The 185399-nt window shown below is 47.3% G+C and carries 134 protein-coding genes, 6 pseudogenes and 1 riboswitch (1 of these 141 cut by a window edge); of the genes and pseudogenes, 12 read left to right on the top strand and 128 right to left on the bottom strand.

Features of this window, described 5'->3' with window-relative positions:
* The 7 genes from ADU23_RS33235 to ADU23_RS18280 form a co-directional block, all read right to left on the bottom strand.
* On the bottom strand, positions 1–2594 hold a 2594-nt coding region (locus tag ADU23_RS33235), incomplete at its 3' end, for a hypothetical protein (RefSeq protein WP_442950612.1).
* Between the two features lie 59 nt (positions 2595–2653).
* Positions 2654–3058 (bottom strand): hypothetical protein, encoded by a 405-nt coding sequence (locus ADU23_RS18310; RefSeq protein WP_053375045.1) that lies wholly within the window; start codon positions 3056–3058, stop codon positions 2654–2656.
* A gap of 28 nt (positions 3059–3086) precedes the next feature.
* Positions 3087–3758 carry a hypothetical protein gene (locus ADU23_RS18305; protein WP_053375044.1) on the bottom strand — a complete coding sequence of 224 codons (672 nt, stop codon included), beginning with the start codon at positions 3756–3758 and terminating at the stop codon, positions 3087–3089.
* A gap of 144 nt (positions 3759–3902) precedes the next feature.
* Complete coding sequence (locus tag ADU23_RS18300; RefSeq protein WP_197286086.1) at positions 3903–6260, bottom strand: preprotein translocase subunit SecA; 2358 nt, start codon at positions 6258–6260, stop codon at positions 3903–3905.
* Positions 6261–6702: 442 nt separating this feature from the next.
* Positions 6703–7674: a proline dehydrogenase family protein gene (locus ADU23_RS18290; protein WP_053375041.1), complete on the bottom strand. Its 972-nt coding sequence runs from the start codon at positions 7672–7674 to the stop codon at positions 6703–6705.
* Positions 7675–7754: 80 nt separating this feature from the next.
* Positions 7755–8561 carry a helix-turn-helix transcriptional regulator gene (locus ADU23_RS18285; protein ID WP_053375040.1) on the bottom strand — a complete coding sequence of 269 codons (807 nt, stop codon included), beginning with the start codon at positions 8559–8561 and terminating at the stop codon, positions 7755–7757.
* Between the two features lie 82 nt (positions 8562–8643).
* Positions 8644–9231: a TetR/AcrR family transcriptional regulator gene (locus tag ADU23_RS18280; protein ID WP_053375039.1), complete on the bottom strand. Its 588-nt coding sequence runs from the start codon at positions 9229–9231 to the stop codon at positions 8644–8646.
* A gap of 287 nt (positions 9232–9518) precedes the next feature.
* Here ADU23_RS18280 and ADU23_RS18275 point away from each other — a divergent pair, with 287 nt between their 5' ends.
* Positions 9519–10955, top strand: coding sequence for a DHA2 family efflux MFS transporter permease subunit (locus ADU23_RS18275; protein ID WP_157266151.1), 1437 nt, complete (start codon positions 9519–9521; stop codon positions 10953–10955).
* 89 nt (positions 10956–11044) lie between these two features.
* On the opposite strand, the gene ADU23_RS18270 is transcribed toward ADU23_RS18275, so the two are convergent.
* Positions 11045–11992 (bottom strand): LLM class flavin-dependent oxidoreductase, encoded by a 948-nt coding sequence (locus ADU23_RS18270; RefSeq protein ID WP_053375037.1) that lies wholly within the window; start codon positions 11990–11992, stop codon positions 11045–11047.
* Positions 11989–12369 carry a hypothetical protein gene (locus ADU23_RS18265; RefSeq protein WP_053375036.1) on the bottom strand — a complete coding sequence of 127 codons (381 nt, stop codon included), beginning with the start codon at positions 12367–12369 and terminating at the stop codon, positions 11989–11991. Before ADU23_RS18265 ends, ADU23_RS18270 begins: the two co-directional genes overlap by 4 nt.
* Positions 12370–12514: 145 nt before the next feature.
* Between ADU23_RS18265 and ADU23_RS33230 the strand changes: the two genes are divergently transcribed.
* Entirely contained in the window at positions 12515–12673 is a 159-nt protein-coding gene (locus ADU23_RS33230) for a hypothetical protein (protein ID WP_176707769.1), read from the top strand.
* Positions 12674–12780: 107 nt separating this feature from the next.
* Here ADU23_RS33230 and ADU23_RS18260 read toward each other — a convergent pair whose 3' ends face one another.
* The 17 genes from ADU23_RS18260 to ADU23_RS18180 all read right to left on the bottom strand — a co-directional run bounded on the left by ADU23_RS18260 (position 12781) and on the right by ADU23_RS18180 (position 35671).
* Positions 12781–14208, bottom strand: a complete 1428-nt coding sequence (locus tag ADU23_RS18260) for a sulfatase-like hydrolase/transferase (protein WP_053375035.1) — start codon at positions 14206–14208, stop codon at positions 12781–12783.
* On the bottom strand, positions 14177–15121 hold the full coding sequence (locus ADU23_RS18255) for an AraC family transcriptional regulator (RefSeq protein ID WP_053375034.1): 945 nt from the start codon (positions 15119–15121) through the stop codon (positions 14177–14179). The genes ADU23_RS18260 and ADU23_RS18255 overlap by 32 nt, the downstream gene beginning before the upstream one ends.
* Positions 15122–15170: 49 nt before the next feature.
* Complete coding sequence (locus ADU23_RS18250; RefSeq protein WP_053375033.1) at positions 15171–16607, bottom strand: sulfatase family protein; 1437 nt, start codon at positions 16605–16607, stop codon at positions 15171–15173.
* A gap of 63 nt (positions 16608–16670) precedes the next feature.
* Complete coding sequence (gene cysC, locus ADU23_RS18245) at positions 16671–17222, bottom strand: adenylyl-sulfate kinase (protein WP_053375032.1); 552 nt, start codon at positions 17220–17222, stop codon at positions 16671–16673.
* Positions 17223–17254: 32 nt separating this feature from the next.
* Entirely contained in the window at positions 17255–18259 is a 1005-nt protein-coding gene (locus ADU23_RS18240) for a Gfo/Idh/MocA family protein (protein ID WP_053375031.1), read from the bottom strand.
* The gene (locus ADU23_RS18235) at positions 18256–19650 is read right to left on the bottom strand and encodes a sulfatase family protein (RefSeq protein ID WP_053375030.1); all 1395 of its coding nucleotides are present in this window, start codon (positions 19648–19650) and stop codon (positions 18256–18258) included. Before ADU23_RS18235 ends, ADU23_RS18240 begins: the two co-directional genes overlap by 4 nt.
* Before the next feature lie 34 nt (positions 19651–19684).
* Complete coding sequence (locus ADU23_RS18230) at positions 19685–20488, bottom strand: sugar phosphate isomerase/epimerase family protein (protein ID WP_053375029.1); 804 nt, start codon at positions 20486–20488, stop codon at positions 19685–19687.
* 104 nt (positions 20489–20592) lie between these two features.
* Entirely contained in the window at positions 20593–21699 is a 1107-nt protein-coding gene (locus ADU23_RS18225) for a Gfo/Idh/MocA family protein (protein ID WP_053375028.1), read from the bottom strand.
* A 250-nt stretch (positions 21700–21949) separates the two neighbouring features.
* A complete protein-coding gene (locus ADU23_RS18220) occupies positions 21950–22855 on the bottom strand; it encodes a carbohydrate ABC transporter permease (RefSeq protein ID WP_231637475.1) in 906 nt (301 codons plus the stop codon).
* Positions 22852–23718, bottom strand: coding sequence for a carbohydrate ABC transporter permease (locus tag ADU23_RS18215; protein ID WP_053375027.1), 867 nt, complete (start codon positions 23716–23718; stop codon positions 22852–22854). The genes ADU23_RS18220 and ADU23_RS18215 overlap by 4 nt, the downstream gene beginning before the upstream one ends.
* A gap of 91 nt (positions 23719–23809) precedes the next feature.
* Positions 23810–25177 carry an ABC transporter substrate-binding protein gene (locus ADU23_RS18210; protein WP_053375026.1) on the bottom strand — a complete coding sequence of 456 codons (1368 nt, stop codon included), beginning with the start codon at positions 25175–25177 and terminating at the stop codon, positions 23810–23812.
* Positions 25178–25499: 322 nt separating this feature from the next.
* The gene (locus ADU23_RS18205) at positions 25500–27005 is read right to left on the bottom strand and encodes a response regulator transcription factor (protein ID WP_082311137.1); all 1506 of its coding nucleotides are present in this window, start codon (positions 27003–27005) and stop codon (positions 25500–25502) included.
* Positions 27002–28822: a sensor histidine kinase gene (locus ADU23_RS18200; RefSeq protein WP_053375024.1), complete on the bottom strand. Its 1821-nt coding sequence runs from the start codon at positions 28820–28822 to the stop codon at positions 27002–27004. Before ADU23_RS18200 ends, ADU23_RS18205 begins: the two co-directional genes overlap by 4 nt.
* Positions 28823–29394: 572 nt before the next feature.
* A complete protein-coding gene (locus ADU23_RS18195; RefSeq protein WP_053375023.1) occupies positions 29395–32124 on the bottom strand; it encodes an alpha-mannosidase in 2730 nt (909 codons plus the stop codon).
* A 145-nt stretch (positions 32125–32269) separates the two neighbouring features.
* Positions 32270–33808, bottom strand: coding sequence for an extracellular solute-binding protein (locus ADU23_RS18190; RefSeq protein WP_053375022.1), 1539 nt, complete (start codon positions 33806–33808; stop codon positions 32270–32272).
* Between the two features lie 51 nt (positions 33809–33859).
* Positions 33860–34723 carry a carbohydrate ABC transporter permease gene (locus tag ADU23_RS18185; RefSeq protein ID WP_053375021.1) on the bottom strand — a complete coding sequence of 288 codons (864 nt, stop codon included), beginning with the start codon at positions 34721–34723 and terminating at the stop codon, positions 33860–33862.
* 21 nt (positions 34724–34744) lie between these two features.
* The gene (locus ADU23_RS18180; RefSeq protein ID WP_053375020.1) at positions 34745–35671 is read right to left on the bottom strand and encodes an ABC transporter permease; all 927 of its coding nucleotides are present in this window, start codon (positions 35669–35671) and stop codon (positions 34745–34747) included.
* Positions 35672–36004: 333 nt separating this feature from the next.
* Here ADU23_RS18180 and ADU23_RS18175 point away from each other — a divergent pair, with 333 nt between their 5' ends.
* Positions 36005–37819, top strand: coding sequence for a cache domain-containing sensor histidine kinase (locus ADU23_RS18175; protein WP_053375019.1), 1815 nt, complete (start codon positions 36005–36007; stop codon positions 37817–37819).
* Complete coding sequence (locus ADU23_RS18170) at positions 37797–39002, top strand: response regulator transcription factor (protein ID WP_053375018.1); 1206 nt, start codon at positions 37797–37799, stop codon at positions 39000–39002. Before ADU23_RS18175 ends, ADU23_RS18170 begins: the two co-directional genes overlap by 23 nt.
* A 547-nt stretch (positions 39003–39549) precedes the next feature.
* Here the strand turns inward: ADU23_RS18170 and ADU23_RS18165 are convergent.
* From ADU23_RS18165 to ADU23_RS18150, 4 genes are all read right to left on the bottom strand, one after another.
* Positions 39550–40782: a multidrug effflux MFS transporter gene (locus ADU23_RS18165; protein ID WP_053377706.1), complete on the bottom strand. Its 1233-nt coding sequence runs from the start codon at positions 40780–40782 to the stop codon at positions 39550–39552.
* Positions 40783–41087: 305 nt separating this feature from the next.
* Positions 41088–41843 carry a sugar phosphate isomerase/epimerase family protein gene (locus ADU23_RS18160; RefSeq protein WP_231637468.1) on the bottom strand — a complete coding sequence of 252 codons (756 nt, stop codon included), beginning with the start codon at positions 41841–41843 and terminating at the stop codon, positions 41088–41090.
* Entirely contained in the window at positions 41840–42781 is a 942-nt protein-coding gene (locus tag ADU23_RS18155) for an aldo/keto reductase (protein WP_053375017.1), read from the bottom strand. Before ADU23_RS18155 ends, ADU23_RS18160 begins: the two co-directional genes overlap by 4 nt.
* 246 nt (positions 42782–43027) lie before the next feature.
* Positions 43028–49915 (bottom strand): LamG-like jellyroll fold domain-containing protein, encoded by a 6888-nt coding sequence (locus ADU23_RS18150; RefSeq protein ID WP_053375016.1) that lies wholly within the window; start codon positions 49913–49915, stop codon positions 43028–43030.
* A gap of 161 nt (positions 49916–50076) precedes the next feature.
* Between ADU23_RS18150 and ADU23_RS33955 the strand changes: the two are divergent.
* Positions 50077–50187: pseudogene (locus ADU23_RS33955) on the top strand (hypothetical protein); the annotation flags it as partial.
* Between the two features lie 60 nt (positions 50188–50247).
* Here the strand turns inward: ADU23_RS33955 and ADU23_RS33655 are convergent.
* The 12 genes and pseudogenes from ADU23_RS33655 to ADU23_RS18095 form a co-directional block, all read right to left on the bottom strand.
* The gene (locus tag ADU23_RS33655) at positions 50248–50688 is read right to left on the bottom strand and encodes a glycosyl hydrolase-related protein (protein ID WP_231637664.1); all 441 of its coding nucleotides are present in this window, start codon (positions 50686–50688) and stop codon (positions 50248–50250) included.
* The gene (locus tag ADU23_RS32200; protein ID WP_157265845.1) at positions 50636–50860 is read right to left on the bottom strand and encodes a hypothetical protein; all 225 of its coding nucleotides are present in this window, start codon (positions 50858–50860) and stop codon (positions 50636–50638) included. Before ADU23_RS32200 ends, ADU23_RS33655 begins: the two co-directional genes overlap by 53 nt.
* A gap of 4 nt (positions 50861–50864) precedes the next feature.
* Entirely contained in the window at positions 50865–51821 is a 957-nt protein-coding gene (locus ADU23_RS18140; protein WP_053375014.1) for a carbohydrate kinase family protein, read from the bottom strand.
* Between the two features lie 52 nt (positions 51822–51873).
* Entirely contained in the window at positions 51874–52884 is a 1011-nt protein-coding gene (locus ADU23_RS18135; protein ID WP_053375013.1) for a LacI family DNA-binding transcriptional regulator, read from the bottom strand.
* 130 nt (positions 52885–53014) lie between these two features.
* The gene (locus tag ADU23_RS18130) at positions 53015–53911 is read right to left on the bottom strand and encodes a metallophosphoesterase family protein (protein ID WP_231637466.1); all 897 of its coding nucleotides are present in this window, start codon (positions 53909–53911) and stop codon (positions 53015–53017) included.
* 25 nt (positions 53912–53936) lie between these two features.
* On the bottom strand, positions 53937–54827 hold the full coding sequence (locus ADU23_RS18125) for a phosphoesterase (protein WP_053375012.1): 891 nt from the start codon (positions 54825–54827) through the stop codon (positions 53937–53939).
* A gap of 27 nt (positions 54828–54854) precedes the next feature.
* A complete protein-coding gene (locus ADU23_RS18120; RefSeq protein WP_053375011.1) occupies positions 54855–55763 on the bottom strand; it encodes a carbohydrate ABC transporter permease in 909 nt (302 codons plus the stop codon).
* 104 nt (positions 55764–55867) lie between these two features.
* On the bottom strand, positions 55868–57598 hold the full coding sequence (locus ADU23_RS18115) for an extracellular solute-binding protein (protein ID WP_053375010.1): 1731 nt from the start codon (positions 57596–57598) through the stop codon (positions 55868–55870).
* A gap of 120 nt (positions 57599–57718) precedes the next feature.
* Positions 57719–58666, bottom strand: coding sequence for an ABC transporter permease (locus tag ADU23_RS18110; RefSeq protein ID WP_053375009.1), 948 nt, complete (start codon positions 58664–58666; stop codon positions 57719–57721).
* Positions 58667–59035: 369 nt separating this feature from the next.
* Entirely contained in the window at positions 59036–59767 is a 732-nt protein-coding gene (locus ADU23_RS18105) for a glycerophosphodiester phosphodiesterase (protein ID WP_053375008.1), read from the bottom strand.
* A gap of 571 nt (positions 59768–60338) precedes the next feature.
* Positions 60339–60847 (bottom strand): annotated as a pseudogene (locus tag ADU23_RS18100) (sigma-70 family RNA polymerase sigma factor); the annotation flags it as partial.
* Positions 60848–60867: 20 nt separating this feature from the next.
* Complete coding sequence (locus ADU23_RS18095; RefSeq protein WP_053375007.1) at positions 60868–61761, bottom strand: nicotianamine synthase family protein; 894 nt, start codon at positions 61759–61761, stop codon at positions 60868–60870.
* 920 nt (positions 61762–62681) lie between these two features.
* Between ADU23_RS18095 and ADU23_RS34065 the strand changes: the two genes are divergently transcribed.
* Positions 62682–63104 (top strand): GNAT family N-acetyltransferase, encoded by a 423-nt coding sequence (locus ADU23_RS34065; protein WP_331459319.1) that lies wholly within the window; start codon positions 62682–62684, stop codon positions 63102–63104.
* 94 nt (positions 63105–63198) lie between these two features.
* Here ADU23_RS34065 and ADU23_RS18085 read toward each other — a convergent pair whose 3' ends face one another.
* From ADU23_RS18085 to ADU23_RS18060, 7 genes are all read right to left on the bottom strand, one after another.
* Positions 63199–63768, bottom strand: a complete 570-nt coding sequence (locus ADU23_RS18085) for an SF0329 family protein (RefSeq protein WP_053375006.1) — start codon at positions 63766–63768, stop codon at positions 63199–63201.
* Positions 63769–63985: 217 nt separating this feature from the next.
* Positions 63986–65623 carry a response regulator transcription factor gene (locus tag ADU23_RS18080; RefSeq protein WP_053375005.1) on the bottom strand — a complete coding sequence of 546 codons (1638 nt, stop codon included), beginning with the start codon at positions 65621–65623 and terminating at the stop codon, positions 63986–63988.
* Between the two features lie 7 nt (positions 65624–65630).
* Complete coding sequence (locus ADU23_RS18075) at positions 65631–67376, bottom strand: sensor histidine kinase (RefSeq protein WP_053375004.1); 1746 nt, start codon at positions 67374–67376, stop codon at positions 65631–65633.
* A gap of 106 nt (positions 67377–67482) precedes the next feature.
* Complete coding sequence (locus ADU23_RS34250; RefSeq protein WP_442950611.1) at positions 67483–67638, bottom strand: DUF6903 family protein; 156 nt, start codon at positions 67636–67638, stop codon at positions 67483–67485.
* A 9-nt stretch (positions 67639–67647) separates the two neighbouring features.
* Positions 67648–68547 carry a carbohydrate ABC transporter permease gene (locus ADU23_RS18070; protein WP_197286085.1) on the bottom strand — a complete coding sequence of 300 codons (900 nt, stop codon included), beginning with the start codon at positions 68545–68547 and terminating at the stop codon, positions 67648–67650.
* An 11-nt stretch (positions 68548–68558) separates the two neighbouring features.
* On the bottom strand, positions 68559–69344 hold the full coding sequence (locus ADU23_RS18065; RefSeq protein WP_231637463.1) for a carbohydrate ABC transporter permease: 786 nt from the start codon (positions 69342–69344) through the stop codon (positions 68559–68561).
* A gap of 195 nt (positions 69345–69539) precedes the next feature.
* Positions 69540–70886 carry a carbohydrate ABC transporter substrate-binding protein gene (locus ADU23_RS18060; RefSeq protein ID WP_053375001.1) on the bottom strand — a complete coding sequence of 449 codons (1347 nt, stop codon included), beginning with the start codon at positions 70884–70886 and terminating at the stop codon, positions 69540–69542.
* 347 nt (positions 70887–71233) lie between these two features.
* Between ADU23_RS18060 and ADU23_RS18055 the strand changes: the two genes are divergently transcribed.
* A complete protein-coding gene (locus tag ADU23_RS18055; protein WP_053375000.1) occupies positions 71234–72670 on the top strand; it encodes a carbohydrate ABC transporter substrate-binding protein in 1437 nt (478 codons plus the stop codon).
* A gap of 9 nt (positions 72671–72679) precedes the next feature.
* On the opposite strand, the gene ADU23_RS18050 is transcribed toward ADU23_RS18055, so the two are convergent.
* Positions 72680–73573 carry an AraC family transcriptional regulator gene (locus ADU23_RS18050; protein ID WP_053374999.1) on the bottom strand — a complete coding sequence of 298 codons (894 nt, stop codon included), beginning with the start codon at positions 73571–73573 and terminating at the stop codon, positions 72680–72682.
* 174 nt (positions 73574–73747) lie between these two features.
* On the opposite strand from ADU23_RS18050, the gene ADU23_RS18045 reads away from it, so the two are divergent.
* The gene (locus ADU23_RS18045; protein ID WP_053374998.1) at positions 73748–75505 is read left to right on the top strand and encodes a glycoside hydrolase family 35 protein; all 1758 of its coding nucleotides are present in this window, start codon (positions 73748–73750) and stop codon (positions 75503–75505) included.
* A 493-nt stretch (positions 75506–75998) separates the two neighbouring features.
* Here ADU23_RS18045 and ADU23_RS18040 read toward each other — a convergent pair whose 3' ends face one another.
* The 19 genes and pseudogenes from ADU23_RS18040 to ADU23_RS17955 all read right to left on the bottom strand — a co-directional run bounded on the left by ADU23_RS18040 (position 75999) and on the right by ADU23_RS17955 (position 97788).
* Positions 75999–77117: a cytochrome P450 gene (locus ADU23_RS18040; RefSeq protein ID WP_231637461.1), complete on the bottom strand. Its 1119-nt coding sequence runs from the start codon at positions 77115–77117 to the stop codon at positions 75999–76001.
* Between the two features lie 83 nt (positions 77118–77200).
* Entirely contained in the window at positions 77201–77779 is a 579-nt protein-coding gene (locus ADU23_RS18035; RefSeq protein ID WP_053374996.1) for a TetR/AcrR family transcriptional regulator, read from the bottom strand.
* Between the two features lie 108 nt (positions 77780–77887).
* Positions 77888–78004 (bottom strand): annotated as a pseudogene (locus tag ADU23_RS32190) (sigma factor-like helix-turn-helix DNA-binding protein); the annotation flags it as partial.
* Positions 78005–78306: 302 nt separating this feature from the next.
* Positions 78307–79785 (bottom strand): Lsa family ABC-F type ribosomal protection protein, encoded by a 1479-nt coding sequence (locus ADU23_RS18030; RefSeq protein ID WP_053374995.1) that lies wholly within the window; start codon positions 79783–79785, stop codon positions 78307–78309.
* Positions 79786–79947: 162 nt separating this feature from the next.
* Complete coding sequence (locus tag ADU23_RS18025) at positions 79948–80985, bottom strand: Cfr family 23S rRNA (adenine(2503)-C(8))-methyltransferase (RefSeq protein WP_053374994.1); 1038 nt, start codon at positions 80983–80985, stop codon at positions 79948–79950.
* Between the two features lie 763 nt (positions 80986–81748).
* Entirely contained in the window at positions 81749–83398 is a 1650-nt protein-coding gene (locus tag ADU23_RS18020) for a GTP-binding protein (protein ID WP_063846042.1), read from the bottom strand.
* A gap of 1 nt (position 83399) precedes the next feature.
* On the bottom strand, positions 83400–84323 hold the full coding sequence (gene cysD, locus ADU23_RS18015; protein WP_255314378.1) for a sulfate adenylyltransferase subunit CysD: 924 nt from the start codon (positions 84321–84323) through the stop codon (positions 83400–83402).
* Between the two features lie 696 nt (positions 84324–85019).
* Entirely contained in the window at positions 85020–85520 is a 501-nt protein-coding gene (locus ADU23_RS18010) for a hypothetical protein (RefSeq protein WP_053374993.1), read from the bottom strand.
* A gap of 84 nt (positions 85521–85604) precedes the next feature.
* Positions 85605–86630 carry an LLM class flavin-dependent oxidoreductase gene (locus tag ADU23_RS18005; protein ID WP_053374992.1) on the bottom strand — a complete coding sequence of 342 codons (1026 nt, stop codon included), beginning with the start codon at positions 86628–86630 and terminating at the stop codon, positions 85605–85607.
* Between the two features lie 24 nt (positions 86631–86654).
* Positions 86655–87664: pseudogene (locus ADU23_RS18000) on the bottom strand (LLM class flavin-dependent oxidoreductase).
* 36 nt (positions 87665–87700) lie between these two features.
* The gene (locus tag ADU23_RS17995; protein ID WP_053377702.1) at positions 87701–88633 is read right to left on the bottom strand and encodes a TIGR03571 family LLM class oxidoreductase; all 933 of its coding nucleotides are present in this window, start codon (positions 88631–88633) and stop codon (positions 87701–87703) included.
* A 38-nt stretch (positions 88634–88671) separates the two neighbouring features.
* Positions 88672–89796: an NADH:flavin oxidoreductase gene (locus tag ADU23_RS17990; protein WP_269433101.1), complete on the bottom strand. Its 1125-nt coding sequence runs from the start codon at positions 89794–89796 to the stop codon at positions 88672–88674.
* A 167-nt stretch (positions 89797–89963) separates the two neighbouring features.
* A complete protein-coding gene (locus ADU23_RS17985; protein WP_053374991.1) occupies positions 89964–90266 on the bottom strand; it encodes an ArsR/SmtB family transcription factor in 303 nt (100 codons plus the stop codon).
* A 544-nt stretch (positions 90267–90810) separates the two neighbouring features.
* On the bottom strand, positions 90811–91512 hold the full coding sequence (gene sigK, locus ADU23_RS17980; RefSeq protein WP_053374990.1) for an RNA polymerase sporulation sigma factor SigK: 702 nt from the start codon (positions 91510–91512) through the stop codon (positions 90811–90813).
* A gap of 136 nt (positions 91513–91648) precedes the next feature.
* Entirely contained in the window at positions 91649–93322 is a 1674-nt protein-coding gene (locus ADU23_RS17975) for a recombinase family protein (protein WP_053374989.1), read from the bottom strand.
* A gap of 74 nt (positions 93323–93396) precedes the next feature.
* Positions 93397–93738 carry a hypothetical protein gene (locus ADU23_RS17970; protein ID WP_053374988.1) on the bottom strand — a complete coding sequence of 114 codons (342 nt, stop codon included), beginning with the start codon at positions 93736–93738 and terminating at the stop codon, positions 93397–93399.
* Between the two features lie 46 nt (positions 93739–93784).
* On the bottom strand, positions 93785–94744 hold the full coding sequence (locus ADU23_RS17965; protein WP_053374987.1) for an IS30 family transposase: 960 nt from the start codon (positions 94742–94744) through the stop codon (positions 93785–93787).
* Between the two features lie 376 nt (positions 94745–95120).
* Positions 95121–96635, bottom strand: coding sequence for a sulfatase family protein (locus tag ADU23_RS17960; protein ID WP_053374986.1), 1515 nt, complete (start codon positions 96633–96635; stop codon positions 95121–95123).
* A 265-nt stretch (positions 96636–96900) separates the two neighbouring features.
* Entirely contained in the window at positions 96901–97788 is an 888-nt protein-coding gene (locus ADU23_RS17955) for a helix-turn-helix transcriptional regulator (RefSeq protein WP_082311131.1), read from the bottom strand.
* A 134-nt stretch (positions 97789–97922) separates the two neighbouring features.
* Between ADU23_RS17955 and ADU23_RS17950 the strand changes: the two genes are divergently transcribed.
* Positions 97923–99269 (top strand): sulfatase-like hydrolase/transferase, encoded by a 1347-nt coding sequence (locus ADU23_RS17950; protein WP_053374984.1) that lies wholly within the window; start codon positions 97923–97925, stop codon positions 99267–99269.
* A 355-nt stretch (positions 99270–99624) separates the two neighbouring features.
* Here ADU23_RS17950 and ADU23_RS34060 read toward each other — a convergent pair whose 3' ends face one another.
* From ADU23_RS34060 to ADU23_RS17900, 11 genes and pseudogenes are all read right to left on the bottom strand, one after another.
* On the bottom strand, positions 99625–99762 hold the full coding sequence (locus tag ADU23_RS34060; protein ID WP_157265839.1) for a hypothetical protein: 138 nt from the start codon (positions 99760–99762) through the stop codon (positions 99625–99627).
* 67 nt (positions 99763–99829) lie between these two features.
* Positions 99830–101926 (bottom strand): alpha-N-acetylglucosaminidase, encoded by a 2097-nt coding sequence (locus ADU23_RS17945; RefSeq protein WP_053374983.1) that lies wholly within the window; start codon positions 101924–101926, stop codon positions 99830–99832.
* Positions 101927–101940: 14 nt separating this feature from the next.
* Positions 101941–103704: a glycoside hydrolase family 35 protein gene (locus tag ADU23_RS17940; protein ID WP_053374982.1), complete on the bottom strand. Its 1764-nt coding sequence runs from the start codon at positions 103702–103704 to the stop codon at positions 101941–101943.
* 193 nt (positions 103705–103897) lie between these two features.
* On the bottom strand, positions 103898–104788 hold the full coding sequence (locus ADU23_RS17935) for a carbohydrate ABC transporter permease (protein ID WP_053374981.1): 891 nt from the start codon (positions 104786–104788) through the stop codon (positions 103898–103900).
* A 21-nt stretch (positions 104789–104809) separates the two neighbouring features.
* Positions 104810–105664, bottom strand: a complete 855-nt coding sequence (locus tag ADU23_RS17930; RefSeq protein WP_053377700.1) for an ABC transporter permease — start codon at positions 105662–105664, stop codon at positions 104810–104812.
* Positions 105665–105760: 96 nt separating this feature from the next.
* Positions 105761–107413 (bottom strand): extracellular solute-binding protein, encoded by a 1653-nt coding sequence (locus ADU23_RS17925; RefSeq protein WP_053374980.1) that lies wholly within the window; start codon positions 107411–107413, stop codon positions 105761–105763.
* Between the two features lie 224 nt (positions 107414–107637).
* On the bottom strand, positions 107638–111873 hold the full coding sequence (locus ADU23_RS17920) for a glycoside hydrolase family 2 TIM barrel-domain containing protein (protein ID WP_197286084.1): 4236 nt from the start codon (positions 111871–111873) through the stop codon (positions 107638–107640).
* Positions 111874–112409: 536 nt separating this feature from the next.
* Positions 112410–113435: a response regulator transcription factor gene (locus tag ADU23_RS17915; RefSeq protein WP_053374978.1), complete on the bottom strand. Its 1026-nt coding sequence runs from the start codon at positions 113433–113435 to the stop codon at positions 112410–112412.
* Between the two features lie 15 nt (positions 113436–113450).
* A complete protein-coding gene (locus ADU23_RS17910) occupies positions 113451–115109 on the bottom strand; it encodes a sensor histidine kinase (RefSeq protein WP_053374977.1) in 1659 nt (552 codons plus the stop codon).
* Positions 115106–115387 (bottom strand): helix-turn-helix domain-containing protein, encoded by a 282-nt coding sequence (locus ADU23_RS32185; protein WP_269433170.1) that lies wholly within the window; start codon positions 115385–115387, stop codon positions 115106–115108. Before ADU23_RS32185 ends, ADU23_RS17910 begins: the two co-directional genes overlap by 4 nt.
* Before the next feature lie 37 nt (positions 115388–115424).
* A pseudogene (locus ADU23_RS17900) lies at positions 115425–115697 on the bottom strand (type I restriction endonuclease subunit R); the annotation flags it as partial.
* Between the two features lie 151 nt (positions 115698–115848).
* On the opposite strand from ADU23_RS17900, the gene ADU23_RS17895 reads away from it, so the two are divergent.
* The gene (locus ADU23_RS17895; RefSeq protein WP_053374974.1) at positions 115849–116280 is read left to right on the top strand and encodes a hypothetical protein; all 432 of its coding nucleotides are present in this window, start codon (positions 115849–115851) and stop codon (positions 116278–116280) included.
* A complete protein-coding gene (locus ADU23_RS17890) occupies positions 116253–116717 on the top strand; it encodes a hypothetical protein (protein WP_053374973.1) in 465 nt (154 codons plus the stop codon). The genes ADU23_RS17895 and ADU23_RS17890 overlap by 28 nt, the downstream gene beginning before the upstream one ends.
* Before the next feature lie 526 nt (positions 116718–117243).
* Here the strand turns inward: ADU23_RS17890 and ADU23_RS34245 are convergent.
* The 8 genes and pseudogenes from ADU23_RS34245 to ADU23_RS17850 all read right to left on the bottom strand — a co-directional run bounded on the left by ADU23_RS34245 (position 117244) and on the right by ADU23_RS17850 (position 122996).
* On the bottom strand, positions 117244–117393 hold the full coding sequence (locus ADU23_RS34245) for a DUF5677 domain-containing protein (protein WP_442950610.1): 150 nt from the start codon (positions 117391–117393) through the stop codon (positions 117244–117246).
* 507 nt (positions 117394–117900) lie between these two features.
* Positions 117901–118137: pseudogene (locus ADU23_RS33645) on the bottom strand (RNA polymerase subunit sigma-70); the annotation flags it as partial.
* 229 nt (positions 118138–118366) lie between these two features.
* Positions 118367–118774 carry a VOC family protein gene (locus tag ADU23_RS17875; protein ID WP_053374970.1) on the bottom strand — a complete coding sequence of 136 codons (408 nt, stop codon included), beginning with the start codon at positions 118772–118774 and terminating at the stop codon, positions 118367–118369.
* Positions 118775–118776: 2 nt separating this feature from the next.
* Positions 118777–119208, bottom strand: a complete 432-nt coding sequence (locus tag ADU23_RS17870; RefSeq protein WP_053374969.1) for a VOC family protein — start codon at positions 119206–119208, stop codon at positions 118777–118779.
* Positions 119209–119244: 36 nt separating this feature from the next.
* Entirely contained in the window at positions 119245–119727 is a 483-nt protein-coding gene (locus ADU23_RS17865) for a VOC family protein (RefSeq protein ID WP_053374968.1), read from the bottom strand.
* Positions 119728–119753: 26 nt separating this feature from the next.
* Positions 119754–120632 (bottom strand): carbohydrate ABC transporter permease, encoded by an 879-nt coding sequence (locus ADU23_RS17860; RefSeq protein ID WP_053374967.1) that lies wholly within the window; start codon positions 120630–120632, stop codon positions 119754–119756.
* Positions 120633–120644: 12 nt separating this feature from the next.
* On the bottom strand, positions 120645–121535 hold the full coding sequence (locus ADU23_RS17855; protein WP_231637454.1) for a carbohydrate ABC transporter permease: 891 nt from the start codon (positions 121533–121535) through the stop codon (positions 120645–120647).
* Positions 121536–121637: 102 nt separating this feature from the next.
* Positions 121638–122996, bottom strand: a complete 1359-nt coding sequence (locus ADU23_RS17850) for an ABC transporter substrate-binding protein (protein WP_231637453.1) — start codon at positions 122994–122996, stop codon at positions 121638–121640.
* Positions 122997–123567: 571 nt separating this feature from the next.
* Here ADU23_RS17850 and ADU23_RS17845 point away from each other — a divergent pair.
* On the top strand, positions 123568–124401 hold the full coding sequence (locus ADU23_RS17845; protein WP_053374966.1) for a sugar phosphate isomerase/epimerase family protein: 834 nt from the start codon (positions 123568–123570) through the stop codon (positions 124399–124401).
* A gap of 105 nt (positions 124402–124506) precedes the next feature.
* Here the strand turns inward: ADU23_RS17845 and ADU23_RS17840 are convergent, their stop codons facing one another.
* The 40 genes from ADU23_RS17840 to ADU23_RS17645 form a co-directional block, all read right to left on the bottom strand.
* Positions 124507–126822, bottom strand: a complete 2316-nt coding sequence (locus tag ADU23_RS17840) for a glycoside hydrolase family 95 protein (protein WP_053374965.1) — start codon at positions 126820–126822, stop codon at positions 124507–124509.
* Between the two features lie 30 nt (positions 126823–126852).
* On the bottom strand, positions 126853–128985 hold the full coding sequence (locus ADU23_RS17835) for a glycoside hydrolase family 31 protein (protein WP_053374964.1): 2133 nt from the start codon (positions 128983–128985) through the stop codon (positions 126853–126855).
* Complete coding sequence (locus tag ADU23_RS17830) at positions 128982–129959, bottom strand: Gfo/Idh/MocA family protein (RefSeq protein WP_053374963.1); 978 nt, start codon at positions 129957–129959, stop codon at positions 128982–128984. Before ADU23_RS17830 ends, ADU23_RS17835 begins: the two co-directional genes overlap by 4 nt.
* A 3-nt stretch (positions 129960–129962) precedes the next feature.
* Positions 129963–131003, bottom strand: a complete 1041-nt coding sequence (locus ADU23_RS17825) for a glycoside hydrolase family protein (protein WP_197286083.1) — start codon at positions 131001–131003, stop codon at positions 129963–129965.
* 5 nt (positions 131004–131008) lie between these two features.
* Positions 131009–132235 (bottom strand): hypothetical protein, encoded by a 1227-nt coding sequence (locus ADU23_RS17820; RefSeq protein WP_053374962.1) that lies wholly within the window; start codon positions 132233–132235, stop codon positions 131009–131011.
* A 23-nt stretch (positions 132236–132258) separates the two neighbouring features.
* Positions 132259–134472, bottom strand: coding sequence for an alpha-galactosidase (locus tag ADU23_RS17815; protein ID WP_053374961.1), 2214 nt, complete (start codon positions 134470–134472; stop codon positions 132259–132261).
* A 34-nt stretch (positions 134473–134506) separates the two neighbouring features.
* A complete protein-coding gene (locus tag ADU23_RS17810; protein ID WP_063846040.1) occupies positions 134507–136090 on the bottom strand; it encodes an extracellular solute-binding protein in 1584 nt (527 codons plus the stop codon).
* Positions 136090–138372: a hypothetical protein gene (locus tag ADU23_RS17805; RefSeq protein ID WP_231637452.1), complete on the bottom strand. Its 2283-nt coding sequence runs from the start codon at positions 138370–138372 to the stop codon at positions 136090–136092. The genes ADU23_RS17810 and ADU23_RS17805 overlap by 1 nt, the downstream gene beginning before the upstream one ends.
* 358 nt (positions 138373–138730) lie before the next feature.
* Positions 138731–140557, bottom strand: a complete 1827-nt coding sequence (locus ADU23_RS17800; RefSeq protein ID WP_053374960.1) for a cache domain-containing sensor histidine kinase — start codon at positions 140555–140557, stop codon at positions 138731–138733.
* A 1-nt stretch (position 140558) separates the two neighbouring features.
* A complete protein-coding gene (locus ADU23_RS17795) occupies positions 140559–141578 on the bottom strand; it encodes a response regulator transcription factor (RefSeq protein ID WP_053374959.1) in 1020 nt (339 codons plus the stop codon).
* A 172-nt stretch (positions 141579–141750) separates the two neighbouring features.
* Positions 141751–143349: an extracellular solute-binding protein gene (locus tag ADU23_RS17790; RefSeq protein WP_053374958.1), complete on the bottom strand. Its 1599-nt coding sequence runs from the start codon at positions 143347–143349 to the stop codon at positions 141751–141753.
* 142 nt (positions 143350–143491) lie between these two features.
* On the bottom strand, positions 143492–144361 hold the full coding sequence (locus ADU23_RS17785; protein WP_053374957.1) for a carbohydrate ABC transporter permease: 870 nt from the start codon (positions 144359–144361) through the stop codon (positions 143492–143494).
* 31 nt (positions 144362–144392) lie between these two features.
* A complete protein-coding gene (locus ADU23_RS17780) occupies positions 144393–145349 on the bottom strand; it encodes an ABC transporter permease (RefSeq protein WP_053374956.1) in 957 nt (318 codons plus the stop codon).
* Between the two features lie 103 nt (positions 145350–145452).
* On the bottom strand, positions 145453–147258 hold the full coding sequence (locus ADU23_RS17775; RefSeq protein ID WP_231637451.1) for a glycoside hydrolase family 36 protein: 1806 nt from the start codon (positions 147256–147258) through the stop codon (positions 145453–145455).
* 12 nt (positions 147259–147270) lie between these two features.
* Complete coding sequence (locus ADU23_RS17770; protein WP_053374955.1) at positions 147271–147636, bottom strand: cupin domain-containing protein; 366 nt, start codon at positions 147634–147636, stop codon at positions 147271–147273.
* Positions 147633–148634 (bottom strand): aldo/keto reductase, encoded by a 1002-nt coding sequence (locus ADU23_RS17765; RefSeq protein ID WP_053374954.1) that lies wholly within the window; start codon positions 148632–148634, stop codon positions 147633–147635. Before ADU23_RS17765 ends, ADU23_RS17770 begins: the two co-directional genes overlap by 4 nt.
* The gene (locus ADU23_RS17760; RefSeq protein WP_053374953.1) at positions 148634–150019 is read right to left on the bottom strand and encodes a family 4 glycosyl hydrolase; all 1386 of its coding nucleotides are present in this window, start codon (positions 150017–150019) and stop codon (positions 148634–148636) included. Before ADU23_RS17760 ends, ADU23_RS17765 begins: the two co-directional genes overlap by 1 nt.
* A gap of 228 nt (positions 150020–150247) precedes the next feature.
* Positions 150248–150598: a hypothetical protein gene (locus ADU23_RS17755; RefSeq protein WP_442950609.1), complete on the bottom strand. Its 351-nt coding sequence runs from the start codon at positions 150596–150598 to the stop codon at positions 150248–150250.
* A gap of 77 nt (positions 150599–150675) precedes the next feature.
* Positions 150676–151647 (bottom strand): ABC transporter permease, encoded by a 972-nt coding sequence (locus ADU23_RS17750; RefSeq protein ID WP_053374952.1) that lies wholly within the window; start codon positions 151645–151647, stop codon positions 150676–150678.
* On the bottom strand, positions 151640–152551 hold the full coding sequence (locus ADU23_RS17745) for an ABC transporter ATP-binding protein (protein ID WP_053374951.1): 912 nt from the start codon (positions 152549–152551) through the stop codon (positions 151640–151642). The genes ADU23_RS17750 and ADU23_RS17745 overlap by 8 nt, the downstream gene beginning before the upstream one ends.
* Positions 152548–153336 carry an SGNH/GDSL hydrolase family protein gene (locus tag ADU23_RS17740; protein ID WP_053374950.1) on the bottom strand — a complete coding sequence of 263 codons (789 nt, stop codon included), beginning with the start codon at positions 153334–153336 and terminating at the stop codon, positions 152548–152550. Before ADU23_RS17740 ends, ADU23_RS17745 begins: the two co-directional genes overlap by 4 nt.
* Positions 153337–153363: 27 nt before the next feature.
* Positions 153364–154092 (bottom strand): uracil-DNA glycosylase family protein, encoded by a 729-nt coding sequence (locus ADU23_RS17735; protein WP_053374949.1) that lies wholly within the window; start codon positions 154090–154092, stop codon positions 153364–153366.
* Positions 154093–154120: 28 nt separating this feature from the next.
* Positions 154121–155902, bottom strand: coding sequence for a glycerophosphodiester phosphodiesterase (locus tag ADU23_RS17730; protein WP_053374948.1), 1782 nt, complete (start codon positions 155900–155902; stop codon positions 154121–154123).
* 160 nt (positions 155903–156062) lie between these two features.
* The gene (locus tag ADU23_RS17725; protein ID WP_053374947.1) at positions 156063–158198 is read right to left on the bottom strand and encodes a right-handed parallel beta-helix repeat-containing protein; all 2136 of its coding nucleotides are present in this window, start codon (positions 158196–158198) and stop codon (positions 156063–156065) included.
* A 213-nt stretch (positions 158199–158411) separates the two neighbouring features.
* Entirely contained in the window at positions 158412–163484 is a 5073-nt protein-coding gene (locus tag ADU23_RS17720; RefSeq protein WP_053374946.1) for an S-layer homology domain-containing protein, read from the bottom strand.
* 176 nt (positions 163485–163660) lie between these two features.
* Positions 163661–163863, bottom strand: a riboswitch (cobalamin riboswitch).
* Positions 163864–164015: 152 nt separating this feature from the next.
* Positions 164016–166001: a methyl-accepting chemotaxis protein gene (locus ADU23_RS17715; RefSeq protein WP_053374945.1), complete on the bottom strand. Its 1986-nt coding sequence runs from the start codon at positions 165999–166001 to the stop codon at positions 164016–164018.
* Positions 166002–166146: 145 nt separating this feature from the next.
* A complete protein-coding gene (locus tag ADU23_RS17710) occupies positions 166147–167511 on the bottom strand; it encodes an ABC transporter substrate-binding protein (protein ID WP_053374944.1) in 1365 nt (454 codons plus the stop codon).
* A 225-nt stretch (positions 167512–167736) separates the two neighbouring features.
* Entirely contained in the window at positions 167737–168720 is a 984-nt protein-coding gene (locus ADU23_RS17705; protein WP_053374943.1) for a carbohydrate ABC transporter permease, read from the bottom strand.
* Positions 168717–169610, bottom strand: coding sequence for a carbohydrate ABC transporter permease (locus ADU23_RS17700; protein ID WP_053374942.1), 894 nt, complete (start codon positions 169608–169610; stop codon positions 168717–168719). The genes ADU23_RS17705 and ADU23_RS17700 overlap by 4 nt, the downstream gene beginning before the upstream one ends.
* Positions 169610–171838, bottom strand: a complete 2229-nt coding sequence (locus tag ADU23_RS17695; RefSeq protein WP_053374941.1) for a DUF5696 domain-containing protein — start codon at positions 171836–171838, stop codon at positions 169610–169612. Before ADU23_RS17695 ends, ADU23_RS17700 begins: the two co-directional genes overlap by 1 nt.
* Entirely contained in the window at positions 171831–173846 is a 2016-nt protein-coding gene (locus ADU23_RS17690) for a YIP1 family protein (RefSeq protein ID WP_053374940.1), read from the bottom strand. The genes ADU23_RS17695 and ADU23_RS17690 overlap by 8 nt, the downstream gene beginning before the upstream one ends.
* 27 nt (positions 173847–173873) lie before the next feature.
* Positions 173874–174731 carry a carbohydrate ABC transporter permease gene (locus ADU23_RS17685; RefSeq protein WP_082198309.1) on the bottom strand — a complete coding sequence of 286 codons (858 nt, stop codon included), beginning with the start codon at positions 174729–174731 and terminating at the stop codon, positions 173874–173876.
* A 4-nt stretch (positions 174732–174735) separates the two neighbouring features.
* Positions 174736–175707 carry a carbohydrate ABC transporter permease gene (locus ADU23_RS17680; protein WP_053374938.1) on the bottom strand — a complete coding sequence of 324 codons (972 nt, stop codon included), beginning with the start codon at positions 175705–175707 and terminating at the stop codon, positions 174736–174738.
* On the bottom strand, positions 175704–178655 hold the full coding sequence (locus tag ADU23_RS17675) for an extracellular solute-binding protein (protein WP_053374937.1): 2952 nt from the start codon (positions 178653–178655) through the stop codon (positions 175704–175706). Before ADU23_RS17675 ends, ADU23_RS17680 begins: the two co-directional genes overlap by 4 nt.
* Entirely contained in the window at positions 178652–179782 is a 1131-nt protein-coding gene (locus ADU23_RS17670; RefSeq protein WP_053374936.1) for an ABC transporter ATP-binding protein, read from the bottom strand. Before ADU23_RS17670 ends, ADU23_RS17675 begins: the two co-directional genes overlap by 4 nt.
* A gap of 292 nt (positions 179783–180074) precedes the next feature.
* Complete coding sequence (locus ADU23_RS17665) at positions 180075–180926, bottom strand: NAD-dependent epimerase/dehydratase family protein (protein ID WP_053374935.1); 852 nt, start codon at positions 180924–180926, stop codon at positions 180075–180077.
* A gap of 25 nt (positions 180927–180951) precedes the next feature.
* Complete coding sequence (locus tag ADU23_RS17660) at positions 180952–182175, bottom strand: enolase C-terminal domain-like protein (protein WP_053374934.1); 1224 nt, start codon at positions 182173–182175, stop codon at positions 180952–180954.
* A 191-nt stretch (positions 182176–182366) separates the two neighbouring features.
* Positions 182367–183425: a Ger(x)C family spore germination protein gene (locus tag ADU23_RS17655; protein WP_053374933.1), complete on the bottom strand. Its 1059-nt coding sequence runs from the start codon at positions 183423–183425 to the stop codon at positions 182367–182369.
* A complete protein-coding gene (locus ADU23_RS17650) occupies positions 183412–184491 on the bottom strand; it encodes a GerAB/ArcD/ProY family transporter (RefSeq protein WP_053374932.1) in 1080 nt (359 codons plus the stop codon). Before ADU23_RS17650 ends, ADU23_RS17655 begins: the two co-directional genes overlap by 14 nt.
* Positions 184484–185399 carry the 3' portion of a spore germination protein gene (locus ADU23_RS17645; protein WP_053374931.1) on the bottom strand. It continues 419 nt past the right edge of the window, so only the last 916 of its 1335 coding nucleotides appear in the window; its start codon lies off the right edge, out of view; its stop codon occupies positions 184484–184486. The genes ADU23_RS17650 and ADU23_RS17645 overlap by 8 nt, the downstream gene beginning before the upstream one ends.

Raw genomic sequence — 185399 nt, 5'->3', positions numbered from 1 at the left:
GGCGTACGTGCCGTTACCGCCGCGTCGAATGCCGATTGTATTGCGGCTTTATCCGCATAGATAACTCCCGCATGCACGGTTGCGGCTACTGCTGTCTTATCCGCCGCCGTCCAAGTTGGGTACACTGCACCCAGGTTCAGGGAGAGAACGCCGTCTTCCAGAGCCGTTTGCGTTGCTGACGCATTCGCTGCAATATTTACATACTCAACAGCTACCGCAATATCCAGCGCTGCCTGCACCGCAGGCTTGTCCGCATAGCCGCCGACAGGGCGGTAGCTTAGCACCAAACCTGCCACGTCCGTTTGATCCGAAGCTGATAAGGAATTATATGCCGCGCTTAAAGTGAGCGCGAGCGTGCCGCTTTCCAAAGCCGTTTCCATGGCTGCAGCATTTGCTGCCGCATTGATTTCTGCCATCGGAGCAACCTGACTGACAGCTGAGTCAAAAGCAGCTTGAATCGCCGCAAGGCCCGCATAGCCGTCACCTACAGGACGCGCTGCCAGCACCTCAGCCGCTACGGCCGCTTTATCTGCTGAAAGCCATCCTGGATATGTAGCCCCTAAATTCAAGCCGAGACTTCCGGCTTCCAAAGCCGTTTGAATCGCCGCAGCGCTGACAGCCACATTCACATTGGCTACTGGTGTCCGCGCCGTTACCGCCGCGTCGAACGCTGTTTGTACTGCAGCCTTATCCGCATGGCCTCCAACTGGCAGGCCAGCATTCACAGCTGTCGCCACGGCCGTTTTATCCACCGCTGTCCAAGTTGGGTACTCGGATCCCAAGTTCAACGATAGCGAACCAGCTTCCAGTGCCGTCTTCGTTGCCGCCGCATTCGCTGCAATATTCACATCGGCCACAGGTGTCCGTGCAGTAACAGCCGCATCGAACACTGCTTGTATCGCCGCTTTGTCCGCATACCCTCCAACTGGAACACCCGCATGAACGGCCGCTGCTACAGACGTCTTATCCGCTGCTGACCAAGTCGAGTATACGCCTAGCGTTAAGAAAAGGGCGCCTGCTTCCAGCGCTGTTTGCGTTGCCGCCGCATCCGCTGCAATATTTACATCAGCTATAGGCGTACGCGCTGTAACCGCTGCATCAAATGCGGTTTGTACCGCTGTTAAATTCACGTATCCACTACCCGGACGAGCAGCAAGGACAGCAGCAGCAACAGCTGTTTGATCTGCTTGCTGCCAACTAGGATAGACTCCGCCTAACGCCAGAGCAAGCGCTCCGTTTTCAAGTGCTGTTTCTATCGCAGCGGCATCAGCCGCTTTGTTGACCGCTGACATTGGCGCATTTATAACAATTGCCAAATCCAAGCTCGTTTGAACGGCTGCTTTGTCCGTATACCCGCCGCCACGGTTCGCGAGCACTAGAGCAGCAACCGCATTTTTGTCAGCTGCACCGAGATCGTTGTAAGCAGTAAGCGTAAGCCCTAATGTTGCAGATACTAAAGCGCTCTTCATACTGTTCGTATCCGCAGTTGCGTTGACTACATCGACGGCTTGTGCAATCTGCTCGGTAACAACTATGGCGCTCAACGTGCTCTGGATGCTCGGCTGATCGGCGAAAGCACCGTTTGCAATTTTATAATTCAATACCGCAAGTGCAGCTGCGTTTCTATGACCAGCAACCAGTTTGTAATATTCCGTCAAATTTAAGCCTAGATCAGAGGCTTCCAAAGCGGATTGCGTATCGTTTGCCGTTGCTGCATCATTCACCACTTGCACAGCAGCAGCGTAAGCCTCAAACTGGGCCCTTTGACTAACAAAGGTGTTCAATTTGCTTTGAATCGCCGCTTTGCTCGCATACGCTCCGCTGCTTTGCTTAAAGTCATGCATTTGCTGGGCAACTGCGTCTCGGCTTACTTGGCTGCTCAAATTATGGAACGAGGTCAGCACTAAACCGAGATACGGATCTTCCAATGCGGTCGTCATCGTTGCAGCATCCGTTGCAGCGTTCACACTACCCACCGCTAGAGAAAGTGCCTCCTCATCCAGTTGGTCTTGCACGACGTTGTTGAATTCGCTCTGGATAGCCGCTTGATCCGCGAAACTGCCATTTGCCGTGCGATAATCCAGCAGCAGCTGAGCCGCTCCCAGTTTACCGCTTGGCGTGCTCAAATTGTTGTAAGTAGTCAGGATCAGACCGAGTGCCGTATTTTCCAGAGCCGTTCTCATGTCGCTCGCGGAAGCTGCCGAGTTAACGGCATTAATGGCATTTAGCAAAATTTCCACATTCTGGCGGGCTGATACTGCAGTGTTCAACTCTGTTTGAATGCTCGGCTGTGTAGCATAGCTGCCATTTGCCGTGCGGTAATCGATCACATTTTGAGCGACAATATCTTTACCGGTGCTGCTCAGGGAATTATACCCTGTAAGGTTCAGAGCCAGATCCACTCGAGTGAGTGCGGCCTGCATATCGGAAACGGTAGCAGCGGCGTTCACTTCCGCAATGGCAGCAGCTTCATCTGCACTCGCCACTTGGGCAGGCAATACGGAAATGATCGATGCAGTTGCCATCGTTGCGGATAGTACGGCAGACATCCCTTTGACCAAAGGCTTTTGATTGTCTTTCTTTATCTTCGACATGTCATCGTTACCTCTCTTTTTCACATTATGTATGGTTCGTTATACCTCTGTCGTTTTGTTTATTTCACTTGAAATACACGCCATTCATCCGTACCAAAACGAATCAGGCTCACAAGATATTCGTATTTTCGCTGTCCATCCGTATCCTGATAAAATACAACCATATTCGAGCGGTAAACGGGCTCGACTCCATTGGTTACAAACATTTGTAATTTCAGGGCAAAACCTCTGGTTAGCGCAGGCTCAGTCCTAAGCGTCGGCAAAAAGAACTCATCCATGTAATGTTTGGCGACTTCAATCAAACACATCTGTTCAGTCAGCTCCAGTCGATCGGTCCCGAAAACGACCTCGTCCTCCTGCGAGCTTTCTGGATCAGCGAGCACCTGCATCGCTTCATCAGATGTTGGTGTGGTTGAAAAAATGCGTTGACGCAGACGGGACCACATTCCTGCCCGGTGTTCCATCTCTTCACCCCCGCTTCAAACCGCTCAGTTATTGTGCTTGCGCTTCAAAAACGGATGCAATCGCTTCGTTGAACGCCTTCTGAATATCAGTTCGGCCATTGTAACCGCCGGCTGGGACAGCTTCGCGAACCGTCTCTGCAGCAGCAAGCTTGCCGTCCGCATTCAATTTTCTATAATTGATCAGGATGAGTCCCAAATACGGTGCTTCAAGAGCACTTTGTATCTGTGCCGCACTGTCTGCGGAATTGACCGCAGCAACCGCATTGCGCAGCGCCACAGCATCTCTTTGAACCGCTACCGCCTTGTTCAAAGCATCTTGCAGCTCAGCCGTATCGGCATAGTTCCCAGCACTCAGCAATGCTTGGGCTACTGCCTCTTGATCCAGCGGGCTAAGCTCGTTGTAGCCCGTCAAGTTCAGAGCTAGTTCCACGGCGCTCAAAGCTTGTTGCAGCGTGGCTGCTGAATCGGCAACTCGCACTGCCTCCAGCGCTTGTACGAAAGGCTGTACGTAAACAGAATCCGTTACCGTCGTAGATTGATCGTATACGGAATCCGATACGCTGTCCCCTTGGAACATGTCGGCTTTTATGAAATCAGCCGGAAGCACCGCAACAACAGTGGACGCGGCCAAAGTCGCTGTCATGACTTGGGCTACTTTTTTACTTAAAGGCTTTTTGGAATCGGATTTTTTCTTTGTCATTGGAAATCTCCTCTTTTCTTCATGGAAGTTAGGAATGAATGGGTAGAAATTGGATTAAATCAACTGCTTATGTAAGAGTGCTCCGTTTATTAATTCAATGCCTGCCACCACCTCCAAAATAATGCTCAAAGTGAGCTGTCTTCCTTATGCCGTTCCTGAAAGCGAAGGAGCCGCTTCGTTTCTCATCTCCCTAATCAACATTTTGCAGACGGCGCGGTGATGCTTTCGTTCGAACTTTAAGTGGAGGTGATACGCTTCCTCCTCAAACACTTCAACGGGATCCCTTTTTTCCAATGCCCTATAGTGGATACCTTGTTTAATGAATCCAAGCTGGTCCAAATGATCCTGCCAAAGCTCATCAAGCAGCCGCAAATATTCATGCCGCCACATGGAACGCAATTGCTGCAAGCTCCGATCCTCTATGAATTGCGCCCAATCCACTCTCCAGGTTTGCTCCACCTGCCTAAGCATTCCCTTCCCAGTCATGAAGTCTGTAATCGCAAGAGGGGACGATAGCCCAAACTCCTGCCTTAGCAGCTCCACCTTCCACTCCTCCGGGAGCCGATCAGAAGGACAATACCGCTGCACACGATCCTTGATCCAAAAGGAAACGGATCGGCAAACGGCATCTTCCACTCGCTCCATTAAAAGCATCCCTTGCCTATGCGCATAAAACCATTCCCTCTGGCGATGAACGACGCAGTCAAACTTGTATACCAATGAACGAATTTCGTACATTTGCTGCTCTGCGCGCCTTTGCACCATTTCCACAAATCGCAGCAGCTCCTTGGAGGAAGCACCATCATCCCCCCACCTCCACTTTTCTTGCCATGCCTCCGCCTCTTCACCAGCAAAGCGCCGGAATAAATCATCCTCCAGCGAGATAAAAAACTGTGATGCTCCCGGGTCTCCTTGCCGTCCCGACCGTCCTTTCAACTGAAGGTCAATTCTCCGGCTTTCATGCCTCTCGAGCCCGATGACATGCAGTCCTCCCAATTCGGCAACGCCCTCGCCAAGACAAATATCGGCTCCACGTCCTGCCATATTGGTAGCTATTGTGATGCCCCCCTGCGTTCCGGCGCTGCGGATGATTTCCGCTTCTTCTGACTGAGTCTTCGCATTCAGCACCTGACATCTCAAGCCAGCTTGTGACAAGCGGTCCGCCAATTCCTGCGACTGCGAAACAGTAGTCGTGCCCACTAATATCGGAATGCCCTGCTGATGCAACGCAGCAATCTCCGAAACCAGCCGCTTGTACTTGGCTTCTAAGCTGACAAAGACGAGATCGGGAGCATCCCGCCGAGCAACCGGTTTATACGGAGGGATCGACAGCACGTCCAAACCGTAAATATGCCTCAGCTCTTCACAATCCGTCTGAATCGTCCCTGACATTCCGATCACCTGGGAAAACAGGCTAAAAAACTTCTGTACCGTAATCGAAGCGTTAGATCGAGTCTCTTCGCTGAGCGGCAGCCCTTCCTTGACTTCGATCGCCTGGTGCAGACCGTCGCTGAATTCCCGGCCCTCCATCATTCGTCCCGTAAATGAATCGATAATTTTCACTTTACCGCCTTCAACCAAATAATCCCGATCGACCTTCATTAATACCAGAGCGCGCAAGCTTTGCAGCAAATAGTGGAACACAGTCGTATATTCCAAATCAAACAAATTATCGATCATAAACACGGTTTCGATTTTTCGTATCCCGGCTTCGGTAAACATCACTTGATTCGATTCGACGTCCAGCTCATAATCTTTTTGCTCCCTCAAGCCTTTGACAAACTTGGAGCAAATGTAATAAAGATCGGGCGCTGCTTTCGTCTTGCCCGCAATGATCATCGGAGTTTTGGCTTCGTCAATGAGTACACTATCAATTTCATCAATAACCGCATAAGCGAGCGATCGCTGTACCTGCTTGGCCGGATCAAACGCCAGATTATCCCTCAAAAAGTCGAAGCCGAATTCCGACCAAGCGCCGTAAGTAACATCGCATTCGTAGACCGCCTGCTTCTCCTCCATTTGAAGTCCTGCATGATTCAGACCAACCGACATCCCCAGCATCTGAAAAACGTCACGCGCCTGCATATAATCCCGTTCGGCCAAATAAGGATTGACCGTAATCATATGAACGCCCTTGTTCTGAAGTGCGAACCAAAAAACAGGGATCAAAGATGCAAGCGTCTTCCCTTCACCGGTCAACATCTCAGCTACTTTGCCCTTCATCATCCCGTAGCCGCCGAGCAGCTGCTCGTCATGCATAACCAAGCCCAACCGCCGCCTAACCGCTTCTTTTACCAAAGCAACAGCTATATAAGGAACATACGCGGGAGGTGTACTCCTCTTAAGTTCCTCTCTCAGCTTTTCAGTCATCATCATGAGCTCCGAATCAGAGATGCGACTAATCAGGTTGTACTTTTGGTCGATCAGGAGGAGGGCATTTCTCATGCTCACTAATTCATGGGATACTAGGCCTTTCGCCCACTTTTTCCAAGCTGTAAGCAAATTAACAACCCCCATACCCGAAAATATAGTCCTCAACTACTATAACGTTAAAAATATCTTTAATTTAGATGAACTAAAAACCATCTCACTTGGTTATATCGGACTATTTCGACGATTTATTAATAGTAAATTTTTTCAGTTTTAAATATTTCATATTAATTATTTATATATTATATAGTCATATAAACATAATTTTGCTCTAAAAATAATCAGAATTGATCTTTCAGAATCGCAACTAGGCACAACAACCTAGTGTCTAAGGCTCATTCGCTGCAATAGCAACCTATGGTTTAACGGCATAAAAAAATACACCTCTTAAAAATTTCATCGGATAACCCAGCGGCTTGACCGATGTCTATTTTTAGAGGTGCACTTCATATTAAAAAAATCTGCTAGATTGGCCTGAGAAAGCTTCAACTTTCTTAAACCTGAGTATGCCGTTTCAGTTATACGATTGCACAGGCTCGATTCCCTCATCGCTCACCGTATCTACTACAGCTCGAAAAAGATTCGGCGGGTACTCCGCCATTCGATGGCACAAGTACAAATACCATTCTTGTCCATAAGTCAGGTAAATGCGCACAGGATGCCCCGCTGCTTTCAGCTTGCTGCTCAAATCCGGGCGAATGCCGTACAGCATTTCGAACTCTATATTTGAGCCCGATAACCATTCCTGTTCGAGCAACTTTTCAATGATAGGTTCGTCATGGGTAGCGATCGACACGGAGTGTCCTTGGCGGATCGAGCTTTCAACAAGCTCTAAATAACGTGCATTAAGCGCCGGAGAGCGAGGAATCGAGCTGTCATTCGCTTCTTGATAGGCGCCTTTGACGATACGGACACGTCTAGGTGTGGCAAGCAGGGCAGCCAAATCCTGAGGCGTTCGTTTCAACTGCGCCTGTAAAGTAATGCCGATGTTCGGATAAATGGAGGCAGCGCGTTCATAAACAGAAAGAATCCGCTCTGTCTTGGAGGACTCTTCCATACTAATGAATAATTCTACGCCTCCTTTTTGTGCTCGCTCAGCCAGCCTCTCCAGATTCGCAAAAGCAAGCTCGGTGTCCAGCAAAAGCCCGATATGCGATAGATCGAATGATACTCGGGCTGGCATCCCGGTTTCGCCAATGTCATGAATCAGGGCCAGCATCTCTGTGACTGCCGCCTCACATTCTGCGGCAACGGTCGTATTTTCGCCGATATATTCGAGTGATACCGCATACCCTTTTTTCAAAAGCTTCCGCCCTGCTTCAAGTCCATCCTGACGCGCTTCGCCTGTCACATACCTTGCAGCCGCGCGCCGCAGCAGTTGATTCACCTGTGGCGTCTGCTCCACATAAGACTTTAAATCCGAGCGGCGAGCGATAGTTTTAAGCGCGGCTGTCAATTGATTTTCCAAATCTGAAACACGGTTCATAGTTCTGCCACCCCTTCTTTCAAGTCACTCCAAGTGTACAAGTTAGAAAGGAAGCGGTATTGTATAAAATTGCTCTATCATTAAATCGATAACGCATATTTTTGTGGTGTTGCCCCGACGATTTTGACAAAAGCTCTCGCGAAGTGACTCTGGTCGTAAAAACCCGCTTCTGCCGCAACGTCGGCAATCGGCCGCCGCTTCGCTAGTTCCGTCTTCGCATGATTGATTCGGAGCAAGATTTGGTACGCGTGCGGGGGCAGATGGCTCCATTTCTTAAATAGACGAACGAGATGAAATCTGCTGATGCCTGCTTCGGCCTCCAGGTTCTCCAACGTGACTTTTTCGGCAAAATGCGCATGAAGGTATTCTTTAATGAGGTTAGCGTACTTTTGATCGTGCTTGCCCTGAGGTTCGTGCTCTAGATCGGAGTCATTCTGGCTAACAAGCGCTTGCACCAGCTCGATTAGAGCAGATTCGATCGCAAGCGGAGTGCCTTTTCCGGTAAGCGCCTCCATCGTACGGTTGATTTGCAAACGGCAGGCTTTATTTTTACCGTCTTCCAGCAAGTAAGGGATATAAAGCTGATCGAGCTCCCGCTGCTTAAGCCCTTGAAACCATTCAGGCTTGATGTAGAGCATCTTGTACTGCCATTCCATGCCCGCAAGGGGCTGGCAAGCATGCATCATCAGCGGCGGAAAACTGATCATCCTCCCCGCTTCAACAAGGAGCTGCGTTCCATCGCACCATGCGTTCGTTTCCCCTTGATCAATGAGTCCAATTGAATATTCCTCATGAAAATGTTTTTGATAGGCAAGATCGCTTGCCATACATCGCTTTGCTTCCAAGAAAGGCAGCGAATCATCTCGGTGAAAAGCCAAAGCCGGCATGCCTTAAGCCCCCTATATGATTATGATCTTTATTGTTCATGTTTAACCGATTAACTCTGCATAAGCGGCTGCTATCCAAACCTTACCTCGGCAATAACCGCATCAGCGAAAATTGTTTGGCGAGAAAAAGCGGCGTGTACGGGATGTCCTTTCGCAGCCAAGCGATAATCGTACCGATTAAAGCTGAAGAGCTGTACCATATCGCAATATCCTTTTGAATATTTGCTTTTGAAATGTAGGATTCGCTTTCCATTCTTTCGATTCGATCGGCAACTAGCTCCGCGAGCAGCTTTAACAGGCGATCAGAAAAGATCGTCGTTCGATTCGTTGCAAGAATGACTTTGTAAAACTTGGCGTGTTTGGCAATGTGGTCGAGCAAGTTCACCAGCATCGGCCAATACTCTTCTTCTTCCGGATTCGGATTCGGCGGCGCATTGTCCAAAACCTGATGAATATCATCGATCATATCTTCCGCCATCTTCTCCAGCATATCAGGAATGTCCCGATAATGCAGATAAAAAGTAACGCGGTTGATGGTCGCGCGTTCCGCAAGGCGATTAACCGAAATTTTCTCGAAATCCATTTCCTGAAGCAGCTCGATAAAGGCGTCCCTAAGCAATTGACGTGTTCGGAGTACGCGAGGATCTGTCCGTGTCGTTGTATTATCCATATCCTTCTCCTTTATTAAAATTATTCAAGCTACAATTTCAATGCTTTCGTAGCATATCTTCGAGTTTATCGACAGTAAAACTTTTTATTGTAAACTACTTTACACTTTATCCAATTCTGTTGCTTGTCAACCCATTAATTCTGCATATAATCTAATTAATACATTGTCGATTATATAACACAGTGTAAATTAAGTCTATAAAGAGAGATTTGAAAGGATGGAGTAGGTTGAGTAAAAGTTTGGCAATAAACAGCAGTTCGATAAAAAAGGGACCAATCTTGTTCGTTATGATTTTGGGTGCCTTTCTTGCGACGCTGAATCAAACAGTCATGAGTGTTGCAGTTCCGGAGTTAATGATTGATTTTAACATTACGGCCGCAACGGCCCAGTGGCTGACGACGGGGTACATGTTGGTTAACGGTGTTTTGATTCCGATCACCGCCTATTTGATGCAGCGATTTACGACGCGTGAGCTTTTTCAGACCTCCATGTTTATTTTTCTGGCAGGTACGATCGTATCGGCAGTCGCAACAAGTTTTCCCATCCTTCTGACCGGGCGTTTGATCCAGGCAGCAGGCGCCGGCATTATTATGCCGCTGCTCATGAATGTTATTTTGACGCTCTTCCCTCCCAATAAGAGAGGCGCCGCGATGGGCATGGTCGGGTTCGCCATTATTTTCGCACCAGCAATTGGGCCAACGCTTGCCGGGTATATTCTAGAAAATTACCCATGGGAAATGATGTTTTACGGCATGATTCCGTTAGCTCTTCTCGTTATCATCTGCGGGTTTATTTATCTGAAAAATGTGTCGGAGCGCATCCATGCCAAGATTGACATGCTAAGCGTCATCCTCTCCACCGTCGGATTCGGCGCAATGATGTACGGCTTCAGCCGAGCTGGCAGCTTAGGCTGGTCGAGCGCTGAGGTGCTTGTATCTATTATTTCGGGGGTTGTTTCCCTCATCCTGTTCACTTGGCGGCAGTTGGTTTCCCAAAATCCGCTGCTTGATCTCCGGGCCTTCAAATACAGCATGTTTTCTTTAACTACCGTCATCAATATCGCGGTTACCATCGTGATGTATGCGGATATGATGCTGCTTCCTCTTTATCTGCAAAACGCTCGAGGCTTTACAGCCCTGGAATCCGGCTTATTGATGTTCCCTGGCTCGCTCCTAATGGGCGTTCTAATGCCGATCACGGGACGGCTGTTCGATCGGTTCGGAGCAAAATGGCTTTCCATCATCGGGATGGCTATTACGATCGCCACCACCTTCGGCTTTATTAATTTGACGGACTCAACCAGCTATACTTATCTGGTTCTCATGTCCACAGGCCGCCGCTTCGGTATGGCTATGCTTCTGATGCCAATCACTACGGCAGGCTTAAATCAATTACCAGCCAAGCTTAATGCGCATGGTACGGCTATCTCCAATACGATTAAACAAGTTGCCGGCGCAGTAGGCACATCGCTGCTCGTTACCGTGATGACGAGCCGTACGAAAACGCATCTTCAGGATCTAATGGTTTCAAGCGGAACAGAGGCTGCAAACCAAAAGCAAATGATTATGGAAGCCTCCATTCAAGGTATAAATGACGCTTATCTCGTTATCGTTGCGATTGGCGTAATCGGTTTGCTGCTATCGTTCTTTATCAAACGTACGGATCAAGCTTCCGCGGAAGATTCCAAAGCGAAGCTGGAAGTGGCAATCGCCAAAGAAGCATGATGAATAAGGCAATCTGCTGATTGCCTATCTCAGCCGAAAAAAAAGACTACTCTCCCTAGCTTGAAAAGGAGAGTAGTCTTTTTTATGTATCAGAAGGACCTGCTTTGCAACGCATGTGCTAACAACTCGAAAGAACGAAGCCGTTTTTTATAATCGGGGATCATCGTAACGATCATTATTTCATCAATGCCATACTGCAGCGCAAGCTGCTCCAGGCTTGCCGCTACATCGTTTGCCTCTCCAACGAACAGCTTGCGATGCGTAGAAATTAACTTCTCTTCGGTTGCCCCATCGCTTTGAAACAGCGCGGTGCCGGATGCGGCAAGCTGGGCTGCTTCCTCCGCCGTTTCGGCACAGACTGTCCCCACAGTCACGATTACTTTGGGTTGAGGGCAACGGCGCGAAGGGATAAAGGCTTTTCGATAGCTGTGTACAATCTCCACGCCATCCGAATCGCTCATAAACTGGCCGAATACATATCCCATTCCGAATTCTGCTGCATAAGCGGCGCTTTTGCTGTTAGTTCCAAGTAGCCATAGCTCCGGATGTATCGAAGGTGATGGACGGGCGACGACCGGTTCTCCTTCATATTCGAAACTCCCCTCCATCAGCTCGGTTATTCCTTTAAGGGAGTCAGGGAGCTGCCTGACATTCTCAAGAAAATTCCCGCTGAGCGCCATGCTTGCCTGCGCTGATCCGCCTGGTGCCCGGCCCATGCCCAAATCAATCCGGCCGGGGTACAAGCTGGCAAGCAGGTTAAACGATTCGGCCACCTTAAGCGGCTTATAATGGGGCAGCAGCAAGGCTCCTGAACCGATGCGAATCCGTTCTGTTTTTGCTCCGATATGTGCGAGCAGCACCTCAGGGGAAGTACAGGCCAAACCCGGCATATTATGGTGCTCTGCAACCCAGTAACGGCTATAGCCCAGCCGTTCGGCTGCTTGGGCAAGCTTCACCGCTTCGTTCAAAGCGATGGTGTCATCCACGCCTCCGATCACAGGTACCAGATCGAGAGCGCTAAACGTTAAAGACATCATAACCGCTCTCCGCGTCCCATTCGCGGGTTTCGGTAAAACTCGATTACATCAATAAAGCTTACCTTGTAACGAAGCATAACCTCCGCCAAATCATGCATGCGGCCATGCCCATCCGCTTTTGAAGCGAAAACAATATCATGCCGGAGCTGATCCGTCACGATTTTACCGATATAATGGTTCTCGTATTCGGCGAATTTTTGTTTAAACTCCTCATTAAAGGCCAAAATATCAACATAAGACCGCTCAACCAGCGCGTTAACCAACGTTAATTCCATTTGTTCTTTATATACGGCAACATAATAATTGCCACGCTCATCTTTGATGAGATCCGAGAATAATTCAATATCCATTGGTTGATTTTCCTTTCTCTCCGTCATATCTCCTATCATCTCCCAAAGTAACAAAACAATGATAATCAACCAAAGCTCAATTGCTTTGAGGGGTGAATCTTGCATAAGGCTATGTTTATTTTCACATATAAAAGTGTAATTGAACATAAGGAAATGGAAGGAGGTGCTCGCATTGAAGATCATGATTTCCGCTTCGGAAGCAATGGATAAAGGGGTATGGAAGGAGCTCCTTCGTCTCTTCGGCAGGGACGAGGATGAGGAATTTTGGCCTCAGGAGCAATTTATTTTAACGGAGGAGCAAGCGCTTCTCTTGAGTCTGATAAAAAAATAAGGGTGAATTTCCTCGCTCCATTAATACGGTTCCATGGACTTCCACTCTGGGCAATACTTCGAATTTCATGAGAAAAAACGCAGCCACATTGGCTGCGTTAGTTTTGTTCATGTACCGCCCAGCTTCGCGCCTTGCAGCAGCTGACGGCGTGTCCATTCGTTGGCCACGATCGCATCGCCGTCCAAAGTCAGCTGCTCGTACAGCCGCCTCCTTAGCGCGGCGAGCAGCTCTGCTTGATCAGCCTGCCCGCTTAAGTTCTTCAGTTCGCCGGGGTCGCCGGTCATGTCATACAGCTCGTCGACGTCCGTTAAATTCCAGATGTATTTCCAGTTCGCAATGCGGATCATCCGAGATGTGTACAGCCCGAACTGCTGTCCGTTATAGGTCGACACGACGGCGTCCCGCCAATCGAGCGGTTCCTCCCCAGCGAGCAGAGGTCCAAGTGAGCGGCCCTGCAAATCTCCAGGATCACGCTGTTGCAAATCGAGAAGCTCCAGTATCGTAGGCGGCAAATCCAGAAAATTGTAGACGAACCGCTCGCATCGCCAGCCTCGTTCCGCCTCCCCGCCGCCCGGCATCCGAACGATGAGCGGCACCCGTACAACATCGTCGTACATGATGTAGTGCTTATCCATCATGCCGTGGGAACCGCACATGTCGCCGTGGTCTGCGGTAAAGATCACTATGGTGTCATCCGCCATCCCTAGACGCTCCAGCGTACCCAGCACACGCCCGATTGCATCGTCGAGTTGGCTGATGACGGCGTAATAACGGGCTACGAGCGGCGCCCATTCCTGCCAGCCGTAACCGGCGACGCCCCAGCTCTGCAGCTGCTGGCGCTGCATGTACGGCTTGCCGGCAAAGGTCTCGCGGAAGCCTGCCCATTCCGGGATGTCCGCCGCCTCGTACATCCCAGCGAAGGGAGCCGAAGGTCGGCAGGGCAAGTGCGGCTCGCTGAAATGAAGCGCCATATGCCAAGGCCGCCCGTCGCCTTGCAGCCGCTCCAGCGTCTCGCCCGCTCGCGCGGCGAACCAATGCGTCTCCGCGTCCTCCAGCGGCAACGGGCACTCTTCGCCGAAGAAGCCGTTCTCGTAACGGACGTCCGGGTGCTTCTGCGAGACGAAGCCTTGATATTCTGCTTCGCTGACGTACGACTCGTAACCATAAGCCGGAGGGCCGTGCACTGGATTGACTCCCCATTTGCCTAAATATGCCGTCGCATAGCCACTTTCCGCAAGCGCTCTTGGCCACGTGTAGGATTCAGGCGGCAGTGCCATCACGGGCAGGGCACCGCTGTAATTCCATAGGGCGCCGAATGTCTCCGGCCTCCTCCCACGCAGCAAGGACTGCCTAGCCGGCGAACATACCGGCAGCACGGAGTAGGCGTGGGAGAAGGAAACGCCTTGCTCGGACAGGCGGTCAAGGTGCGGTGTACGAACCGGGTATTTGCCGCTATAGCCAACGCAATCCTCCCGCAATTGGTCGGCCGTGATCAGCAGTACGTTAGGCCTCCGCTCTTTCATCGAGTCCGGCATGCGCCATCCGCTCCTTTCCATCCCGCTGATCGCATGAGCCGGTTCGGTATTCGCGCGGCGAACAGCCTGCATAGCGGACGAACAGCCTGCTGAAGAACGATGGATCGTCGTAGCCGACCATGGTCGCAATGTAAATGACCTTCTGGTCGGATTCGAGCAGCATCCGCTTTGCCCTCTCGATGCGAATGACGTGCAGCAGATCGAATACGCTCTTGCCGAACTCCTCGCGCACCAGCCGGTTCAACTGCCGGGTGCTGACATTGAACAGGCCGGACAGCGCCTGTAGCGTAATTTTTTTGTCAAAATGGCGTTCGAGATAGCCGGAAATCCGTCTGGCCATCATCACTCGTTCCGATTGACGCGGGGATCTATGGATTCGATGGCTTTGCATATTGGCGTAATAGCGGGAAAGCAGCACGAGCAGCTCCACCATCTGCAGGCGGATCAGCGTCTTGTGGCCGGAATCGCGGCTGCTGAATTCGCGGATCATGCTCTCCAGCAGCGCTAGCACGGACGCCGCCTCTTGGCCGTTCAGATTCAAGTAATGGTTGAAGCGGACATCCTGCTTTAGGAAGGGATGCACGTAGAAGTAGTCCATCGATGCCGTTATTTCCAGCTCCTGAAGCAGCGCATCGGGAATAAAGGACGGCATGAACAAGCAATTGACGATTTCCATATTCCCGCCAGACTCCACAAAGTAAGCATGTGTCTCGCCGGGATTAATAATAAACACGTCTCCCGCATGAATATTGTAATGGTTGCCTTGGAAAATATGGACGCCCTCTCCTTGCACCACGTAGACAAGCTCGATGAACTCATGACCATGCTCGGCAACAGAAGATTGTACCGTCCGATTGATCCAGAACGGAAATTCATCCTTCATGTAAGTATTGCTTCCCAGTATTCGTTCCATCTTTCATCCCCTCGCGTCTATATCCGATCAAGAATCGCTCATGAACCGCTCAAGATCCGCTGATCGGTTCAAGCCGCCCATCTGTCGCCTGATCGAATCGCTCACGGCTCGGATTCTGAAACCATTCGTCCCACGTCATCCCCGATGCCGCCAGTATTTGCTCAATGCGCCTGCGAAACGGCAGTCCCGCCTCGCGAAGCTGCCGGTCCTTCGGATCCTCGCGGCCGTTCAGCTTCGCCTCCACCCAGCTCTCCAGCTGCCTCTCCATCTGGTCGGCAAGCTCCGGCTCCCGCTCCGCGAGATTCACCGTCTCTTCTGGATCGGCATCCAGATCGTACAGCTCTCTTGGCGGTCTAGTAAAAGGCCCCGCGTCGTACGTGCGGATAAATTTGTAGCGGTTCGTCCGCACGCCGCGGGCTGCCTGCCAGGCGCATTCACTCAGGTAGACGACTTCATGCGTACCGTCCGTCTCGCTGCGGATAGAAGGCCATAAGCTTCGGCCGTCCATTGCAGGCGGGTCCTCAACCTTCAATAGGTCGACGCCGTCAGGCTTTTCGCTGCGTATCGCTTCCAGCACGGTCGGCATAATGTCCACCTGCTGCACGAGACCTTGTACCCTGCGTCCCTCTGGTATGCGACCCGGCCACCGCATGATAAGCGGCACATGGACGGTTGGCTCGTACAAGCCGCAATGATCCCAGTAGATGTCATGCTCTGTCAGACTCTCGCCATGATCGCCGAACAAAATCAGCAGCGTATCCTCTTTGATACCCAACTTCTCCAGATGAGTGTCAAGTTCCTTCAAACGATCATCAAGATATCGGATTTCTGCGTCGTATAACGCGTCATAGTAGGCACTGTCCGTCACCGGACCAACAAGATCGTAATGATGGTGCTTAAAGAAAGGATAGGCGGGATGGTTGTAAGCCGCATCCATGCTTCGGTTGCCCGGATCATACGGATCCCGCCCTGCTTCATAAAAGTCTGGAACATACGAATCCGGCGGCAAATAAGGCGTATGGGCGTCCCAATAATGAAGGAACAAGAAGAACGATTCGTCCTTATGCTCCGTCAGCCATGGCATGGCCAGATCATTGACGGTCCGGCCGTCGATCCAGCGATTGCCGCCAACACTATTCGTATAGTAGCGGTAGCCGCGCGCAAACCATTCCTTAAGCTGGTACAAATTGTCCACCGCAGACGTCGTGAAGCCGGCGCCGCGCAGCAGGCTCGGCAGCCACGGGGTCGATTTAGGAAGATGTGTCAGCTCCGAGCCGTGAGAGACAATCCCTGTCGTAAGCCCGACTTTGCCTGTAAAAATGCCGGTATGCGCTACTTCCGTCGGAATGTCGGCGGCATAAGCGCGCTCGAACAGCACGCCTTGCTCGGCGATCCGGTCCAAATAGGGGCTCGTCGGCTTCGGGTAGCCGTACCCGCTCAACCTTGAGGCGCGAAGCGTATCCAGCGATATTAGGATGATTTTCATGGTATGCCTTCTCCTTCGGTATGTCCGGTGATCCGGTAATCCGGTGATTGATCGCCTCTCGGATTATGCTCTCTTCGCAGCTTGCATGAACCGCAAATTGGCATGCAGCCAGCCAATCACGGCATCACCGTTATCCTGCAGCGTGGTGGCGGCCGTGTCGATTACGATGTCGGGGGATTGCGGCACCTCGAACGGATCGGAAACGCCTGTAAAATGGCGCAAGCCGCCGTTTCTCGCCTTGGCATACAAGCCCTTTACGTCACGGCGCTCGCACTCGCCGATCGGGCACTGGACGTAAATTTCCACAAATCCGGGCAGCTGCGATCTAGCGTAGTCCCGCATCTCCTGGTAGGGTGTAATGGCGGAGACGAGCACATCCACGCCGTTGCGTGAGAGTAGCTTAGCCACATAGACAATCCGTTTGATATTTTCAATCCGGTCCTCGCGGGAGAAGCCAAGGCCTTTGCAAACCGTCTCCCTAAGCTCGTCGCCGTCAAGCAGCTCCACATGCCGTCCTTGCTGCAGCAGCTGCGCCGCTATATGCCGGGCGGTCGTCGTTTTTCCCGCTCCCGACAATCCCATGAACCATAATACCGAACCGTGTTGTCTGTCCATGCAGATCGTCTCCTCTCGCCAATTCCTTTCGATTATTCGTTCGCGGGCACGTCAATGGGCATGCCGCCGGACTGATGCGAACGAATGGCGGCTTCAATCACTTCCTGTGCGGCAAGCGCATCCGCGCCGGATGCCTCAATCACTTCCGGCGCATCGCCGGCCTTGATCTGCCCGATGAATCGATTGATCCGATGCGTAAACGTATCATTGAAGCCCTGCATCCCGCCAAACAGCGAATTGCGGACGACGGTCAGCTCGTCGGATTGATGCGGATAATACGTCAAGCTCTCGTAAACGTTGTCGATTACGAATCGGCCTTCGTTGCCTGCCACTTCGCAATATTCGATGGGATGGCGCATCGACATGTCGTAGCTGCCGGTCAAGTGGCCAACTGCGCCGGATGCAAACTCCAGATTGACCGATGCGGTCGACCAGCTTAGGCGCCCCGGCGCCTTGGTCATGAACGCCTGCACCCGCTTTACGTCACCGCCAAAATACCGCATGACATCGATGGAGTGGGGATGCAGAGCACGCATATGCAGCCACTCCGTATCCTCCTGCTGATTTTGAATGGTTAGCCGCATATTGAGAAAAAGCAGGGAGCCTAGCTTCCCAGACTCCATCAATTCTTTCGCTTTGTACGCAGCAGGCGTAAAGCGGTGATTTAAATTACAGGCTAGCCGGACGCCCCTATCCCTGGCGGCAGCGACAAGCGTCCTTGCTTCCTCGATCCGGTTGGAGATCGGCTTCTCCACAAGGACGTCCTTGCCTGCATCGATTGCAATCATCGCTGGCTCGAAATGATGGCTGCCCTTCTCCATCCCAGCCGTTGCAACCGCCACTACGTCGATCTGCTCTTTAGCTAGCAGCTCTCTTAGGTCGGTATAAGCGGGAACGCCATGTTCAAGTCCCGCCGCCGCCGCGCGCTCCGGCATTAGATCGCAAACAGCGGCAAGCTCCGTGTCCGGATGCTGCCTGTAGGCGCGGCAGTGGATTTTTCCGATATGATTGACGCCGACGACCGCAACCCGAATCATTTGGATGCCGCCTCCTCCTTGGCTTGGAGGGAGCGTGCGCCGATAATATTGCCGATATGCAGCGATTCGTATGCCTGCTCGGAAGAGGTGAACGTCACGCCTTTGCCGTGCCAGTTCAGATTCGTATAGATCGGATTCATGCGGCCCGTCTGCTCTTCGCGTCTCGCGATATGGGCCTCCATCCGCTCCGTCAGCAGGGCGACGACCTCTGGTTCCTGCTCCGCCACATTGTTGTTCTCCTCCGGATCACGGACCAGATTGTAGAGCTCTACCTCCGGCTTGAAGTGGAAATCCGGCTCAAGAGAACGGATCAGCTTCCATTCCGCTGTCCGCCAGCCGTGCTTGCGCATCCACGTGCATTCCGTCAGGTACAGCTCGCTCATCCGGACCGTTTCCTCGCCAGCAACCTGATTTGTCAAGCTGCGGCCGTCGAAGGAAATGCCGCTGTCGATGCCAATCAAGTCCAGCAGCGTCGGCATAATATCCGAGATGACCGACACATCCTGAGTCCGTGTTCCCGCAGGCAAGCGTCCGGGGAACTTGATGACCAGCGGCACGACAAGCGTACAGTCATACAAGCCGTGATGATCAAAATAACAGTCGTGCTCGTATAGCGTTTCGCCGTGATCCGACGTGATAACGACAATCGTCTCTTCCTCCAAGCCTAGTGCCGCCAGCTTCTCGAAAATGCTTTGGATGCAAGCGTCCATGTAAGCGATCGCGCCATCATACTGCGCAGTGACATATGCTTCATCGGTAACGCCTTCCGGAATCCATGACTTCAGAAAGTCGGCGAAAGGCTTGAAACCGTAAACCGGCTCCATTGAATCGTTGGCCGGGTCCTTCTCGTCCTTGCCGTAGAACATCCGCTCGAACGGCACAGGCGGCAAATACGGCGAATGCGGATCCATATGCCGCATGAACAGCAGGAACGGCTTATCCTCCGCGGCCAGCCGTTCCATCTCCGGAATAGCGACATCGTTCAGATTTTGCGCCTTAGGCGTGCGTCCCGACTCGTCGGGGACCCAAGATTCATAATCGAGATACGTTTGGAAACCGCGCGATGACGGATTGCCCGTAAAGCCGACGCACGATGTATTGTAGCCGTTCTCAGCGAGCACCTCCGGCAGTGTCCTGACGTGACCGCCAAGCGGTCCTTCATGGCGCAGCGCCACAACGTCGGTGCCGAACACGTCCATCCCTGTCAGCATCGATGCGTAAGCCGGCGTTGTCGGGATGCCCGGGCTGAAATGCTTCTCATACAGAACGCCCTGAGCTGCAATTTTATCAAGATGCGGGGTAGTCAGCCTTGAATAGCCGTATGCGCTCATATGGTCCCGACGAAGGCTATCTATGCCAAACAGTAGAATATTCGGTTTCTTACTCGCCATATTGAAATCCTCCTTTTGGATGAAAATAATGCTTTTATCGCGCGTTCAGCTGCTTAAGGACGGCATTTAGGTAGCCATACGATTCGGCGGCCACGATGGATACTTGCGCAAGCGTATGCTCCGGTGCGGCGCCGATGACTTCAACGACGACCGGTCCTTCGTAACCTCCGTCCGCCATCGCTTTGCAGTAGCCGTACAGATCGATGTCTCCGCGTCCGCACGCCTGCAGGGCGATCGGTCCTGGTCCCTGCTCGCGTCCCTTGCAGTCTCGGATATGGACATGCTTCACGCGGCTAAGTACGGCGGGCAGCGCCTTCTCCGCGTTTTCGCCGGCACGGTGGATATGGCTGGGGTCCATGTCGATGCCGAACGCCGGAGATGCGATCGCGTCCATCGCCCGCAGCGTGGTCGGCGTATTGTGGATGGCGTTGCCGACATGCGCCTTCACGCAGAGCGTGATGCCGTACGAAGCAGCCCTCTCCGCCATCCGCGCAAGCATCTCAATCGATGACTGCAGGTCTTCTTCGACACCCAGCTTCCCGCCAGGACCAACGTTGACGATTGGAATCCCAATTTCTGCGGCAGCTTCAAACGCCGGCAGCAGCCGTTCCTCTTTGAGCGACGCAACCTCGGTCGAGAGAAACGTCAGCCCGTTCTCCTGCACGATCGCTTGCAGCTCGCTCTTCTGCTGCTTCCAGCGGCTGAGATCCAGATGCTCGCACATGCCCTGAATCGCGGCGATCTCTACGCCGTCGTAGCCGCAAGCCGCAATATGCTTCGCCGCTACGGCAAAATCGAACTCTTTGAACAGCACGGAATTGACACCCAATTTAATCATATAAGAGTCCTCCTGAAAGATTGATTAGTAAAGCATGTATAAGTGCCTAGCATCCCTGCTAAGAATCGGAAGCAGGGATAGCGCATCACGTCATTTCACAGCCATTATTTCAAATAAAACGGATCGCCGTGCAGCGGCGGCAGCGGCTGCGGCCGAACGACCTCGCCGCCCCGTTCATACGACTCCTGCACCGCATGCACATATTCCAGCACGGCAAGCGCATCGCGTCCGCTCGCGCGCAGCGCATCCGGTGACACCTTGCCGTCAACATCCTCCAGAAAGGCATGAAGCCGATTGTTGAACGTCCGGTTGAAATCATTCGTGCCAAAATCCGTCACCTCAGGCTCAGTCTGGACGCTGATAGCCGGAATGCCTTTGTCCGCTTTCCAGAACGACACTTTCTCGACGCAGTTCTCAATTGTGAATGTCCCCTTCGAGCCCGCGACCTCTAGGCTCCACCAGCCACCTAAGCCGTAGACCGCATCGCCGCGCTGACTCAAGAGATAGCCGACGCCGCCGTTTGCGAACTTCATATGGATGCTGTTGATCGACACCATAACGTCGCCTGCGCTTCGCCGGAAGCCAGGACGGTCGGAGAACGTCTGGATATGCGTGATATCCCCGCAGAAATGGCGCATGACACTGAATGGGTGGGTTAGAAACGCCCGCATGTGAAAGTAGGGATGGCCTTTGATTTTGTCCGAGCCGGCAAGGGAGTAGTTGCGCTCGCCGCCGTTGAAGCCCATTTTGGCCATGCAGTAAATCAGCTCGCCCACCTCGCCGCTGTCCATATACTGCTTCGCCTTCTCAGCCGGCGGCGTAAAGTAATGGTTCAGGTTGCAGCCCAGATATACATTCTGCTTCTCGGCATAAGCCACCATCTGGCGGCCTTCGCGCACATCGTTGCACAGCGGCTTCTCCACCAGCACGTGCTTTCCGTAGGACATCGCTTCCATCGCCGGTTCAAAATGCCAGCTGCCGTTGTCGATGCCGCCTGTCGTCACATCGACGACCTGCAGGTCGGGCTCGTTCTCGATCATGTCCTTGAGCGTATAATACGCCTTTACGCCGTGCTTCTCCGCAGCCGCGTCGGCGCGTTCCTTGATGACGTCGCATACCGCAACGACATCAGCCAATTCATCCTCCTTGTAGCAGTTCGCATGGTTGTTGCCTATACCGTTCATGCCTACGATTCCGATTTTGACCGCCATGTTCAACGTCCTTTCGTCCTCTGAATGGGATAATCATGCTCCTAGTTAGGTTCAATAGCCGTATCGTCCAGCCGTCATAGTTGTAAACGCTTTATATTCCCATCATACTGCCTCTTACTGTCCGAATCATGGCGGTTCGGGACAAAAACCTTTCCGATCGGGACTGTTTTCATAAAAGGATTGGCTCGGCTCGGTACCGTTGATCCGACCGGCAGGCGACATCCTTTGGCCGGCCAAAGTATTCGCTCGATTATCCCTTAACGGCGCCTGCCGTCATGCCGGCTACAATTTGCTTGTTGAAGAAAATGAACAAAATGAGCATTGGAATAGAGATCAGAACGATATCGGCGAACAACAGATTCCACGAGGTCGTGAATCGGCTCATGAAGTTGTACAGCGTCAGCTGCACCGTCGCGTTGGACGAGCCTGGGAAGAAGTAAAGCGGATTAACAAAGTCGTTGAATACGTTTATCGATTCAAGCACAATGATGGTTGAAGTAACGGGCTTTAGCAGAGGAAATATGATACTGAAGAACAGCCGCCCCCCGCCCGCACCGTCGATCAATGCGCTCTCATCGATTTCGCGCGGCAGCGTTGCCACAAACGCTTTGTACAAGATGGCCGCAAACGGAAAATGAAGCGCAACCTCCACGAAGGTAATGCCGGCTAGCGTCTTGAACAAGCCAATCGAGTCGAGCACCCAGATCGTAGGCACGATAGCGGGCGGAATCATCAAACCGGCCAAAACAAGAAAGTTTAAGAAGGAAGAGAACCGCCCCCCTTCGCGGCGATGCAATACAAAGCCGGCCATTGCGCTGACGACAATCAGTACGCCAACGGACAGAACCGTCAGCAGCATGCTGTTGTAGAAGGCGCGGACAAGCATATGATCGGACGCAGTTAACACATCCCTGTAATTTTCCAAAATATGAAATGATTTCGGCCAAGCCATATTCATGAGCGCGGATTCGGCCTGATTCTTAAAGGAGTTGATGATGACGAAATAGAACGGAATCCAAAAAATGGCGGTGCTGAGCACCAGCGCGAACACCGCTGCGATGACCCTCTTCGCTTTGGTGCTAACCCCCGAGCTTTCGCTGCGGCTCAGCGCTTTGCCGACGCCTTTATCCATAATCCTGCTCATTTCCCTGCTCATAAGTGCACCTCGCTTTTCGTCAGGTACTTATACAAGGGAAACGCCAGCAGTGACACGCCGATGAACAGGATGACGTTGCCCGCAGTCGCCAGACCGTAGAAGCCCGCCTGATACTGCTTGTATATGATCGAGGCGATCAAGTCGGTCGTGAAACCCGGTCCCCCCTTAGTCATGGCCCAGATCAGGTCGAAGGAACGAAGCCCTCCGATAAATGCCAGTATGATGACCGAATTCATCGCCGGTCTGCTTAATGGAACCGTGATGTACCGGAAAGCGTTCATGCTGCTCCCGCCGTCGATTTTGAGCGCTTCGTAATACTCGCCCGGAATGCCCGAAATGCCGGCGATATAAATGACGGTAGCGACGCCGATGCCTTTCCATACGTCTACTAGGGCAACTGACAGCAGTGCGATCTTTGTATTGCCGAGCCAATCTGGTCCGTTAATGCCAAGCGCGGCCAGACTTGTATTGATCAGTCCTGACGAAGGATGCATCATAATGGAGAACGCGATCCCGACCGCAATCGTACTGAGCAGAGTCGGGAAGAAAATAACGGAGCGCAAATAGTTTTTGAACAGTGCGGTAGAGGTGAGGAAAGCGCCGAGCAACAGGCCAAGAATAACCTTGAGCCCACAGGTTACAACCGCGTAAATTAACGTGTTTCGGAAGCCAATGCTAAGCGCCGTCTCCGAGAAAAAAGTGACATAGTTGTCAAAGCCGATGAAATCCCAATCGGTAAGGGTCCACCGAGTCATACTAAAGAACAGCGATAACACGGTTGGCAGCAAATAAAAGACGAAGTAGATCAGAAATGCGGGCACAAGAAACATATACGAGTAGGTCCGAATCGTCAGCTTGGTCATGGCTCTCTCCTTCTTTCCGGAGAAAACGGACCCCGCACCGTCATGCGCGGAGCCACGTCTCCACCTTGAATTTCTGCTTGCGGCGGGCGGTCTACCAGCCCGGCAGATTCAACTGCTGCGCCTGTTTCAAAATGTCTTTGTCGTAGTCCTCGGCGCCCTTCTGAGCGGAAGTGATGCCGCTGCCGACAGCGACGGTGAGATTCTCGAGGTTCGGGCCTTTGACAGGCGATACGAACTCAAGTGCTGGTGCCGTCTTGCCTTCGTCAAAGTATTTCTGCATTTCTTTGACACCTTCATATGCATCGTCAGGGAGCTCGATTCCTTTGATGACATTGGGACCGGCCGCCTTGACTTTGGAGGCAAATATCGCTTGGCCTTCCTTAGATACGAAGTATTCCGTGAACTTTTTGGCGGCTTCAACTTTCTTGCTGTTCTTGTTGATATACAGGCCGCTCGGCATCCATACCGTCAGCCCGTTGACGTCTGCGCTGTCGCTCGGAATCGGGAAAACGCCGATGTCGTTGATCTTGTCCGGGCTATTTTGCAAGATGGAATCAAGAGCGCTTGTCAGCATCGGATAGTGCACCCCTGTGCCCTCGGCAAGCATTTTCAAAGCAACATCATACGTCGTGGCCAAGAAGTCTTTATTCATGTAGCCGGCTTTGAACGGTTCCTCCGTCTTCTCGAAGCTGCGCAGCGCCTGTGGTATCGTCGCGTATTTCGCTTTGTTATTCGTGTAATCGTCCGCAAAATTCGGAACCTGCGCCTGTACGTTGTAGTAATCGCCGAGGACAAACAGCTGGGAAGTCCAGGTATCTTTGTAGGACGCGATAACCGCTGTCTTGCCCGCGGCTTTGATCTTCTCATTGTTGGCCATGAATTCGTCCCACGTTTGCGGAACGGTCAACCCAAGCTCGCCGTACACCTTCTTGTTGTACAAAATCGCACCAGCGGAGCTCGAACCGACAGGCGCGCCAAACACCTTGCCATCGACTGTAACGACGGTTTTGAAGGAATCAAGCACGTCCGCCATGAACGTCTCATTCGTCACGTCGAGGAAATTTTCCACCGGATTGACTGCTTTCAGCAGCGAGCCTGTGTTATAAACGAGCAGATCGGACATATCACCCGTTGCTAGCCGCGTCTTGACGAGGTTGTCGCCCTCCGTGCCATCCGGCTTAATGTCGTACTCAATGGTGATATTCAGCTTTTTCTCTGCTTCCGCGGCAACGGCTTTAAGCGCTTCGAGCGTTGTGCCTGAATTGCCGACCATCAGCGTCAACGTCGTTTTCTCTGCTGGTGCATTTGTGGCGTCGGTTTTCGCGTTTGTTTCACCGCTAGCGCCGCCGTTGTTTTTGTTCGTCGCAGGCGCATTATTGCCGCCGCAGCCGGCGAGCAGCACCACGGTCATAATCATGCTTGTCACGAATGCGAGTGTTCTGCCAGTCGTTCGTTTCATCGTTTCGCAGCCTCCCTTTGTGGGCATGGATCATGCTCCCTTCGGCAGCCGTCCATCGTTGCCCTCTTCGCAGCTCTGATTTCGTAATTTTCAATCCATTGAATGAATACGCTTCCAACAAGTGCGATCTTCCGTTTCAAGGGCCCGGGTCCCCTCGTAGTTTCAGTCTACGAGTTTCCGCTTTTGATGCATACCTGCGCTTTTGCTATTTTAAGGGGGTGATTTTTCCATTTCGGGATAAAGTGAAGGCACGGGTGGGGAAACCATTCGATTTTCGAAGGCGTATACCCTCTAACCATTTAACCGTGTACTTGCATTCGTCTTATTCGCTCATTTTGCGTTTTGCGTAGGCAGTTGGCGTTTCGCCCGTTATGCGCTTAAACAAGTGAGAGAAATGTTTGGCATCCTCGTAACCGACGAGCTCGCCGACCTCCGACGGACGCGACGTGCCATCGGCGAGCAGTTCCTTCGCTTTGCTGATCCGGTAGCCAATCACATAATCGGAGAAGGTGTAGCCGGTCTGACTTTTGAACAATCTGGATAGATGTCCAAGACTGACATGATGCTCAGAAGCAAACTGCTGAAGGGAAAAGTCGCCTTGATAATTGGCGTGGATCCAATTTATTACCACCGGTACGAGCTCTTTCGGCTTCTGCTCTTTTGATTCGCGCTCCCCCGCCATCCCGAATACCGCTGCCGTTAGCCATGCCGTGATCGGCTCGTAGTTGATCACTTCGTTCAGCAGGCTCATATCCTCATGCAGCCGGGATTTGGATTCGGATTGCAGATTGAACTTCAACGAGTAGAAGAGATCGATTGCGAACTGCGTCAGCTGCTTTTGGGTAACCTCTTTGCGTTGCAGCCATGTAACGATGCGGGATACCGTGTCTCGTCCTCTTGCCATATCGCCCGCTTTGATCTGCGCTTGCAGCGCGCGCACCTTCACCCAGATTTCGCCGATATCAGGCACGGTCGGCTTCATATCCGGCGCTGCCCAGGTCGGTACGCCGATCCGCAAATGCTCTTCGAGCTGCTTGCCAAGGCGGACGAAGCTGCGGTTCAGACTCTCGCTCTCTTTCTTCATTCCGAAGCTCACATGGAGTAGAATGCCGCGGGTTTCCATATGATTGAAGAGAATTTGAAGCTTTGTCTTTATCGACAGCGCACTTGCCTCATTGTCAACTGGCAGCAGCAGCACTCTGCGGCGACAGTCGATCGTGACGCAGTGACATTCCGATTCGCCGTTCAAGCCGCTCCCGAAATGCGCGAGGATATCCGATGCATCAAGCCCGGCATCCTTCCAGGTGAGCGGCGATGCAAAGTTCCCTAGAAGCAGCAGCGCCATGAACATCCGCTGCGGCTCGGCTGCCGCTCTCTCTCCCCGCTCCAGTGCGTCCGCGGACAGCAGCCGCTGCAGAAGAGACCACTCTGCACGGTCGCTCCGGCTGCGCGACTCCTCTTCAATGCGGGCAAGCATGCGGTCCACCGCCCGATACAGCGTTTCTTTCCTGACAGGCTTCAGCAAGTAGTCCGTCACGCCAGTTTGCATCCCACGCTGCGCATAAGCAAAATCATCATGGACACTGAGAATGATGCCCTTGGCTTCCGGATGGCTGCGGCCTATCTTATTTAGCAGCTCCAAACCGTCCATGCCCGGCATGGTGATGTCGGTTAGCACGAGATGCGGGACGACGGATTTCGCGGCCGCGAGCGCATCTTCCCCGTTCTCGAACGCATGCACCAGGTGCTGCGGTTCATATCTCTTAAAGAGCGCCTTTAGCTCCTCCAGCGCCCACCGCTCGTCTTCCACCAGAAATAGATTCATCATTCGCCCTCTCCTCTCACCTTGACGAAAAGCTCATACGGGAACGTCAGCCTCACGGTCGTACCGCGGCCAAGCGCACTTATTAATTCAACGCCGTATTTGACACCGTGGAACAGCTTGATCCGCTGCGCGATATTGGACAGGCCTATGCCCAGCCCCTCCTCGTCGTAAACGTCCACCGCTTGGATGCTCCCAAGCCTCCTGCGCAGCATGTGGATGCGTTCCTCTTCGATGCCGCAGCCGTTGTCGGACACTTCGATAATCAGATCGCCGCCAAGCCGCCTGACGGCGATATCGATTCGCCCGCCGGACTTGACCTTGCCGAGTCCGTGAACGATTGCGTTCTCAATCAACGGCTGCACGGTAAGCTTCAGCACCGAAGCTTCCTGCAGCGGCTCCGGAACGTCCATACTGAACTCGAATCGGCTGCCGAACCGGTGCTGCTGGATATTCATGTAATTGTAGATATGATCCATCTCGTCACGCAGCGGGATCGGATGTTGAAGATTTTTCATGCTGTATTTAAACAGCTCCGCCAGCGATTCTGCCATCTCGGCAACCTCTTCGATGCCTCGAACCCGACTGATTGACTTCATGATGTTAAGCGTGTTGTACAGAAAATGCGGGTTGATTTGCGCCTGCAGCGCCGATAGCTGCGCATTATTCTCCGCCAATTTGGATGCGTACACTTCGCTGATCAACCGGGTAATACTGTCCAGCATATTGTTGTAAATGCGGCTTAGACGGCCGATCTCATTGTTGCCGGCCACCTCCATTCGCTGGCTTAAATCCCCCTGCTCGACACGCGCCATCTTCTTCATCAGGTTTCGTAGAGGAAGCGTGATCTGATAGGAGAGCGCATAGGAAACAATGGCTATCAGCCCCATCGCAAGCAGGCCAACGAGTATGAGAATATACGTGGTTCGCTTCTGCTTGGACAGCAGAAATTCGTTCGGAATGAGAATTAGCGTATTCCATTTCGTGTATGAGGATTTTGACGTCGTATAGAGATAGCTCACGCCGTTCCACACCACCTCGTTAGATTCGCGGCTGCCCTGAAAGATCGAAAGATCGATTCCCGGATTCTCGCTGCCCGTCAGCTCGTTCCTGTCGTCATAAATGACGTTGCCTTCATCGGTTATGATGAACGCTCTCATGTTCCGTTCTACGTCATTGCTGTCCGAATTGACGAGCATGTCCTTGACGACATCGACGTTGATATTAATTTTCATATACCCCAGAACATCCCGATAGGGGATGCGGTTAATGTTCCGCACGAAGGAAATAACTTGGGCTTCACGATCGCTTCCCGTGCTCTCCATGGTGACGGGCCGAAGCAGAAATTTGATTCCGGGCATCTCCAGCCGTTTCGAATACCAGCTCTCGTCCCGCAGCTTGAAGCTTACTTTGGGTCCGCCTGCCTTCGATACGAAATAAGCGATATCGTCCTTCGTGAAGATATAGATGCTTTGCAGCTGGGGGCGCGGCTGAAGATGGGTGAACAGCCTGTTGTTGATCGTCAGTTCAACCTCGTTCTGCGCAACGGGTTCTTGGATTCTGTAATGATCGATCAAGCTTTGCTGAATGATCGGGTCGCCAATAATGGAGACGGAGAGCTTCTCGATGTCCTGAATATACAGCTCGAAGGTCCGGCTGAACTGCCGGGTAATCGTGTCGGAAAGCGACAAGGTCTGATTTTTGATATCGCTTACATTTTTGTAATAGAAAATAATGCATGTCAGCATGACGATAAACAGCGACACAGCGGAGAACACGATGAACATCTTACTCTTCAGCAGGTAGTCGTTCCAATTTTTCATATAGGATTCTCCTCTGAACGTTCCCAGTCATTTTCCTCACAAACGTAGTCTGCCAACCGTTTAACAGCTGCCTTAAAGGCCTAGCCGAACCAAATGAACCTCTCCTTTTTGTTTAAAGGCTGCTGGGCACTTACGTGTTGCCTATAATCGTTTTCTCTCTATCAGAACAATTGATGAAGCAGGGGCTGTCCATCGAGGTTAAAACTTACCAAGGTGATAAAATAATAGCATAGCTCAAGCAAGTCTGCCTGCTAAAATTACGCAACGAGGCTATTTCATTGCTGCTTGTCCATCCGATTCATAAATGACATCCGTTCATGTTCATCTTGTGTAGGCGTTGTGGACACGACCCGATGTCATTTAGGAACTTCAACTAAACCTTAGGCAGCTAGCCAGACCTGTGACCATCAGCTCCAATGGAACGTCTAGATGCACAGGCCAGACATCACCTTTCGATCTTGATCTAGCTTAACATCGGCTTATAGCCAACCGCCTTAACGACTTTCACGACAAGCTTTTCTCCATTTAACGCAATATTGTATTCTCGTAAATACGTGCGGATGTGAGCAAAATTAACGATTAATCCCGATCGTCACAATTTCGCAAGCTCCAATCGGAAGAGAGATTTGACCGTCCATGTCAGTTTCAATAGGTTGCCCATTATCTTCCATGATGGAGCTTTTGTAGAAATAATAGTATGGAAGGTTAGAGCTAAGTTTCAATTCAGCCTTTTGGAAGTCCATGTTGTACCAACGCAGCAGCAGATCGTCAGTACCTTCATTTATTTTCATCGAGGAAAAGGCCATCTTATTGCCTTCCCACTGGAATGGCGCAAACGTAGGCGCAATGCTTCCTTGGTGGATGTCTGTTTGGCATAACGTCCACGGAATTTGGAACTGGTAGGCTTCCGCATAGGCGCCAGACTGTACACCATCCCCGTTATGCGGAATGATGCACATACGGACGGTATGCTCGCCCTGACATTGTGCCTCAGGTGTCGGGAATAAGCCCCAGTCACCAAGCTCGCCAACCGCTCGAAGCAGCGTCACTGCAATTGTATGGCGACCATCGCGCAGAATTTCGTATTCATTCAAGCCTAAGTTAGCCACAACAAGGCCTGCTTCTGCCTCATTGATGTCAACGAATGCCTGCTGATGCTGTGCATTGCTTGGATTTTCCCATGTGGCTGCCGGTGAAATGTCCCGCTGGGGGATTTCAAACATCGTATCGACGCGATGAACTTGCGTGTCCAGATCGGTTGGGAACAGCATCCGCAAACGATGGTCTTTGGCTTGATTGTTAAAGGAAGCAGAGATCTCCACCCCTTTACCGCTATTGCTCAGACTAACAACCGTACGAAGCCTCATCGGTACCATGCGCTCCGAACGCTGTGCTTTACGGCGTTGAAAAGGAATCAAAGCGCGCTGCTCTTCTTCGAGCACTTCGTCAGCAGACGCAGGAATTTCCCAGTCGTGCACAATCTCAATGGAAGCCTGGTAGGGGTGATCCTGTAACACCCGAATTTGTGCCGCCACCCCATAGGTGGTTCGCGGCGTTTCGCCATCTGGCTGTTTATAGATATATTCGTTACCGATATCCCCTGTATTTTCATATATGCCTAGATCCCGGTAGATTCGGCCGTTCACCTTGTCTGTCAAGCTGAATGAACCGTTATCGGCGATTTCAATCCTTAGCGAATCATTTTCCAATATGCGGTCTCCGACCAGCATCGAGGAAGCAGGAACCTCAGCTTCGCATTTAACCCAAGCATACGCCTTCAGCCCCAATGCAGGAACATTTTTCGCTTCAAAAGTAAGCTTCAACTTGCGGCACATATACGGCTGGCGGAACTTATCCTCCGGCAGGTCATAACCAAATTGCAATCCGAGATCTTCGGATGTGCATGGAATGGCAATCCCGTTTTCATCCATGAGCATCATGCCTGAAAGATCCGCCGACTTCACAATATCGATGGCATCCTCCTGCGTGTATCCGTCATGATAATACGACCGCAATGCATCTAGCTCTATACTTACCACACCGGTTCGCTCCCAACCGGATGTATTCATAACAATGACGGGCAGGGCGTTATCTCCCATTCTGGCGAAGCTCGACGTATCCACAACTTCTGCAATGGCTCGTTTGCTCTCATCAACGATCGCTTCCGCCACATGTCGGCTTTTATCGAAGCGCGTTACCATTTCACGGTGCACTTCATCAATCGAACAGCCGCAAATGCTGTCATGCGGATGGTTTTGCATCAGCGTTTTCCAAGCATACGTGAACAGATGATGCGGGTATTTCTCCTCGGCTTCAAGGATGTGAGCCAAAGCGGCCAGAGGCTCGGCTACTTTTTCCAGCATCGCTTGCCCCAACTGATTCATTTGCTTCAGATATACGCGGGCGGAAGCGGTGTTCACGAGTGTATTCCAGCCGTCTGTACGTTGGCTGCGAAGCTCGCCTTTTACAATAGAAAGCTCATGATTCAAGGCATGCCGTACAGCCTGCAAGTAATCTATAAAATTTGAATGAATAAAGGTTGTATCCGGATAGAGCTCGCGCGCGACTTGAATCGCTTCGGGCAAATCGAGTTGAATCGGCTGGTGGTCGCAGCCATTCATTAAGAGCAGTTCGCCCATCGATGCGTATTTCTCAGCATCCGCCAGCTTCTTCTCCCAGTAAGCCTTCGCTTCTTCGCGGTCAACAGGAATTTCAGTTCCATTATTATACCAGTTGGCAAAAAGTATGCCGAGTACCTGGGAACCGTCAGGCCCTTCCCAGATCAGCTCCGAAAAGGAAGATTCGTAATCGCCATCCGAAACGGTATTGTTAAAGCCCGTCGGCTTAACGCCTCTGCCAAACAGTACATTCGTAATCCCGGACTGCTTCATCAATTGCGGCGTTTGACCTACCAGACCGAACGTATCGGGAAAATAGCCGATCTTCGACACAGTGCCATATTTCTTCGCATCTTGGTGCCCGATCTGCATATTTCTCACGTTGGCCTCGCCGCTGGTCAAAAATGCATCCTGCAGGATATACCAAGGACCGATCAAAATACGGCCGTCTTGAATAAATTTAGCCAATCGGTCCTTTTGATCAGGCCTGACTTGAAGATAGTCCTCCAGAATGATCGTTTGTCCGTCTAAAAAGAAGCTGCGATAATTCTGATCCTGATCCAGTTTATCCAGCAGCGTGTCCACGAGCTTTACGAGGCGAACATGATGCTTTTCATAGGGCAAATACCATTCCCTATCCCAGTGTGTGTGTGAAATGATATGCGCTGTTCTCTTTGTGCTCATCGTTTAACTCCTCTCAATGTTAAATCATCTTGTATGTTCGCTAATGCGGAATTCGTTGAGTGTCAGCCCCATTGATGTTGGTGCAAGTAAGGCCAACCGATTCGAATCGATTGGCCTTAGTCGCTTATTTAATTAGCTCATGCCGTTACTTCTGTTGCGCCAAGAAAGCATCTAATTGCTTCTGGTATTCTGCAAGCACCTTATCGATTCCCGCATCATTTAACCGGCTTAGAAATTTATCTTTTACAGCCGCAAAATCTACGACCCCATTCATAAGCGGACCTTGTGTTGAATACTCAGATGCAATCGCCGAGACCTTCGCCAATTCTGCTTTTACTGGCTCCGTGTTAATAGAGAAACCAATAAGTGGTGTTTGTACGGCACCGTCATCCCAGGTTTTAATGACATCAAGCTGCTCTGGCGTAATGTATTTACTGAATTTGTTATACCTTAAGTCTGTCCACGCCCAGCTGATCGGGAAATATTGTTTATCGGGTGAGATCCCCTCATAAGAAGCGCTATTTCCGTCAGCCTTGAAGTTTACATCTTTAACGCCCAAGGAGAATAAATCATAGTTCTCCTGGCTGCTGTGCAGCCAATTGACGAACGCTACTGCTTCTTTCGGATGTTTGCTCGTTGATAATACAGACAACAGATTATCTGCGCTAGTGAAAATATATTTGGGCTTGTCCGATGCAAATTGTACAAATTCAAGCTCAGCATCAGGTATATTCGTTTTTAGAGCATCAATAATTTCAGTGGGACGCAGGATATTAGAAGGCATCGCAGCCATTCTGCCTTTGGCAAAATCTCCGTTTATGTCTTTGAACATATTAGGATCACTCGGCAGATATCCTTTTTTGTACCATTCTCTTGTTTTATTCACATACTGCTCATAAGCTTCCGAGGCAAAGAGGTTTTTAACTTTAAGCGGTGTTTCATTCACGTCAATATAGAAGAAGCTTCCAGTAAAATCTCCATTGGCAAAATAACTAGGCGCTAATTCTCTGACAAGTCCTCCTGCACCGCCTGCTAGAGGAGTGATCGTCGGATCGTTGGTTTTAACCGCTTCCAGATACTTCTCGAAATCAGCCGAGCTTTTTATTTCCGGCAAGCCATATTTTTTACGCAGGTCGCCGCGAATTTGGAAGGTATCATTGCTTTGTGCAACAGGGACGACGCGTGGAATGGCATAGGTTTTACCGTCAACCTTAACTGCTTTCCATACAAAGTCCGAAATATCCTTAAGCAGTCCAGGACCGTCGCTTTTGAGAAGGTCATCCAGAGGCATTAACACATTTTTGCTTACACCTTGTGATAAATTGGAAATGTGCGTCCAAGTCAAGTCATATTTTTCTCCTGCTGCCACGACTAGACTTTGTTTGTTCGTGTACGTTTCCCACGGTACAAAAGTATAGTTCAGCTTCATATTTAAGCCGTCTGCTTTAAGCTTCGTCGCAATAGCTGCATTAACCGCGTCCAAATCCTTAGGCGGATCTCCCGGGAATAAAATATTTAATGTAACTTCTTCGCCAGCTGCTGTGTTTCCAGTGCTTGTCTCACCCTGCGCTTCCGCATTTTTAGAAGGTGTATTCGCATTGTTTGACGTGCCGCAGCCTGCTAATAGCGTTGATACTAAAACAGTTGCAATTATGCTTCCCATAAAGAACTTGCTTTTGAACATGTTATTCGCTCCCTTTTTATAATGTTATATATATTGCCCGCTCATTCGGAATCAACCCTTGATTGAGCCGACCATGATACCTTTGACAAAATATTTCTGCACGTACGGATAAACGAGAATGATCGGTCCGATTGTAATCAAAAACATCGCGAAGACGATCGTTTCTGAAGGCAGCTGAGTGGATGCAACATTCGAATGCTGACTCATATAAGCAATCATCGAATTGATCCGATACAATAAGAACTGAACGGAGAACAGCTTCCGATCATCAATCAGCCACAGGGACATCGTGAAATCATTCCAATAACTTAAGGAAGAGAACAGACCTATAGTGGCTAATATCGGCATAGACAACGGAGTAATGATCTTATAGAAAATAAACCAAGGGCCGGCTCCATCGATTTCCGCTGATTCTGAGAGCGCAGGCGAAATCGATTTGTAATAATTTCTAAGCAGAAAAATATTAAACGGATTTATTGCAATCGGAAGAATAAGAGCCCAAATCGTATTTTTCAAATGGAGGTAATTAGTGACTACAATGTACCAAGGAACCAGTCCTGCGCTGAATACAATGGGTATAAAGATAAGCAGGGCAATGATGTTGCGATATTTTACTTTTTGCACGGACATCATATAGCCAAGCAGCGATGATAAGGTTAACGAGATCATTGTGCCTACAATGGTAACGATGATCGTAATTTTATAGGCATTGGCCACGATATTGTCTTGGAAGACAATCTTATACGCAGCTAATGAAAACAAGTCAGGGATGAACTTGTATCCATTCAGCACGATAGAGCTTTCATCCGATATGGAGACCATTATCGCCAAGATGAATGGGACCAGGGTAACGAGGGAAAAGATAATAAATACCACATAAATGAAAATATCGAGCCAGCCAAACTTGTTCTTCAATGCAGTCACCTCTCTTGCTGTTTAAAATAAGGAATAACTCTTATCATACCGTTTAACTAGCCAATTGCTGCCTACGACTACAAGGAAGCCAAGGATGGATTGACAAATTCCAATTGCGGTGATCATACCGTATTCCTGTCCGCCATTGATTAAAGCACGGTAGATATAGGTGTCGATCACATCCGTCGTTGAAAACAAAAGCCCATTGTTCTCTACAATTGCATAGATGAGCGCAAAATCCCCGAAGAAAATTCTACCTATGGACAACAGTGTCAAAATGATAATTGTAGGAACCAGGTTTGGCAGCAAAATGTACCGAATCTTTTGTACCCGGGAAGCACCGTCTAGAGAGGCCGCCTCCATCATCTCTTCGTCAATGGAAGTAATAACAGCGAGATAAATAATGACGGAATACCCGACATTTTTCCATATACTTGCCGATGCAATGATTTTCACCCAATATTGAGGCGAGGTATACCAATCAATCGGCACCCCATCGAACATCTCAATCAATTCGTTCGCGAGACCGTTTTCATTTTTGAAAATTAACAAGACTAATTTTCCGACAATGACGAAGGAGAAGAAGTACGGTAAAAACAGGATGCTCTGGAACCATTTTTTCATGCTGTTACTCTTAATTTCATTCAATAGAACGGCGAAGACTACGGCGAGAATCGTTCCCCATAAAATTTGATTGAAATTGATCCAGAACGTATTAAATGTTATTCGCAGAAAATCACCATTGGATAGAAAAAACTTGAAGTTATCAAACCCGCTCCATGGACTGCCGAAAATGCCCTTAACCGGATTAAAGTTTTTAAATGCGATAATAATTCCCGGGTAAGGCAAATAAGTGAAAGCGAATAAGATCAAGAGGCCTGGGAGAGCCATCAGATAATAAGCTCTGTTCGTCCACAACTCCCTTACAATGCTGTTGCTATTTTTCATTTGCACGTCTCCTTTCTCTCGTTGTAACCGCTTACCACATGTTAAGTGATGTTCAATTATTTGAAAATAGTCAAATGTTTTGATCCTGTTCTAATCTTGGGAAACGCTTACTTCGCCTTAAATCACGATAAAAAACGAATTTTATGTTCTAATATTTCATTAATGTTCTAATATTGGGATCATTTCTAGACATATTGTTTTTCAATATTTTAAGCACTATACTGGTTGGAAGAAAAGCTTAGGAACGCAAAGTCCACAGAGCAAAAATGAGCTTCATACGAGGCGCAGCGAGCAAAAAATTCTCAAAAGGATCGATTTCGAGAAGGTGAATTCATGAAATTTAAATCATTCAAGTCAAGTATCATCTTCTATTTCGCCCTGTTAATATGTGTTTCTCTCAGCGTTCTCGGCGTTATCAGCTATCAAACCTTCTCTAACTTTACGAAAAAAGAGATGATTAAAAGCACCACTTTAATCACAAACCAAGTGAATCAGAGTCTTGATCTTTACTTAAATGAAGTCAAGGACTCCCTTCACTTTCTCGCTATCGATCAGAATTTAATATCCATTCTTGAAGGCTCTATAACAGAAGGGGAAGTGTATGAATCGCAACAAGACCGTGCGCGAATTTCCATTTTGCTCAATAATATTTTCTCCGAGAAATCCGATATACGCGGTTACTTTATTTACAATTACGACCATCGCAAGCAATATATCAACAGTGCCCAGTCCATTAATATTGAGTCACCTTTTTTGAAACAAGTGTGGCAAGATTTTAAGGACACGAAATATGCCCTGCAGATCAAATTCTACGGTGCTCATAAGCCTGATTATTATGATAACTACAGTCGTACTTCCGATCTTAATAACGTAATTACGATTGCTGCCAACATTAAGGATGCCTATGATCCGTCCAATCCAAATCTATATGGCGTCGCTGTATTCGATTACAACATTAATAAGCTCAAAAACATTTTTAAATCGATTCAAACAGAGCTTGGCATCCAATCTTTTGTTGTAGATGACGGAAAACAGGTGATTTACCAATCAGACCCCTCTCTTATACTGACTGAATCGGATATGGAGAGCTTATTTCAACATACTTCAGGGCACTGGACTCGTATGGTGAACGGCACAAATATGCTTATCGCTTATTCAACCTCTTCGGTGACAGGCTGGAAAACCGTAAGCATGCTTCCCTTCACCCAGTTCAACAAGAAACTGTCTGTAATTCGTGATACAACCTTGTTTCTTCTGACTATCATGATCTTCATTACGATTGTCCTTGCTTCCGTCATCACCATTCGTACGACGCTGCCCATCTTAAAATTGGTTGCCTTTATGAAAGAAGTCGGCACGGGCAAGTTAGACATCCGGATCGATCGTCAAACCGAATACGAGGAAATTATGGTCCTTAATCGAGGCGTTAACAATATGCTTGATAGGATGAAGGAGCTCATTGCTAATTCAATTAATCAACAGCTTCTTCAGAAGGAAGCCGAGTACAGCGCCCTACAAGCCAAGATGAATCCGCATTTCCTTTATAATACGCTGCAGTCTATTTCGTCATTGTCCATACTTGGCAGGAATCAGGATATCGAGCTTGTTACGCATTCCCTTAGAGAAATGCTGCATTATTCGTTATACCAGATGAACGAAATGGTTCAAATGAAAGATGAAATACGCTCTGTAGAAAATTATTTGCGCATACAGAATATCCGTTATGACGGACGTCTTCAATTCGTTTGCCAAACCGATGACGGTGTGCTTGAATACCCTATTAACAAGTTTATTCTTCAGCCCATTATTGAAAACTCTATCTATCATGGCTTGGAAAGCAAGGATGGGATATGGATCATCAGCCTCCTTATTCAGAATGAGACTGATCATATCCGCGTAATCGTTAAGGATAACGGGATTGGGATAACAGAGCAACGGTTAAGCAAAATCAATGAGGAGCTTTGCTCTACAGCAACTAATAGCGGAATAGGATTAATGAGTATTGCAAATCGTATGGCATTGAGGTTCTCATCTCAAGCCAAATTAATGATCGAGAGTGAATGGGGACAAGGAACAACAATCACCCTGATTATTCCGAAAACTAAGTCATTGGGAGATGTACGGGATGCTAACGACTTTATTAATTGATGACGAACCACTGACGACGCAAGCGCTTCGCAAAATTTTAGAAAACCATTTTCCTAACATTGAAGTATTGGGGGAAGCGACAAACGGCCTTAAAGCTTGGGAGATCATCCAGGACCGGGTACCCGATTTCATCATCTCTGACATCCGAATGCCGAACTTGGATGGTCTGGAGCTCTTAGAAAAAGTACGTGATGCAGAGCTGCCAATCAAAGTTATTCTGCTAACCGCCTACGGTGAATTTGAATATGCACGCCAAGCGCTTAAGCTCGGTGCATCCGGCTATTTGCTTAAGCCCTATATCCAAAGCGAACTCATCAAGGAAGTATTTCGTGTCACCAAGGAGATTGAAGCCGAGAACGGGTATAAGAGCATCCTGTCCAAAGCCATCCCACTGTTTGAAGAGAACGCCTTGAAAAAGCTGCTAGTTGGGAAACTGGATTCAAATGACTTAAATGAATTTTTAGAAATGGCGGAAAACCGCTGGGAACAATGCGTGGTCAGTGTTTTTCAGCTAGGTGGGTCAAATTTAAAAGCAGAGGAAATCGAGGAAGTCATTAAAATTAGCATTACGGAGGAAATGAACAGCCATTTGCTTTATTCCGGTTATCACGGAATCAGTTTTTTCCGCAAGCTTAACGAAATCATTATGATTCATGCGTCGAAGGACGCAGACACGGATGCTCAACTCGTTCAAGGCTGTATTCGAATCTTGATGAATTATTTCCATAAACCTTTTAAGGTAGGTTCCAGCCAGAGCCAATACCCCCCTCAGCAATTGCCGGAAGCCTATGAGGATGCTTTGCAGTATTCTACTGCTATACAGGATGTTACGATTACAAAAAACACAACGGATCATCAAGGTGTCTTGATCGATAAAGCAGTAGAGTTTTGTAAACGCTATTATACGACAGACATTAATCTGCAGAAAATAGCCGACCATTTGGATATCAACAAATATCATTTCTGCAATCTGTTTAAGGATCAATTGCATGTAACCTTCTGGGATTACGTGACCAATCTGCGTATTGATCACGCCAAAAATCTGCTTCAAACCAGTGAAGAACGAGTCTCTAGTATCGCCATTCAAAGCGGGTATATTAACTCCAGCCACTTTGGACGAGTCTTCAAGGAGATCACTGGGGTTACGCCAGCTGAATATCGCAGACAAGCTAAGACATCTTAATGGTTGAGTGCAAGAAATAACATGGATTCCAAGCTTCGATTTTATCTTTTTCTTTATGAACCGCTTGTTTTGCTCCGCGATATTGTAGAAACTTACATCAAAAAAACTGCCGAAATCCTTGGTTACCAAGGGTTTCGGCAGTTTTTTTGGCGGAGCACATAGCAGCAGCGCACGCGCAAGTAGCGAGAGCATGGGAGCACGGCGTCTGAATATACCGCTTAAGGTCCTCGCCGGACAAGCATCTCAGCCCTTTGCTCAAAGATTCGGACATCCCAAAATGGATATGCGAATTTGAGTAAAATAATTAGCCGCAATGACTTGATTTCGATCCTAAAACACAATATTCTGATGCGTGCGGACTGAAGTTCCGCTATTTGTCCGAATTATTCGTTTTGATCGTGTGTTCGGACAGTAGAGACGCTATTATCCATCAAAAGAGTCCATTTCGTGTTTTTATGGGTAAATAACGGAATCTCTGTCCGCGAGTATCATAATAATTAGTTGATTTCCATTAATAACGGATTCTCTGTCCTCCAGATGTCCGTGTTTATTGAGAAGCCTTCGATGCCATATGTTTATTAGCAAGCTTAATTTGCGGCTTCTGTGCGAGCCCAAAAAAAGCGATAAGAGCAAGCAGGCTAGTGGTCAAAATGATGATCCCCATCGGTACCGCGGAATACTCTCCGGCAATCCCGACTAATGGTGACGTACATGCCCCAATCACAAACGGCAGCAAGCCAAGCAGCGCCGATGCGCTTCCTGCCCTTTGACTTTGCGAACCCATCGCCAGGACAAAGGATGCTGTTGACGTCATGCCGATTGACGCCACAAAGAAGAACAACGGAATAACGAGTGCCAGCAAAGGACCCTGCAATAAAATAACGAGCAAAGCTGCAAAACTGGCCGTACAAGACAGCAGCAAGCCAAGAATAACAAATTTGCGTTCCGAGAACGATTGGCTGAACCGCCCAACGACCTGTGAACCAATAATTAAGCTTATTCCATTGGATGCGAACAAAAGGGCGAATAGCTGCGGAGAAGCTCCGTAAATATTTTGATAAACAAACGGAGTCCCCGATACGTAGGCAAATACGCCCCCGATCATGATGCCTTGTGCAAGCGCGTAGCCGATAAACTGCCGATCCTTAATCAGAGCTTTAATGCCGGCTAACAGCTCTCCGAAGTTGCCGGATACCCGATTCTCGGCTGGCAAGGTTTCTTTTAAATTCATCGTTGCCAAAATAACAAGCAGTAATCCAACAATGCTCAGTACGAAAAACACACCTACCCACGTTGTAAAGGAGATCACGCCGCTGCCGGCCATAGGCGCAATCATAGGAAACAGATTATTTACAAGCATGAGCATGGAGAAAAACTTCGTTAATTCTGTTCCGCTGTATACATCCCGTACGATTGCTCTGGAAATAACGATTCCCGCAGAGGCAGCGAAACCCTGAATAAAGCGTGCAGCTATAAACCAATAAATATTCGGGGAAATCGCACAGACAAACGAAGCAACCAGATAGAAAATAAGTGAAATAATAATGGGCTTGCGTCTCCCATGAACGTCACTTAAGGGGCCCATAATAATTTGACCCAACCCTAGGCCAATGAGGCATGCTGTCAAACTAAGCTGAACAAGAGAAGCCTGGGTTCCAAAATCAGCCGTAATTTGCGGGAATGACGGTAAATACATATCAATCGTAAGTGGGCCAAGCGCTGAAAAAGCACCTAGCAGCAATACTAATCTTAGGCGGTCATATTTTTTTGTTGCAGACATCATTTGTTCTTCTCCTAAACTATTCAAAGTGATGGATCCTCGCAATCATGTAAACTCGCTTCATTATAGAACAAGATAGAGATAAACCCAATAGCAACTTAATCCTTTTAATAGAAAGAAAACAATATCGGTGTTGAGACGATCGGTATTGAATGTCTGCGTAACGGAAGCTTGTTTCCGTTCCTGCAAATAATGAATCCGATTATGCCAAAGCCACAGAAATATAAAAAGCCACGCTGCAAAGACGTGGCCATTGAGTCTCCGAAATATCTTATAAGGGCAATACTCGTCATCTCATGCAGATATTAACCAAGTGTCTTCTCCAAATTTAATAAATAATCCAAACTTAAAGCCAAGCTGTCCATCGGACTTCCCGGGCAGTAATCCTGCTCTACCGTAAACCACTCAACGCCGCTTTGCAATCCCCACTGTAGAATCGGTGCAAAGTCGATGACTCCGGAGCCGATTTCAGCAAAGGTCTGCCTGCTGTCCGCAGTCATATCCTTCAAATGAAGAATCGGCATACGATTCGCGTAATTTCGGATGAAGGACAAAGGATCTTGGCCGGCTTTGCGAACCCAGTAAGTATCAATTTCCGCGTAAATGGCTGGGTCTTCAAGCAAGTATTCAAGCGCAAATTTACCATCAATGGATGTATGGAATTCAAAATCATGATTATGATAGCCGACGCGATACCCCGCTCCCTTAACTTTGGCTGCGACTTCAAGCAAGTCACGCTTCACACTGGCATACCCTTCCGGATTTTGCAGGCCGTCCGGCAATGAATGACAAATGAAGTCCTTGGTATCGAACAAGCGCGCCTCTTCAAGCACAGCATCCAAATCATTTTTTATGCGCTCCAGTCCGACATGCATGCCTGCGGTCCTTAGGCCGGCTTCCTTCATTACTGCAGCAATGTCTCGTGCCTCATATCCATGAAGCCCGTCGATCTGAACAGCCGCCCAGCCCATCTCACTTAATTGTTTTAATACAGCAGGAAAATCCTGTTTCACTTCGTTTCTCAATGTATAGAGCTGAGCCGCTAATTGATGTTTAATCATTGCGCAATCTCCTCTTTTTTCAAGTCTAGCCATTCGACTTCCGCAGGAGTCAAGGGAAGATTCATAGCCAGTACCGAGTCGTGAAGCTCATCCGGATTGCGCGGTCCAATGATCGCACATGTCGGAAAGGATTGATGAAGTACATAAGATAATGAAATTTGTATCGGCGATACCTGCTTCTGCTCCGCCAGCTTCACTGTGCGCCGGTATCTCTCCCAGTTGTCGTCGCTGTAATATACTCTTACCATTTCCGCGTCTGAGAGATTGTCCGGTGAAAAATTGCCCGAGAAAAAACCGCCTGCCTGAGAAGACCATGACAATAGGGTTAGTTGATTACGCTTATGCCAAGCGCAGGTATCCTCGTCAGCCGAAACACAGCCCTCCCATCTCGGTTCATTTGCCTTGGCAAGACTCAGGTTCGTGCTGCTGAAATTAAAACCTACTAATTGATGTGCCGCCGCGTATTCATTTGCTTCCTGAATTCGCTGATAGGACCAGTTCGAAGCGCCGATCGCGCGGATTCGCTTACTCTCAAGATGCTCGTTCAGCTCCTCGATAATCGGCCCTACCTCTACGCTCGGATCGTCTCTATGAAGAGCATAGAGATCGATATAATCTGTACCCAGCCTCTCCAGGCTCTCTGTCAGATCCTTCCGAATGGCTTGAGGGTTCACCCGCGGCCCTGGACTGCCGTCATCATGATGAGCGCCTTTGGTCATAATGACTACCTTTTCCCTTATCTTCTTCTCAGCCAGCCATTGTCCTAGAATTTGCTCTTTTCCCCTGTACTGATGAGCGGTATCAAACACGTTGCCGCCAGCTTCAATGTAAGCATCGAGCATCAACCGTTTCGCTTCGTCTAATTCTCTGAGATCCCCCGTTCCCATGATCAGTCGGGACATCGCCTTGTTCACACCTTGAATCATCATCGTTTTCATATCGTCACTCCTCTAGTATGCCGTTATCCCATACTTTCTTTTGGAATAAATGCTCACACACTTTGCCTAAAATCCGATATGGTATCGATACCATAAATGGACTAAGACGTTTTATTGTAATCGTTATCATATGGCAATTGAAGTCAGTATAATGGATTCTATCCTGGTTTACAATATCATTCATAACACGCTAATAATGAATAGAAAGAACCGCCCAGTTCAACCCGAGCGGCGCTTCTATCTTCGTTACTTGCTCATCATGTTATACAGAATTACCGCCGATTCCGCTCTAGTTAATGACGCTAGCGGATGAATGGAATTCCCGTTGCCTTGGAAGATTCCATTTTGGGCCATAACCGATAAGCTTTCTGCCGCATAATTGGAAACGTCTGTTTTGTCGATAAAACGAGCCAGATCTGCTGAGGTTCCAGCGTTCAGGTTCTTACCCGCAACCATCATTGCTTTATGCAGAAGAACGAACGCATCCTGTCTTGTAATCTGTTGCAGCGGATTAAACTTATTGTCTCCGCTGCCTTTGGTAATTCCAAGCTTCTTGGCCATCGTCACTTCATTATAATAATAAGCCGAAGCGTTCACATCGGAAAATCCAGTGTCGATTGGAGCAGTCAATTCAAGCGCCTTCATGAGAAGTACGATAAAGTCTGCCCTCGTTATTGAAGCTGATGGACTGTAATTGGTAACAGAAATGCCATTGATAACTCCTCTGGACGCCAGCACCTCAATTTGCTTTTTAGCCCATTTCACGAATTCAAGGTCAGCGAACGTCTTATGGACAAACATAACGGCATACTTGCTGAAATGAGTCGTCGTAAATGTAATCCTTCCTGTAGCCGAATCATATTTGCTGTTAGGTACAACGATTGTTTTGCCTGTGCTGTTAATATAACCTGCAACAATATGCTCCGGATCTGCTAATTCGGCATCAGACGCCTTATAAGGCACAGAAACCTTCACTCTAGCCTGCGGATTATGCCAAGCAACCACAGCTCCATCGATATAAACATCCACTTCGATTACCGGCCTTGCTCCAATCTGTTGCTGCAAGGCTGGATCTAGAGATGTTTGGTCAACATTGGCAATAACCAGCGCTACTGTCTTCGCTCCGGACAGATCCTGTCCGTTTAGCATATTGGCAGGTACAGTTATCGTTCCAAATTCAGTCGTAACCTCGATCATTTGAATGGCTTGATCAGAATTAAGCGCTGATTTTGGAAGCTCCACGACATACGCTTTTGCTTTATCGGCTTTCGATACCTCGAATTTAACGGTTTTCACACCGTTAGCATCAGCAACAGATGTACGGAGAGCATTAATCCAGTCTCGCTCAGCTACCACTGCCTTTGCTTCTCCGGTTCTACTATCAACGCTCGGTTTAATTGGGCCGTTGCCGATTGGCACATCTGGAGTTACTACTCCCGGTGATGCTACTGTTATCCTAATACTTGCCGTCTTTCTGGTGGTGTTGGAAATTCCGTCCGTGAGCTTTAATATGCCTGTAACCGTATACGTACCGGCAACAGTTGCATTGTAATCACCCTGCTGCCAAGCAACGGAAACGTCCTGCTCTCTCTCGTCCACTAGCTTCGCTTTGACCGTTGAAGGTAAACCAATTGAGTTAAATGGTGTCCCATTTGATACGGATATTGTTGAGGGATTGATTACCTCTATGATATCTTTTTTCGCAAAACGAAATCTGCTGCTGAAATCGAACGGAATGTCGTACCTGTCCCCGGGACCAATTAGGAACTTCGTATCAAGGTATGAGCGCTCACCTACCGGAATGCTGTCTACATAGGGCGAGAACGTCTTAACACGAATCTCCTTCGACTTTTCATCAAATTCAAAGAAAGAAGTCCAACCGTTTCCGCCAGCGATATCAGATTGATAATCGGCTAATACTTGCAAAACGTCTTGCCCATTGTCCTTCTTCTTCACATTCAGACCAGCACCGCTGTTATGTCCGCCGACCATCATGAATACTTGATCATAATTTTCGACAAGATCCCTCCAAAATAAGCTGCCCTGACCGCCTTCCCTCACTTGACCATCGCCGTCTATAGTCATAATATTATGCGAGAAAATGACTGTTGGGATTTTCGGGTTCTCGTTAAGCACCGTTTTTGCCCAGTTTCTTTCGGTCGTGTTGCTAGAATTGTTCCCTACTGAGTCTACCGCAAGGAACATATACTTGTAGCTGCCGGCGGTTATGATCGAATAAGTGCTTAAGCCGGAAGGAGAAGCTCCCTTGAAGTGCTCCGTCTCGGAAAATCTTTTGGGACCCATCGTGTTTATATAACCGTTACCGTTCGTATCATGGTTACCCCGCGTAACAATGTATGGGACTTTGGCATTATCCAAAATCTTAAATGCTTTGTCGGCGGAAGCCCATTCTTTGGCCGCGCTGCTTTGGGTCGTGTCGCCAACATTCACCGTCATTGCAATGTTCTTGCTTTGATGATTGTCTGCAATAAACTGCAGCTGTTTCTCAAGAATTTCCGGTTTTGACTGCACGACGTACTGTGGATCCGGGATGATCGCAAACGTATACGTATCGGGCGCAAACATCGGCAGATCTTCGTTCGTCCCATAGTCTACTGTGTAATGGAATTCCGTTTTAAAAAAATCGTTCTTTTCCAAAGCTTTATCCGTTACCCGGATGTGTTTGATCTTCCCTAAAAAGAGGCTGTCAGGTGCTCCATCCCATTCATAAGCTCCGACATTCCACCCCTTGCCCACTTCGGCCGCGATCCCATTAATGATTCCGTCAGTTTGAGGATTGCGAATAGATTCCACGCCGTTGAGGAATAATCGCGTCTTCGAGCCATCATTCACAACCGCAACATGCGTGTATTCCTCTGACTGCGCCCATGCCTTAATATAGGAAAGCGAGTTCGACCAGTTCGACTGGAGCTCGTTCGAGCTCAAGTTCCCTTGCGTGCTTGCCCACTGAACCTCCCGAATACTTGATATAGAGAGAGTAGACAGCGGCTCCTGTTCGCCAGGATCAAAGGTGTTATTTCCTTGGCGGGTCAGTATCCCCATCCAATCATTAATACTTGAGCCAAGCTTAAATTCCGCTTCAATCGTAAAGCCATTTTTGAACGTTTCGGTATTGATTGGAGCCTCTTTTACTGTAGTTAAATAATGTCCTTCTTTTTTAGCATTTGCAAAAGCAAGAGCACCGTCTGCAGTAAAAGACAGCCTTTTATCTGTCGGATTACTAGCTTCGGCCATTCTTAGGTCATTGTTATTACCGCTTCTATCTTTAATAACCAAGTTGCCCGCTGCGATGGATGTTCCAGGCAGCACATTATCTTCCGAGAATACCCAGTCAGCGACCAAAGAATCATTTGGATGCTCAGGCTCCTCGCTTACAGTCAGCACAACTGGCTCTGTCGCATCCTGCTCATTATACAGTTCGAACTCGCTGATGGCATATTTGTGATCCGCATTTACATTTGCTGCCCACAGCAGTAAATATATGCCCTTTAGCCCTTTGTAGTCTTTGCCGTAATATTCTTTGTAGTTCGGCAGATCTATCGTTACCTTCTCGTAAATGTCCGGACTGTCTGTTTGCCAAGTTGGTTTGTAGGCGCTTTTATTTAGCTCATCCCAGTTGGTACCGTCTACGGACGTCTGCGTATCCATGACAGTCAACCCTTGCTGCTGTGCATGATTGACGACTAGGACAAGCTTATTGAAATCTTGAAGATTATCATCGTCCCATTGCAGCATAATTCGATGTGCCGGACTAAACTCTCCCTTTGTGTTAAGCTCTGTAATAGCTGCGCTTTGGAAATAAGTTTCAACATTCCCGTCAATGTACTTAAACGGTGAATGCTCGCTGGTGTCATCGTAATCGTTGCTGCTGTAATCATGCCCATGATCCAAATACGTCGATCTTGCAACAGTAGCTTCAAGCGCAATATTTTTATTCCGTTTGACCGTTAGCGTATAGGTCTTCGTTGTTGATCCATCCGCCGCTGTGGTCACGATGACGATCTTGCTGTTCCCCATCGGTATTTTCGCTGTAATCAGCTGTCCACTCTTGACTGATGTATCGTTTACTTTAATGGTGCCATTGTTTTTCAGCCGTAGCTTCATCGCAATTGTATCTACCTTTGAATCGATCGTTGTCGTGTAATTAAAAATCTCGCTATCAAACGAAATGTTCCTTCTTCCTCCATCGACGATGAACTCTGACAATGACGCCTCGCTATCCGCATTCAACACCGTTATCGTGCTTTTGGCTTGAAAAAGCCCATCTGATGTTTTTGCTGTAATATCGACCGAGCCTGGAGCCTTGGCAATGAGGAAACCATTTTGATCTACTGTTGCTACATTCACGTTGCTGCTGAACCACTCATATGCTTTGTTTGTCGCATTGTCCGGCAAGACCACTGCCGAAAGCTTCATCGTCTCTTCCGTGTAGAGCTTTGCAGCAGATGGGGTAACCGTAATTCCAGTTACAGGAACAGTCATACTAGATACCGTGACGGCAACCGTTGCCTTCTTGTTTCCATCGACCGTAATTGCCGTAATTACTGCTTTGCCTTTAGCTAAAGCATTAACTTTACCGTCGCTGTCTACTGTCGCGACCTGCGAATTCGAAGAGTACCACTCCACCTTTTTCTCTGTTGCATTTGAAGGCGATACGACAGCGTCTATCACTTTTGACTCTCCCGCATCCATATCGAATGTCGCAGGAAGACTAATCGAATCCGCAGCAATGTAATTTGCATTGACCTTTGTTTTATCCAATTGGAATAAATCGGCAATTCCGCCGTTCAGAACGACTTCCAGTTCATAAAGGTTTCCGCCAATCGGCTTCAAATTTACAGGCTCTAATTGCCCTGTAAGCCTACTTACCTTCTTAATGGCATCCGTATCGTATTTAGCTAGATTTAATTTTACCGTAATCGTTTGTTCGGTCTCCGTGCCCTTACCGTGCTGCTCCCCTACCGGTTTCCCGTTACCTAAGGTTAATCCGTTCATCACCATAAAATATTCCATATCATCCGATTTGAAAAAGTCTTCAGTATCCGGCAACGGCTCAAAGAAACCGAGCAAAACGTCGCCATTAAGCTTGTCTTTGCCGCCAGTGTCGCCTGCGACCACGCTAGTATTTTTCGCAGCTACACTCCTTAGATAGGGGTGCTTCAACTGGGTATTCTTATCGAATACCGGGGTTTCCCTAGGCGTTAGGTTTTTCGATATATTTCCGTTTTCACCAACATGCTGCCCCGGTACAAAAGAGACGTCCGTGCTGTTTAACCGAACAAGATGAGGTCCGAGGTTTTTAATTTGTCGGGCCATTTCGGCGTATTGATGATATTGTTCAGTTGGCTTGCCATCCTTGTCGAACAACAAGAAAGAGTTGCTGTCATACTCCCAACGGAACATGCTGAGCCATTTGCCGCCCAGCGTCAGCGTAGCAAACGGTACGCTATAAATTTGGGATTCCGTTATCATATATGAACCGGTGTCACCTGAATTTACCCCTGTCTTAAAGCCAAGCAAATATTGCCCGAAAGCGATCGGACTTTGACCGGTTCCGTCATAGCCCTTCAGTGCGATCGTTCTTTGGTCATTGATGTTATTTACAATCGTTGTAAAATGATTATTGTCTGAGCCTGTCGTCGTGAATAAATAATCATCGAAAGTGAGCAAATCGGGTTCAGCCGTACGAATGTATGTCTCATAATCATCCCTTTGCCACTGGCGCGATTGTTGGTTGCTGTGTGCAAGTACATTCGGATAAAGGTCATGGCTCAATTTGAACCAATCGGTAAATATTTTCAACATGTTCTGACTGTAGAGCTCTTCATCTCCAAAAGATATCGTAATAAGATTATTCAAATTTTTTAATTGCGGCTCAGTCAGGAAACCGTTCTTATCTTTTTCTTCCGGGCCCTTCAAGGCTCCCCAAAATCCGGCTGACCCTTTCACAAATGACCATTGCGCTGCAGGTACGTTTGCATGGAACGTTCCGTTGTAGCCCGGAAATTCGTAATAAGTAGCTGTAGTGAAATGACTTCCATTCCACTCATCTGCAGTTGCATATTTTCTGCCCGTATCGTCCGTTGTCATCCACGTTTGCATTTGCAGTCCTTTTTCAATCAATACCCGGCTGGCGCGAGATAACGTTTTGGGTGGTATAACCGTTACCGTCCGCACTTTGGAAACCGATTCTCCCTCAAGGCTAGAAACCGTATATTTGACTTTATATATACCGCCTTTGCTCGTATCGACTTGACCAGTCATTTGAATACTGCCCGTAATATCTGTGTCCGATAAATCGGAAGCCGTTGCTCCGCTCTCCGCATAGGTATCGTTCAAAGATAAATTCATTTCTGAAGCGCCTTTTAATGAAATGATAGGCCAGCTAAAGCCTGGAACCTGCTTCATTTCTTCATCCGTCAGCGCCTTGTTATAAATTTTCAATTCGTCCATGTACCCCGGCCATGCATTCGTCACTGCCGCTTCCCGGTCGGCTCCAATCCGAAATTCACCGCTATTCGATACCAATAACGTATCGTCCGTTACCATTTCGAGCGCACCATTGACATAAAGCTTAACCTGCTCCCCCTCTCTGCTAAGGGCAACATGGTACCACTTTTTGGGTTCAATTAAGGTGTCTCCGATTGTCGTTTTTCCACCAAGTGAGGATTGTATTCTACCATCCGGTCTACGCGACAGCAGCGTCTCTCCCCCTTCACCTTGCTGCTGAACAATGACAACGTCTCGATTCGTATAGAGCGAATTGAAATTAACAAGCAGGCTTATGGAAAAATCACTGCCTGTATTTATCAAATTTTGATTCGGAATTGTGGCGTAATTATCATAACCATTTAACAATAAGGCTTTGCCAACCTTGCCGCTTCCTAATGCAGCGCCGGTAAGCGTCGCATTGTTCCGCAACAATGTGTCCGGTGTCATGCCGCCCGCTGACACTTCGTCAAATTTCCATTCACCTACTAATCCAGCTGCCGTCGTAGGCTGACTGCCTTCGTCAGCATAAACAACCCTATTCGGAATGCCCATATAGATACAGCTAACCCACAAGCTCACAATCAGAATCAAGCTAACACATCTCATATTTCTCTTGCTCAACATATTACCTCCTAAATAAATCTAGATAATAAATTCAGATGCAACTCCGAGAAATTTATTATTTTTGGTAATAAATGAATATAATGGCGTTTACCATTCATGAATCAGTTGATGCTTTTGTGTGAATATGCTATTGAGTCGTTCGGTGAGATTGTTGGCAGCTGCCTCTAGTAGATGAATACGAATCGTACGTGGATAGTAAGTATGCTGATGTTTGTAACATCAGCAGTGGCGATGGTGCAGGAGCAAATACAGCGGCGTTATCGTTGCGAAAATTTTGTTCATCCTTCTTTTGCCTATCAGAGCCATTAGTGGCATACGTAATGGAAGCGTTAGCCCCCATGCTCAAATTCAATACATATGCTCGCAACAGCATGCGCCATAACTTCAAATTCTATCAGGGAATCCTCTATAGTAACCCCCCCTTCAGCAACTGGACGTTCATGCGTATCTACGAAATAAGCTTTGCTCACCTTGCGGAATAGATTCAGTTTTAACGTGGTCGTCTCACCTTCCGTTTCATATACCAGAACGATCCACCGTTTGCCGGCTTGATTGTCCTCCGGCATCTTAATTGCTGCTATCGCAATAGTGCCTTCAATCAATTGGAAGAAGCTTCGAGTAGTCGGCCACTCTCCATTACCTGCAGTCACAGAGAGGTATTGAAGCGGATGATGAGAATGGGAGGATTGTTCGATCAATTGCTGATTACTCGATGCATCAACCAAATCGACCAGAAGGCGCCATCCAGCGATACAAATGATGCCTATCATTGTTATGGCCGCGGCAATAGTAATAATATTTGATGCCCGCGTGATGCAGCGTTTCTGGCACGTTAAGGCAGTGACCGAAAGTGACCGGCTCAAAATCGATTTGCAAATCATCAGCCTTTAATCCAAACAACCGCGTAAGATAGCTTTTGGCATATAAAAACTGCCGTTTCATACTTTCATTGTTTGGTTTCCATCGTTACGTTTGTTTCGCCAATTCTATCAGCGATAAATTTCTCTAGCAGCTGTATGTTTGTCGTCCCTGTGTTTCCGCCGTATTCACTAACGGACATAGCTCCGCAAGCGTTTCCATAAATCAAGCAATCTTCTGGATTTTTGCCTGCCAAGTACCCGTAAATGTAGCCGGCATTAAAAGAATCGCCCGCTCCCGTCGTGTCGACGACTTGGACGGGAAAGCTCGATCGATATGTCTGCTGCCCGCCCACTGATGACACAGCACCCTTCGAACCCCATTTGATTACGATATGGTCGCTGTGATCGGCAAGCACGCTAAGGCTTTCCTCTACCGTTGCGCAGCCCGTGTAATGAAGCGCTTCCGTTTCGTTCATGAAGAATACGTCGATATCCTTCATTAATTCAAAAACACCCGGATACCATTCCCCGGTGTCATCCCATCCCATATCAATAGAGATCGTAACGTTGAGCGCTTTCAGTTTTTTTGCTGTTTCCAAAAATTCAGCATGATTACGGCTTCCTTTATAACAAGTTAAATGAACGTGACGCCCGAATAAAACACTGTTCATGTCTAGCTGCTGCAAGCTAAGCTCGGCGTTTGAACCCGCATATGTAATAAAGGAACGATCATTTTCCGGGTTAATAGCAATAGAAATGCCGGTATTGCTGCTGCTCTTTTTAATAAAGCTGGTATCGATTCCATATTGAGAAAATTGATCCTTTATAAGCTGACCAAATCCGTCGTCGCCCAATACACCGTTAAAGGCAACCTTTAAGCCTAGCTTGGCTGTCGCCAGACTAAACAAAGCTGCCCCGCCTCCGATGTGGATGGACATATTTTTAACGAATACCTCTTGTCCAGGTGCCGGCAGCTCATTGCAGCCCTCAACGACTAAATCGATATTCGCGTCTCCAATCACGATAACATCGTAATTTTTCAATGGTGCCTCATCTCCATCTATTTCCATTATGCACTGATGTACTCGCTACTCCCTATGAATCTCTTCTTATACAGCTTTCACGGACAACTAGCTTATGATCCATAATGATATCCTCGGCTGCTGTTTCCTTATTCCTAATTTGTTTAAGCAGCGCTGCCATCGTCACTTTACCCATGTCATGTATAGGCTGCTCCATCGAGGTTAACCTCGGACGTGCGAGCTCTGTCAGTTGGCTTCCGTCAAAACCTATAATGGAAATATCCTCCGGTACTCGAAGGTTATGATCCCAAATACAGTTCATCGCTCCGACAGCCATATCATCGCTTACGGCAAAAACAGCCGTAGGCGTCTTTTTATTACGAAGCATATCTTTCATTTGCTCGTAGCCGCTTTTCACTTTATAATCACCGAACCGGATATTTTCGTATATGATTTTAATGGAATGATCCGACAATGCATTTCTGTATCCGCTATAACGGTTTTGTCCCGATGTAATATCGCGCATGTCGCCGCCGATAAACCCTATTTCTTCATGACCAAGCTCAATCAAATATTTCGTAGCATCGTAAGCCGCCTTGTAGTCATCAATGATTACAGAAGTGATATCTTGGTCCATCGGTTTGACGCTAGAAAAAATAACGGGAATATTCATCTTATGAATCAGAGCAGTGATTTCCTCATTGATTTTTTCATGCATAATAATGATGCCTTCTACCCGCATTTCCTGAAACACATTTATATACTTTAGTTCTTTATCTATGTCCTCGATGATATTGCACACCAATAGGTTATAATCATTCGTGCTAGCCGCTTCTTCGATGCTGCTTAAAATAGTCGAATAGAAGCTTGAGGTAAGATCCGGCACAATAACCCCAATGAGATTCGTTTTATTACGCACCAAACTTCTGGCGATTTGACTCGGAGCGTATCCCAATTGATCGATTGCTTGATTGACCTTTTCTTTGAGATCGTCTTTCACATACCTTTCGCCATTTAGCACTCTGGATACGGTTGTAACTGAAACTCCCGCTACTCGGGCCACATCTTTGATTTTTGGTTGCACATTATTCACCCTTCAAGGAAGTATATTCTTTCATCTATTAGGATTATATAAGAAATACTTCCACTACGACAAACTTTCTCATAATCCCTTCTACATCATTACCCAGCCATGAAAACTAAGCCTAATAAGCTTAAATCTGTTCCGCTACTTTGATCCACGTATCGAATTCCCGCTTTCCTTCGAATAAGGTAATGATTCTTGCTCCCCGCTCCAGCTCCCCATAAGTGTTGTTCCCGGTAACACGCCCATAGCATAATCGAATCCCATGCAGCACGCCTACGTAATCATTATCATGATCATGTCCAGCGAAGGTTCCCATGACATCTCCCTGCTCCAGCATCGCCGTGAATAAGCCGCTATTCAACTTGGGACAGCAGACTTCCTCGCCTTTATTGCCTACACTCGTGCCTTCCCGCCAGACTTGCTCATATTCCGGGATTGGAATATGGAAAAATGCGAGCCCCGGCAATACGCTGCCATTCTTCTGAGCAAGCTGGCTCGATTCCTTGCAGTACCAATGAACCTGATCCGAATGAATCCATTCGTATCCGCCAACGGACTCCGGCGCCGAATCTCCCGAATCAAAAAAATACAGAACAGCGGCATCATCCTCTTCATTCATAGAACCTGCAACGGTAAGTACATAATTGCCTACTCCATGTATATCCTCAGGGCCATCCTCTGATAAGTTATTCGCATAATCGTTTGAAATCTCATTCAATCGTTGACGCGTAATGCCTTTCTCTGAGTCGTGATTGCCATAAATAACAGCGAACGGAATAGCTGACTGGGCTACGCCAGCAATCGCACGGCGGAATGTTCCTTCAGGATCCTCTACATCATAGCTAGATATTACATCACCGGTAAGGACGATCAAATCCGGCTTTTGCGACGCAATGATATGTTGCATCAGCGCTAATGTCTGAACATCTTTTTCAGGCTCAATTCCATCTTTGATGTGCATATCGGTAAATTGAACGATCGTAAAGGTTCCATCTGATCGGAATCGTAATTTGTTGTGCGCCACCTTAACTCCTCCTCGACCTAAAGCTCTAATCATTTTCAACAAATAATGGCTGCGAAAACGCGGAATATCCGCCTTCCAAATAAACAGCTATACGGACGTAACCTTCGTCACCTTTGCACGCATACTTCGCTTGCTTGATTCGCCCAGTCGTTTCTTGCAGCACCTGTCCGTCCTTGCCAAAGAACGTAACGTATTTGTACATTTTATCAAGCAAATCATTAGATCGAAGATCAACAACTACGGTGTTGCCTTCCACTCTGATCGCATCAAACCCATACCCCGTTGATACATAGAAGTTGCCTTCTTTAATCGCAGCTATGATAGCCTCATTCGTATTTTCTTTAGCTCTGACCACGTTCCAAGCCCGCTTCTCTTGGCCATATAAGTGTGAGTCGTCATTGCCGAACCCCCATACTTTACGACCGGCGGTCAACAGAGCATCCCACTTGTCGAACGCAATATCGTACTCTGGATTTCCGTCCCCGTTATAGACCTCAATCCCAAGATATCGTTTCATCTTAAGCATATCTTCCAGTTCCCAAAAATTAGAGAAATACCGATTGGGATGCACGAGCACTGCAAAGCCGTCGTTCGCTGCAGTTAGGTCCACAAAACGCTGATAATTTTCAATCGTAAACGCATTGCTGTAGTTTTCCATGATGACCTGCGGCGGTTTCACTAGCAACATATGCGTTTGCCGACTACTAACTTCTATTGCTTCGAAAACGGTCGGAATCTGCCTTTCACCTTCATGTTTCGTAATTTTATCGTGATCAGAAATACCGAGAAAATCATAGCCGCCATACATTTTATAAACAGTTTCAAGCGGAAACCAGCCATCACTGTTTGTCGTATGGTTATGAAAGCTTCCTTTTAACCAAGTCCCCATTTCCACGTAAGGATTCAATATGTCCATCTTTCTTCTCCTCTCTCCTGGGCTGATTTACTCTTTTATTGAACCGATCATAATCCCCTTTGCAAAATAGCGTTGCACGAATGGATAAATAAGAATAATGGGAGTGACGACTATAATAATCGTTGCCATTTTAAGCGAATTACCTGTAACCTGCATTTTTTCAAGCATATCGTATCTAAGGCCGGCAGCTTGATTGAGCGTATCCCGCATTGCTTCCGCGCTCATCAGCATTTCTTGCAGCAGCGTAGACAGTGGGCGTAGTGACGATTTACGAATGTAAAAAGCACCGGTGAACCAATCGTTCCAATGGCCAACAGCGTTAAACAGGCCAATAACTGCTACTACTGGTCGGCTGAGCGGCATAATAACACGCAAGAAGATCGAAAAGTCGTTGTATCCATCAATTCGTGCCGATTCTTCCAAACTCGGATGAATTTGCTGAAAAAATGTACGCATAATGATTATGTTCCATACGCTATATAAGCTTGGAATGACATAAACCCAAATATTATTAGTCAAATGAATCGATTTGAGCAGCATGTAGTAGGGAATAATTCCCCCGCCAAACAGCATTGTGAAGAAAATGAGCATCATAATATACTTCCCGCCAGGCAACGTTTTGCTCTTTAACGCATATGCTGCTGCCGCAGTCAGAAAAACGCTTGTGATCGTACCGACAACCGTACGAAAAACGGAAATGCCAAAAGCAGTTGTAATGTTCGACGTTTCAAACGCCTTTTGGAAGTTTTCCAAGGACCAAATCCTAGGCCAGAAGTAAATACCGCCTCTTTCCGCGTCTTTACCGGGATTAAAAGCAAGTGCAAAAATATTTAAAAAAGGTAGAATAATCGATAAACACAGCGCAATAAGAAGCAAATAGTTGACGATTCTGAATACTCTTTCGCCGACGCTAAGCTTATAAAATTCGTTTCCCACTTTCTCCTCCTCCTTTGAAGGAAAGGCGCTTTTACCCAGCAGCGGATAAAATCGCCTAACCATCAACTATTTATTTTCAGCTTCCTATTATTGAACTTTGCTGCCTAATCGTTTAGGTTTACATCCGTTTTCGGATCGGCATCTTTTTCTGCGAGAAGCTTCAAATAGTCGTCCAATCCAGCTGCTTTCAATTGTTTTAAATTGCTATCCAGCATTTTCTTAGCATCATCTAGGCTCTTGCCGTAATAAGCGCGGATCAATGTTTCGTTGTAAGCGTCCAAAGCCGCTTTGAGTTCTGTAGCTCTGTCAAATTCTCCGAGAAATGCAGTTGGCACATAGCTGTCAACGATCTTCGCATTTTTGTACTTTTCCTCAAAGTTCCAATATTCGATTAGTTTTAAAGCACCGTTATTATCTTCTTTTTTCAATTTGTCGCCATATTGCATTTCGCCGAAATCAGCCAAGTTATCGGTGTCGGTACCTCCTAGTATGTCGCCCCATGAGTTGCCAACGCCTTGAAAGCCGAGCTTCTTCGCTTCGTTCGGGTCTTTTTCTTTCAGATCCATCACTTCTTGCTTCACCATTGGAAAGCCGTCTGCGCCGAGCGTGTAATCGCGGCCTTCCAGACCGTATTTCCAGATAAGTTTTCCTTCTTTGCTAGCTAGGTAGTCAGCGAATTTAACGATATCTGCCGGGTTTTTCGTTGTAGTCGGGATTGCCCATGCGCTGTAACCGGATTTAAAGCTGACTTGCATTTGGTACGGACCGTCTACATTGTCAATCGGTCCAAGCGGGAGGTAATGCATATCTTGGTTGAATTCTTGATAGTTGTGGGCATCACCGATAATCGCCCATGAGCCGTTCAATGCGCCTTCCGTTGCGCGGCTTTCGTCGATCGTAAAGTACTCTGGATGAATAAGCTTTTCTTTAAGCAGCTTTTGGAAGTACTCTACTTTTTTCATAGGATATTCGGTTTCTGCTTCATGAAGGATTTGACCGTCTTTCGATTTTTTGATGCGTTGGTCGTCCTCGCCCCACTGCAAATCCTTGAAAGCAGCTGAAACATCTTTACCGCCCCAGAAGGATGGTCCGATCGGGATAACCGGACTACCGTTGTTGTCCTTGAAGTTACCGGCTTTAATTTTTTTAGCTAGCTCATACACTTCCGCAGACGTCTTGATCGTGCGCGGGTCGACTCCCAGTGATTCAGCGATGTCTTTGCGGATATAAGCGCCGCCTACATATTTGTTAGATAGGTAGCCGCCTTGGCGATTGATATTCATATGAACGAAATAAGAGGCACCGTTGAACTCGGGACGGAACATAACGCCGTATTTCGTATCCAGCGGCAAGTAGTCGTCTTGCAAATATTTGCTATACACTTTCGTATCTTTCATAAGCGGAGTCAGATCAGTGAACATACCTTCGCGTGCTGCTTTCAAGACAACCGGCATTTCCGGTCTACCGCTGTTATTGAGGTAGAAAGCAACGAAATCCGGCAAGTCGTTCGCGGCGATGCCTGCAATCAAACCATCGATGGATTTTTCGGCCTTCATGATTTCGATTTCAAAATCGATCCCCGTCTGCTCCTTTATTTTTGCTTTGATTTCAGGGTTCATATCTTCGGTGTAATCGTCGGTACCCATGAATACAAGACCTTTAATCTTGCGGTCAGCAATCCATGTAGCCGGTTTCCCTTCAGGTACAGATGTAACCTCAGCTGTGTCGCCAGGAGCAGGAGTTTCAGTATTGTTCTTGTTACCGTTAGAGCAGCCCGCGATCAGCATAGCTGCCACCATAGGGATTGCAAAATACTTTGCCCATTTCTTACTCATGCGATTTTTCCCCTTTTCAAAAATGTTTTTTATGAAACACGCCAGAGGACGTTTTCCACCGAAAGGATGGTCATGCTAAACCTTGCGTATTTCTAACATGGTAACGATATCAGAATGCCGTTACCATAAGGATGTATCAGAGACTTTACGGGAAAGCTTATTCGCGAAAACAACCAGAATTAATCCAATTAATCCTTGCAGCATGCCCACCGCTGTAGCGTATCCGTACTGTCCGCCTTGCAAGCCAACGCGGATAATATAGGTATCCAGAATGTCGGAGAGCGGTGCGGTGCCCGGTGTCTTGAGCAAATATATCTGGTCGAATCCGGCGGACAGTATGCTGCCCAATGATAGTATGAAGAGGATTACAATTGTCGGTGTGATGGATGGCAGCGTAATATTCCAAACCTCCCGCAATTTACCGGCCCCATCGATTTTAGCCGCTTCGTACATATCGGGATTGACTCCTGAGATGGCTGCGATATATATAATTGAGTCCCAACCAATAGACTTCCACATATGGCTTCCGAACATAATCTGGTAGAAGTAATCCGGATCCATCATGAAGAAAGTACTTCCGTCGCCGCCCGCCTTTGCTATTAATTGATTCAGCAAGCCAGTATCGGGAGCGAGTATCCTTTGAACCAATCCCACAACGACGACCCAAGAGAGGAAATGCGGCAAGTACAGCACGCTCTGGGAAACGCCTTTGAACCATTTAGAGCGTACTTCGTTAAACATGAGTGCCAGAATGATCGGAAACGGCAAGTATAGAAACAATTTCATGCAGCTAATGATAAGTGTGTTTTTAATCAGCTCTGAGCTTTGATAGGAATTAAAGAACTGTTTGAAATAATCTAATCCTACCCAAGGGCTTCCTAAAATGCCTTCGTTGAACTTGTATTCCTTAAAGGCTAAAAGCAATCCGGCCATCGGAATATAAGAAAAAACGATGAAGAACACAACACATGGCAGTAACATGAAGTACAAATAACGATGATGCAAAATATTTTTCCATAAAACGATTCCACTCTTTTTCCGCTTTAAAGGTACGGTCATTGGCTTCATAAGACGGAAATCACCTTCTTTCTGATTACTATCTGGTATCGATACCACAAAGAGATCACTAAGTTAATAATTTCTATCCAACCACCCTCTTAGCAGAATGATGAATTCGTACCCTAAAAGAATTATATTCATAAAAATTTTCTTAATAAACCAATAATTGTTATACAGAAGTAAATGTTTTGTTAATTTTCATTCACTGAACGGTACCCAGAATTACGACAGGATCCACCTTCTTCCTTATTAACAATGTGTGAACCTTGTCGAATGCAAAAATTTCTGGAATCGATACCATGAAGATGAAAACAAAATGCGCTTCATTAGTGTAAGCGCTTACCGCAAACAGATTATACCAAAATATTTTTCTAATAGCTACCGTTTTTTACAGTTTTTCAAATCGTCTTTAAGCTCCATAAGAACCTTTGGTTCTCGCGTAGTAATGGCGTCAACTTGCATCTTAAGAAACCATTCCATCGCTGATCGAAAGTTTACCGTATAAACCCAAACCATTAAACCTACGGCGTGAGCCCTGATCACTATAGGCGGAAGACAAGTAAAACCATTCATGTTAAGACCTGCATATCCACCCTGCAGAGCTTCACTGCAAATAGCGTCCGCGAAGTCGCCATATCGCTCCATTTGTTCGATGGATAGATCGTCCGGCGTATTCAGCATGACTTGAATATCCGGATATTGCACCGTAATGTTATCCGAGCATCCCGTAATGAAGACTCTTTTTTGCGCTTCAAACTGGCGAATAAGGCTAACTGTAGCATCAATAGCGTCTATCGTTTTTATATCGACATTCAATTTCAATCCAAGTCTATCTGATACTTGTAGAACTTGTTCTAACGTTGCGATTTCATAATCACTGTAAATCGGATCGAGCAGCGGCCGTATGGACGGATTATTCAGCTGTTCGTATGTATATATATGCAGGTAAGGTGAATCGTCATGCAGAAGGATGGCTTTGCCATCTTGGGATACGCGTACATCGACTTCTACGATATCTGAGCCTAATTGAATGCCTTCATCAAATGAAGCCATCGTGTTATCAGGATGAATGCCACAGCCAGTATGGGCAGCTATCATCGTGTTATGCATGCGATTTCGCCTCTTTCCAACTATTATGTATTCGCTTTCATTTTATGCTGGGACGCCTTTTGTTTCCAAGCCGCAGCAGCATCAATGCAAACAAGAAGTAAGTCCGAAAACCGGCTGAATGTTTACCAAGCTCTCGTTCTAGACCAATTAAACCGCCAAGCGTAATGCCTATAACATTATAAGCGTCATTCAGTCGGATCAAATTGGAGAACCATCGTTTCTCAGCACACCTCCATTAGCATTCGTACTTTAACAGAGTGAATAACGATATTCTGCAGATTCGGTGGTGAGATGTTAAACTCACTTTACAAGACTTTTTTCTATTTAACAATAATAACTTTGCGACATGTTTTCGGGGTTTTCAAACTGACTAGTCATTTATTTTTCTTGCACAAAAAATTTCCAATTTCTTCATATGGTAAGCAAATAATTCAAGGGCACCATCCCTTTTTAGACTTACACCGTACCCTACCTACTTAGATATAATGAAATCACTAGCGAAATTATTCTTCTCAAACAAAATAAGAAGCCACGTCCCAAACACGTGGCCACTTTTCAAAATTCAACATTATCAACGCTGCGCCTTATAAAACTCAAAATAAAGCTTTATCAGCGCACGCTTCTCAATCTGCGACCATAGCTGCGGCTATTACCCCGTTACTTCGCAATCTCCAACTGCGTCCGCTCATCCCCGCCATGCTCCAGATCGAAGCGGCCGATTACAAGCTCCTTCTCGCGGTGATTGAGCACAACCAGATTTTTATGTATTTTCGACTTTTCAATCTTCAGCAGCACCTTATCCATAATATCGCCCTCCTCGGTGCCGAGGATATCGATCAACGTAATCTCATTGCCTTCCTCGTCCGTGCCGATCGGATCATGCAAAGATACAACCTTGCGGCGTCTTCTTCAAATTCCGGAGGCGCATAAGTGTTTCATTCTTGATACAACGAGCAGCGAATGTAGCGGGCTTCGTGTGCCTTTTCCGGTTTGGAAGCTCTCGATCAACTTGATCAAGCCGGTCGTCCCAATGCTAATAAAGTACTCGAGATCCTCACCAGCATTGTCGAATTTATTGACGTCTTGGACGCGGTCCTTTGTCAATCCAGTATGCCGGTAGCATTAAAGCGATCGATAAACAAAGTCGAATTGATGACCAGATTATCTTCAGGGGACGTTCGCCCCAGAATCTTCCACCCCTGCTTATCTAACTGCGATTCATCAATCGCTTCGTACATGATTTGACTCATTCCCTCGGCTGTGCGAATAGCTACTAGAGGATCTGGGGAAGTACGACTAATTCGTTCAAGCACCGCCCGCTTATTTCTCACGAGACTAGCCACAAAAACCCGGTTATACGAGCTATAATCGAACTCCGAACCATTCTCCATGACGACAGTCACTTTTGCCCCTAAGCCCATGTGCTCGAGTAAAGACCTTGATGCCTCATAGGCCACAGAATCCATTTCCAGACAGATTACCTCCATACCGCCGAGCAAGTGCAGAATAATAGGACTTAGCGGCATCGGTCCACTTCCAACAAAGACAATCGGCGACTTCTCTGTCTGACTGCCCTGGCGGATGAATCGATGAAAAGTTGACAGCTCCTGACTAACTAAGGCCATGTAAATGTTCCAGTTAGGCAAGCTCCTAACGATATCCAAGACGGAATCCTCGGATTTGCAAATGTGAAGAGAATCACTTAGCTCAACTAGAAATTCGGCTTCTGACAACTTATCCTGCAATTTTCGTTGATTCATTCGAATATACTCATTGCCTAGAACGGCTTGCACCTCCTCCGGTAAATAACGGGATCGCAACTGTATGGAAAGCTGAGTAATGATGTTTGTAACCAGTTGATTAGCAGGAGACAGGTCTAATTCCTTCTGAAGAATTTCATTTGCTTCACGGATAAAAGCGATAAAGTTGTCAACCATTTGCATCATTGGCGCGTTGACTGTAAGTATTAAAGAACCAGCAGCATTACCCTCCATTTGCCCAATTCCTCCTTCATTCTACAACCAACTTCTTACTACGAAATATATTCATATGGTCAAGGATGTAGACGAATATTGGGACGGAGCTTGCTGCCGCAACGATTTTACGCCGAAAACAAATTCGCGATCACCCAAAATCAGTAATATCCGTTTCTTTAACACGTCTAAAACAGCTAAAATCGCTACCCTGATCAAAGTAACACTCCGAACTCCGAGCTCTCACCTACAAACTGCGATTTTCACCATAAAATAAAGACGTGAAGTGGAAACACGGAAAATATAGCGGACAGAGAATCCGTTATTAATGAAAATCAACTATTTATCTTGATGCTTACGGACTGAGGTTCCGTTATTCAGTCATAAACACACGAAAATCACTCGTTTGATGAGTAATAGCGTCTCTCCTGTCCTCTTACACAACCAAAATGAGAAAATCGAACAAATAACGGCTCCTCAGTCCGCTCGCACTACAATATTGTGTTTAAGAGTATTAACGATGGAAATCAAGCCATAGTGGTGACTATTAACTTATCAAATTAGCTTATCCATCATGGCATATCCGAAACTTTGCTCAATTGGCCGATGAGTCTTTACCTAAAGCCAAGCCTAATGCTTTGTCAAGCAGTAAACAACTCCCCCTACGGCTAGCCTTGCTTGCTAGAAAAGGATTAATCAGTTCCTGAATAGAATTATATTTTGATCATGATTTGATTAGAAATGAGGGGGCCAGAAATGGTGTCAATCAATAAAAGAGTCGAGTTTCCTTCATTAGAAACAGAGAGACTACATCTTAAGCTTTTAACACTACAGGATTCCAAAGCAGTATTTAAACATTTCTCAGATGAAGAAATTATTAGATTTCATCAAGAGGATTCGGGCTGTCGGTGGGGGCTGTTTGACAAAAAAATAATAGTCTAATCGGTACATGTGGATATCACTATTTAAGAAAAACGGATGATGTCTTTACAGCTGAAGTCGGATTCGATTTATCTAAGCGGTACTGGGGCAAAGGATTAATGTTTGAAGCAATGAAAGTAGTAATTGATTTCGGATTTTCAAAAATGGGGCTAACGATTGTTGATGCGACTGTTGAACCAGAGAATGAAAGGTCAATTCGTTTATTGAGGAAATTAGGATTCGAAAGGGAGATTGAACTTAGAGATCATTTAATCTATTTTTATTTGAATCGAAACCGTTTCGAAGATAACAGTGAAGATTTTTTCGTTTTAAAAACAACATTGTCCGATAACATTTCTAAAAGCAAAAAGAGGGGTTCTTCGCCCCTCTTTACGATTTCCGCCAATGCGCATAGCGAGCTTCACACCAGTTGTGTGGAGTAAGCAGCGTCAACACCGATAATTCATCTAATTCTAGGATGCCTAAATCGAATTGCGCTATCAATGATGAGTTAACAGAAGCTGAATTTATCATTATTCATAACGTACCAAGACGTAGTTCATAAAAATACTGCACAATTGGATGCTTTAACTTCATCTTCTCGGACATATTTAAAATTCGCTTTTTTCCAACTCGCCTGTCCACCAAAGCTAAAATATTCAATAAGATATCATTGCTCTCTAAGCTTTCCTCTATAGAAATGGATAAAAACTTATTCGCTATAACGATAAAATTTGATTTGCTTAATGCTGACTGTGCCGACAAAAGCTCCTTTGCATAATCTGATTTTTTTCTGCTTCTTGCAATTACGATTAGACGATCCTCCGGAACGTTCCCCTTGGTATCTTTTCTGACTGCTTCAATTTCTTCATTGGTGATAGGAATTTGGATATCTGAATCATTCTTAATTTCCAGCTCGGTCTGATACCATCTGATCAAGTTAGTTGCATCACTCATATTAAGTATGTTCTTTTTATCTACTGCAATATTACAAAGCCCTGATTTATCTGGTAAATAACGGTAGCTCGTTGCAAGGTATTCAACCCTTCCGTTTAACGCGGGACAGAGAAAACTCTCCAGATTTTGTTTCAATTTGCTCCAGGTCATGTACTACTCCTTGTTCTATATTAATTACTACCTATTTAGGCAGTTGTTCTAATATCCATAATACAATAACCAACACATCGATCATACTACGAATGTCTCCACGTGATCCCGTAAACTTTCTCGTATATAATGGTTAAAAGGTATGAGTTCGGTTCACAATACCGACTTCATACCTTAGCTGTTGCTTATTTAGCATTGTCTAACTATTGGGTTACCTTTACGACAATTGGGGATACGTTTGTTTCTTTTGCTGACTTAATTGCGTAACATGACTTTTATAATCAGTAGGTGAGACTCCGAATTGTTTTTTGAACATTCTACTAAAATAAAATTGGTCGCTAATTCCTACTAATGCTGATATCTCTTTAATATAAGTATGGCCTTTCATAATTAATTCTGCTGCTTTGTTCATCCGAACATTGTTAATATAATGAATTAAACTCATACCCATTTGATCCCTAAACACGCGACACAAATAGTTTTCACTGAAATTAACATGGTCAGCAATCATTTCCAGCGTGATTTTATCCCGATAATGTAATTCGATATAACGAATGACATCGACTATTTCTTTTTTGGTCACAGACGAATCAAGTGATCTAGGAGCATTTTTCCATAAACTTAACCCATCTAAAGCTTCCATTGCAATTGCCAATAATGCATCTGAGCTTTTACATTCCAATACATTGTTTTTATTTCTATCATATTGCTCGGCATTCAATATCGTTATTTGGGTATCACATAGCGGTAAATAATCCAAACATTTATTCATAAATGTTTTAAGCGCAAAAGGATGTATGCTACTCTGATGAGCTTGTTCTGTAAAGGTTTTCAACATCAACTGTATGGAAGAGCTTTCGTCTTTATACAGAAAATCCAAAATAGATTTAGAAAAATCAACATAGTTGACAAAATCTATCTCTTGTTTCAGATCAACCTCATCATTAAAAATAACGGATTGTTCCTCGTAAAAATTGATATCAATCGTATCTTTACACTCTAAATACGTTTGTCTAGCCTCTTGATAACCGCATATTTCCGATGAATACACGATAGCAGTCTCGATCGTCATATACATTTGCATTAGTTTTTGAATTTTTTGAACAAAGGTCAAGGGATCGAATTGACATTGATGCAGTCGTTCCTTAGCAATTAAGACAATAATTGCGTTGATTTCTACTTGAAATACCTCTACATCATGTTCCGATTCCATTAAATCAAGAATCATGTTCTCAATGAATGACAAAGAAATATTGAATTTTTGACCTTCCTTTAATGAGGAATCATCTAAATGTATATAAAATTGGTAACAAGCTTTGTTAGCGAAATTTAGTTGAATTTCCTCATTTTTTAAAAAATGCTCGATGTCATGATAACTATTTGTAAAATAATCTTTCAGCATCGTGTTCTTTACGCTTTTCAAGTTGTTACGCAATACTTGCTCTCTCGTTACTTGCTCTTGCAAAATAAGCTGTTCTTCCTGAAGGAGCTTTGCAGTCTTCTGAAGCTGCTCAATAAGTGCTTCCGTCTTGATACTAATTTTCAACATATAGTCGACCGCACCAAGAACTAGCGCTTCACGTACAAGCTCGTATTCACCAAAATTACTTGCAACAATGATTTTACCTTTATAGCCAAGTTCATTCAGTTCTCTTATAAGCTGCAGACCATTCATATTCGGCATTTTTAAGTCTGTAATGATGATATCTGGATTTAGTTCTTTAACTAACACCAATGCTTCATTTCCGTCTGAGGCTGTTCCACAAATAGAAAAACCAAGATTATCCCAATCAATCATCGTACGTAAGGCAATTTTTACAATAGGCTCATCATCTACAAGCAATACATTGAACATATAATAATTAATCTCCTTCTGACTTTTGAATAGGTATGATCATTCTACAACTTGTTCCCTCTCCTACTGCACTTGAAATGAATAAACCATATTGATCCCCGTAATGGAGCTTAATTCGTTCATTCACATTATTTACTCCAATGCCTGACAACTTATCTGTATGGTCCGAAGAACGGTTTTGATTCGTATCGAATCCTTTACCGTTATCGGTTATGTCTATGTGAAGCTGATTATCAACCTGTTGAACTTTAATCATAATGTCTATAGACTTCCCGTTCTCAGAAATACCATGAATAATGGCATTTTCAGCGACGGGTTGCAATATTAATTTTGGAATTAAAAATGGAAGCAGCTCGTCATTGATCTCATATCTAACCTCGAACCTGTCTGCATAACGAATTTTTTGAATTTCAAAATAATGCACTAAATTTTGAAGTTCCTGTTCAATCGTAATCTCTTCATTATTATCTAAAATCGTACTGCGCAATAATTCAGATAGTGAGCTAATTCCATTATTAAGTACTGGCACCTGATTAATAACTGCGAGCCAGCGAAGCGTATTTAATGTATTAAATAAAAAATGCGGATTAATTTGTGACTGAAGCATTTGGAGTTCTAACTCCCGCTTCCGTTTATCATCAAGCTTTTGATTATCCATCAATCTCTCAATCTCACTGACCATGCTATTTATTTTACGAGATAGTACGCTCATCTCATCATCATACTCATCTTGAATGCGATTGGAAAACTCTCCATTAGATATTTGATTACTGAAAGCCATAATACCTTTTATAGGTTTTACAATACTATTATTCATGAAATAAATAATGAAAATACAAGAGATTACAATCACTAATACGATTATAATCATGCTAAACGTGATTTGACTTATTTCAGAGTTAATATATGAATAGGGCATCAAAGATATAAGATACCAACCTATTTGCTCATTATATATATAAGATATTTGCTGATCAGCATGATTAACCAATCCGGAAAAAGAAGAATGATTACTTTTCTGTGCATCTTGAATCATTTGAAACAGCGCAGGATCGGTGTATTGTTCTCCTAATGTAATCTCTTTGTTACTCGAGGAGAACACAGTCCCATCTCGCCCCATAATAAGAAGATTCGACCCTTTCCCTAGATCAACACTTGAAAGAATATTTTTGGAGAACAAGTCTGTATTGACGTACACGAAAGCATATCCGATCTGCTCGGAGCTATCATGCTCTGCATGGATCTTTCTCCCTACAGCGATCGTGTCGTATGAACTAATCGTTCTTACATAAGTAAGCCCATCGTAAGGAGCATTCTCATTGACATCCGAAATCGCCTTTTCCAAATACTGCTTGCTAATCGTTTCATATCCAAGCTCGTAGAATGGTTCGTGATCCGTATCGTAAATGCTAACGGTTACAACATGAGACGGAAATATCGTTCGAAATATAGCATCCATTGCAGCTTCTTTGGATGTTGAGGAAACTAATTGTTGTGCACTTTCGTTAGCTAAGTTTGCTTGCACGAATTCATTCGTAGAAATCGAACCGTTAAGAAATTGATAATTTTGAAGCTCTGTCAGCAAATTTTTATTGACCAAAGTTATCGCCTGAAAGGTTGATGAACTGAGCTTATCACTGATCGATTCCGAATATAACTTGTATGCGTAGAATCCGAGAAAAATGATAGGAATAACCGATACGATCAAAAATGTTCCAATTAATCGATGCTGAATCTTAAATTTACGCAGCATAGCATGACCCCTTGATCTTGATCTGTTTATAGTAACATAATGTGCACCTTAAAACATTTAAAGAAGATGATCCCCCCAATATTGGAAAAATCATCTTCTTTGGATTTTATTTATATTTTCTGTTATATAACCATAAGAAACTTGTAAGCATCCCAAGTCCAAGCAGCATAGTTAAAAGTCCCGATGGGCCAATCGATTGATGACCGAATACGGTAAGCAACATTCCTATAATGAACAGTATTAAATAGAGCAATTTGTCCATATTATCCTATCATCCTTTCAAACCGCCCATAGTCATTCCCTGAGTTAATTTCTTCTGTACCAAAATATATACAAGCAATGTTGGCAGCATAACAATCACGAGACCAGCATACAGTTGTCCATACTCAACAGCAGATTTTTGCGCAGCTAGCAAATTCATCAAACCAACCGGAAGTGTCTTGAAATCAGGTTTCGTTAGCAAGGTCATCGAAATGATATATTCGTTCCAGAAGGACAGGAAGTTGAATAATATAATCGTAATGATCGCAGGTCTTGCCATTGGCATAATAACCTGAACCATCGTTCTAAAATGTCCTGCTCCGTCGACAGAAGCAGCCTCTTCGTATTCTTTCGATAGTGATTTGAAATAACCTGACAGCAAATAAATCGTAAATGGCAATGCCATAGCTGTATACACTAGCGCTAGTACAATAATGTTATTCAATAAAATGGGTTGACCAAACATCGTACGCGCCATTTTGTCACCATTGTTCAGCATTAGAAAAATGGGAACGATGATATAGTTTACGTTAATAAACAAACCAGCCATAAACATCGTATTCAATAGCAGATTACCTCTAAAACGGTAACGTGCAAGTACATAAGCTGCCGGAAGTGCAATAACGAGCAATAATGCAATTGACAATGCCGTTACAAGCACTGAATTCAGCATATAATCACCCATATTTGCCTTTAGCCAAGCATCTGCAAAGTTCTGAAGATAAATGCCTTTAGGTAACGCCCATGGACTACCGTAAAATTCAACATCTTCTTTAATAGATGCAATAAACGTCCACAATACCGGAATGATAATAATGACTGTTAGTAAAATCAACAAAAAATAGGATACAGACTTGAATAATACTTCTTTTCCTTTACCCTTTTGCAGAGCTGAATTGCTTGTCATCATTTCTTCCCTCCTTAATACTCTAGATGATCACGCTTGGTAACTGCATTAAGAATGCCGGCTAGAGCAAACGAGAACAAGAACACCACAACGCCAATCGCCATTCCGTAACCATAAGAAGAATTCGTATACGCTTCTTTATACATGTAACTTAGGAATACTTCAGTCGCTCCATCAGGACCACCGCTAGTCATAGCTGTAACGAAGAGGAAGCTCATATTAATCGTACTGATAATAAAAAAGGTAAGCGTTGTGCGAATATTCGTCCAAATAAGCGGAATTGTGATGGTAAGAAATTGATGTACAGGCGATGCACCTTCAAGATCAGCAGATTCGTATAAACTCTCAGGAATGTTCGCCATACTTGCCATATACATAACCATGTAATAACCAACTGCTTGCCATATCATTGCTGCAGCAAGACTGTAAATAACCAGTTTTTGATCTCCAAGCCATAAGACGGGCTCATCTACGATATGGAATAATTTAAGAATCGAGTTTAGAAGTCCATTGCTCGGATCATAAATTGCAGAGAAAATCGCGCTAATTACGACAATAGACAAAATATTTGGAATGTAAAAAACAACTCGATATATATTTATTCCTTTTAATTTACCTCGCGTAAGAATCGCTGCAAAAATAAGAGCTAATGCAAACGTAACAATAGTAACAACAACAATTAACAAAATGCTGTTTTGGAACACTTGATAAAATTTATCGCTTTGGAACAACTTGCTGAAATTATCCAATCCGACAAATGTCTTGTCATCCGTATATCCTCCCCATTTGTATAGGGACATTCGAAACACGTCAATGCTCGGAATTAACAAGAAGATAACAAATAAGATTACGGCCGGAGCCAGACAAAAGAATATGAAACGGGATTTTCCCCTGTTAGATGGCATTACTCGAGCTCCTTCCTAGGTCTAACGTAACTGTGGCCAGTTGTCACTGACCACAGCACCAATTTCTATTTTAAATGAGTAGTTAAGTGACTATTTCGCGTTACGAAGAGCATCACTGGCTTTAGTTATCGAATCTACCCACTCTTGCTCTGTTTTTGCACCCGTTACAATGGAATCGATCGATCCGAATACGGTATCAGAAATATTTACGCCTTCAACGGGTACAGTAGTTGCGAACGCGCCCATTGCTGCTTTAGCGCCATTATCATAGATACTGTAGAATAGCTTGTTATCGCCTTCAAGTTTTCCAGACATACCTGCAATCGGTTGAATTGCACCTGCATTAGCGAAAATCGCTGCAGCTTCATCGGAATATAAATATGCGATAAACTGTTTCGCTAAATCAGGATTTTCGGCTTTAGCTGGAACCCAAATTTGCTCGAAGAATGTATAAGAATAACGGTCTCCACCATCTGCTACAGCTGGAAGCGCTGTAAAGCCCCATTTAAATCCTTCTGCACGCGGTGCATTTGCCATTTCATTAACAACCCATGTACCGTTAGGCATAAATATGGCTTTGTTGTCCAAAATGAGCTGTTGGTTTTTCGTAAAGTTATCTTTGTTTCCGTTAGCTGGAACTGTTTTCTCCGTATAAGAAGCTAGCTTCGTAATCATATCAAATGCTTGCGTTGCTTCTGCTGATTGCCAGATTCCTTCAGAATAGCTCATTGCTTTAGTGAAGAAATCAGGTCCGCCAACTGCGTTCAACATGGCGTAGAAGAACGAATCGAAGTAACCAGTTGTTGGATAAGCAAATAGTGCAATACCCTCTGCTTTTGCTTTATCTCCCAATGCCCACATTTCATCCCATGTTTTCGGTACTTCCCAGCCTTTTTGCTCTAATAAACCTTCGTTATAGAACAAGCCAGTAGGGCTGTAGAACATTGGCATCAAATAGGTTTTGCCATCATTATATGGATTGGTAATCGTCGTATCTGTAAAACCAGGAATAATTTTCTCACTAACGGCTACCTCTTCGCCAGGCACTGTCATTGAAAGAACATCGGTAAGATCAGTCATGTTGTTATCTTTTACGAATGTTTCTGTAAGCCCTTTCGGTTGACCGACTGCTAAATGGATAACATCTGGAAACTCACCGGATTTCATCGTTGGTCCAATAACATCTTCGATGTTTTTTTCAATCGTCATTTCAACTTTCACACCAGGAACCGTTTTCTCGAATGCAGCTGCAACTTCTTCCCACGCCGTTTTTCCATAAGCTGTTTCTAGTGCAGCAAATTTCAGCGTACGGACTTTACCAGTTGAAGCATTAGAATTAGTTGAACCGTTTTTCTCTGCGTTGCCATTGGATGAACCACAAGCTGCCAGCGTAAATGCCATAATAACCGCAAGCGCCAAAGTTACCATTTTTTTCATAATCTTACCCCTCCTCGTTTTTGTGAATAACGAACACCATTCATTATTCGATATAAAGTTGTTTCCGCTTATCTAGATTAACTAATAAAATTCAAAGTGTTCAATAGCATTTGCTCAAGTAGATAAAATCGCTCATCGGCTTGCATAAATTATCTATAAGCTGAAGCCACCATTCATTTTCAGATAAAATTCAGAAGCAGTTAAATAGAATATTTATATTTCCACTGCTGATTTTGGTTAAAATTATTCATAACATGAGCGATAATATTCATGTACTTCTATGTCAATAATGTTCATAATTGATCTGTTAAGGGTCTTTTTACGATAAAAATCTTGGAGTGAATAAGATGAAAAGATATCCAAGCCTATTTTTGATAACGTTTGCATTACTAGGAATAATTGCTATTTCATCTTTAAATGTTATGAAAGATCAAACGTCTCCCTCTGACAAGTCATCCATTAATGAGCACTCAGATGCTGAGGCGAAAAATTTCAAGAACAATGAATTGCATATCGCCGTATTTCAAGGAGGATATGGACAAGAATACTGGAAAGAAATCACAGAAAAATTCGAAGCTGCTTATCCTGGCGTACAAGTGCATATGACAATCAGTCCTCGGATAGGTGATGTAATTAGACCACAAATTGTCGCTGGCAATCCCCCGGATTTTCTAGCGATTTCGGATACGGACCAAAGCGGAATTATGGCCTCATTAGTGAAAGAAAAAGGTTTAATGGATATAACCGACGTTTTTGATGAGGTAGCACTAGATAAGAAAATGCGCTTAAAGGACATGATTCTCCCTGGCATCCTTGAAAGCACGAGATTTACTCCGTATCGAGACGAGAAAATCTATATGGCACCGTTCAATGCTGCACCAATGGGATTAATCTACAACAAAAAATTGTTTCAGGACAAGGGATGGAAGCTGCCCGTAACATGGAATGAGTTTTTTGCCTTGGACGAGGAATTAAAGAAAGAAGAAAATTATGTAGTTGATGAAAATGGAAATCTAATCAAGCGTGCGCTATTTACTTATCAGGGCATATATCCAGAATATTTGGAGGAAATTCTCTATCCGTCACTTGCAAATGCAGCTGGAATTACGCAACTAAAAAAAATATTTTCATATGAACCGGGTTCTTTTAAGACGGAGCCTGTCAAAAAGGTTTTGGATACATTAGCTAAGCTTGGGAGAGACGGGTATTTGATGGAGGGAACCGTCGGACTTAATCACACCCAATCACAAACGGATATGATGCTTGGCAAAGCCATTTTTATCGTTAATGGTTCGTGGATGGAAAATGAAATGAAAGATTCTCCAAGAGAAGAAGGATTCGAATTCGGCATGATTCCTGTGCCTGTATTTCATGAAGGCGATGAACGTTATATCCTTTCTAGCTATGAACAATTTTCGATTCCGCTCAAAGCCAAAAACGCTGAACTTGCAAAAGAGTTTTTGAAGTTTCTTTATACCGAGGAATCTATCCGATTATTTGCAGAGAAATCCAACGGTACTTTTGCACTGAAAGGAGCGCAAGAACTTTTGAGAAACTATTTAACCCCTGGTGTATATGAAATGTCCAGCGCATATGAAGGAACGACTGCCATAACACAAGAGTGGGAAGTTATTCCTAAGTTTTCCAAAGAGAATATAAGAAATCAATTGTTCAAATCAGCTATAACACCGGTTATGACTGGGAAAATGACTACCGAGGAATGGATGAATCAAGTAGAACATGCCTTTATAGAGATTCAAGCGAATATGAGCAAACAAAATTAACGATAGCGATTACCCGTCCTCATTGCTTTGAGAACGAACGAATTTCGGTCGAAATGCACTAGGTGGCATGCCTGTCCACCGGCGGAATTGCCTAGAAAAGTGGCTTGCAGACTGAAATCCAAGCCGTTCAGCTAGTTCTTCCATCGTATAGGTCGAATGCACAAGCAAATGCTTCGCCTGATTAAGCACAATTTTACTCATATACTGCCTGGGCGATTGCCCATAAACCTTAGTAAATATGTGCGTGCAGCGTCCGCGGCTAATCCCTAATGAGGCGGCAATTTCAGCTATTTTTTCATTATTTCCATTCCGCAGTTTGTCTTCAATCTCATGGGCTAGCTCCGTTTCAAATACGGAGGCATCATGCATATTATGATCAATCTTCAGAATCGGGCTAGTCGTTTTTTCGCTGTACTTTATAAATTCACTAATGATACCTATAGTATGAGATTGGATAATAAGGCGATTAAGCGCTTTGTCGTCCTCAACGGTATCTATTCGATTATGGTGCAAAAGAGCATTTTCAATAGCGTTAACATGTGACGGTAACGCTAATTGAATTGCCTCTTCTGCCTTAATGATCACATAATCCGTTTTGCATAATCGCGCACGAATAATCGGGTCATCCAGATCGAAATGTAAATTAAAGAAACGATAAAAGGATGTTGAGTTATTCTCAGAGGCATGCAACATTCCGGACTTTATTAATATCCAATCCCCACTGCTAAACGTAAAAACATGGTCCCCTATCGTTTGCCTTATCTCTCCATTTTTACAATGCAATAGTTCAAAGAGATTATGATGATGCCGTGGAAAAGACCAATTAGGATGAAAATTCCCTACATGGCAGCCGATAATCTGCAGCGTACTCGTTAGGTTAGGGAGTGAATAATTAATATCCATTTTACATGGACCTCCTTGCGTTCAATATTTCAAGCATCTTATTATAGCGTAACGCCCTCCAAACAAAAGGTCAAATAATGTCTACTTTTGTCCATTTGTTTGATCATTTTTTCCACTTAAAATGGGGAGTATCACTACTAAGCGCGCACCCAATTAGAATTGGAGGTCATATAGATGACTGTGTTAACTGTACAAAATGATCAATTTCATTTCGATGACAAGCCTATTCGCTTAATTTCCGGGGCTATCCATTACTTTAGAGTCGTGCCTGAATATTGGTATGATCGTTTATTAAAACTAAAGGCATGTGGCTTTAATACAGTAGAAACTTATATACCATGGAATTTCCATGAGCCTGCGCCTGGTAAGTTTAACTTTGAAGGCATGGCAGATGTTGAAGGCTTTATTCGATTGGCAGGCGAACTAGGTTTGCATGTCATCGTACGCCCGAGTCCGTATATTTGCGCGGAATGGGAATTCGGCGGATTACCTGCATGGCTCCTTGCAGATCGAGAGATACAACTTCGTTGTATGAACCGCCCCTATCTTGAAAAAGTGGACGCCTATTACGATGAGCTATTGCCAAGACTGAAACCATTACTTTCCACAAATGGCGGCCCTATTATTGCTATGCAAGTAGAGAATGAATATGGAAGCTATGGCAACGATACGGCATATCTACAATATTTAGAGCAAGCTATGATAAGTCGTGGCATTGACGTATTATTATTCACTTCTGATGGACCAGAGAATCATATGCTTCAAGGCGGAATGGTTCCAAATGTTCTAGAAACTGCGAATTTCGGTTCAAGAGCAGAAGAATCTTTCGAGATGCTTCGTCGATATCAACCACAAGGCCCGCTTATGTGTATGGAATACTGGAATGGTTGGTTTGATCACTGGGGTGAAGAACATCATGTCCGTAATGGTGATGAAGTGGCTAAAGTATTCGAGGATATGCTTTCTTTAGGGGCCTCAGTGAATTTTTATATGTTCCATGGCGGCACTAATTTTGGTTTCACTAGCGGAGCGAATGGCTTAGAACGCGATCATTATGAGCCTACGGTTACAAGCTATGATTATAACGCACCATTGAATGAAGCTGGCGATCCTACTGAGAAATACTTTGCAATACGAGATATTATAGCGAAATATACAGATCTTCCTGAGATGGAAGTTCCTAAAGCTTTGCCTAAGCAAGCCTATGGAACGGTCCTTGCTGCTAGCCATGCGGCCTTGTTTGATCAGTTGCACCTATTGTCTGAACCAGTAAAATCTGTCACTCCAGAACCAATGGAGCGTTACGGACAAAATAACGGATTTATCCTATATGAAACATTTATTACAGGACCACGTGAAGAAAAAGAACTCATTATTCAAGATTGCCACGACCGAGCACTAGTATTCTTGAATGATGAATTTAAAGGAATCATCGAGAGATGGGATTCCAGTAAAAAAGTGCATTTTGAAGTGCCAAATGGCGGCGCACGTCTACGAATTTTAGTTGAGAATATGGGGCGTATCAACTACGGACCCTATCTAGCTGATCGTAAAGGTATTACCGAAGGCGTTCGTCACGGCAATCAATTCCTCTATGGATGGACGGTTTGGACAATGCCACTTGACGATTTGAAACCTTTGGACTTTGCTGCGATAGAGAAAACAACAACAAATGGTCCAGCATTTTATCGTGCAGAATTACACATTGAAAATGCACCAGCAGATACATTCTTGAAGCTCAAAGGATGGTCTAAAGGGGTTGTGTACGTGAATGGATTCAATATAGGTCGATATTGGAAAGCTGGCCCACAGCAGACCCTTTACATTCCCGCACCGTTTCTACGTCTAGGCAACAATGAAATCATCGTATTTGACATTGACGGAACAGAAAGCTTAGAGCTGCAGTTTGTTGATCAACCGGAGTTGGGATAATGCTTATTGCTTGACGATCAACAACGCTATAGCGTCATTTCAGCATAAGAGATCTCTCTCCATCAAGACAAAGAGCCCTTGCTACGCTAGGGCTCTTTGTCTTGACTTAAATGCTCTTCATTCACACTGTATACTCCACATGTGTGGGTAAAGCAGCGTCAAGTTGCTTAGTCATCGGAAACCGGTGATCTCCTTATTACATGTTCGATTAGGAAAATGAATTCAGTAGAGCACGGTATCTGTATAATGAGTAAAGGAAAAAGCAGCCCCAGAGAAAACTCTCCAGATTTTGTTTCAATTTGCTCCAGGCTATAGAAATACAGAGTACTTTCACGAGCGATTTCGACCTTATAATTTCGAAAAAGAAACATTCCAAGTCGTAGCAGCCAAGCTGCAATGTCAGGAATGCTTCTTATTTTGAGTTTAACGCTATATGGAAATATGCAGTGATGTCACTGCTTTGGGAAAACAAGTGCTGTGAGCACAACTTCTATTATTTCCGCAAAATAATAGGCATTTGTTTGATTCCAAACATCAACCAGCTGTCGATTCTCTCCAATGAATGGGAGCGATCGAGGCGGAACTCAGGAAATCGGTTAAGCAGCGTTTGAATGGCAATTTTACTTTCTAAACGGGCTAATTGCGCTCCTAAGCAGAAGTGAATGCCGTGACCAAAAGCAAGATGGGGATTAGGACTCCGGTGGATGTCGAAGATATCCGGACGCTCGAATAGGTCTTCGTCATGGTTGGCCGAGCCAATCCAGATGTTGACCATTTGTCCGGGAGTTAGTGTTTGTCCGCGTAGGACTGTGGTCTTTTTTACCGTTCGAATCATCGTTTGAACAGGGGAACAATAACGAAGAACCTCCTCCAGAGCCTGCGGAACCAAAGAGCGATTTTCCAAAAGCTGCTCTTTAGCATCAGCATAGCTATCGAGCATAAATAGTGCCGAGGAAATTAGGTTGGTTGTAGTTTCATTTCCCGCAACAAGCAGCAGAATACAGAAGCCGATCACTTCCAAATCGCTTAATTGTTCGCCATCTGTTTTCGCATGGACTAGACGACTGATTAGATCATCCTGCGGTTCAACACGTCTCTGATCCGCTATTGCGGTAAAATAGTCACTCATCTCTTGTTGGCATTGATAGTATTGCTCAGAGTTGTTTCCGACCAGCGCATCCGACCATTCTTTGAAACGCTTTCGATCTTCCAGAGGAATGCCTAGCATTTCGGCAATGACGATAATCGGTAATGGACTTGCAAAATGGTAAAGCCCATCCATCTTACCGCTCGCTTCCATTTGGTCACATAACTCATTCGCTATCGCTTCAATCTTTGGCGTCAGTCCTTCAATAACCCGTGGAACAAAAGCTTGAGAAACAAGCATCCGCAATTGCCGATGTTTAGGCGGATCTTGTCTTAGAATACTCGCTTCAATCGGATCTTTCATCGTTTCGACACCTTGCGAAGAAAAATGCTCGTGATCGGAAAAAATCGTTTTGACGTCCTCGTATTTGAAAACGTCCCAAGAATTAGTCTCTTTTTTAAACAATAAGGGGGAGGCAGCACGCATTTCTTTAAAATAAGACAAAGGTATCAATTCATTAGCCATTCTCCAATCCATATGTTACACCATCGCTTCCATCTCATTTTGTAGAACTGACTAGTCAGTATAATAACCCCAAAAAAGGGCAGTTACTCACCGCTAGTCAAAAACAAACCTGATGTAATGATCGTATAAAAGAATTGTTCAATATGATCACGGGACAATTCTTCGTTGTTATTCAAAAAATAGTTACTTGCGCTGTCGAGCATCCCCACGATCCCAGCCGCGGCCAAATTGCAGTTAACATCACGAAGCACGCCTTCTTGCTTTCCTTCTTCTAAGACGTTGGCAAGAAAATGAATGTAGTCAATTCTTAGTTTCTTCAGTTCTTCGAGCACTTCCTGATCGATGCCGTTGGATAGTTCATTGAAAACGATATGCGCTAAACTGCTAGATTCCAAAAACAGATCGAGGTTATGCGTGATAATCCTTTTGATTTGTTCTTCCAAAGTAAAAGTGGATTTAAGATCGGCCTGAACTTTATTAATAATCTCCTGAAAACCATCCTTAACAAGCGTCTTAAACAATTGGGCTTTACCTGGAAAGTGATAGTAAAGCGTTCCTTTGGCAACATTGGCTCTCAGAGCAATTTCATCCATACTTGCCCGATGGTAACCGTTTTCTGAAAATACTTCAACCGCTGTTTGGATAATTTTTTCTTTACTCAAGGTGATCCGCCTCTCTTTAATTTAGAAAAAAACTGACTAGTCAGTACAAAAAGTGTAACATGTTGGAAAAACTTCTGTCAACTGAGATCGCGAGGGGATTGGCTGACCTTACCTCTTCGCAAAATCATGATAAAGCTTCATCAACGCCCTCTTCTCAATCCGTGAAACATAACTGCGGCTAATCCCCAATTCCTTCGCAATCTCCCGCTGCGTCCGCTCATCCCCGACAGAGGAAGAGATCAAAACCTTGGAGGCTTTCCAAGAGATCGTTCAGGGAGGATTTACCGGAACCTTCAATCAATTAACCGAATAAGTAATAAAAAAATAAACCGTTTGATATATCCGGAACACATCGTTTCATAAGTTACGTCCAAACCATAAATAAGTGTCGTTGAATGAAAGACAGCTGCCGATACATTGTCGGCAGCTGTCTTGTTGTTTCAAGGTACTTGTTAAGTTCAAGGAAATAACTCGAAGTTAAGCCTCACTTTGACGAAGCAACACAATATGCAATACTCCAAGTATAGCTATAAAGTTACCGTTTTCGTTGCAACTTCCTCTTGGAATGTCTGGTCATGCTCAACAAAAACCATTGTTGGATTAAAGCTTTTAATAAGTTCTTCAACTTGCATTCGTGAATAAACATCAATAAAGTTTAGTGGCTCATCCCAAATATATAAATGAGCTTTTTCACATAAACTTTTAGCTATAAGCAACTTTTTCTTTTGTCCACCAGAATAGTGGGCTATATCTTTCTCAAACTGGATACGGTCAAAGTCCATCTTACGTAGAATGGACTTAAATATCGGTTCATCAATCTGATTTTCTTCAATAAAATCAGATAATTTCCCCTTTAAATGAGAGGTATCTTGCTGTACATAAGAAATAACAAGGCCTGAACTAACGTTCAAAGTACCTGTATGCTGGAGCGGCTTTCCTAGAATCAGTTGTAATATACTGCTTTTCCCACTACCATTCTTTCCATCAAGCACTACTCGGTCTCCTGCTTCAACTTTAAAACTTATGGGTGTATGAACTAATTCACCATCATACATAACAGACACGTCCGATAACTGAATTAGTTCTTTAGATTTGTGTGCTAAAGGCTCTAACTGTAATAACTCCGTTTTTTCCACATTTTTTAGCAGCGTTGACTTTGCTTCTATAGCTTTATTTTGCCTTGATTCCAGGTTCTTTGCACGTTTCATCATTTTAGCAGCTTTATGTCCTACAAAACCCTTGTCCAATTTAGAACCAGAATTCGTTGTACCATTTTTGGAGGCTTCTATTTGATTAGACCAATTGGCTGAACGTTTTGATGATTGTTGCAGCCTTCCAATGTCTTTTTGCAAACGCTCATTTGTTTTTTCTTCATGTTCTTGCTGTCTATCAAAATTCAGCTTCCAAGAAGAATAATTACCACTTTGAACATCTATATTGGTTCGGTTTATTGACAAGATATGGTCAACACAACCATCCAAAAAGTTTCTATCATGTGAAATTAAAATGAATCCTTTTTTCCTTTTTAAATAGTTAGAAACCATCTTTCTCGCATGGATATCTAAGTGATTGGTTGGCTCATCAATTAATAAAAATTTCCCTTCATTCAAGAAAAGTGCAGCCAGCAAAACCTTCGTTTGTTCCCCATTCGATAATGTTGCAAATGGTCGGTACATCACTTCAGCATCGACATCTAAATAAGATATTTCTCGAAGAATCTCCCAATCTTCTGCTTGAGGACTTATCTCTTCTACTATTTCATAGGTGAATCTGCTTTTATCCGAGACTGGATATGGAAAATAATTGAATTCTACTGAAGAAATAATTTTTCCGTTGTATTCATATTTTCCTAATAAAAGATTGAAAAAGGTCGTCTTGCCTCGACCGTTACGGCCAATAAATCCAAGCTTCCAATCCGTATCTATTTGAAAGCTAACATCTTCAAAAATATTATCAAAGCTGCTAGGATATGAAAATGTCAGGTTTTGTACATGGATCATAGACATGGTAGGTTCCTCCTTTTTATAAAAACATTACTTCTTCTTTATAAAAAGTCGGTACATACCCATTTATTCTTATTTACTCCGTATAAGTTCAATGGATACTAACCGACTTATACGGAGTAAATCATGTGTAACAACCGTGTCTGTACTCATCTTCCCCCTCCTTTATAACTTGTTGTGTCCGTATAGCTGGCCGCATGCTGCATCAATGTCAGTACCGAATTGTGTGCGCACAGTGACTTTGATTCCCTTTGACTTTAAGATCGTGACAAACTTTTGAACCCGTTCTTTGTCAGATTGATGAAAGCTTTCAGGCGTCACGTCGGTTGAATTGTAGGGGATCAAATTGACGTGATATAAATGTTCCCAAGGACCTCTGTCCTTTAATAAAGCAGCAATGGCTTCCGCATGTTCATTTGAATCGTTTTCGCCTCGAAGTAAAATATACGCAATGTATACTTTCCTACCTGTATCACGAATATGCTGATCCAACTTGTTCAACACATCATGAAGCGGAAACCGATTGTTAATTGGCATTAGCTCGCTCCGCTGTTCGTCGAAAGGAGAGTGCAGGGAAAAGGTTAGATTAACCTGTGGAAATTCCTTTGCAAGACGATCGATGCCCGGCAAAATTCCGATGGTGGAAACTGTAATTCTACGATGCCCCAAACCAAAGGTTCGTGGATCTGTTAGAATCATAATCGTGTCGAAGATATTAGGATTGGCCAAAGCCTCTCCCATGCCCATAAACGAAACACTATCCAAGGCTTCACCATTTAAATGAAAATATAACAATTGATCGGTAATTTCATCAGCTGTAAGATTACGTTTAAGTCCAATTGTACCTGTAGCACAGAAGCTGCAACCATATCCGCATCCACACTGGCTGGAAATGCAGTACGATTTCCAGCCGCGCTTATAACTTAGTTGAACTGCTTCTATGTGCTCACCGCCTTCAATGGCAAAAAGCACTTTATTCACTTGACTGGATGTTTTTTGCATGACAGGTGTTACGTTCAAAACGTGTTCGCCGAGGTTCTTGATTAATTCATTTCTTATACCCTTGGGTAGAATGGTCATTCGGTCATATTCGCCAATTCTTTGCTTAAAGATCGCATCCGCAATTTGTTGGAACCGATATGCGGGTTGTTTCAATTCTGCTAATAGATGTTGAATCATTTCGTATTTCGAAGTTGACTTCATGTGTTTTCTCCTCTTGAGCCGGAGAAACAGCCATAGCACCCCTTGTTGGTGCTTAACATGTACACTAACCAACCATATTAAAACCCACGAAGCTTGCAGCTAAAATCGCTACGTGCATCTATCGATAGATGGATAATGCTCCGGCATCCGTTTAGTTTGATCGTGAACCGTGCCAACGGACAATGAACGACTCACATGAACATTTACAACCTCAAACATCATTTTCAACCTCCTAAGATAAAAAAGCACAAAATTATACTATGGCAATAAAAAAATAAAGAGCTACAAGAAAGTTTACCTTTCTTGTAGCTCAAATAAACGAATACAGATTCCAATCCATTTAATGGAATTGATATTGTTATTTGAGTGAAAAGAATAAGTAAATTTCTTACTTAACAAAGAATAAAACAACTCTGATTATGTTTTATCATTCGTAAATAGCAAGAAATATTACATTATCCTTATCATCTCCTCTAGATTATTAAATATAATTCTAGCATAACAAATTTCACATTTCAACTTTGCAACAAGCAGACGAATGTAATATTTATTTGTCAGTTCACCACAAGTGAATTCAATATAACAAAACTGCCGATCGAGTAGTACCCGCAGCTTCATGAACTTAGCATTTTAACTAACGCTTCTTATTAATTCTACAAAAAAAATTCAAAAGCAGGAAAAGCCGCCCTCCTATTAGATGGGGGGCGGCTTCTTAAATACGATTTTATATTAACCATACTATGCTTCTGTTGATGTCCTGACACTAAACTTGAATGAGAGCCTTCACAACACGTTTCACGGCAGCATTGGCCGCTTCTTCAAACGAATTGCTGTTTACAGCAACATCGATTGGCAAAAAGGCTTGACCGATTAATTCTTGCGCGATGGCTTGGTCGTTGCCGTTCGTAGTACCAGCCAGTACCAATGCAATAAGTCCCGCATTGTTTAGTAAAGTGGCATAACCCGCGATTTGCCGCACAGATTCTCCTAAGCTGTTATCGATTAGCATCGTATGATAGCCTCTCGCTACCAACCGTTTCTCGATTTCCTTCGCAAGAGCTGAGTTGTCCGAGACTGAACCAGTAAGCCAGAGCGTTAATGGCTGCTGTCCTTTTTGCTGGGCACGAACATCTCTTGTGATTTCCGTATCGATCCGGTCGGCATTGTCAGAGCTTTGAAGAGCTTCGTTAATGACGCCGCAAGCGGATGTCATATTCGTTACACGATCGATGAGAATAAATCCACCGATGCTTTTATTTTTTTCAAACGTATCAAAAACAATACCATCCGATAATGAAAATTCACATTTAGCCACTTCATTCTTAACCACATGATCGGCTGTAACCGTATTGCCTGTGTTAATATCGATTTTGTGAATAATTTTCGTCACAGTACCAGGAAGAACCTTTGTACCTACCTTCACCAGAACATTTTTTCCCGGCGTCAGGAAAGAATCATCCATCCAAAGAATCGTGGCGCTAAAGCTGTCAGCCTCTTGGAGCTGATTGTCCTTCGTAAACACGCAACCTCGTGAAACGTCGACTTCCCGATCCAATTGAATAGTGACAGGCTGTCCGGCACGAGCCGAATTCCTGTCTTGGTCTGTTACAAAAATGCGTTTTACCTTCGCCTTCTCACGGCTAGGCAGAGTTATCAGTTCATCGCCAACTGCGATGCTGCCGGCTTCAATCTGGCCTTGGAATCCGCGGAATGTGTGGTCCGGTCGGCATACCCGCTGAATGGGCATCATAAACGGCTTAACGTCATCGTTCGAATGAACGTCAACACCCTCCAAATAGGGCAGCAAAGCAAGCCCCTCGTACCATGGCGTATTGGGCGATTTCTTTGTAATGTTATCCCCCTCTGTTGCAGAAACAGGGATCACCTGAATGCTTTCAAACCGGAATTCAGTGGTGAGGCGAGAGAATTCTTCTTTGATTTCATCAAATTTCTTCGTATCAAAACCCACCAAATCCATTTTGTTTACCGCCAAGACCAGATGCTTAATCCCCATGAGGGCGCAAATCCGGGTATGGCGCTTCGTTTGAGTAATGATCCCTTTGGTTGCGTCCACCAGAATAACGGCAAGATCCGCAAAAGATGCGCCTACGGCCATGTTGCGTGTATATTCTTCGTGCCCCGGCGTGTCCGCTACAATGAACGAACGGTGATCCGTCGTAAAATACCGAAATGCCACATCAATCGTAATTCCCTGCTCACGTTCGGCTATCAGCCCGTCAAGAAGCAAGGAGTAGTCAATTTTGCCGCCGCGGCTGCCCAGCCTGCTGTCCAGCTCCAATGCTCTCTCCTGGTCGGCGAACAAAAGCTTAGCCTCATAAAGCATATGTCCAATCAAAGTGGACTTGCCGTCATCCACACTTCCGCAAGTAATAAATTTAAGCAGACTCTTCATCTTAGAAATAGCCCTCCCGTTTACGTCTTTCCATGCTGCCCGCTTCTTCTTGGTCGATAACCCTTGTTGTCCGTTCGGATGATACCGCACCAAGTGTTTCTTCAATAATAGCATCCAGCGTATCCGCATCTGACTCGGCGCCACCAGTCAGCGGATAACAGCCTAATGTGCGAAATCTCATCTTCATCATTTCAATCTTCTCATTGGGCTCGAGCTTCATCCGCTCATCATCCGCCATGATGATCTGTCCATCGCGATTAACGACAGGCCTTTCTTTCGCAAAATAGAGAGGCACAATATCAATGTTCTCTCTGCGAATGTATTGCCAGATATCTTTTTCCGTCCAGTTGGAAATCGGGAATACGCGGATGCTTTCACCCTTATTAATTCTTGTGTTGTAAAGCTTCCACATTTCCGGACGCTGATTTTTCGGATCCCAGGCATGATTTTTATTACGGAATGAGAAAATCCGCTCCTTCGCACGTGACTTTTCCTCGTCACGTCTTCCGCCGCCAAAAGCAGCCGTAAATCCGTACTTGTCCAAGCCTTGCTTCAGGGCTTGGGTTTTCATAATATCCGTATATGCGGAACCATGATCAAATGGGTTAATCCCTTGCTCAATTCCCTCCTGATTGGAGTGAACAATCATGTTGATTCCGAATTCTTTCGCCTTGCGGTCGCGGAATTCAATCATCTCTTTGAACTTCCACGTTGTGTCAATATGCATGAAAGCAAACGGCGGCTTTTCCGGATAAAATGCTTTCAGCGCCAAATGCAGCATCACGGAGCTATCCTTACCGATCGAGTATAGCATCACGGGATTTTCACTTTCCGCCGCTACTTCTCGAATAATATAAATCGCCTCAGCCTCGAGTTGATCTAGATGTGTCGTTTCATCTATGGAATCAAGCATCAATTTGTCCATGAAAAAAGTGCCTCCCTTTAATCCTTACTAAATCTATAGACTATACTTTATATCCTATCAGATTTTCACTTTAATGCAAAGTGGAATAAAGTTTTTTTCTTTTATTTTCTGAGCCTTTGGTTTTCATTAATAAGGGTATCGAAACTGCGAACAATTAGATTGGATAATTCCATTTCAGAAAAAATGTAGTGATGATGTGTATCAAGCTGTGGTTCCATGCGATCTACTGATAGTCCACAATTCACCGACTAGAGGGTTGCTTCAGACAACCATCTATTACAAGAGGGACAGAACTCGTTGTCATATTTGTCGTAATAGATAATTACACTTCCACATTCCTAACATTTAATGTTTGGAACAACCGCCCCACCGATATGAAAATAATCATCGAATATTACTTGTCGTTCTTCATCATTAATTCTAATTTTCACTAAAACACCTTTTTAGATAAAATTGTGCATTTTATTTATATCAATATTATCACAGCATACTAATCGGTTAACCATTTTTCACCTAAAGCTTCAAATGCTCTTGTCACTACTTAAGTTATATAAAAAAAACCCTCGAAATGAGGGCGCTTAGACACATTTGCATCTTATATTATTCATTTCTCACGAGTAGTGAGCACCGTCTCCACATGTGTGGAGACGGTGAAAGGGATATATTTATTTTTCGAAAAATTAAAAAACCATTTTGTTATGTGTTCTGGCTCTGTCCAATATCTCCATGCTTTTTCAATGGACTTGGAGAAAGATTTATATTTGCTCTAACTCTGCTTAAACGATGGGGAACCCAACCTGGTATGCTTGTATAGTACTCCCACATCTGATCTGGAATCACCAGCTCTTTTTGATCTTCTTTTGATAAAGTGGTACGAATTTTTTCTTCTTCACCAGCTTCTACCTTCTGTACCCAATGCGGTTCCATAATCAATTCCCGCCCTAAAGCGAGTAAAGGTATCCCTGTTTCCAATGCTTTCATCACTTCATCGGGTGTGCGCAGCATCCCAACTCCCATTACTGGAATTCGATCACCAACTCGATCATGAACCATTACACCACGCGATGTTTGATCATTTGCATCACGGATCGAGCCGTTCCAAAATGCTCCCACCGAAATGTGGAGGTAATCCAGTTGCTGATCAGCCAAGGGCAATAGCTCAGGCGGACACATTCTACCGCCATGAAAAATTTGCAAGATGGCCTTGGATCCTTTTTCTTGGATAGTTGTTGCTACCCTTTTTAGGCTAGGAATTAAAGAATCAGAATCCGCTCCAGTGGGTTACGGTTTGATGATATCTGCGACGATTTCGTAGGAACGCAGGCGTGCCTCGTGGTCAAACACCTGGGCGATGACCATTATTTCGTCAGCTTGGGTATCGTTCAAGAAAGATTGCAGCTTTTCTTTCACCGTCCCAGGACTGCCGAAGATGGACGAGCCGAGCTGCTGCTCCAACGCTTGTTTCTCGTACTCACTCCATAAGCTGTCCATGCTGTCCACAGGCGGTTGCAGCTGCACTTCATTGCCCCGGATCAGGTTTAGGAATTGCTGCTGCAGCGTCGTTCCCAGGCGGTTCGCTTCCTCATCCGTATCGGCGGCAATAACGTTGACGCCGACCATCGCGTACGGCTTCTCCAGTACTTTCGAAGGCTTGAAAGAACGCCGATATAATTCCATCGCCGGCACGGTGTTGCCAGGCGAGAAGTGACTAGCGTAGGCAAACGGCAGACCGAGCTGCCCGGCCAGCTGTGCGCTGAACCCGCTGGAGCCGAGCAGCCAGATGGGAATAGTTAGGCCCTCCCCGGGGATCGCCTTGACATGCATGGTGCCTGATGCTAACGAGGGATCGAAATAGGCCCGCAGCTCATCCAATTGCTCAGGGAAATCCTGGCCGTCATTCCTGCCGTCGCGACGCAGCGCGCGCGCGGTACGCTGATCCGTGCCGGGTGCCCGTCCAAGACCGAGATCGATGCGTCCCGGGAACAGGGTTTCAAGCGTCCCGAACTGCTCCGCGATCACTAGCGGTGAATGGTTGGGAAGCATGATACCACCTGAGCCCACCCGGATTGTGGATGTGCCAGCCGCCACATGGGAGATCACAACGGAACTGGCGGAGCTGGCGATAAAAGGCATATTATGGTGTTCCGCGAGCCAGTACCGGTTATAACCCCACTTCTCTGCATGCTGGGCAAGGACTAGCGTGTTGCGAAACGACTCGGCAGGACTGCCGCCGGCGACAATAGGAGACAGATCTAGCACGGAGAATGGTATATTGCTCAGTCGTTTGTTTGTTTTATTTGCAGACATATCGTCTTCCTCATTTCATTTTTGTTATTTTGCCGCATTCGCCAAAATTTCATAAGAACGCAAACGGGCCTCATGATCAAAGATTTCGGTGTGCGCCATGATTTCATCCGCCCCGGTCCTTTCAATCAACTCGCGCAATTGCTGTTTAATAGCGGATGGATCGCCAATGAGGGAAGTAAACAGTTGTTCTTCAACCGCTTTGCGTTCCTCGTTGCTCCAGACGGAATCCATGTCGTCAACCGGAGGCTGAAGCAGAGCGGTTTGTCCGCGTGTTAGCAGCAAAAACTTTTGGTACATAGAAGTGGCAAGTCTTTGTGCTTCTTTATCAGAATCGGCGGCAACAGCTTGTACGGATAAAAGCACATAGGGTTTATCCAGCATCGGGGACGGTAGGAAGTTCTCCCTGTAAACGGCCAACGCATCCATCATATTGCCTGGAGCGAAGTGGCCTGCAAACGAAAAAGGCAAGCCCAGCTTTCCGGCCAATTCGGCGCTGTACAAGGCCGAGCCTAACAGCCATATCGGCACCTTCGATTGTTCACCGGGAATGGCGCGGAAGCGATGGGCGCCATTCCCGGTTGTCGTTCCGGAACCATGCAGATAAGCGATCAGTTCCTGCAGCCGCTCATCAAATTCAGGTTCTCCGGCAGTCCGTTGACGGATTAGATTTGCTGTGTACCGGTCTGTGCCAGGCGCCCGTCCAACCCAAGATCAATCCGCCCTGGAAAGAAAGCCTCCAAAGTGCCAAATTGCTCCGCCACCGTGAATGGTGAGTAATGGGAAAGCAGCATGGCCCCTGAACCGATGCGGAGGTTCTGTGTCACGGAAGCAACCCTGCCAATCACGATTGGGGATGCGGAACTGGCCATTCCGATCCAATTGTGATGCTCCGCAAGCCAAAAACGTTTGTAGCCCCATTGTTCGGCTTTCTTTGCCAAAACAAGGGTATTGGCAAGTGACTGTTCAGCCGAACCACCTTCAATGATAGGGGAGGGATCGAGCACGGATAAGGGCGTATTCGCAATATCTGACATGAAGGCATACTTCCTTTATTCATTATTGTGTGATATTCATGTTGTAATGGTCATCTGATGGGCAGGGAAGTAAGGCAATACCTCTTCACCCAACTCCTGGATGACCTCCTCTGGAGGACGCCAGGAAAAATACAGGACAAAAGCGAGATGGTTGACGCCTATTCGTTGAAATCCATGAAGCAACTCCACCAAATGATGGCGTCCGAGACGATAGCCTAATGGAATTTCCTCCGGTGAATCATCAGGATTTTCCGATAAATCAATAAATAAAGTTTGAGAGAATGGTTTAAATACGCCGGGCGCTTTCATCTCCGTCAATGTGCGATAATCCCGAATAAGCATTTCCTGTTTATCAACGCTTCTGGGGTACTGTATCCAACCATCGCCATGTTCAGCAATCCAATTCATGGATTGTTGGCTGAATCCCGTCACCATCGTCGGAATTGCTGTTACGGGACGGGGAATCAACTGCATATCACTGCCGTCAAAAACGCCTAGGTTCGATTCAATCGCTGCATTCTCATTCCGCAGTAGCCCGTCAAGAAATTCATAACTCTCCCGGAAAAGCTCACCTCTATCCTCTCTTTGGACTCCCAAGGCCGTAAAATCCATTTCGCGATCCCCCGAAGCTACACCCATAATTAATCGGTTCGGAAACAAGCGGTGTATGGATGCAGCTTCCTTTGCAACCCGGACCGGGTGACGCAACGGAAGGACAACACCCGCAGTCCCTAACACGATTTCTTTTGTATGCGAGGCGAGATAAGTTAAATAAATCCATAAATCATACATTTGGCCATTATCGTCTATGTGAAGATTCTGCATGGTTACATCCCGCAGCCAAAGTGCAGCAAATCCGTAATCTTCGATTTTGCGAGCCAGATGCAGCTGATTCTCCATTTGCGGCGTCTTTGTCATCTTTTCGGTTGGTAACACAAACCCAAGCGTCAACTTATTTTTCTGATACATTTTTCGGTATCCGTCATGCTCCAATTCCTTACCCCACCTTAATCTTTGGTAATTATCAATTCCTGTTCCTTTATATTGGCTTTTGGTCCTAAAATTTCTGGATTAAACTCCCGCAGAGGATGCTCTGTCAGGATGCGCTGAGGCCAGTCATGGTTGGCAAGCGCTCCTTTACCCAAGGTAATAAGATCAGCATCACCACGCATCAATAACTGTTCCGCTTTATCAGGATCTTCGAGATTGCCATTCGCCATCACTGGAACAGTACCGAATTTCTTAGCCAACGCGGCAAGCGTAAGTTCAGTTCCTTCAAATGCCGCCCGAGTCGCATCATATTCGGTTACATGGATAAAATCCAGGCCCGCTCTGCTCAAACTTGAAAATATGATTTCGGCATCCTTTTCGCCCCCGGCCCATTTATGATGGTAATCACTGACTTTCCCTTGGGAGATACGGATTCCTACGACAAAATCAGTCCCAACCGATTCACGCACTGCATTAGCGACTTCAATCAGAATACGGACCCTGTTCTCTGTTGAGCCTCCATATTCATCCGTTCTTTCATTCATATAATCCGTCAGGAACTCATCAAGCAAATAGCCGTTGGCACCATGGATTTCCACGCCATCGAACCCTGCTTCTTTTGCCCTCTTGGCCGCTTCCGCAAAACCATGAACAACCTCCTGGATGTCTTCTTTTGTCATTTGTTTTGGTTTCTTGTAAGGGCCCTCCCCGACATAGAACGGAAGCTGTTCACCTTTTGCTGGTATGTCAGAGGGCGCGATGATCTCGCTCTTATAACGATTTCCTTGTGACTGCGCACCTGCGTGCATCAATTGGACAATGATCTTTGATCCGGCTTGATGAACCGCCCCGGTTACTTTTCTCCATGCATCGATATGCTTCTCATTTGCAATTCCTGACTGGTTCAGATACCCTTGGCTATACATTTCATCGGGATAGGCGCCTTCCGTGATCAAGAATCCAAAACCGCCCTGTACAAAGCTTTCATAATAATTCATCATGATTTTGGTTGCTTGGCCGTCTTCAGATGCGCTAATTCTGGTCATTGGCGCTACACCAATACGATTCTTTAGATTCAGTTTACCAATCTGTATATCAGACAAAAGACGGGGAAATTTATTTAAGTGAGCAGCTGTTGTCAAGTTGATTTCTCCTTTAAATTCGGTTGGTATTGTTTTACAAATCATGCCCCATATTCGGATAATATATTTGTATATCTATATATCTATTTTTCTAGATATATAGAGGAAAATAGATACATGGAAGATATCCAATGCTGGGTATCTTCCATGTATGCCTGTTTCCGGTCCTATAAACCATCTTTCATATAAACAGCCAATTCTTGAATAGCCTCTTCGTTTCTTTTGTAATACGTCCATTGACCATAGCGGTTCGCTTGTAACAAACCCGCCCTCTGAAGCAGTAAAAGGTACTGAGAAACGGTCGATTGAGATAAACCTGCCTTTTCCTGAATGTGGCTGACACAAACCCCGATTTTTTTACTGTCACCGCCTTCTTGCGTGGGAAAGTGTTTCTCAGGTTCCTTTAACCAATCGAGAATATTCAAGCGTGTTTCATTCGCCAGTGCCTTAAAGATGAGTATTGGGTTCATGACAATTATTATATCGTTAAATCTCGATATGTCAATGCATTATGATGCCATAGTTAAAAATACTGTTCTCAGTCCCTTTGTATCCCTGTCACCTTCAATATCCCGAGCTCATCCCCCACAATTTTTCGCCGTTTGAGGGGATACGGCTCCCCGCGCTTTATCTTAAATTAAGATACCTATATAACAAAACAGAACCAATAGCCTGTTTTGTTATTGTTGTGTCAGTCTCGCTCGAAAATCCTATCTTTATTAACGATTACCAACACAATTGAAAACTTACAACAAAATGCTGGTCTGTTTCTATTTTAGAGCAGTGTATATTACCCATAGAACTAATACCTTCGAGTCATACTGTCACATCTCATTTATTGATTTAGTAGCATCAGTATTAAGCACTCCACATGTGTGGAGTGTGTAACAATAAAAAACCAGATGACATCTCTGCCATTTGGTTTCATTTATTAATATAACATCGTGCAGTTAAACCCTAACTTTATCGTTACATACAATAAGATCAGGTGTAATATAAGGATCAGGTCACTCTCTACCGCTTCGCCTTATAAAACTCATGATAAAGCTTCATAAGCGCTCTTTTCTCAATCCGCGACACATAGCTCCGCGAGATCCCCAATTCCTTCGCAATCTCCCGCTGCGTCCGCTCATCCCCGCCATGCTCCAGCCCGAAGCGGCCGATCACGACTTCCTTCTCGCGGTCATCGAGTATATCCAAATTTTTATAAATCTTCGACTTTTCAATCTTCAGCTGCACCTTATCCACGATATCGTCCGCCTCGGTGCCGAGGATATCGATCAACGTAATCTCGTTGCCTTCCTTGTCCGTGCCGATCGGATCATGCAAAGAAACGTCCTTGCGCGTCTTCTTCAAAGACCGCAAATGCATAAGTATTTCATTCTCGATACAGCGAGCCGCGAAGGTCGCGAGCTTCGTGCCTTTACCAGTCTGAAAGCTCTCGATTGCCTTAATCAAGCCGATTGTCCCGATGCTAATTAAGTCCTCGAGATCCTCCCCAGTATTGTCGAATTTTTTCACTATGTGAGCGACTAAGCGGAGATTGTGCTCAATGAGCAGGTTACGGGAACGCTGATTGCCTTCGGCCATCAATTGCAAATGCTTTGTTTCTTCCTCCTCTTGAAGCGGTTGAGGAAAAGCATTATTTTTGACATAAGAGACAAGAAGTGAAAGCTGTTTAATAAAAAGCGCGATCGCTGAGAACAGTCCAGGCATTTACCGTACACCCCCACGTTGTATTTACTTAGATGATAAGCTCAATTGAAGCTTTATCTAAGCAAATTGAAGTCTGTTCTTTATTGTATGTGGGTAATAGCCTATACGTGCATGTACGCCTGATTCAAGACAGAATTCACATAATGCTTCTCCCTCTTTTTCTTTGTATCACACCATTTAAAATGACTGGTGGCCCATCAAACTCCTTAGCTGTATCCTTGCTAAGTCCTAAATGAAGTTCACTTAAAAATCCTACAACTTTAATTTGAATGTTCGGCTCTTTACAGGTGACGATTATTTCATTCAAAAGTGATTCAACGAGAAACCTCTTGTCATTAACACCAAGTTCACTCCCTCTCTGATTAATAAATGCTAAAATACTTTGAACCTCTTCATTATTGTTCTCATCTGTACTCCGTTTACTTTTCAATGTGTTTATCTGTTCTAAATATTGAACTCGTTTCATTCTCAACTCATTAATTACACCCTTCACTAAGATAAATTCATCTTCCATTTCTTTCTCGTCGATGACCTCCCGTTTAAACATAATCTTTATCTTATTTATTTCTTTTTCTTTTAGTAAAATCTGTGATTGAACGGATTCTGCTAGGTTCTCTAATTCTAAAATTGCTTCCATGTTGTTTTTAATTAATTGATTCATGTAGTCATTAGGATCAGATATTATCTCCATAATCATTTCCCAAACATATTCTTCAATAATCTCAGCTCTTACTGTATGACTTGGACATTTTGGAATGTTCTCCCCGTATCTTCTTGGAAAGATATTAGGGCAGCGATAACACTTATAGATCACTTTTTGGCCTGTTGCTTTATTGATTCGACCTGAATAATTTGTTGCAGACCACTTCCTACCACAATGCCCACATCTTATTAGTGAATTAAGTAAATATTCATGTTTAACGTCTCCAGTTCCTCTCATATTATTAACTCGTTGTACTTTTGCTAGCTCATATAATTCTTCATCTATAATCGAGGGCACCCCCACCGATATCCATTCCTTTTCATCACGTAATGAATATGCTTTTTTAGATGCCCCTGATTTAGTTCGCTGTCCTTTTATTTTATTCCAATTCCGCCGATTGTAATAATAGATACCTTTATAAATCTCAGATGTCAAAATTCTTAATATTGAGCTTGCACCCCAGTTTTTGCTTTCTGCTCGTTTAGGCATCGCCCCCATAGCAAATAGCTTCATGCCAATTTCTTTAACAGTTAACCGGTCATGTACATACCATTGATAAATAAGCCTTACATAACAAGCCTCAGCCTCATTAATTAATAATGCTCCTTCACACCAATCATAGCCATATGGAGCAGACCTCATTGGCATTACTTTCTTGTTTTTTTCTACTGCATTAAGACGGCCGCGAATTGTTCTTCTCTTTATTAATGCTAATTCGTAATGTGCAATTACACTCATTAAATTAAAGAACAATTGACCTTCAGATGTTTTTTTATATTCTGCATCAATAAAGATTAGATTAATGTCCTCATCCTCAAATTCTCGGCACAAAGTCAATTTATCCGTTAAATCCCGTGAAAGTCGATCTAGATGAGTTACTATCACATTTGAGATTAATCCGTCTCGTACATCTTTCCTAAGCCTATTTAATTCAGGCCTTTCAATGTCTTCACCACTAACTCCCATTTCTTTATAAATGTTCAACTTGTCTTCGTTTAAATTCAGTTCCTTTGCTTTTGCGAGACATAGCTCAATTTGGCTCTCCAGGCTTGTGCCATCAATTACTTGATTAATTGTAGAGACACGTACATAAATAGCTGTGTACATAACAATCTATTCCTTTCATACTATCCTCTGATATGGACATTGTCAGCCTTACCTTCAGGAAATACGACTTCACATCATTTGCGTTTTAAATTCCCCACAATCATATGTGCTCTGGCATTATTTTCATGTTTAAGACCTGAACGAAGTTCATCTAAATATCCAACTGCAGTTATTGTGATTTCTGAATCACCGTATCTAATAAGCAGCTCATCAACAAGACTATTAACTACAAACCTTCTGTCTTCATAACCTAATTCATTCCCATTTTGCAGTATGAAATTTTTGATTTTCTCAATAACATGTACATTCTCCTCATGTGTTATAGCCTCTTCCTTCAATTGCAGAAGTTGATCCTGATATGTATTGAATCGTAGCTTTAATTCTCTCGTTTCATCTTTGATTAATCGGAACTCCATCTCCATTTCATCCTCATCTATCAATTCTTTTTTAAATGACGAATTGTCAAGCTAAGTGCGACACTTCTTCCATGAAGGCTTCGTGAGCCGACCTCCACCCGAGACATTTACGAGGGCGGTTGTTAATCAAACGAATTGCATCGGCGAGTTGGTCATCGGTAACGGAAGCGAAGTCATGCCCTTTAGGGAAGAATTCCCGAAGGARACCGTTTGCGTTCTCGTTAGAGCCTCTCTGCCAAGAAGAATAGGGATCGGCGAAGTAGACCTTCACGTTATACACAGCTTCTAGGCTCGCGTAGCAGGCAAACTCTTTGCCACGATCAGTTGTCGCCGTCTGGCAAGTGCCGTGTGGGTATTGGCTGAGCACGACACCGAAGGCGACCTCCATCGAGTGGGCCGTTCGATCAGGCATCTTCAGTGCAATGTACAGTCGCGTCTTTCGTTCGATGAAGGTAGCGGCGCAGGCCTTGCTTTTGCCACGGCTGGAAACCACGGTATCAAGCTCCCAATGACCGAACGTCGTACGCTTACGGACTTCTTTCGGTCGCTTGCTGATCGGCGTACCGACGAGGAAGCGACCACGTGTTTCCATCGGCTTTTGACGCTTGCCCTTATGTCGTAGTACGTTGGCTCCCGCTGCGAGGCGCCCCCCGTATAGCCATCTGTAGATCGTCTTGAAGCACACGAAAGGTTTCCCTTCGGTACGACGCTTCTCGGCGATCTGCTCAGGGGACCAGGTCTCATGCAGCTTCAGTTTGAGTTCTTCAGCAAGTACCTTGGTATATTTACCGACAGGCACGCTAGAWGCTCTCCGCTCATATGACGCTTCTTGGGCAGAGCTAGCCGCATAAGTCCCGTTCTTCTTACTGCCGCTACGTGCCAGTTCTCGTGCGATAGTAGARGGATGTCGACCTAGCTCATGCCCAATCTTGCGGCATGACCAGCCCAATCGATGCAGCGCTTCTAGTTGTCCTCGTTCAATTATGTTAAGATGGGAGTAGCTCATGTTGGTTTCTCCTGTACAAAATGGTGGTGTGGTAACTTCCATTTTACACGAAGCCTGCATGGGCCTTTTGTTTTTCTAGGTGTCGCACTTCATATTACAATTCGTCACTATTAAACAACATCACCGCCATTTGACAACTGAGTGTGCTACCAAATGGACAAAGTTACGTGATACAAATATTAGTAAATCTGGTTTTGTGCAATTGAATGCGTTCATGAACGTTACGCAGACCATATCCTTTGCTATTGGATGAATACAGATTGGCAATCTTCTCTTCACCCATCCCTTTTCCGTTGTCCATCACGATATACCGAATGATTCGGCTTCCGGTGCGTGTGTTTATGAGGATGCGTTTTTGTCTATAACCTGTCTTCTTTTAAGCTCCCGAGATTCGAGGCATCCATAAAGGCTCTTTGCCAAGCTCCGCCCACATGAATTTCAATAGTAGCTGCGCCTTCAATTCCGTGAATTCGGGATCGTCCCATCGATTGCGAATTTCTCCAGGATCTTCTTTCAAATCTAACAGCTCGCCGTAGGTTTGGTTATAATAGACGGTCAGCTTATATCGCTCATCCACATACGATTTCTGGTGAATCGCGGTCGGCTGATGGCGAAATTCGCAAATGACGTGATCGCGCGCGCTGTCTTTCCTTGCAAGCCATACCTCCTTTTGATCGACGCCCGCCATCGTTCGGGGAATCGGCAATTCCGCAAAGCTTAGGAGTGTCGGCGCTAAATCGACCAAGGACTGCATCGCATCGCTTGTTCTGCCTGCAGCCACTTTTCCAGGATAACGAACGATAAACGGCAGCTTCAACAAATCCTCGTAATGAAAACCTCCCTTGTTTTGCAAGCCGTGCTGTCCGAAGAAATGTCCGTGATCCGTCGTAAACACGACAATCGTATTGTCTGCAAGACCAACCTCGTCAAGCTTATCGAGAATTTTTCCGATATACTTGTCCATTAAGCTAATCATGGCGTAATAGACCGCGACCAGTTTTTTTCGATCTTCCTCGGCGATATTCACATGCGAACCCATGCCAATGTTGCCGATTTCCGTTTCATTCAAATAAGAGAAATCCGGGTCTAGCTCTTGCGTCAATCGAAAATGCGGCGGATTGGCATCGTGTTCTCCCGGCGTAATCCGCGGAATCGTTAATTGATCCGAATCGTACATCGTATCCCACGGCTCCGGCGCCAAATAGCCGGGATGCGGATCGAAGAAACTGGCCCACATGAAGAAAGGCTTCTCTTCCTGACTATACTCCTCAAGAAGCGCGTTTGTCCGCTCCGCGATCCAGGTATCATAGTGAAACTCTTCGGGAATCGGCCATTTATATTTAATGCCGCTGTCCATCGTCCCTGTCGGCGGGAGAAAATAATCGCGCCAATTGCTGCACCCTTTCTCCTCCAGCCATATGGCATAATGTTGACCGACATGCGCCTCGTTCGTATGATTTCTAGCCAACTCGACATGATCGAACCCGTAGAACGGGCCATTGAACGTTTTCCAGAACGCTAAGTCTTGCAAAATCGGATACGATTCGAGAGAAGGATACTGTTCCGTCGATTTCAAAGGCTGAAAATGAGCTTTGCCGATCAATGTGGAAGTATATCCCGATTCGCCTAGCAGTTTGCCAAGCGTGATCTCGTCTTCGGATAGTTTCGTTCCGATCGACCACGCACCGTGCTGACTCGGATATTTACCGGTAATGATCGAGGACCTTGACGGCGTACAAGTCGGATTCGGGCAATACGCGCGCATAAAGGTCGTCCCTTCCTCCGCAAGCCTGTCAAGGTTCGGCGTCTTGATTTCCTTGTTGAACGCTCCGAGAGTGTTCCAATGCTGTTGATCGCTGGTAATCAGCAAGATGTTCGGTTGTTGTTTCAAAGTTTCTCTCCTTTAACTGAATTTCATAATGCGCCCATTGCAAGTCGGTCTGATTGATTTTGGTTCTCAAAAGCGATGACATGATCGTATTCACGGCGTCGGGATAACTTTGGCAATATCTATTGAACATTATATACTCGGTTCAAATTCGAACAGGATAGAACGATTAATTGAATGAGTTAGAAAAGAATCGTTTTAGACAAGCGAACGGTGGACATCTATTACTTTTGTGCACACATGACGACTTCACGATAAGCAAATCTAGCTACTCTTCCCAGCTAACGCCTTTTAGCCGGTAAGCGGCAGGCGTCAGCCCCTCTCTTTTGCGAAACGACCGGATGAAATAACTGACATCTTCGAAGCCCGTCAATTCTGCGATATCGGTCAATGACAGAGCGCTGTCCGCCAACAGACGCTTTGCGTGAACAAGTCGAATCTGCTGGATATATTGATGGGGAGTCATACGCATACTTTGCCGAAATACCGCTCTCAGATGACCTTCGCTCAAGGCTACATGCCGTGCGATCTCGCTAATTTTCAAGCCGCCGTTGTAACGACTGCGAATATAGGCGCATGCTGCTCTGACGCGTTCGTCTAAATACGGATCCGGAATGGCCATATAAGGAATGGTCAAGCTTGTCATGTAGGCCAGCCATTGCTTCAACATTCCCTCGCATACCAAGTTAATCGCGGCTCGCTCAGCCGAGACTTGGTTCTTTCTCCCTTTATTGGTATCGGAACTGTCAAGGTCGAACTCCTCCTGCAGTTCGCGCCACAAGCGAATCAGTTCGTCAAGCTCGCGCCCCTCCGCCAGCTTCATCGCCACGGGAAGGCCGAATCGTTCCGTCCAGTCCAGCCCGCCGCTATTGGCGTTTACCCCGATCGATAAATAATGAAATGGCACTTCCAAGCCGTCTCTGTGCAGTGTCGAAATGACGGTTTGGGCCGGCAATGCAATGAAGCTTCCCATCTGCAGCCGAAAGGCATTTCCTCCAACCAGAAGCGTTCTATCCCCTTCTAGTACATACCAATAAGTTGTAGCGGGCACTCGGTAATTCACGAAGTTCCAATCGGCTGCCCGGTTCCAGTCAAAGACGAAACAAAATGTAATATCGAGATCACTCATCGGCAGTTGCCGCCACGATCGACTCATTCACTGTACCTCGCATCATCGTTTAATTCTATTTTATCTTTGTTTTCAACCTAATAAATCTCTATGAATATCACTATAATGAAATCAGGTATTCACACATTCAATTCATTACATTTTGAAAGCAGGGATTCATAATGAGAGAAAGTACCCTACAGCAACCGAATATCATCGTATTTTTCACCGATCAGCAACGCTGGGATACCACCGGCGTACACGGAAATCCGCTTGGATTGACGCCTAATTTAGACCGTATGGCGGTTGAAGGTACCCATTTGTATAATAGCTTTACAAGTCAACCTGTTTGCGGTCCCGCCCGCTCCTGCTTGCAGACAGGTCTGTACGCCACGTCAACAGGTTCATACAGGAACGGCATACCGCTTGCTCACGAACACCGGACGCTCGCCCACTACTTCAAGGATGCCGGTTATAAGACCGGTTATATCGGCAAGTGGCATCTGTCCAAGCATGAACCCGTTCCCGTAGAAGATAGAGGAGGCTATGACGAGTGGCTTGCCTCGAATTTACTAGAGCTTTCTTCAGATGCCTATCAGACGATGCTATACGACAACGATGGCCAAGAAGTGCATTTGCCCGGTTATCGGGTTGACGCCCTTACGGATGCCGCGATCCGATACATCGATCGTTGTCGCAAAGATCCGTTTTTCCTGTTCATCTCCTATTTGGAGCCGCATCACCAGAATCACTCAGACAACTATCCTGCCCCGGTCGGCTACGAAGGAAAATATATCGATCGCTGGACGCCGCCGGACCTTAGAGCGTTGGGCGGAAGCTCCGCTCAACATTTAGGCGGATACTACGGCATGGTCAAGCGGCTCGATGAAGCGCTTGGACGACTGATGGACACGCTGATCAGCTTGAAGCTGTCAGACAATACCATTATTTTGTTCACTTCCGATCATGGCTGCCACTTCAAGACCCGGAACGGCGAATATAAGCGCAGCGCCCACGAGAGCTCGATTCGTGTACCATCGGCTCTATACGGTCCCGGCTTCATGGGAGGCGGCCAAATTCGGAAGCTCGTCAGCCTGGTCGATCTCCCGCCGACATTGCTTGATGCCGCTGGAATTCAGGTGCCTGCTCACATGCAAGGCCGTTCCGTCCTCCCCCTTGTTAGGGGCGCAAGCTCGGATTGGCCGGATGAAGCTTATGTGCAGATCAGCGAGACCCAGATTGGCCGGGCGATACGTACCGAACGCTGGAAGTACGCCGTAGCAGCACCGGGGAAGAACGGCTGGGAAGAAGCCCATTCGGATGTTTACGTCGAAGAACTGTTATACGACCTATATTCGGATCCTTATGAGTTGGATAATTTAGCGGGTATCGAGGCATACAGACATATCGCGGATGATCTCAAAGAACGGCTTCTAAAGAAAATGAAAGAAATAAACGAACCGACGGCAATAATTGAGCCGGCAGCTAGAGTGGTCGGCTACCGGAGACCCGAGCTGCGGATGAGCTAGAATTGAACTGCCGAAGTAGATCCGAATGGAGTCCACAGTTTTTCTGCGGACTCCATTTGGATCATGTTCTTATCAACCGACAAGTATCCACTTGCAGACCCATTAAACGCCTTCGCCAATCGCGACATCCAGGTACGTTTCTAATCGCATCCCGCGATCCGGATTATTCGAGGCGTTTGTGCGAAAACGTTCATAGAGGTGCTCCTTATTGGGCTGCCGCTTGCAATGTTGCAATGTAAGCCCTGTTTTAAAGTTGGACACTCACTGAAAGAGATGACGCAAGCAATATTGCGGCTCTCGGCCGACAATGAGCTCCATGCCGTCCGTATACCCTTCTTCCCGGCCGTCCAAGCTCCTACGGGTCGCTCGCCAGGTCGAACAACTGCTCTTCGCCCGTCTGCGAGTACCAAATATATTTGTTTCGGCCGTCCGTCAAGTAACGGTAGGATAATTCCCCGTACGCATGCTCCCCAAGAATGTAATCCACTGCCAAAAAAAACCACGCTTCCCGATGTTTAGTTAGCACCTAATAGGGGATACGCGGTTTGCCATGGAGAGAATCAACCCAGTAACGGAATGATTTCATTCATGATTTCGTCCAAATTGCCGGTTGATATCACATGGAAAGTATGGGTGCTTTGAGTCCACTGGTACTCCCACTCGTACCAGTCGATCGGTTCAATCTCTTTGTTATCATTGATCTCATGCTTCAGACTTTCAATATACATCGTCCATCGCGGGTAATAAAAATCTGCGATTAATCCCGCCCATTCCCGATGTGAATAGTCGTGCAGTGAAAGCTGGGACTGTTCCGGCCCCCACACCGTAATTAGCGTCCTCGCATTGAATTCGAACAGATTCTTGTCTTCCTCGGAACGACCCAGCTCCCTTGCGTCCGCAATCCATCGGCCAAGCAGGAATTCTTTGCGGGTACTTAGAAGCTTGTCTTGCAAACGTACGAATTGCAGGAAACATTCAGTCCACTTCTCGAATAGCGTAATCTCTTTGCTGCGGAACGCGGACATAAACTGATGATAAGCATCTCGAGCAAGATCAGCGATGGCTTGTCTGGTTACGTCCACCAAATCATATAAATATCCATCCGAGCTCTTCAGTTCTTCATAACAGTCGAACAATTTTTTGCTCGCTTCTCGAACGTGGCTTTGATCGTAATAGTACCCCGTTGGTCCCCAAGTGGAGACGTTGGTTATATCCTCAGCAGGCCGAGCGCATATAATCGACTCCGTCGCTCCCTGCTGCATGGTATTGCAATTGTAGACGCTGCCGTGGAGCAAACTCCACGCCTCCGAGGCTTCGGGGAGCCACTTGCCGTATCTGCGCCGAATATACATGGCTAACCAAGCCTTCATGTCAGGAGCTTCATTGCGCCACACCATATCCGTCACAAGGTCGTACATAACCGGATTCGTTTCTATTCCTTCCATTGCAAGGCCAATTCCGGCCAATTGTCCCGACTGTGGATTCTCAAGTACAGCCGGAAGCTCATTAGCAATAAGATCGAGATTGCCGAACAAGCCGTTCTTTCCGCCATAGTTTTGAATCATGCACCATACCCACGGTGTTCCTTGGAAAGCTTCTCTTTGCTTCCAAGCCGGGTTGGATTCGCACCATAGATCCAGGATTAATGCGTGTGATTTATCGAGGCCTTGAAGCAGCGCTTCCTTCGGATTATCATGCCATGCCTGAAGCACCCATATCGCATGAGGATCTGCGTCCATCATCGTACGCTGCACTTCCTGAGCGTACGCAGTCACATCGATCCCCTCCGTGCTGCCGCCCTCATGAAACGGATCTGTGCTATAGAAGTGAAAATCCTCTCCGAAGATCGCTTTCTGCTCTTCATAGAAAATAGACGCGACTTCCTTATACATCGAATCGGTAGGCAAGAGCAGGGAAGGTCTGTCGAACTCGCACCATTTGCCTTGGTCGACAGGATCGGTTTCCGTGAATTTTAACTTGAAGTCGACTGGAACCATTCCGCTATAGCCCTGCAGGATAGGTATAATGCCAAGCGACATCATTCGCTCGTGTATTTTCCGTGCAAGCTTCACACGCTCTTGGAACCACCAATCAGGTAACGGACCACCCCACGAGGTCATATTTTGCATCCACTGCCAAGCAAAGAAAGCCGGTCCGCATATAAACTGCTTGCTTTGTTCGTCCGAATATCCGATTCGGGTCAGCAGCCTTCGCCAAACTTCTTCGTGTCCGACTAAGCTTAGTACCAAGTTGATTCCGTTTAGCGCCATCCAGTCGATTTCGCGTTCCCATCGTTCCCAGTCCCAGAAAGCCATGGAATAGGAGTAGGTACAGTAATTCAGATTATAGCGATACTTGTATGGTGTTTCTTGTCGAAATAACGATACCACCGGAAGCGGTAATGGGACGTCAATATGGTCGCCGCACCAGGAAATATGTGAATTGCATTCGTACTTTAAATACCAATAAAATCCCGATGCGATGGCCGAGCCCGATGTACCGCGGATGACAAGACGACCCTTTACGGTTTCAAGCTCGAAAGCATCGCGGTCGTCGATCTGCTTTAGCCACCGGATGTCGACTTCCTGCGAATATTTTTCGCCAATGACCCTGCGTATGAGATCATACATGGCGTTCGTATCTTGCGAGGCGTTCATAACGACCTTCCTTTCTAGCCCAACATGTGAGCATCGACCAATTTGACTTCATTACTTTCCATTCCATGCAGCTCAAAGACGACAATCTCGTTGCTTCCTTGGCGTAACAACGGCGCAGGGACATACAGCGTTCTTTGCGGTCCGGCGTTCCAATACCTGCCCAAGTTAAACCCGTTCACATAGGCGACTCCCTTGGTCCACCCGTCCAATGCCAAGAAAGTGTCGGCTAGCTCGTCGACTTGAAAGACGCCCCGACAGAACGTCGGGCCATCTTTCTTGCAATCTTGAATCGGCTGAAATGCCAAATTGGCGAGATCGGTTAAAGGTAGCGGACGAATGGTCCAATCGAACAATAAATGTTTCCACCATTCAATGCTTACAAGACGAACGCTCTGCGTAATGCCTTTGGCATCCATCATTCGCGGGCCATAATTTACACGACCCATATTTTCTACCAATATGTCTATCCGGGCTCCTTCAGCCGGAATGTCAAACATAACTTTAACGTCATGGTTCCAGCGTTCCAAAGTTCCCTTGTACTCGTCGTTCACATAGACGAGCGCGCGATCCCGAACTTCTTCAATTATCAGTTCGCACTGTTGTTTGGGACCCGACACATGAGTGGTATATAAGATAAAGCCGTAGTCCTGTCCAAGCATTTCCATTGGCTTAGGATAGACGCTTTGCACGCTTGTCGATAAATGATCCAGGCTAGCGAATAAGTCCGCTTGCTCTGTTAAGCGAATGGTTCCGTAAGCTTTCTTCGCAGAAGGCTTCGGTACCGGAATCCCTTCCAGATCGCTGTATTTGGACAACACTTCGCGAATAGCAAAGTACTTATCGGTTGGATCTCCGCATTCGTTTAATGGCGCGTCATAATCATAGCTCGTCACAGTCGCTTCATAGCGATCGGCGAAGTTGGCTCCGTTATAGAACCCAAAATTCGTGCCGCCATGGAACATGTAGAAGTTGACGGATCCACCCGACGCCAAAATTTCATCAAGGGCGGACGCCGTATCTCCTGACTCCCTTTGGATATGCGGCTTGCCCCAATGATCGAACCAACCGTTCCAAAATTCCATGCACATGACCGGTTTATTCGGTTGGTATTGCTTTAGCACAGAAAATGCTTCAGTTGCCTTGGAGCCGAAGTTCACCGTAGCTAGCGTGTCCGGAATCATCCCGCTTTGCAAACAATAGTTGATCGGCCCGTCGGAGGTGAACAAGAGGACATCCATGTCTCGCTTCTCATAGGCTTGTTTTAAATAAAGCAGATAGCTGTGATCATTGCCGAAACTGCCATACTCATTCTCGACCTGGAGAGCAATGACCGGACCGCCGTTCGTCGAGAGGTAAGGCCTTAATTTTGGCAATAACACGTCGTAATAAGCGTCCAGTTTATCCAGGTAAGGCTGATGGAAACAACGAATCCGCATATCGGGCTCCGCAAGAAGCCATGCAGGCAGGCCGCCGAATTCCCACTCCGCGCAAATATAGGGGCTGGGACGCAAGATCACGTGCAGTCCTAAATCAGCCGCTTTCTCGATAAAGGTCAATACGTCTGCCAAACCTTCGAAGCAGTACTCTCCTTGCTTCGGTTCGTGCAGATTCCAAGGGATATAGGTTTCGACGGTGTTAAACCCGCAAGCTTTTAACTTTCTCAACCGATCTTCCCAATAATCCGGTACGATGCGAAAATAATGCATCGCACCGGATAAGATCCTAAAAGGTTGTCCGTCCAACAAAAAGCTATCATTATTGTAACTGAGTACGGGCATATGATTTGAGACTCCTTATTATCGTCTTGTGATTTACTAGATAATACTTAATATGGCGACATGACAAGCGTTCCAGCAGAAGAAACGTTTGGACAATCGGTCCAACCGACATTCCCCTTAACGCAATGTCCCTATTGCCTGAATGGCGTAATACCCATAGTAATGAGCCTAGCCCCAGAACAGCTTTACATAATTATTCTTTAACAGACCCTAATGTGATGCCGTGAATGAAGAACCGTTGCATGAACGGATAAATCACAAGAATCGGAATCATGCTAACGAAAATTTTTGCCGAACTGACCGTTTTGTTCGATAGTTTCGACAATTTCTCGATTTCTTCAACCGATAAATTCGCTTGGCTGATATTAAGCTGCACGACCATTTGATTCAAATACGTTTGAAGCGGTTGCTGTGTAACGTCATTAATGAGAACAAGTCCGTCGAAAAAAGCGTTCCAATGACCGACGATACTAAATAGCGTTACGGTTGCCAAAGCCGGCAAAGATAGCGGAAGATACAGCTTAAAAAGCGTGTACCACGGACCTGCTCCATCCATACTAGCGGCTTCATCCAGTTCCTTAGGCAAATTTCTAAAGAAGTTCATGAGCAGTATGACGTTAAATATCGGAACTGCACCCGGAATAACGAGCGCCCAGATAGAGTCCATCAAACCAAAGTCGCGAATCGTAATATACCACGGGATTAAACCGCCGCTGAACAGCATCGTAAAAACAAGAAACCACATGTATACATTTCTTGCGTGGAATACACGGGTTTCTCGCGACATCGGATACGCCACCAAAACCGTCATTATAAATTGCAAGGCAACTCCTAAAATAACCCGCTTAATAGATACCCAAAAGGCGGCGAAAAATTGACTGTCATTCACGACGGCATCGTATGCCGCGAGGTTAAAGCCAACAGGCCATAACACTACTTGACCTGCGGCCGCTGCCGATTTCTCGCTGAATGAAAGCGCCAGAATATGTACAACGGGCAAAAGACTCAATATAGATATGAGACTCAAGATGATGATAATGACACTTCCCGTCAATCGATTTACCCAGGAACGATTTAGAACCACGCTTAGTCCCCTCCTTGTCACTTAGAAGATTCGATAGTTGGCAAACTTTGAGGCAAGTTTATACGATATGATAATCAGAATCATCGTCACGATAGATTTCAACAAACCGACTGCAGTTGCCAGCTCATATTGAGATTCATTAAGTCCTGCACGATAAACATACGTATCGATAATATCTCCCGTGGAATACACGAGCGGGTTATAAAGATTCAATACTTGCTCGAAGCCGGCATTCAATACATTTTGCAATGCGAGCGTCGCCACCAGCACAATCGTCGTCGCAATGCCAGGCAATGTAACATGCCATACCTGCCTCCATCTGCTCGCGCCATCAATAACCGCCGCCTCGTAAAGAGTAGGATTGATTCCGGTCAATGCAGCTAGAAAAATAATTGCGGAGAAGCCGAACTCCTTCCATACTTCGGTGCCTACAAGCCAGTAAGGGAACCACTCGCTACTTGCTAGAAAAAGCTTAGGAGAGATATTAAACCAACCTAGCACCGTATTGAGCAATCCATCCAACGATAAAATCTGACCGATAATACCTCCCAGAAGAACCCAGGATATAAAGTGCGGAAAGTAAACGACGGTTTGAACCACTCGCTTAAATACAACCTTCCTAACTTCGTTGAGCAACAGCGCAAAACATATGGACACCACCAAATTCGCGACAATCTTCATGATGGCAATAATGAGGGTGTTTCCTACCACTTGCCTTACGTCGGGAAGCTCAAACATGTATTTGAAATTTTCCAAACCGACCCACGGAGAACCAAAAAAACCTTTGGTCGGATTGAAATCCTGGAATGCGATCGTAATCCCGGTCATCGGATAGACATGGAACAGAAGCAGCAAGAGGATGCCAGGCGCTAACATGAGATGATAATGAAGCCCTATATTTCGTTTCAAATAAATTCCTCCTCCTAAGAATTAAGCGGTGCCGCAACGTTATTACAGCACCGCTTAATCGCATTAGTTACCGTTGACTTCGCTTGTGATCTGCTCGCCGCCTTGTGTGTTCCATTGCTGTACAAACTCGTCGAAATATTCAAGAGGTTTATTGCCCAATACGATTTGCAGGAATGCTTCGCTTTCTAATTTTTTAAGATTCGCCCAACGTTTGCTCATCGTTGGTGTCATTCCATAAAATTCGCTATATACACGGTTGTAGTTCGGGTTATTGACCATTGGAGCAAAACCGAACGAGCGGGAGATAGCTTCTCCGTACACGTCACCCATCTTGTCTTCTCCGGCTTTAATGGCATCGGCTACCTTTTGCATTCTTTCGATACCTACTGCATTGAAGTAGTCGTCCGGCGCTACCGTATCGCCTTTAACCATTTTCGTGATGATAAGGTGCATTTGAATTGGTTCATCGGCTTTCGCAATTGAGAGCGGAACCGGTGCCGTATGCGCATCGGGTCTTGGCGCCATGTTTTTGTATGGACTTTTTTCTCCATCCGCATACAAATTCAGCAATTTAACGACCAATTCGGGATATTTAAAACCTTTTTTCACAACAGCAATATTATTAATCGGCGCTTCTTGGCGTCCAAAGGACTTGCCTTTCTCGTCTTGCAGCAAGTAAGCCCGCCAAATCGCGCTAGGATCCTGCTTGTAGGAGTCAGCGAGAGGCGACCAACCCGACCACCATGGGCCAAGGTAAACGCCGGCTTTGCCGCTGGCTACCTTTTGCGTAACCATTTCGGATTTGCTTGTCGCAAACTCCTTGTCGATCGTTCCCTCTTGGTACATGTCGCGGATCAGACTAAGCGCTTTCTTGGTTTCAGGTGTAGTGGAACCATAGACGACCTTGCCGTCAGCTCCTTTAACCCACAGGCCAGGACTGGAATGATTAACTTGGAAGATGCCATCATAGGAGTCCAGAGGATTGACAAAGCCGTCAATGACTCCGGTGCCCGGAATGCCGGTTGTTCCTTCTTTCTCGTTGAACACCTTGACTATATTGCGCAGATCGTCTAACGTCTTTGGCTCGGCCACTTGGTATTTATCCAGCCAATCCTTGCGCAGCCAAACTTCCTGAACATTGTTGTCTACCATCCCGAGTCCTGGTATACCATAGAATTTACCGTCTACCGTTAGTGTCTCTAAACCTTTGCCATTGTCGCTCTGATATAGGGATTTAATTCGATCTGAGGCGTAGTCTTTATAAACTTCCGTCAAATCTTCTACCATGCCGTTTTTCACCAAGTCCACATAATCCGAGTAATTCTGAACCATAAAGATATCCGGCAATTTGTTACTTGCAATATCCAGTTTAAGCTTCTGATCGTAGGCACTATCCTGGGCCGTCCATGCATAGGTCAATTTGACGCCAAAAGTGTCATTTGCCAGCGTAATCAATTGATTGTCAGTCAGCGTTTCACCTTCCGGCATGTTTTGCGGAGGTCCGTTGCCTACCGATTTGGCCATCGTCACTTCAATCTGTTCGAGCAGCTTGCCGAACGGATCTTTGCTGACTTGCTCTGTTTGTTCCTGCTCTTCGATTGGTGCCGTAGTGACGGTATTTCCAGCTTGGTTTTCAGCGTTGTTACCTCCGGCATTCCCGCAAGCCGTAAGACCGACAAGCAGGAATGACATCGCCAAGATAGCTAGTTTCTTCAAAATCAAACCCCTCTTTTCTATTCATGTTATGAAGGACAAGCTTGTTCCTCAATTAGAATCATACATCGAATATGCCAATTCGCGAGAGAGATTGAATTGAGTAAATGGTATGAATATTTTACTCATCAGTCGTCTTCCGTCAAAAACCTCACGGTCATGAATCTGAATTCATGGTCGTAAGGTTTCTTGTTTGTTTCTATACATCTAGATGGCTGCCGAGGAGGTTAGTCCGAAACGACGATCTCATTGATCGCATAGTGATACCAGATCAGATTAGCGGCATTTACCTTGATGCGCATGCCTTTTTTTCCAGTTACCTTCGGAAAAGATATGGATTTCGACTCCAAAGTCGCGTTACTAAAGCTCCAGGACACATTTCCTGAAGTCGCAACGGATTGCCAATTCGTGCTACCATCGTCCGAAACTTCAATATCCCAGCTTTTCGGAGCTTGCCCTCCAGCGAATTTTCCAAACAATTCAACCTGCTCGAAGCTTTGTGGCGAGGTCCAATTGAACGTAATATACTGAGGCAAGACAGGATTATCCACGCTAACGTAACTGTCCGCATCAGAACCATTATTGATGTTGCCCGGTCCTGTTCCGCTTGACGTACTTACTGTCGCCGCTGTAGCCAGGTTATGATACACTTCTATTTCATTGACAGCGAAGTGGCTCCAGTTTAAGTTGGAAGATTTAACTTTTATACGTAATCCTTTCTTGTTCATAACAAGCGGGAAAGAGATCAGCTTTTCTTCAATCACACCCGTATTGTTCACCCAGGACACATTGCCCGAATCGGCAACCTTGGTCCAATTGTTAACTCCATCGTCAGATACCTCAATATCCCATGATGTTGGTCCCTGTCCTTGCGCAAAGTAGGTCTTCAACAAGACACTATTGAATGATTGCGGGGTTTGCCAGTTCAAGTTGAGATATTTCGGCAAAACCGGATTGTCTACACTGACATAAGCGCTGTTTACGTTTGCATCATTAATGGATACAATGCCCGTCCCTTCAGATGCACTAGCCGTAGCCAGAAGTGACTTGTTGGGTAGAGTATCCATAGCTATGTCGTTTGAAATTTGAATTTCGTTAATTGCATAGTGGCTCCAAGTCAAGTTTGCACTTTTTATTTTCAAACGGACGCCTTTCTTTCCGGAAACCTGCGCAAAGCTGATCTTCTTAAATTCAACTGTGCCCGTGTTTGTCAACCAGTTCACCGTGCCCGAGGAAGCGACAGTCGTCCAACCGGTCAAGCCGTCGTCGGAAACTTCAATATCCCAATCGGTAGGGGCTTGACCTTGCGCGAATCCGGTTCCCAACGTCACACCGTTAAACGATTGCGGCTCTGCATATTTGATCGTAACGTACTGCGGTAACGCAGAATTATTGTTGCTGACCAGAGAAGTTTTCCAATTGTTGTCAATAAGTGCATTTGCATCGGCTCCGGAGTTGTTGAATGCCCGAATCGATTTCACCGGCTCTGATGAAGGATCAACGTAATTGATCGTCACCGCGTCGTTATCAGTCAGTCTAACGTCGACGGAGTTCGTATACCCATCCAAAAGATTCAGCGGCAAACTGTAATTAAAGAACTCATCCCACACGCCCATAAGGCGGGACCACTTGTTATTCACGTTGAAGCGAATCGATCCGTCGGCATTGATTGCCATCCGAACGGACCCCGTTCCGTCCCCTTCTGCCCGCAAGCGATTTGCAGTACCGCTAATCAGGGCTGAAGCGTAGTTAAAATTCGTTTTGGCGCTGCGGAAATCATTCGTTCCTCGCCCGCCGGAATCGCTCGGGCCAAACAGATAAAAGTCCTTCATATCCTGGGACCATGGCCACGTCGGCTTAACGCGGAACGAATCACTCGGACCAGTTCTTGTTTTCGCAGCGGTCCCTACAGGACGACCAATATGATCTGAAGGGTAGACCGAATAATCACCTTGGCGATCCCAAGAAATTTCATCAACTTGGCTCGTAAGATTGAAAGCGACACCCGCTTCTGTCAAGGATTGCGGCACGCCGTTCACGGTGTAGGTTGTACGTATAAGTCCGGTACCATCGATGCGGACGGAGAACTGCGCCGTGAGAGTTCCGTATCTGCCGTTGATGTTCACAAGTGCTTGTTGTCCATCCATTTGAGAAGTAATTGATGATAAATTCCAAGTATTAGGGTCAGGAAGCAATTGATTAACATTAACCGAATTACCCAAGTTCAGATACGGTCCGCCTGTCATAATGGTGGTTCCGTTGTAGGTACCGTTCGTGATCAATCCGGTCGTTTTACTGAAAGTCACGCTGAAGGTGCTTCCGTTTATCATGATCGCCGATGCACTATCTGTAATCGTAGGCGTTCCCTGCGGCATAGAAAATTGATAATCAGGACGTCCAATAGGAAGACGGAATTCATCGATGAGCTGGTTGTCCTTATACACTTGCAAGGTAATGATGTCCCCATAATTCCAATTTCTGGACGGAATCGTAATAGAGCCTGTACTTCTCTTCGGCACGTTCACATCGGTGATCGTCCCCGTATCCTGACCGACCGTCCATACGAATTGTAATTCGCTGAAGTTTGTATGATTATATCGGTTCTCAATGGGAATAATCAGTGGATTTCCACTTCCCGGATTGCTGAGTGGACCATCATTCAACACAATTGGACTGTAAACCTTCTTCATATGGTAATATTCTGGTTTCTCTCGTCCCCAAGCGTCGAGCATTCCCCACTGTGCAATTCCCCAATTCGTGTTATTCGGTCTGTGCATAACCAAATCGACGCCGCCCCAGATAGCGCCTCCTAACACACCGTTGGTTTTATACATAGGCTCCCAGAACTTCTTCAAGTTCACGCCGTAGAAATCTCTAAACCCGGGGTCGAATTTCAAGCCCTCTTTATTGTGGCCGTAGTCATGAGCGTATTCGTCATACAGTTCCGGTACCGCATGTGTACCATATTGATCCGTATTAAAGGTTTGGTAATGTTTACTCCAAATTTCGTATTTTGAGTTGCTGCTGGTAAACGGATAACTGAAGATAGTCGGTCTCGATGGATCTTCCAGCCTCAAAAAGTCATGCATTTTTTGAAAATTATCTCCCCAGAAGGATTCATTCCCCAAAGACCAAATGATGATGCTGGCATGACTTCGATCCTTCTCCACCATTTCTGAGAGAGGATCCAAGAACTCATCCGTATAATTAGTATTATTTACTACGTTTTGCGGACCATCAGCCGTATCTACGAAGATAATGGATGCTTCTTCTTCAACATAGATACCAAGCTCATCACATAATTCTAAAAATTGGTCAGTTTGCGGGAAGTGAGCGGTACGAATGAAATTAACGTTCGCATCTTTCAACTTGCGAATCATTTGTTCATCGATCTGGGCATCTGGGACAATTCCTCTGTCTGCAATGACCTGATGCCAGTTCACACCATGAAGCTTGATCTCTTCACCATTGACATACATGTTCTTTCCTACCATCGTCACTTCACGGAATCCAACCTTCTGAGAAAGAGTCTGAACCACCGTTCCTCCAATCTCGAGGGAAGATTCTAGTGTGTACAGATTGGGATGCTCGGAGTCCCACTTGATTGGACTGGAAACCGGGATATTCACAGTGGCTTCCGGGCTTGCAGACGACAAAGAAATCGTATTCGGACTAATTGAAACTGCTGCTCCACTCGGATCTTTCAAGGATAGCTGCATGACTCCTGATGTGGCTGCATTAAATGCCATACCAGCAGATACTTTGAGTGTTGCATCGTTATAGGCAGCATCGAGATCGGTCTCAGAATGCAGACGTGTTACATAGTCTCTCGGAAGGGCAATTAGCTTAACGTCGCGATGTATGCCTCCCAAGAGCTGATAATCCAGACGCATGGTTTCATAAGTCAATCCGACTGTTATCGAAGCAGATTGACCAGGCGTGACGAAACTTGTAATGTCACAATCCCAAGTCGTAAACGCTCCGCGGTGTGTACGAACCATTTGCCCATTAACCCACACTCTGGCGTAATTATAAGCACCTTCGAACCGGAGCAATATCGTTTTTCCAGCATAGTCCGAAGGAATCGTTACTTGTTTCTTGTACGCCAGTTCGCGATCCATGAAGGGGTTGCCATTTCGGTCAAGCTTATTGCCTAAATTTTGAAAAATGCCTTCTGCAAATAGATCATGAGGCACTTCCAAGTCCTCCCACGAAGCGGGATCCACGCTGTCACTCCAAAAATTCGCGGGTGGATTCAAATTAAACTTCCATGTACCTGAAAGACTAGTCACCGGATTGGCAACTCCTTCAGTACTTAAAGGTATAGGAGCGACGACGGCCCTTGGCCAGACCGTATTCGCGGAAGCAACATCTGTTGTAAGATTGAGTGATGACAATAGCATACACACGAGCAGCAGCATCTTTGCGCCAAGAGAGAAATTAACACGGTTTTCTTTTATCATATATCTTCTCCTCATAGATTATTTAATAAGCGGTATTTAACGCAAACTCAAATTATAGGAATTAACGCTCTTTCAAGATACCTACATGGATCGACTTAATATCACCTCCGCGTTCGAACCGCAACAATTTGTAGTATTCTCGCGAGATTAGCTTGTCCTATCAATCACTCATATCACCTCCTCTCAATCTCATTTTCTCGGAAATTCATTTTAATCCATATACTTACTATTATTGATATAAATTATAAAAGGACGCATAGTTTCGCGTCCCTCGTCCTTTTTTGCTATTATTTTTCAATTCCGCTTCAATTTCTCGAATGATTTGATCTCCGCCTTGCTTCTTCCATTTCAGTTGCGAAGTTGTCAAGCTCTTCGAGACTGACAATCAAGAATGTCAACGCTTTCAAGACTATCTTTCATTTAAAGATGTAAAGGATTCGCTTGTTCCTCAATTGAATCATACACGGAATAATCCGATGCGCGAGAGAGAATGAATTGAGCAAATGGTATGAATATTTTACAGGCATGGCGTTTTTTTATCGGCAAGTTAACCGATACTCGGTTGGAAGCATTCCTACTTTCGTTCTAAAAATCTTGCTGAAATATTTCTCATCTAGAAATCCCGATTGTTCGGCTATCCAGTAAATCGGATGATTGGTCGTTCGAAGCAGCTTTTGAGCATAGCGGATATTCGTCTCCTGTAAGTAGACGACAAAAGACATATTCATGATGTCCTTAAAGCATTTGCTGAAATAGCTTTTGCTCAAATTAACAAACGTACAAATCTCGGATTGACTCAATCTTCTTCCTGCATGAAGGTGTATATAATCACTGGCTTGTATGACTGAATGAATGACCTCCTCGGAGTAACCGCTGCGACGAAAAATTTGCATTATGTCCTCGCGTCCCGATCGCAAGATTGCAGTCAACTCTTGCGACCGGGGCATCCGTAAGTCGAGAAGTTGGCTCATCCATCCATCGGGAATGTTATCCATGAGCTTGCTTTGCCAAACCGTATATGCCTCCTGGATCAGCCGATTCCACACTCGCTCCTCCTCAATGGCCGGGGCGTATACTTGCGTCATTCTCTCCAACCACTTGTCGTCAACAAGCCATAGAACAGATTGCCACGTCACTGCAATCTCATCGAGAGAAGCTGCAGGCTCCGACCGCGTTGCCAAAGTTTCCTGCACTCGCTTGACAATGCGACCGCAAAATTGATCGACATCCATATCTTCCAATTGGGTCTTGACGATGTAATCGATTGCGCCAAGGCGGAGCGCTTCCTGAATGAAGTCAAAGTCCTGGTGACAGGTTAGAATGACTGTCGAAACCGTAGAATCCATCTGGTTCACACGCTCAAGAAGCTTAAGTCCGTTCATTCCCGGCATCGTAATATCGGTGAACAACAAATCGATTTGCCGGTCTTTCATAATATCTAACGCTTTTTCCGCATTTGGAGCTTCTCCGATGATTTGGATGCCGAACCGATCCCACGGAAGCATCATCCGTAAGCCTTTTCTGACGATACTTTCATCGTCCACTATCAGTGCGTTAATCATATACCGCGCTCCTTTTTACATGTGATCGGGAATAATAATCGTGATTTTTGTGCCTTTGCCTACCTTGCTGTCGATAAGAAATTGTGCCCGATCACCATAATAAGTATTAATCATCTTGAACACGTAGCGCAGCCCTATGCCAAGCCCGATTTTCTCCTCCGATTCTAGCTTACCTTGCTTCATCATGGCAATCTGTTCCTCAGACATCCCTTTCCCGCTGTCAGCAACGACCAATTGGATGGAATTATCTTCAGTCTTGCTCAAAAACACCTCAATGTAACCGTCACTGTTCTCCAGACCATGATATAAAGCATTCTCTACAAGCGGTTGCAGAACAAATCGCGGCAACGGAACTTGCTCAACCTCGGCAGCAACAACGACACGTACATCAAACTTGTGATCATAGCGTATTTGCTGCAATTCCACATAATCCCGGATTGCACGCACTTCCTCGGCTACCTTGACAATCATTGATTTCTTGCCCAAATTATAATGCAAAACTCGCGTAAAAATAGTAACGAGCTTCGCAATATCCGTTTGACCGTGCATACGGGCAAGCCATTGAATCGTATTCAGAGTATTATGAATGAAATGCGGATTGATCTGAACTAGCAGCTTCTCAACCTCAAGCTCCCCTTTTCGTTTTTCCTTCGCTTCGACTTCAGAAATCAATTCGACGATTCGATCCCTCATTCGTACGAAATTGTACAGAAGATCTTTAAATTCGATAAGCCGAATGTCTGGCTCGGATTCGTCGGATAAATTTATCGTAAACCGTTTAATTACGGTTTTTATTTGACGTAATGGATGACTGACCATTCTCCAGATCAAGTAGGCTAGCAACATGCTTATTGTTAGCGAGCAGCCCGAAATGAACAAAAATCGATTATACCATTTTCTTATTTCCTGATTGTACTCCGATGTTGGAATGAGCAAAGAGAGTGTCCATCCCTCATCACTTGTCGATGTAATAGAGTGATAGTGGGCTAAATCGCCCTTCGCATCGCTGTACTGCATCACTCCATCGGCACTTGTCATCGTATGGTTGACCAACATTCCTACTGTATTTTGCGAAAACATATTTTGAATGACCGAAGCAAGTTTGATCTCTAAATAAACATAGATAGATTCTCCTTGGTCATCTCTTAACATTCTTATCAGTGAAAATACGAGTTCAGGTTCTCCAGCGCCAATGCTTTCATGGGGACCATAATAGGTCAAATCGTTGGCGCGATACAGACTCGGTCGTTTGAAAATATCGCTTGGATCCTTGATGGTCATATTGGCGAATTGCACATGGTTTGGCTGATTGGGGAAATAAAAAAACACGGCTCCCAAACTCAGATTCGATAGATAGATATTGATCAAGGACTGATTCGTACGAGCGAATAACAGCGCTCGATTATACGCATCGCTCTCCGCAAGATAATCGATCACATTTCTGCCCATCCCACCGTCAACGACAAGCATTTGTGACGCATTGCTCAAATCGTCCAATAATCCTTCAAGTGCTGTACTTTCAGCTACGACTCGATTATGCAAATCGTCCTCGACTCGATTTACTTGATCGATATAAATGTATTGATAGGTAATAAAGCCGATTAGAACGATGGGTACCATCGTCGCGATTATCAACATACTGCCTAAACGGCCTATTAACGAATGAAAGATCACTTATTGTGCCTCCCCATGATGTATTGATCAATTATAATAATAGATTTGGCGCCTCGCTCATTTTTTTTATATTGTTTCGGCGTACAGCCGGCGTAGCGCTTAAATAACTCATAGAAATGTGCCATATTCTCGATTCCTATTTCGATAGCAATTTCGGTTATGTTCTTCTTATCGGCTGCCAGCATTCTCTCCGCTCTCGCAATGCGCTTTCGATTGACGTAATCAATGAACGATATGCCCGCCTTTTTCTTGAAATACTTTGAAAAGAACTTGCTGATGAAGTCCGCGAATACTTGTGTAAAAATTGTTGATTCAATGACTTAGATTTTGTTGCATTCCTAATCCAATGGAATGATGGTAATCTTTGGCTTCAATAATTGCAATTGGGATATTGGCTTTTTAGTAAATGATGTAGTCTGCACGTTTTTTCTCGCCACGAGTGACAATTTTCTTTCGCACAATAATTCGTCCATCTGTGAAGGAAACTTCTTCTCGAATTTGCTTCTGCACATCCCATCCAGACTGGACTAGAGCAGGAGTAATATATTTCGTGCATATATTTCGTTCTTTAAGGTTTTTTTTATTCATAGAGATCCTCCGAACAAACTGCAAGAAATAGGCCATTAGTCATATTTCAATATAAGAACGTGAAATACCTTTTTCAAAATTTTATTCTGTTTAAATTGGGTTTTTATGATAAATTTATTACAAAACAATTTGATTAGTAGGAGGCTAAGATGTGGAATCGTATAAAGTAGTTGACACTCTTGTTAACAGTGGTGAATTACCAAGGATATTGGCATTAAAAATTAATGAATGTGTAGTTGTAAAACACTTCGGATTGTCATTAACCGAAAAATATGTTGTACACGAAGCACATACAACTTTTCCTGCTCAATACTATTTAAAACCTCACATATCACTTCACCGCTATTGGAACGAGGATGATCCTAATATTGAACAATTCTCACCTATATATTTCATTGTAGTAGAAACAAAGAAAAAAAATGATCATAGATTCCCAGGAGAAGTAGTGTACGTTGGCAAGACTGAAAACAATAAATCGAATCGGTTCGGAAACGGGCATAAAGCAACGCAATGTTTGAATGATCCAAAATATGACGGAATGGATAAATATATACAATGCAAATTCAAACTAATTTCGAAATAAGATTAATTGATAATGATGGCGAGTATATAATTAAGCCGCAGTCCGAATTATTATACCCAATCGAATGGATTGGTTTACCAAATATTAGTGACAATGATAAGCAATATTATGAAATAATTAAACAATTTGAAAGTAGCAAAGATAAATTCCCAATTACAGAATACGTTGAAGATTGTGTTAATTTTATAGAGTCGACGCTCATTCATACTCTTAAGCCAGAGATAAACGTAAAACTCAAAGAATTTGCAACTGTACCAGAGAAAGATAGTAGTATCTTAGTTCATTTTCTTAATCAAGTTTCAATCAGTCAAGGAAGTCTTCCAACAAATGGACAAACTAATATTTTTGAAGGAGTTAAATCAAAATTAGCAGAGAGATTTATGGGACATAAACTTACTAATCATTCTTTAAAATCTTTTGTGGAAGCGAACATCTAATCCAAGAAATTTATTCAAGTGGCCCAATTATTTCTTAATTTTGTTCCCTAATAAAAAATTTTAATCAAACCGACCAAAATATGAGTCGGATTTTTTTATATATACACATCAAAATAAGAAGAATCTTGATTAGTTATCTAAATCGAGGGTTATAACACGAACGCGAATTCCCATATCAAGGTGATTCTGTTAATTAATGAATTAGGCCGGTGGAGTTGAAATCATGTACCGGGATATGGTGTGACCAAAGAATGAGAGAGACAGAAATTTGCCAACTAATTGAAAAATCATTTCTCGATCAGGCAACAGTAACATTCAGCCTTTATGACCCTTTTGATGCAAATATGACATATGAAGTTGTCAGTATTGTAACCGGGATTAATTAGCAAATGCGTCGCGTCAAAATGATGGAACCGGACAATTCAGCTTTTTGTTCACTTTCTAAAACAGCAGCCATCACTTTTGCTTTTGGGGTATTCGACTCCATAATTCACATAATAGATAATTGCGATTTTAACCAGCCTAGTTAGTAAGCTTTGGCTTTCCTTTCAGTATCGTTTTTCAGCATATACGTTAAGTAAACAAGATTCTCAAACAACGTCCTCATTTTACCTTGTGAAACTTGTACCGTTCCATTGTCTATATTGACATGAATGCCATCCGCTTTCTCAAGCACTTTACGATGGATAGGATAGGAACCAATATCCCATTTGGAATAACCCCGGGTATCTCCCTAATGGGTTCCTCTAACAAAATCTCTACATGCCTTATCATTTCGCCCAACTGATCCAGTTTTTTCTCTATTTCTGGAACGACGCATTTTGAGCCAATTACAATGGTTATGTGTGAAAAAAGGGGGCACGCCTTCGCTTTTTCAACGTTTGAAATACCACTTAATCCTTGATATATAAGGCTTTTTCCCATGCAGGATAATGTATCATAAAGTGCTGCTATTCGACCTACCGGTCACCGTGAGGCAAGATGTACTTTTCTACTCGTAGCACCTTGAGAAACTGTGATAATTTTCGCCCACAAAAAACAAAAGCCGCTCATCGGCGGCTTTTTTAAATTATTTGAACCATAGAAGTACCTCTAACGACTTAGTAATGATTTGCCAACCTTAATGCTTTAGGACGAGGTTCAAATATGTATGGGTGACACTATTCACAGTATTTGATTCTTATAAGTTCGAAATGACATCGTTTCTTGTCCACAACCTCTTCACTATGTGAGCGACTAAGCGGAGATTGTGCTCAATGAGCAGGTTACGGGAACGCTGATTACCTTCTGCCATCAATTGCAAATGCTTTGTTTCTTCCTCCTCTTGAAGCGGTTGAGGAAAAGCATTATTTTTGACATAAGAGACAAGAAGTGAAAGCTGTTTAATAAAAAGCGCGATCGCTGAGAACAGTCCAGGCATTTACCGTACACCCCCACGTTGTATTACCTCAGACCGGAAAAACCTTCTGGCTTTTCCGATCCGGGCGAACATTGAAGTCTGTTCTTTAGTGTATGTGGGTAGCTGCCTAGAAGTGCATGTACGCCGAATCGCGAAAAAGAATTTACTCGAACTTTAGCAGATTCCTAACCTAAGCCTGCTCGATTTCCTATGTCTATATCTATGCCTACGCCCATGCCAAAGCCAACACCTAACTCTTACTTTGCAAGGAGTCTGGATCAAGCTGCATAAATTCGATCGGGAAGCCGTCAGGGTCCTTCGCCCAGCATTGGTAATTGTGGTCTTTGCCGCGCTTTGGCTCCACGTCAACCTTAATGCCATGCTTTTTGAGCTGGTCAGCCATTTCAAATATATCGTCCACCTCGAAGCATATGTGCGCCGAGCCCGCATTTTTCGGATGTTGAACGTAATTCCGCTTACCGCCGTAGAACAATTCTATGAATTGCCCCTCCGCCACCTTCAAATAATTAATCCAAGGATTGCCATTATCATCTTCAAGGTCAAAAGCTTTCTCAAAGCCTAATACGTCACAGTAAAAATGAAGCGATTTCTCCATATCCGATACGACAAACGCCACATGTGCATTGCCTTTTAACATCGTTATACCTCCTTTCCCAAGCTGCTTTTGGCATGCGGTGAATCCGGATGGATCTGAACGAATTCCACGGCATTGCCATCGGGATCGTGAATCCAGCAATTATAGTTCAAGTCCTTGCCATGGCCTGGCTGGTCGCCCTCCATAAGCCCGTTCGCATGGAACCGCTTCGCAAGCTCCACGATGTTATCCGTCTCAAAGCAGAAATGGTGATACCCGATAAGGTCAGGCGCGTATCTATTTTCCGGTACTTTAACGCCATCATAAAATAATTCCAAAAACTGCCCGTCCGCCACCTTCAAATAAACAATCCAAGGCTTATCGTGATCATCATGAATTTCAAAAGCTTTCGTTAAGCCTGCAATGCCGCAGTAAAAATGCAGAGACTTCTCCATATCCGTCACGCGCAGCGCGTTATGCGCAATTCCTTTTATCATATGAACTCTCCTTCTAATTAAGTAAGTCAAAAGTGTTTAAAGCTCCCGTTTTGGCCCGATCTCCTGAACGCCTAAAGTAACGCCAAGCGCCTGCTCCGAGTCAAAATAGCTATAGCGCCCCGAGCCGTACTCTCCCTTGTGAATGAGCGGAAGCCCTTGCTGCTCCAGAAAATCGATATGCTGCTCGAAGCCCTCCACCGTAAAGGTGATAAAGTGTACGCCCTGCCCATGCTTTTGCTTATATTCGCTCCATGGACTAGGCTCGTCAAGCGGCTCTAGCAGCTCAATGGTTACGGGACCCATCTGTAAATTCGCGAATTTTGTCCGGGTATCTCTGCGTTCTCCGCGGTACCACGTATAAGAGTCATCTGTTTGGCTAGCCGGCGGATCATCAAGCGATGGCACTTGAATTTCCGGCATCGGCAGCTTAAATAAAGCACAGTAACGTCTGGCAGCTTCTTCAATGTTATCCACGACAAGCCCGATTTTGGTCAGGTTAGCGTTATCCATATGGTTCATACAGCACGTCCCTTCAATTAACAGCATTAGTCGTTATTGCCCCAGCGGTTTGAAACTTTAAACAAAATCAGCGTGAAGGTAAGCGCGATAAGCAATAGCACCCATGCCATAGCCGACGCGTATCCCATTTTGGCGTATTGGAAGGCATTCTGGTACAGATATAAGGAGTAGAACATCGTTGACCCATTCGGCCCGCCCTGCGTAATAATGAACGTCTCCGCAAAAGATTGAAAGGTACCGATTATGCCCGTAATCACGTTAAAAAGAATAACAGGCCGCAGCATGGGCAGCGTGACGGAAAAAATTTTCTGCATCGAGTTCGCACCGTCGATCGACGCGGCTTCATAAAGCGATTCCGGTATGCCCTGCAAGCCCGCAAGGTAAATAATAATCGAGCCACCTGCACCCCATAATCCCATCAGGATAAAAGACGGCTTAGACCAAGTCGGACTGGAGAACCAGCCGGGACCATCAATGCCAAACCAGCCGAGTATCGTATTCACCACACCCGAGTCGGGCTGCAGCACCCAAACCCATAAAATCGACAGGATGACGAATGGTACCAAAGTCGGCAGGAAGAAGACGACCCGGAAAAAAGCCATGCCTTTTACCTTTTTGTTATTAAGAAGAATCGATATAAAAATGGTACAAATCGTAATGACGGTAATGCCGACAAAAACCATATACAGCGTGTTTTTCAACACTTTATAAAACAGGTCGTCACCGGTAAACAACGTCTTGTAATTCTCAAGTCCAACAAATACGGGCTGATTGATGATATCGTAATCGGTTAACGAATAATAAAACGAGCTGATAAGGGGATATGCAGTGAAGCATAGGAAACCGACAATCCAAGGAGAAATAAACAACAATCCGTTCAGCACATTTTTTCTGGCCATATTCATCACTGTTCGCCCCTATCCTTTGATTCCCGAAAAAGCGATCCCTTGAATGAAGTACTTCTGAAGGACAAAGAAAATGATCAGCACCGGCACCGTCATGCTAATGCCTATCGCCATCAATAGCGGCCAGCGCGGATCATTAACGGACATGATCTGCTGGATGCCAAGCGATAACGTATACAGCTTGTTGTCGCTCAAGAACACGAGCGGACCGATAAAATCTCCCCATGAGCCAATGAAGGAGAAGATCATGACCGTGGTGACGACGGGCAAAGATAACGGCAAAATCATTTGCCAATAGATTCGGAACTCGCTCGCCCCATCAACCTTAGCGGACTGAGACAGCTCCTTCGGAATGCCGATGAGAAATTGGCGCAATAAAAAAATGAAAAACGGATTTCCAAAAAAGACAGGAACAATGAGCGGGAGAAATGTTCCGATCCAGCCTAGCTTCTGAAACATGATGAATAATGGAATCATCGTTACTTGGAACGGCAGCATCATCGTAGCGAGCACTAGAACGAATACGCCGTCCCGTCCCTTCCATTCCACGCGCGAGAAACCATAGGCAATCAAGGTATTTGAAATAACGGCGCCAACGATTCCAAATCCCGCAATCGTCAGCGTGTTGCGCAAGTACAGCAGAAACGGAAATTCACCAAAAGCAGTCGAAAAGTTGGACCACTGCGGCTTGCTTGGAATCCAAATCGGGGGATTCGCAAACAGCTCCGAACTGCTCTTGAGTGAACCGGATAACAGCCAGAGGAAAGGAAGGATAAAAGCGAGCGCCGTTAGGCTCAAAATCACGTATACCGCTGTGAGCTCCAATCGTTCCATCAGCTTCTTGGATCTGCGCTTCGCAGGCAACAATGGGGCTGGCTTCAGGGCTGGGACAGAACTTCTCACGTACTTTCACCGCCTTGTGCGTTTTTATTGGACATAAGCTGTCGGAGGCCTGCGCTCCCGAACAAGCAAACCTGTCCGGGAGCAGCAGTCTCAAAGCTAAACCTATTTCTTTTTGTCCAATGCTGCTTGGATCTTTTTCTCTGCATTTTCAAGTAAAGGCTTGGGGTCTTTGTTGTTATAAATGACGCTGTCGCGCAGCAGTATCAACTCATTGGACATTTCTTTGGCTACAGGCGTCAGCGCTGGATGTCCGGAATTCGGCGAAGCTGCGACTTCACGAACGACTTTATACACTTGGTCGTTTTCTTTATCCCACTTGATGGCGTCGCTTGGTTTCGTATAGATGGATATCGAGCGCCAGGTGTTAATGTTGTCCGCGAGAATTTCCGGCTGGCCGGCAAACATAATAAACTTCATCGCATTTTGCGGATTTTTAGCCCCTTTCGGGATCATAAATACGTTTGTTCCAAACGTAGTCGCTTTCTCGCGGCCGCCTTCTGGATAAGGAATGGCAGCTACGCGGTACTCCGTATCGGGCGCATAGATTTTCAGTGCATTGGCGAACCAGTTCCCGTTAACCGTCATGGCAACTTTGCCCGTGAAGAATGGATGATCCGGGGAGAAGGCGCCGCCAAAGCCGGACGTGAACGATTTGATTTTTTCCGGATTGTACTTTTGCGCGTATTTGTTCATCCAGTTGTACATCGTGACCAGATGGTCATCATTCAGCTTAATCGAACCTGTAGCCTCGTCAACATAATTAGCGCCGAACACCCAGCCCCATAGGAAGGAATCATCCCCGGCGTCGATCCAAGGAATGAAGCCCAATCGATCAAAGCCGCTGTCGCTTATTTTCGTAAGCTTTTCCGCTGCTGCATCAAGCTCCTCGATTGTTTGGGGAGGGTTATCAGGATCTAAGCCGGCTTCCCTGAACATGGCCACATTGTAATAGAGCAGGTTGACGTTGGAGTCCTGCGGATAGAGATAGGTTTTGTCTTTATATTTCATCAGCGGCAGAAAAGACGAAAGTACGTCTGACTCTTGGAAATTCAGCGCGGCAAGATAGTCATCCAGAGGCTCCAGCGCGCCTTGCGCAGCAAGCGAGTAAGCGCTTGCATATTCGGAGCTGATAACAACATCCGGCGGATTTTTACCCGAAATGGCTGATACGAGCTTGCCGTTCGTCAACCCGCCATCCGGCGGTACGTAAGTGGCATTGATTTTATAGCCGGGGTTTTTCGTTTCAAATTCGCCCATCCGCCATTTGTCCCACTTCTCGGAATCGCCGCCCCAAGGATACCAGTAATTAAGCTCTCCCCCGTTATCCGTCGTCGCAGCAGCGCTGCCATCCGAATGATCTTTTTCCGCCGTATTTTTTTGATCAGAGCCGCTTGAGCAGGCCGTTATTACGAGCATAAGGGAAAGCATGATGCCAACTAATGTCGTCCATCCTTTTTTCACGGAAAATCCCCCTTAAATAAAGTATTAGTCAGTCGCAATCACCTAACATGTGGTTGTTTTCTTCCTAAACGCCGGAGAAAACTACATGTGAATCCCCTCCTCCCAAATTAGCGTAAACACGTGTTCATTTTTCGACAAAATGCCGCATGACATCGAGTATAAGACGCTTTTATCATGAACACGTGTTTATTTTTTGCTAAAATTTTTGGCTTCTTCGACATGAATTTCGATCTGCGCAGCGATGCTCAACTATAGCTTACTCTTCGGAATTGGTGGAAACCTGCTCTCCCGCCAACTTACATCCATTTGCACGAGCAATCGCCTAGCCTATTTTAGGTACCGTATTCTGTTGCGTTTAATCCATCACGTAAACGCGTGTTCATGAATTCATCATACACAATGCATAAAATCGCTGTCAATCCATTTCACAACAATAAAAAATAAAAAAAAATCGCAGCACATTTCAATTCTATAAAGTCAGGGCTTGAATAAACACGTGTTCATGATATACTTTTCGAAACATCATTATTGTTGCTATATAAATAATCTACAGACAAAGGAAGGGATTACAATGCGGCTTGGCGGGCAAGTATTTCTAGAAGATAAAAATCCTGACAGCTGGTCACATGCGTTAAAACAAGCGGGCTTCCGAGCAACGACCTGTCCAATCAACGGTGATGACGATATGGCTGAGCTTGATGGCTATCTGAAGGCGGCTGAGAAAAATGATATTCTCATTTCTGAGGTCGGTGCATGGAGCAACCCTATCAGCCGAGATGATGCGTCGAGGAAAAACGCGATCGCCTACTGTATCAAACGACTCGAACTGGCAGAACGAATAGCTGCCAATTGCTGCGTGAACATCGCAGGCTCCCGCGGCGAACAGTGGGACGGCCCGGACGCCGACAACTTCAGCGATGAGACGTTCGAGCTGATCGTCGAGACGTCACGTGAAATTATTGATGCGGTCAAACCCGAGCGTACCGTATTTGCACTGGAAATGATGCCATGGGTGTTCCCCGATTCGGCCGACACCTACCTCGCGTTAATCAAAGCGATTGACCGCAAAGGGTTTGGCGTACATTTTGACCCGGTAAATATCGTCTCCAGCCCTCGGGTCTACTACCGGAACGGGGAGATGATCAAAGATTTTATTGCGAAGCTGGCTCCTTATATTCGCAATTGCCATGCCAAAGATATTTTGCTGCGCGGCCACCTAACCGTACATATGGATGAGGTCATTCCTGGCTTAGGCGCACTGGACTATCGGACATTCCTAACCGAGTTAAATAAGCTGCACCCGGATGTCACGCTGATCATCGAGCATTTGTCCACCAATGAAGAATACAAGCAAGCGTCGGATTATATACGTAAAACGGCTTCGGAGCTAAATATATCCCTGTAGTCTAATCGGGAGTCATGCCAATTGCTCTTTTGCTCATTCACAATAGCCCTTTTTGCTATCATCAAGGGCTATTGTAAGGAATGAATCGACGTTGTCCCTGTTTGCTTATACATCGGTATGGCTAATGACCCGGTAGGTTTTGCCCGCTTCCAGCCGGATTTTTGCGGCAGCAGAGCCGGTATGCTCACCTATCCGTTTATCGCCGTCAAAAATCACAATAGAACCCGCTCCATAACTCAAGCAGCAGTCCCCGCTCTTCTTAGCCGTAAGGCTGGCTTCCTTAAGCAAACCTTCCTCCCATTCGAGATCGACCGTCAATGCTCCTCTAGCTCGCAGCCCTGTTGCTTTTCCGCTGCTCCAAGCAGCAGGCAGCGCCGGCAGCAAAGCAAGCTCACCGGCATGCGATTGCAGCAGCATCTCAGCGATGCCTGCCGCGCCGCCGAAGTTACCGTCGATCTGAAACGGCGGATGCGCATCAAACAGATTAGGATACGTCGAATGGGTCAATAGCTGCCGGAGATGGGAAAGGGCTTCATCGCCGTCCTCTAGCCGAGCCCAAAAGTTTACGATCCAAGCCCTGCTCCACCCCGTGTGGCCGCCTCCATGCGAAAGCCGCCGCTCGATCGTCCGTCTCGCTGCCTCGGCAAGCTCCTTCGTACGCCGTACATGAATCTGCTCGCCGGGATGCAGCGCGAACAGCTGCGAGATATGCCGATGCCCGATGTCCGCCTCGTCCCAGTCCTCCAGCCACTCCATAATTTGTCCGTGCTTGCCAATCTCAGGCTGAGGCAGCTTGGCGAGCGCTTCTTCCAGCTCGCGGAGAAACCCATCTTCCATGCCCAATATTCGCTGTGCTTCTATACAAGAGCTCCATAACGCATGAACGATTTGGCTGTCCATCGATGGTCCCATGCAAAGCGTCCCCGTTTCTCCGTTTGGTCTTATGAAACGGTTTTCCGGCGAGAGCGAAGGACCCGTAATCAGCCTGCCTGCGCCATCCTCAGTCATATAGCCGAGAAAAAACAAAGACGCTTCCTTCAATAACGGATAAGCGCGGCGCCTTAAAAACTCCTCATCCAGCCCATACCTGTAATGCTCCCATAAATGGAGCGATAACCACGCTGCTCCCATCGGCCAGATGGAGGAAGAGACCAGAACGCCCTCGACATGCGTGTCTCCCCACAAATTTGTATTGTGGTGAGCGACGAATCCTTGGCAGCCATAGATCTCGCGAGCTGTCGTTCCGCCCGATGCGAGCATACTCTCCGCAAGATCGAACAACGGCTCATGGCATTCCGGCAGCCCGCCGGATTCCGCCGGCCAATAGTTCATCTGCGTGTTGATATTAATCGTATATTTGGACTCCCATGGAGGCGTGAAGCTAGCGTTCCAAATGCCTTGCAGATTAGCTGCGAGCGTGCCCGGCCGCGAGCAGGAAAGAAGAAGATAACGGCCAAATTGATAATACAACGCAAATAGCTCCGCGTCCTCCGCTCCCTCTGCCAGTCTCTGCAGCCGAACGTCGGTTGCCAGCTTTTGGGATTGCTCAGGTCCAGCCTCAGCCGCTTGATTCGCTGAGCCATGCAGCTCAAGCTTCACCCTCTCGTAATATGCCGAGTAATCGCTCACATGCCGCTCCCGCAGCTCGTCATAAGACAGCAGGCTTGCAGCTTGCAGCTGATCAAGGCAAGTCTGCTTTGGATCAGGATGGCGGAAGGAGGTATTAGCCGCGAGCAGCAGCGTTACCGCGTCCGCCCCTTCAACCGAGAGGAAATCTCCGATGACGCGTACGGTCCCGCCCTCGGCAGCAGCACTTACCGCTGCCGCATATTGCACGCCGCCTGGTCCGCATTGACCGCTCATCATAATCGCCCGCTCGCCTGCCGCCGCCGTCCCTTCGTCGAAGGGACGGCGCATCAAATTGACGCCAACCGTTATCGCGCCCGGCACGTCAGCTGTCAGACGAACAGCCATAACCTGATCAACCGCGCTGCTAAAGTACTCTCTTTGATACAAAACCTGATTCCGGCTGTACTTGACGCGGGTTATCGCATCTTCCAGGTCAAGCTCACGCTCGTATCCCTCTACTAATCCTTCATGCCCCTGAGTCCAGAGCAGCATTTCGCCGAGCGGCTGATATGGGTGAAGGTATTTGGGACTCGACATCAGCGCCATCCGCGCCAAATGCTCCGCTTCATTTTGCTTGCCATGCATAAGCAGTTGTCGGATTTTTGGTAGATTCGTTCGCGCATCGGGATTATTTCCGCGGATCGAGCCGCCGTACCACAGCGAATCCTCGTTCAGCTGTACAGTCTCCTTGGCTACGCCGCCGAACACCATGCCGCCAAGCCGGCCGTTGCCGATAGGCAGCGCCTCTTCCCACTTGCTTGCGGGCGCTGTGTACCATAGTCGTCGCTCCATCTTTCTACCCCCTCGCGTTAGTCCATCCGTCTATTCGTCATGTAGTGCCAGCCCTATCGCGGCAAAGCGCCACTTCACGCTGGAATAAGAAGCCGGTAATTTCGAATCGCCGGATAACACGCCTTGAAAACCGCCTTCCTCCGTTTTCGTTACTTCCGCCTTCCACCAGCCGCAAGCGCCGTTTTCATGATCCAACGTTACTCCATCGTCATCGTACAGCAGGCATGAGCCTGCAACAGATCCAAAATGCACGAATTCAAGCTGAGTTTTCTCGCCTGGGCGGAGCGCATGCGGCTGCGAAGCCATCATCGGAATAACCGCGCCGTCGCGCACAAATATAGGTATCGTATCCAGCCCAGCGCGAACCCTGATAACGCCGCCCCCTTCATGCCGCTCTCCCGTCTCGAACCCGATCCATGAGCCGGACGGCAAGAGCACATCTCTCTCGGACTCCCCTTCAACGAGCGGCGCGACGAGCAGCGAATCCCCGAACATATATTGGTCGTCCCATTGCGGAATGACGCGCTTTCCGTAGGCTCCATCCGTCGTATTCAGCTTCTCCGCTTCCATCCTTTGCTGCTCGGCGTGGACGAGCTCCTCCGGTGTAACGACAAACGGCATCGCGCGGAAGGGAGGAATGCCTTTTTCATGGTAAGCAGCGAACGCTGTATATAAATAAGGCTGCAAGCGCATCCGCAGCTTGATGTAGCGGCGAATAATCGGTTCGACCTCAGGATATGACCAAGGCTTTGTTCCGTCGCCCCAAGCATTCAGCATGGCAAGCGGCGAGAAGCAGACGGTCTGCATTCTTCTGACCCAATCCTCGGCACTGCGCGCACGGCGCACCTCCGGCGACCACAACAATCCGCTGAAGGAGGAATTGCACAGCGCCCTAATAAATTGCTTGTGGTCATATAGATCCGAATAAAGCACATAGGGCAGCGAGGAAGCCGCTGCGTTTGATGCCCGGACAAGGCCACAGGTGCGCAGGTTGTCCGCGCGGTAGAGGTCATTCGTCATTTTTTGGAACATTAGGCCGTAAACTTGCCGCATCTGCTCACCGTCAAGCCCGGATGGAAAACGGGCATGCTCTGGGAACATCCAAGAATTGTTGGTCAGCTCGCTGCCATCGCATTCGTCCAGCTTGTAGCCCGATACGCCAATCGCAACGTGCTTCTCCTTATGCTGCTTGGCATACAGCTCCCGCGCTTCCGGCAGCGCATAGTCAGGGGCAAGCCCGCCCCATACCGAGTAATTGCCGGACAGCGGCTTAAGCGCCGGATAAAGCTCGCTCTCCGGCGACACATAAGGATGCTCCCACAGGTTGACGCGGAAGCCGTTATCCGCGAGCTTGCGAACGAATCGTTCGGGAGCAGGGAACCGCTCCGCGTCCCATTCATACGTTACCGGATAGCTGCGGCTATGCCAGCCCGGCTCCAAACCAATTACGTCGCAAGGGTAATCCCGGCGGCGGAATTCCATCGCTTCCGCAAGCGCCTCCTCCTCATTGAATAAGGTAGGCACGCGATGCCAGAAGCCCAGTCCCCACTTCGGCGGCAGCGTACCGCCGCCGCAGAACAGATTGTAGCGGCTTACCGCATCGCCAAGCGATGGACCGCCGAACACATAAATGTCCGCGCCTTCCTCCGGCAAGCGGACCTCCGCGCGGGCTGAAGGCAGCGTCGCCCGCCATTTTGCATCGCGATTGCGGTCCTTTGCATCCTCCGCGCTCGTCTCGTCAAGGCGAAGCGCCGAGCCGAGATGCATCGTGACCGCACGCGCCGTATCGATTAACACGCCATACCCGCGGTCGCTCACGTAGAAAGGAACCGGCGCATGCGTCTCTCCGGTATCCTGCTTCGGATCGCTGTTCACGCGGAGATAGCGGGTTCGTCCGCGCTGGTTCATTCGCATGAATTGCAGCCCCGTTCCGTAAAGCTTCTCGTTAGCCGAAAGCGGCAGCGTGAGCATTTGGCGTCCGCTGACCGAATTGTCAACCCGGACCTCCTCCCATTCAAAGGGTGGATTCGCCTTCGCCATCTGCTTAAGCGCCTCCAGCCTCGGATCTGCTCCGATTAACGATAGCGGCGTGAGCGCCTGCGAATCTCCAATTGTGGCACGCCATACACCCGGCGCAGCTTCCGTCCATGTCAAAGTTGTCATTGTATGGTCCTCCCCAAATCCGGCAGTTCAATTTGTATGTTATGGCCCGATTCGCCGGACAGATTGGCATAGTGGACAAGCGCCTGCGTAAGCAGATAATCGTTGCCGCTTGTTTCCGCTTCCTGCCTTGTTTCAAGCGAAGCCAAAAACTCCGTTAACGTATCCGTCTCGCCAACATCGGCAAAGTCATTAATGACCTCTGTCCCATCCTCTTTGTAAATGCGAATCTCCTTGCCTGCCAGCACCAGCGCGCCGTTTGTCCCCTCTATTCGCCAGTCGCCGGCCCATAACGTCTCCGGCCCCCGCGAGGCGATCGTCGCCGCATAACCGGCTATAATTCCGCCTTCCATCTCAATGATGGCGCTCGCGTTAATAAGCGCGCCTTCCTCTTCCCAGCTGCCAAGCGGATTATACAATTTCGCTTGGATGGCCTTCCCCTCGCGTCCGGTCAAATAACGAAGCATATCAAAGTGATGTACGCCGATATCGTCCAAAATGCGCACCGCATACTTCCGCTGCACCTGATGATAACGGCGGAACTGTATGTCGATCGTCGAGATCGCCCCGATGATGCCCTCGTCCAGCAGCTGCTTCATTTTGCGCACATAGGGAAAACGCCGGTAGTTCTCGGCGATCATGAACGGAATATTCTCTTTCGCCGCTCTAGCAACAATCTCTATCGATTCCGAATAATCGAAGGAGATGGGCTTCTCGCAAAGCACGGGCAGGCCTCTGTCAAATGCAGCATGGTTGACCCGCGTATGCGCAGCCGGAGAAGTTACATTAACGAGGAAGTCGGCCTCCTCTTGCGCAAGCGCCTCCTCCAGAGAGGTATAGAACGGATAAGGAGCCTCTTCCAGCTTAGCCTTCATGGCGGGGTCCGTCTCAACGACTGCCGCGAGCAAGCCCCTGTCTCTCAATCTTTTGTACCAGCTAAAGCCTGCACTTCCGAGACCAACTAATATTGCTTTCATCGCTTATTCTCCTTCCGATTCCGCTAGCGGAATGACCATATTCCAAGTTTGGGAAGCTTTCTGAAATCCGCCCGGCCCATCAGCCGCAGCCGCGAATAAATGGGTTGGCTTGCCGTTTTGAAACAATAGAAACGGACGCTCCATGCTTCCCATGGTCTGAACCGTTCCATCATCCCAGCGGACGGTGCGCGAGTAGGCTTGCGGCTGCTCGGACAGCGCCCATTGCATGCCATCCTTGGAGGAGGCTTGTATGCCGCCATGCTTCTCACCGCCGAGCGTGCCGTCCATATCCTTCGCAATAAGCGAATACCCTTCCTGCGTTTGCCATATGAACGGGTCCTCAATATGGAACTCAGCAGGCGGGAATACAGGCTCCTCTGACATCACCTTGTAAGGCCCGCTCCAATGCTCCGCCTCGGCAACTCCAATCGTCATTTGGCCAAAATCATTGCCTTCATGCCGCCGGGCCTTGTAGATAAGCAGCACTGAGCCGTCTTCCCTAACGCACGGTGCCGGATTCGAAGTCAAGTAGCTGTCGAAGCGGCCGGGACGAGTCGGCAGCAGCGGAGCATCGCTCCTCCTCCACGGACCGAATACGCTATCCGAAACCGCAAGTCCCACCCTCTTGTTCGAACGGGCAACGATGGTTCGCGGATCGCCAAGCCCGCATTCCATGCCGGCAACCGGCTCAGGCAATGGATGCGTGGTGCCCATATAATAGAGAAGATAGACGCCGTTATGCTTGACGATATGCGGATTATGCGTGCTGCGCCCATCCCAATATTCCGCGCCTCTTGCCGGAAGCACGATTTCCTGAAAAACATAAGGCCCTTCCGGCGTATCGGATACTGCCCTTACGATTTCGGAGGCTAACAGCCAGCCCGGATGCATGGGCACCGTCATCGGCCATCTGGAGGCAAACATATGAAACCGGTCATCCTCACCTTTTACGACGGATCCGCACCAGACCCAGTAGCCTTCCATCTTGAAGCCGCCGCTTCTCGGAGCGGGCAGCATTCTCCCTGCAATGCTGCTTGCATGCATCACTCTCACCCCTTAGCCGTCAAATGTTTTTCCTTCATGGCGTACCGTTTGGACGCACTTTCGAACAGCCACTGCCGAGCCGTATGCAAAGCAGTCTCCTCATCGATCCATCCCGATTCCAACCGCTCCCATAGAAATTCTGCGGCCAGCTTCTTGACTAACATAATTTTGCCAAAGCTCCATTCCATGCAGCGGGCATCGGATACGATAACCGAGCTTTTGCTGGCGGGCAGCGCTTCAAGCCGGTATTGCATGCTGTCCCGGTAGGTGCTGGCACGGAAGTTGAACCACCACATGCCGCCGATATGCACATTCGGGAAATTCCAAGCCGCCTGCACCGCGTCTAGGTTATTAAGCTCAGAAGCAAGCACAAGCTCAAATGAACAGCTGTACTTCTCAAATAAAGCGGTCAGCTTCAAAATTCTTTCCGTGTCGTTTACCGGAAAAGCAGTTCCGCACCACGAACGCTCTACGCCTAGGAATAGCTGGACGATCAAGCCGTTTTGCTCTGACGCGGCGCATACGGCATGCAGCAGCTCCATCATAATTTCGTCGCGTGTGCTGCTGTCGCTAATCGTGTATCGGATATGAGCGCTGGTTTCATATGCAGGCAGCGTCGTCATAACGCCGGGCAAGCCTGCTGCTCCATAACTGCCGAGCAATTGGCTAATCTCTGACCGCACGCCCAAAAACTCGCCGGCTGGATCTGCCGATTGCGCCACGCGGTCAACCCACTTCCCTATTGCCCCGTCTATCCGAGGTATAAGTACAGCATGCTCACGCATCCCTTCAAATACGGCATGCTCCGGATGATTCACGACGAACCTGCGGATATTCAGCCGGTCTGCCGTTTGCTGTGCCCAGCCTTCATCCGTACTTGACCGTTTAACTGCGGCTATCGCTTCTCTGATAGATTCAGCATCCTTAATCTCAATGCGATACAGCTCCCGCATAATCGCAGTAAAAGTCCAATTCATCAACGTGCTTCTCGTTTCCTTATATGCATTCAAAAAAGCGGCGATGCGCTCTTCCTCTGGCAGCTTCTCGGAATCAGCCGGGTAACCGCCGGCTTGCAGCTCCCGGAACAGCCAGAAATAATGCGCGATTTCCCAGAAGTCGCGCGCGCTGAGACGATCACCCACCAGATGGGTATGCGTATCGAATACCGGCAGCGCCATCACATGGTTTATGAATTGTTCTTTCGTATTCCCACCATTCCCAATCGAGCTCATGCGAACCTCTCCTTTTATCTGCTTTAAGTTGTGACCCTTTTTAATCGGTAAAGCTTGCTGCGAAAATCGCCCTTCCATATCGGAAGCTTTAGTCCAACCCTCATCAGCTCGTCGCCGCCAAGCAGCTCTTCGCCGTCCTCAGGCCGATCCGCATCGTAGAGCAGATAGTCATGCTCGGAGTTAAGCCCCTGCAACCGAAGCTTCTTAAGCGGCGCGTTCGCCTCGGATAACACTTGGAAATAGCCGACCATCGCCTCGGAGCCATCCTCCATCACGAACATCCATGCCGTATCGTTCCCATGAAACGGACTGCGAAGGCGGTAGAACTCGCCGCTCTGGATGAGGTAACGCATATCCTTGTACAAGCTGATCTGCTGCTTCACTGCTGTTTTCTCTGCCTCGGTCAGTAAAGCCGGATTCAGCTCATAACCAAAGTTGCCGGACATGGCGACATGGCCGCGCATCTCGATTGGCGTTGTCCGGTGCACCTGATGATTAGGAACGGCGGATACGTGGGCGCCCATCGCGCTGATGGGATAAACGATGCTCGTTCCGTACTGGATTTTGAGACGCTCAACCGCATCGGTGTTGTCGCTCGTCCATGTTTGCGGCATATAGTAGAGCATGCCTGGGTCGAACCTGCCGCCGCCGCCGGAGCAGCTCTCGAACAGCACATAAGGGAATGCCGAAGTGAGTCGGTCCAGCACCTCATATAATCCGAGGATGCAGCGGTGCGCAGTCTCGCGCTGCCGCTCTGGCGGAAGCAGCGCTGAGCCAACCTCCGTCATATTGCGGTTCATGTCCCATTTGACATAAGTGATCGGAGAGCTTTGCAGGACGCTGCTAATGGTCCCGACAATGTAATCCCTCACATCCTGACGGGAATAATCGAGCACCAGCTGCTGCCGCGCCTCCGTTCTCCGCCGTCCTGGCACATGAAGGCACCAGTCCGGATGGGCGCGGTACAGCTCGCTCTCCGGTGAAACCATCTCCGGCTCGAACCAAATGCCGAACTGCATGCCCAATTTGCTTACACGCTCGACTAGATTCGGCAAGCCTTTAGGCAGCTTGCGCTTGTCGACGAACCAGTCGCCAAGCGAGCTTTTGTCATTATCCCGCTTGCCGAACCAGCCGTCGTCTAACACAAACAGCTCCGCTCCAAGCTCCTTGCCCTCGCGTGCGATCTCCTCGATTTTGTCTGCGTCAAAATCAAAGTACGTCGCCTCCCAGTTGTTGAGCAGCACGGGACGCGTCCGGTCGCGGAAAGCTCCTCGGCATAAGCGCGTCCGGTACAGCTTATGATACGTCCGCGACATCGCGCCAAGCCCTTCCGACGAATACACGAGTACCGTCTCCGGCGCCTGGAACGACTCGTCTGGCTCCAAATGCCAGCAGAAGTCGAATGGATTGATGCCCATTGCGACGCGGGTCGTATGATAGGGGTCAACCTCTGCCTGCGCCACAAAGCTGCCGCTGTACACGAGGCTGAAGCCGTAGGCTTCGCCTTGCAATTCGTTCGTGTCCTTCGAGAGAAGGGCAATAAAGGGATTGAGCGAATGGCTGCTCGCTCCCCTTCTGCTCTCGATGACCGAACCGCCGGATGCGAGCGGACGACGCTCGATGTGGCGCTCTCTTGCCCACGTTCCGGGCAGCTGAAGCATGTCGAAGTCATCATGGGGAAAGTCGATGCTCATGCTGAGCGCGCGCAGCAGCTTCATCGGAGCGCCGCTTTCATTGATATAGCGAACCGAGCGGGCCACGGCGTCCAAATCGCGGAACGTCGTGTAGGTCAGAATCGCCTTCAAGCCTATGATCGGATCGACCAGAACGATTTCGAGGCTTTCTGCTTCGCTTGCCTCCACGGCATAAGTTGAAGGAAGACCGCTAAGCGCAGGCTTGCCGGCATAGATGCGGTGCGATTCATAGACAAGCTCGCTGACCGTCGTTCCGTCCTCAACCTGGACTTGATAGGCAGGAACCCGGAAGTCGCTGCCTCCGAAGCCGGGAAGCTCTTGTGGCAGCGTATCGAGCGACAGCGTCAGATCGCTTGGATCCGTCGACGGCGAGAATGAGCATCTGCGACGGATGGCGAGCAGCGCACCGGCGCTTGTGCCCCTGACTTTACCGCCCCAATGAACATGTGCGAGATATTTGTTTCTCACAAGCTGCATGATATAGCTGGATGATCGGCTTTGCAGATGGAATGTCTGCGCTGCCTCGTCATATACGATCGTCATCGTTCTCCTCCAATGCGGACGAGCTTAGCGTCCTTTATTTCCGATTTTCCGAGACAATTACGCCTTCTCCGTTGTTATACCGCTCGGTCGCATCCTTGATAATGTCGAGGCCGCCTTTCTTTTTGTACTCCTCAATTACTTTAGGCCAATCCGCGATCGGCTCCTTGCCGTAGATCATCTTTACCATGTGCTCGATAATCAGCTTCGGCCCCGTATCATCGCCGAGCGGGGATGCATCCGGATATTTTGAAAACGTCTCTAATGAAGGAGAGAAACGAACGGTTCCCAGCCCTTCCTTCGACACGACTGTATCCAGGTACATCATCATGTCACGGCCGTCTTCTGTCAGCTCTTCCTTCGCCTTGTTGTAGATCATGTCATGCACGAACCAGAACATGCCGCGGAACCGGTCCTCATCCATCGCCTCTGGCTCAGTCGGCGGCGTGTAATTGATTTTGCCGTCGCTATCCTTCGTGTAGGTATCGCCTTCAATGCCAAATGTGAAATAAATTTCCGCTTCCGGCGTCAGCATCCATTCAAAAAACTTAATAATAGCGATCGCCTTCTCTTGCGACACTTTGCTGTTGATATAGTAAGAGGTGTTCACGCTTGGGTAGAGCAAATGTCCGCCTACATTTTCCGGGCCGCGCGGCGACGGGATGATGTCGAGCTTCGCTTCAGGCACGGCGTTAATGAGCTTGCCTCGCAGCTCTGTTAGAAGCTGGGCGTTCGCTGACCACATGCCCGATCTTCCGCTTTCATTGTTCTTGCTGTAGTCGCTTGATGACAKGGAAGCAAAATCCTTCGGAATCAAACCCTCGTCGTACATCGTCTTGTACGTCTCTAGCGCTTTTGTCATATTTTCCACGTCAAAAAACTTCGGCACAACCTCGCCATTTTGCAGCTCGAACTGCGAAGGCAGCACGTCGAATGCCCCCATCACCGTATCGGCATATTTGAAATTTTCCCTCATTTGATAAGGAAACTCGACGCCGTTTTTCTTCATGGCACGCATGACGTCCAAAAACTCCTCGACCGTCCTCGGAGCCGCCAGACCCGTCTTCTCAAGCAAGTCCGTACGGATGAACAAAGCGCGGCGCGACGGATTGGAAATCCATGCCGGGATGCCGTAGATCTTGCCGTCATAGCTGGTTTCCTGCCAAGCTTCAGGTGGCACAGCCTTCATCAAATTTGGCGCATGCTCCTTTAGCAAAGCATCCAGCGGCATAAAGATACCGGACTCTACGGAGCCGGACATCCCCTTGGATGTAGCCCCGCCAACGTTCTGAACGACATCGGGAATGTCATTTGAGGCGAATAGGAGCGACATTTTGCTGGCAAAATCCTTCAAAGGGATCATTCGGATGTCCAGATCCGTATTCGTCAGCTCCTCCAGCTTGAGTACCCACTTCTCGCTGTTTATATCAGCAGACCGCTCCGCATGCTTGTTGCCGCTAGTAGCCATAGACATGGAGAAGGACGTTTTGCCGCCTGCTGCCGGGACGCTGTCGCCGCCCTTCGGCTTGTTGCCTGCCGCCTTGCCGTCCGCGCATCCTGCAGCAACTATGGCAATCAATGCGCTGATCATTGTCAACTTAAGTACTCGTTTCAATCCCATCACCTCTTCTGTATGTTTTTTAGCGCTTGCTTGCCTAGACGCTCTTCCAGCTGCTGTTTATAAAGGCTCTCGATCCTTACATGCTTGCCTTCATGCTCCCAATACGCTTCGGCGCGAGGGCGAGGGTCATACGCGGATGGCACTATGCCCGGAATCTTCGGTCCAACGTGGCCAATGGCATAGTTCTGCGCCGTTGGCGGCTGCTGGCTTGTCAGCTCGCCCTCCGTGTTCCATGTCACATAGTTTGCGCCCGCCCAGCCATGCCCGCTTCCCAGCCATACTCTGTCCCGAATCGAGATCAGACCGCTCACGCTGTCAAAAAGCCCGCCGACCGACCAGCGGTGATGCGGCTCGCTCGTGTTGTACTCCTTGGCAGATACGCTGTCGAGAAAGACGTTTGGACCGGTAACATAGCTGTCCACGATTAATGCATGCCGCGCCGTCTCGGTGTAAATCCGCTGTGCCAAACTCAGCTGTCCCATGAAATGAATCGCGTAGCGCCGTCCGCCCGTCACGATGCTGACCATATCGTACATGCTGCTGTCTTGCACCGTAATCCACTTTGCATGGCATCCCACTTGGACGAGCGAATAGGACAAATGGCTGCCCGTCACGTTTCGTACCCAGCCGTTCTTGGCGCTGCCGAAGACGACAAACCGTTCGGCATGATTTTCGTCCGCATAATAAGGCTCTGCCGTGTCGTTATCCATAACCGTATCTATGATGCGCGGATCAAAATCACTGTCCACGCGGATGTGCTCGACGCCAACCTGCTCAATGCGGTCAGCATCCGTATATTTAAAAATTTCGCCGCCGCCCCATCTGCGTTCGATTGCATTTGAGATGGGCGCATCGACGGTAATCTCATTTCCATGGATTGCGGTAATGATTCGGTCAAAGTCGAGGTCAAACGGGGACCACTGGGTCACTCCGCCGCCTGGGCGATTATAGATATGGTCCATGCCGATCTCATGAATCCAGCGGTCATTCCCCATACGGCGGATTATAATTTGGTCTCCCGCACGGAAGGTGGATGCACCCGTTACCCGAAAGCTTCTTGCGCCGCACGGCACATAAAGATCTGCGACAGCCACTCGTGAAGCCGTGTCGATTACCGGAGCGTTTGTCCCGCCGATCTCGACCAGATTGCGCTTCATCACGCCAGTTCCGTGAATAACCGTGCCTCCCTCGCCATCGCCTTCCCCGCGCAGCACGATTCCGCCTGCCCGAATGTACAGCGTGCCGCTTACTTCGAATTTCCCTCGCTTTAGCAAAACGGCACCGCGGAAGCCTCGTTCATTTACAGGCAGCTGTTCAACGCGGTCAATCGCGGCTTGAATGCTCGCCGTATCGTCTCCCTCGCCTGGTTCAACGACTGCCTGCACCGGAACATCTGGCAGCGGCACTCCGCCGCCCATGTAGCCGGCATTAGAAAAGTCTAGCAATCTATTCCCTTTATAATCGCTGGCATAGATCATTTTGTTCTTTTTATCTAAGAAAGCGATCTGGCAATCATCTTTAGAAATGTCCTCCTGCTTCCATACTGTGAAATAGTAGGAATTATAAACCAGCCCTGCGCCTGCGCGCTCAATGGTCAAACGAAGCTCATATTCGCCCTGTTCGCTTGCCCTGCCAGGCAGCGATAGCTTGATCGTATCTCCCTTAATCAGGGAGGCCGAAGGGATTCGCTCCACAATGGTTGAGCCGTGCGTTATCAACTCTCCGCTTACTCGTCCGTTCACATTCGAGTGCAAGGTAACCTCGGGATAGAAGTCGCCTGGCTCAATAAGAGCGGGACGGCCTATTTTCGCTTCCATCGTTGGATGCGCAACCGACACATTAGAAAACACATATTCCTCTGCCTCGAACTCACTCGGATCGCTTACGCTCACCCACAGGTCGTTCGTCTTTAGACTCGCATCTCCTGCCCTAACCTCCGCATAGAGGAGAGTGGCTCCTACTTGATTAGCTGACAGCAAGCCCGATGAATCAACCGAGATGTCGGCAGTTGCGGCTAAAAACGTCTTGGTCATGCCGCCAAGGTCAACTTCCTCGCCGGACTCTAATCGGCCCTTCAGCGATAAGCTAATGAAATCGCCCTTATGCAGCTTGATTTCGCTATTGAGCCCATACTCCAAACCCTCGCTGTCTGCAAAATAAATCCGTTTCAGATGCCGCGGGGCTGCTTGCTTCGTGGCGCTCTCGTTCACTTCTGCCCCCAGCGCCAGCTTCTTTCCAATCGGCAATAGTTCCGCGAACAAAAAAAGTATCGGCAGCCTCAAACTGATTTTCCTCCCCCCATTCACGTATCATTTCCCACCTCTCGCCGTTTATTGAAACGCCTTCATAATACCTCCGCTGTCACCACATTGACATGTCATTTCTTCACATCGAAATGTGTTTTCCTATGCTGCTTCCTTGTATTCCTCTCGAAATCGTAAGAAAGCCCACCTCCGGCACAAGGAAACACAATCTAACCTTCTTAAAAAACGTACCGCATGCATGCGTATGTTTGGGTGTGCAAAAAAGCAAAAAGAGCTTTAGAATCGCTTCTAAAGCTCTTTACGCCTACCAGTAATCGTGTCAGCAAACCGGAAGCCGGAAGCTAGCTAAATCCTGCTTCCATTTAGCTGCAACAGCTTATTGCTTCCTTTTTATTTGACGCCCCTTCGGCATGAGCATCGTAATCTTCGTGCCCTGCTGCTCCTCGCTCTCGATGCGAAGGCCAAATCTGTCGTCAAAAACCATCTGGATGCGCCGGTGCACGTTCAGCACGCCGATGCCGCTTTTGTGCCCGTCATCATCCTGCTCCTCGCCGTCTGCCAATCGGTTCGCGCTTAGCTTATGGCGCAGCTCAACCAGCCGTTCGCTCGTCATGCCGCAGCCGTTATCCTCGACGCTAACCCAGAAGACGTCGTTCTCCTCACCGCAATCGATGCGGATGAAATGATATTCCTCCACGCCTTCAGGGAAGGCATGCTGAAAAACATTTTCCACGAGCGGCTGGAGCGTTAGGCGAACCATCGCATGCAGCAAATATTCAGGCTTCATTGCCACATCGATCTCGAACTCCCGGCCGATCCGGTGCTGCATCACCTTCATATAATACATGACATGCTTCAGCTCGTTCGCAACCGTAATCTCCTCCAGATTGGTCTGAACGGAATAACGCAGCATATAAGCGAGCGCCTGCACAATTTCGGCTATATCCTCGGAGTCCTGCACCGCCGCATAACAGATAATCGTTTCAAGCGTATTGTACATAAAATGCGGATTGATCTGCAGCTGCAGCGACTGGAACTCGGCGCGCTGACGCTCCATTTGAATCTCCTGATTGCTCAGCTCGACCTGAACGACCTTGTCCACGGCATCAGACAGCCGCTTGACCATGTGGTTATAGCGCAGCATCAGCTCCGCAATCTCATCGCGGTGCTTCGGAAGCGGAATCGGCACCCAATTGCCCTTCTGCGTCTCCCTCATCCCCGATTTCAGCACTTGAATCGGCTTCGTTATTGATTTTCCGAATCGATAAGCGAGAAAAATAGCGAGCAATAGCGTCAACAATCCGACGGTGAGCGTCGAGTTCCGAATGTTCGTAACCGGCTTTCTCACCTCGTCCACCGGCATCGAGACGATGAGCTTCCAGCGCGAGTAATCCGACGTTCTCGCCATGTACATTCGTTTTTGACCTTCGCTGTCGTCGAAGAAGGACGCATCGCCAGCGTGCTCAAGCTTAAGGCGCACGGCATTCGTCAATACGGTGCCCTCCTTGCTGTTTTCCGGATGATAGATGATGTTCCCGTTTGCATCCGTAATGAATAAATAGCCATATTTGCCTAGATCCACGCCCTTCCAAAGCGCAGAGAGGTCTGCCGAGCGCAGCTCAATCGCAAGCAGCCCTTTAAGCTCCGGCGAGCTGTACCCGCGGATGCGGCGAACAAGCGTAACCATCTGTTTCTCCTGACCGGTCAATATGCTGCTTTTCAAAATGCTCAGTTGGCCCTGCGGGCTCGTATTGCTCATGAAATAATCCCGCTGCTTGCGGATCTCCTCAGGGGTGAACGACTGCTCGCTCGCCTCGTTGAAATAATAAACGGCGTTTCCCTTATCGCTGATCAAAGAGATGGATGCAATCTTCGGATTGCGGATGAATAGCGGGTCCGCCCCTACCTCGCGTATCGTCTTGCGGTAATAATAATAATCGTACTCCTCCCGGTCGGCCGGCAGGTCCATAAACTCCATCACATAACGAAACGTCAGCAAGGAAACCATCGACCGCTCGTAATCCTTTAAATAAAGATCGGTATGATGGACTGCGTTGCTTGCAATCTGCCCCATCTGCTTCTCGGCCATCTCGTCGAGCTCGCGGGACGATGTCGTATAAGAGATGCCTACTCCGCTTAAAGTCAGACCGATAACGACAAGGAAATAGAAGAACAGCTTTGCGTACAGGCTGCGGAACCTCATCTTATTTAATCCCCAGAGCTGCCCGGTATTCGGATGGCGTAACGCCTACAAGCTTCTTGAATGTTTTCGTAAAATGCGGATAATCGTCGTACCCAACCTCCGAGGCGATGTCAACGATGCGCAAATGCGGCACGGACAGCAGCTCCTTTGAACGGTCAATCCTTCTGTTAATCCGGTATTTCACGAACGTTTCATTTGTCATTTTCTTAAACAAAGAGCTGAAATAGGTAGGCGTAAGTCCAACCATCGCTGCGACCTGATCAAGCGTTATCTCCTGCGACAGCTTATTGTCGATGTAAGACTTTGCCTCTTCCATCGGATCACGGAAGTTGCCGCTTCGCACCGAAGCGAGTCCGTCCCGGATTCCGCGAAGCTCTGCCTCGAAAGCATCCAGCGCGTCCTTCACATTTCCCGCTTGCAGGAAGCTAAGCTTCGGTTTAGGGACGAAGTTCCGCGCCTGGAAGCGCTTTAAAAGAAGGTCGCTGCAATCGCAGAGCAGCTCCTTCAACCTCGCGAGCGACAAATTCGCTGACAAGCAATACTCCCGCCAGCGTCCGCTCAGCTCATCCAGCTCGTCCGTCTGGAGCGACCAAATATGCTGCTCCATGAGATCAACCCATTCCATATATCTCGATGGCGCTATATAGCCAGCCGATTGCTTCTTGGCTAACTTGGCTAGCACCTCGTGCACATCTGCTTTTGTAATCGGTTTCAAAAGATAGTGCTTTACGCCATAATCCACGCATTTCTGGGCGTAGCTAAAGTCGTTGTAGCCTGATATGACGACCGTTTTGATATGGGGATACTGCTCATGAAGAATCCGGCATAGCTCAAGGCCGTCCAGCTTCGGCATCCGAATATCGGTGAGCACAATATCAGGCTCAAGTGTCCGAATCCGCTCGAGAGCGGCCTGTCCGTTCTCTGCGGTTGATATTTTGGTGAAAGCCGGCACATATTGCTCCGTCATCTTCGATATCCCTTTGCGAATAACGGGCTCGTCGTCTACGATAAGTACATGCATAGCTCATTCCTCCTTACCTGACTGTCACTACCTTTATCATGACGCAAAAACGGTTTTCATGAAAGGGTTATTTTTAGCAGACTTGTGTTTTTTTATGATTATTTTTCTGTTGCGTCGGAGCGAAAAAGCTCCCTTCGCAGGAAGGGAGCCTCTTCATATAGCACCTAATTTATTATTGTCTTTCAATCTGAACGGCGCCCACTTTGTTGTTCCAACGCTCCGTGGCATCCTTAATGATCTCGTCGCCGCCTTTAGCCTTATATTCCTCGATAACTTTCGGCCAATCGGAGATCGGTTCCTTGCCGTAAATCATTTTGACCATATGGTCAATGATGAGCTTTGGCCCAACGTCCGGCTGCGGTGCGGCTAGATCCGGAAACTTGCTGAAGGTGATCAGCTCCGGATAGAAGCCGATGCCTGGCAGGCCTTCCTGGGACAATACGTTGTCGAATGCGGCAAGCGTCGCTTTGCCATCATCATTGAGCTCAAGTCTCAGCTTATTGTAGGTGGAATCATGCACGGCCCACATCGTTCCGCTTCTCCAGCTTTCTTCCTCTTGAAGCTCCTTCGTATCCGGGAACTTGTAGTTGACAAGACCGCTTGCATCCTTCGTGTATGTGTCCCCTTCGATGCCGAAAGTGAAGAACTCCTCGGCTTGCGGCGAAACCATCCAGTTAAAGAACTTCACAATCTCAATGGCTCTAGCTTCGTCAACGTTTTTGTTGATGTAGAAGGTTCTAACGACTGGCGAATACAAGAAGTAGCCATTTTTCCCTTCCGGTCCCTTCGGCGAAGGAATGATGTCAATTTTGGCTTCCGGTACGGCACGCCCTACAGTCGTCCGGTAGCCTGGCAAACCAGAAGCGTTTTGCGACCACATGCCCGGCTTGCCGGCATCGAGGCTCTTCGTGAAGTCGGTCGAGGAGATCGTTGCGAACTCCTTCGGAATAAGGCCTTCCTCGTACATCGTCTTGTAGGTTTGAAGCGCCTTTTGCATATTCTCAGAATCAAAGAACTTCGGAACGACTTGACCTTCCACAAGCTCGAATTGGTCTTTGTACGGCAAGACGTCAAACGCGCCTAAAACGATATCCGCGTACTTGAAGTTTTCACGCATCTGGTAAGGTGTTTCAACGCCGATCTTCTTGAAGGCGCGCAGCACATCGAGAAATTCCTCAATGGTCGTCGGCGCCTTAAGGCCGGTCTTCTCTAGCAAATCTGTACGAATGTACGTTGCGCGGCGGGACGGGCTTTTTAGAAACTCAGGAATGCCGTAAATTTTGCCATCGTAGGATACGGTATCCCAAGCAGCCTTAGGAATAAGCTTCATCAAGTCCGGCGCGTGCTCCTTAAGCAGATCGTCCAGCGGCATGAAGATTCCGCTCTCTACGGAGCCCGACATCGATTTGCTGCCTGGGCCGCCGATGCTGCCTACGACATCAGGAATGTCATTGCTTGCGAACATGACGCCATACTTGGCATCTTCCATGACCTTAATGTCCAGGTCTACGTTCGTCAGCTCCTCCAGCTTCAGCACCCACTTGTCCTTGTTCAGATCCGGCACTCTAGTGTGGTAACCTGAGCTCACCGTTGTTGGCAGCAAATAAGAGAACTTTGTAGGACTCTTCTTGCCCTCATCTGCCTGCTGCTTCCCACCGTTGTCCGTTTGCTCGTTTGCAGGCTTTTGCTCTGCCGGCTTATTCCCCGAGCAGCCTGCCGCCAGGCTTGTTGCCAAAACCATTGTTAACCCAATGCCAACCCATTTCTTCATACCATAACCCCGCTCTCCCATGATTAAAATATGCAAGCGCTTTCGTGTTGTATGGAGCAATTATAGAAACTATTTCCAACATTCTGTATGTCAAAATTTAAGCCCGCTTGTATTTTTCTAAGGTGGACCGTTTGAACACCTTTTACGATTTGATAGAGCCGACAAGCATACCTTGGATAAAATGTTTTTGCAGGAACGGATAGACCATCATAATTGGAATCGTTGCGACCACGATAACCGCCATTTTAATGCCTTCTGGCGACACCAACTGCAGCAGCTCAGAGGTAACATCCGATTGGCCGTATTGATCGGTGAAGACGATTTCCCGCAGACGCACTTGCAGCGGAATCCAGCGACGGTCGCTGATATAGAATACCGCATCCGCATACCGATTCCAATGCGCGACTGCATAAATAATGCCCATCGTTGCCATTGCCGGCTTTGAGAGCGGCAGCACGATTTTCCAAAAAGTCCGAAACTCCCCGCAGCCGTCGATCTTCGCCGAATCAATAAGCTCATTCGGGAGATTCATGAAGAACGATCGCATAATAAACAGATTAAACGCGCTGATCGCCATCGGAAGCATTAACGCCCATAGCGTATCTAGCAGCCCCAATTGCTTCACCAGCAGATAGTTCGGAATAAGCGGCGCGCTAAAGACCAGCGTGAACAAGACGAGAATAAGCACGGCCTTGCGGTACAGATATTCCGGACGAGACAACGGGTAAGCAAGCATCGCCGTCATCATGAGATTAATTAGCGTTCCGAATACGGTAATCATGACGCTGTTGCGAAAACCAGCCCAAATGGACGGATCCTGCAAAATAAGCTTATAGCTGCTAAGCGTGAAGCCAATCGGCCAGAAGCTGACCTTTCCGGCATTGATTGCGACCGCGTCGCTCAATGATTGCGCAATGATATGAATAAGCGGCAGCACCATGCTGAGACCGACGATGCCAAGAAAGAAAATATTGCAGATGTTGAAGATTTTTTGACCTCTTGTCATGATCATAGCGAATTTCACCTCTTTTCTCCAAGTAGCGTTAGTACAACCCGTCACCGGTTACTTTTTTGCTGAATTTGTTCCCGACCATGATGAGCGTGAGGCCGACAATGGACTTAAACAAGCCTATTGCGGTCGTGTAGCTGTATTGCCTGTCTACAAGACCAGCCCGATACACATATGTGTCGATGATTTCTCCATTCTCGCTGTTAAGCGGATTCAAAAATACGAACACCCGCTCGAAGCCGAAGTCCAGGAAGTTGCCGATTTGCAGCAGAAACAAAATAACGATCGTTGGCAAAATGCTTGGAACCGTAATAGAAGTTACCTGCCGCAAGCGGCTTGCGCCGTCCATCTGTGCCGCCTCGTACAAATCGGGATTGATGCCGGCGATCGCGGCGAGATAAATAATGGTCCCCCAGCCGCTGTCCTTCCAGATACCCGAGCCAATCAGGATCGTGCGTATATAAGAGTTCTCTCCTAGAAAGTAGACCGAATCAAGGCCAAAGAGCGACATGATGTGATTGACGATTCCCGTAGACGGGGACAGTACGCCGACTACAATTCCGCCGACGATGACCCATGACAGAAAGTGCGGCATATAAACGACCGTCTGGACGATTCGCTTGTAGGCCATGATGCGTATCTCGTTCAGCAGCAGCGCCAAAATGATTGGAACTGGAAACGCGAAGCAAAGGTCGTACACGCCGATAAGAATCGTATTTTTTAAAATAGGCATGAACTCTGCATATTCGAACATTCGTTTGAAATGGTAGAGTCCTACCCAATCACTGCCTTTGATCCCTTTAAAAATATTGTAGTCCTGGAATGCAATGACCGATCCGAGCATCGGCACGTAACGGAATATGAGAAAAAAAATGATGCCTGGAATCGACAGCACGTACAGCGGCCAATGCTTGCGTACGAACTTCCATTTGTGCTCAGGCGTCGAGAATTGATACGTGATGCTGTTGGAGCTTTCGAGCTTGCTTGCCATGCTCTCCTCCCCTTTCCTCGTACGATTATAGTTTTGTCTCTCTCACTATAGCTGGGATGTATCCAGGCAGCCATGGTGTAATTTAGAGGCAGCCTGTGTTTTTTTACGACGACACCATTCGAATCACGGCAGTGCCTGACGGCGGAATCGGCAGCTTGTGCAGTCCCGCTGCAAGATGGAGCTTATGCTCGCTGACTACGTTTCCGCAGCAATTGCTGATGACGACATTCGCTTTGCCAAGCGGTGCCGTTACCTCCGCATAGACGCTGTCCTTTAATCGGCCGTTGACGATGATCCATTCCTCACTCGCATCGGTTTCCCTTGATGAGGAGAGCGGAACTATTGCGTCATGGTAAGTGGCAATGATCGTTTTGCCTGCTTTAGAGGCCTGTACGACTGGATAAAGAAGCTCCGGGCTGCCCGGTGCCAGCTTGCCATCCAGCAGCACGTCCCGGTGCTCCGACCAGAAGCCGAGCCAGTAACGCAGCATCCAGCGATGCTCGTCAGGAAGCGAATGCAGCGGCATTGAAATTTGCGGCACGGAGAACAACAGATTGATCAGCTGCAGCGCGGCGCTCTCCACAGGCTCCTCGGGATGCCACATAATCATATCGGCATGTGCGGCAGTATCGCCGCATAGAAGCCGGATGTCGAGCGTACGGACTCGGTTCTGGATGCTGTCGTACGGGCAGTCAGAGGCCCGGAACATATTGCCGTATTTACGCATGGCAGGACCAACGTAAGGCTGGCGGAACTCCACCATGATGTCCGGCTTTATCGCCCTCAGCCGGCTTAAAGAATCCGTAAGCAGCCGATCGACTGCCGCTGGTATGGACTCGCAATCTCGGCCTTCCGCCGTAGACGGCTGCTGCAGCTCGGGGGAATAGAAGGCATCGATGAAATCAAGCTTGAAGCCATCCAAGTTCCATTCCTTCACCGCTTTCTCATACGTATGGATAATATACTCCCGCACCTCGGGATAACGGGGATCCAGCACGCCTGCATGGCTATTCTCGTTATAACGGACAAGCTTGTTTTGAAAGCGGTCCCAAGCTTTGCTGTGCTTGCCGACGTAAGGAACGGCATACCAGAGCACGATTTTCATGCCGAGCGCGTGAACTGCGCTTACATGTCCAGCCATATCAGGGAACTTGCTCTCGCACGGCTCCCAGTCGCCTGTATAGGCATATCCTCTCCGGTTATCCTCCGTCTGCCAGCCGTCATCGACGATAACCGCATCCATACCGAGCGAACGGGCAATCTCGCATTCCGCTTCAACACTTTCCGCCGTCACGTTCTGATGCATGCTATACCAGGTGGAATACATCGGCCGCTTCGCCTCATCCGGCACGGCAGCCGGCTTAAAGGCAGGCATTTCACTCCACCAATTTTGCACATTCTGCAAGCTCTCGTAATAGGGAATGTCCCTAGTGTCCACTAACAGCGCTGCCTCATAGTACTTTAGCGGCGCCGTTGGTTCTTTGAACAGCTGGATGCTGCAATGAAATTCCGCCGTCTCCTCGCGAATGCCCCCGGCGTAATGAGTCGTGTGAAGAGCGTCCGAGAAAGCATAGGTCAGCCTATTGTTTCCGTTTAGATTGAAAAGCGAATAAACAGGCGCTGACGTCGCGGCATTTGCACGAAGATCGCGCATCCAATCCGCCTTGAAGCTCTTGTTCCGATCCTGCGCAGGATGCCAGCTTGCCTGAATGTCATCAGCCGGATGCTGCCAGCGCAGCGTCAGAACCGGCGGCTTCAGAAGCTGCTCCGCCTTCATGATAAGCCGAATGACGTCAATGCCATCCCCTTTGTTCTCTACAGCCAAGGAGATGGCAAATCGGTTCTCCGTTTCGCCCTCTTCTTTACTCGCCAGCATAAATTGATGTTTTTTTGTCGATACGGTAATCAAGCCGCATTCCTCCTAGCTTTGGTTCGGATGGCGATTCTCTCCGGCATGGCACCAGATTGTAACGATCGGATTTTCCTCGCTTGAGCAAAGATGATGATCCTCTCCCGGCTCGACAATGACGATATCGCCAGCGGCAACCGGATGATGCTCGCCATTGATTTCCATCGTCCCTGCTCCTTGCAAAATAATGAATGCTTCCCGGTCGCGATGGATATGGTAGTCTCTACCGTCAGGCCCATCATTCGTATGGCTGCGGTCCCCTCGCTTCGCGAAGGACAGCCCGCCCGAGGTAAGAAAATCGCCGGGCAACAGGTCGCCTAAAAAATGTCCAGCCCCATTCGCGTTGTTCGTAAGCTCATTTAACCTGGCACGGATCATTGCGCATGACCTCCTAAAATCCGCTCGATTCGGTTCAATTCGTCCTCGCTAAAGTCAGGCTTGCTCAGCGATCCGATGATATCGTCGATTTGCTCTGCCTTGCTGACCCCAATCAACGCAGATGCGACGCGGCCCTGCCGCAGCACCCACGCAACCGCCATCTGGGCAAGCGATTGTCCGCGTTCCTCAGCCAGCTTGTTCAGCTCCCGCGACATCGAAAGCTTCGCTTCCGTTATGTCTTCCCGTTTCAAGAAAGCGCTCGCTCCCGCCGCGCGCGAATCCGCCGGAATATCTTTTAAGTAACGGTCCGTCAGCAGCCCTCTAGCAAGCGGGCTGTATGCAATCGTGCCAACGCCCTCCTGCTTCAGCGTTTCTTGCAAGCCTTGCTCCAATCTTCTTTCGTACATGGAGTAATGCGACTGATGAATAAGGCATGGCGTTCCAAGGCCACGGAGAATATCCGCAGCCTGCTTGGTCTGCTCAGGCCCGTAATTGGAAATGCCGACATATAACGCCTTGCCTTGTCGGACCGCCTGATCGAGAGCGCCCATCGTTTCCTCAAGCGGCGTATCCGCGTCGAAGCGGTGTGAGTAAAAAATATCAACATACTCCATATTCATTCGCTTCAAGCTCTGATCCAGACTCGCAAGCATGCTTTTTCGCGAGCCCCGCTCTCCATAAGGACCGGGCCACATCGAATAGCCGGCTTTGGTGGCGACGATCATCTCGTCACGGTAATTCGCGAAATCACGTTTCCAGATCATTCCGAACGTCTCCTCTGCCGAGCCGGGAGGCGGACCGTAATTGTTAGCGAGATCAAAGTGGGTAATACCGAGATCAAAAGCACGGTGCAAAATGCGTCTGCCATTCTCCAGCGCATCGATTCCGCCAAAATTATGCCATAGCCCGAGGGAGATGGCAGGCAGCTTCAACCCGCTGTTGCCGCAGCGGTTATAGGTCATAGTCTCGTAGCGATTATTGGCAGCATAATAAGTCATTAAAGATCCCACCCCGGCAAATAAGATTTTGTCTTCATAAGCATTGTTTCAAAAAGCTCCTCCGCCTCATTGATGCCGATCGTTACAAGCGGATCATTGACGAATGCATGGAATGCTAAGTTTTCATCCCGTTCCAGCGCCGCTTTCAAAATAGTCTCCTGATTCATGACATGCCTAAGCACAAGCGAGTTCACTTCAACAGGCAGCTCGCCGGCGTGAATAGGCTTTAAGCTGTTGCCGGAGAATGCGGCATTCGTCTCCACGACCGCGCCTAGCGGGATGCCCTTCATCTGGCCCGCGTTCGGCAAGTTCACGTTAGTGACGAATGATTGAAGGCCAATCAATCCCTTCAGCTGCCGAATTTCTTCCTCGCCAGACGCTTTAAGCGGCAGCTTCTCTTCGCCGCTGATCAGCCTCGCATAATATTCGGCGGCTGCGGCATTTTTTTCGACCCGGCTAGGTACCGTAGTAAGGCCGAACATCCATGAGGCAATCGTCTCCTTGTCCTTCACGTACCATGGCGGCATAAACTCTACGAGATGACGGTCTCCTGCCGCAGCGATAAGGCCGTATCTGATGAACAAATCAAACTTCACTCGGTTCGCTGCGGTGTACGTGTTCGTCCGCCAACCGTTCTTGCTCGTCTCAAAGCCCTCTTGGTAATACTTGTCGACAAACTCACTGTACATCGGGAACAGATCCTTATTGCGGTAAGTCGCTTGATCAATCCATGTAAAATGGTTAATGCCCAGCACATTGACCTGAATATCGTCGCGCTGCACGCCTTCTATACCTTCCATTTCCTTCAGCATCCGAATCAGCAGTCCTTGCGTTCCGAAGATTTCATGGCAGCAGCCAAGCGCCTTGATTTTCGGGAAAATCTCATACAGCGTCCGCGTACAAAGCGTCATCGGATTCGTGTAATTGAATACCCATGCATCCGGCGCGTAGCGCTCGATAGCTTCCGCAAACGTCACGTACATAGGTATCGTCCTTAACGCCCTCATCAGGCCGCCCGGCCCCGTCGTATCGCCAACAGGCTGGTAAATGCCATATTTCTCCGGCTCATGCACGTCAACCGCCATCTCCGCGAAAGTGCCGGGAAGGATGGAAATGAAAACAAAATCGACTCCTGTAAGCGCCTCACTCAGCGTCTCATACGCCTTGTATTCCCACTTAGACTTCGCGTCCTCGTAAGAGGATACCGAATTTCCAAGCTTCTCGTTGTTTTTTGCTTTGCCGTGGTCCAAATCATATAGCCGGATCGTCCCCGACAGCTGCTCCTCCAGCGCCAGATCCGCAATCAAGTTTTTAGCCCAATACATCGACCCGCCGCCGATATACGCAATTTGTATCTCGCTTACCTTGCCGTCTGCATACCGCATGCTGCTCCTCCTCCTGCTAACTATTCCACCTCAGTATAGATATCAAATAGTGACTGCGGTATGGAAAAACTTTGGCTCAGTTGTCGTTTTTTACTGCGGGAACAAAAGTAGACCAACCAGCTTGGCTGGTTGGCCTTCTTCATCTCTACTAACGCCATTTTGCGCTGGCGCACAAAAAAAAGAGCCTCCACGCGCAGTATCCACTGCGTATAGAAGCTCTGCCATCGCTTACTTTTTATCCACTTGAAGCAGCTTTACTGTTTTCGTAGAGAAGGTATCCTTCAGCTTCTCCTCCGAAATGACATTCAGCTTGATGAGACTGGTAATTTTGGACGCATCGGGCTTCGATAGCAGCCGCCACAGCTCCGGGTCCGGCAGCGCCTCGTATAGCTTAGTGTCGTCGTATTCCTTCCGCTCCTGGACGACGATTTTCACCTTATGGCTCCCAATCTCCAATTCATTTACGCCCTGCTCGGTAAAATAAGTCATAATTTCGCCTCGCAGCTCGGTTAATTCCTGCTCTATCTCTTTTTGCTTTTGTTTTTGCTGATAATATCTTCGCACGGTTTTGTCCACCATAATCACTCTCCTCTTCTACTACATGCATATGCAGAGAGAATGATTTTAGGACAAGGCACAGACGAGCCATGCACGGATCAATAAATGTCCTTCCTCATGAACACCGTAAACGAGACGAGCAGCGAACCGACCATCCATGCTGCAAGGACGGCAAGCGAGAAGCCCAGCGTCATTCCCTCGATGGGCGGAGCCGAGCCGCTGATGAAATCCATTAGGCCAAGGTTGACCATAAACAAATATTTTGCCGAATCCCATGACGACACCATATTGCTTAAGATCGCTCCCGCGATTAGGCAGGCAAGCATCGTTCCCATGCCGGCAGCGCTGCTTCTCATCAGGATGGACAGCATGAACGATAACGTCCCGACCACCAAGGAAATGAACCATGCGAGCCCGAACTGCTGAATAATATACTGCCACTGCGAGACTAGGCGAACGCCCGATATATCAAGCTCGCCTCCGTGCGTGGAGAAACCGGTTAACACGGGGGCTGACCAGCCAGCGTTGCCGAACATCACCGCAGAGATCAAATAGGATAACGAGCCGAACAGAAAAATAACGAGAGAAACCGATAAAATAAGCGCGATATATTTGCTGAGCAAAATACGGAAGCGGCTCACCGGCCTCGTAAGCAGCAGCTTAATCGTACCCATGCTCCGCTCCGAGGAGACTAGATCGACGGCAATGATCATGACCAATAACGGCAAAAACAGCTCTGCTGAATTTTGGACAAAACCTCTTATGAAGGTTGGTGCGCCTGGCTCGGAAGGATTCACATCATGGTCCAAATAATATTGCGACTGCTTGATCTGAATCTGAATTTGCTCGCGCCACTGCCCTGCGCTGCTCAGCCTGTTTTGCATATCTACGATCTGCTGCTGCAGCTCGGCGCGCCAATCCACTGTGCCCAATCTCTCTTTCGTCGACTCCGACTGCTTCACCTGCGCGTACGAGAACATGGAGAGCAGAACGACGATAATAACCGAAATAATAATAAACCGGCGTTTGCCGATCAGCTTCGTCATTTCATTTTGCACAAGATTAATCAATCGACTCGCCCCCTGTCAGCTCAAGGAATAAATCCTCAAGCGCCGGAAGTCTCCGGTTCATCTCCAGCACGCTTACTCCCGCTTCCACGAGCTTACGATTCCACTCCCCGACCGAGCCCTCTATGTAAGCTGTCGTAAGCGTATCCTCCGACTCGCTTATGATCGCAGTAAGCTCCTTCAAAATCGACTGGCCAAGCGCATGGGGCATCAATCGCCACACCAGCCTCTCTTCGCTGGACAATAAATTGGAAACCGAATCTACCCGGATGATCTCGCCCTTGGATATGATCGCAACCCGGTCGCACATCAGCTGAATCTCATGCAGCAAATGACTCGAGACCAGCACCGTGAGTCCTTCTTCCTCCGCCAGAAACCGAATAAACGCGCGCATTTCCCGAATCCCCGAAGGATCAAGTCCATTCGTCGGCTCATCCAAAATCAACACATCAGGCTTTCCAAGCAGCGCCTGCGCGATGCCAAGCCGCTGCCGCATGCCAAGCGAATACGTGCTCACTTTATCGTTTATTCGATCCTGCATGCCGACCAACCGAACGACCTCATCAATCCGCTCCTGTGATATGCCCTTAATCATAACGGCAAAATGGCGAAGATTATCCATTCCGCTCAAGAACGGATACAGCTCTGGATTTTCGACGATGCAGCCTAAATGCCTCATGGCCTTAGTAAAATGTTTCGATATATCCAGCCCGCATATACGAATCGTGCCTGAGGTTGGCTTAATCAGCCCAACCAGCATCCGAATCGTCGTCGTTTTCCCTGCCCCGTTAGGCCCCAGAAAGCCAAACACCTCGCCGCGCTTCAGCTCGAAGCTCAAATCCTTAATGATCGTACGCTTGCCGATCACCTTCCGCAGTCCCTGAACCGATAATGTAATGTCGCTCATCGTTGCCCTCCCGCTTCGGCGATCAGTGCGGCTGCCCGCTCAGCCATCAATCGATACCCTTTTTCATTCGGGTGAAAATGATCCGTAAACAGCAAGCTGCCCGTATTCTGCTGAAACAGATCATAGGTCGGAATAAATACTGCCTTTGGATATTTCGCCAGCGTATCCGCTGTTTTGGCATTCCAGTCTCTTACGACGCTCGACATGAGCTCGCCGTTTTGCAGCTCCCTGAACGGGTTGTAGAGACCTAATAAATAAATCGCCGCTTCCTTATTAACAGCTTGAATGCTCGTTATAATTGTTTTTAGATTGCTCTGATACGCGTCCTCAAGCCCTTTAATGCTAGCTTCGGAAAGATCCGATAACGTCTGTCCGCCAAGGAACAGGTCATTGCCGCCAATCGTCATCAGAATGACGTCTGCTTGTCCGACTTGGCGCCCAACTTCCTTCTCCTTCAGTTGCTCTGCCAGCTCTGAGGAGACCAGCCCTTTGATCCCTAAATTAATTAATGAAATTTCCATGCCGCCTTGCTTCAGCTGATCGCTGACATAACCGACGTAACCCTTGCCCTCAATATCGCCGGTGCCTCTCGTTAACGAATCGCCAAGAGCGACGATTTTCAGCTGATTGGACGGGATGCTTGGCTCCTCCGATGAGGAAGGCAGCGATGCTGTGGAACCAGCTCCGATTAAATAATCCTTGACCGACCAGCCTAATCCAAACAGCCATAGAAGACAAGTAAGGACGGCGAAGGCAGTTATGAAACGAACCTTATTGCTGTGCATGCCCATTCACTCCTCTCTGTCATAACCTTAGCGGCTGAACCATTCCCCAACCTGCTGCCGCATGCCGGACTTGCTCCGCTCAAACTGCTTTTTCCGGTGTCCGTTCGCTCCCGAAGGATGCGGCATTTCGAACAAGCACCGATCCCTGCTGACCCAGCCTTTATCCACGAAAGCTTGTACCACCTCAGAAACGGATTTGCCGAGCGGAATGACAAGCGAATCCTTGACCGCAAGCAATTCCGGCAGCAAAATGGTTTCCGCATAGCGGTAAAGCACCTCTGATTTTAAAATAGGCGGACTATGGCCGGTATAGTTTTTCCCCTGTTGGAAAACGGGAAAGCGGATCACAGAAGTCGTATGAAGCAGCTCTCTGTCCTCCTCAAACAAGGAGGCGCTGCTTTCAAGCCCGATGGCAGCCGGCAATTCAATTTGTTCCAGCATAGCAATCAAGTTTTTTCTCATCGAGCCCGCGAAGCTGGCAAGCTTTTTTGCTCGCTGATCGATTTGGTCCTGCGGTACTCCCGCAAGCAAATCCTCTCTCGCGCTTCGGATCGCAAGCTCCATCTGGGTAAAGCCCGGCGTAATGCCAATGATCATCACCTTAGCCCGCTCGTTCACGTACTCATAAGGCACATAATAAATCTTCATATGATCGCGCTCTTCTATTAAAAGCTCCTTCACGAACAGCTGCTCCTTGGACAGGCTGCCTGGCGGGAGCGACATCAAGTACGATTTGTATTTTTCAATTTGAGTCACCCATATCCGCTCCCTCGCTTATTGCCTGCTATAGATTAAGCTCAACCATATTGTGCGCGCGTGAAGGATAATCCGTAATGATGCCATCGATTTCGAACTTGAGCACTTCTTTCAAATTGCGCTCGCTGTTGACCGTCCACACCCATACCTCGCGGCCTTTTTTATGCGCACGTTCAACGAGCTGCTCCGTCAGCATCACCTGCTCAATCGTGTAGAAGTCCACATCGAGCTGCGATAAATCCCCAACCGCAAAATAAAGAATTTGCCCGATCTTGATGTCCGGGTTCAGCTGTCTGATCTGCCGCAAGGTCTGGCGGTCAAACGACTGAATATAGCACTCCTGCACCATTTCGAACTGTTCGATCAAGGAAACCACTTGCTTAGCCAGCTCCTCGCCGGGGCCATAAGGCTTGAGATCAACGATAAGCTTCGTTTTTCCCTGTACCTCGGCAAGTACCTCGGCAAGCATCGGAATCCGGTCGATTTCCTCTAATTCATTGCCGCCCTTGCCTAGGCTCAGCCTTGCTACCTCATCATAGGTTAGCTCGCTTACCCGCTTCGGCTCACCCGTCATTCGCAGCAAATTATAGTCATGGTTCAGCACGACGACTCCGTCCTTCGTTAGCTGAACGTCAATCTCGACGGCATCAATGCCCTGCTCTACCGAGCTGCGAACGGCGCGAAGCGAGTTCTCCGGCGCAGCTTGCGTATCGCCGCGGTGGGCTGACAGCAGCACATTCCATTTGACATAGACCAAATTATCGTTTGCCGCATAGCTGACAAATAGCGCAAGCGCCAAATAAACGGCTAGAATCGATGAGTATAACACTCGCTTGCGCGTTCTTCCTTTTAGGAAGGACAAGAGGCGCTTCTCAATAGGGCCTACCAAGCGGCTCTTATATATTCGCAGCTGATCTCTTGGCATGGATCCTTGCTTGCGGTTGAAATGATAAAATTGCCTCGTCAAAAAAATAATGTTCACCGGTACGAGCATCAGCGTAAACATATAGGTAAGCACGGTCGATAGCGTCAACGAATATTGATCCGACATCGCTTTTAGCACATTAATATCAAGCCAGGACGGCAAATAAGCGACCGCCGAAATCGTCATAAAGCCAAGCGAGAATACGACCGCATTAAGCAAAAATAGCTGGATAAAAATAGACAATCGTTTGCCCTTCGTTAACAACAAACTGCTTCTAATCGCCTTCCGGATCGACTTGTCTTCGATCATAATGAAATGCAAAACGAAAATCCAGCGCAGGATGATATACAAGCCGAGCAGCAGCATCATTCCGAATAAAGCCAGCGTCACAAAGGACGAGGTAAGTACCCGGCTATTCAAAAAGATCGGAACATTAAACTGCGCGTACAACGATGAAGACAATGGCGAATCGATAAAGGGCACTAGGAACAGCAGGAAAAACAAAAGCTGAATAATGCCGAATCCGAACAGCTTAGGCGTCTGCCTCAGCGTCGTCAGAAGCGCATCCGCAATCAATACCTCTTTGCCAAAATAATGCTGCTGGGCAATCGTAATCACGACGCCAAATTCAATGAACAGCACCAGCACCGCTACCAAGCAAATCGCAATTAAGCCGGCAACCCCCGTATAGCTAAGCCCGATTTTATATACCTCGCCATTCAATACGGAGCCTGAACCAACAACGCGGAGCACCCGGTTAAAAATAAACGAAATAATCGGAATGATGACAAAGCTCGTCAGCAGCATAAACATGTATTCAAACAACAGATGTTTCTTATACGTATCGCGAAAATCGCGGATACTGGTTCCAAATAGTTGAAGCATCATTATTCATCCTATTCATCAATTTCATGGAGCGAGGCTGCAGCCATTATTGGTCGCCTCTTCCTTATTATAACGTATGTACCTACCCCCGCGTCGAATCGGCTGTACCGAACAAAAAAAAGCCCCGACGACCATTCGTCAGGGCTCTCCAATAACTCTACTATTTTACAGCATTATTTTTTAACATATCATTATTTTTAATGAGCAGCTTTGCCGTGTAAAGCGTGTTGTTTTCGATCGTATACGCAGGTGCTCCTGTACCCGCATACAGCGTTGCAATGCCGATTGCAGCCATATTTGCCGTTATCGTATTGCCTCTTATGACGGCTTTAAGGACATCATGCCGCTCGTTGCGCTTCCAAAAATCGTTGATGCGAATAATCTCCGTCTTATCGGAGGTTATTTGGTTAGCCGTAATCGTATTATTTTCCAAAAGCACATTTTGGGCAGCTTGGATGCTGATCACCTGCGTATTGCCAAGCACCTCGAACGTTGAGTTTTTGATCGTAAGATCCAGCTTGGGATGCTCGCCGTTCAAGTAAGTGCTGAGATTCGACGGTGATTTAAACGTGCAATTGTCAAAAACGTATTTGCCTCCAAGCGAAATGCCAATCGTTCCGTATTTGCCGGTGCCTTCCGCGCCCTCGAAGACGCAATTGTTATACGTGCCTGGCGGCAGCGACAATCCAGAGTTGGTGTTGTAGCCGATGACCTTCAAATTGTCAAAAATCGACCCTTCCGCCACTCCGCCCGACATGACCCTTAGTTTGCCTTCGCCGTTAATCGTCACATCCTTCAGGCGGATCGGCTTCCCCCAAACAGACAAGCCGGAGTCGCTTTTATTGTTGTTGTTGATCGTGATGTTGGATGCGGTGACGCCAAAAGCAACCTTGGCACTTATCGTAAACATCGAATCCGTTAACGTCATGCCGTCTATTTTAATATTAGGACCGTCAAACTGGGTATAGGAATCGTTCATTTTGTTATCAATGAATGTCGCGTCATGGGTCGCTATAATCCGTGAGCCGTCAAAATGGTTGTTTTTAATAAGCGCGCCTTTAAACGGATCGGAAATCGCTAAGCCAATCGCGCCTTTGGACGCGAGATGGTTGTCTTCTACAATCGCATCGCGCCCATCGTAAAGAATGACGTCATAAGAAGCATTGTTGTAAAACTGATTGCTCTTGATCGTAATGTTGCTGTTGCGGTGCCCGTTCTCGCCAAAGCCGCCCTCCAGGTCAATGCCTGCCTGTGGCATCGTCCCCTTCATATGATGGAGCTTGTTGTTTGTAATCAGCACTTGGTCGGCTCCACCGACCGTTATGCCCTGCCTTCGGTTATAAGCAAACTCTGAATTTTGAACAACGACGTCGGTCGTTACCGTCCGGTTCCAAACCTCCACATAAGCACCTTTTTTGGCCGCTTGATCAAAGACCAGATGGAACTGGGCTGCGCCTTCCGGAATTTGTATAATATCCCTAACCGTCACATTGGACTTCTTCGCAAGAAACGAACTATTCGCCTTGTAGAAAAAGATATCAAACGTTCGCGGCAGCTTCACCGCATTCGACAGTTCAAACGTATCTTCCGTTTTGAAAATAACGTTTGAAAAGTTTAAAGGCTCCTTCGTTCTAATCTTCTGCGCATTAGAAACGTTTTTCCCCTTATCATCAATAGCGCCATTAATAAAATGACCTTCGTATAAATCCTTCACGAGCGTTCCGAAGCCGCCTAGAGCAAGGCCATCGCCCGTAAAATTAATCGCTTTGACGCCATCGATCGTAATGTTCGATGCTCCCTGCGTTAAAATGCCATATCCGCTCTCATGTGTCCCAGCGCTGCCCTTATGGTCTTTCTTCGAGTAATTATGCGTTTCTTTATCTCCGACATACGTTCCGCCCTTGAGCGTTACATTATGGATGCCATAACCCAGATACATAAGAAAATAGCTCTCTTTGTCGTTTGTCTCCTTCTGAACCACAGCGTCCATAGGCAGATCAAATGTCATATTGCTAACCATATTGATCCGGCTATTTTTATCGATCAAATATTTTCCGGGCGGAAGCGAGGTTGTCGTTTTCCCATTTTGCGCTGCCCACCGCAGTGCGTTATTGATGCCTTTGGTTGTCTCAACCGGATGTGTTCCATCGTTATGAATGCCAAACCGTGTTAGCTCAATCATGTAAAAGGCCTGCGCGCCTGCTTCGGCTGCACTCGCTACTTGAACATTGTCCTTTGACAGCAGCGCGACCTGCATGCCAAGCCATAATACCAACGCTAATTTTAAAATATTCACTTTGACCTCCTAGTTTCTGTCGAAATTAATCACATATTTAGAAACATTTTCAACACGACAACTTAAATATACCACTGTTATCATTCTTTATAAAGAACAAATAGATAAAAATGTTCGTTCGGGGAAAATCGTTTATCTGCTCGCTTCTATCCTTGCAATAAAAAAAAAGCGGAACAAGTGAGCCGTCTGCTCACTTGTTCCGCTTTTTGATAGTTAAGCTGCAGGCAGCTTGAGGAGCTTATCTGCCACTACGGCAGCCATCTCTCTCGTCACGGCATCTTTCGGAAGAAAGTTTCCGTTCGCGCCTTGCATCAGACCGTTCTGGTAAACGGCATTGACATAAGCTTTGGCGCCTTCATGAATCGTTTTGGCATCTTGGAACGGCAATGGCTCCGTGCTGCCTTTAAGCTTGAATGCCTTGGCGATCATGATCGCCATATCCTGTCTTGATACGGCTTGATTCGGCTTGAACGTATCTGCCGTGATCCCTTGGATAATGCCAAGCTCCTTCGCACGCATGATGGCTCCGTAATACCAGGCACCCGGCAATACATCCTTGAACACTTTAGCAGCATCGTTAGCTGGCTTCTCCTCGAGCAAATTAATGAGCAGTGTTGCGAACTCTGCTCTTGTCATCTGCTTCTTAGGATCAAAGCGAAGCTCCGAACCGCTAACCCCTACCATAATTTTCGCATCAAACACGCGGTACACCGCATCATACGCCCAAATTGAGATGAGCTTGTTATCTACGAAGCTTTGTTTCTCGCCCGTTACGGGTGTGTCAGCCGATAGGTTGAAAAGGGCCGGCTTCAGCTTCATAAATCGGTCATAAGCGACCAGCGCCATTAGCGCTTGCTCAGTTGCGATCTCATTGGAAGGCTGGCCAATCGTATGCGCAAAGCCGCCATCGGACTGACGGAAGCTGAGCAAATTGGTGAGCAGATTGCCGTTCTTTTTCACAAAGCTGGAATCCAGCGGACTTATTCCTGCGGAAGCCAGCGCAATCACAACCTGCGCCACGCTCTCGCTGTTTGATTCTCCGAAGGCTGCGTAACCCCCGTTTTCCTGTTGCTGTGCTGACAACCATTTTACCGCTTTGTCGATGGCGCTCTTCACGTTGGCTTGCTCTTTATACGATGAAAGGGCAGTAATTGCCATCGCAGTAATATCCATATTGTCTTCGCCTTTTTCTGAAAGCGGGAATGCACCGCTAGCGTTTTGCTGGCTAAGCAGCCAGTCCACCAGCTTCGTACGCGTCCAAAGCGCATTGGTCGCGACTTCATACTTTCCGCTATCCAAAGCGATCAATGCGAATATCGGTCCGTTCGTGCCTTGGCTCGTCATGTTCGCATGGTTGTAAATGCTTTGAATGAGGTTGTAGCCGGCGAAGGATGCTGGATTCTCACCGTTTGCTCTTAACGCAAGCGCGATTCTTTCCAGATCCGTTACCTTACGGAATTCGCCTTTGTTTTCTTTTAATAACTTCGTTATATCAACCAGGTAGCTTGCAGGCAGCTTATTTCCTGAGCGTGCCAAAGCAATGGCTTCCCAATCTGAAATGGTTCCCGCGTTTGCAATTTGCTTCGATGCCGCTTGAATTTCAGAAGTGACATCTTGTCCTGTTGCTGACAGCTTACTGCGATCCACAACTGCATACTTTGTGAAATGTGTTGTTTTACCTGTAATAATGCCTGTTTTCAAATCAAGCACAGCAGGAATCGGAATCCATAGTCCTGTCTTCTCATCTAACCATGCGAGCGAAAGATCATTAACGTTTTTAGTTTGGACAGGTACTTTAATTTGGATGAAAACTGGATTTTGGAAAACAGTGCCGTTAGGCGTAAATTCAAAGACTCCAGACGCCAATTCATCGCGCTGTAATGTAAGCTCTTCTATGCTTATTGCTGTATTTTGCTTTACAGAGCCTGCTGGAAGCACAAGCTTCACTTTTGCATCTGAATCTTGAATAATCGTTTCGTTACTCGAAGCTGCACTTTGGCTTAACTTCACTTTAGATTTGTTGAGCAGCTTGATGAGCTCAGCAAGCTCTGCTGCACTCATTGGCGTATTCGCATTGATTGAAACCGTTGTTTGGCCAACCTTGTCAATCGGAGTCGTGTTATTAGCTGACAACGTTAGTTTAGTAAACTCACTAATAACGTCTTTAGAAATGCTGGATGGCACTTCCGGTTGGCCAGCAATCGGTCCTTCAACCGGATTCGAAGATCCTAAATCTTTACCTCCATCAACTGTGTATCTCCAAGCAACCTCGTCATTTGGCTGCAGCAAGTATGCCCCCGCGCTTACATCAGGGAATGTACCATTGACCGAATACATCCAACCGCTCAATGTTCCACGATCAAACTCAGCTAGCCCGTCTATTGCGGATACGTATGTTGAAGGTCCCGTACCGCTTGAAACGACCTTGCCTCCTAATTCGCGTTGAAGAATAGAGAAAGCAGTATCACCTTCTTGGAGCTTTAACGATTTTGATCCAAGAATAGTTCCTTTTATTTTGTCTCCCAATACTTTCAACGTCACATATTGATCAACCGGATTTGGATCAGCCGGACTAATCGTTAATGCGAATGATTGACGAACGATGCTAGGAGAGTTATCCGAACGATATTGCGTAACTTCTCCGTTGTTTAAGCCTGCCGTTCCGATTCCATTAGGGAACGCAGCTACACCATTATCATCCGCTAATGCTGATTGACTGCCAATCGTAACTTTTGCCCCTGCCGCAGGAGTAACCACAGGCACATGATTATTCCAATCCCAGCCTTCCTTGCTTACTGTTACGGAAAAAGGTTGGCCTGCTTTAGGCGAGCTTGGAGCAGTTGTAACAGCATGAACAAACTGAGTATCAAAATCACCGTAATATACAGTAAGGTGATCAGATTCCTCTAGTACAAAATCAGCAATGCCAACTGAAGGTGTAATCCATTCACCATTTCTCTTGATTGCATACTGCCAACCGTCATAACCTTGGTACGTTTTTTCACTGATTCCAGCAATAGAAGTTACATAATCGCCAAAAGAAGGATGTGTTGTAACTTGAAGAGCTATTTTTTGATCAGCCGTAAGATCTTTTAGAGCATCAAGAGCGCTGTACCCATTTGCAGTACCTGTTGCTATATTCGCCTGCGGACCTTCAATATCAACCGCGACATCAACAGCAAAAGCAACGCCTGGCATTACTCTTCCGGCAAAATTGTACAATCTACCTTTTTTATTGGCGAATAGGCTATACGCGTCTAAAGCCTGTAAAGCTTGTTCCGTCGCCATGCCATTGCTTTTTCCAGTTAATAAATGCGAAAACCCGCCATCTGCTTGTGCAAAGCTTAACAGCTTATCGAGAAGGTTTATTCCATTTTTAGTAAAGGCTACGCCTGTTGGATCAATTCCATGAGCAGTAAGCCCGATTATAGCCTGTGAAATGCTTTCACTGCTTTCTCCGCCATAACCGCCATGTGTTTTTTGATTTATAGACAACCAATGTATGGCTTTCTCGCCCGCTGTCTTCACATCTACTTTATCCATGTATGGCGCAAGCGCAATAAGAGCCATTGCCGTCATATCTGCTTCGCTATTTGAACCGCCCCATGCAAAACCGCCATCAGGCAATTGCTTGTTAACAATAGCTTCTGCTAGTTTATCTCGCGTCCACAAAGAATCTTCCGGCAGTTTATAGTTACCTGAGTCCAAAGCAATTAGACTGTATAAAGGTCCATTCAATCCTTGGCTAACAATCCCTTTGTGATTATATATCTTTTCAATTAAATTATAGCTTGCAAAATCTTCTGCGTCATAGCCTAACGCCGTAATAGCCATTGAAAAACGTGCATAATCCGTTACAAAAGTAAACGTATTATTTGTTTTCTTTAAATTAGCAACAAGCTGCTCGTAGTAAGCTGCCGGTGTTTTTTGTCCAGCTTGTGCAAGGGCAAGGGCTTGCCACTCAGAAGTGACGCCTTTGCTTTTGATATACTTCGCTGCATTGTTAATGGCAGAATCTACTTTTTCAGAACCCTTTAAAATACTTAAGTAATAAATTCTAGGCTCTTTGTTACCTTCTTGGGCAATAACCCGTACAATACGGGGTTTTTTTTCGTTTAGCGTCAATATTTTATCGACTGGCGTGTTAACCGCACCACTCGTGTTATTTACGAAAAGCTGATCGACTTTTTTGGTTGTATTAGCAGTTACCTTTATCGTGTCAGCGTTCACTTTAATATCTTTATAGACATAAACACTGTCCTGTATCGTAACTTCCTTGGAACCAGAACCATGTTCGATACCTGCCAAGGTGATCGAGCTTAGGCTTGGCGTTTGTTCAATTGCGCTGTCTGCATCATGCAGTTGTAGTGAAGTCACTTCTGTACTTATTTCACCAAAAGGACCTCCGTCAATCTGTACGGCAGTATAGACTTTAATAAAATCAATGCTTTCTAAATTAACCGGCATGCCGTTCTCATCAACAGCCCAGCTAATGTCAATTCCTTCACCTTTAGCGTTTGCTGGTACATAGGGATTTCCTGCTACATTATAAGGGGCACTGCCATTGGAATGAGTATCTGTATATCCAAAAGCCGTATTTCGAGTAGTAATTTTCACTCCCGAATAAGTCCGAGCCAAATTATCGATTGCAGGCTGTGCTAATGGATAATTTGCCGGAATGGGATAATAGGAATGTTTATGAAAACTATTAGTCTTAATAAAACCTGTCGCACCTTCGTTATCCGCCCAAGGTACGTTCAAGCCGTTTGGTGCAGCGAATTCTGGATCAGGATTCGTGTATGTCGTTGCATAATCCCAGATCGTTGAATCCTCATAATGCTCTGAACCTGCGATATAGTACCACTTTGCCGGTTTGCCTGTTCCATCGTCTTGTGCGACAGCAACTGCTCCTGGCTCCTCAAATCCACTAAAAGCATTTCCGTAAACCGTAAAATCCACGCCGTAAGGGTGATCCTTACTGTTTTGAACCGGTGCATTTGTTTTAAATACGACAGCACCACCAAAGCCGCCTAAAGACACGCCGCTTGATAACACATTGTTATTCCAACTTTGATTTACGTCCCCAATGCCGCCAAAACCGGATTCATTGACAAACTGACCAGGAGCTGGAAGCAAGTCATAAATGGTAAACGGACCTAAATCAGGATTTGCATCCTCTGCAGCAACCTTGGCCGCTGGCAAAAACGCTGAGCTTGCCGCAGTGATAAATACGGTTAAGCTCAATATTAAAGCTAATAATTTTTGCGATAATGCTTGAGTTTTCATTAGTAACCTCTCTCTTCAATAAATTATGTTCAAACAAATAAAAGCCGCCCTAGGAGGACGGCTTTCAATAAACATGCATGCAAGCATGCGAACACACATAAGCAATGGCGTTTAAACGTAAATATTACGCATAAGTCGCCAATTAGACTGTTTCTTTTTCTCTCCACCCGAAGAACTAGAAACTTAAGAAATTGGCAGGTTTCCTGGCTCATGAGTCATCGTTCCTCGTCGCCTTCCCAGATCATTGATTATCCAGTGGCATTTTGACGAGATACTCTTCATTTACAGTGGCGGGACCGCGACGGAATTGCACCGAACTTCCCTATTAAGCTCTATAGCCAACTACTAAGCATAGAGCACCATATTTCCTTCGTTATATTCATTTGTACTAAAGATCATACAAGGAATGGAGATGGTTTGTCTATACCTAACACAGCGAAAAAGCAACAATTCATTGATGGATAGTATGATATCTAACCATTACTTCACTATCTTAGGAAAAATATAAAATTATGTTATTTTCGCACTCAGCTATTCAATCCTAAATCGCTCAATCGACCGCTGAAGCTCCTCCGCCAGCTCATTTACCGACGACGCAAGTGCCAGTGTCTCAGCAGCAAGCTGATTTTGCCGCTCGGTATCCGCTGCCGATTGCAGAGCGTGGCTGGAGGTTGCTTTGGCTACCTGTGCCATCGTATCAACGGATGCGCTGACCTGTTCGCTGCCTGCCGCCATTTCCTCGGTTGATGCGGAAACGTCTTGTATTTGCGCTGCAACTAAGCGTGATTCGTTCCATAACGAATCAAACGATGCCTTCAGCTCTTGCACGGTTTCCAATCCCTGCTCCATTTCCTGATCGCCGGTATTTACGGCACCTACCGCATTTGCTGTCAAGGCTAGCACTTGATCGATCGTCTCCGCAATATGTCCGGCATGTGCCGAAGCCTGCTCCGCCAGCTTTCTAATTTCATTCGAAACGACCGAGAAGCCAAGGCCATATTCACCGGCATGTGCCGCCTCGATCGCAGCGTTCAGTGCCAGCAAATTGGTCTGGCTAGCAATCGCCGATATTGTTCCTGCCATTTCTTGAATTTCAGAAGAACGCTCATTAAGCTGCCCAATGACATGTGAGATGGAAGCGGTGGCTGCGCCCAATCTTTCCATTTGCACAACGGCTTTGTCCGACTTTTCATGGCCCAGCTCGGCTGCATGCAGCATATCGCCAGACGCTTCCGCCATCACATTCGATGAATGTGCAATTCTTCCCACGCTAGCCGCCATCTCCTCCATCGATCTGGCAGCCTCATCTGCGCCAACTGCTTGATTTTCTGCGCCTAGCGCCATTTCGTTCACGGCAGAAGCTAGCTGCGAAGAGAGCTCTCTGCTCTGGTGCGAGCCTGCGCTTAATTTGCCGGCAAGCTCCGATACGGAAGCGGAATTGTTTCGAATCGCCCGCATCAGGCTTTGCATATGCTCGATAAACCGATTGACCTCCTCCGCCAGCCGCGAAATTTCATCATCTCCCTTTACCTCTATGCGGTAAGTAAGATCGGCTTCGCTAGAGTTAAGATTGACAGCGGCACGCACGATGCTGCGAAGCTTTCGTCCAACGACCAGCTGCGATAGAAGAAACAAGATGACTAGAACAACGACCATTAAGCCGCCGAATTGCAGCAGTACTTTGGTCCTCTCGGCTGCTATGAGCGCATCCGCCTTCTCCTTGGATACGGCGACGCGAACGGCGCCCCAATGCTTGCCGTCTATCATAAGCGGATAAGAGATATCCCATGCCTCTACTGTTCGTCCATCGATAAGACGGTCATATTTTTGCAAATAGACCTCATCCGTATTCGTATTCATGACGGCGTTATAACCTGTTTGATCATTAAAAACACGGTTGGCCCGGTAGTTTTGGCTAAGAAAGCCCTCATCTCCCCAAGCATCCTTGGACGCTTCTCCTAATTTGCTATAAATACTATTATGCGTTGCAATATAGCCTGCGTAGCTTGGGTTGTCCGAATAGGCAGCCGCCATCGCGTAAATGACATCCTCTTCGTTCATAAAGCTATCCAGAATGCCCTGCCAACGGTCATCCGTATATCGATCGTAAGCGCTATCGTATTTCAATTCGTACTGAGAGAGCGGAATCGTTTCGCCATTATACAAAACCGCCTCCTTTGAAGCGTACGCTGTGTCTTTGATCCTGTTTGCGGCTGACTGCTCGCTTTGGGGATTAACGGTCAGCTCATCGTTGAACAAATGCTGCTTAAGCGTGTCATGATTCCAGCTTGTCCCGTCTTGGAATACGATGCCTCTATTCAAATCCTGCTCCGTCACATGCTCAAGCGTACGGGAGAGCGATAAGACCAAATCCCGCCCCTTATCCAGCAGCCTCTTTTCAATAGAGATACGCGTTGCTCTCCATTCGTAAATGACAATGACACTGACAACCGCTACCAACGCAGCCGTCATAACTAGCAAAAATTTATTCGTCAACGTGCGAATTTTTATTTTCATATGCAATATCCCCCATCTTTATTGATTTATATTAAGCCAGATCATCCAAATGATCTGTGATATAAATCACACCAAAAACACCCTTATGCCGCAGCAAATGCGGCTAAGGGTGTTTTCGTAACGAGTTAGGGGAGCTGTAAACCGTTTATTTCAATGACTCACGGACCTCTAGCGTCCGTTTATTCCATTTTTCCGTTTCGGGAATGAGCTTGTTAATATCTGCCCCGTCAAAAATGATTTCGTTCAAAATATTGTTCCAGTTGTATTCGGACCATGCCGGAATCGTCACGCCTGGCTGAATTTTAGCGTTTTCCTTCGCGATTTTGACCGCTTCCTTATTTTTGCCTTCCCACATTGGGGTTTGGTCATAATAAGCTGTCAATTCCGGATCGATAACGGAAGCGTTCGCGCCTTGATCGATTTTCCATTTTTGCGCTTCTTTCGAGAATTGGAAGCTGATCCATAGGAACGCTTCTTCCTTGTGCTTCGAGCCGCTAAGCAAGGAAAGCGGGCCATAAATGCTGTAGCCGGGCTGGCTGACTTTTCCTCTTGGGAAAGGCAGAACATCCCATTCAAATTTCGCATCCTTCTTCAGGCCAGGCAGCACCCAGTCCCCGCCGATTGCAAAACCCGTTTTACCGTTGATGAACTCTCTTGTCACATCGCCTTGCTCCGCAGCCTTCGCGTTGCTTTGCATCGAGCCGTCTTTCCAAACGAAATCAGAAAGCCATCTTACATCGTTCATGACATCAGGCGTGTTCAGCAAGCTTTGCGTCAAATCCTCATTCATGTAATGAATGTTGGCTGCATGGCCGTCGGCGATTGCTTTCGTGCTAAGCACGCGCATCTGGAATTCCGGCTGCGTCGTCAGACCGTATTCGCCTGCTTCCGGATCTGTAATCTTTTTGGCAACTTCGCGGAAGTCGTCATAGGTCCAGTCATTCGCCGGCATCTCAACACCGTGCTTAGCTAGCAAATCCTTATTGACCAATATCCACATTGGCACGTCTACGAAAGGAACGGCAAGCTTTTTGTCCTTGTACGTCATCGTATCAAAAAAACCTTCGGGAAGCTGAACGTCTTGGAACGTTGGGTCCTTATCGATATAAGGAGTCAAGTCTTCCACTAGACCGGCTTGGTCAAAAGTAATGAGGTCGCTGTCGATCCAAGTCAAATCGGCAGGCGTCCCTGCTGCTTCCAAAGTCGCGATAATTTCCATGATCGGCTGGCTGTTAACCGGCACTTGCTCAATGGTGATCCATGGATATTTCTCGTTAAATTTTTTGTATAATTCCGTGTACGAATCCGACCAAGAAATAAGCTTGAGCGTTACGGGATCATGTTTCTCTTCTGGAGCCGGCTGATTATCCGTTGTCGCTGGAGGATCGGTCGCCTCATTTGTTTTGCTAGGGGTGTTGCTGCCGCCGTTGTTGCCGGAGCAAGCCGAAAGGATGACAGAAAACATTAACACCATAGTCAACATCCATGTGAATGCGCGTTTGTTTTTCACTGTTTTAACCTCCTAAAAGTTTTGTGGAACAAAACTAGCATCGTAAGCATCTACTTAAGTTTTGTGAAGCAAAACTAGCTTTCTAAATCTCTAATAACCATCTGTAAAATAAAACGAGCTCCGTACCTTCCCCTCAATGTTCGCTGTTCGCCATGCTATACAAGCCAAGCACCCTCGCCCGAACATCACCTCCCCGATCGGTTTCCTTTAAGAGCTGATTGCGGGTTACTCGACGATTCCCGTTCTTTCGATTCCGCTCACGAACCAGCGCTGCAAAAACATAAATACGATAATCGGCGGGAGGATGATGAGGAAGGCAGCCGCCATTTTGGTGCTTTCCGTAATCGGATTAACGATGGTGCGGGTATTGCCGAGCAAGGACGGATTCAATACTTCCTCCAGCATATCCAGCCTGATGGACAGCGGCGTAAAGCCCTTTGTCAAAAACATCGACGGCTCATAATACATGTTCCAGTACCAGATAAAGGAGAAGAGGAACACGACTAAGCACGCCGATCGGGCAAGCGGCAGCATAATGCCAAAGAACAATCTCGCAGTCGACGCTCCGTCCAGCTTCGCGGCCTCCTCCAAGCTTGGCGGCTGCGCCTTGAAGAACTGGCGGAAAATAAGGATAAACAACGCTCCCTTAAGCCCCTGTCCGAAAATAGCCGGAATGAGAAAAACAAAAATCGAATTCAGCAGCCCAAGCTTGCTAAAAATGACGTAAAGAGGAATGATGATGACCTGCGGCGGAATCAAAAAGGTTAAAATAATGAGCGCCGTAAAAAGTCCCTTGAACGGCAGCGCAAGCCTAGCGAGCGCATAACCGGTCATCGCGCAAATGACGACCTGTACGAGCGAGCATGTCACCGAGATGAGCGCCGTGTTTCTAAGCGCTTCTGGATATTGCAAGCCTTTCAGCGCTTTTGAAACATTTTCCCAAGTGATCTCGCGAGGAATCCACTTCACGGTCGGGTCCAGCAGATCGCTCATGTTTTTGAACATCGTGCTGACCATATAAAGAATGGGCTGCAAATAGAGATAAGCGACGATCGAGAGCAGCAAATAAATGACGAGCTTGGCAAGCAGACCGTCGGAAACGCTTCGTCCCATAATAAGCACTTTCGTTTTCTGCGCCCTGCGGCCCCAAAATACGCCTCTGACGCTTCGGCCCGCCTTCTCAAGCTCTGCTTTCATCGCGGTCATCATGAATGTACCCTCCTTGTCTTGAGGCTTCTGTTGAACAGCCATAATACGAGGGCGATCAGCGCGAATATAAGCCCGAAATAGATCCAAGCGAGCGCGCTGGCATAACCGTAGCCGGTATCGACCTTGAACATATTGTCCTTGATATGCTTTAGCACTGGATTCAGCGGGAATGTGAACAGATCGATGATCGTGTAGAGCACGTTCAGGCTGATAAAAGGCACACAAGCCGGCAGCGTAATTTTCCAAAAGCTGTCCCACGGCGAAGCGCCGTCGATGCGAACGGCTTCATAGATCGTCGGGGAAATCGTCTGGAAGCCGGCGATGAAGATCAAAATCTGCACGCCCGAATACCACAAAATAAGAATGGCTTTGCCGAGCACAGCCATAACCGTCTCCGCGAACTGTTTGCCTACATATTCCTCGACAAGCGGCAGCAAATTGTACTGCTCGAGGAACGGAATGTCGCCCGCTCCCTGCAAGAACAGCTCCGAGAGCACCTGCCCCGTTGCGAAAATAACCGGAAGAAAGAACAATGCCCGGTAAATAAACCGCCCCGGAAACTTTTGATTCAGCATCAAAGCAATCAACAATGCGAAAATAACGATGATCGGAACCATCAGCAGCATTTCTTGGATGTACGTAATTAGCTCAATCGGAAAAACGTTGTCCTTCAAAAATGCGTCGCGGTAGTTGCGGAATCCGATCCATTCGTATTTGAACCCTCCGACCGCTACTTGAACCTTGTTAAAGGACATGAATAGCGACCAGCTGATCGGAATCAATACGAACATCGCAAATCCGATCATCCACGGAAGCATGAACAGCAGGCCCATCCCGTAGCGTTTACTGAGATATATGCGCTCTGCACGGCCTCGTTCCTTCGCTTGCATTATGCGCCATCCCCTTTCTCCACTACGAATGTTTTGCTGCCGTAATCGACGATGACGCGCGTGCCATCCTCATAAACGGTCGCAAACCGTTCTTCTGACAGCTTCTCATGGTTCACAATCCTTTGCGCATACAAGGCTGACAGCGAATCAAACGCTTGATATTCCTTCTGAATCCGCTCCATCCACTTCTCGTATTGGCTGCTGAACAGAAAACCCGCAGACGTATACTTGAGCTTCCTTGAGTCGTCATGCGTCAGGAAAAACGAAGGAACAGCGCCGTATTCAATCGCCTTCAAAAATTCGGACTCCACGTCGTTGCGAAGATTTCCGTCTCCGAAGGAGTAAGACACATAGCCGTGCAGCGCAATCTGGTAAAAGGGAACAGTCTCGTCGACCATGAAATCGTAGCTCGATTCGTAAGGCAGGCCGGCAATATAATCAGTCTGCTGGGCAGTATAGTCGTTCCCGCGGTATACGCTGGCCGAGCCAAGCGTCTTCCTTGTATAAGCAAGCAAGCCATCGTAAACTGCGATCGTATCCGAACGGGTCTCAATGCCTGACGGATCATAATCATGGAATACCATTTCCCCAATCCAGTTGAACAAAATGCCCGATACTCCGATTTCCTTCAGCTTCTCGATGGTCTGGTACGCCATTGCAACCGTACGCGCAGGCTTGCTGATGAACCAGCCCTCATCGATGAATACCGTCTCGTCAATGCCGCGAATTCCGTTCGATTTGCCCGATAGATTGGAGTTTTCCGAATCAATCCAAACAAAGTCGTCCTCGAACATCACGTCAATGTCTTCTTTGCGCATCGCGGATATAAAGTCCTTCGCAGCAGCCTCGCCGCCAAGCGATTCCTCGATCGGGAAGCGGTCGTACAGATCATAGTCGCCTTGATTTTGCCAGCCATAGTAAATGACTTTTAAATTGTCGACGCCCTGCTCCTTCAGTCCGTTCACGATCTTGGTCGCCTGAGGGAACGTAGTCGCGGCAATATACTTGATTTTGTTAAAGGCTTCGGTATAGTTGCCCCCCATAATTTTGAGGTAAAGAGGGATATGCTCTACCGGCTTCAGCTGCTCCTTCAGCTTGCCCGTCTCGGTCATGTAATCACGGTAGGCTTTTGCCATCCCGACGTAACCTGCGTCTTCTCCGTTTAAGAAGCGATACTCCACCTCTCTATCCGTGTCCAGCCGCTGCTTCTGCACCGCTTTCAGCGGAGCTGCCAGCCGGCTCATCCGATACAAATATTCCTCGCGGTATATCTGGTTGGAGAAAACATTGTAAAGCCCCGATTTGAGGCCTGGCGGCATAGCCGCAATATTCGCCGAAGCGCCTCCCTCCGTAAGAACCGCCATAAACGCATTGCTGCCGCGCTTCATGCCGAATACGGGATATGCGATATTTTCCCGTCTTTCACCGGAACGGCTCCAATTGCCCGTATTGGTCAATTCAAGCCCGTAAACTTGATGAATGTAGCCTCTTGAGACGCCTGCGCGCTCAGTGTCAAAACGGATCAAGCCGCCAGGACCGTCAGGGACGAATATATAGCCGTCTTCCTCCGAAGTCGCTGCTCCAAAGTACGGCAGCAGATCAACCGTAAAGATCGCATATTCGCCGTCCTCCTTGATGCCCTCCGTCGGAATCCGAACCTTCAGCCCCTTCGGCGTAAGCTCGTATTGAATGGTGAAGCCAAGCTGGCGTTCGGGAAAAACATACGATACTTGAAGCCCCTTCGACGTTCTGACCAGCGTGGACTGAACCTTTGGATCATTCGCGTTCAGAACCTCCCTGATCGTCTGATCCTTTCCTTGCGTCCTCACATAGGTCAGGACGAAGGGTGATTTCAAATTGGCGAGCAGTACGCCCTTCACGGTCTCGCTGCTTAGCTGCGCTTCCGTAGGATTGCTGCTCCATCTGTAGCCTGTGCGCTTATCCACCAGTGCAATTTGCGTGCTGGCTGGATGAATATATAGCGCAAAGTCGTCGCTTGCCAGCGCCTCGGCGAAACCGTCTGCGGCTGCCTGCGGCTTCCATGCTTCTCCTTCATAGAGGGGAGCACGGCTTGCGGCCGGCTCCTCGATTCCCGCATACTCCAGTGCCTTTGCCGGCGACAGCTCATCACCTTGCAGGAAAATAACGAGAATGAGCACGATAAGCACGCCAATCACGATTGCTGCGAGCTTTACTCGAAGGGTAGTGCGCTTGATGAGCTCAACCATAGAAGGTCACCTCCTTGTAAAGCTGATAGAAGAAGTCGTATAAATTGTAGGACAAACCAAACACGAGAAAAGCAAACAGCCAGATCGTGCCGACGGTGAACACCGTAATGGCGATATTTTTGAGCGTCTCCACAAAATCAAAATTATGAATGACCTGCGTCATGACGATCAGCATCACGCCCATCCACAAAAACATGATCGTGTTCAGCGAATCAACGATTACCCGCTCGTCAAGCGTGACGATATTCGAGAGCAGCAAGGTCGGAATGGAGAAAAACAGATACGGCGCAAGCGCATACGTGCTGCCTTGAATGACCTCTCTGAATTTCCCTTCCCCGTCCTTCACGCTGCAAACGAGATAATTGGCAATAATCCAGGTGATCCATGGAACCACGAACAAACCCAGGCTGCTGAATAAATTGATTTGCGACAGCTCCACGGGATGGAACAAAAAGCCCGTGTAATAAATCGTTCCGATCTTCACCGCTACCGTTGCCACCAAGATCAGAATAATAATCCAAGGCGCAACCCGCGCCTCCTTGAGCCGGTAAAAGCCATGGTAAGGATGAAGCATGACGTACCAAAGGTTTCGCAAATCGCCCAGCGGACGCTGCCATTTCTCCGGCAACGGCTTTCGCTCGAACCGCTTTCGAATCGCCCGCGAGCCGTATCTGAGCAATAGCAGAAAAGCTGCAATGGCGACTGCCAGCCAAATGAAATGCTGCTGTATGAAATCCAGCCGGATTTGCCAATAGGCTTTGGAATAACCTTTTGTATCAAAAGCTGTTTTTAAGAAGGACAATGCGTCCTCATGGTTGTTCTCATGCAAATACACTTTGCCCAGCCCTTGGAACGTGCCGTTGTACATATCATTGCGGGCATAAACCCGATCCCAGTAAGGCTTGCTCTGCTCATATTTGCCTTCCAAATAAAGAGCAAGCGCATTCATGACATCGCTCCCGAACTCGGTGCGAACAAATTTATGGATCGTTCCCGTCCGGCTGTCGGCGATCCAGACGCCATATTTGGAATCCACGCCGATGCTCGTCGGGAAGCCGAGAACGCCGTACTGCTGCGTTTCGTTGTCGATGAATCCAAATTCAAACAACGCTTCTCCATTTTGGTCATAAATGTTAATGCCGCCCGAAAACATATCGATGTTGTATAAGAAACCTTTTGAATCGCTCGCTACATCGACGATGCCATGACCGTTAACTAACGTTTTGTTTTTAAAGGCATCTACGCCGCCGGCATTCAGCTTCCGAATGGCTCCCTGTCCGAACCCCGCAGCCGTTGCCGTGAAAATAAACCCGTCGTCGTCGATAGCCACATTCGTAATCGGCCGCGGCAGGCTAGCCAGCTCCTTCGACAGCTGCTCCTTGTTGAGAATGAGCTTTTTCAGCCAATTGAGCACTGTTTGCTGTGCTTTGTTGGCACCGAAGAAGCCCATAAATTGCCCGGCATCATTCATCCGAAGCAGGCCTTGATAGGAGGAGTTAAGGCTCACATACATAACGCCGCGCCTGTCGACAACAAGCTTGACAGGAACAAAATGCTCCCCCTCCAGAAAGCTCGATTCCGGCTTTTTGTACTCCCGCAGGAACGCGCCGTCCGCACCGAACACGGCAATGCGCTGATTGCCCGAATCCGCTACATAAACGAGCCCCTCCGGTGTGACGAACACCCCCTCGGGAGCGCTTAGCATCCCGGCTCCCTCTTCCTCGCCAATCGTCAGCAGAAGCGCTCCGTCATTGCCGAGCACCATTACTTTGCTTGCCCCTTTGTCAGCTACGTACACCTTATCGTCTGCGCCCACTTGCAGGTCAACCGGCTCGACAAAGCGCGCGCCCTTCGTTTCTGACGGCGTATAGATCGGTTGAATGCGCAGCCAGCTCGATTGGTTGCTGTCATAATAGGTAGTCCGGTAGGGCAGCTCCGCAAAAATCGCTTCTGGCGCGACAAGCATGGAGGTCGCCGCAAGAAGCAGGAATATTAGAAATCTCTTCATCGTCACGACTTCCTTTGCTGGTTTGAATTACTTAATTCCGGAATGTACCATCGTCTCCAGCACTCTCCGCTGGAAGAGCAAAAAGATAATGAGATTGGGCACGAACATGAGCAAGCCGGCCGCGGCGGCTACGTTTTGGCCTGATACGCTGTTCTGGAGCCCGCTCAATAAACTATTGACATAGAAGGCCAGCGTCCGCATCGTTTCCTCCTGCATGAACAAGGTGGAGGTTTCCACATCTCCCCATACGCCTTGGAAAGTAAAGATGGATATCGTCGCGATGGCGGGAGACGAAAGCGGCAGCACCATTTTCGTAAAAATGCCAAAGTGGCTTGCCCCGTCGATCTTCGCCGCCTCAAGCAGCTCGCCTGGAATTTGCGAAATAAAGCCGACCAGCATAAAAACGGCGATCGGTGAAGCCAGCGCGGGCAAAATATGGCCGAAATACGTGTTGTTGATGCCGAGGCCGCTGATGATCAAGTATCTGGGTATGCCCACCGTCTCCGGCGCGAACATCAGGGATAGCGTAATCAATGCCAAAATGAGCTGCTTGAAATGAAACTGGTATTTGGCAAGCACATAACCTGCCATCGTGCTGACGATAATGACGGTGCCGAGCGTTAGCCCCGCAACGATCAAGCTGTTGAATAAATAACGCGTGAACGGTACCGTCGCATTCGAAGCGTGCAAAATAAGCGACTCGAAATTGCGCAGCGTCGGATTTTGCACCAGAAACCGCGGCGGAAAGAGAAACAGCTCATTTTGCGGCTTGAACGCATGGTTCAAAATAAAGATGATCGGCAGCGACATGAACGCGGCAAGCGCGGTAAAAACCGTAATAAGGATGACCTGAAACGACGTTACGTTGCGAAGTTTTCGAATCATGGTTTTACAGCTCCTCCTTTGATCCGAACAGCCGGTAAGCAAATCTCATGGCGAAATAGCTGATGAGCAGCAGCATGACCGAGACCGCCGAAGCGTAACCGAGCTCAAAGCGGATAAACGCGTAATCGTCAATATGGTTGATGATCAAATGCCCCGAGTAGGAAGGGGTAATCGCCATCCCAGTTAATTGGGTAGAAATTCCGCCTGCCTTCAACGTCCCGACGATCGACATGACGGCGCTGAACAGCATTTGCGGCTTCATCGAAGGAATCGTGATGTAGAAAACCTCCTGCAGCCTGCTGGATATGCCGTCGATGCGCCCCGCCTCGTATAGCTCCCGGTTTACCGTCTGCAGCCCGGCTAGCATCGCGAGAAAACCGACGCTAAAGCTGACCCAAAGCGATACGATGATCATAATGTTGAGCAAATATTTAGGGTCCTGCAGCCAGATGACCGGACTGTCGATCCAGCCCATATTCAGCAGGAAGTTGTTGAAGTAGCCGACGCGGTCGCCGCTGAACGTTGCAATCCAGACAACAGACAGCGCTACTCCGCCCGCCATCGACGGCGCATAAAACGCCAGCGTGTAATAATCGCGAATGCGGATCGGCAGCTGATGAATAAGCCACGCGAACAGAAACGCCAGAATATACCCGCCGGGGCCAACGATTAACGCGAACAAAAACGTATTCGGTATCGCTTTTGTTAGAAAGATAATGTCCTGCGTGAACAAGCTGATGTAGTTGTCTATCCCGATAAAATGAAGCGAGCCGAAGCCATCGTACGACGTAAAGCCTAGCGTCCCGGCCATCACGACCGGAACGACGATGAACAGCAGGAAACAAATCAGGAACGGGGCAAGAAACAGGTAGCAAAACGCGTCGCGCCTCATTTCCCGCCAAAAACGATTCCATTTCAAGCGGAGTGCGGATCCTTGCTTAGGCTTGGCTATGCTGGGAGAAAGCTGCGTATTCATCTCTGCGGTTCCTCCCATTCGTAAGGTTGTGTTATTTGCGGAATATGAAGATCGTCGTCAGCCGTTATGCCAAAATTGTTCTGTCTCCGGTCCATTTCACGCTGCAGGGAAAGCTGCGCCTGCTCAAGCGACTCCTGCGCCGGGATGCCTTCAAGCACGGTGCGGTTCCATGCGAACTCCATCTCCCTGGTCAGGAAATAATAGCCCGGCACATAAGGCATGTTTTTGGCCCAGCGCGCCTGCTCTTGGAGCGCCTTCAAGTCGTCGCTTGGCCAAGTGAGTGCTTTCATTGCATCAACGTTTGCGGTATTCCATCGGAATTCGATGCCGTAAAAGGATTCGATATCCTTCGCGTACTGCGACTGCACCTCTTCGGAGGTCCACCATTCAAGAAACTTCCAAGCATCGTCCTTGCGATCGCTCTTCTTCATGATCATCGCTGCGGAAATGCCTTGCGGCGACCACCTTTCCACCTCGCCGCTCGCCTGCTTGATGCCTGGCAGAGGCGCGATTTTCCAGTGGCCGGTTATTTCTGGCGCCGCGACAAGAAGCTGGACGTACGTGTTAAAATCCGCCACCCCGATCGGGATATCCCCGTCACGGAAATGCTGGAAGAAAGCCGGAATATCGATTGGAAGATTGTATTTCCGGTACAGCTCCGTCCAGCGTTTGAACGCTTGCTGGCCGGCATCGCTCGACAGCGTGCCCTTCAAGCCGTCCGTCGAGTAAGCCTCGGCCCCATTTTGGAAGAAAAGGGTGGAGAAGTCGCTCTTCGGATAGTTCATCGTCATTCCGTTCTCCTGCAGCGTCGGGAGCATATCGAACACGTCCTCCCAGGTGTCAGGCGCTTTCAAGTTCAAGCCTTCTAATATGTCCGTGCGGTAGAACAGCATCTGGAAGTTCTGCACCTCCGGCAGGCCATAGATGCCCCCATCGTAGCTGAGCGAACGGCCGACTCCGGGAATAAAACGGTCGAACACGTCTTTGAATCCCGGAAAACCAGACAGATCCTGTACGGCATCCCTCATCGCATAATCGGCTGGCGTAGATTCTCCTACCCCAAGCGCGATGTCCGGCACATCCCCTGCCGCATTTCCGAGAATGAGCATATTGGGATTGGTCATCAGATTGATGTTGACCTCGATTCCTGTTCTCGGCGTAAAATCCTGATCGACCATCTCGCGCAGCAGCTCGACGTAATCGCGTCCGCGCTGAACCCAGATCGTTAACGCTTCCTTGCGATTATGCTTGCGCGTGTCATAGTCCATGTAGAAGGAGCGCCCAAAGTCGGCAATGGAATACGGAACTCTCGAAAGCGTGCTTGCCACCTTCAAATTCGTTTCCGTTCCGGGCGTGCGCACCACGATGTAATCCAGCAGCAGCGGCTGCTGCGTCAGCGTTGCCATCCACGTTCCGATATTGTTTTGAATGGTGGAAAAGTCGTTGATTTTATTCGGAATTTCATCTACGTCTTTGTGCATTTTCTCCAAAATGGCAACTGAGCCCTTAATCGCTTCCGACAAATCGGAATCCTTTTTGTTCAGCCCGTTAATATAATTTCGAATATCGGTTAAGCGGGTGATAAAGCCCGCCATCTTTTGCTCCACATCAGGCTTCAGCTTCTTCATATCCCAAGTCCGCGTCGAGTCGATATTCGCGTCGAAGCCCGACTTGCTGTAATTTCCTGTTAGCAGGCGGATATGGCGGTCGAACGCAGCGAGCTGGTCAAGCGTTTCTTTTAATGCCAGATATACCGGCTGAACCATCGATGAATCGGCGGTCATGCGGAGCGTGTGCGCTCCCTTCTCCAAATAGAAGAGCATCGGCGTTTTCTCGTTGTCCGCAAGCGCTCCGATCAAAAATTCCTTATTGGTCGGAATGCCATAATGAAGCAGCTCTTGAAACGGTGTTTTCCCGTCAATGGAAACCGTGCGGTAAGCCTCGAAGCCGTTCCGATAATTCTGGAACGTTTTTAGATCGATTTCATACCAGCCGTTCTCCGGGACGGTAAGCTTCCATTCCACCCACTCGCCAGGCAAGCGCCAGCGCTGTCCGCCCAGTACGTTGTAAGTAATCCGCCCTTTCGGATCTGGCGAAATGTAGGGCTCCGACCAAAAATCGGTCTGGATGGCGAGGCTCGACTTACGCTCGAACTGCTCCGCCTCAATGATGCTGTACCAGCTTGGCTGCGCTTCGACCTCCGGATGTAAGCGCTTGTAATTTTCATAGCTAGGAATGGCTTCCTTTGGCTTGAAGGAGATTGCACGAATGGCAACTGACTCTCTTTCCCCAACGATTCTGAGCGTGTGCTTCCCCTGCTCCAAGCGATAGAGCACAGGCTCGGATGATGCGGAGAAAATAGCTGCCGCTTTACTGCTCCACTCCGAAAGCTCCGATTGGGCAGGCCGAATCTGTTGGCCAATTGTATTGCGGTCATACGGGTACTTGGAATCCTTCCACAGCCGCTCAAGCTCGATTCGCTCCGATTCCACGAATGGATACTTGCCATCGATTTGCACGCCGCGGACGACGGAAGCGTTGCCTCCCTCAAGCGGCTTGTACTCAAAGTGCAGCTCATACCAGCCGCCCTGCGGCGCCTCGAACGCCCACTCGACCCAGCCCTGCTCATTTTCCCAGCTCAGTACAGTCTCGCCTTGCTCGTTGCCGGTTTTCAGTACCGCTTCCTCGGCGGCTGCCGTATATTCAGCAGGTGCAATCGCAATAGGCTTCAGGCTGTCATCTGTGTCAGCAGCTTCCGGGAATTGAAACATCAGCTTGGCATAAGGCAGCGCCTCCGCTTTGCTCTCGAAGGAGAGCAGCTGCTCCGTACTCACGGAGGTCGCGTGAAGGATCGGTTCGCTCGCTGTCATCCAGCGGATGACTCCAAACACCAGCGCCACCGCCACAAGGAGACGAAGACCGATGCCGAGCATCCTCATCCTCTTCATCCTTCCTCTCCTCCGGCCGCCAAGGATACGCCCGTTTGCTGATCAAAGAAATGCACCTTGTTCATATTGAAGCCCATAACGAGCTTCTCTTCCTTGACAAACACCATCTCCGGCTCCGTTCTGCCAATGACCGTGTTCTCTCCCGCCTTCACATACACGTACGAGTCGGCTCCCGTCACTTCCGACATCAAGACCTCACACCGGACGTATTCATCCTCCAAATCGCCTGCCGTCTCACGCTTCAAGCTTACATGCTCGGGCCGCACGCCCAGCACGCAGTTGCGAAGCGATCCGCTTCTAATGGCAAAATGCTCATAATAGCGCTCAGGCACAAGCAGCTTCATCCGCTTATTGAGGAAATAATAATGCCCTTCCTCCAAGATCAGGCTGCCTTCTACGAAATTCATCTGCGGCGAGCCGATAAATCCGGCAACAAATAAATTTGCCGGCTCATCATACAGCTGCCTCGGCGGAGCTACCTGCTGAATGACGCCATCCTTCATGACGACGATTCTAGTCCCCATCGTCATTGCTTCCACCTGGTCATGCGTGACGTATACCATCGTCCGCTTGAGGTCGCTTTGCAGCTTGATGATCTCTGCCCGCGTTTGGGCACGCAGCTTGGCATCGAGGTTCGACAGCGGCTCATCCATGAGAAAAACTTGCGGCTCCCTTGCGATGGCCCTGCCGAGAGCTACCCGCTGCTTCTGCCCGCCTGAGAGCTGGCTCGGCTTGCGATCAAGCAAATGCGAGATTTCCAATATTTTCGCAACGCGGTTTACCCTTAGCTCGATTTCATGCTTGGCTGTCTTGCGAAGCTTCAGCCCTAGCGCGATATTTTCATAGACGGTTAGATTCGGGTACAGGGCGTAGTTCTGAAAAACCATCGCGATATCCCGATCCTTTGGCGAGACGTAATTGACAAACTTCTCATCGATGTACAAATCCCCTTCGGTGATTTCCTCAAGCCCAGCCAGCATTCTCAGCGTTGTTGATTTGCCGCAGCCGGATGGACCGACGAGCACCAGGAATTCCCCCTCCTCAATGGAAAGGTGGAAATCGTTGACCGCCGGACGAGACTCCCCTTTGTAGTGCTTATATACATGGCTGAACGTAATGCTTCCCACCCTCACTCACCTCTCATGACGTATTTTTCTTCCTCTTGCTATCATTAATGTTACCGCATCCAGACAATGGCAAATATGAGACGATATTTTCTTTTGCAGTCAAAAATTAGCTTCTATAGGTACAAAAATACCGATTTGAGTTGTTTTTTGGTAAACGCTTTCTTTTTAAGTAGGTGGATGAGGGGGCGGCTCATTTGGCGTGAGAAAAAGATCCTTTGCCTAAAACCTCAAAAAAAAGACCATCCAAAAAGGTCATGCCAGACCTTTCAAGATAGTCTCTCTATGAATAACTTTACCTCTGCTGCGTCTCCACGTGATCCGCCCACGAATGAAGGGGACGCCAATCCAATACATCCTGCGCCAATTGGTTGCTGACGACGGCAGCGCGGCCTTCAAACACCGCTCGGCGATCGGTAACCTCTGGGTAAAAGCGGCTCACCAATCGCTCCGTCTCCCAATTGCACAACGTATCGCTGCTCGTAATGTTGAGACAGATCGCCCCGCGATCCTCAACTTGAAGAGACGCTATGCATGCGCTGACGGCATCCCGTATATCGATGTAGCTCCACAAAATATGCTTGAAAACCTCAGGCTTATCAGTCGCGAGATGCTTATATTCCTCAGGTTTCGTAATCATCGAGAACCGGAGCGAAATGACCTGCATGCCGTTTCTCCGATCGAACATGGCAGCAGTCTGCTCATTGACTATTTTGGATAGGCCATAACATTCCTGCGGCTGCTGCGGATGATCCTCATCGAGCGGCAAATAATCCGGCGCGAACGGTGTCGGCGCCCATGCGAAGCCATAGGAAGACTCGCTGGAGCCCATGACAACCTTCCGTATGCCGAGAATCGATGCCGCTTCCAAAATATGATATCCCGCAACCGTATTGTTAGCGAAAATATATGGGTAAGTATGAACCAGCGGTGCCGGAATAGCCGCCAAATGCACAATCGCGTCTGCGCCATGAAGCGCGGATACGACCTGCCCGAAATCGGTCAAATCTACCTTGATTTGCTTGCAGCGCAGCTCATTTGATCTCTGGTTATCCAAGGAGACAACCTGATGGCCCTGCTGCTGAAGCTCCTTAATCAGCTGCGTTCCCAGCTTGCCGCTCCCGCCCGTGACAGCGATCGTTTTCATGATAAAAAGCACCTCCGTAGCTATTTTATGGGCGCACTAACGTACCGTCCGCCTTACGGTCAAGATGATAAGGATTATGATAAACGGACCGATTCCAGTCCTCGCCAACGAGCAATTGCGCTTTCAATTCATCAAGCTCGATCCCAAGGCCCGGCTTGTTCGATGGATAGAGGTAGCCGCCTTTTCTAACGATATGTCCCTCAAAAGCATCCAGCTCCTCCGCCCGAAAATGATTGACCTCCTGGATGCCGAAATTCCAGATCGCCATATCCAGATGCACCGCTGCCGCTTGATTGACGGGATCGTTTTCTCCGCCCTCCTGCCAAGCGGTCCGCACGCCAAAAGCCTCGCATAACGCCGCGATTTTGCGGCATGCGCTTATGCCGCCAGCCTTCGAGACGCGAACGCGGATGAAATCGATCAGCCGCTCCTTCACTAGCTCCGTCCACTCCTGCGGATTGACGAACAGCTCGCCAACCGCCTGAGGCGTAGCGCTCTGCTGGCGCAGCTGGCGGTACCAGCCGATCTGCTCCGGCGCCAGCGCATCCTCGAGAAAGAACAAACCATAAGGCTCCACTCGCTTCGCCAGCTGTATCGCATTAATAGGCGAGAGATGCTCATGCACGTCATGCGTGAACTGAACGCCCATGCCGAAAGCTACCCGCAGCTGCTCGAACATGCTTGGGATTGCATTCAGGTACGCCTGCTCATCAAATACCGGACCTTTCGTCCATGCGCCCTCTGGCAGGTTTGCTTTATCGCCATTAATGAAGCCGCCCCCGCCATACCCGCCCATCTGGACGCGAATGACCGAATAGCCCTCTTCCATGAAGCGCTGCACGTCTTCCTTCAGCTCCCCAATATCCGCGCCGCCCGCATGACCGTAACAGGGGACGGCCGCACGGCTTGCCCCGCCAAGCAGCTGATAGATCGGCAAGTTCGCTTCCTTGCCTTTAATATCCCATAATGCCATATCGATGCCGCCGATCGCGGTATGCAATATCGCGCCGTTTCTCCAGTAGCCGCTCATATTCATCGTCTGCCAAAGATCTTCTATGTTCGCGGCATCCTTGCCGATCAGCAGCGGCGCCAGAAGCTGCTCAATCACCTGCACGACAGCCTCGGGATTATAAATGTCCGAGGCGGAGCCGATTCCATATAAACCGTCTTGGTCTGTCTGCACCTTCACGATCGTCCAAGTGCCGTTTTTTCGCGTACGAATGCATTTGATACCCGTAATTTTTGCCATGCTCCCACCATCCCTTGTTTTGTCATGTTTAGTGTAAGCCAATCGCGCTGCGTTCCAAATGAGGCATCTATAAATTTTATGTCCTATTATTGTCCTCTTTTCTCTCACCCCTCCGGGCAAAAAAAAGGATGATTCCAAGATGCGGCTCTCCGCTCCCCAAAATCATCCCTATTTCTATACTCTTCGCTTTATTACTTCATATTTAGAAATCCTGTATTTTCAATAATCGCATCCACTTGAAGCTCCAGCTTAAGTTCGGAATAATATTTTGTTCGCCAATTTTTGAGCTCTGCTCTCGATAGTTCACTCCGAAAATATTGGCCTGTCCCTAAAATATCTGCGCCGCTCTTTTGAAGCTTGGCAAACATCTGGTCGAACCGCTGCTTCACCACGTCTTCAAGCTCCTGCTTAATCGTCTCGGTCGTAGGATTGCCCTTCGTTTCCAAAATGACGACCTTTAATTTTAGATTGCTTTTCAAAATCGGCATGCTGTTTACCATCAAACTTTTATTCGTTATCGCATTGCTAATGATAAGTACGCTTGCATGGTTGCTGACTTCGATTTTCCCTTGTGTGCTTTCTCCGTTAAAAGCGTTGAACAGCAGCGTTTCATCCGGATTGATTTGCGCGACCATTTTCCCGTTTTTCACGACCGCTGCACCTATATGCTGAACGACAGTCGTTTTTCCCGACCGAATGACCGGGATCGCTACATCCCGCGTATAGGAGTGAATGCTGCGGTATACTTCCCACACCCTGGTAAGCGCAATTTGCGGATTCCAGCCTGCATTTTTTTCAAAAAAATCATACAGCGCCGTTCCCTTGGGCTCCATACTTTGCGTCGCAGAAGTAAAAAAATGATCCATATCATCATCGCATATTGCGATAAGCGTCTTGGTAGATACATCCCGTCCTCTCATAAAATCAGCGATGATATCATCCAAGCCCTTCTGCGCATACTTTGTATCCACAAGAATGACCTTCACGTGCAGCAAATCTACATGATCCTCCAAATTCGCACTGATTTTATCCACCGCGTGATTGATCGTTTTCCCTGCTCCGGTAACAATTTTCGTTTTTGTCGTATTCCCGCTTGGTACAGGGATTTGCAGATAGATGAGGTATTCGTTCTCTTTCATCGTGACACCCATTACAACAGGCAATACCCGGTGGTTGATATCTCGGTTATCCCAGCATCCGCTTAGGAAAAGAACGATGCAGACGGCAATTAGCGAACTAAGCACTCTCATCTTTATACATCCTTCTGGAACGAAGCCCTAGAAATAAAACGGAAAAAGGAATCGCGAATAATACAAAAAAACGTAAAAACGTATTCCACATCATAAACGACTGAACTTCCTGCCAATTCAAAATCATTAAGCAGCATATATAAATCGTCGCGGATACGGCAATGACAATATAATTTAGTTTAACTTTAGGCATGGTCCGGTTTAAAATACGGCTGACCTCCCACAGCAGCATGGAAATAAACAACATCGTAAACGTAATTAGGCTCAGCAGCAAAAAAATCGTTACCCGGTCAAACATCAGCCAATTGATGTGGATCGTGCTGACAAGCATAACGAATGGAAATTTGAACGTTGAAGCGGTCGCCTGTCCGAATGTAAGAAGGGGGAGGTAAATGGACAAAAAGAAAAACGGAACGAGCGCCGCCAACGATATCATCACTTTTTTGCGCTGAAAAGAGAAAAACGGCTGCACGAAGCCAAGAAACAGAAAGTTCCCGGCAAATGCAGAAAAGCTGTTAAGATAGGCTGGCTTTGTCAAAAACGAAAAGTCGGTCCGGAACAACGGAAACAAATAGCGGAGGTCTACATTTTGAAACGATATGCTGGTCGTGAATAAGATCAACGGAAGAAATAAAATGGCTAGCAGCAATCCCGTCCGAAAGATTGCATTCACCCCGTTTAAAGTGATATAGGTTGAAATGGCAATAAGAAACCCCATAATCGCCCACATCGGCGTATCGGCAAGAAATACAAGGGTAGTGATCTCAGCGAAAGCCCGTACCGTAATGATGTTGACGAGTATCAAAAACAGCACAAGCGGCAATAAAAAAAGAATGGCTGCCCACTTGCCGACACCCAAGTAAATACTGATGATATCCTGTTTTGGAAAATAGCTTAGCCCCTTCATGTAAGCCCAAACGACAATCATATTGACGGCGATCCCTAATGTTATGGCAACCCAATGACCCTCCGTTGTGCTTGCGATAATATCAACAGGATAGAAAAAAAACACAAACCCTAGTTGAGTCAGACCGTACATCAGCACGACATGATAAGATCTATCCATTTTCGAATTCACCCTTTTTCATACTAAAATTCAAATATGAAATACCAAACGTAGTGAGGCTGGCGAGGTAGGCGCTTAATATAACCAAGCCTCCCAGCAGTCCGAGAACCCCATAGATGGCGCTTAAAATGACGATTAAGTATTTGAACAGACGGATCGAGAGCGAATTTTGAAAGCCAACCACTGTAGAATTCGCTATCGTCGTAGCTGCAAGCACGATAATGAGCAAATTGCTCACGAGTCTTGCCGTTACGACAGCTTGTCCCAAAATAATGCCTCCTACCATCGTGATCGTTGGACCGATGCTTTTTGGCAGCCTAGTACTCGCTTCAATAATTAATTCCAGCACGACCAGCATCAAAATAATTTCAACGATCGCCGGATACGGCACGCCTTCGCGGCTTTCGGCAATGTTTAAGGCCAGCTCTATCCTTAATACCTCTGGATTCACGGCAACGAGAGCCACATACAAACCCGGAGCAAGCAGCGTTGTCAGTACGCCAATCACCCGCAAAGTGCGAATGACTATCGTTAAAGGAATCGGGTAATTCCGGTCATTTTCGAGCGCAAACATATCCCAAAGCAGATTTGGGAGCACTAGCGCAAAAGGAAATCGATCGATAAATAGCACGACTCTTCCTTTATTCAATGCAATGGCTACCTCTTGCGGCAGTTCAGTCGTATTGAATTTTGGAATGGCTGACCATGAGGAGAAGCCCATCATTTTCGCAAGGTTTTGCAAATTATTAATTTCTCTATGCAAGTTGGCTTCGATTTGGTCTATTACTTTGCTGACAAGCTCAGGATCGGAATTATGGTCGTCATAAATAAGCGAAAGCTTCTTTTGCTGATCGTCTCCTGCCAAAAACGATTTTACCCGGACATGCTTTGACGTAATCTGCTTCCTG

The sequence above is a fragment of the Paenibacillus sp. FJAT-27812 genome (assembly GCF_001273905.1).
Taxonomy (GTDB): Bacteria; Bacillota; Bacilli; order Paenibacillales; family Paenibacillaceae; genus Pristimantibacillus.
This window is presented reverse-complemented; position numbering and strand designations above follow the sequence as displayed.

Bases quoted from the DNA above. Each gene is read 5' to 3' on its own strand.
- ADU23_RS18310 (WP_053375045.1), bottom strand. From the start codon at position 3,058: ATGGAACACCGGGCAGGAATGTGGTCCCGTCTGCGTCAACGCATTTTT.
- ADU23_RS18305 (WP_053375044.1), bottom strand. From the start codon at position 3,758: ATGACAAAGAAAAAATCCGATTCCAAAAAGCCTTTAAGTAAAAAAGTA.
- ADU23_RS18290 (WP_053375041.1), bottom strand. From the start codon at position 7,674: ATGAACCGTGTTTCAGATTTGGAAAATCAATTGACAGCCGCGCTTAAA.
- ADU23_RS18285 (WP_053375040.1), bottom strand. From the start codon at position 8,561: ATGCCGGCTTTGGCTTTTCACCGAGATGATTCGCTGCCTTTCTTGGAA.
- ADU23_RS18280 (WP_053375039.1), bottom strand. From the start codon at position 9,231: ATGGATAATACAACGACACGGACAGATCCTCGCGTACTCCGAACACGT.
- ADU23_RS18275 (WP_157266151.1), top strand. From the start codon at position 9,519: ATGATTTTGGGTGCCTTTCTTGCGACGCTGAATCAAACAGTCATGAGT.
- ADU23_RS18270 (WP_053375037.1), bottom strand. From the start codon at position 11,992: ATGATGTCTTTAACGTTTAGCGCTCTCGATCTGGTACCTGTGATCGGA.
- ADU23_RS18265 (WP_053375036.1), bottom strand. From the start codon at position 12,369: ATGACGGAGAGAAAGGAAAATCAACCAATGGATATTGAATTATTCTCG.
- ADU23_RS18260 (WP_053375035.1), bottom strand. From the start codon at position 14,208: ATGCCGGACTCGATGAAAGAGCGGAGGCCTAACGTACTGCTGATCACG.
- ADU23_RS18255 (WP_053375034.1), bottom strand. From the start codon at position 15,121: ATGGAACGAATACTGGGAAGCAATACTTACATGAAGGATGAATTTCCG.
- ADU23_RS18250 (WP_053375033.1), bottom strand. From the start codon at position 16,607: ATGAAAATCATCCTAATATCGCTGGATACGCTTCGCGCCTCAAGGTTG.
- cysC (WP_053375032.1), bottom strand. From the start codon at position 17,222: ATGGACAGACAACACGGTTCGGTATTATGGTTCATGGGATTGTCGGGA.
- ADU23_RS18240 (WP_053375031.1), bottom strand. From the start codon at position 18,259: ATGATTCGGGTTGCGGTCGTCGGCGTCAATCATATCGGAAAAATCCAC.
- ADU23_RS18235 (WP_053375030.1), bottom strand. From the start codon at position 19,650: ATGGCGAGTAAGAAACCGAATATTCTACTGTTTGGCATAGATAGCCTT.
- ADU23_RS18230 (WP_053375029.1), bottom strand. From the start codon at position 20,488: ATGATTAAATTGGGTGTCAATTCCGTGCTGTTCAAAGAGTTCGATTTT.
- ADU23_RS18225 (WP_053375028.1), bottom strand. From the start codon at position 21,699: ATGGCGGTCAAAATCGGAATCGTAGGCATGAACGGTATAGGCAACAAC.
- ADU23_RS18220 (WP_231637475.1), bottom strand. From the start codon at position 22,855: ATGAGCAGGGAAATGAGCAGGATTATGGATAAAGGCGTCGGCAAAGCG.
- ADU23_RS18215 (WP_053375027.1), bottom strand. From the start codon at position 23,718: ATGACCAAGCTGACGATTCGGACCTACTCGTATATGTTTCTTGTGCCC.
- ADU23_RS18210 (WP_053375026.1), bottom strand. From the start codon at position 25,177: ATGAAACGAACGACTGGCAGAACACTCGCATTCGTGACAAGCATGATT.
- ADU23_RS18205 (WP_082311137.1), bottom strand. From the start codon at position 27,005: ATGATGAATCTATTTCTGGTGGAAGACGAGCGGTGGGCGCTGGAGGAG.
- ADU23_RS18200 (WP_053375024.1), bottom strand. From the start codon at position 28,822: ATGAAAAATTGGAACGACTACCTGCTGAAGAGTAAGATGTTCATCGTG.
- ADU23_RS18195 (WP_053375023.1), bottom strand. From the start codon at position 32,124: ATGAGCACAAAGAGAACAGCGCATATCATTTCACACACACACTGGGAT.
- ADU23_RS18190 (WP_053375022.1), bottom strand. From the start codon at position 33,808: ATGTTCAAAAGCAAGTTCTTTATGGGAAGCATAATTGCAACTGTTTTA.
- ADU23_RS18180 (WP_053375020.1), bottom strand. From the start codon at position 35,671: ATGAAAAATAGCAACAGCATTGTAAGGGAGTTGTGGACGAACAGAGCT.
- ADU23_RS18175 (WP_053375019.1), top strand. From the start codon at position 36,005: ATGAAATTTAAATCATTCAAGTCAAGTATCATCTTCTATTTCGCCCTG.
- ADU23_RS18170 (WP_053375018.1), top strand. From the start codon at position 37,797: ATGCTAACGACTTTATTAATTGATGACGAACCACTGACGACGCAAGCG.
- ADU23_RS18165 (WP_053377706.1), bottom strand. From the start codon at position 40,782: ATGTCTGCAACAAAAAAATATGACCGCCTAAGATTAGTATTGCTGCTA.
- ADU23_RS18160 (WP_231637468.1), bottom strand. From the start codon at position 41,843: ATGATTAAACATCAATTAGCGGCTCAGCTCTATACATTGAGAAACGAA.
- ADU23_RS18155 (WP_053375017.1), bottom strand. From the start codon at position 42,781: ATGAAAACGATGATGATTCAAGGTGTGAACAAGGCGATGTCCCGACTG.
- ADU23_RS33655 (WP_231637664.1), bottom strand. From the start codon at position 50,688: ATGATAGGCATCATTTGTATCGCTGGATGGCGCCTTCTGGTCGATTTG.
- ADU23_RS32200 (WP_157265845.1), bottom strand. From the start codon at position 50,860: ATGAAACGGCAGTTTTTATATGCCAAAAGCTATCTTACGCGGTTGTTT.
- ADU23_RS18125 (WP_053375012.1), bottom strand. From the start codon at position 54,827: ATGGACATATTGAATCCTTACGTGGAAATGGGGACTTGGTTAAAAGGA.
- ADU23_RS18115 (WP_053375010.1), bottom strand. From the start codon at position 57,598: ATGAGTAAGAAATGGGCAAAGTATTTTGCAATCCCTATGGTGGCAGCT.
- ADU23_RS18110 (WP_053375009.1), bottom strand. From the start codon at position 58,666: ATGAAGCCAATGACCGTACCTTTAAAGCGGAAAAAGAGTGGAATCGTT.
- ADU23_RS18105 (WP_053375008.1), bottom strand. From the start codon at position 59,767: ATGCATAACACGATGATAGCTGCCCATACTGGCTGTGGCATTCATCCT.
- ADU23_RS18095 (WP_053375007.1), bottom strand. From the start codon at position 61,761: ATGGAGGGTAATGCTGCTGGTTCTTTAATACTTACAGTCAACGCGCCA.
- ADU23_RS18085 (WP_053375006.1), bottom strand. From the start codon at position 63,768: ATGACCTGGAGCAAATTGAAACAAAATCTGGAGAGTTTTCTCTGTCCC.
- ADU23_RS18080 (WP_053375005.1), bottom strand. From the start codon at position 65,623: ATGTTCAATGTATTGCTTGTAGATGATGAGCCTATTGTAAAAATTGCC.
- ADU23_RS18075 (WP_053375004.1), bottom strand. From the start codon at position 67,376: ATGCTGCGTAAATTTAAGATTCAGCATCGATTAATTGGAACATTTTTG.
- ADU23_RS34250 (WP_442950611.1), bottom strand. From the start codon at position 67,638: ATGGACAAATTGCTCTATTTAATACTGTTCATTATAGGAATGTTGCTT.
- ADU23_RS18070 (WP_197286085.1), bottom strand. From the start codon at position 68,547: ATGATGACAAGCAATTCAGCTCTGCAAAAGGGTAAAGGAAAAGAAGTA.
- ADU23_RS18065 (WP_231637463.1), bottom strand. From the start codon at position 69,344: ATGTCCCTATACAAATGGGGAGGATATACGGATGACAAGACATTTGTC.
- ADU23_RS18060 (WP_053375001.1), bottom strand. From the start codon at position 70,886: ATGAAAAAAATGGTAACTTTGGCGCTTGCGGTTATTATGGCATTTACG.
- ADU23_RS18055 (WP_053375000.1), top strand. From the start codon at position 71,234: ATGAAAAGATATCCAAGCCTATTTTTGATAACGTTTGCATTACTAGGA.
- ADU23_RS18050 (WP_053374999.1), bottom strand. From the start codon at position 73,573: ATGGATATTAATTATTCACTCCCTAACCTAACGAGTACGCTGCAGATT.
- ADU23_RS18045 (WP_053374998.1), top strand. From the start codon at position 73,748: ATGACTGTGTTAACTGTACAAAATGATCAATTTCATTTCGATGACAAG.
- ADU23_RS18040 (WP_231637461.1), bottom strand. From the start codon at position 77,117: ATGGCTAATGAATTGATACCTTTGTCTTATTTTAAAGAAATGCGTGCT.
- ADU23_RS18030 (WP_053374995.1), bottom strand. From the start codon at position 79,785: ATGTCTATGATCCATGTACAAAACCTGACATTTTCATATCCTAGCAGC.
- ADU23_RS18025 (WP_053374994.1), bottom strand. From the start codon at position 80,985: ATGAAGTCAACTTCGAAATACGAAATGATTCAACATCTATTAGCAGAA.
- ADU23_RS18020 (WP_063846042.1), bottom strand. From the start codon at position 83,398: ATGAAGAGTCTGCTTAAATTTATTACTTGCGGAAGTGTGGATGACGGC.
- cysD (WP_255314378.1), bottom strand. From the start codon at position 84,323: ATGGACAAATTGATGCTTGATTCCATAGATGAAACGACACATCTAGAT.
- ADU23_RS18005 (WP_053374992.1), bottom strand. From the start codon at position 86,630: ATGTCTGCAAATAAAACAAACAAACGACTGAGCAATATACCATTCTCC.
- ADU23_RS17995 (WP_053377702.1), bottom strand. From the start codon at position 88,633: ATGTATCAGAAAAATAAGTTGACGCTTGGGTTTGTGTTACCAACCGAA.
- ADU23_RS17985 (WP_053374991.1), bottom strand. From the start codon at position 90,266: ATGAACCCAATACTCATCTTTAAGGCACTGGCGAATGAAACACGCTTG.
- sigK (WP_053374990.1), bottom strand. From the start codon at position 91,512: ATGCCTGGACTGTTCTCAGCGATCGCGCTTTTTATTAAACAGCTTTCA.
- ADU23_RS17975 (WP_053374989.1), bottom strand. From the start codon at position 93,322: ATGTACACAGCTATTTATGTACGTGTCTCTACAATTAATCAAGTAATT.
- ADU23_RS17970 (WP_053374988.1), bottom strand. From the start codon at position 93,738: ATGGAGTTCCGATTAATCAAAGATGAAACGAGAGAATTAAAGCTACGA.
- ADU23_RS17955 (WP_082311131.1), bottom strand. From the start codon at position 97,788: ATGAGTCGATCGTGGCGGCAACTGCCGATGAGTGATCTCGATATTACA.
- ADU23_RS17950 (WP_053374984.1), top strand. From the start codon at position 97,923: ATGAGAGAAAGTACCCTACAGCAACCGAATATCATCGTATTTTTCACC.
- ADU23_RS17945 (WP_053374983.1), bottom strand. From the start codon at position 101,926: ATGAACGCCTCGCAAGATACGAACGCCATGTATGATCTCATACGCAGG.
- ADU23_RS17940 (WP_053374982.1), bottom strand. From the start codon at position 103,704: ATGCCCGTACTCAGTTACAATAATGATAGCTTTTTGTTGGACGGACAA.
- ADU23_RS17930 (WP_053377700.1), bottom strand. From the start codon at position 105,664: ATGTTAGCGCCTGGCATCCTCTTGCTGCTTCTGTTCCATGTCTATCCG.
- ADU23_RS17920 (WP_197286084.1), bottom strand. From the start codon at position 111,873: ATGATAAAAGAAAACCGTGTTAATTTCTCTCTTGGCGCAAAGATGCTG.
- ADU23_RS17915 (WP_053374978.1), bottom strand. From the start codon at position 113,435: ATGATTAACGCACTGATAGTGGACGATGAAAGTATCGTCAGAAAAGGC.
- ADU23_RS17890 (WP_053374973.1), top strand. From the start codon at position 116,253: ATGCAAATTCAAACTAATTTCGAAATAAGATTAATTGATAATGATGGC.
- ADU23_RS17875 (WP_053374970.1), bottom strand. From the start codon at position 118,774: ATGTTAAAAGGCAATGCACATGTGGCGTTTGTCGTATCGGATATGGAG.
- ADU23_RS17870 (WP_053374969.1), bottom strand. From the start codon at position 119,208: ATGATAAAAGGAATTGCGCATAACGCGCTGCGCGTGACGGATATGGAG.
- ADU23_RS17865 (WP_053374968.1), bottom strand. From the start codon at position 119,727: ATGAACCATATGGATAACGCTAACCTGACCAAAATCGGGCTTGTCGTG.
- ADU23_RS17860 (WP_053374967.1), bottom strand. From the start codon at position 120,632: ATGAATATGGCCAGAAAAAATGTGCTGAACGGATTGTTGTTTATTTCT.
- ADU23_RS17845 (WP_053374966.1), top strand. From the start codon at position 123,568: ATGCGGCTTGGCGGGCAAGTATTTCTAGAAGATAAAAATCCTGACAGC.
- ADU23_RS17840 (WP_053374965.1), bottom strand. From the start codon at position 126,822: ATGGAGCGACGACTATGGTACACAGCGCCCGCAAGCAAGTGGGAAGAG.
- ADU23_RS17835 (WP_053374964.1), bottom strand. From the start codon at position 128,985: ATGACAACTTTGACATGGACGGAAGCTGCGCCGGGTGTATGGCGTGCC.
- ADU23_RS17830 (WP_053374963.1), bottom strand. From the start codon at position 129,959: ATGAAAGCAATATTAGTTGGTCTCGGAAGTGCAGGCTTTAGCTGGTAC.
- ADU23_RS17825 (WP_197286083.1), bottom strand. From the start codon at position 131,003: ATGCATGCAAGCAGCATTGCAGGGAGAATGCTGCCCGCTCCGAGAAGC.
- ADU23_RS17820 (WP_053374962.1), bottom strand. From the start codon at position 132,235: ATGAGCTCGATTGGGAATGGTGGGAATACGAAAGAACAATTCATAAAC.
- ADU23_RS17815 (WP_053374961.1), bottom strand. From the start codon at position 134,472: ATGACGATCGTATATGACGAGGCAGCGCAGACATTCCATCTGCAAAGC.
- ADU23_RS17800 (WP_053374960.1), bottom strand. From the start codon at position 140,557: ATGAGGTTCCGCAGCCTGTACGCAAAGCTGTTCTTCTATTTCCTTGTC.
- ADU23_RS17795 (WP_053374959.1), bottom strand. From the start codon at position 141,578: ATGCATGTACTTATCGTAGACGACGAGCCCGTTATTCGCAAAGGGATA.
- ADU23_RS17790 (WP_053374958.1), bottom strand. From the start codon at position 143,349: ATGAAGAAATGGGTTGGCATTGGGTTAACAATGGTTTTGGCAACAAGC.
- ADU23_RS17785 (WP_053374957.1), bottom strand. From the start codon at position 144,361: ATGATCATGACAAGAGGTCAAAAAATCTTCAACATCTGCAATATTTTC.
- ADU23_RS17780 (WP_053374956.1), bottom strand. From the start codon at position 145,349: ATGGCAAGCAAGCTCGAAAGCTCCAACAGCATCACGTATCAATTCTCG.
- ADU23_RS17770 (WP_053374955.1), bottom strand. From the start codon at position 147,636: ATGATCCGTGCCAGGTTAAATGAGCTTACGAACAACGCGAATGGGGCT.
- ADU23_RS17765 (WP_053374954.1), bottom strand. From the start codon at position 148,634: ATGACTTATTATGCTGCCAATAATCGCTACGAGACTATGACCTATAAC.
- ADU23_RS17760 (WP_053374953.1), bottom strand. From the start codon at position 150,019: ATGCGGTATGCAGACGGCAAGGTAAGCGAGATACAAATTGCGTATATC.
- ADU23_RS17755 (WP_442950609.1), bottom strand. From the start codon at position 150,598: ATGGTGGACAAAACCGTGCGAAGATATTATCAGCAAAAACAAAAGCAA.
- ADU23_RS17745 (WP_053374951.1), bottom strand. From the start codon at position 152,551: ATGAGCGACATTACATTATCGGTTCAGGGACTGCGGAAGGTGATCGGC.
- ADU23_RS17740 (WP_053374950.1), bottom strand. From the start codon at position 153,336: ATGCACAGCAATAAGGTTCGTTTCATAACTGCCTTCGCCGTCCTTACT.
- ADU23_RS17730 (WP_053374948.1), bottom strand. From the start codon at position 155,902: ATGCTTCAACTATTTGGAACCAGTATCCGCGATTTTCGCGATACGTAT.
- ADU23_RS17720 (WP_053374946.1), bottom strand. From the start codon at position 163,484: ATGAAAACTCAAGCATTATCGCAAAAATTATTAGCTTTAATATTGAGC.
- ADU23_RS17715 (WP_053374945.1), bottom strand. From the start codon at position 166,001: ATGAAAATAAAAATTCGCACGTTGACGAATAAATTTTTGCTAGTTATG.
- ADU23_RS17705 (WP_053374943.1), bottom strand. From the start codon at position 168,720: ATGATGACCGCGATGAAAGCAGAGCTTGAGAAGGCGGGCCGAAGCGTC.
- ADU23_RS17700 (WP_053374942.1), bottom strand. From the start codon at position 169,610: ATGCAAGCGAAGGAACGAGGCCGTGCAGAGCGCATATATCTCAGTAAA.
- ADU23_RS17695 (WP_053374941.1), bottom strand. From the start codon at position 171,838: ATGGTTGAGCTCATCAAGCGCACTACCCTTCGAGTAAAGCTCGCAGCA.
- ADU23_RS17690 (WP_053374940.1), bottom strand. From the start codon at position 173,846: ATGAAGAGATTTCTAATATTCCTGCTTCTTGCGGCGACCTCCATGCTT.
- ADU23_RS17685 (WP_082198309.1), bottom strand. From the start codon at position 174,731: ATGATTCGAAAACTTCGCAACGTAACGTCGTTTCAGGTCATCCTTATT.
- ADU23_RS17680 (WP_053374938.1), bottom strand. From the start codon at position 175,707: ATGAATACGCAGCTTTCTCCCAGCATAGCCAAGCCTAAGCAAGGATCC.
- ADU23_RS17675 (WP_053374937.1), bottom strand. From the start codon at position 178,655: ATGAAGAGGATGAGGATGCTCGGCATCGGTCTTCGTCTCCTTGTGGCG.
- ADU23_RS17665 (WP_053374935.1), bottom strand. From the start codon at position 180,926: ATGAAAACGATCGCTGTCACGGGCGGGAGCGGCAAGCTGGGAACGCAG.
- ADU23_RS17660 (WP_053374934.1), bottom strand. From the start codon at position 182,175: ATGGCAAAAATTACGGGTATCAAATGCATTCGTACGCGAAAAAACGGC.
- ADU23_RS17655 (WP_053374933.1), bottom strand. From the start codon at position 183,425: ATGAGAGTGCTTAGTTCGCTAATTGCCGTCTGCATCGTTCTTTTCCTA.
- ADU23_RS17650 (WP_053374932.1), bottom strand. From the start codon at position 184,491: ATGGATAGATCTTATCATGTCGTGCTGATGTACGGTCTGACTCAACTA.